We start from the raw sequence: 182,005 nt of genomic DNA, 5'->3' as shown, positions 1-182,005 counted from the left end.
CTGCACACCAAGGTCAAGGTCTCCTACGAAGGCCGCAGCGTCACCGGGTTCATCGGCGACCGAGGCCCCGGCGAACCCTCGCACCGCGGCGTGATGCTCGACCTGGACACCTACACGTTCCGTCACCTGCTTGACGGCGGCACGCCGAAGTCCAAGTACAACACCGGCTCCGACGCCGGACACATCAAGGGCGTCAAGTACGAAATCCTCAAGTGGGGCAAGGGCGCCGGCACCAAGGGCGAACCCAAGCCCCTCGGATGACCCTGAGCCCCGCCCCCGCACCACCACTCGGGAGCCCCGGCGGTCCGCGCCGGGGCTCCCGGCCGTCCCGGGCGGTGAGTTCGCGCGGCCGGGGCGGTCGGTACCGGGTGCAGGGCCCGGTGTCGCCTGCGTCACACTTCCTTGACCTCGGGGAAGCCTCCGGGCGACGGTCGGGGACCCGACCTGCGCGGGTGTCCGAACAGGCGAGTCCAGACTGTCCGACCCGCACGGAATACTCCACTGGTCCGCGAACGTTATCGAGTCGCAAAGTGTCAGTAGCTGCAGTATTTTGCTGCGGTATCTCGGCATCCGCGTCCCGGACCGACCCCTGCCCGCGCCCCCGCGCGGGCCCGACGATTGGAAAGAGTCTTGACCGCTCCCGCGTCTCCCTCGGCGATGGACGGCCCACCACCCGAGGCCGCCGCCGGCGGCGGAGGGCTCGATCGCGGCGTGATCGCGGTCGCGATGGTGGTCGTCCTCGGCGCGATCATGTCGATCCTGGACGTGACCGTCGTCAACGTCGCCCTCAAGGACCTGAGCCAGACGTTCCACTCCCCGCTGGAGACCATCCAGTGGGTGGCCACGGGCTACACGCTCGCGCTGGCCACGGTCATCCCGGTGACGGGCTGGGCGTCCGCCCGGTTCGGCACCAAGCGCCTCTACATGACGTCGATCGCGCTGTTCGTCATCGGGTCGGCGCTCGCCGGCATGGCGTGGAGCGCCGAGTCGCTGATCGCGTTCCGCGTGCTGCAGGGCCTCGGCGGCGGCATGATCATGCCCGCCGGCATGACGATCCTGACCCAGGCCGCCGGGCCCAAGCGCGTCGGCCAGGTGATGAGCATCGTCGGCATCCCGATGCTGCTCGGCCCGATCCTCGGCCCGATCATCGGCGGCTGGCTCGTCGATGACGTGTCCTGGCACTGGATCTTCTACATCAACGTGCCGATCGGCGCGCTCGCGCTCGTCCTGTCGGCGCGCATCCTCAAGCGCGACGAGCCGCGCCCGGCGGAGCGGCTCGACTTCGTCGGCCTCGCCCTGCTGTCGCCCGGTCTGGCCGCGCTGATCTACGGCCTGGCCACCGGCGCGCAGAACCAGGACTTCGGCCGCCCCGACGTGCTGGTCGCCGCGATCGGCGGCGCGTTCCTGGTCATCGCGTTCGTCTGGCACGCGCTGCGGCGCGGCAACACCAACCCGCTGATCGACCTGCGGCTGTTCCGCCGCCGGTCCGTCGCGGCGGCGTCGGGCACGATGGTGCTGTTCGCGTGCGCGTTCTTCGGCGCGATGCTCATCCTGCCGCTGTACTACCAGTCGGTCCGGATGGAGTCGGCGTTCTCGTCCGGCCTGCTGCTGGCCCCGCAGGGTCTCGGCGCGATGGTCACGATGCCGATCGGCGGCAAGCTCACCGACCGGCTCGGCCCGGGCCGCGTCGTCCTGGTCGGCCTCGCGGTCGTGGTGGTCGGCGTCGCCGGGTTCGCCACGCAGATCACGCCGGACGCGTCGTACTGGCTGCTCGGCTCGGCGCTGTTCGTCATGGGCCTCGGCATGGGCATGACGATGATGCCCGCGATGTCGGCGGCGCTGCAGACGCTCCAGCACGACGAGGTCCCGCGCGCGAGCACCGGGCTGAACATCCTGCAGCAGGTGGCGGGCTCGGTCGGCACCGCGTTCATCGCCGTCCTGCTGGCGTCGCAGTTCCGCTCGCAGGGCCTGCCCGCCGTCGGCGAGGCGCAGAGCGGACCGGCCAACCCCTCGCCCGAGGTGATCGCGCAGGTCGTCAAGAAGATGTCCGACGCGTTCCAGCACACCTACTGGTGGTCGCTGGCGCTGCTGGTCCTGGCGTTCATCCCGGCCCTGGTGCTGCCGCGCCACCGCCCGGACGCCGCCGAGTCCGGCGCGGACCCGGTGGAGATGCAGAAGATGCCGATCCACTGATCGGATTCCGGCGGGCGGCCCCGCCTCCGGAGACGCGTTCTCCGGGGGCGGGGCCTTCGTCTTACGCGGGGGCGTCCGCCCAGTACTCGTCGCGCAGGAGCCGCTTGAACAGCTTGCCGGTCGGGTGGCGCGGCAGCTCGGCGCGGAAGTCGACCGTGCGCGGGCACTTGTAGTGCGCGAGGCGGTCGCGGCAGAACGCGATCAGCTCGGCCGCCAGCTCCGGTCCGGCGTCGGCCGGGTCGGCGGGCTGGACGACGGCGTGGACGGCCTCGCCCATCTCGGCGTCGGGGACGCCGAACACGGCCGCGTCCGCGACCTTCGGGTGGACGGCCAGGACGTTCTCGGCCTCCTGCGGGTACACGTTCACCCCGCCGCTGATGATCATGTAGGAGCGGCGGTCGGTGAGGTACAGGAACCCGTCCGCGTCCACCCGGCCGATGTCGCCGAGCGTGGACCACCCCCGGCCGAGCGGGTCGCGGGACGCCTCGGTCTTGGCGCGGTCGCCGTGGTACTCGAACTCCGGGCCGCCGCCGAAGTACAGGGTGCCCTGCTCGCCGGGCGGGACCTCCGCGCCGGACTCGTCGCAGACGTGGATCTCCCCGAGCAGCGGCCGCCCCACCGTGCCGGGGTGCGCCAGCCAGTCCTCGGGGCCCGCGTAGACGAAGCAGTTCCCCTCCGTCCCCGCGTAGTACTCGTGCAGGACGGGCCCCCACCACTCCATCATCCGCTGCTTGACCTCGACGGGGCAGGGCGCGGCGGCGTGGATCGCGTACCTCAGCGTGGACAGGTCGTAGCGGGCGCGCGTCTCGTCGGGGAGCTTGAGCATGCGGATGAACATCGTCGGCACCCACTGGCTGTGCGTGACGCCGTACCGCTGGATCGCGGCGAGCGCCGCCTCCGGGTCGAACCGCTCCATCACCACGACGGTCGCGCCGAACCGGTGCAGGTTCAGGCAGTAGCGCAGCGGCGCGGCGTGGTAGAGCGGCGCGGGTGAGAGGTACACCGAGTCGCCGTCGGGCTGGAACAGGAACGAGATGAGCTGGTAGAGCGGCCCCGGCGTCCCCATCGGGGTGAGCGGGAGCGGCGGTTTGACGCCCTTCGGGCGGCCGGTGGTGCCGGAGGAGTAGAGCATGTCCATGCCCTCCCGCTCCGTCTCCAGCGGGAGCGGCGGGTGGGCGGCGACGGCGTCCTCGTAGGACGCGAAGCCGGGGGCCGTGCCGTCGAGCATGAGCCGCAGCGCGACCCCCGGCGTCCGGTCGGTGACCGCCGTCGCCGTCTCCGCGAGCGCCGCGCTCGTGATGAACGCCTTCGCCTCGCAGTTGTCGACGATGTAGGCCAGCTCGTCCGGGCCGAGCCGGGAGCTGACGGGCGTGTAGTAGAGGCCGGACCGCTGCGCCGCCCACGCGACCGCGAGGTACAGCGGGTGGTTCTCCAGCAGGAAGGCGACGTGGTCGCCGGGGCGCAGCCCGGCGGCGTGCAGCAGCCGCGCCAGCCGGTTGGACTCGTCGTTCAGTTCACGGAAGGTGACGACGCGGCCGGAGCCCGCCATGATCACGGCGGGCCGGTCGGGCGTCTGCTCGGCGATCTGCCCCAGGTGCATGCTCCGGCACGCTACCGCGACCGGACGCCGATTGGAATGGCGTTCGGTTCACCCGGCGGACCCGACGAGCATGTGGTCGAAGTCCCCGTCCTTGGCGCCCCCCACGAACGCCTCGACCTCCGCCCGCGTGTAGACGAGGTACGGGCCGTCCGGGTAGCGCGAGTTGCGGACCGCGATGTCGCCGTCCGGCAGCTCCGCCAGCTCCACGCAGTCGCCCGTCGGATCGCTCCGCCGGCTCTTCTGCCACACGAGGCCGACCGCCCCCGCGGCCGGCAGCTCCTGGCCGTTCATCGTGCCCCCTCCGGCGTCTCCGCCTCCCGCCTCCGGGAGGCCGTGATCCCGCCCACCCCATCACGAATGGTACGAGATGCACGTGCATTTGTTCATGCATACGGTCTTGCATCTGCACGGCTTGGGGAGCAAGATAGCGAACGCCCGCCCCCGCTCCACCCGTTCGCCTTGGGGTTCTGACAATGATCGTTGACCAGGCACACGCCGTCGCCGTCCCCGCAGCCGACGGTCCGCGGCGGCACCGGCGGCCCGACGCCGACCACACCGCGCCCGCGCACCGCCGCCGGGCCTCCTGGAACTCGCCGGTCCCCGAGCCGGGCCTGCGCGGGTTCTGGCCCGAGCCGCACGCGGGCACGCCGCGCACCGCGCGCGCCGTGCTGGCCGCCGCGCCCGAGGCCGTGGGCGAGGCCCGCGACTTCGCCGCCGTCACGCTCGCCGAGTGGGGGGCCGAGGCGGTCGGCGACGACGTCGTCATCGCCGTCTCCGAACTGGTCACCAACGCGCTCCGGCACGGCCTGCGCGACCTCGCGCCGGGGGCCGGGCGGCGGCTGCAGCTCGTCCTGCTCGGGCACCCGCGGCGGCTCGTCGCCGTCGTCACCGACCCGGGCGGCGGACGGCCCGAGCCCGCGCTGCCCGCCGACGACGTCTTCGCCGAGAACGGCCGGGGGCTACTCGTCGTGGGCTCGGTCAGCTCCGCGTGGGGCTGGGCCCCGCTCGGCAGCGGCGGCAAGGCCGTCTGGGCCGCGTTCGACCTGCCCGCCTCCTGACGCACCGCCGAGGCCCGGTCCCCCGCGCGGGAGGCCGGGCCTTCGCGCGTCCTCACGCCGCCGCCGGCTCGCCCTCCAGGGAGTCCAGGAACGCGGCGGCCCAGCGGTCCACGTCGTGCTCCAGGACGCGCTTGCGCATCGTCCGCATCCGGCGGCCCTGCTCGGCCGGCTCGCAGCGGATCGCGGCGAGCATCGTGTCCTTCAGCCCGTCGATGTCGTAGGGGTTCACCAGGAACGCGCCGCGCCGCAGCTCGGGGGCCGCGCCCGCGAACTCGCTGAGGACCAGCGTCCCGCGCAGGTCCTCCCGGCACGCCACGTACTCCTTGGCGACGAGGTTCATGCCGTCGCGCAGCGGCGTCACCACCATCACGTCGGCGGCCAGGAACAGCGCCGCCAGCTCCTCCCGGTCGTAGGAGGTGTGCAGGTAGTGGACGACGGGCGAGCCCAGCTCGGCGTACTGCCCGTTGATCCGCCCGACCTGCTGCTCGATCTGGTCGCGCAGGAGCTGGTACTGCTCGACGCGCTCGCGGCTCGGCGTCGCGATCTGCGCGAACACCGCCTCGCCGGGCTTCAGCTCGCGGTCGGCGAACAGCTCGCCGAACGCCTGGAGGCGCTGGGTGATGCCCTTGGTGTAGTCGAGCCGGTCCACGCCGAGCAGGACGGTGCCGCCGCCGAGGTCGGCGCGGATCTCGTCGGCCCGCCACCGCACCTCGGGGCGGGCGATCAGGTCGCGCAGCTCCTCGACGTCCACCGAGATCGGGAACGCCCGCGCCCGGACGCTGCGGCCCTCCCACTCGATGTCCTGCTTGGCGGTGCGGGCGTCCAGCAGGCGGCGGCACAGCCGGACGAAGTTCGCCGCCGCGCCCGGGAGCTGGAACCCGACCAGGTCCGCGCCGAGCAGCCCCTCGAGGATCTGCCGCCGCCAGGGGAGCTGGTAGAACAGCTCCAGCGGCGGGAACGGGATGTGCAGGAAGAACCCGATGCGCAGGTCCGGCCGCAGCTCGCGGAGCATCGCGGGGACGAGCTGCAACTGGTAGTCCTGCACCCACACCACCGCGCCCTCGGCCGCGGTCTCGGCGGCCGCCGCCGCGAACCGCTCGTTGACGCGGACGTAGGCGTCCCACATCGCCCGGTCGTAGACGGGCGGCGCGACGACGTCGTGGTACAGCGGCCACAGCGTCGCGTTGGAGAAGCCCTCGTAGTACAGCTCGACGTCCTCGGCCGTCTGCTCGACGGGCACGAGGTGCATCCCGTCCTCGGTGAACGGCGCCAGCCTCTCGCCCGCCGCACCGGACCAGCCGACCCATGTCCCTTGACGGCTCCGCATGACCGGAGCTATCGCGCTGACCAGCCCGCCGGGGCTGCGCCGCCACCCGTTCCCGTCCGCCACCCGGTCCACCGGAAGCCGGTTGGCCACCACCACGAATTCACTCTCGCGCGACACCCACGACCCGCCTTTCCCAGGCACCCCTGGTGATCAAGATGCCCGGAACCGAAGTTCCGGAACTCAGTGGTCATTCTCCCCCCGCTCGGCGATGCCGGAGGTCAGCCGGGGGTCGAGCCCCTCGGTCGGCGGGGGCGCGGGGTCTCTACCCGTCCGGAACGGTCCCATGCGGATGACCGAGCGTCACTCGTAACACAGGACATAAGTTGTTTAACGGGCAGCCGAAACCGGGGACCTGGGAGAACGACCGGCCAGTGGACCGTGCCAAGGGTGTCCGGAGGCCCGCTCGGCGCGCCCGAAAAGGGCCGCCGCGGGGCGGGTGGACCGTTGCACCCGTCCAATCGCCGCGGGCGCGTTCCTGGCGCAGCGCGATGGGATTGTCACGGTCCGAACATGTGTGCGATGCGCCACTGGCAGGGCGTTGACCAGCCGACTTAATGCCCCAAAGCACAACAAATGGGACGAATCCTGAGCTTAACCCACAAAATGTGACGGAAGTCACACACGGCCGAGTCGTGGTGGGCGCTGCGGGTCACGGTCCGCGCCCGCGCCGTCCGGTGGCGTGATCATCGGACCGTTCCCGTGGATCACTCCCCGCGGCGCACGATCAGCAGGACCTCCGCGCCCGGCAGCGCGGCCAGCTCCTCGCCGGACACGAGCAGCTTCGAGCGGCGCAGGCCGCTGCCGACCACCAGGTCGTCCGCCGCCGCGACGGCCTCGTCCACCAGGACCGGCCAGCCCGCCGGCAGGCCGACCGGCGTGATGCCGCCGTACTCCATGCCGGTGCGGCCGGTCGCCTCGTCCATCGGCGCGAACGACGCCTTGCGCGCGCCGAGCCGCCGCCGCACCGCGCCGTTGACGTCCGCGCGGTCCACGGCGAGCACCAGGCACGCCGCGTAGGTCGTCTCGCCGCCGCGCCGGGCCGCGACGACGACGCAGTTCGCGCTCGTCTCCGGCGGCGTGCCGTAGTGCTCGCAGAACGCCGCCGTGTCGGCGAGGCCGGCGTCGATCTCCGCGACGCGCGCGCCCGGCGCCGCGCCGAGCGCCGCCGCGACGGGCGGGGCCAGCAGGTCCGTCCGGTCCGCCGCCGGAATCCAGGTCAGCTCGCTCATGTCGTTCCCTCCGTGCTCATCACGATCCGAGGTACCGCAGGACCGCCAGGACGCGGCGGCTGTACCCGGCCGCGTGGGACAGGTCGAGCTTGTCGAAGATCGCGTTGATGTGCTTCTCCACCGCGCTCCGCGAGACGTACAGGTGCTCGGCGATGGACGCGTTCGTGCGGCCCTGCGCCATGTGGTCGAGGACGTCGCGCTCGCGGGGCGTCAGGCGGGCGAGCGGGTCGGCGTGCGAGCTGGCCGCCACCAGCCGCCGGACGACCTCGGGGTCGAACGCCGCGCCGCCCGCGCCGACGCGGTCGAGCGCGTCCAGGAACTCGTCCACCTGCGCGACGCGGTCCTTGAGCAGGTAGCCGACGCCGCCGGTGTCCGCCGTGATCAGCTCGGCGGCGTACCGGCGCTCGACGTACTGCGACAGGACCAGCACGCCGACGGCGGGCCAGCGGCGGCGGATCTCCAGCGCGGCGCGCAGGCCCTCGTCGGTGTGGCCGGGGGGCATGCGGACGTCCACGACGACCGCGTCGGGCGGTTCGGCCTCGACGGCGGCGAGCAGCGCCGCGCCGTCGCCCACGGCGGCGGTGACGGTGTGGCCCTCCTCGGCGAGCAGCCGGACCAGGCCCTCGCGGAGCAGCGTCGAGTCCTCGGCCAGGATCACCCGCACGGCAGCTCCGCCCCGATCACGGTCGGACCGCCCGGCGGGCTGGCGACGGTGAAGGTTCCGTCCAGGGCCGCGACGCGGCGCGCCAGGCCGGCCAGGCCGCCGCCCGCCGGGTCCGCGCCGCCGCGTCCGTCGTCCTCGATCCGCACGGCGACCATCCTGCCGTCCGGCGCGCTCCCCCGCGTCACCCGGACGCTCACCCGGCGCGCGCCGGAGTGCTTGGCGGCGTTGGTGACGGCCTCGCAGACGACGAAGTACGCGGCGGTCTCGACGGCGTGCGGCGGCCGCTCGGGGACGTCGTAGTCGATGCCGACCGGCAGCGGGGACCGCTCGGCCACCGTCTCCAGCGCGGCGCGCAGGCCCTCGCCGTCGAGCGCGGCCGGGTAGACGCGCCACGCCGTCTCGCGCAGGTCGGCCAGCGCGCGCTGGGCCTCCTCGTGGGCCTGGCGGAGCAGGTCGCGGGCGCGGTCGCCGTCGTCGGCGCGGCGGGCGCGGCCGATCAGCATCCCGAGGGCGACCAGGCGCTGCTGGACGCCGTCGTGCAGGTCGCGTTCGATGCGGCGGCGCTCGTCGTCGACGGCCTCGACGACGTCGGCGCGGCTCTCGGCGAGCTGCGCGATGCGGCGCTCGTACTCGGCGAGCCGGCTCGGGCCGAGGCAGCGGCGCGCGACCCGCCGCTCCAGCGCGACGACGCCGGCGAGGCCCTGGACGGCGAGGAACAGCAGGACGAGCCCGGCGACGGCGACGTAGGCGACGATCCATCCGTCCGGCGGGATGCCGTCGAGGTGGTCGCCGGTGACCCACCAGCCGACCGCCAGCGCGGCGGCCTCGGCCGCGCCGTAGGCGACGAGCGCCAGGACCGCGCCGCCGAGCAGGCCGACCGGCACGCGCAGGACGAGGTAGGCGAGGGCGCGCAGCGGGCCGAACTCGGCGGGTTCGCGGTGGCCGAGGAACGCGCCGAGCCTGCGGTGCTCGGCGCGCGCGACGCGGACGGCCGCGTCGGCGAGCGCGCCGGGGACCTCGTCGCGGCCGCGCGCGGACGCCAGCGAGGACGCCGCCGTGTACGCCATGACGAGCGCCGCGACCGCGAGGAAGAGCAGTTCCGCGACCGCCGACAGCGCGCCGAGCGCGAGCCCGGCGGCCTTCCGCGCGGCGCGCGCCGGTGGTTTCACGTCCCGTCGTCCCATCCTCGTTCCCGCCCGCCCGTGTACTCGGCCGGGCCGTCCTTGCGGCGGGACTTCACGATACGGACCGCCAGGACCGCGACGGCCGCGACCGCGACGACGGCCACGACGGCGCGCGAGTAGATGCCCGCGTAGTCCTGGACGAGCCGCCAGTTGTCGCCGAGGACGTATCCGGCGAGGACGAACAGCGTGTTCCAGATCAGGCTGCCGAGCGTCGTGCAGATCAGGAACGGGACGAGCGCCATCCGCTCCACCCCGGCCGGGAGGGAGATCAGGCTGCGGAAGACCGGGATCATCCGGCCGAAGAAGACGGTCTTGCGGCCGTGCCGCGCGAAACACGCCTCGGTGCGGTCCAGGTCGGCGGCCTTGACGAGCGGCAGCCGCACCGCGAGGGCGCGGACGCGGTCGCGGCCGATCGCCGCGCCGAGCCAGTACAGGGCGAGGGCGCCCGCCACCGCGCCGAGCGTCGTCCAGCACAGGACGGCGGCCAGGCCGATCTCGCCGCGCGCGGCGGTGAACCCGGCGAGCGGCAGGATGAGCTCGCTGGGGATCGGCGGGAAGAGGTTCTCGAGGGCGATGGCGATTCCGGCGCCCGGCGCGCCCAGTTCGTCCATGAGGTCGACGGCCCAGTCCACTGCGTTGATCATGGCTTCGACGGTACGAAGCGGGCGGTGGGCCGGGACAGGGCGTGCGCCGCCGGGTTCACCGGCCGCGCGCCGCAGGGTCCGTCCTGCGGAGAACCGCACCCCGGTCGCGGGGGGCGGGGTTCCGGGCCCGGGCGGCCGTCCGTTTCGGTCTCCGGATCTTGGGTGGGAGATGCCGGACATGCCGGGCGATTTGCTTCCGGGCGGGGCGGGTTCCTTGTAGCGTGCGCAGGGTTTTGTGAATCACATTCATGATCGACATGCCTCCCGAGAGATCATGAAAGGACCCCGATGGCCTTCGCGACCGCCGCCGCCGCGCTCACGCTGCTCTGCCTGCTGATGTCGCGGGTCGCGCCCGTCCGGCGGACCCCGCCGCTCCCCCGCCCGGACGTCTATCCCGAGTCGCTGACGGCCGTCCTCGATCCCGCCGACGAGGAGTACCTGGCCTGGCTCGCCGCCCACCACTGGCCGGACGACGAGTACCTGGACCTGGAACGCTCCTGGCAGGCGCCGGACGGCGAGGACCGGGCGGACTGACGGCGGCGCGGCCGCCGGAGGATTCCGACCCGATGGGCGATTCCACTGATCATCTCGCCGGCGTTGAAGGTAAAGAATTTCCCACGACCTTGCCTTTTTCGGACAGGCAGCAGCATTGTTGGGCATGTCCTCATTCCGGGGCTCGGAGGTCGCCATGTCCGTTCCCAGCCCGTCCTGTCCGCACCGGCCGCCCTGCCCGCCCGCCGGCGGCCCCGGCCGCGAGGCCGCCCAGGTGATCGCCCGGCATCCCGACCAGGGTTGGAGCCTGCTCTGCAACGGCGTCGTCCTGTTCGACGACACGGGCGAACTGCTCCCGGACGGCCGGGCGGTCCCGCCCCGCCGCGCGACCCCGGTCCCCCACTGACCCGCGGCCGGCGCAGCGCGCCGGCACTCCCGCGAGAGAACGACACTCGGTGAGCACCGACGACGTCCCCGCGCTACTGCGCGTCACCGGTCTACGCAAGTCGGGCTGACGCCGCCGCCGAGCGGACCGCCGGGTCGGCGGTGCTGTTCTCCTCCCACGACCCCGCGCTGGTCGCCGCCGCCGACCGGGCCGTCGAGGTCGGCGGGTGACGGTACCCGTACCGACCGCACGCGCGCTGCGCCGCCGGCTGCGGGCGACCCGTCCCCGGCGGACGGCGGCGGGCCTGCTCGAACGCGCCGTCTACACGGTGTTCGGCGGAGCGCTGGCGATCGGCGCGGTGCGCGCGGGATCGCGTCGGATCGGCGGGCTCGCGGTGACGTCCCCCGACACGGCGGTGACCCGGCCGCTCGGCGCGGTCCTCACGGTGCTCGCCCTCGTCCTGCTGGCCAGGGCGCTGCTGGCGATCGGCCCGCTGTACGCGGGCGCGGCGGAGCGGACGTGGCTGCTCGGCGCACCGGTCGATCGCGGGCGGCTGCTGACCGGCCACCTCGCCGCCGCGACGGCGGCCGGGGCGGCGGCGGGCGCGGCGGTCGGCGGCGTCCTGATACCGGCGGCGGACCTCGCGGCCGCCCCCGTGCCGTGGCCGGCGGCATGGGCGACGGCCGGGACGCTCGTGGCGTGCGCCTGCGTGCTCGTCCAGGCGGGCGGGCGCACAGCGGGCGTCCAGCGTGTTCTCGGCGCGGCCGCCTGCGCGCTCGCCGTCGCCGCGGCGGCGGTCCCGCTCGCGCGGCCGGGCCTCCCGGCACCCCCGGGCGGAATCGGCGCGCCGGTCGCGGCGGTGCTCCTGCTCGCCGCCGCACTCGCGATCTACGCCGCGCGGCGCGCCCTGGACTCGCTGGACCGGAGCGCGCTCGCCTCCGGCGCCGAACTGGCGTCGGCGACGCGGGTGTCCGTGCTGTCGCTGGACTTCTCCTACTTCTCGTCCATCGTCCTCGAGCGCCGGGCGCGCGCGACCGGGCGGGTCCGGCCCGCGCGAATCCGGGGGAACCGCTTCGCGGCGCTCGTCCGCGCCGACGTCGCGCGCGTCCGGCGGGACCGGACGGGCCTGATCGTCTGGGCGGCGCTCGTCCCGCTCCCGTACGCGGCGCACCTCGCGGGCCTGGCGTCGGTGCCGCCCGCGCTGCATCTCGTGACGGCGTGGCTCGCCGACGACCGGCTGGCGGGCGGCCTGCGGGCGGTCGCGCGGTCACCCGCGCTGCGGCGCGCGCTGGGCGGCGCGGACCGGTCGCTGCGGCTCGCGCACCTGGTCGTCCCCGGCGCGGGCGCGGCGGTGTGGTCGGGCGCGGCGGCGGCGCTCGCGCCCGGCGTCGGGCCGCTCGCCGCGGCGATCTCGGCGGCGGGCGCGCTCGCGGTCGTGTACCGGACGGCGACCCGGCCGCCGATGGACTACGGCGGGCCGGTGGTCGACTTCGGGGCGTTCGGCGCCGTCCCGGTCGGGCTCGTCGCGCAGCTCGCGCGCGGCCCCGCGCTGCTGGCGGCGGTCGCCGTCGTCCAGGCGGCCGTCGCGGGGTGAGGCGGAAAAGCCGCAGAGGGCACGGCGGGGGTCTCGGTCGTGTATACCGACGCCGACCCGTCCCAACTCCCGTGAAATTCCGCGGCATCACTCTGCCTGGCGCGCGGCATGTCGCGCTCCCATCCGATAGATCCGCCTAGTAGCGTTCAAGCGTTTTGCTCCTTACGCAAGGATCGCGTACGCAAGATCACGCCTCGGATACGACGCGGAAGGACGGCGCGGTGTGATCACGGCTCTCGTTCTCGCCCTACTCGCCGGCATGCTCACGCTCTGGCTGCCGCGCCTCGTGCGCGCCGTGCCCGCGCGGGAGGAGGCCGGCGGCCATCCCGAATCCATGACCGCCGAACTGGACCCGGGCGACGAGGAGTACCTCGCCTGGCTCGCCGACCAGCTGTGGCCCGAGGACGAGTACCTCGACCACGAAGCGCCCCGGGAGAACGACCACGACGGCGAGGAGTCCGGCGGGATGTGCCGCTGAGCCCGCCGCGCCGTCAGCGCGCGGCGGCGTTCTCCAGCGCCCTGTCGACGGCCGCCGAGAACACCGGCAGGTAGCCCTCGGCGTGCCCGCGCGCGGTCGGGTGGTAGGACGAGCCGAACGGGATCGTGACCGCGTTCAGCCAGCCCTGCCCCGAGCACAGCTCGTGCCCGGCGAAGCGCGGCCGGACGTCGGCGAACACGAACCTCGCGCGCGCCGCCGCCCTGCGGACCGTCTCGTCGAGCGTGTCGGCGGCCCGGTTCAGCACCGTGCGCTTGGCGTTGCCGATGCCGACGCACCCGCTGACGATCGTGTAGAGGTGCGGGTAGCCGAGCACGACGACCCGCGCGGACGGCGACCTGCGGTGGATGCCCGCGTAGAGCTTGTCGAGCCTGCCGGGCAGCGTCCGCTTCATGACGTTCTCGGCGTTGCCGACCGCCGTCTCGCAGTTCGCCGCCGACTGGATGACGCAGACCTGCATCACGCCCGCGAAGTCCGCGTCGTTGCCGCCGACCGTGATGCTGACGAGCCGCGTGTTCCGGTGCAGAGCGCCGAGCTGCGCGCTCTGGACCGTCGAGGTCGTCGCCCCCGCGCACGCCGCGAACGCGAACTTCGCGGGCTTGTGCTCGGCGGCCCACAGACGGGGATACGCCTTGCCGCTGCGCTGGCAGTCCCCGGCGGACGGGTCGTACGAACCGGTCCCCGTCCCCGACGAGTACGAGTCGCCGAGCGCGACGTAGGCGGGCCCGGCCGCGGACGCGGGACCGGCGGTGAGCAGGGACGCCGCGGTGATCGCGGTCCCGGCGGCGACCGTGCGGAGACGGGGACGGCGCATCGGCACTCCGAGGGGCGGGGGCGGACAGGGCCCTTCCATTGATAACCCGCCGATCCGCCGCGCGGCCACGGCCGGAAATCGGATGTTTCCCAGCGACCTATTCCGACAATTCACCACCAGCCCGCTTCACCCGCCCGGCCAACGAATCCCCAGGTCACCGCAGTGATCACCGATCATTGGCGAACCCGGCCATCCGACCGCCCCGCCAGGCTTTCCTCACGCCGCCGCGCCCGTACCCTCACCCGCTCGCGAGCCCCGCGCCGGCGGGGCCGGTGGACGCCCGGTGAAGCCCCCGGGAACGAACGATGACAAAAGCGAAATAACCTCCGATCTAGATCATCCAGCCACGAGATCGGTGCAATCCTCTTTGGAGCGTCCAAGGGCGGGAAGCGGTCGCCGGGGCGTTGTTCTGCGGCGTTCCGGCCGGGCGGTGTCCGGGCGGTGGAACGGTTTCGGAAAGGGGAGCGCGATGACGGCGGTGATCACGGTCGGCGCGGTCGAGCCCACCGGCATCGTCCCCGACTCGGCGGCGCTGCGGCTGCCGGACGACGCCGACGCGTTCCTCGCCGGGGCCGAGCGGGCGCTCGACGAGCACGGCGCGGCCGTCGTCGTGCATCCCGCGTGGCACGCGGACGCCGCCGTGCGGCTCGTGCGGCGGGCAAGGGCGCTGCTGGACACCGACCGCGTCGCGGCGGTGGGCGTGGACCTGCCGCCGCTGGCGTTCTCGGTGGTCGCGGACCAGCTCGCGTTCGTCGCGCCGCACGTCCCGCCGGGCGCGCTGGCGTGCCTGCCGGGCGTCCTCGCGGCGCGGGTCGTCGCGGGCGCGCGGGTGCGCAGCGTGGCGCGGCTGGAGCACGTCCGGACGGGCCTGCGCCAGCACGTCGCGTCGTACCTGCCGGGCAGCGCGTTCGTCGTGCTGGCCGGGGCCGAGCCGGGCGTCCACCGGGTGACGGCGGCGCGGCCCGTCCCCGAGCCGCCGCGGCGGCCGCTGGAGCCGGTGCTGCTGCTGGCGTCGGCGGACGGCCCGGACGCGGCGTGGGCGGACGAGCGGCTCGCGCCCGCGCTGCGCGCCGCGTCGGTCACGTCCGTCCCGGCGCAGCCCCTCGCGGACGCGTACTGGGGCGTGCGCGGGCACGCCGAGTTCGCCGCGTTCAGCGGGCACCCCGACGACCTGTCGCGCGCCCTGGCCGTGCTGCGCTGCGCGCCGTGCCCGTGGTGCGGCGCGGAGGTCGCCGGGCCGCGCTGCCCGTTCTGCGGCATGGCGCGGCCGGCCGCGGCCGAGCCCGCGACGGCCGAGACGCCGTCCTCCCCTCCACGGAACGGAGCCCCATGAACCCTCGCCAGCGCCGCGGCGTCCTGCTGATGGCCGCGGCGGCCGCCGGCGCCGTGCTGGTGTTCGTCACCGTCCTCGGCTACGTCGGCCGGGTGCGGTCCGACGCGGACGCGGCGGTCGGCCAGATGACCACCGTGCTGCAGGCGGGCGCGGACGTCGCGGCGTTCGATCCGGTGACGTCCGCGCCGCTCCGGCAGGTCCGCATCCCGAAGAAGTGGTCCACCGGCGCGTTCGTGACGAACGTCGCCGAGCTGCAGGGCAAGGTCGCGGCCGGGGCGATCCCGGCGGGCGCGTACCTGCAGCGCGGGATGTTCCTGGACGAGCCGAGCCTGCGCCCCGGCCAGCGGGAGATCGCGATCATGATCGACGCGGAGACGGGCGTCGCGGGCAAGGTCCGCAACGGCTCGATCGTGGACGTGTACGCGTCGTTCGACTCGACGCAGAACGGCGACCGGACGACGTCGGCCTGCGCGGTGCGCGTGCTCAACCGCGTCCAGGTGATCAACGCGGGCGAGGTCCAGCAGGGTTCGCGCGGCGACGGCAAGAGCGCGGCGCAGGGCGCCTCGGAGGTGATGCCGGTGACGTTCGCGCTGAACTCCGACGACGTCCTGAAGCTCACCTACGCCGAGAGCTTCGCCCGGAAGGTCCGGCTCGCCCTGGTCGGCGGCAGCCAGGACGCCAAGCCGCCGTTCAACAAGCTGTGCGAGACCCCGCAGGCGGGGCGGTGACCGTGCGGGTGCTCCTCGGCACGGGCGACCACGAGCTGGCGGTGCGGCTGCGCGCGCAGGTCGCCGAGCTCGCGGACGTCGAGGTGGTCGGCGTCGAGTCCGGCTCGGCGGAGCTGCTGGCGGTGGCGGCGTCGCCGCAGGACCTGGACGTCGTCCTGGTGGACGAGCTGATCGGCCCGCAGCCCGCCCACGACCTGGCGCGCGACCTCGGGCTGCGCGCCCCGCACGTCGCGTCGGTGCTGCTCAGCCCGCGGGTGGACGAGGAGTCGCTGGCCCGCGCGCTGGAGGCGGGCGCGCGCGGCGTCATGCCGCGCCGCCCGAGCCTGGACGAGCTGACGGCGCGGCTGACCGGCGCGGCCGAGTGGTCGCGCGGGATGCGCCGCTGGCTGGCGGCGGGACCGCGCGCCGAGGCGGGCGCGCGCGGCCGGGTCGTCGCGCTGGCGGGCGCGAAGGGCGGGACGGGCACCACGACCCTCGCCGTCCAGCTCGCGCTGGCGGCCGCCCGCCGCCGCACGGTGTGCCTGGTGGACATGGACCTGCAGTGCGGGGACGTCCCGAGCTACCTGGACCTGACGCACCGCCGCAGCATCGTCGACCTGGTCGGCGTCGCGGACGCGCTGACCGGGCAGCTCCTGGCGGACGCGCTGTACGTCCACGCGGGGGGCCCGCACGTGCTGCTGGCCCCGGCGGAGGGCGAGCAGGCCGAGGACGTCACGTCGCTGGCGGCCCGCCGCGTCCTCGGGGTGCTGCGGTCCCGCTACGACGTCGTGCTGGTGGACTGCGGGACGTTCATGACCGAGGGCTCGGTCACGGCGGTGGAGCTGGCCGACACGGTCGCGCTGACCGTCACGCCGGACCTGCCGTGCCTGCGCGCGGCCAAGCGGATGACGCGGCTGTGGGCGCGGCTCCAGGTCCGCAAGCCCGAGGACGTCGTGCCGGTCCTGACCCGGCTGGACCGCAGGAGCGAGATCCAGCCGGACTTCGCCGCCCGCGTCCTCGGCGCGGCCCCGGCGAAGGCGACGGTCCCGCCCGCGTTCCGCGCGCTGGAGCGGGCGATCAACGACGACGCGGTGGCGCGCGTGGACGACGAGGGCTACCGCCGCGCGGTGGCGCGGCTCGGCGTCGAACTCGGCGTGCTCCCCGAGGACGCGCCGTGAGCGGCCGGGACCGGGGCGCGGTGGAGTTCGTCGGGATGCTGCCGCTGGTGCTGACGACGGTCCTGCTGGTGTGGGAGGCGTTCCTGATCGGCATGGCGATGACGTACAGCGCGCACGCCGCGAACGAGGGCGCGCGCGTCGCGGCGGTCGGCGGCGGCCCGCGGGCGGTGCGCGACGGCGCGGTGGAGCGCGTCTACGGGACCTGGGCGGACGAGCGCAACATCCGCGTCCGCTACCCGACCGGCGCGGCCTGCGACGACGACGGCCCGCGCGACCCCGACTGCGGCTACGTGCGCGTGTCGATCCGGCCCCCGGCGGTGTTCCCCGGCCTGCTGCTGCCCGCGACCGTCAGCGCGCGGACGCGGATCGTGGACGAGGACGCGCCGTGAGGGCCGGGGGCGACGCGGGCAGCGCCGCGACCGAGTACGTCTCGATGCTGTTCCTCTTCCTGTTCGCGCTCGCGGGCTGCTTCGAGGTGTACGCGTCGTTCACGACCGTCGAGAAGGTCGAGGACGCCGCGCGGGCGGGCGCGCGGGTCGGGGCGATGCGCGGCGCGGCGGCGGGCGGCGGCGCGGCCCGCGCGGCGCTGCCCGGCTGGCTCGGCGGGAGCCGGGTGGCGGTGTCGCAGCGCGGCGACACGGTGGTCTGCGAGGTCCGGGCGCGGGTGCCGCCGCTGTTCCCCGGCGTCCCGTTCGGCGCGGCGGTGGAGCGCCGCGTGTCGATGCCGGTCGGAGGCTGACATGGGGCTGACATGGGACTGAAGAGGCGGCTCGACGCCGAGGACGGCGACGTCCGGCAGGCGGGCGCGAGCGTCGCGATGTGGCGGCGCCGCCTGCTGGAGGACATCAACCTCGACGACTTGGCGGGGCTGGACACCGCGCAGCGGCGGGCGCGGCTGGAGAAGGTGATCGGGCACATCCTGAGCCGCGAGGGCCCGGTGCTGTCCACGCGCGAGCGGGCGATGCTGATCCGCCGGATCGTGGACGAGGCGCTGGGCCTCGGCGTGCTGGAGCCGCTGCTGGACGACCCGACCGTCACCGAGATCATGGTGAACGGCCCCGACAGCGTGTACGTGGAGCGCGGCGGCCGGATCACCCGGACCGACCTGGCGTTCGCCAGCGAGGCGCAGCTCTACCAGACGATCGACCGGGTCGTCGCGCAGGTCAACCGGCGGGTGGACGAGTCCAGCCCGATGGTGGACGCGCGGCTGCCGAGCGGCGAGCGCGTCAACGTGATCGTGCCGCCGCTGTCGCTGGTCGGCCCGGTGCTGACGATCCGCCGGTTCCCGCGCGCGTACCGGATGGACGAGCTGGTGGCGCTCGGCTCGCTGGACGCGCCGACCGCCGACCTGCTCGCCGCGTTCGTCCGCGCCCGGTTCAACATCGTCATCACCGGCGGCACGGGCACCGGCAAGACGACGTTCCTGAACGCGCTGTCGGGGCTGGTGCCGGGCGGCGAGCGGATCATCACGATCGAGGACTCGGCGGAGCTGCAGCTCCAGCAGGAGCACGTGGTGCGGCTGGAGTCGCGGCCGCCGAACATCGAGGGCGAGGGGTCGATCAGCATCCGCGACCTGGTCCGCAACGCGCTGCGGATGCGGCCGGACCGGGTGATCGTCGGCGAGGTCCGGGGCGCGGAGACCCTCGACATGCTCCAGGCGATGAACACCGGGCACGACGGGTCGCTGGTGACCGTCCACGCGAACTCGGCGGAGGACGCGGTCCACCGGCTGGAGACGCTCGCGTCGATGAGCGAGGTGAAGATCCCCTACGAGGCCGTCCGCGACCAGATCAACAACGCGGTGGACGCGATCGTCCACCTGGACCGGTCCGCCGACGGGTCGCGCCGGATCGCGGAGGTCGCGGCCGTCGTGTCCGGGCGGCGCGAGGCGATCCGGGCCGAGAGCGTGCTGCGGTTCGTCCGCGAGCCGCTCGGGCCGGACCGGGTCGTGCGCGGCCGGTTCGAGCACCGCCCGCTGCCGGTCCGGCTGGCGGACCGGCTCCGCCACGCCGGGGAGGCGGTCCCCGTTCCGTTCCTGCCGGGAGAGACGCCGTGACCGTGCCCTATCCGCTCGTCCTGCTGCTGCTCGCCGTCGTCCTCGTCCTGTTCACCGCCGCCGCCTGGGAGTACGGGCGGGGTCTGGACCAGCGCGCCGCGCTCGCCGAACGCGGCGGGCGGGGCTACGACGACCGGCGCGGCCCGTCCCGGCTGGACCGGTTCGACGCGCGGCTGCGCCGGACGCCGTTCGGGCGGCGGCTGGCCCGCCGGATCGCCGCGGCCGGGCTGCGGGCGCGGGTCGGGACGGTCGTGCTGGCCGGGGGCGGCGGCGGGGCCGCGCTGCTCGCGGTGCTCGGCGTGTTCGTGTCGTTCGCGCTCGGCCTGATCGTCGCGGGCGTCGCGGCGGGCGCCGGGCTGGTGTACCTGCAGCGGCAGGAGGACCGGCGGCGCGAGGAGTTCGTCGCGCAGCTCCCCGAGCTGGCGCGGGTCCTCGGCAACGCCACCGCCGCCGGGCTGTCGCTGCGCACCGCCGTCGCGATGGCCGCCGACGAGTTGGACGAACCGGCCCGCACCGAGCTGAACCGGACCGCCGAGGCGCTGCGCCTCGGCCAGGGCTTCGAGGACGCGATGTACGAGCTGCGCGACCGGCTGCCGTCCCGCGAGCTGGCCGTCCTCGTCGGCACGCTGGTCGTGTCCGCGCGGGCGGGCGGATCGCTCATCACCTCGCTGCGGTCCATCTCCACCACGCTCGAACAGCGCAAGGAGACGCGGCGGGAGGTCCGCACGATCCTCGGGCAGTCCCTCGCGGTCGGCTACACGATCACCGGGATGGGGGCGTGCCTGCTGCTGGCGCTGCCGCTCGTCAGCCCCGGCGTGATGACGAAGATGACCGGGTCGGTCGCGGGACTGGCCGTCCTCGCGGTGGTGATCGCGCTGTTCGCGGTCGCGCTCGTGCTGTTCCGCCGCGTCACCAGGATCGACGTCTGATGGCGCTGCTGCTGGCCGCCGCCGCGGCGCTGTGCCCGGTCCTGCTGGTGTGGGGGCTGCACCTGCGGGCCGCGCCCGTCCCGGCCGAGCGGGACGCGGCCGTCGCCGCCGCGCGGCGCACGAGCGAGGGGTTCGGGCCGCTCGGCCGGCTCGTCGAGGCGGCCGGGCGGCCGTTGGCCCCGCCGCTGCTGCGGGCGCTCGGCCCGGCCCGGCGCGCCCGCGCCGCCCGGCGGATCGCGCGGGCCGGGGTGCGGATGACGGTGGAGGACTACGCGCGGCACCGGGCGGGCAGCCTCGCCGTGTACGGCGGGGCGGCGCTGCTGATGCTCGTCGCCGGGAAGCCGGTGTTCGCGGTGCCGCTGCTGGCGATCGGGCTCGTCCAGACCGACGTCATGCTCTGGTACGAGATCCGCGGCCGCCAGGCCGAGATCGAGAAGGCGCTGCCGGACTTCCTGGACGTCCTCACCGTGACCGTGTCGGCGGGCCTGTCGTTCCGGCACGCGCTCGACCGCGTCGCGGCGGGCATGGACAGCGCGCTGGCCGACGAGATGCGCACGGCGCTGCGCCGGATGGAGCTGGGCACGCCGCTGCGCGAGGCGTTCGAGGAGCTGCGGCGCCGCAACGACAGCCCGGCGCTGTCGAGCTTCGTCACCGCGATCCTGCAGGCCGAGGAACTGGGCGCGCCGCTGTCGGCCGCGCTCCGGCAGATCAGCGTGGACATGCGGCGCGAGGCGCACCAGGCGGCGCGCCGCCGCGCGCAGCGCGCCGAACCGCAGATCACGCTGATCACGACGTTCTTCATGATCCCGGGGGTGGTGCTGCTCATCGCGGCGGCGCTGTTCTTCGGGACCGGCGGGGCGCTGCTCCATGTCCTCGGGTGACGGCGACGCGGCGCGGACGGGGGCCGCGTTCCGGCTGCTGATGAAGCTGCGCGTCCTCGTCGGGTTCGTGGGGGCGCTGCTGCTGCCGTGGGAGACGGTGGATCTCGCGTCCGGCTTCGTGATCGTCAGCGCCATCGCGCTGTCGGGCGTGGCGCTGGCCGGGTGGGAGCGGATCTCCCCCGCGCTCGCGCGGCACCCGACGCTCGTCGCGCTGGACGTCGTCGTGTCGTACGCGGTGCTCGCGGCGGGCGGCGTGCTCGGGCCGTTCTTCCTGCACACCGTCGTGACGTCGGTGCTGGCGGGGCTGCTGCTGCGGTGGCCGGGCGCGACGCTGATCTCCGTCCTCCAGGCGCTGCTGTACCTGGTGTCGGTGACGGAGCTGGGCGTCGCCCCGACGTTCCAGACGTTCATCGGGACGCCGCTGTTCTACTTCGTCGGCGCGTTCGCGGGCTCCGCGCTGCGCCGCCTGCTGGCCGACAACGCGGCGCTGGCCGAGGCCCGCCGCGCCGCCGAGGTCGCCGCCGCGGCCGCCGAGGAGCGGGCGCGGCTCGCCCGCGAGATGCACGACTCCGTCGCCAAGACGCTGCGCGGCATCGCGCTGGCGGCCGGGGCGCTGCCCGGCTGGGTCGCCGCGTCGCCGGAGCGGGCCGCCGACCGCGCCCGGCAGGTCGCCGCCGCCGCCGACACCGCGTTCGAGGAGGTCCGGGCGCTGCTCACCGACCTGCGGCGGGACGCGGGCGGCGCGCCGCTGGCCGCGGTGGTCGGGGAGCTGGCGCGGGCGTGGGGCCGGTCGGCCGGCGTCGCGGTCGCGGTGCGCGCCGATCCGGCCGCCGCGCTGCCGCCCGCCGCGCGGCACGAGGCGCTGTCGATCCTGCGGGAGGCGCTGGACAACGTCGCGCGGCACGCCGCCGCCGAACGCGTCGAGGTGGTGCTGGAGCTGGCGGACGGCACGGTGGCGCTGCGCGTCTCCGACGACGGCCGCGGGTTCGCGACGGGCGAGGACGCGGCGCGGACGGGCCGGTACGGCATCGTCGGCATGCGCGAGCGCGCGGCGCGGGCGGGCGCGGCGCTGGAGCTGCGGTCCGCGCCGGGCGCGGGGACGGTCGTCGCGCTGGCGGTGCCCGTCGCGGCGCGGGAGGTCGCGGCGTGAGCCCGCTGCGGGTCGTGGTCGCCGACGACAACCCGGTGGTGCGGTCCGGCCTGGCGGCGCTGCTGGAGCTGCACGACGTCGCCGTCGTCGGGGAGGCGGGCGACGGGCGGCGCGCGATCGAGCTGGCCGCGCGGCTGCGGCCCGACGCCGTCCTGCTGGACGTGCGGATGCCGGTGCTCGACGGCGTGGCGGCGGCCGGGCGGATCAGCGCGCACGCGCCCGTCCTGATGCTGACCTACACCGACGACCCGGCGGTCGTGCGGGCGGCGATCCGGGGCGGCGCGGGCGGCTATCTCGTCCACGGCTCCTTCACGTCCGACGAGCTGGTCGCGGCGGTGCGGGCCGTCGCCGCCGGGGAGCGCAACCCGCTGTCCCCGCAGGCGGCGCGGGCGCTGGTCGCGGCCGTGCGGGACGCCCCGGCCGCGCCCACCGCCGACCGGTCCCGGTACGGGCTGTCCGCGCGCGAGACCGAGGTGATGGACCTCATCGCGCGGGGCCTGGCGAACCGGGAGATCGCGGCGCGGCTGTTCCTCACCGAGAAGACCGTCAAAAACCACGTGAACCGTATTTTCACCAAACTCGCCGCCGCGAACCGGGCCGCCGCGATAGCGCGCTGGCTCGGCACCGAGGGGACGGAGGAAAGGCGCCGATGACAGGTCCGCGCATGGGTCCGGCTTGGGCCCCCGGGCCCTTTGGGCCGAACGGCCGCGACCGTACCGTCATGGACAGTGCGGTAACGGAGAGGCCGGAGGAATTCAATGGACGCCATCAGGAAGCGGTTGTCGTTCCACGGCGACCGGGGCGATGTGGGGCCCCTCGGCTATGTGGGGATTCTCCTGCTGGTCGCGTCGATCATCATCGTGCTGTTCCAGGCGGACATCGGGAAGCGCCTCACCGGCGGCATGCAGTGCGCGGTGGACAAGGTGATCTCGGCCGGGGGCGGCGGCGAGGTCGGCAAGAACGAGGGCTGCTCGGGCACCAAGCCGACCGACGGCGGCTGATCCCGGGGGCCGGGGCGTGAGGCGCGCGTGCGCGGCGGCGCTGGCGGTGCTGCTCGCGGCCGGGTGCTCGGCGGGCGGCGGCGGGCCGTCGTCCGCGCCGCCGCCGTCGCCGTCCGCGCGGCCGGGCGACCTGGGCGTCCGGTACGACGTGAACGATCCCACGGTGTCCGTCCGGCTGGTGTCGCTCGACCGGATGGTCGGGAAGGTCGTCGTCGCGCGGTTCGTCCTGCGGGACGACGACGACCGGCGGCTGAGCGTCCACCGGGGCGGCGCGTGGGCGGGGCCGGACGGCTTCGGCGACCGGGTCGACGGCGACGCGATGTCGGGGATCAGCGTCCTCGACGGCGCGTCGCTGCGCCGCTCGTACCCGCTGACCGGCACGGACGGCCGCTGCCTCTGCACCGGCTTCGGGCTCGCGTCCTTCGACGTCCCGGCGCGCGGGGAGCGCGAGGTCGCCGCCGTCCTCCCGGCCCCGCCGCCGGGCACGGCGCGGCTGGACGTGCTGTTCCCGAACGCCGCGCCGTTCCTGGACGTGCCGCTGCGCGACGTCCCGGCCGGGCCCGTCGCGCTCGGCGACCGGACGCTCGACCCGTCCGCCGCCGCGGTGGCCGAGCCGGTGACGGTGCCGGTGACCAGCACGGTCGAGGACGACGCGGCGAGCGAGGACGACGACGGCGCGGACCTGCGCGTCAACCTGTCCACCGACGTGCTGTTCGCCGTCGACGAGGCGGACCTGACCCCGGCGGCGCGGGCGGTCCTGCGGCGCACCGCGCAGCGGATCGACCAGTCCGCCGGGCCGCTCGTGCGGATCGACGGGCACGCGGACTCGACGGGCGACGACGCCGTCAACGAACCGCTGTCGCGGCGGCGCGCCGAGGCCGTCGAGCGCGCGCTGAAGGACCTCGTCACCCGCGCCGACGTGCGGTTCCGGGCGGCCGGGCACGGGTCGCGCGAGCCGGTCGCGAGCAACGGCACCGCGGACGGGCGGCGGCGGAACCGGCGGGTGACCGTGACGTTCCGGCGGCCCGCGCCGCCGCCCGCGTCCGCGCCCGCTCCCGCGGCGAGCGGGGACGGCAGGCGCGAAACACTCCCCCGGCCGGTCCTCGCCCGCGCGCCCGTGACCGGTTCGCCGTCGTTCCTCCCGCGATCCGGCTTCACGTGGCCGAAGCGCGGCGAGGCGGCCGTCCACGCGCTGCGCCGGGACGCGAACGGGTACGCGGCGCTGGTCTGGACGATCCGCGACGACGACCCGGACACCGGCTACGACCCGCGCGCGGGCCTCTCGGTGACCGACCAGGGCAAGTACGGGCAGAACGGGCCGTACGCGGTCCGGTTGCGGTTCGACGGCAAGGCGTCCCGCGCACTGCACACGGAATTCGAGACGCTCGGCCCGCAGTACGGGACGGCCGTCGCGTCGCCCGTTCTGCGCGCGGGTGAAAGTCTGGTCGCGTGGGCGATGTTCCGCGTTCCGTCGGACGTTTCCTCGGTGACCGTCGACATTCCCGGATTCAAGTCGATGGACGGAGTTCCGGTGAGCTGAGATTGGGTCCGTGGACCCTGGCCGGAAACGGCGCGCGGACCTAGGTTCACGTCGTCGGAAAACGAAGACGAACACCGGTGGTGCGTACGTCGTGTTCTCTCGGTGCCGCGATTCCCGGCGCGACGCGGGGTCCGTGCAGATGATCATGCTGGTGGCGATGCTGTGCGCCGCCGGACTCGCGCTCACCGCGCTGCGCGTCGCGCGGGCCAACGACCTGCGCTCGGCGGCGCAGACGGCGGCGGACGCCGCCGCCGTCGCGGCGGTGACCCCGCTGCGCGACGCCGCCCTGGCCGCGGCGCGCGCCGGGGAGCCGCCGGACCTCGTCGGGCTGTGGTCCGTCGCCCCGGACACGGGCGCGGCCGACACCCCCTACGCCCGCGCCGCGCGCCGGTACGCCGCCGCGGACGGCGCGGTCCTCACCGGGAAGGTCACGCCGTCCGGCGCGCGCGGGCAGACGATGAAGGCGTCCGTCCGCACGCGCGGCTGCGTGATCAAGGAGGACGGCGAGCTGACCGACCGCGACCGCGACGACCTCGCGCACCGCCGCAACGTCTGCACCGACGCGCGCGGCAGGACGGGGATCGTCAAGGGCCACGGGACGGCGACGGCCGTCGCCGAGCTGCGGCTGCCCGAGTGCCGGCACGTCAACCACGGCGGCACCGACGCCGAGGCGAACTACGACGAGCTGCGCTGCGACGGCGTGACCGTCTGGCGGCAGAACGGCGGCGGCGCGCCCCGCTCCCGGATCATCCGGCTGTTCAAGATCAGGCTCGTCGCGAAGGAGGACCCGACGCCCTACACCGGGACGCCGTTCTCCGGCATCGACGGCGGCGGCGGAACCGTCCAGAACCACTGCAAGAACGGCAGGACGCCCGATCCGGGGCTCCCGTTCGGCGAACGCGTCGTCGCGTGGGCGCAGTGCTGGATCGGGACGCCCTACTCGTGGGGCGGCGGCGGCGCGTCCGGGCCGGGCACCGGGATCTGCTGCTCGCCCGGCGGATACAGCGGCGCGAACACGGTCGGGTTCGACTGCTCCGGACTCACCCAGTACGCGGTCTACCAGGCGTCGCGCGGGCGGATCACGCTGCCCCGGACGACGTACGGGCAGGTCAACGCCGGTTTGCGGGTGTCCGCCGGGGAACTGCGGCCGGGCGACCTCATCCTGCCCAATCCCGGACACGTCGCGGTCTACGCGGGAAACGGGCAGATGGTCGAGGCGCCGAGAACGGGCGAGACCGTCCGCGTCGCGCCGATCGCGGGGCGCGGTTTCTACGCGGGCGTCCGCATTACGCCGCCCGCCGGAGACCGTTGAACTGACACTTCCGCAGCACCGCCGTCCCCCTCGGGCGACGGTGTTGTGGCGTTTATCGCCGAATCCGCGCCCGATCATTTGGGCCCGCTTTTGGGCCCACGGCCCCAGGGAAATCCGAGAAGGACGTGGCAACCTCTCGGCGTGCTGCACATCGGCGGGGACGAAGAACTGCGGCGAGATCATTTCCAGGATCGCGGCGAGGGCGCGCTGCCCCTCGTCGGAATCCTGTTGCTCGTCGCCGCCGTCGTCGTCGCGCTGATGGTCGTCCAGCCCGGCGGGCGGCTCGTCTCGGCCGCCGAGACCGCGATCTGCCGGGTGCTGCACGCGGGCGGCGCGGCCGACCGCTGCGACGAGCCCGCGGTCCCCCCGGTCCCCCTCGGCCGCGACCCCGACCAGCCCGTGCAGGCGTGCAACGCCGGGTACGAATCGCATTACCTCGAAGAGACCGTCACCATTCCCTTCCGATATGCCGACGCCCGGACCAACAGCCGGGGGACGCTGCAGATCACCAAACGCGTCGGGCCGGACGGCGTCCCCTTCTGGGAGGTCGGCGACTTCACCTGGGGCGAACTCGGCGCCGGCGAGGGGATCGAGAAGGGCGGCGACATCGGCTTCAAGGCCGAACTGTGGGCCGGCGCGCAGATCACCAACGGGAACGTCTACCGCTTCGGCAGCGAGTCCGAGGCCCGCGAGTTCTACGACGACCTCCTGAAGCACCGCATCGGGAACGCCGCGAAATTCACCTTCCGCACCAACCCCGTCACCGGCGGGCTGGCCTGGCTCGGCGGGAAACTGCCGTGGGTCGGCGACGACATCGACCGGTGGATGGGCGGCAGCGAACCCGACCGCGACCCGGCGTCGTCCTACACCGAGGGCGGCCTGACCGGCGGCTTCAAGGGCGAGGGCTCGCTGGAAGCGGTCAAGGTGCCGTTCAAGGGCCGGGGCTGGCTGACCGTCGGCTCCCAGACCGACCACCGCACCGGGCAGCAGACCGACTACTTCACCCGGCGCGGCGAGGCCGAGGTCGCCGTCCAGATCGACTTCTCCGCGATCTGGGACCGGCTGCCCGCGGGAATGCGGCAGCGCGCCGCCGCCGGAATGGACGACGCGCTGGAGGCGGCGATGGCCCTCGTCGAACGGACCCTGCGCGCGAAATACGGTCCGGAGTTCCACCTCGACGCCGGATACCGCAGCCAGATCAAGACCCAGTTGAAACTACGTCCGAGCGGCGGCATCAACTACAAGCACCGCGGCGGGACCACCTATGCGCTCACCTACGACAAGAACGGCGACCTGATCCGGATGACGAAGACGGAGAACGGTCAGGACGTGGTGTACGTCCGCGCCGACGGGAAGTTCGACGGAAAGAACGACGTCGGCGACAAGGCCGGGGCGACCTACGGGAAGCAGTGGATCCTGTTCGGCCGCCGCACCATCACCGACAAGACCCTCGACCTCACCGACCCCGACGACCTCGCCGCGCTGAAACGCTTCTTCACCGGCCTCGACGGGGACGCCCTCGACCGCTATTTCCAGTCCGGCGGCGGCACGATGTCCCGCACCGTCTACGACAACGACGGTGACACCGGGAAACTGGAGGGCAAGGGCAAGGCGAAGGGCCGCAAGAAGGACTGGGGCGGCGTCTTCGAACTGAGCGAGGAGGACGAGAAGAACGTCCTGCGCTCGGCCGAGTACTACAAGCCCGGCCTCGGCTGGATCGACTGGAAGCCGTGCCGATGAACCGCACGATCCCGGTTCTCGCCGTTCTCGGCGCGGCCATATCCCTCGGCGCCTGCTCGGGCGGCCCGGACGAACCGCCCGTCCCCGACGGATTCGTCCGCTACCGGGGCGGCGGCGTGTCGTTCGTCCACCCCGCCGGCTGGCGGCCGGTGCGCACGACCGACGAGCGGAACCGCCCGGTCCTCGACGTCAACGGCCCCGAACTGCCGTCCGGCCTCTACGACGGCCAGGTCCACCTCGAACGCGTCCCCGGCTGGCGGCGGGGCCTCGGCGTGCAGGTCCGCCAGTTCCGGGGCGCGGCGCTGCTCAACGGGTACACCGTCACCGCCGACCGCGCCGCGCGCGTCGAGGGCGCGGCGGCCGCGCGGCGGATCGAGGCCACCTACGCGGCGGACGGCGCGTCCGGGAAGGTGCCGTTCCGGATGCTCGGCCTCTTCGTGCTCACCCGCGACCATGTTCTCCGCGGCTTCATTCTGCGTTCACCCGTGTCGGGTTCCGCGAACGCGGACCTGGCCCGAATATATGAGTCCTTCCGCCTGATCAAGGAGTGAGCCGTGCCGCTTCGCGTCGGCGCCCCCTCGCCGGCGGTCCTCGCGCGCGCGGTCGCGCTCGCGGCGGTCGGCGCGCCCGCCGCCGCGCTGACCTGGATCGTCTGGGCGCCGCCCGACCCGCGCGTGTGGTTCGTCCTGCTGACGGCGTGCGGGCCGGGGCTGCTGGCCGCCGCGCCCGCGCTGGCGGTCGCCGAGCGCCGGTTCCGCCGCCGCGCCGTCCGCGCGTCCGGGACCGTCGTCGCGTGCCGGGGCACCGAGCTCGACCACGGACGGCCGCTGCTGACGGTCGCTTTCACCGCCCTTGACGGGACATCGCATACATTCCGGGAGAGGGACCGGTGGGCGCGTCCCGCCGGGTCCGCGATCGAAGTCCGCTACGACCCGGCCGCGCCCCGCCGGGCGCGGCTCGACGCGAGCCCGGCCGCGACGGCGTTCCTCGTCGCGGTCGTCGCGGCGGTCGGCTCCCTGTTCACCACCGCGCTCCTCGCGGCCGCGTGGTTCACGGCGCACGGATCGGATCTGCCGGGATGAGGCCCACGGGACGGCGGGCGGTCCTGCCCGCCGCGTTCGTCGCGACCGTCGCAACGCTGCTCGCGCTGAGCGGCGCGCTCCCCGACGTCTGGCTGCGCAACGCCGCGCTGACCGCCGGGGGGCCGCTGCTGCTCGCGCTGATCCCCGTCGTCGCCGCCGGTGAGCTGCGGTTCCGGGGCCGCGCCGCGCGGACGGCGGGCACCGTCGTGGCGTGCGAGCAGGACGGCGTCGACGAGCCGCGCTGCGCGGTGACGGTCGAGTTCACCGCCGTCGACGGCACCCCGCACGCGTTCACCCAGCACCGGACGGCGCGGCGCGCGGTCGGCTCGCCGGTCCGGGTCCGCTACGATCCGGCCGCGCCGGACGCGGACGCGCGGCTCGACGCGGGGCCGCTGCCGGTCCTGGCCGAGGTCGCGGTGATGGCGGTCGTCGGGACGGCGCTGACCGCCTACCTGTTCTGGCCGGAGTGGACGAGCGAGCGGGTGGGCGCGTGGCTGAGCTGACCCGCCCGCGCGAGGTCCGGGCGTGGACGGCGGCGGTGCTGCTCGGCGGCGGCACGGCGCTGGGCGGGGCGGTGCTGGCGGCGCTGCTCGTCGCGGCGTTCTTCCCGGCCGGGCCGGACGTCGTGCTGTCGGACGCGTTCTGGTGGTCGTCGGCCGTGCTGGCCGTCGTCGCGCAGGGCGCGGCGTGCTTCGCGGGCGCGGCGCTGGCGTCGCGGCGGCTGCGCCGGGCCGCCGCCCGGGGCCGCGTCGCCGCGGCGGCGGCCGGGCCGGTCGCGGTCTGCGCGCTGGTGCAGTTCGGGAACTCGGTCGAGGGGTCGCTGCCGGTCGCGGCGCTGGCGCTGTGCGCGGGGCTGGCCGGGGCTGCGGCGGGCACGCGGGCCTGACCCGGGCCCACGGGCCCATGCGCCGCCCGGGTTCCAGGCGGTGGGATGGAGGCGTGCGCCGATCCCCCGCCGACCGATGCTGCCAGCGCTGCTCGCGCTGACCGGCGCGGGCGCGGCGGCCGGGTGGCGGCTGGCCGCGCTCGCCGCGCCGTACACCGGTGCGGTCCCCCGTCGCCGCCGCGCCGCGTCCGCCGCCGTCACCGCGCTGATCTGCGCGCTTCTGGCGCGGCGGTTCGGGGCTGATCCGGTGCTGCCCGCACTGCTGTACCTCGCGGTCGTCGGGACGCTGCTGTCGTTCGTGGACGCGGCCGTCCACCGGCTCCCGGACCCGTTCACGCTGCCGTCCTATCCGGTCGGCGCGATCCTGCTCGCCGCCGCCGCGCCGTTCACCGAGAACGGCTGGCGGCATCTGCTGTGGGCGCTGTGCGGAATGGCGGCGATGCTCGCGGTGTTCGGCGTCCAGCGGCTCGCGGCGCCGAGCGCGCTCGGAATGGGCGACGTGAAACTGTCCGGCGTGACGGGGCTGTACCTCGGCTGGTCCGGCGCGGCCGCGTGGTGCGCGGGACTGCTGGCGACGGTGCTGCTGGCGGGGGTCGCGGGGCTCGTCGCGGCGGTCGCGCGGCGGAGCCTGCGGGGCGGTGTCCCGTTCGGCCCGTACATGCTCGCGGGGACGCTCCTGGGCGTTCTCACGGCCGCCGCCTGAGCGATTTACCGCGCGTTTGTCCCGCCATTCTTCGGGGCCGTCCCCCGAAATCGGGCGCGCTTTTACGCGGACTGAACACCCCCGTCGCTACCATTATCACCGTTGATGAAATGCTCAGTCATGTGTACTTTGGTGCCTATATGGACTGATGTCATGCGAAGGAGGACCGTCCTCATGACTTCGACGACGATGCCGCCGCACCGGTTCGACTCCGGCCTCCTCCTTCTCCCCCGCCCGGCCGCCGACCGCGCCCGGCCGCTCCGCCCCGCCGCCGTCCGCGCCCACGCCTGCCACTGCTGCGCCGCCGCGCGCCAGGCGCTCGACCTGTGCTTCACCGCCGCCCGCTACGGCGACCTGCGCTGGGCCGAACTCGCGCTCGCGGAGGCCGAGCACTACGTCCGCACCGGGCGGCACCACCGGCGCTGCCCGCTCACCGCCGCGCCGAAGGCGTCCCCGCGCGCCGGGTTCCACGGCTCGCTCGCCGAGTGGGCGCGGCGGCCCGGCCCGCGGATCGCGGCGACGGACGCGTCCTGCAAGCAGCGCGCCTGCGGGCTCGGGTACGTCGTCAGCGACGGCCGGTGGGGCATGCACGGCCGCGTCGCCGGGCCGTACGACCCGCCGGGGCCGGTGGACGTGCTGGTCAGCGAGCTGCGGGCCGTCGCGCTGCTGCTCGACCGCGTCGGGGACGACGGGCCGCTGACCCTGCTCGTCGACAGCCTCGGCGCGCTGCGGCTGCTGCGCCGGTGGCGCTCGGGGGACCTGTCGCCGATGCCGAACGCGTACCGGACGCGCCGCCGCCGCTCGGGCACGCCGACGCTCGTGCGCCTCGCCGCCGCCGTCGCGGCCCGCCCGGACCTGCGGCTCAGCCACGTCAAGGGGCACGCCGGGCACCCGCTGAACGAGACCGCCGACTCGCTGGCCTCGATCGCGCGCCGCCGCCTCACCACGTCCTTCGACGCCACGACGCGCGCCGAGGGCCTGGTCCGCGCGTTCCTCGCGGACTGGCACGACCACGCCTCCACCACCAGCCCCGCCGCCTGACCGCCGCCCTAAGCTGGCCGGCATGGGAGAGATCGAGGACTTCACCGCGCGCCTCCGCGCGATCTCGGCGGCCCGCGACTGGGACCGGTTCCACACCCCGAAGAACCTCGCGATGGCCCTCGCCGGGGAGGTCGGCGAACTCGTCGCCGAACTCCAGTGGCTCACCCCGGAGGAGGCCGAGGACCTGCGCGCCGACCCGGCCGCCCACGCGCGCGTCGCCGCCGAGATGGGCGACGTCCTGTCCTACCTGGCGCGCCTGGCGGACCGCCTCGGGATCGACCTCGTCGCCGCCGCGCACGCCAAGCAGGACGAGGTCGAGCGCCGCTACGACGTCCCCACCTACCGCGCCACCGCCGCCAAGGCCCCACCCCTCTGACCCCCGCGCCACGTTCGTGTCACCGGAGGTAAACCGCGCGCGGCGCGGCACGTCCCACTGGGCACGCGGCGACGACGCCGCCCCCCGGTGCTCACGAACGGAACCACGCGACGATGACGACTCAGGACGCCCCCGCTCCCCCGCTGCTCGGCTGCCAGGTCGACCGGGACGACAGCGCGCGGCTGCTGCGCCTGGTGGGCCTCTTCCTGCGGCCCGGCGAGGCCGTCGCCGGGCTCGCGACGGCGGTGAACCCGGCGCCCGCGCTCACGCACGTGGCGGTCACCGACCGGCGCGTGCTCGGCTTCGCGGCCGCCGACCTCGCCAAGGTGGGGCCGTGCCGGACGGCCGCGCTCGCGGAGACGGCCGCGGTCGAGGCGCGCGTGTGCGCGTCGGGGCGGCGGCTGCTGGTCCTGGTGGGGGCGGACGGGGCGCGGACGGAGTTCGGGGAGGTCCCGGAGCGGGACGCGGACGCGCTGCTCGCGCTCGTCCGCGCGCGGCTCGCGCCCCCGCCCGAGCCCCTGCCCGCGCCGCCGGCGGGCGCGCCGTCCTGGCGGTGGGCGACGCCGCCCGGCTGGCCCGTCCCGCCGGCGGGGTGGACGCCGCCGGCCGGGTGGCGGCCCGACCCGTCGTGGCCGCCGCCCCCGGCGGGTTGGCAGTTCTGGGTCGCGGACGGGCCGCCGCCGGTGCCCGCGCCGCGGCCCGTCCCGCCTGCCGCTCTGCCCATCCCACAGCCCATCCCACAGCCCGTCCCGCAGCCCGTCCCGCCGGTCCCGGCCCCGTCCGGCGGCGAGCGGCGGCCGATGTTCGGCGGCAGGCGGCAGCGGATCGAGGAGCTGGAGGCCGAGAACGCCCGCCTCACCGCCGAGCTGGCCCGGCTCGGCCTGCTGGAGCCGATGCGGCTCGCCGCCGAGGTCGCGGGCCTGCGCGAGCAGGCCGCCGCGACGCGCGCGGAGGCCGACGCGCACGAGGCGCGGCTGACGGCCGCGCGCCGCGAGATCGTCGAGACGCGGGACGTCGCGCTGCTCCAGGAGGCGGGCGTCTACGAGTACGAGCACCCCCTCGCCGACGCGGTCGCGTACAAGGCGCGGCTCGCGGAGGTGAAGGACGAGATCAAGGCGCTGGCGCGGCAGGGCCGCGCGGTCGTCGGCAGCACGAGCTGGTCGGTGAACGGGTCGCACGCGCAGGGCCGCACGATGGTGAAGGATTTCTCCAAGCTGATGCTGCGCGCGTTCAACGCGGAGGCCGACAATTTGGTCCGCACGATGCGCCCGTACAAGCTGCAGTCGGCGCTGGACCGCCTCGACAGGACCGCGCAGACCATCGAGCGCCTCGGCCGGACGATGGACATCCGCGTCAGCGCCCAGTACCGGGAGGTCAGGCGGCGCGAGCTGCGGCTGACGGCCGACCATCTCGCCAAGGTGGACGAGGAGCGGGAGCGGGTCCGCGCGGAGCGGGAGCGGCAGCGCGAGGAGGAGAAGGCCCGCAAGGAGTACGAGCGGGAGAAGGCGCGCCTGCTCAAGGAGCGGTCGCACGTGGAGTCGGCGCTGGCGCGGCTGGAGGCCAAGGGCGACGCGGCCGGGGCGGCGGAGCTGCGGGAGCGCCTGGACGACGTGGAGTCGGCGCTGACGAGCGTCGAGGGCCGGGCCGCGAACACGCGCGCCGGGTACGTCTACGTGATCTCGAACCTGGGGGCGTTCGGCCCGGAGATGGTGAAGATCGGCATGACGCGGCGGCTGGAGCCGATGGACCGGGTGCGGGAGCTGGGCGACGCGTCGGTCCCGTTCCGCTTCGACGTCCACGCGCTGATCTTCAGCGACGACGCCGTGGCGCTGGAGACGCGCCTGCACCGGGAGTTCGCCGAGCGCCGGGTGAACCGGGTCAACACGCGCCGCGAGTTCTTCTACGCGACGCCCGCGGAGGTGCGGGACGTGCTGGCGCGGGTCGCGGGCAACCATCTGGTGGAGTACCGCGACGTCCCCGAGGCGCCGGAGTTCCGCGCGAGCCCCCGGCCCAGGGAGGGGTGAGCAGAGGCGGTGCGGGGAGCCATCCCCCCGGTGGTCCCCGCACCGCGTGACGCCTCTGGGGCGCACTAGGTAGAACGGGGGCGACCTGCCGGTTGTTCCCGGGGTGCGGGGAGTTTTCCACAGGAAAACCGGGGCCGGTCCTCTCGGCGGAGGGGGTCGGCCCCGGTCTGTGTCCGGGCTTGTGACCTGGGTGTTTGTCGGCCTCGGGGTGATCTTGTCTGGCTGGTGCTGACTGGTGGTCGCTGGTGTGTGTTGTTCGCGGGCCATGCGCGGGCCATGCGCGGGCTACGGCCCGTGGTGTTAGGGCTGGTGGTGTCCCCATCCGGCGCGGTCTAGGGCGTTGTTGGCGCGGCTCTCGCTCAAGCGGGCTTCGAGTTCGTTGGCGGGCCAGTCGGTGAGGGCGACGTGGACGACGCCGCGTCCGGCGCGGGTGATGACGGGTCGGCCTAGTTTGCGTCCGGCTGCGCGTCCGGCTTGGCGGAGGGCGGCGGCGTGGGCGTCGTCTCGGGCGGGGACGCTGAGTGATCCGGCGCGGCGGAGTTCGGCGGTCATGTCGTCGGGCGTCATGGCGGCTCCTGCGGGCGGTGCTGGGGTGTTCAGTGTCGCAGGGGCGCGCGTTTCAAGGGGTGCGGGGGCGGGCTTGCGCGGGGCGGAGGGCTGCTAGCCTCGCGGGGCTCCGGGGCGGCACCTGCCTGCCCGCGAAGTGCCCCGGTGCAGCCCTCCGGCGGGGTCCCCGCGCAAGCCCGCCCCCGCCCCCGGCAGCCACAGCAACCAGGGGAGATCCCCACCGCGGAGTGGTACCCGCGCGGCGGTGCGGTTGTTCGGGGGGCCGGGTCGCACACGCTCTTTCGGGCGCTGGCCGCGTAGCGGCTCGGCTGTAAGGGGCTGGGTGGTCGGGGTTGGTTGGGAACCCCTGCACGTGCCACGTTGCCGGAGTCGGTCACCACAGCTTGGTGCTCTGATGGGGCGGGTATGACTGGTGGCCGACGATGCGCGGGCGGGAGCCGGGAGGCACGTGATGCGGGTGAAGTTCAAGCGGCCGGTGACTCACGGTGGGGCGACGGTGAGTGAACTGACGTTCCAGACCGCCGTGCGGGTCGTGCTGGTCGATGCGCAGGGCCGGGCGGTGTACGACGGGGATGCGGACGACATCGCGGTGATCGACCACGGGGCGGCGGCGCGGACGGAGCGCTTGCGGGGCGCGAACAGTTCGCATGGGCGTCCGTGGCTCCCGCAGGAGAAACAGGACCTGCGGGACGCGTGGTTGGCGGGGACGCCGATGGCTGACCTGGTCACTCGCTTCGGCCGGTCGTCCAACGCGATTGCGTCGGAGGCGCGGCGGCAGAACCTTCCCAAGACGGTGGGGCGGTCAAAGTAGCGGACTGGTCGGCTGCGACCGGCGGGCCGTCCGGTGAGCGGCGCGGAGGTCGGGGCCGCCGCGAACGGGTGGCGGCAACGCGCCGACACGGCCGCCGGGAGGCGCGCGGGCGGGCGCTCGCGACGGCGCGCCGGGGCGGAGCCTCGGCGCGGCCAGGAGCGAGGCGTCCCGGTCCGGCGCGGCCGATCCGGCGGAGCCGTGATCGGCGCGGCGGCCGACGTCCCGGCCGCGAGCGAACCCGGCGACGCCGCCGCGTTCAGCGGGCGGCCGTCGCGGGGAGCGATGCGGCCGGGACGCCACGACGGCGGCTCGTGGTTCTTCTACGGGGCTGCTGCGAACGCGTGTCGCCCTGTGGGGGATGTCCGGCTCCCCACTCGCGGACGCCGCCGGGAGGGCGCGCAGCGCCCGACCGCGCGGGGACGCCAGTGGCTTGATGTAGTAGGGAAAGTTCTCACACACTCGCGGGTGCGGCCCCCGGACGCCTCCCCTCCGGGTGTCCGGGGGCCGCGCTTGGTGCTCGCACGGTCCCGGTCTCGGGGGTGTGCGAGTGGTGGGGGCCTTCGAGCGGTGCCCGGCGTAGGGGGCCGCAGCGGGTGGTGCGGGGTGTCGGGGTGTTGCTCGAAGGGGTCAGCGGGACGGCGGGCGTTCGGTCGTGTGCTGGGTCGGGGGCGTGGTGCCGGTCTTGTCGCGGAGGGCCTCGACGCTCATGTGGGCTTCGGCGGTTTCGTCGCAGTAGGCGCAGACTTTGCGGCGCTTGGCCTTGGCGACGGCAGCGGCGCGGGTGCGGGCGGTGGCCAGGTCGGTGAACTCTCCGCCGTCCTCGCACTTGGAGTGGGTCTTGCGCAGGCCGGGGCATCGGGAGAGCTGGTCGTAGTAGACGCTGCGGCGGCCGGTGCTGCCGGTGCCGATGCCCGCGATGTGGACGACGCTCTTGCTGATCATGAGACGGTATCGGCCGGTGGGCATGTGCGGTCCTTTCGGGTGTGTCGGGTCGGGTGTGTCGGGTCGGGTGTGTCGGGTCGGGTGTGTCGGGTCGGGTGTGTCGGGCGTGTGCGGGCGTGCGGTGATCGCGGCCGTGGTGGCTGACCTTCCGCCCGGCCGCCCGCGCCGGGGTGCGGGTGTTCAGGTGGCGGGCGTGCTGCTGGGGACGCCGGTCACCGCTCCGGTGGCGGCGGGGGCGGGTGCGGGCATCGGGAGAACGTTCGGCAGATGTCGCACCACTGGGAGGCGGTGACGTGCCATCCGCAGAGCGGGTACGGCCGCTGCGCCGCAATCATGAGCCGCGTTCCACATGCGCGCGGTTCGCGGCGCGTGAGCAGTCCGGGCACAGCCCGACGCCGCGTCGGCCCGCCGCTCGCAACGCTGACATCACCGCCGCTGAAAGATCGTCGTGGAAGCTGAGCGGTTCTCCCCCGTCGTCCACCGGGCAAGCCTCGGCTTCAGCCGCGACGCCGCGTACGTGAACGGTTTCGTCGGCGAGGACGACGCGGTACGGCGTCCTTCGCTCGACGGTCGCAAGTGCCTCCCGCAACGTGCTCCGCGCGTAGGCGGTGACCTCGTAGACCTTGCCCGTGAGCATCCCCGCGCGCCGCATCGCCTCGTGGTAGGCGGCCGACACCAAGTCGAACGCGAACGTCAAGTCGGTCGGGCCGTCGCTCGCCGCGTCGCCCGGCGTCTCCTCGGGCGTTCCGCCCTCCGACCCGCCCGACAGCGGACAGTAGGTCCTCGGCCAGTAGAAGCAGTACGGGGTACAGACGTGCGCGTCGGTCATGCCGTCTCCCTGTGGCGCGACGCGGGCACCGCTGCGATCCGGGCGGCGCGCTCGTCCTCGTGCGCCATCAGCTCGCGCACGGCGTCCAGCGAAGCGCCGACGACGGCCGACAGGAGTCCGGCGTTGCGTTCGGCCCATGACAGCCGCGCGCGAAGATTGCAGCGCCATACCCCGTCTCGGGTGAGGTACGGCTCGAACCAACGTCCGACCGGCGGCCGGTATCCCGGCAACGGCTCGGTGTGGCCGATGTGTCCCGCCTTCACCGGTCGCACTCGTTCTGGGCGTTGTGAGCGGGAGCGTCCCAGCATCGTGAGATGCGAGTCGTAGTGTGGTTGGCCATCGGGGGATCGACTCCTCGCAGTCGGTGTCTCCGTAGGCCCGTCCGACGCTCCGAACGTCGGGCGGGTCGTTCGTTTCACCAGCCAAACCGCGTCACACGCCACAGACCAAGAGGGCACTATGGGGAACAGGGGCCGTGTTCCCAGGGGACATCGGCGGTAGTGGAAGGTGTGTTCCCCATGACCGACGACGCGCGGCGCGCACAGGCGACGCGGTTGAGGGCTGAGCGGGAGCGGCGCGGTTGGGGCGTGCGCAGGATGGCGCGGTTCCTGCATGACGCGGTGGACGACCACCAAAAGCCCGAGGTTTCCTCGTTCGTGACGTACATCAAGCGGTGGGAATCGGGTGGCGTCGAACTCACCGATGCGCGTTATCGGGCCGCGTACGCCCGCGTGTTTGACTTTCCCGAAGCGGACCTGTTCGGCTCGGTCCCGGCTGTCGAAGTACCGACAACGACGCGCTTCCCGAGCGATCCGGATGAACGTGAGCGGCTTGTCATGGCCGCCCGCAATCCCGCGCGCGTCGATGGTGCGGTGGTCGATAGCGTCGCCGCGACGCTCGCAGGCCAACGGCGCATCGAAGACTTGCTAGGCGCTAAAGCTGTCATCGGAGCGGCAACGGAAAACCTCGCACTGATGCTGCGGCTACTCAAAGAGACACGCGGACTAAAGGCGAGAACCCTTGCGTACACCGCTTCGGATGCAGCGCAATTCGTGGGTTGGCTGAACACGGCCGTCGGTAATCACGACCGCGCGAGTACGCTTTATGACCAAGCCCTACGCCTGGGGATGCAAGCACAGGACGACGACCGTGCCGCGACCGCGTTGTCCATGCGCGGTCATCTGGCCTGGGTCACCGGCGATGTGAGCGATATGGCGTCGCTGTCCGAGGCGGCGGCCGGATTGGCGACAGCCCCCGCTACCCGCACCGTTGCTATACAACAAAGCGGGCGCGCGCTGGCGATCATGGGTGAGAAGCAAGAGGCACTGCGCGCGGTCGGCCGTGCGGAAGAGAGCTTGAGTCGAGGCGGGTCAGGCGATCCTGACGGGCTGTATTTCTACGGGGCCGAGTACCTTACCGCGCAACGCGGCCTAATCCTGGCATATCTCGCAGAGGAACCGGCCGAGTATGCCGCCGCCGCAGACACCATCTCGACTGGCCTAGATGCGCTTCCGCCCGACGTCCGGCAATCGGCATGGGTCGCCGCACACCGCGTTCGGGTCGCCGCCACGCTGCTCGCAAGCGGCGAGGTGTCGGGGGCCGTCGCCATCCTCCGGGCCGCGCTGCGCGTGATCTCGCGGACGGGGGACCAAAAAGGCATGGAAGAGATCACGCGGACCTACCGCACGATGTCAGCGCGCTTTCCCCACGAACCGGATGTGATCGAACTGGGCGACGCGCTTCGGGCTGGTACAGCGGTGTGCTGAGGTTCGCCCTGCACTGGTCCGGTGATGGCGGTTCCTCCAGGCACCTTTTCGGCAACGATTCGTTTGGGCGCATTGTGGCTTGGGAAGACCTTTAGGGCGGTTCATCTGGTCGGTGTGGTGTGAGTTGTGGTCGTGGTGGTTCGTAGGCGCGTGCTTGCGCGGCGGTGTCGGTGTTGGTGGATGAAGGTCACTTTGAAGAGAGCGGGCCGCGTCAGCGGCTCCTTCTCTGCCGTCTGGGGGCTGTTGTCGGCTATGCGGCGGTCTGGGTCTGCGCGTGGCGTTGACCGAAGGGTGGTCGGTGGTGAGCGGTGCGGCTCGGCTCCGGAGATGAGTGCGCCGCGTGCGGCGCTCCGATAATGAGCGGGGCGTCGCGCCCGGCCCCGGCCAGCGACATGAAGCGCAGTTTCAGCGGACAATGGCGCATTAAAAAGGCACGGGCCGCGAATGCGGCGCGATATTAAGGGTGGGGGGTGGGGGTTTGTGGGACGGAGCCGGCCCCGATGCCGCACTTTGCGGAAATGATCAACCGGCTGGTGTCAAGTGAATTTCCGTTGAAAGAATGGCCGGTGCCGGTCATGGTGGCGCGCGTGTTTTCCCGTGGCCCGTGCGGGCCGGATTCGGTTTCTGTGGGGGTGTGGTCTGTGGGCACGGTGGACCCTATGCGTGTCGCCGACGTCGTCTCAGAGTTGCGGGTGCCTCGTTCTACGGTATATCGGTGGCTGGCGACCGACAAGGGTCCGGCGTGGTATCGGCTGCCGAATGGGGAGATCCGCATTTCCCGCGCCGATTTCGTAGAATGGCTGGGGCAGCTCGAAACACACAGGAAGGCGTGACCTTGGAATCGCAGGATATCCAGTTCTGGGCGACGCGGAAGCGGGCCGGTCGCCGCAAGCCCTGGGAAGTGCGGTGGCGGGTGGACACCTCGACGTTCGGGCGGTCGTTCCTGACGTCGGCGCTGGCGGAGACGTTCCGCGCCAAGCTGGTGACGGCGGCGCGGAAGGGTGAGGTGTTCTCGACCTCGACCGGTAAGCCGCTGGCGTGGGAGCGCAGCCGCGAAACGGTGTACTCGGTCGCGCGGTCGTTCATCCAAAGCCGCTGGGCCGATGATTCGGCGAACACCCGAAAGGCCCTGAACCGGGGGCTGACCTCCGCCGTGCTGGTGACCGTGCGCACGCCCAAGCGCGGGGCCAAGCGTGCGCCCGATGCGGCGCTGATGGGCCGCGCGGTGACTCAGTGGGGGCTTCGTCCTCCCGCGTGGGATGCCGTACCTCCCGACGACATCGCCTCGGCACTGCGGTGGGTGGACGACACCTCCCGTCCGGTCGCCGATCTCGCCGACCCTGCGGTTCTGCGGGATGTGCTGGCGGCGCTGTCGCGGCTCGCGGACGGCCGTGCGGCGGCGCGTGCGACGTTCCGTGTCCGCCGCAGCACGCTTCACGCGCTGCTCGATCACGCGGTGGAACTGGGCGCGCTCAAGGTCAATCCGCTGACCGGGCTCAAGACCCGCCGCAAGCGCACGAGCGACCGGGTCGACCCGCGCCGCGTCCCGTCGCTGGATCAGGCGCAGCGGATCATCGACGCCGTTCCCGGCCGGTGGGGGCACCTGTCGGCGTTCTTCGCGGTCCTGTACTACTCCGGGTGCCGTCCCGCTGAGGCGCGGGCGCTGCGGGTCGGGGACTGCGACCTTCCCGCGTCGGGCTGGGGGCGGCTCATGCTGGCCGCAAGCCGCCCGGAAGTCGGCGAAGAGTGGACCGACGACGGGGACCGGCACGCCGAACGGGAACTCAAGCACCGTGCGCCCGGTGAGGTCCGCCCGGTCCCGATCCCGCCCGTCCTGGTCGCGGCCCTGCGCTCCCACCTGGACCAGTACGGGACCGCGCCCGACGGGCGCGTGTTCTGGCACGAGACCAAGACCAAGACCAACCGTCCCCCCGTTCCCGGCGACGCCTACCGGCGGGCGTGGCAGCGCGCTCGACACGCAGCCCTGACCCCGGCCGAACTGTCCGCCGGTGTGGCTGAGCGCGTCTACGACCTGCGGCACGGCTGCGCGTCGGTGCTCCTGTCCAACCGCGTGTCCCCCATCGAAACCGCACGGCGCCTCGGACACTCCGTCGCCCAGCTCTACACGACCTACGCGCACTGGCTCGACGGCGAAGAAGAAGCCGCGAACGCAATCCTGGACACCGTGTGGACCACACCTGACCAGCCCAAACACGCCTCCTAGACGCGGGCCACCTGCGGGCCGCCAACCCACAACCACACCAAACAAGCGCGTTCGACCTGGTCACAGGCCCCCAACACCAACAACACGCGCTATCCACAGGCCGCGGCGGATTCGGCGGGGGTGCGCCGGATGGGCGAGAATCGGCGCATGCATTACGGGGTTCTCGGTCCGGTGGAGGTCGTCGACGACGGGCGGGACGTGCCGGTCGGCGGTCCGATGGTGCGGGCGCTGCTCGCGCTGCTGGCGCTGGACGCGGGGCGGCCGGTGCCGGTCGGGCGGCTGGTGGACGGGCTGTACGGCGAGGACCCGCCGGACGGCGCGGCGAACGCGCTGCAGTCGCAGGTGTCGCGGCTGCGGCGCGGGCTCGGCGACGCGCGGCTGGTCGCGGGCGGCGCGGCCGGGTACCGGCTGGCGGCCGAGCCGGACGAGGTGGACGCGCTGCGGTTCGACGGGCTCGCCCGGGACGGGCGGCGGGCGCTGGCGGCGGGCGACGGGGCGCGGGCGGCGGAGCTGCTGGGCGCGGCGGCGGGGCTGTGGCGCGGCCCGGCGCTGGCGGGCGTGGCCGCGCCGTTCGCGGCGGGGCAGGCGGCGCGGCTGGAGGAGGCGCGGCTGACGGCGCTGGAGGACCTGGCCGCCGCGCGGCTGCTGCTGGGCGAGGCCGCGGGCGTCGTCGACGGGCTGCGGGACCTGCTGGCCGCGCATCCGCTGCGCGAGCGGGCGGTGGCGCTGCTGGTGCGGGCGCTGGCGGCGGCGGGGCGGCAGGCGGAGGCGCTGGCGGAGTTCGAGGGGGTGCGGGCGCGGCTGGCCGACGAGTTGGGCGCGGACCCGTCCCCGGAGCTGGCGGAGGCGCATCTGGCGGTGCTGCGCGGCGAGCGGCGGACCGGCCGCCCGGAGCGCGCGCCGCTGCCCGCGCTGCTGACCAGTTTCGTCGGCCGGGACGAGGAGCTGGCCGGGATCGGGGCGGCGCTGGCGGCGTCCCGGCTGATCACGCTGCTGGGGCCGGGCGGGGCGGGCAAGACGCGGCTGGCGGTGGAGGCGGCGCGCCGGGAGCGCGGCGAGGCGTGCTTCGTGGACCTGGCCCCGCTGGGCGACGGCGCGGAGGTCCCGACGGCGGTGCTCGGGGCGCTGGGGTTGCGCGAGAACGCGATCCTGCCGGGCGGCCGGGCCGCCGGGACGGGCGTGGAACGCCTGGTCGCGGCGCTGGCGGGGCGGCAGATGCTGCTCATCCTGGACAACTGCGAGCACGTGGTCGACGCGGCGGCGGACCTGACGCACCGGCTGCTGACGGCCTGCCCGCTGCTGCGCGTCCTCGCGACGAGCCGGGAGCCGCTGGGCATCACCGGCGAGACGCTGCGGCCGCTGCCGCCGCTGGAGCTGCCCCCGGCGGGCGCGGACGCCGCGACGGCGCTGGAGTATCCGGCGGTGCGCCTGTTCCGGGACCGGGCGGCTGCGGTCCGGCCGGGTTTCGCGGTGGACGGGGAGACGGTCGGCGACGTCGTCCGGATCTGCGCCGCGCTGGACGGCCTGCCGCTGGCGGTGGAGCTGGCGGCGGCGCGGCTGCGGTCGCTGCCGGTGCGGGAGGTCGCGGCCCGCCTGGACGACCGGTTCCGGCTGCTGTCGCGGGGCGAGCGGACGGCGGCGGCCCGGCACCGGACCCTGCGCGGCGTCGTGGAGTGGAGCTGGGACCTGCTGCGCCCGGAGGAACGCGTGGCGGCGCGGCGGCTGACGGTGTTCGCGGGCGGGTTCACGCTGGAGACCGCGCAGGAGGTCTGCGGGCTGCCGGAGATCGACGAGCTGGTGCTGGAGCTGGCCGACAAGTCGCTCGTCCAGTCCGACGGCGCCCGGTTCCGGATGCTCGACACGATCCGGGCGTTCTGCGAGGAGCGCCTGGCGGAGGCGGGCGAGCGGGCGGAGCTGGAGCGGGCGCACGCGGCGTTCTTCCTGGGCCTGGCGCGGCGGACGGACGGGGCGCTGCGCGGCGCGGGGCAGCTCGCCGCGCTGGACGTGCTGGTCGCCGAGCACGCGAACCTGCACGCGGCGCTGCGCCGGTCGCTGGGCGAGCCGCGGACCGCGCTGCCGCTGGTCGCGGCGCTGTCCTGGTACTGGTGGCTGCGCGGCCGCGTCGAGGGCGGGGCGCTGGCGACGGAGCTGATGGCGGCGCTCGGCCCGGACGTCCCGGACGGCCTGGAGGAGGAGTACGTCATGTGCGCCGCGAACGCGGTGGCGGCGGGCGGCCCGGTGGCGTGGCTGGACCGGGCGGAGGAGGTGATGGCGGGCATCGACCGGCCGCTGGGGTACCCGGCGTCGATGGTGCTGTGGGCGCTGACGGCCGGGCCGGACCGCACGGACAAGGAGGCGTTCGTCCGCCAGCTCCCCGACGGCGACGCGTGGACCGAGGCGGTCCTGATGATGAGCGAGGGCTTCCTGTCGCAGTTCCGGGGCGACTTCGCGGCGGGCGCGCGGCTGTGCGAGGACGCGCTGGCGACGTTCCGGGCGGTCGGGGACCGCTGGGGCATCGCGAACACCCTCGATCCGCTGTCGATGTTCGCGGAGGCGGCGGGCGACCGGGAGCGCGCGCGGGACCTGCTCGCGGAGGCGCTGGCGGCGGCCGAGGAGCTGGGCGCGCTGGAGGACTCGGCGGACCTGCTGTGCCGCCGGGCGGGCCTGGCGCGGCGCGGCGGCGAGGCGGCGGACGCCGAGGCCGACTACCGGCGGGCGGCGGCGCTGGCGCGGCGGGCGGGCGCGCCGGACAAGGTGTCGGCGGCCTACGACGGGCTGGGCGTGGTGGCGCGGGCGCGCGGCGACCTGGCGGCGGCGCGGCACTGGTACGAGGAGGCGCTGGCGGGCCTGCGGTCGGTGGAGCGGTACCTGGCGGACGCGGCCCGGATGGGCGCGCTGGTCGGGTACGGCTGGGTGGTCGCGGGCGAGGGCGACGCGGCGCGGGCGGCGGCGCTGTTCCGGGAGGCGCTGGGCATCTCGACGGACCATCCGATCTTCACCGCGCGCGGCGGCGCGGTGGCGGGGATGGCGAAGGTCGCCCTGCTGGCGGGCGACGCGGAGCGCGCGGCGCTGCTGCTGGGGGCGTCGACGGTCCCGGCGGGGTCGGTCCCGCCGGACGAGCCGGAGTTCCGGGACGTCGAGGCGGCGGTGCGGGCGGAGCTGGGCGCGGAGCGGTTCGCGCGGGAGTGGGCGCGCGGCGCGGCGCTGACCACGGAGGAGGTGGTGCGCACCGCCCTGGAGTGACGCGGTCAGCGGACGGTGCGCGGGCGGTCAGCGCCGTCGCGGACGCTTGCGCCCATGAAGACGTACTCGGCCGCGCGCAAGTGGGCGACGTTCGCGCTGTGCGCGCTGGTGTCGCTGGTCCCCAACGTAGACATGACCGCGCTGAACCAGGCGATCCCCCGGCTCAGCGCGGACCTCGGCCCGTCGGCGACGCAGATCCTGTGGATCTCGGACGCCTACGGGTTCGCCCTGGCGGCGCTGCTGATCACGATGGGCGGCGTCGGCGACCGCATCGGCCACAGGCGCCTGCTGCTGATCGGGACGGCGGTGTTCGCGGCGGCGTCGGCGGTGACGGCGTACGCGGGGTCGGCGGAACTGCTGATCGCGGCGCGGGCGCTGCTGGGCGTGGCGGGCGCGACGCTGATGCCGTCGGCGCTGTCGCTGATCCGCCGCGTCTTCACCGATCCGAAGCAGCGGACGGCGGCGGTCGGCGGGTTCATGGCGGTCGGCGGGCTGGCGGTCGGCCTCGGCCCGGTGCTGGCGGGCGCGCTGCTGTCCCACTTCTGGTGGGGCTCGGTGTTCCTGATCAACGTGCCGGTGATGGTGTTCGTGCTGGTCGTGGGCCTGTTCGTGCTGCCGGACGCGCCCGGCGCGGTGACGGGCCGGCTGGACGTGGCGAGCGTGCCGCTGTCGGCGGCGGGCGTCCTCGGCGTCGTGTACGCGGTGAAGGAGGCGGCGACGCACGGCCTCGGGGTCCGCGTGGAGGCCGCGGCGGCGGTCGGCGTGCTGGGCGTCGCGGCGTTCGTGTGGCGGCAGACGCGGCTGGCGGAGCCGCTGGTGGACCTGTCGCTGTTCCGCCGCGCCGCGTTCACCGGGTCGGTGACGGCGAACCTGTTCGCGATGTTCGCGCTGGTCGCGCAGTCGCTGATCTTCTCGCTGCTGTTCCAGATGGTGTTCGGCTGGTCGCCGCTGAAGGCGGGCCTGGCCGGGCTGCCGGGCGCGCTCGGCGCGATGGCGGGCGGCGCGGCGCTGGCCCCGCCGCTGATCGCGGCGGTGGGCCGGGCGCGGACGGTGGCGGTCGGCATGACGCTGTCGGCGGTGGCGTTCGCGTCGTTCACGGTGGTCGACGCGGGCACGTCCTACTGGGTGCTGGCGGTGCTGATGGTGCTGTCCGGGGTCGGGATGGGCCTGGCGATGACGGTCACGGGCGACACGGTGCTGGCGTCGGTGCCGCGCGAGCGGTCGGGCGCGGCGTCGGCGATCTCGGAGACGGCGACGGAGCTGGGCGGCGCGCTGGGCCTGGCGGTGCTCGGCAGCGTCCTGAACTACGCGTACCGGAACGCGCTGGACCTTCCGGCGGGGCTGTCGGGGGCGCAGGCGTCGGCGGCGCGCGACTCGCTGCCGGGCGCGGTGGAGGCGGCGGCGCACCTGCCCGCGCGGACGGCGGGGGCGCTGCTGGACGCGGCCCGGTCGGCGTTCGTGGCCGGGATGCACGCGTCCCTGGTGCTCAGCGCGTGCTTCGCGGTGCTGGTGGGCCTGACGGCCCTGGTCACGCTGCGGTCGGTCCCGAAGGTCATCGAGGAGGCGGCGGCGGAGGAAGAGCCGGTCCTCGTCGCCTGACCCCGCGAGCGGCGAGCCCCCGTCCCGCCGGACGGGGGTTCCGCCGTCCCCTTGGAAAAGTGATATCACTTTGCTAGTTTGGTGATGACACACCGAGGAGGACGCCATGACGGAGAACGACACCGGGGTGGAGATGCCCCGCCCGACGATCGTGGAGCGCCCCGCCCGCAACGCGGGCGGCTGGCGGATGCTCGGCATCGCGCTGCTGACCGTGCTCGCCGGGATCATCGTGATCGTCGCGGGGGCGCTGGCGTCGTCCGGCGGCGTCGGGCTCGGGATCGGCCTGGTGGTGGGCGTGCTGCTCGTCCTCGCCGGGCTCGTCCTCGGCGCGGGCCTCACCGCCGTCGCGCCGGGCGAGGCGCGCGTCGTGCAGGTGCTCGGCCGCTACACCGGCACGGTCCGCGAGGACGGCCTGCGCTGGGTCAACCCGATCTCCGACCGGCAGCGCATCTCGACCCGTATCCGCAACCACGAGACCGGCACCGCGAAGGTCAACGACCTGGACGGCAACCCGATCGAGATCTCCGCGGTCGTCGTCTGGCAGGTCGAGGACACCGCGCGCGCCACGTTCGAGGTGGACGACTTCGTCGAGTTCGTGGCGTTCCAGACCGAGGCGGCCGTCCGCCACATCGCGGGCAGCTTCCCCTACGACGCGGCCGACCGCGTCTCGCTGCGCGACAACGCCGACGAGATCACCGCGCAGCTCTCGGCGGAGCTGGCGCTGCGCGTCGCGTCGGCGGGCGTCCGCATCATCGAGTCCCGGATCACGCGGCTGGCGTACGCGCCGGAGATCGCGCAGGCGATGCTGCGCCGCCAGCAGGCGGGCGCGGTCGTCGCGGCGCGGCAGCGGATCGTGGAGGGCGCGGTCGGCATGGTGCAGCTCGCGCTCGACCGGCTCGACAGCGAGAACGTCGTGGAACTGGACGAGGAGCGCCGCGCGACGATGGTCAGCAACCTGCTCGTGGTGCTGTGCGCGGACCGGGACGCCCAGCCGGTCGTCAACACCGGCTCGCTCTACCAGTGACCCCGTGGCGACCGAGCGCAAGAAGATCCTGCTGAGGCTCGATCCGGCGGTGCATGACGCGCTCGCGCGCTGGGCGGGCGACGAGCTGCGCAGCACCAACGCCCAGATCGAGTTCCTGCTGCGGCGGGCGCTGGCGGACGCCGGGCGGATGCCCGGCTCCGCGGGCCGGATGCGGCGGCCGGGGCGGCCCCGCAAGGCCGGCGACGCGCCCGCCGCGGAGAACGAAGACGGAGACGACGGGGAAGAGGACCACCGATGACCACGACGCCCGACACCCTCCCGGACCGGATGTTCCTGCTGGCCTACGACGTCCGCAAGCAGCGGATCACGGGCGGGAGCAGGCTCGGCTACGTCCTGCGCGGCGCGGCGCTGACCGAACTGTTCCTCGACGGGCGGATCGTCGAGGAGAAGGGCAGGCCCGTCCCCGGCACGCCGGGCGACGACCCGTACGGCGTTCTCGCGCAGCTCGCGGCGGGCCGCCCGAAGAGCTGGCAGCACTGGGTGCGGCGGGACAGCCGCGCGATGGTGCGGACGGTCCGCGAGGAGCTGGAGCGCGACGGCTGGATTCGCGTCCGCTCCACGCGCGTCCTCGGCCTGTTCCCCCGGCACCGCGTGACGGTCAAGGACCCGCGCGTGGTGAAGGAGCTGTGGGGCGGGGCCGCGGCGGCGCTGCGCGGCCGCCCGGTCGCGCACGTCAACAGCTACGACGCGGCGGCGGTGGCGCTCGCGGCGGCGGGCGAGCTGTCCACGGTCCTGCCGCGCGCGGACCGGCGGCGGCACAGGCGCCGCATCGCCGAGCTGACGGCCCGGTCGGGCCCGGCGGCCCCGGCGGTCCACAAGGCGATCCGGGCGCAGCAGATCGCGGTGACCACGGCGGGCGGCTGACCCGGGCCGGGCGAACCGGGCGGATCGGAAAAAACCGGTGTCCGCCCGGACGCCGCGTCCGTAGATTGTCCGGATGTTTCGACGGCGGCGCGAGGACGCGCGAACGACCTCCATCCACGACCACATCCGCGCCCACCTGCGCCCGGACGGGCCGGGGCTGCGCGACGGCGGCGAGGCGCTGCCCGACGACGCCGAGCAGACGACGCCGTGGGCGCCGGGCGCGCGCGACGGCGTCCTGACCCACCACTGGGGCGGCGCGGCCGACCCCGCCGAGGTGGACCGGGTCGTCGCCGCGGTGCTGTCGGGCGAGCCCGCGCGCGTCGAGGAGGCCGTGGCGGACGTCAGCGTCGTCGCGCTGGTGGAGGACCTGCTGACGCGGGTCCGCGCCGAGGCGGACGACCCCGAGCTGATCCACGGCCTCGGCATGGCGCTGGCGACGCGGTCCGCGCGGCGCGAGGCGGTGAAGGCGGGCATCGCGCTGCTCGGCATGTTCGACGCGTCCCACCACCGCGACGTCCTGCTGACGCTGGGCCGGCACGACGAGTTCACGCTGTTCGCGGCCGTCGCGCTCGGCAACGGCGACGGCGACCCCGAGGCCGTGCTGTGGGACCTGGCGCGGCGGGTCACCGGCTGGGGCCGCGTCCACCTGGTCGAGCGGCTGTCGGCGACGGAGAACCCGGAGCTGCGCGACTGGATTCTGCGGGAGGGCTTCCGCAACGACGTCATGGACGAGTACCTGGCCGGGATCGCCGCCGAGACCGGCGGCCTCGCGGACGCGCTCGCCGCGCCCGCCGCCGGGTCGGACGCGGAGCTCATGGCGGCCGCCGCCGGAATCCTCACCGCCCTCGCGACGGACGGCGGTCCGATGATCGGCATGGCCGGGTACGCCGACGGCGAGCGCGCCACCGGCCGGTACCTGCGGCACGCGGCGGCGGCCCCCGCCGACCTGCGCCACTACCTCGCGGCGCACGCCCTGCGCGACCACGCCGCCGCGCACTGGCCGGGCCTCGTCGGCGCGGCGGACGCCGTGCTGGCCCGCCCCGAGTGGCCGGATCTCGCGACGGCCGCGCTGCGGTCGCCGGACCCGGAGCTGTTCTACCGGGGCGACGAGGCGGGCCGTCTGCTGGGCGTCCCGGTGCGGCCCGCGCACGCCGCGCGGCTGCGCGACGACCCGTTCGCCGTCCAGCACTGGGTGGGCGCGCTCGGCGGCGCGGACACCGCGGAGGCCGCGCCGCTGATCGCGTGGGCGGCGGAGGTCCTGCCGCTGGCGGAGATCGCGACGGGCCCGGGCACGTCCCTCGGCGTCGGCCCGGACCACGCGCCGCACCGGGCGCTCGGGGCGGTCGTCGACGCGCTCGACGGCCATCCGGGGCTGGGCTGGCCGCTGGTGGCGGCGGCGCTGCGGTGCCCGGTGACGTCCGCGCGGAACGCCGCCGCCCGCACGCTGGACGCGTGGGGCGACGCCCGGCCGCCCGAGGCGGCGGACGCGCTGCGCCGCGCGCTCGCGGAGGAGCCCGACGACGACCTGCGGGGCCGCCTGCGCGCCCTGGCCGGCGGCTGACCGGGCAAGTACGGAACCCTACAAAGTCCGGACGGTCCGCTTTGTTATGCGCGGGCACCGCGGGCGCGGCGCCCGCGTTCCTACGCTCGATACATGGACTCCGCGACGCTGATCTACCCGCTCATGAAGCACGTCGTCCTCGGCCCGGCGCTGCGCGTCGCGTTCCGGCCCCGGGTCGAGGGCCGCGAGCGCGTCCCGGCGTCGGGCCCGGTGATCCTCGCCGCGAACCACCTGGCGTTCTGCGACTCGTTCGTGCTGCCGCTGGTGATGCCGCGGCAGGTGTTCTTCCTCGGCAAGCACGAGTACTTCACCCGGCCGGGCGCGGCGGGCCGGGCGATGGCGGCGTTCTTCCGGGGCGTCGGGGCCATCGCGGTGGACCGGTCCGGCGGCGCGGCGGCGCAGGCCGCGCTGGACGCGGGAGCGCGCGTGCTGGACGCGGGCGGCGTGTTCGCGCTGCACCCCGAGGGCACCCGCTCCCCCGACGGCCGCCTGTACCGGGGCCACACGGGCGTGGCGCGGCTCGCGCTGCGGACCGGCGCGCCGATCGTGCCGGTCGCGCTGGCGGGCACCGACCGCGTGCAGCCGCCGGGCCGTGCCGTGCCCCGGCCGGGCCGCGTCGGCGTGCGGATCGGCCGCCCGCTGAGCCCGGCCGGCTACGGCCCCGACGACGCCCGCGAGCTGACCGACGCGGTGATGCGCGCGATCCACGCCCTGTCGGGCCAGGAGTACGTGGACGCCTACGCGCCGCGCCGCGGCACCCGTCCCCCGAAATCCGGCGAGACCCGCCGCGCGGCCTGAAAAACCGGTCGTACCGCCCGGACCCGGGCGGCTAGCGTCGGCCGTCATGGACGATCTCCTGATCAACGTCATCGACGTCGAGGCCACCTGCTGGGACGGCCCGGTCCCGCCCGGGCAGCACAACGAGATCATCGAGATCGGCCTGTGCGTCGTCGACCCGGCGGCCCGCCGCCGCGTCGGGCGGCACCGGGTGCTCGTCCGGCCGGACCGCTCCGAGGTCAGCGCGTTCTGCACCGAGCTGACGGGCCTGACGCCGGCCGAGGTCGCCACCGGCGTCTCGTTCCGCGAGGCGTGCGCGCTGCTGGAGCGCGAGCACCGTTCCGGTTCGCGGCTGTGGGCGAGCTGGGGCGACTACGACCGCAAGCAGTTCGAGGCGCAGTGCGGGCGGGCGGGCGTGCCGTACCCGTTCGAGGCGCGGCACGTGAACGCCAAGGCCGTCCACGCCGCGAGCCGCGGGCTGCGCCGCCGCCTCGGGATGGCGGCGGCGCTGCGCGGCAGCGGGATGGAGCTGGAGGGGCGGCACCACAGCGGCGTGGACGACGCGTGGAACATCGCCAAGCTCGTGCTGGAGCTGGTGGAGCGCGGCGACTGGCCCGCCGCGGGTTAGGCGGCCGCGCGGCGCAGCACGGCGGCGACCATGAGGAGGGCCGCCGCCGCGAAGCCCGCCGCGACGGTGAACACGGCCGTCGCGCCGCCGGACTGCGCGGTCACGACGACGGCCGACCCGACCGCGCCGCCCGACCACAGCATCGCCTGGGAGACGCCGGACGCCGCGCCCGCCTCGGTGGGCTCGACGCGGGCGAGGATCTCGGCGTTCAGCGGCATGACCGACATCCCCGCGCCCCCGCCGATGAGCGCGAACGGGACCAGCAGCCCGGTCGCGTACCCGGCGTGGTCCGGCAGCAGCGCGAGCCAGGCGAACCCGGCGGCGACGAGCAGGCTTCCGGCCGCGACGAGCGGTTTCGCGCCGAGCCTCGGCAGCAGGCGCGGGACCGTCCGCACGACGGCGAACTGCGCGAGGACGATCGGCAGGAACGCCGCGCCCGCCCGCAGCGGCCCGTACCCGAGCGTGTCCTGCAAATACTGGGTGAGGAAGAAGTTCCCGCCGAACAGCCCCGCGATCAGCAGGAACTGCACCAGGTAGGCGGCCGTGCGGTTGCGGTCGCGGAAGAGCCCGAGCGGCACGACCGGCTGCGCGGCGCGCCGCTCGACCAGGACGAACGCGCCGAGCGCGAGGACGGCGGCGGCCGCGGCGACGGCGACGCGCGCGTCCGACCAGCCCGCGTCGCCCGCGCGGATGAACAGGTACACCAGGGCCGTCATCCCGGCGACCGAGCCGAGCGCGCCCGCCGCGTCGAACCGGCCGGGACGGCGCGGCGTCTCGGCCAGGACGCGGGCGGCGAGCACGGCGAGGACCGCGCCGACCGGCACGTTGACGAAGAACACCCACCGCCACGACGCGGCCTCGGTGAGGACGCCGCCGAGGACCATGCCGAGCGCGCCCCCGACCCCGGTGACGGCGGAGAAGAGGCTGAGCGCGCGGACCCGCGCCGGGCCGTCGAACAGCGCGGCGATCAGCGCCATCCCGCTCGGCGCGCAGAACGCGGCGGCGAGCCCCTGGAAGGCGCGGGCGGCGACGAGCGCGCCGCCGCCGGGCGCGCACCCGCCGAGCAGGGACGCCAGCGTGAACGCCGCGATGCCGCCGACGAACACGCGGCGGCGGCCGAAGACGTCGCCGGCCCGACCGCCGAGCAGCAGCAGCCCGCCGAACGCGATCATGTAGGCGTTGAAGACCCACGCGAGGCCCCCGGTGGACAGGCCGGTCTCGCGGCCGATGTCGGGGAGCGCGATGGTGACCACGGACGTGTCGATGCCGATCATGAGCTGACCGCCGACGATCGCCGCGAGGGCGAGTCCGGGATGATGGAGGGGGGACGGAACGCCGGGCGGGGCCTGCCGACCGGTGGTCCTTCCCGTCGGGACAGTCGGCACTGCGACCTCCGCACGGAATGATTTAAGGAACGGGTTCGTTCACTATGAGGGCAAGTTACCACCGCGACACGAAAAAGGGAACGCGATCGTTCACTACCTTGGGGCGCCGGGGATGAGCGGCCCGATCCGGCGGCGCGGCGCCGACCTCGAAGCGGCGATCTTCGCGGCGGTGTTCGGCCAGCTCGTCGAGGTCGGCTACCGGCGGCTCACGATGGAGGGCGTCGCCGCCGCCGCGCACACCGGCAAGGCCGCGCTCTACCGGCGCTGGTCGTCCAAGGAGGAGCTGATCGGGGACGCCCTGCGGCACGAGCTGCCGCCGCCGCCCGAGCCCCCGCGCGCCGGGACGCTGCGCGGCGACCTGCTGGAGCTGCTCGGCCGGTTCCGCGACGCGCTCGGGACCTGCAACGGCGCGGCGTTCCGCGTCCTGAAGGAGGACTCCGACGGCGTCGGCGTCATGCACGACGTGGTCCACGGCCGGCTGATCCGGCCCGTCAAGGACCTGCTGTACGAGACGCTGCGCGCGGGCGCGGAGCGCGGCGACGTCCGGCCGGGCGCGGCGACCCGCGACATGGCCGACGTCGGCCCCGCGATGGTCGTCTACCGGTACATGACGCGCGGCGAGATCATGGACGACGACGGCCTGGTGTTCGTCGTGGACGAGATCGTGCTCCGCGCCGTCGCCGCGCCGGACGCGGCCGTCAGCCGACCTTGACGCCCGTGCCGCCCGGCGGGCCGCCCGGCGCGCCGCCCGCCGGGTCGAGCCGCAGCGTCGGGTAGGGCGTGCCGACGCCCTCGTCGCGGAACCGGCGGTGCAGCCGCTTGACGAACTCGTGCTTGATGCGGAACTGGTCGCCGAACTCCTGCGTCCGCAGGATGACCGTGAACCGGATGCTGGAGTCGCCGAAGGTGTGGAAGCGGACCAGCACCTCGGCGTCGGGCACGCCGCCGTCCACCTCGCCCATCACCTCGGCGCCGACCTCGACCACCAGCCGCTCCACCAGGTCGAGGTCGGCGTCGTAGGGCACCTGCGCCTGGATCAGCAGCGACATGTCCTGCGCGGGCCGGTGGTAGTTGGTGAGGATCGTGTCGGAGAACCGCTGGTTCGGGATGACCTCGACGTTGTCCGACAGCGTCTTGATCGTCGTGTTGCGCCAGTTGATGTCGACGACGTAGCCCTCCTGGCCGGTGCTCAGCCGGATGTAGTCGCCGGGCTCGATCGTCTTGGACGCCAGCACGTGGACGCCCGCGAACAGGTTCGCGAGCGTGTCCTGCAGCGCGAGCGCGACGGCCAGGCCGCCGACGCCCAGGGCGCCGAGCAGCGGCGTGATCGACACCCCGAGGCTCTGCAGCATGATCAGCACGCCGATGCCGACGACCACGACCCGCGTGATGTTGGCGAAGATCGTCGTGTTGGCGGCGGGCCCCTGCCGGGCGTGCGCGACGGACGCGACCGCGCCGGAGATCAGCCGGGCCAGCGCCAGCGCCACCACCATCACGGTGATCGCGGTGAGCACCTTGCCGGTGTAGTCGAGCGTCCGCGCGGACGGCTCCATGACCTCGGCGGCGACCCACAGCCCGCCGAGCAGGGCCAGCGGCAGCGCGAGGTCGTGCAGCAGCCGGGCCAGCAGGTCGTCCCAGGCCCACCGGGTGTCGCCCGCGCGCCGGGTGAGCCGCCCCGACAGGACGCGCAGCACGATCGCGACGGCCAGCGCCGCGGCCACGACGACCGCGGCGGCGATCACCCGGCTCCAGTCCACCGAGTCAGGCATGGGGGGAATCACTCCTCGTCCTGGTACTCCGCCCGGTACGGGCGGCTTCCGACGATCTTGATCGTAATGACGTCGGCGGGCGCGGGGCGGGCGATCGGGGCGGCCGGGCCCCGGTTACGATCGGGAGAATGGTAGGCGTGGGCGTGATGCGCCGGCTCGGGGTCACGGCGCTCGGACTGCGGAACGGCCCCCACCGGGTCGCGGTGACCCGCGACCTGCGCGTCCCCGCGCACGACGGCGTGGTCCTGCTGGCCGACCACTACGCGCCGGACGGCGTGGAGCGGCCGCCGACCGTCCTGGTCCGCTCCCCCTACGGGCGGCGCGGGCCGTTCGGCCTGATGTGCGGCCAGGCGTTCGCCTCGCACGGCTTCCAGGCCGTCGTGCAGAGCGTGCGCGGCGGGTTCGGGTCCGGCGGCGAGTTCGAGGCGCTGGACGAGCGCGACGACGGCCTGGCCACCATCGCCTGGCTCAAGGAGCAGCCCTGGTTCGGCGGGACGTTCGCCATGCACGGCCCGAGCTACCTCGGCTACGTCCAGTGGGCCGTCGCCGCCGAGGCCGGACCCGAGCTGCGGGCGCTGTCGATGCAGGTCACCGCATCGCAGTTCCGCGAGGCGATCAACGTCGGCGGCACGTTCGCGCTGGAGTCCACGCTGATCTGGGTGGACCTGACGGCCCGGCTGAAGTCGCCGCTGTCCGGGCTGACGACCGGGTTCTTCTCGCCGCGCCGGGCGCGCCGCGCCGCGCTGTCGGGCCGCCCCATCGCGGAACTGGACCGGCTGGCGACGGGCGAGCCGCAGAAGTTCTTCCAGGACCTGCTGACCAACGGCCCCGACACCCCGTTCTGGGACCGCCGCGACTTCTCCCCGACCGTCGCGGAGGTGAGCGCCCCGGTCAACATGACCGGCGGCTGGTACGACATCTTCCTGCCGTGGCAGCTCAAGGACTACGCGGCGCTGCGCGCGGCGGGCCGCCGCCCGCACCTGACGATCGGTCCGTGGTTCCACGCCGACCAGCGGATGATGCGCGGTTCGGTGGACGAGGCGCTGCGGTGGTTCCGGGCGCATCTGCTGGACGATCCGTCCGGGCTGCGCGCGCAGCCCGTCCGGCTGTTCGTGACGGGCGCGGACGAGTGGCGGGAGTACCCCGACTGGCCCGTCCCCGGGATGCGGGAGGAGGCGTGGTACCTGCAGCCGGACGGCGGGCTCGGCACCGGCGCTCCCCCGCCGTCCGCGCCGGACCGGTTCCGCTACGACCCGCTGCACCCGACGCCGTTCCTCGGCGGGCCGACGCTGCTCGGCGGCAGCAAACCCGTCACCGACCAGCGGAAGCTGGAGAAGCGGCGGGACGTGCTCGTCCACACCTCCGACCCGCTGCCCGAGGACGCCGAGTTCGTCGGGCCGGTCCGCGCGGACCTGTTCGTCCGCGCCGACAGCGGGCACCACGACGTGGTCGTGCGGCTGTGCGACGTCGCGCCGGACGGGACGTCGCTGAACCTGTGCGAGGGCATGCGGCGGCTGCTGCCGGACGCGCCGGAGGCGGACGCGGACGGCGTGCGCCGCGTGTCGGTCGAGCTGTGGCCGACCGGGCACCGGTTCCGCGCCGGGCACCGGCTGCGCGTGCAGGTCTGCGGCGGCGCGTACCCGCGCGTGGCCCGCAATCCGGGCACGGGCGAGCCGGTCGGCACGGCCACCCGGATGGTGCCGGTCGTGCAGGAGGTCTTCCACGATCCGGCGCACGCGTCGTCGGTCGTGCTGCCGCGCGTCCGGCCGCGCTCCTAGTCAGGCGCGGCGGAGCGCCGCCAGGGCGCGGTCCGCGTGGACGTTCATGCGGATCTCGCTCTTGACGATCTCCAGGACGCGCCGGTCGGTCCCGATGACGAACGTCTGCCGCCGCGTCGGCGCGAACGCGATGCCGCGCTTGACGCCGAACCGCTCGCGGACGTGCCCGGCCGGGTCGGACAGCAGGGGGTAGCCGAGTCCGTGCTTGTCGGCGAACTCCTTCTGCCGGGGCACCTCGTCGGCGCTGATCCCGACGGGGTGCGCGCCGGCCTCGGCCAGTTCGGCGACGAGGTCGCGGAAGCGGCACGCCTCGGCGGTGCAGCCGGGCGTGAGCGCGGCGGGGTAGAAGAACAGCACGACGGGCCCCTGCTCCAGCAGGCCGGTCAGCGTCCGGACGGTCCCGGTCTCGTCGGGGAGCGCGAAGTCTTCGACGACATCACCGATTTTCATGATCCCCATCTTGACCGCCGGCGCCGCGCGCCGCCATAGCCGGGTTCTCCCTAGCGAAAGTGAGATTCCTTCATGTAATTTGGCGCTCCCCCCCGGAGCTAGGAGCGCCCATGAGGCCACGCCCCCGCGCACTGCCGCTCGCGTCCACGGCGGGCGGGGCCGTCCTCGCGCTCACGCTGGCCGGAGCGGTTCTGGACCCGGTCGGGTTCTTCGCGCTGCTGGGCGTGCCCGGCCCGGTGCTGCCGAAGGCCCGGTGGCAGGTCGCGCCGGTGGCCGTGTACCTGCCGCTGCTCGTGCTCGGCACGGCGTGGGTCGCGGCGGGGCTCGGGCGGCTCGGGCGGCGGGCGAGGTTCGCGACGATGTGGGCGGGGTTCGTGCTCGTCGCCGTCGTCGCGAAGGCCGTCGCCTCGGTCGTGGCGACGGCGCCCGAGCTGAACATCCTTGATCTGCTGTGGGCGACGAGCTACACCGCGCCGAAGGCCGCGCTGTACGGGGCGGTCGTGGCGGCGGCGACGCTGTTCGTCCCGCGCGCCGACGAAAATCCCGCCGAGCCCGTCGAGCCCGCCCACCGGGCGCACCGGCCGATCGCCGCGCTCACCGTCGCGGCCGTCGCGGCGACCGGGCCGTGGGTCGGGGCGCACTGGTCCCGCGACCTGCCGGACCGGCTGCCCACGGTCGATCCGCGGGGCGGCGCGGTCGGGGTCGTGCTCGGCCTGGCGGTGCTGCTGCTCGCGCTCGCGCGCACGCAGCGGACCTTCGCCCGCCGGTTCCCGACGCCGGGCGGGGCGTTCCTCGGCGGCTGGCTCGGCGCGCTGTGGGCGGGCCTCGCGCTCGGCGCGGCGCAGGTCGTCGGGCTGCTGGTCGTGGACGGGTTCGGCGCGCCGTTCCAGACGCCCGCCGCCGCGTGGGTCCGGCTCGGCGAGGGCGCGTCGCTGGGCGCGGCGGTCGGGTGGCTGCCCGCGCTGCTCGCCTGGGCCGCCGCGCGCGGCGCGCCCGCCGTCCGGGGCGCGCTCGCGGGCGTGCTCGCCGTCGCGGCGACGGTCGCCGCCGTGGTCGTCGCCGGGCCGGACGCCGCCCCCGCCGCGCGGGCCGCCGCCGGGACCGGGCTCCCGGCGCTGCACGTCGTCCGCGGCGCGCACCCCCGCATCGTCGATGACGGGGGCAGGCAGGTGCTGCTGCGCGGCGTGAACGTCAACCAGTTGGTGGACTTCTACGTCCGCGACCCGAAGACGCCCGCGACGCTTCCCCTGACCGAAGACGATTTCGCGCAGATCGCGGCGCTCGGCCGCAACGTCGTGCGGCTCGCGGTGTCCTGGTCGGCCGTCGAGCCGCAGCCGGGCCGGTACGACGAGAACTACCTGCGGAAGATCGACCAGGCCGTCCACTGGGCGGAGAAGCACGAGATCTACACCGTCCTCGACATGCACCAGGACGGCTGGAACAACCAGGCGACGCCGGCCGGGACGTCCTGCCCGCTCGGCACGTCGAAAATGGACGGCTACGACGGCGCGCCCGCCTGGGCGACCCGCACGGACGGCGCGCCCCGCTGCCAGTTCACCGGCCGCGACATCTCCCCCGCCGGAGACCGCGCGTTCACCAATTTCTATTACGACCGCGACGGCGTTCAGGACCATCTCGTGAAGGTCTGGGGAATGCTCGCGCGGCGCTACGCGGAAAGCACGTCCGTCGCCGGATTCGACCCGCTGAACGAGCCGGGTTTCGGCGAGCAGGCCCCGCTGACCTCGACGTTGCTGCTCGGCCGTTTCTACGACCGCGTCCTGCGCGCCGTCCGCGCCGCCGAGAAGCGCCCGCACATCCTGTTCGCCGAACCGAGCATCTTCTGGTCCGGCACCGGATTCGACGCGATGCCGCGCGGCTCGTTCCAGGACGACCCGAACGTCGTCTTCGCGCCGCACCTGTACGCGGAGTCGATCACGATGGACGCGTCCCTCGGCCTGCCCGCCATGACGTCCGTCGAGCACGGTTTCCGGATCGCCCGGCGGACCGCCCGCGACCTGCCGGTCTGGAGCGGCGAATGGGGTTTCTGGGGCGACGACGCCGCGATGGTCGGCAAACTGCGGCGCTATTCCCGGCAGGAGGACGACGCGTTGATCGGCGGCGCGCTCTGGGTCTGGAAACAGGCGTGCGGCGACCCGCAGAACGGCGCCGGGCCGACCGGGAACGGGCTCAACAACCTCGACTGCGCCACCGGGAGGTTCCTTCCCCGCGATCCCGAGGGCGTCGAGGAACTGTCCCGCGCCTATCCGCGCGCGGCGCCGGGCGTGCTGCTCTCGCTGCGGTCCGTTCCGGAGACGAAGGAGTTCGTCCTCCGGGGCCGGGCGGCGGGCGGGTCCTGCGCGCTGGACGTCTGGGTGCCGGGCGACGCCCGTCCGGCCCCCGCGACGACGAACATCGACCGCCTCGACGTCCGCAGGGCCGACGGCGGCTGGCGCGTCGGCGGCTGCGCCCGAGGGACATACCGACTGGCGGTCGGCTAGCCCGACGCGGTCGTTTTGTCGGGACCGTGTGGCACTATCGGGGTTGTGACCAGCAGAATCACCGAGGCGCAGCGGCTCGACGACCTCGCGCGGCTCCGCCGCGTGCGGGACCGGATCGACCGCGAGTACGCGCGACCCCTGGACGTCGAGGCCCTCGCGCGCGGCGCGAACATGTCCGCCGGGCACCTCAGCCGCCGGTTCCGGCAGGCGTACGGGGAGTCGCCCTACGGGTACCTGATGACCCGGCGCGTCGAGCGGGCGATGGCGCTGCTGCGGCGCGGCGACCTCAGCGTCACCGACGTGTGCTTCGCGGTGGGCTGCTCGTCGCTCGGCACGTTCAGCACCCGCTTCGCCGAGCTGGTCGGGGTGCCGCCGAGCGAGTACCGCCGCCGCGCGGCGCGGGCGACGGCGGGCATGCCGTCGTGCGTGGCGCGGCAGGTGACCCGACCGGTCAGGAATCGAGAAGCCCGCTCCCCCGAGCCGCAACTAGCGTGACCGGCATGGACATCAGCATTCACCACGCCTTCCTCCCGCACGACGACCCGGAGAAGGCCCTCGGGTTCTACCGGGACGTCCTCGGCTTCGAAGTCCGCGACGACGTGGGGTACGCCGGGCTGCGCTGGATCACGGTCGGGCCGAAGGGCGGGGAGGGCCCGTCGATCGTCCTGTACCCGCCGGGCGCGGACCGGGGCGTCACCGAGGACGAGCGGCGGACCGTCGCCGAGATGATGGCCAAGGGCACCTTCGGCATGATCGTGCTGGCCGCGCCCGACGTGGACGCGGTGTTCGACCGGCTCCAGGCCCGCGACGCCGAGGTCGTCCAGGAGCCGACCGACCAACCGTACGGCGTCCGCGACTGCGCGTTCCGCGACCCGGCGGGGAACCTGGTCCGCGTCCAGGAGGCCCGGCGATGAGCGGCGCGCGGCACGCCGCCGACGCCCACGACCTGATCCGCGTCCACGGCGCGCGGGAGAACAACCTGAAGGACGTCAGCGTCGAGATCCCCAAGCGCCGGCTGACGGTGTTCACCGGCGTGTCCGGCTCGGGGAAGAGCTCGCTGGTGTTCGGCACGGTCGCCGCCGAGTCGCAGCGGATGATCAACGAGACCTACAGCGCGTTCGTGCAGGGGTTCATGCCGTCGCAGGCGCGGCCCGACGTGGACGTCCTGGAGGGCCTGACCACCGCGATCGTCGTCGACCAGCAGCGGATGGGCGCGGACCCGCGCTCCACGGTCGGCACCGCGACGGACGCGAACGCGATGCTGCGCATCCTGTTCAGCCGCCTCGGGACGCCGCACGTCGGGTCGCCGAACGCGTTCTCGTTCAACGTCCCGACCGTCCGGGCGAGCGGCGCGATCACCGTCGAGCGCGGCGACAACAAGACCGTGAAGCAGACGTTCAGCCGCATGGGCGGCATGTGCCCGCGCTGCGAGGGCCGCGGGACGGTCTCCGACATCGACCTGGCCGAGCTGTTCGACGACGCCAAGTCCCTGTCCGAGGGCGCGATGACGATTCCCGGTTACAAGGCGGGCGGCTGGAACTACCGGCTGTACGCGTCGTCGGGGTTCTTCGACCCGGACAAGCCGATCCGAGAGTTCACGAAGACGGAGCTGCACGACTTCCTGTACCGCGAGCCGACGCGGATGAAGATCGAGGGCATCAACATGACCTACGAGGGGCTGGTCCCCCGGGTCCGCAAGTCGATGCTCGCGAAGGACAAGGAAGCGATGCAGCCGCACGTCCGCGCGTTCGTGGAGCGCGCGGTCGCGTTCACGACGTGCCCGGAGTGCGGCGGGACGCGGCTCGGCGAGGCCGCGCGGTCCTCGAAGATCGAGGGGATCAGCATCGCGGACGCGTGCGCGATGCAGATCAGCGACCTGGCCGAGTGGGTCCGCGGGCTGGACGCGCCGTCCGCCGCGCCGCTGCTGGCGGCGCTCGGGCGGGTCCTGGACTCGTTCACCGAGATCGGCCTCGGCTACCTGTCGCTCGACCGGCCCGCGGGGACGCTGTCGGGCGGGGAGGCGCAGCGCGTCAAGATGATCCGGCACCTCGGGTCGTCGCTCACCGACGTCACGTACGTCTTCGACGAGCCGACGACGGGACTGCACCCGCACGACATCCAGCGGATGAACGAGTTGCTGCTGCGGCTGCGCGACAAGGGCAACACCGTCCTGGTGGTCGAGCACAAGCCGGAGACGATCGCCATCGCGGACCACGTCGTGGACCTCGGCCCCGGCGCGGGGACGGCGGGCGGCGCGGTCTGCTTCGAGGGGACGGTCGAGGGGCTGCGGGCGTCCGGCACCGTCACCGGCCGCCACCTGGACGACCGGGCGGCGCTCAAGGAGGCCGTCCGCAAACCCACCGGGGCGCTGGAGATCCGCGGCGCGTCCGCGCACAACCTCCAGGACGTGGACGTCGACATCCCGCTGGGCGTGCTCGTCGTCGTGACGGGCGTCGCCGGGTCGGGCAAGAGCTCGCTCGTCCACGGGTCGATCCCGGCGGGCGCGGGCGTGGTGTCGATCGACCAGAGCCCCATCCGCGGTTCGCGGCGCAGCAACCCGGCGACGTACACCGGTCTGCTCGACCCGATCCGCAAGGCGTTCGCCAAGGCCAACGGCGTCAAGCCCGCCCTGTTCAGCGCGAACTCCGAGGGCGCGTGCCCGGGGTGCAACGGCGTCGGCGTCGTCTACAGCGACCTGGCGATGATGGCGGGCGTCGCGGCGACGTGCGAGGAGTGCGAGGGCCGCCGGTTCGACGCGTCGGTGCTGGAGTACCGCCTGGGCGGCCGGGACGTCAGCGAGGTGCTGGCGATGCCGGTGGCCGAGGCGCTGGAGTTCTTCGGCTCCGGCGAGGCGCGGACCCCGGCCGCGCAGCGGATTCTGGAGCGGCTCGCCGACGTCGGCCTCGGCTACCTGGCGCTCGGCCAGCCGCTGACGACGCTGTCCGGCGGCGAGCGGCAGCGGCTCAAGCTCGCGTCGCACATGGGCGAGAAGGGCGGCGTGTACGTCCTGGACGAGCCGACCGCCGGACTGCACCTCGCGGACGTGGAGCAGCTGCTCGGCCTGCTCGACCGGCTCGTGGACGCGGGCACGTCGGTGATCGTCGTCGAGCACCACCAGGCGGTCATGGCGCACGCGGACTGGATCGTCGACCTCGGGCCCGGCGCGGGCCACGACGGCGGCCGGGTCGTGTTCGAGGGCACGCCCGCCGAGCTGGTCGCGGCCCGCTCGACGCGGACCGGCGAGCATCTGGCCGCCTACGTCGGCGGCTGACCGCCCGCGAGCGCGTCGTCCCCGGCGGGGCGCGGCGCGACGAGCAGGTCGCGGACCGCGCCCGGCGTCCACGCCCCGGCAGCGCCGGGCCGCCCGGCCAGGTACCCGGCGGCGCGGCCCGCGTCCCAGCCGTGCGCCTCGCGCAGCCCGTGGCCGAGCATCGCCAGGTAGGCGGCGGTCGGGGCGGTGACGGGCGCGCCGTCGAGGGGGTGCGGGGCGGTGAACGTCAGCACCGGGTCGCCCTCGTGCTCCCCGACGAGCAGGACCGTCTCGTAGCGGCCCGGCCCGAGCGTCTGGCGGCCGGTGGCCAGCACCTCGGCGAGGTCGAGGTCGGTTCCGGCGGGGCGGTGCATCTCCTGCGCGACGACGTCGCCGAACTGCTCGGCGGTCAGCAGGTAGGCGCGGGCGGCGGCGCGGCCCGGCAGCTCCGGGTCGTAGAACGCGACGCCGCCGCCCCACGTCGGGGACGAGTGGGCGAAGTAGATCCCGCCGGGCAGCGTCAGCGCGCGGTCGGCGGCGGCCGGGCGCGGGTCGCGGCACCCCGAGTAGGTGACGGCCGCGCCCGGCGGCCGGCCGCCCGCCAGATAGCAGGCGAACCGGCGGCGGTAGAGGTTGCTCCCGTAGGCGGCGTACCAGATCCTCATCCGGTCAGGGTCTCATCGGCCCGTCCTCACGCTTCGGACGGGTCCGCGACGCGCGCCAGGAACAGCGGCTCGCCGGTCGTGCCGTCGCGGACGACCAGCACGTACGGGCGGTCGAAGACGATCCGCTCGCGCGGCTGCGGGACGGCGGTCGCGCCGATGCCCGCGCCGGTCGCGGCGGCGGCCTCGGTGCCGCGCTCGTCCACCTTCATCATCGCGGCGTGCCGGACGAAGCCGAGCGAGGTCGCGTGCGGGGACAGGCCGGTGAAGTCGGCGTCGTCGCCGAAGGCCGGTCCCATGCCGAGGTCCTTCAGCAGCGGGACGGCGTCCAGGCGGGTCTTCAGGTCGAGCTTGGGGAACGAGAGGCTGACGAGGCCGGGCGTGAGCGCCTTCACCACGCCGTCCACGTCGTCCGCGCGCAGGGACGGGCAGCCGCGCGCGCCGGAGTCGGGCAGCAGCGCGGTCATGCTGAGCCGTCCGCCCTTGTAGGGCAGGTCCACGGCCGTCCAGCCCCCGGCGCGGGCGGTGCGCAGGCTGTGGCCGGAGCTCATCATCCTGACGTCGGCGCGGTTCCCGGCGGCGGTGGTGAACGGCTCGGTGCCGGTGTCGCTGCGCTTGAACGCGGTGTCCCAGTCGGCCTTGAGGTAGACGGCGTCGGTGAGGACCCAGCCGGTGTCGGCGGTGACGGTGCGTTCGCCGAGCAGGCCGGTGATGCGCCCGGCGGTGGCGTCGGCGACGGCCGCGTTGATCGCGCGGCGCGCGCCCTCGGGGTCGCTGCGGATGTCGAGGGACTTGACGTCCGCGTCGTAGGCGGTCGCGACCCTGTCGAGGTAGTCCTGGGCGGGCGGCAGGCCGCGGTCGGCCCAGATCTGGTCGGTGACGCGCAGTTCGACGCCGTCGCGGCGGACGCCGCGCAGCGCGGCGGTGCGGGCGGCGAGGCCGGGGACGGGGTCGCCCGCCGGGAGCCGCAGCGCCTTGGCCATCGCGGTCGCGGTGTCGCCGCGCGCGCCGAGCGCGGCCATGCCGAGTCCGGCGGCGAGGCTGCTCGGGGACAGGACGAGGTTGCGGTCGGGTTCGGCGCGGCACCACCGGTCCAGCAGCGCGAGGCCGAACTCGGTGTCGGCGCGGGCGTAGGGGGCGGGGTCGGCGGCCGGGACGCTCCGCGCGTGTCCCTTCAGCGACCGGGGCTCCTGGCCCTCGGCGGTGCCGCAGGCGGCGGCGAGCGGGAGGAGCGCGGCGCAGGCGGCCGCCGCGAAGGCGCGGCCGGGGATCGTGCGGATCAGGCCCATGACCGTCGGACGCCGCCGGAGTTCTCCGGGTTCCGGAGGATTTTTCGGCCGACCGGGTTTGGCGGACCCTCGGACGGGACAGAACAGGGGGCGAGCAGGTGTCTAAGACGCAGATACCTCCAGGTTTGCCCTGTCTTTAAACCCGGAGGCTTTCATGCGTCGTCCCGCTCTCGCGCTCGTCACCCTCGCCGACCTGGCCACCGCGACCCCGCAGGCCGCCCGGGTCCGCGAGCTGGCCCGCTCCCTCGCCCGCCCCGCCGACGACGGCGGCCCCGGGCACCGTGTGACCATCTTCGCCCGCCGCCAGGACCCCGACGCGCGCAGCCGCTCCCGGCTGGCGTCCGGCGCGGCGCTGCGGCTGCTGGACGTCGGCCCCGCCGAGCCGCTGACCGAGGACGCCGCGCTGCGGCACGTCGGCGCGCTCGCCGAGGCGCTGCGCGAGCGCTGGACCGGCGCGGCCCGCCCCGACGTCGTCCACGCGCACGGCTGGATCGCCGGGCTGGCCGCCTGCGCCGCCGCCCGCGAGCTGGACATCCCCTTCGTGCTCAGCTACCACGGGCTGGCGGCGGGCGACCGGCGCGCCGGACGGCCCGTCCACCCGGCCCGGATGCGCGTGGAGACGGCGATCGGCCGGGACGCCTCGCTCGTCCTCGCCGCCCACACCGCCGAGGCCGAGGCGCTGGCCCGGATGGGCGTGCCGCGCCCGGCCGTGCGGGTCCTGCCGCTCGGCGTCGACGACGACCGCTTCACCCCCGAGGGCCCGGCCGCCGGGGGCCGCCGGGGCCGGGCGCGGCTGCTGACGATGCCGCGCGACCTCGGCGACGGCGGCGCGGAGGCCGCGATCCGCGCGCTGGTCCACGTCCCGGACGCCGAGCTGGTGGTCGCGGGCGGCCCGGACGCCGAGGGCCTCGGCGGCGACCCGGACGTCCACCGGCTGACGCTGCTGGCCAAGGAGCTGCACGTCGAGGACCGGGTCGAGTTCACCGGCGCGGTCGCGCCGCGCGCGCTGCCCAAGCTGCTGCGCTCGGCGCGGCTGCTGCTCAGCCTCTCCCCCACGCTGCCGGTGCCGGAGGTCGCGGTCGAGGCGATGGCCTGCGGCGTCCCGGTCGTGACGACCCCGGCGGGCGCGAACGCCGACAGCGTCCTGTCCGGGATCACCGGGCTGCACGTCCCGGCGGGCCGCCCGGCGGCGGTCGGCCGCACGCTGCGGCGGCTGCTGGCCGACGAGACCACGCTGCACGGCTGGTCGATCGCGGCGGTGGACCGGGCCCGCTCCCGCTACGGCTGGGGCCGCATCGCCGCCGAGGCCGCCCGCGCCTACGAGCGGGTGCTGCCCGAGCCCGAGCCGGAGCCGGAGGTCGAGGCCGCGCCCGAGCAGGACGCCGAAGCGCTCGCGAGCTGACCTTCCGCGGAGTGGCCCCGGTCCCGGACCGGGGCCACTCCGCTTTCTGCCTGATAATCGACATATGGTCACCGACACGCTCATCGGGCGCGGCGCCGAGTTCGACGTGCTCGCCACGGCGCTGGACCGCGCCGCCGCCGGGTCGGCCGGGGTCGTCCTGGTCGGCGGGGACGCGGGCGTCGGCAAGACCCACCTGACCCGCGCCCTGGCCGCGCGGGCGCGCGAGCGCGGCGCGACCGTGCTGGTCGGGCAGTGCGCGGAGCTGGGCGAGACGATGCCCTACCTCCCGCTGTCGGACGCCCTGTGGTCGGCGTCGCGGGCGGACCCCGGGCTGCGCGCGGCGGTCGCCGCCCGGCCCGCGCTGCTGCGGCTGCTCCCCGACGGCGGCGGCGGGCCCGAAGACCTCGGCGACCTCGGCCGCCAGCAGCTCCTCGGTGCGACGCTCGCCCTGCTCGGCGAGCTGGGCGACGCCGAGCCCGTCCTGCTGGTGCTGGAGGACCTGCACTGGGCGGACCGTTCCACCCGGCACCTGCTGACGTTCCTGTGCCGCCTCCTGGACCGCGAGCGCGTCTGCCTCATCGGCACCTACCGCACCGACGACCTGCACCGGCGGCACCCGCTGCGGCCCGTCGTCGCCGAACTGCTGCGGCTGCCGAACGTCGCGTCGGTGGCGCTGCCCGCGTTCGGCCCCGACGAGACCGCCGCGTTCCTCACCGCGCTGGACGGCGACCGGCCGGTCGGCCCCGAGGTCGTCCGGCGCATCCACGACCGGTCCGAGGGCAACGCGTTCTACGCGGCCGAGCTGCACGCGGCGGCCCGCGACGGCGACGAGCTGCCCGCCGCGCTGGCCGACCTGCTGCTGGCCCGCGTCGAGCGGCTGCCCGAGGACGCGCAGCGCGTACTGCGGGTCGCGGCGGTCGTCCAGCGGCGCGTGGACGACGAGCTGGTCCGGCGCGTGTCCGGGCTGTCGGAGCCCGCCGTCGGCGCGGCGCTGCGCGAGATCGTCTCGCACCAGCTCCTCGTCCCCGACAGCCCGGACGGCTACCGGTTCCGGCACGCGCTGCTGCGCGAGGCCGTCGCCGCCGACCTGCTGCCCGGCGAGGCCGTCCGGCTGCACGCGGCGTTCGCCGAACTGCTCGCCGCGCTCGCCGCCGAGGGCCGCCCGCGCGCCCACGCCGAGCTGGCGCACCACAGCCTGGCCTCGCACGACCTGCCGACCGCGTTCGGCGCGTCCGTCGCGGCCGCGCGGGAGGCCGAGCGGATGGGTGCCCCGGACGAGGCCCGCGACCACTACGACCGGGCGCTGTCGCTGTGGCACGCGGTCCCCGCCCCGGCGTCCGCCGCGGACGCGGGCCAGCCCGCGCTGAAGCTGGCCGCCGCGCGCGCGTCGGCGCGGGCGGGCGACGTCCACCGCGCGATCCACTGGCTGCGGGGCCTGCTGGACGACGGCGGCCCGGTCGACGCGCGGACGGGCACCGAGGTGCGCGTCCGGCTCGCCCACCACCTGGAGCAGGTCGACGACCACGACGCCGCGCTGGCCGTCGTGCGCGACGCGGTGGACCTGCTGCCCGCCGACCCGCCGACGCCCGAGCGCGCGCGGGCGCTCGCGGGCCTCCTGCGGTCCCTGCTCGCCGACGACGACCAGGACGGCTACGAGGAGCGCGCCGCCGAGACCATCGCGGCGGCGCGCGCGGTCGGCGCGGTCGACGCCGAGGCCAGCGCGCTGATCTCGCTCGCCCGGTACCGCGAGCAGCGCGACGCGCGCGCCGACGTGGGCGGGCTGTTCCGCCGCGCCCACGATCTCGCGGTGGGGGCGGGCGACCACGACGTGGTGCTGCGCGCCGCGTTCAACCTGGCGCGCGAGCCGTACGACGCGGGCGACTTCGCCGCGGCGGCGGCCGAGATCGGCGAGCACCTGCGGTACGTCCGCGAGCACGGGCTGGAGTGGAGCTCGGACGGGGTGCTGCTGCGCTGCATGGACATGCTCGTCCACTACGCCGCGGGCGACTGGGACCGGGCGGCGGAGCTCGCGTCCGGGTTCGGCGTCCGGTTCACGCGGCCGTTCGAGGCGCAGGTGTCGGCGTACGCGCTGTTCCTGGACGTCGGGCGCGGCACGCCGGTCGCCGCCGAGCGGCTGCGCTGGCTGGCGCCGATCTGGCCGCAGGACCAGCTCATCGCCTACATCGGGCGCGGCCTGGCGGCCGAGCACGCCCTGTTCGGCGGGGACGCGGCGACGGCGCTGGAGCATGTCGCGGAGGTGCTGGCCGCCACCCACGCGGCGGACACGGCGGCGATCCGGATCGCCGCGACGGGCCTGTGGGCGCACGCGGACCAGGCGGCCCGCGCCCGCGCCGAGGGCGACGGCGCGGCGCTCGCCGCCGCGCTCGCCGGGGCCGACCGGCTGCTGGAGCGCGCCCGCGTCGCCGCGACGACGGCCCCGGACGGCGAGCCGCGCGCCCACGTCGGCTACGAGGGCCGCGGGTTCCTGGCCCGCGCGGAGGCCGAGCACCGCCGCGCCCACGGGGCCGACGACCCGGACCTGTGGCGCGCGTCGGTCGAGGCGTTCGAGAACGGCGGGACGGGCTTCGTCTACGAGGCGGCGCGGTCGCGGTGGCGGCTGGCGGCGGCGCTGGCCGCGCGCGGCGACCGGGCCGCGGCCGCGGCCGAGTGGGCGGCGGCCATCGCCGCCGCCGAGCGGCTGGGCGCGCGGCCGCTGCTCGCGGCGCTGCACGAGCTGGGCGCGCGGGCGCGGCTTGGGACGGCGCGGACGGAACCGGACGGGTGGGAGTCGTCGCCGCTCGCGGCGCTGACGGCCCGCGAGCGGGAGGTCCTGGACCTCGTCGCGGAAGGGCTCGGGAACCGGGAGATCGCGGCGCGGCTGTTCATCTCGCCGAAGACCGCGAGCGTCCACGTCTCCAACATCCTCGGCAAGCTCGGGGCGTCGAGCCGGACGCAGGCGGCGGCGGTCGCGCGCCGGGCGGGTACAACAGAGGAATGATCTTCGCCGCGCCGTCCCCGTCCCGGCCGATCGAGGCGGGCGACCTGCTGCTGCGCCCGTTCGAGGCGGCCGACGAGCCGGCCGTCGCGGCGGCGCTGGCCAACCCGGACATCCTGCGGTGGGCGGTGAGCGGCGTCGTGCGCGCCGTCCCCGAGGCCGAGCGCGCCCGGCACTGGCTCCGCTCGCGCACGACGGGCCGGGGCACGGCGCTGGCGTCGTTCGCGGTGGTCGACGCGGCGGACGGGACGCTGCTCGGATCGGTGAGCCTGCGCGACATCCACCGCATTCCCGACCAGGCGGTCGCCGCGTACTGGGTGACGCCCGCCGCGCGCGGGCGCGGCGTCGCGGGCCGCGCGCTGGACGCCCTGATGGGCCGGGCGTTCGCGGCCGCCGTCCGGGGCGGGCTCGGGCTGCACCGGGTGACGCTCGACCACGTGCTCGTCAACACGGCGTCGTGCCGGGTCGCGGAGAAGGCCGGGTTCCTGCTGGAGGGGACGATGCGGGACTCCTTCGTGGACTGCGACGGGGTGCGGCACGACTCGCACCTGCACGCGCGGCTGGCGACGGACGGCCGCTGACCGAGACCGGCGCCACACTCCGCCCGGCTTGACTGGTTAGACGGGTCTGTCTAGATTCGACGGTGTTCTGAACAGACTGGTCTACTCAATCGCTGAGGACTTCCCGTGAGCACCCTGCTCCGCTCCCCCGTCCGGACCGCCCCCGCCCCCCGAGCCCACCCGGTGGCCGCCCTCGCGCTGCTCACCTCGATCGCGGTCTCGCTGCTGGCCTCGTCCAGCGCGCCGACCCCCCTGTACGCCACCTACCAGGCCGAATGGGGGTTCTCCCCGATCACGACGACGGTCGTGTTCGGCATCTACGCCGTCGCGGTGCTCGCCGCGCTGCTGATCTTCGGCCGCGTCTCCGACCACGTCGGACGGCGGCCGGTGCTGATCGCCGCGCTCGCCGTGCAGGCCCTCACGATGCTCGTCTTCGCCGGGGCCGGCGGCGTCGGGGTGCTGATGGCGGCGCGGGTCGTCCAGGGCCTGGCCACCGGTGCCGCGCTCGGCGCGATCGGGGCCGGGATGCTCGACGTCGACCGGACGCGCGGCGCGGTCGCCAACTCCGTCGCGCCCGGCGTCGGCACCGCCAGCGGGTCGCTGGCCTCGGCGGTCGTCGTGCAGTTCCTGCCCGCCCCCACGCACCTGATCTACCTGCTGCTCGCGGTCGTGTTCCTGCTGCAGATCGCCGGGGTCGCGGCGCTCCGCGAGACCGCGCCGGGCAAGCCGGGCGCGCTCGCCGCGCTGCGGCCGGACGTCCGCGTCCCCCGGCACGTCCGGCGGCCCATGCTCATCGCCGCGCCGATCCTGTTCGCGGTGTGGGCGCTCGCCGGGTTCTACGGGTCGCTCAGCCCCGCGCTGACCGCCGACCTCGTCCACTCGCGCTCGGCGCTGTACGGCGGGCTCGGGCTGTTCACCCTCGCGGGGACGGCGGCGCTGTCCACGCTGCTGCTGCGCGACATGCGGGTCCGGCCGGTGCTGTTCCTCGGGATCGGCGCGCTCGCCGTCGGCGTCGCCGCCGCGCTCGCCGCGGACGCGGCCGGATCGGCGGCCGGGTTCTTCGCCGGGACGGCCGTCGCCGGGCTCGGGTTCGGGTCCGGGTTCCAGGGCGGCATCCGGATGGTCGCGCCGCTCGCCGAGCCGCACGAGCGGGCGGGGGTGCTGTCGGTGGTGTTCGTGGTGTCGTACCTCGGGATGGGAGTCCCGGCCGTCGTCGCGGGGTTCCTCGTCGTCCACGGCGGCGGGCTGGCGGTGACCGCCCGCGAGTACGGCGCGGCCGTCGTGCTGCTCGCGCTCGCCGCGCTCGTCGGGCTGCTGCTGGACCGGCCGCGGGCCGGGTCGCGGCGGGCCGTCCGCGCATAGGATGAGCGCGGTTCGTGGAGGAGAGGTGCTGGGAATGTCGAACACGGCTTCCGTCCGGTCGTCGGCCCGCGAACGGCTGCTCAGCGCGGCGAACGAGCTGTTCTACCGCGAAGGCGTCCACACGGTCGGCATCGACCGGGTCATCGAGCGCGCCGGGGTGGCCAAGGCGTCCCTCTACAACACCTACGGCAGCAAGGACGGGCTCGTCCGCGCCTATCTGGAGTCGCGGCACGAGCGCGTCCGCGCCCGCCTCGAACGGCACCTGGCGGCGGCCGCCTCGCCCCGGGACCGGCTGCTCGCCGTGTTCGACTCCCTCGCCGAGAGCGTCGCCTCGCCGGACTACCACGGGTGCGCGTTCATCAGCGCGTCCGCCGAGTCCCCGGCGGGCAGCGCCGCCGACCGCGCGGCCCGCGACTACCGCGCCTGGCTCCGCACGACCCTGACGGGCCTCGCGGCCGACGCGGGCGTCCCCGACCCGGCGGAGCTGGCGCGGCGGCTGCACCTGCTGTACGACGGGGTGTCCCTGGCGGCGCGGCTGGACGGCGACCGGACGGCGGCGCACACGGCCCGCGCGGCCGCCGAAGCCCTCCTCGACGCGGCCCTGGCCGCTCCGGAGGCGTCCTAGGTCCGGCGCGAGCGCGACCGCTAGGCGAGCGCCTCGGCCCGCGCTCCGATCAACGCGTCCGCGTTGCCGATCGCGGGTTCTCCGTGGCCGAAGCACGCGGTGGTGGGGCGCAGGGCCGCGAGCTTCCTGAACGACCGCGCGGCCTCGGCGGCGTCCAGATTGAAGACGCCCGGAATGATCTCCCCCTCGTATTCGGCGATGAGGTCACCGGTGAACAGGACACCGTGCTCGGGCAGGTGCAGCGCGATGCTTCCGTCCGTGTGGCCGGGCACCGAAACCACCCGCGCGCCCCCGCCGAAATCGAGCACGTCACCATCCGCCACCTCGACGTCCACCGCCACGGGCGGCGCGGGCCTCAACCCGGCCGCCGTACGCGCGTGCAACTCGCGCTCGAACGGCGTGAAGTCCGGCGGCGGCCCGGGAACCTCGCCGCGCAGTACCGGCGCGTCGGCGGCGTGCGCGACGACCGGCACGCCGAACGCCGCGATCTCCGCGGCCGACCCCGCGTGATCGTCGTGGAAATGCGTGAGCACGACCCGCTCCAGCGCGTCGGGCGACAGCCCGATCTCCGCGAGTGCGGCGACGATCAGCGCCCCGGACCCGACCTCGCCCGTGTCGACCAACGTGGCCCGGTCCCCGTCCCGCCACAGGTAAGCCTGGTACCGCCCGAGACCGAGCCGGTACAAACCCTCCGAAAGCTCCGTGGCAACCATCGTTCCCCTCCCCCGGCCGCCCTGCGCGGCCCACCCCACCCTGCGCCGCCTCCCGCGCTACGAAGAACCCTTCTCTGCCCAGAGCAGAACCGCCACAGCCCAACCCGCCGCCGCCCGGTCGTTAGGCTGATCCGCAGACGCCCCGGCCGAGGTACTAGGGAGGCGCAGTGCTACTGCGGGAAGCACTCGGACGCGTACTCCGAAAACTCCGCCGAACCCGCGGCCTCTCCCTCCGCGAGGTCTCCGAGCTGGCCCGCGTCTCCCTGCCCTATCTCTCCGAGGTGGAGCGCGGCCGCAAGGAGATCTCCTCGGAACTCCTCGCCACGATCTGCCGAGCCCTGGGCATCACCCTCGAACAACTCCTGATCGAGGTCTCCACCGAAATCCTCCGCCACCGCCCCGCCCCCACTCCCCGCACCATCCACCTCACCACCCAGCAGACCTACCAACTGGCCGCCTGACCCACCATCCGCGAAAGCGCGCGGCCCACACGACCAGCCGGGCCTCGCCCGCCGACGCACGCGACCAACCGGGCTGGGATGAGCGGCATTCATGCCCGCGTCTCCGCGGGCGGTCCCGCGGCCAGGAGCCGTCAAAGTTCGGGTGGGTTGGTCACGGTTGTGGGGTGATGGGGTCAGCGGAGGTGGACCGGGTCGCCCGGGTGGATTACGCCGGGGTGGAGGACTGTGGCGTAGATGCCTGCGCAGGCTCGGGGGGTCATGCCGGGGATTGGTTCTAGGCGGTTGTCGCGGGCTGGGATGCCCAGGGCTTCTTTGAGGCGGGGTAGAGGGCCGTGTTCCAAGGTTGGGATTGCGCAGCGGGGGGTTCTTGCTATTACGCGGAGGAGTAGTTCGTCGCCGATCTTTATTTCTCGGCCGACCCATGTGTTCTCCAGGTAGCCGGGTTCGGCTTCTGGTGTGTTGATGAGGATGTTGGGGCGGTAGCGGGTCGGGTCTATGGGGGTTTCTGCCGCTTTGGCTACTGCTGCGAGGGTGGCTGTTGTCAGGAGGTGGACGGGGGCGAAGTCGTGGAACGATCCCGCGCGGAGGGCGCTGGGCTCCACGGCCACGTCGGCGGTGATGCCTTGTTCCAGGACCTGTTCGGGGACTGCGCGGTCCACCGCTCCGGACTCCGGGGGGACGTCCGTCAGGCGGACGGGGCGGCCCACGAGTTCCGAGAGTGCGGCGTCGGCCTCCTTGGCGGCCAGCGTTCGGCCGTCCGGGAACGTCAGGTGGACGCCGTCGCCGGTCGTGCGGGCGGCCACCGCCAGCAGCGCGCGCCACAGCCTCGGGTTCTTCGCCGACGCCACCCGGCCCGTCGCCGCGTCCACGACGGCCAGCACCCGGTCCCCCTCGACGCCCGCCGACGTCACCTCCGCCACCGCGACCCGCTCCCCGAGCATCGACTTCACCGGGTGGCGGCGGATCTCCTCGATCGTCTGCACCCGGCCATGATGCCGGGCCTCCCCCCCCCCCGCCCCGCCTTCCCCGCACTCGCACCCGCCCGGCCGCCCTCTCCTCCCGCCCGTCCCACCCCTTCCGGCCTTTCCTTGGACCCACCTCCGATCTACCTCGGCCTCGCCCGCCTGCACGCTGCCCCACCCACGTGCCGCCCCGGCGGCATTCCCGGCCCTCCTGCGCCCCGCCCGTACTTCCCAAGCCGGGGGCGCAGGTGCGGCCATGCGCTACACCGCCCGCACGCTGCGCCTCCGGCTAAACACCACCCCCTGCGCTGCCTCACCCGTGTGATGCCCCCGCCGTGCAGTGCCCGGCCGCACACCAGTCCGGCCGCACACCACGCCAGCCGTACCCTGCCCTGACCGCACGCTCTGCCTCGGCCATCTTCCGCACCGTCCGCGCGGCACTCAGCGGCGCTATCCCGGCCGCGCGGTGCCCGGTCACACGGCACCGCGCAGTACAACGCCCCACCGCACGACGCCCCGCCGCGCGGTGCTCCGCCGCACGACGCCCGACCGGGAGGTGGCCCGCCGCGCGCCACTCCGATCCGCGCCACGCCGGCCCTACAGTGTCCTGCCCGCATGCTCTGCCCCGGCCATGTTCCGCGCCGGCCGCGCGGCACTCAGCGGCGCTATCCCGGCCGCGCGGTGCCCGACCGTGCGACGCTCCGGCGTGCGGTGCTCCGGCGTGCGGTGCCCGACCGGGCGTTACCCGATCGGGCTTTTCGGGGTGTGCGGTGTGTTGGGCGGGGCTGTTCCGCTTGGGCCGCTGTGTGGGCGGTGTTCTGGTTTGTGGTGTGGTGGTCGTGTTCTGGGCGGGTGGTGGGATGGGGTCAGTCGGGGGTCGGCGCGGCGGGGGGTCGGTGGAGGCGGGTGGTGGCGGTGGCGGTGAGGGCGGCCAGCGCGGTGCCCAAGGTTGCTGCGGCGGTCCAGATGAGCGCCTCTCGGCCGCCCAGGACTTCCTGCACGTTGTAGTCGCGGACCAGCATGAGCCAGGGCGGGGCGATGAGCAGGACCGCCGCCGGGAGAGGCGGGTTCCGGCGCATCAGCAGCAGGGCCGCCACCAGGCCGACGACGAGCAGGGCCGCGATGCAGAACCCGATCTCGGCGGCCGAGGGGCCGTGGCGGTACCAGAGCGGGCGGGACTCGCGGGTGGCGGGGATGCCCGGTATCCGAGTGGTCTCCCAGAAGTCGCCGTTCGCGAACGTCGCGGCGGTGAGGGCGGCGAGGCCCGCCGCGGCCAGCAGCGGGACCGGTCTGCGGTCGGCGCGTTCCGGGGCGAGGGGATCGACCGGCGCGGCCAGCACGACCGCCGCGAAGAACACCAGCGGGGCCAGCACGAACAGCGGCGGCCGGGGCACGCCGGTGACGGCCGAGAGGGGGAACGTCGCGGCGGCGGCGAGGACGCTCGCGCCCGTGAACGCCCTCGTCGCGCGGCGGTGGCCCAGGGTCGCCGCCACGAGCACCAGCAGCCAGCACGCGTACACGACCGGCCCGAGCGTCGTGAACGGGCCGAAACTCGGCGGCGCGGACGGGTTCGGCAGCGCCTGCGCCCGCCAGTCCCACTCGGCGAACAGCAGGAACACGGCCGACAGGACGGCCCCGGACGCGGCGGCGAGCGGCGCGGCGGCGGCCACCGCCGCGCCGAAGCGCGATGACGCGGTCAGGCCGAGGCGGTGCCGCAGCGCGTGCGCGAAGAGGTCGGCCAGTTCACGCGCGGCCCCGGCGGGGCCCTGGCCGCGCAGCGCGTCCCGGACAGTGTCGGTGATCTCGGCGGCCCGGTCGCGGCGGGCGGCCGGGCGGTACAGCCGGACGACGAGCCCGGCCAGCCGCTCGGCGGACTCGCCGCCCCGGCCGTCGTCGGGCGCGCGGCCCCGGTGGTCGTCGGGCGCGCCGTCCGGACGGCCGCTCACGCGGGCACGCTCCGGGTGCGCAGCGCGAGACGGCGGTCCGCCTCGGCGGCGAGGGAGCGCAGCCGGGCCGCCTCCTCGGCGAGGGCGGCGCCGCCTTCGTCGGTCAGCGCGTAGTAGCGCCGGTGCCGGCCGTCCACGACCTCCTCGCCGCTCGCCTCGACCCACCCCTGCTCCTGGAGCCGGGCGAGCGCGGAGTAGAGCGTCCCCGTCCGGAGCCGGACCCGGCCCGAGGAGATCGCCTCGACTTCCTTGATCAGTGCGTAGCCGTGCCTGGGCTCGTCGGCCAGGGCGGTGAGCAGGAGGCGCGTCGGCTCCTGCATCGCTGTGGATGCCATGCCGCGACTATAGGTCGTCCATCGGCATATGTCGAACGGCGGCCGGTCAGCCCGCGAAGTTGAAGGTGTCCGGGTCGGGGCCGGTGCGCTCGTCGCGGTTGAGGGCGCTGATCGCCTCGACGTCGGCGGGCGTCAGCTCGAACCCGAAGACGTCGAAGTTCTCCCGCATCCGCTCGGGCGAGGACGACTTGGGGAAGACGATGTCGCCACGCTGCACGTGCCAGCGCAGCGTGACCTGCGCGGGCGTGCGGCCGAGCCGGTCCGCGATCTGCTTGATCACGGGATCGGAGAGGACGTTGCCCTTGGCGATCGGGGACCACGCCTCGGTGGCGATGCCGTGCTCGCGGTCGTACGCGCGGACGGTGTCCTGCGTCAGATACGGGTGGACCTCGATCTGGTTCACGGCCGGGACGGTCTCGGTGCTCTCCAGCAGCCGCCGCAGGTGGGGCGGCTGGAAGTTGGAGACGCCGATCGCGCGGCAGCGCCCGGACGCGTAGATCTCCTCCAGCGCCCGCCACGTCTCCACGAAGTCCCCCACCTGCGGCAGCGGCCAGTGGATGAGGAACAGGTCGAGCCGGTCCAGGCGCAGGTCGTCCATCGTCTGGTCGAACGCCTTGAGGGCGTCGTCGCGGGCGTGGAAGCTGTTGTTGAGCTTGCTGGTCACGAAGACCTCGTCGCGGTCCAGGCCGGACTCCGCGACCGCGTCGCCGACGCCGCGCTCGTTGCCGTACATCTCGGCGGTGTCGATGTGGCGGTAGCCGACCTCGAAGGCGGCCAGGACGGCGTCGCGCGTCTCGTCCGGATTGATCTGGAACGTTCCGAAGCCCAGTTGCGGGATCGTCACGCCGTTGTTGAGGGTGATGTCCGGCACGTCAGTCATGGCAAATCCCCCATAAGACGATGTTCGCCCTATCAAGGGCGGCCGCTCATCTTCCTATAACCGGGGCAACCCACGACAAACGGTCACGCCAGGAAGTCGAACGCCGGAACGCCCTCCCCCGCCCGCCCGTACGCCTCCCACGCCAGCGCGAGGTCCTGCCACGGCAGGCCGACCGGCGCGTACACCGTGACCTCCCCGGCCGACCGGCGGCCCGGCGCGGGGCCGCGCAGCACGTCGCCGAGCACCGCCGGACCGGCGACCGCGCCGCCCGCGAGCACGCCCGTCGCGGTGGCGAGCGGCACGTCGTCCACCACGACCCGCGCGGACGACAGCAGGTCGGGGGCCAGTTCCGCCTTGCCCGGCTCGTCCGCGCCGAGCGCGGTGACGTGCGCGCCGGGCGCGACGTCGGCGGCCGACAGCAGCGGTTCGCGCGACCACGTCGCGGTGACGACGACGTCGGCGTCCCGCGCGGCCTCGCGCGGCGAGCCCACCGGGGCTCCGCCGTGGCGCCCGGCGAACGCGGCGGCGCGGTCGGCGTCCAGGTCGCAGACCGCGAGGGACCGGACGTCCCGCAGCGCGGCCAGCCCCCGGACGACCAGCTCGGCCTGCGCGCCCGCGCCGACGACGCCGACCGCGACCGCGCCGGACCGGGCCAGGACGTGCGTGCCGAGCGCGGCGGCCAGGCCGGTCCGCCACGCGGTGACGGTCGCCGAGTCGAGCAGCGCCAGCAGCTCCCCGGACGCCAGGTCGTGCAGGCACACCACCCCGCGCAGGGCGGGCCGGGCGGCCGGGAACTTCGCGTTGACCTTGACGGTGTACGCGGGAATCCCGTCCACCAGGCCGGGCAGGAGCGCCGTCGCGCCGCCGGGGGCGGGCAGCTTCGCCACCGTGCGATGGGCCGGGACGGGCGGGGGCGGCGCGACGAAGCCCGCGCGCAGCGCCGCGACGCAGCGCGCCGGTTCGAGGACGGATTCCAGTGTGGACCGGTCGAGGAGCAGCGTCACGCGGGGACGCCCAGGGCCGCGTGGATCTCCGCGATGACGTCCGCCCGGCGGGGCACCAGGTAGAAGTGGTCGCCGGGCAGGACGCGCAGGCGGAACGGGCCGTCCGTCATCTCGGACCAGCGGGCGGCGGTCGCCTCGTCCACGTGCGGGTCGGCGTCCCCGATGATCGCGGTGACGGGCACGGTCAGCCGCGTCCCGGCGCGGTGCGCGTAGTCCTCGATGAGCCGGAAGTCGTTGCGGACGTACGGCAGCACGAGTTCCCGCAGCTCGGCGTTGGCGAGGACGTCGGCGTCGGTGCCGCCGAGCTCCGCCATCGCGGCGACCAGGCCGTCGTCGTCGCGGTCGGAGACGCGCTCGTCCCCCCGGTCGTGCGGCGGCCGCGCCCCCGACACGAACAGGTGGACGGGCGGGGCGCCGCGCTCCTGGAGCAGCCGCGCCACCTCGTACGCCAGGACGGCCCCCATGCTGTGCCCGAACAGCGCGGCGGGCCGGTCGGTGAGCGGCGCCGTCGCGCCCGCGATGAGCCGGGCGAGCCGCTCGGCGTCGGTGACCGGCGGCTCGCCCATCCGGTCGGCGCGGCCGGGGTACTGGACGGCGTGGACCTCCACGGCCGGGCTGATCTCCTTCGTCCACGGCCGGTAGGCGACGGCGGAGCCGCCCGCGTGCGGCAGGCAGAACAGCCGCAGCGCCGCGAACGGCCGGGGCTCGGGGCAGCGGAACCAGGTCATCGGATCAACTCCTGCTCTCGCGTGCCGTCCACGAGGACCGCACGGGCGCGCCGCTCGACGCGCGGGTCCTCGGGCAGGGGCCACGGCGCATAGCGGGGGTCGGGGACGGTCTTGGCGAACGTCGTCTCGCCCGCGACGTCGAAGCCGCGCCGCCGGTAGTTCGCGAGCGCGTTCGGGTGGTCGAGCGTGCTCGTGCGCAGCCAGACGCGGGTGGCTGCCCCGGTGTGCTCGGCCCACGTCCGGCCGCGCTCCCAGGCGCGGCGGACGCACTCGGCGACGAGATGCCCGCCGTTGCCCGACCCGACGAACGCCGGGGTCAGCCCGACGAGGTGGATCTCGGTGTCCCCGCCCGGCTGCGCCTCGATCTCGAAGAACCCGGCGAGCGTGCCGTCCGCCAGCGCGAGCCACACGCCCAGCTCGGGCCGCTCCACCCAGGCCAGCCAGTCGTCGTGCGTCCAGCCGAACCGGTCGGTCCAGCAGACGCGCGCGCCGACCGCCGCGTACAGGGCGCGGCTGACGTCCGGCGACGGCCGCAGCGCGCGGGAGAACGTCATCGGCGTCTCCGGCGGCGGCGCGGACCGCAGCGCGCCGGGGTCGCGCATCTCCATCACCCACTCGGTGACGGCGGGGACGGTGACCGGCGGCGCGGCGGCGCGCCCGGTCCCCGAACCGGGCGCGCCGCCGCCGGGGCCGTCAGGCACCCATGGCCTCGATGAGGCTCTTGGGGCGCATGTCCGTCCAGTTCTCCTCGACGTACGCCAGGCACGCCTCGCGGGTGTCCTCGGTCTTGGCGACCGTCCACCCGGCGGGGACCTCGGCGAACGCGGGCCACAGCGAGTGCTGGCCCTCGTCGTTGACGAGCACCAGGTAGGCGCCGTCGGCGTCCTCGAAGGGGTTGGTCATCGGGGGTGTCCTCTCGGTCGGGGGTCGAAGGCGCGGACGCTGCCCAGCGTAGCCGCCGGTCAGCGGCGCGCCGAGGCCAGCTTGTCGAGCCGGGCGGCCAGGACGGAGCCCATCGCGCGGACGGGTCCGGGCTCCATGAGCGCGTGGTGCTCGGCGTCGACCGGGTGGTCCTCGACGACGCCGTCCACGAGCGGGCCCCAGTTCTCGGCGGCGCCGGGGTCGCCGTCCTTGCGGCCGCGCATCGCGGTGAAGAACAGCACGTCGCCGCCGAACCGGCCGGGGATGTACTCCTCGGCCTGCCGGATCCCGTTGGCGTAGTTGGCGTAGACGTTGCGCAGGCTCCGCTCGTCGAGGGTGGCGAGGGCGTCGCCGCGTTCGGCGAGCGCGGCCATGATGCGCGGGACGTCCGGTTCGCCGTTCTCGTCGGCCATCGACGCGTCGATGCCGATGCCGCCGAGCAGTTCGGGCAGCACCTCGCGGCGCTCGGAGTTCAGGTCGAGCCCGTTGTAGGAGTCGATCATGGTGAGCAGCGCGACCTCCTCCCCCGCGGCCTGGAGGCGGCAGCCGATCTCGTAGGCGATGAGGCCGCCGAGGGACCAGCCCGCCAGGTGGTACGGGCCGTGCGGCTGGACGGCGCGGATCTGCCCGACGTAGTCGGCGGCCATCTCCTGGACGGAGCCGGGCAGCGCGTCCTCGGTGAACGCGCGGGCCTGGAGGCCGTAGACGGGCTGGTCGGGGCCGAGGTACCGCTGGAACTGGAAGTAGCCCCAGGCCAGGCCGCCCGCCGGGTGGACGAAGAACAGCGGCGGCCGGGAGCCCTCGGTGCGGATCGGCAGCATGACCTCGAAGCCGAGGCCGCGCGCGGCGTCGTCCAGCTCGTCCAGGCGGGCGAGGGCCTCGACGGTCTGGTGGGTGAACACGTCGCGGGGCGTCAGCTCGATCCCGGCCTGCGCGGCGCGGGTGACGAGCCTGAGCGCGGTGACGCTGTCGCCGCCGAGTTCGAAGAAGCTGACGTCCGCGCCGACGCTTTCCAGCCCGAGCGCGTCCGCGACGGCCCGGCACAGCGCCTCCTCGCGCTCGGTGCGCGGCGGGCGCCCGGCGGCGGCCCCGGCGAGGTCGGGGGCGGGCAGGGCGCGCCGGTCGAGCTTGCCGTTGGGGCCGGTGGGCAGGGTGGGGAGCGCGACGAACGCGGCGGGGACCATGTACTCGGGGAGCCGCGCGGCGGCGTGGGCGCGGAGTTCGGCGGCGGTCGGCGCGTCCGGCCCGGCGGGGACGACGTAGGCGACGAGCCGCTTCACCCCGCCGTCGCTCCGGACGACGGCGGCGGCGTGCGCGAGGCCGGGGTGCGCGGCGAGGGCGCTCTCGACCTCGCCCAGCTCGATGCGGAACCCGCGGATCTTGACCTGGAAGTCGACGCGCTCGACGTACTCCAGCGTCCCGTCCGGGCGGCGGCGCAGCAGGTCGCCGGTGCGGTACATGCGGTCGCCGGGCGCGCCGAACGGGTCCGCGACGAACCGCTGCGCGGTGAGGCCGGGCCGGTGCAGGTAGCCGCGGCCGAGTCCGGCCCCGGCGACGTACGCCTCGCCGGTGACGCCGGGCGGGACGGGCCGCAGCGCCGCGTCCAGCACGTACACGCGGACGGCGTCGATCGGGAACCCGAGGACGGGCGCCTGCTCGGCGGGGTCGGCGAGGGCGTCGCGCATCGCGACGATCGTGCTGTAGGTGGTCGCCTCGGTCGGCCCGTAGACGTTGCCGACGGCGGTGTCCGGGCAGGCGGCGAGCACCTTGCGCATCGCGGCGACCGATCCGGCCTCGCCGCCGGTGAGGACTTCGCGGAGCCCGGCGAACGTCTCGGGGGCCTCTTCGGCGACGAGGTTGAACAGGGTCGTGGTGATGAACAGGCCCGTCACGTCGTGGTCGGCGACGAGCCGCCGGAGCGTCGCGGCGTCCACGCGGCCGGGCGGCGCGACGACGCTGGTGCCGCCCGCGAGGATCGGGGCCCACAGCTCGTAGGTGGACGCGTCGAACGCGTGCGGGGAGTGGACGAGGACGCGGTCGTGCGCGCCCGTGCGCATCCAGCCGTCCGTCGCGAGGTCCACGACGTCGCGGTGGGTGAGCATCGAGCCCTTCGGGAGCCCGGTGGAACCCGAGGTGAACATCACGTACGCGAGTTGTTCGGGGTGGTCGGGGACGCCGGGGTCGGTGCCGGGCTGCGCGGCCGTCTCCGGATCGTCGTCGACGACCAGGACCGTCGCGGCGGTGGAGATCCCGGCGACGCGCTCGCGGGTGGCGGAGTCCACGAGCAGGACGGGCGCGTCCACCTCGTCCACGGCCCACTGCACGCGGTCGGCGGGGAAGCTCTCGTGGATCGGGGCGTACGCGCCGCCCGCCTTGAGGATGGCGAGCGTCGCGACGATGACGTCCGCCGACCGCTCGACCAGCATCGCGACGCGGGAGTCGCGGCGGACGCCGAGGCCGATGAGGCGGTGCGCGAGGCGGTTGGCGCGCTCGTCCAGCTCGGCGAACGTCAGGGTCTCGCCGCCCGCGACCTCGACGGCGGGCGCGTCCGGGCGGTCCGCGACGAGCGCGCGGAACCGGCCGGTGATGGTGCGCGGCTCCGCGGTGTCCTGCGGTCCGCCCTGCCAGGTGCTCAGCAGCAGGTCGCGTTCCTCGGGGTCGAGGGTGTCGACGCGGCCGAGCGGTTCGTCGGGCCGGTGCGCGACGGCGTCCAGGACGCGCAGCAGCCGCCGCATCACGGTCTCGGCGGCGGCGGCGTCGAACAGGTCCGTCCGGTGGTCGATCCGCAGCGACAGCCGCTCGCCGGGGACGGCGGCGAGCGCCAGCGGGTAGTGCGAGGCGTCGTAGCCGCCGACGCCGTGCAGGGTGAGGCCGCCGAGGTCGGTGCCCGCGCCGCCGTCCTCCAGCGCCGGGTCGAACGGGTAGTTCTCCAGGACGGTCATGGTGTCGAACAGCGTCCCGGTCGCGGCGAGCCGCTGGACGTCGGCCAGGCCGAGGTGGTGGTGCGGCAGCAGGTCGGCCTGCTCGCGCTGGAGGCGGGCGAGGGCCTGCGCGACGGTCGCGGCCGGGTCGAGGCGGACGCGGATCGGCAGCGTGTTGATGAACAGCCCGATCATCTGCTCGACGCCGGGCAGCTCGGCGGGCCGCCCGGACACGGCCGCGCCGAACACGACGTCGGCGCGGCCGGTGAGGTGCCCGAGCACGGTCCCCCACGCGAGCTGCAGGACGGTGCTGAGCGTGACGCCGTGCGCGCGGGCGCGGGCGGTGAGCGCGGCCGTCAGCTCCGGGTCGAGCAGGCGGCGGACGCGGCCGGGCTCGGTGCCGGGCTCCGGCTCGGGCGCGCCGGGCGCGACGAGGGTGGGCTCGTCCACCCCGGCGAGCGCGGCCCGCCAGGCGTCCTCGGCGGCGGCGCGGTCCTGCCGGGCGAGCCAGGCGAGGTAGTCCTTGTAGGGCGCGACGCGCGGCATGCCGGTGTCGTCGCCGCCGGTCAGGTACAGCGCGAACAGCTCGGTCTGGAGGACCGGCGTGGACCAGCCGTCCAGCAGGATGTGGTGGTTCGTGAAGACCATCCGGTGCCGGTCGGGGGCGAGGCGCACCAGCGTGTACCGCAGCAGCGGCGGCCTGGCCATGTCGAAGCCGCGCGCCCGCTCGCGGTCCGCGATCTCGGCGGCGGCCTCCTCCGGGTCGGGGCGGTCGGAGACGTCGATCTCCTCCCACGGGACGCGGACGCGGCGGTGGATCACCTGGACGGGCGTGCCGTCCTTGCGCTGGCGGAATCCGGCGCGCAGGTTCGCGTGCCGGGCCAGGACCGTCTCGGCGGCGGCGCGGAGCCGGTCGGCGTCCAGGCCGCCGCGCAGTTCGAGCACGAGCTGCGCGGTGTAGACGTCGCCGTCGTCGTAGCGGGCGTGGAAGAACAGGCCCTGCTGGAGCGGCGACAGCGGCCAGACGTCCTGGAGCTGCGACTGCTTCTTCGGTTCGGCCATCAGTCCAGGTCCCATTCGTCGTCGAGTTCGGCGGCCAGCGCGTCGATCTCGTCCTGGTCGAGGTCGACCAGCGCGAGGTCGGAGGGGGTGAACCCGCCCACCGGGCCGTCCGCGCCGCCGGAGACGTGCGCGACCAGGCCGCGCAGCGCCGCCGTCCAGCGGTCCGCGAGCGCCCCGATCTCGGCGGGGTCGAACAGGCCGCCCGCGTACGTCCAGGTCGCGGACAGCTCGGGGCCGCCGGGCAGGTCGCGGGTGTGGGCGTTGACCTCGATCGCGTGGACGAGCGCGAGCGCGTCGTCCTGGCCGCCGGCGAGCGCGTCGGACTCGGCCGCCGGGGCCCAGTCCGCGCCGCCGTCGCTCGCGGCGGTGCGGCCGAGGTAGTTGAACGCGAGCTGCGGGGCGGGCGCGGCGAGCCGGTCGGCCGTCGCGGGGTTGAGGCGGCGGAGCAGGCCGTGGCCGATCCCGTTGTCGGGGATCTCGCGGAGCTGCTCCTTGACGCGCTTGAGCGCGGTGCCGAGGGCGGGGCCGCCCGCCTCGACCTCGGCGCGGTCGACCGTCCCGGCGTCCACGCGGACGGGGAAGATCGAGGTGAACCAGCCGACCGTGCGGGACAGGTCCGCGCCGGGGACGATCTCCTCGCGGCCGTGGCCCTCCAGGTCGAGCAGGACGGCCGTGTCGTCGCCCGTGGGACTCGGGCCGCGCTCGCGCCGCCAGTCCGCGACGGCCAGCGCGAGCGCGGTGAGCAGGACGTCGTTGACGCGCCCGTGGAACGCGGCGGGCACGTCGGTGAGCAGCGGCCCGGTGACGTCGGCGGGCAGCTCGACGGTCAGGTGCCGCGCGGTGCCGAACGTGTCGCGGGCCGGGTCGAGCGGCCGGGCGGCCAGCGCCGGGTCGGGCGTGGCCTGGACGTCCGCCCACAGCTCGGCCTCGGCGGCGCGGGCCGGGTCGGTCGCGGCGGCGGTGAGCCGCTGCGCCCAGCGCCGGAACGACGTCGGGACGGGTTCGAGGGCCGCGCCGGACCAGGCCGCGACGAGGTCGGGCAGCAGCACGCGCCAGGACACGCCGTCCACGACGAGGTGGTGCAGCGTGAGCAGCAGGCGGCCGGACGCCTCCGGTCCCGCGTCGAACCAGACGAGCCGGGCGTTGCGCCCGGCGGCGGGGTCGAGCGCGCGGCGCGCGGCCAGGGACTCGTCGTGCAGGACGGCGCGGAGCGCGTCGCCGGTCAGGCCCGCGACGTCCACCCGGCGGACGAGCGCCGCCGCGTCGGCCGAGCCGGGCGGCGGGATCTCGAACCGGCCGTCCGCCGCGCGCATCCGCAGCGCGTCGTGGTGGTCCAGGACGGTCTGGAGCGCGGCGGCGAGCCGGTCCTCGCCGAGTCCGGGCGGGACCTGGAGCAGCATCCGCTGGCTGTAGTCGTCGGTCGGGCCGGACAGTTCGGTGAACCAGTGCAGGATCGGCGTGGGCGGGACGGGGCCGAGGGCCGCGCCGGGCGGTTCGACCTCGACGGCTTCGTCCTCGCCGACCGGCCGGGCGATGCGCGCCAGTTCCTCGACGGTCTGGTGCTGGAACACGTCGCGCGGCGAGATCACCAACCCCGACTGGCGCGCCCGCGAAACCAACTGGATGGCGATGATCGAGTCACCGCCGAGATCGAAGAACCCGTCGTCCGCGCCGACCCGCTCCAGGCCCAGGACTTCGGCGAAGAGGCCCGCGAGTGTTTCCTCCTCCGGGGTGCTCGGCGTCCGCGCCGAGGTCCCGGCCGCGAAGTCCGGGGCGGGCAGCGCGCGGCGGTCGAGCTTGCCGTTCGGGGTGAGCGGGAGGGCGTCGAGCGGCACGACGGTCGCGGGGACCATGTAGTCCGCGAGGTCGCGGGCGGCGAACCGGCGCAGTTCGCGGGCGTCGAGCGCCGCGCCCTCGGCGGGCACGGCGTAGGCGACGAGGCGCTTGTCGCCGGGGCGGTCCTCGCGGACGACGACGGCGACGTCGCTCACCGCGTCGTGGCGGGCCAGGACCGCCTCGATCTCGCCCGGCTCGATCCGGAAGCCGCGCAACTGGACCTGCTGGTCCGAGCGGCCCAGGTATTCGAGCTGACCGGACGTGTTCCAGCGCGCGAGGTCGCCGGTGCGGTACATGCGCGTGCCGGGCTTGCCGTGCGGGTCCGCGACGAACCGCTGCGCGGTCAGGTCGGGCCGGTTGAGGTAGCCGAGCGCGAGGCCCGCGCCCGCGACGTACATTTCGCCCACGACGCCCGCCGGGACGGGCTGCAGCCGCTCGTCCAGCACGTAAACACGCAGGTCGGGGATGCCCGCGCCGATGACGCTGCCGGAGGCGGACGCCGCGTGCTCGCGGTCCAGCGCCAGGTAGGTGACGTGGACGGTCGTCTCGGTGATGCCGTACATGTTGACCAGGCGCGGCGCGTCGTCGGCGTGGCGGGAGTACCAGTCCTCCAGACGGCCCGGTTCCAGCGCCTCGCCGCCGAACACGACGTAGCGCAGCGCGAGATCCAGGCCGGGATTGTCCCGGTCCGCAGCCATGAGCTGGTAGAACGCGGACGGCGTCTGGTTCAGCACGGTCACGCGCTCGGCGGCCAGCAGCTTGAGGAAGTCTTCCGGCGACCGCGACACCAGGTACGGCACGACGACCAGGCGGCCGCCGTACAGCAGCGGCCCCCACAGCTCCCACACCGAGAAATCGAACGCGTAGCTGTGGAAAAGCGTCCACACGTCGTCCGCGCCGAACCCGAACCACGGCTCGGTCGAGCGCAGCAGCCGGATCACGTTGGCGTGCGGGACGACGACGCCCTTGGGGCGGCCCGTCGAACCCGAGGTGTAGATGACGTACGCGGGGTCGCCCGGCACCGGTCCCGGGAGCGGCGTCGCGGGGTGGCCGGCCTCGGGCCGCTCGTCCAGCAGCAGGCGCGGGACGTCGCCGGGCAGCGCGTCCGCCGCGTCCGCCGTCGTGAGGGCGAGCACGGGCGCGGAGTCCGCGAGCATGTACGCGATGCGGTCCGCCGGATAATCCGGATCGACCGGAACGTACGCGGCCCCGGACTTCAGGACGCCGAGGATCGCCACGACGAGGTCCGCCGAGCGCGGCAGCGCCAGCGCGACGAACGAGCCGCGCCCCACGCCCTTGTCCGCGAGCAGGTGCGCGAGGCGGTTCGACCGCTCCTCGACCTGCGCGTACGTGAGCGTCGCGTCCTCGAACGTGACGGCGGGGGCGTCCGGCCGGGCCGCCGCGCGGGCGGCGAACGCGGCCGGGATCGTGTCCTCCCCGAGCGCGGGCGCGAACCCGGCGGGCAGGCCGGGTCCGGCGGGCCAGCGGCGCAGCAGCGTGCGGCGCTCGGCGCGGTCGAGGATCTCGGCGGTGCCGACGGGCGCGTCCGGTTCGGCGAGCAGTTCCCCGACGAGCCGGACGAACCGGTCGGCGAGGCGCTGCGCGGTGTCTGCGTCGAACAGGTCGAGCGCGTACTCCAGGTTCGCCTCGATCCCGGCGGGCACGCCGTCGTCGTGGCGTTCCTCCAGGTAGAGGGACAGGTCGTACTTGGCGGTGCCGAGCGGCATCGTCTCGGGGCCGCCGGTGAGGCCGTCCATCTCCAGGACGGCCTCGGGGTTGTTCTGGAACGACAGCGCGACCTGGAACAGCGGGTGCCGGGCCAGGGACCGGGCCGGGTTCAGGACTTCCACGAGGCGTTCGAAGGGGATGTCCTGGTGCGCGTAGGCGGCCAGGTCCGCCTCCTTGACGCGCGCGACCAGTTCGCGGAACGACGGGTCGCCGGACGTGTCCGTGCGCAGGACGAGCATGTTGACGAACATGCCGACCAGATCGTCCAGCGCCTCGTCGGTGCGGCCCGCGATGGGCGACCCGACCGGCACGTCCGTGCCCGCGCCGAGCCGCGTCAGCAGCGCCGCGAACGCGGCCTGCGCGACCATGAACAGGCTCGCGCCGCTCTCCCGCGCGAGGGCCAGGAGCCCGGCGTGCAGGTCGGCGTCCAGGCGGAACGGGACCGTCGCGCCCCGGTAGGACGCCCGCGCGGGGCGGGGCCGGTCGGCGGGCAGCGGCAGTTCCTCCGGAAGGCCCGCCAGGGCGTCCGTCCAGAACGCGAGCTGGGTCGCGGCGACGCTGCCCGGGTCGTCCTCGGCGCCGAGGAGGTCCCGCTGCCACAGCGTGTAGTCGGCGTACTGCACCGGCAGCGGCGACCACGCGGGCGCGCGGCCTTCCGCGCGCTCGGCGTAGGCGACGATCACGTCGCGGGCCAGCGGCGCCATCGACCAGCCGTCCCCGGCGATGTGGTGCAGGACGAGCAGCACGACGTGCTCGTCGGGCGCGAGCCGGAACAGCCGCGCGCGCAGCGGCGGCTCCACCGACAGGTCGAAGCCCTCCCCCACGGCGGCGGCGAGCGCGGCGGGCAGCGCGGCCTCGGCCGTCGCCACGACGGTCAGCGGCGGGCGCGCGGTCTCGGCGGGCAGGACGAGCTGGCGCGGCGTGCCGCCGGACTCGGGGAACACCGTCCGCAGCGGCTCGTGCCGCGCGACGACGTCGCCGAGCGCCGCGTCCAGCGCGGCGGCGTCGAGCGCGCCGCGCAGCCGCAGCGCGACCGGCATGTTGAACGTCGCGGACGGCCCCTCGAACCGGTTGAGGAACCACAGCCGCTGCTGCGCGTACGACAGCGGGACCGGATCGGGGCGGACGGCCGGGACCAGCGGCGGCCGGGCCGTCCCGGCGGCCTCGTCGAGCCGCGCGGCCAGGCCCGCGACGGTCGGGGCCTCGAACAGCGCCCGCACCGGCAGCTCCACGCCGAACGCGGTCCGGACCCGGCTGACCAGGCGCGTCGCGGTGAGCGAGTCGCCGCCGAGGGCGAAGAACCCGTCGCCCGCGCCGACGCGGGCGACGCCGAGGACGTCGGCGAACAGCCCGCACAGGATCTCCTCCTGCGGCGAGCGCGGGCCGCGCCCGACCGTCGCGGCGGCGTCCGGCTCGGGCAGCGCGCGGCGGTCGGTCTTGCCGCTGACGGTCAGCGGCAGCGCGTCCAGCGCGGTGACGGTCGCGGGGACCATGTGGTCGGGCAGCCGCTCGGCGAGCGCGCGGCGCAGGGCCGCGGTGTCCAGGGCCGTCCCGGACTCGGGGACGGCGTAGGCGGCGAGGCGGCCGTCGCGGACGACGGCGGCGGCCTGCGCGACGCCCGGCAGCGCCGTCAGCGCGCTCTCGACCTCGCCCAGCTCGATCCGGAACCCGCGGATCTTCACCTGGTCGTCGGCGCGGCCCAGGTACTCCACGATCCGCGCGCCGTCCGGCCCGGCGACCTGGCGGACGAGGTCGCCCGTCCGGTACATGCGCGCGCCGGGCGCGCCGAACGGGTCGGCGGTGAACCGCTCGGCGGTCAGGCCCGGCCGGTCGTGGTAGCCGCGCGCGAGCTGCGGCCCCGCCAGGTACAGCTCGCCCGCGACGCCGGGCGGGACCGGCTGGAGCGCCGCGTCCAGGACGTAGGCGCGCGCGCCGGGGTGCGGCGCGCCGATCGCGGGCCGGTCGGCGGCGGCGAACGGCAGGTTCATGACGTCGACCGCGGACTCGGTCGGGCCGTAGAAGTTGCGGGCGGCGACGCCGGGCAGGGCGCGCAGCTCGTCCCACAGCGCGGGATCGACGGCCTCGCCGCCGAGCAGCAGGTGCGCGGGCAGGTGGCGGCCGTCGGGGTCGAGCAGCCCGGACTCGCGCAGCGACCGCAGGTGCGACGGCGTGGTGTTGATCAGGTCGATGCGCGCGGCGTCCACGTACGCGGCGAACGCCTCGACGTCGCGCCGGGTGGCGTCGTCGACGAGGTGGAGTTCGTGGCCGTGGTACATCCATAGAAGGCCCATCCACGACGTGTCGAACGAGAACGACGCGAGGTGCGCGAAGCGGAGCCGCCGCCCGCCCGCCGCCGCGACGGCCGGGTCGAAGAACGCGGTCCGGTGCGCCTCGTAGTAGGCGAGGACGGCCGAGTGCGGGACCGCGACGCCCTTCGGGCGGCCGGTGGACCCGGACGTGTAGATGACGTACGCGGTGTTCTCCGGCCCGGCGGCGTTCTCCGGCGGGGCCGCGTCGGGCAGCGGGTCGTCCAGGGACAGGCGGCCGGGCGCGTCCGGCGCGAGGCCGCCGGCGGTGACGGTCGCGACGGGCCGCGCGTCGGCCAGCATGTCCGCGACGCGGTCGGCCGGGTACTCGGGGTCCACCGGCACGTACGCCGCGCCCGCGCGGTGCGCGGCGAGGACGGCGACGACCAGGTCCGGGACGCGCGGCAGCACGATCGCGACGCGCTCCTCCGGGCCCGCGCCGCGCGCGGCGAGCGCGGCGGCGAGCCGTCCGGCGCGGGCGTCCAGCTCGGCGTAGGTGAGCGCGGCGTCCCCGGCGACGAGCGCGACGGCGCCGGGCGTCGCGGCGGCGCGTTCGGCGAACAGGTCCGCGAGCGTGCCGGGGCGGCCGACCGCGCCGGTGTCGTTCCAGTCCGCGAGGGCGGCCAGGTCGTCGGGCCCGGCGAGGGGCAGCGCGCCGATCGGCGTCGCGGGGTCGGCGGCGACGGCCTCCAGCACGCGCCGGACGCGCGCCAGCAGCGCGTCCGCGAGGTCGGCGGTGTAGACGTCGGGCCGGTAGTGCAGCCGGAGCTGGAGCCCGTCGCCGGTCGGCGCGGCGACGAACGACAGCGGGAAGTGCGTCGCGTCGTAGGCGTCGGCGGCGGTGATGCGGACGCCGTTCAGCGACCCGTCCATCGCGTCCGGGTCGAACGGGTAGTTCTCCAGGACCGTCATCGTGTCGAACAGCGCGCCGCCGTGCCCGGCCGCGCGCTGGATGTCGGTGAGGCCGAGGTGGTGGTGCGGCAGCAGGTCGGTCTGCTCGTCCTGGAGGCGTTCCAGCAGGTCGCCCAAAGACTCGCCGGGGCGGAACCGGACGCGGACCGGGAGCGTGTTGATGAACAGCCCGATCATCTCCTCGACGCCGGGCAGCTCCGGCGGGCGGCCGGAGACCGTCGCGCCGAACACCACGTCGTCGCGGCCGAGGACCCGGCCGAGCACGACGCCCCACGCGGCCTGCAGCACGGTCGACAGCGTCGCGCCGTGCCGCCGCGCGACGCGCGTCAGCTTCTTGGCGAGCCGGCCGTCGAGCGCGGCGGCGGCCCGCTCCGGCGGGACCGGCGGCAGGCCCGCCGCCTCCGGCGCGACCAGGCTCGGCTCCGCGACGCCGTCGAGCGCGGCCCGCCACGCGGCGCGGGCCGCGTCGCGGTCCTGCCCGGCGAGCCACGCCAGGTAGTTCTTGTACGGCGTGACGCGCGGCATGCCGGTGTCGTGGCCGCCCTGCACGTACAGCGCGAACAGCTCCGTCGCGAGGACGGGCGTGGACCAGCCGTCCAGCAGGATGTGGTGGTGGGTGAAGACGAGCCGGTGCTCGTCCGGCCCCAGCCGCACCAGCGTGAACCGCAGCAGCGGCGGCTCGGTCACCGGGAACGGCCGGACGCGCTCGCGGGCGACGACGGCGTCCGCCTCCGCGCGATCCGCGACGACTACCTCCTCCCACGGCAGTTCGACCGAGCGCGGGATCACCTGGACGGGCTTGGACAGGTTCTCGTGCCAGAACGCGGCGCGCAGGTTCGGGTGCCGCCGCAGCAGCGTCGCGGCGGCGGTGCGCAGCGCGGCGGCGTCCAGCGGCCCGGCGAGGTCGAGGACGAGCTGCGCGGTGTAGACGTCACCGGAATCCGTGCCGGCGTCGAAGACGGCATGGAAGAAGAACCCCTGCTGCAGCGGCGACAGCGGCAGGATGTCCTCAAGGTCCCCCCGGTTCAATCTCTGTTCCTCCACGCGCTCTGCAGGCTGTCGATCTCGGTCTGGTCCAGCTCGACCAGCAGGTCGGACGGGGTGAACGCGCCGCCGCCGTCGCCGCCCGCGGCGACGTGGGCGGCCAGGCCGCGCAGCGCCGCGAACCAGGCGTCGGCGAGGTCGCGGACGTCGGCCTCGGCGAGCAGGCCGTCCGGCCACGTCCACGTCGCGGACAGCCGCGGGCCGTCGGCGAGGTCGCGGGTGATGGCGTTGACCTCGACGGCGTGCGCCATCGGCATCCGCGGGTCCTCCCCGGCGGGCGGCTCCTCGGGGGCGAGGCTCCAGTCCTCGCCCGCCGCGCCGGGCGCGACGCGGCCGAGGTAGTTGAAGGCGAGCTGCGCGGGCGGCAGTTCGGCCAGCTCCTCGGCGGCGTCCTCGGTGAGGTACCGCAGCAGGCCGTAGCCGATCCCGTTGCGGGGGACGGCGCGGAGCTGCTCCTTGACGCGCTTGACCGCGCCGCCGACGGCCGCGCCGCCGCGCGTCACCTCGGCCCAGTCGGCGGGCCCGGCGTCCAGGCGGACGGGGAAGATCGAGGTGAACCAGCCGACCGTGCGGGACAGGTCCACGCCGGGCACGGCCTCCTCCTCGCGGCCGTGGCCCTCGAGGTCGAGCAGGACGCCCGTGCCGCGCCCGCCCCGGTGCCGCCGCCACTGCGCGACGGCGAGGGCGAGGCCGGTGAGCAGCACGTCGTTGACGCGGCCGTGGAACGCGGCGGGCACGTCGGCCAGCAGCGGCCCGGTGACGTCGGCGGGCAGCTCGACGGTGAGGGACGCGGCGCGGCCCGCGATGTCCACGCGCGGGTCCAGGGCGCGGTCGGCGAGGCGCTGCGGCGGGCCGTCCACCAGGTCCAGCCAGGTGTCCAGCTCGGCGGCGAGGTCGTCGCCGGAGGCGAGGGCGGTGAGCTTGTGCGCCCAGCGGCGGAACGACGTCGGGACGGGTTCGGGGTCCGCGCCCGCCCACGCCGCGACGAGGTCGGGCAGCAGCACGCGCCACGACACGCCGTCCACGACGAGGTGGTGCAGGACGACGAGCAGGCGGCCGCGCGCGTCGCCCGCGTCGAACCAGACGACCTGCGCGGTCGTCCCGGCGACCGGGTCGATCCGGTCGCGGGCGGCGGCGGCCTGTTCGGCGAGGACGGCGGCGAACTTGTCGGCGTCGAGTCCGGCGACGTCCACGCGGGTGACGAGCGGTCCGGCGGGGACGTCCCCGGCGGGCCGGACGACGGGCCGCCACGCGTCGTCGTCGACGTCCAGGCGGAGGCGGAGCATCGCGTGCCGGTCCAGCACGGTCCGCACCGCGCCGACGAGGTCGTCGGCGGACAGGCCGGGCGGCGTGACGAGCGACGTGGCTTGTGTGAACGCCGAGACCAGCGAGGCGTCGCCGGACACGCGGTCGCGCAGCCACGCGACGATCGGCGTGACGGGGACCGGGCCCTCGTCCGCGCCGGGCGGCTCGGTCTCGACGGCCTCGTCCTCGCCGACGGGGCGGGCGATCCGGGCCAGTTCCTCGACGGTCTGGTGCTGGAACACGTCGCGCGGCGAGATCACCAGGCCCGACTGGCGCGCCCGCGAAACCAACTGGATGGCGATGATCGAGTCACCGCCGAGATCGAAGAACCCGTCGTCCGCGCCGACCCGCTCCAAGCCCAGGACTTCGGCGAACAGGCCCGCGAGCGTCTCTTCCTCGGCCGTGCCCGGCGCCCGGCCGGACACCGCGACGGCGAGGTCGGGGGCGGGCAGCGCGCGGCGGTCGAGCTTGCCGTTCACGGTCAGCGGCAGCGCGTCCAGTTCGACCACGTTCGCCGGGACCATGTAGTCGGGCAGGTCGCGGGCGGCGAACGCGCGCAGCTCGCGGGCGTCGGCCGCCGCGCCCTCGGCGGGGACGACGTAGGCGACCAGGCGCTTGTCGCCGGGCCGGTCCTCGCGGACGACGACGGCGACGTCCGCCACCGACGCGTGCCGCGCCAGCGCGGCCTCGATCTCGCCCGGCTCGATCCGGAAACCGCGCAACTGGACCTGCTGGTCCGAGCGACCCAGGTATTCGAGGGTTCCGTCCGGGAGCCACCGGCCGACGTCGCCCGTCCGGTACATCCGGGTGCCGGGCGCGCCGTACGGGTCCGCGACGAACCGCTCGGCGGACAGGCCGGGCCGGTTCAGGTAGCCGCGCGCCAGGCCCGCGCCCGCGACGTACAGGTCACCGGTGACGCCCGCCGGGACGGGCTGCAGCCGCCCGTCCAGCACGTAGACGCGGAGGTCCGGGATAGCGGTCCCGATCACACTCCCGCGCGCGGCCGTAGCGTATTCGCGGTCCAGTGCGATGTAGGAGACGTGGACTGTCGTTTCGGTGATGCCGTACATGTTGACCAGGCGCGGCGCGTCGTCGGCATGCCGGGAGTACCAGTCCTCCAGACGGCCCAGTTCGAGCGCTTCACCGCCGAACACGACGTGGCGCAGCGCCAGGTCGAGGCCCGGATTGTCCCGGTCCGCAGCCATGAGCTGGTAGAACGCGGACGGCGTCTGGTTGAGGACCGTCACGCGCTCGGCGGCCAGGAGCTTCAGGAAGTCCTCCGGCGACCGCGACACCAGGTACGGCACGACGACGAGACGGCCGCCGTACAGCAGCGAGCCCCACAGCTCCCAGACCGTGAAGTCGAACGCGTAGCTGTGGAAAAGCGTCCACACGTCGTCCGGGCCGAAGTCGAACCGGTCGTGCGTCGCCGACAGCAGCCGCGTGACGTTGCGGTGCGGGACGACGACGCCCTTGGGGCGGCCCGTCGAACCCGACGTGTAGATGACGTACGCGGGGTGGTCGGGGCGCAGCGGCGCGGTGCGCTCGGCGTCGGTCAGGTTCGCGTCCAGGTCCGCGTCCGGGCCGTCGCCGGCGTCGGTGAGCAGGACGCGCGGCAGCCCGTCCGGCAGCGCGGCGTCCGCGCCGGGCACGGTGACGGCGAGCGCGGGCGCGGCGTCCGCGAGCATGTAGGCGATGCGGTCCGCCGGATAGTCCGGGTCCACCGGGACGTACGCGGCACCGGCCTTGAGCACGCCGAGGATCGCGACGACCAGGTCCGCCGAGCGCGGCAGCGCCAGCGCGACGAACGTCTCCGGACCGGCCCCGGCGGCGGCGAGCCGCCGCGCGAGCCGGTTCGCGGCCGCGTTGACCTGCGCGTACGTCAGGGTCGCGCCCTCGAAGGTGACGGCCGGGGCGTCCGGGCGCTCGGCCGCGCGCGCCTCGAAGAGTTCGGTGACCGTGGTGGACGAGGCCGTCGTGGCTGAACCCGGCGCGGCCGTGCCGCCCGCCCAGGAGCCGAGGATCGTCGCCCGCTCGGCCGGGTCGAGGACGTCCGGCGCGCCGATCGGCGCGTCCGGGTCCGCGAGCAGCGCCGCCAGGAAGCGCTCGAACCGCGCGACGAGCGCGCGCGCCGTCGCCGGGTCGTACAGGTCGAGGGCGTACTCCAGCTCGCCGTCGAGCCCGCCGCCGTCCGGCCGCTCGGTGAGGACCATGAGCAGGTCGAACCGGGCGACGCCCGCGTGCAGCGGCTCGGGTTCGGCGGTGAAGCCGGGCAGCTCGACCCGGGCCTCGGGGTTGTTCTGGAACGTCAGCCCGACCTGGAACAGCGGGTGGCGGCCCAGGTGGCGCGGCGGGTTCAGGACCTCCACCAGGCGCTCGAACGGGACGTCCTGGTGGGCGTACGCCGCGAGGTCCGTCTCCTTGACGCGCGCGACCAGCTCGCGGAACGTCGGGTCGCCCGAGGTGTCGGTGCGGAACACCAGCATGTTGACGAAGTTTCCGACGAGGTCGTCCAGCGCCTCGTCGGTGCGGCCCGCGATGGGCGACCCGACCGGCACGTCCGTGCCCGCGCCGAGCCGCGTCAGCAGCGCCGCGAACGCGGCCTGCGCGACCATGAACGGGCTCGCGCCGGTCGCGCGGGCGAGCGCGAGCAGCGCGGCGTGCGCGTCGGCGCCGAGCGCGAACCGCTCGGTCGCGCCCCGGTACGACGCCTCGGCGGGCCGGGGCCGGTCGGTGGGCAGCGGCAGTTCCTCGGGCAGCCCGGCCAGGGCGTCCGTCCAGTACGCGAGCTGGCGGGAGATGAGGCTGTCCGGGTCGTCCTCGGAGCCGAACAGCTCGCGCTGCCACAGCGTGTAGTCGGCGTACTGCACCGGCAGCGGCGACCAGCGCGGCTCGCGCCCGGCCGCGCGCTCGACGTACGCGCCGATGAGGTCGCGGGCCAGCGGCGCCATCGACCAGCCGTCGCCCGCCACGTGGTGCAGGAGCAGCAGCAGGACGTGCTCGTCGTCGGCGAGCCGGAACAGGTCCGCGCGCAGCGGCGGCTCGGCGGTGACGTCGAAGGTGTAGCCCGCCGCCGTGCCGAGCCGGACGGGCAGGTCCCGCTCCGTCGCGTCCGTGACGCGCAGCTCCGGCCGGGCCGCCGCCGCGTCGAGCACCACCTGCCGGGGGACGCCGCCGGTGTCGGGCAGGACCGTGCGCAGCGCCTCGTGCCGGGCGACGACGTCCCCGAGCGCGGCGCGCAGCGCGGCCAGGTCCAGCGCGCCCCGGACGCGCAGCGCGACCGGCACGTTGTACGTCGCGGACGGCCCCTCGAACCGGTGCAGGAACCACAGCCGCTGCTGCGCGTACGACAGCGGCACCTCGGCGGGCCGCTCCCGGGCGGTCAGCGCGGGCCGCGCCGGGCCCGCCGCGCCCGACCCGCCCGCCAGCGCGGTCAGGCCCGCGACGGTCGGGGCCTCGAACAGCGCCCGCACCGGCAGCTCGACGCCGAGCGCGCGCCGCACCCGGCTGACGATCCGCATCGCGACCAGCGAGTTGCCGCCCAGCTCGAAGAAGTCGTCGTCGATCCCGACCCGGTCCGCGCCGAGCAGTTCGGCGAACACGGCCGCGACCGCCGCCTCCCGCTCGTCGCGCGGCGCGCGGTACTCGCGCAGCGGGACGGTCAGCACCGGGCGCGGCAGGGCCTTGGTGTCGATCTTGCCGTTGGGGGTCAGCGGCATCTCGTCCAGGACGACGACCGCCGAGGGGACCATCGAGTCCGGCAGGTTCGCGCGGGCGTGCGCGCGGATCTCGTCGGGGTCCAGCACCGCGCCGGGCTGCGCGACGACGTAGGCGACGAGCTTCTTCACGGTGCGCGGCGCGGGCGCGGGCAGCGCGGGCTCCCGCGCGGCGAGCGCGGCGAACCGCTCGCGCAGCCCGACGTCCACGCCGCCGAGGCCGGCGACGGGCCGGTCCGGGTCCGCGACGACGGCCTCGATCACGCCGAGCAGCGCCGCGACCAGCGCGTCGGCGGTCGCGCGGTCGAACACGTCCGTCCGGAACCCGAGCCGCAGCTGCAGCCGCTCCCCCGGCACCGCGTCGAGCGTCAGCGGGTAGTGGGTGGCGTCGAGCAGGTCCGCGCCGGTGAGCCGCGCGCCGCCGAACTCGGCGTCCAGCAGCGACGCGTCCAGCGGGTAGTTCTCGAACACCGTCATCGTGTCGAACAGCGCGCCCGCGCCGGTCTCGCGCTGGATGTCGGCGAGGCCGTGGTGGTGGTGGCCGAGCAGGTCGGCCTGCTCGGCCTGGAGGCGGGCGAGGAACGCGGCGGCGGTCTCGTCGTCGCGGACGCGGACCCGCACCGGGAGCGTGTTGATGAACAGCCCGACGATCCGCTCGACGCCGGGCAGCTCCGGCGGGCGGCCGGACACCGTCGCGCCGAACACCACGTCGTCGCGGCCGAGCAGGCGGGCCAGCAGCAGGCCCCACGCGCCCTGCACGACGGTGTTGACGGTGACGCCGCGCGCGCGGGCGGCGGCGGTGAGCCCGGCCGACAGGCCCGCGGGCAGCAGGACCTTGACCTTCTCCGGCAGGCCGGGCGCGGCCGGCGCGGCGGCCGGGGCGACCAGCGTGCCCCGGTCCAGCCCGGCCAGCGACCGCGCCCACGCGGCGCGCGCCTCGGCCGGGTCCTGCCGGGCGAGCCACGCCAAGTGCTCGCGGTAGCCGGGGGCGCGCGGCGGCTCGTGGCCCTCGTACAGGGCGAGCAGTTCGGCGGCGAGCGACGGCATCGACCAGCCGTCGAGCACGATGTGGTGGAACGTCAGGACCAGGCGGTGGCGGTCCGCGCCGAGGCGGGCGAGGACGAACCGCAGGAACGGCGGGCGGGCCAGGTCGAAGCGGCGGGCCCGCTCGGCGCGCAGGAGTCCGGTGGCCGCGTCGTCGTCGGGGACGTCGGTCTCGCGCCACAGGCCGGGCGCGTCGGAGACGTCCGCGAGGACGACCTGCACCGGCTCGCCGTCGGCCGTCTGGGTGAACGCGGTCCGCAGCGCCGGGTGGCGGCCGGGCAGGGCCAGGGCGGCGGCGCGCAGCGCGGCGGCGTCCAGGTCGCCCGCGAAGTCCAGGACGAGCTGGCCGGTGTAGACGTCGGTGCTGTCGGCGTCGAGCAGCGAGTGGAAGTACAGGCCCTGCTGGAGCGGGGCGAGCGGCCAGACGTCGGTGAGCGTGGGCCAGGCGCGCTCCAGTTCGGCGACGTCGGCGTCGTCCAGCGCGACGAGCGGGAAGTCCGAGGGCGTGTGCCCGCCCTCGTCCGCCGCGCCCGCGAGCGCGCGCAGCTCGGCGAACCAGCGGTCGGCGAGGTCGCGGACGTCGGCCTCGGTGAGCAGGCGGCCCGCGTAGGTCCAGGTCACCGACAGGCGCGGGCCGTCCGGCCCGTCCTGGGCGACCGCGTCCACCGCGAGGGCGTGGCCGAGCGGCATCGCGCCGTCCGCGCCGCCGCCGAGCGCGCCGGGCTCCGCCGCGACGCTCCAGTCGCCGTCGCCGCCCTCGACGCGGCCGAGGTAGTTGACGACGACGTCCGGCTCGCGGCGAGCGGCCAGCTCGTCGGCCGTCCCCGCGTTCAGGTACCGCAGCAGGCCGTAGCCGATCCCGTTGTCCGGGATCGCGCGCAGCGCCTCCTTGACGCGCTTGACGGCCGTGCCGGGCGAGCCCGTCCCGGGGTCGAGCAGCACCGGGTACTTGCTGGTGAACCAGCCGACCGTGCGGGACAGGTCCGCGCCCGCGAGCGCGCCGGACGCGGCGTCCTCGCGGCCGTGGCCCTCCAGGTCCACCAGGACGGGCCCGGTCGCGCCGCCGCGCGCGGCCCGCCAGCCCGCGAGCGCGCGGGCGAACCCGGCGAGCAGGACGTCGGCGGGGCGGCCGTGGAACGCGGCGGGGACGCTGGTGAGCAGCGCGCCGGTCGTCGCGGCGTCCAGGTCGGCGGTGTACCGCCCGGCGGTGGCGTGGGTGTCGGCGGACGGGTCGAGGGGGCCCGTGCCGAGACCCGCGCCGCCGTCGAGGACGCCGCGCCACAGGTCGAGCTCCCCGGTGCGCGACCCGGCCTCGACTTCGAGGCGCTGCGCCCAGCGGCGCAGCGGCGTGCCGACCGGATCGAGCCGCGGCGCGCCGCCGGATGCCAGCGCCGCCCACGCGGCGACCAGGTCGGGCAGCAGGACGCGCCAGGACACGCCGTCCACGGCGAAGTGGTGGACGACGAGCAGCAGGCGGCCCGCCGCGTCGCCCGCGTCCAGCCAGACGAGCTGCGCGTTGACCCCGGCGGCCGGGTCGAGGCGGTCGCGGGCGGCGGCCAGCTCCGTCTCGACGGTCGCGGCGAGCGCCGCGTCGGACAGGCCCGCGACGTCGGCGCGGCGGACGCACGCGGCGGCGTCCGCGGAACCCGGCGCGGGGATGTGCAGCGTCCCGTCCGGGCGCGCGACGAGCCGCAGCGCGTCGTGGTGGTCGAGCACCGCGCGCAGCGCACCCGTCAGCGGCTCGACGCCGAGCCCGGCGGGCGTGCGCAGCAGGACGCTCTGGCTGAACCCGCCGAACGGGCCGCCGCGCTCGCGCAGCCAGCGCAGGATCGGGGTGGCCGGGACGTCGCCGAGCGCGGCGTCCGGGCCGTCCGGCGCGGCGCCGGCGTCCTGCGCGGGCCGCGCGACGGCGGCCAGCTCGTCCACGGTCGGCCGCTGGAACACCTCGCGCGGCGAGATCAGCAGGCCCGCGCTCCGCGCCCGCGACACCAGCCGCATCGCGATGATCGAGTCGCCGCCGAGGTCGAAGAACCCGTCGTCGACGCCGACCCGCTCCACCCCGAGGATGTCGGCGAACAGGCCGCACAGCGTCTCCTCGACGGGGGTGCGCGGCGCGCGGTACGGGCGGCCCGCGCCGGACGCGGCCGCGTAGTCGGGGGCGGGCAGCGCGCGCTGGTCCAGCTTGCCGTTGGCGGTGAGCGGCAGCGCGTCCAGTTCCACGATCGCGGCCGGGACCATGTACTCGGGCAGCGCGGCGGCGACGGCGCGGCGCAGCTCGCGCGCGTCAGTGGGACCGTGGTCCGGATCGGGGACGACGTAGCCGACGAGCCGCCGCGACCCCGGCCCGTCCGCGCGCGCGACGACGGCCGCGCGCGCCACCGACGGCTGCGCCGTCAGCGCCTTCTCGATCTCGCCCAGCTCGATGCGGAACCCGCGGATCTTCACCTGCTGGTCGGCGCGGCCGACGTACTCCAGCGCGCCGTCGGCGTTCCAGCGCGCGAGGTCGCCGGTCCGGTACATGCGCTCGCCGGGCGCGCCGAACGGGCACGCCGTGAACGCCCCGGCGGTCAGGCCGGGCCGGTTCAGGTAGCCGCGCGCCAGGCCCGAGCCCGCCAGGTACAGCTCGCCGGTGACGCCGGGCGGGACGGGCCGCAGCGCCGCGTCCAGCACGTACGCGCGGGTGTCGTCCAGCGGCGTGCCGATCGGGACGGTCCGCAGCGCCTCGACGTCCACGCCGCGCAGCGCATGCTCCAGCGCGTACGTCGTCGCCTCGGTCGGCCCGTACACGTTCGCGACGGCCGTGTCCGGACACGCGGCGACGACGCGGGCGAGCGCCGCCGGGGACGCCGCCTCCCCGCCGGTCTGCAGCACGCGCAGCGACGCGAACGCGGCGGGCCGCTCGGCGGCGACCAGGTTGAACAGCGACGTGGTGATGAACATCCGGGTGGCGCGGCCCTCGGCCACGACCCGCTCGACCTCGGCCGCGTCCATCGCGCCGGGCGGCGGCACGACGACGGTCCCGCCGCCGAGCAGCGGCGCGTACATCTCCAGCGTGGACGCGTCGAACGCGTGCGGCGAGTGCATGAGGTGCCGGTCGCCGGGGCCCTCGGCGAGCCGCCGGTCGGTGGCCAGCTCCACGACGGCGGCGTGCGTCGCGCCGACCGCCTTCGGCGTGCCCGTCGAACCGGAGGTGAAGATCGCGTAGGCGAGCGTGTCCGGGTGGACGGTCGCGGCGGGCGGATCGGCGGGCCGCTCCGCCCACGGGTCGTCGTCCAGGACCAGGACGGCGACGCCCGCGTGCGCGGCGTCCGCGAGCCACGGCCGGTCCGCGAGCGTCGCGCGGTCGCAGACCAGCACCCGCACGCCGGTGTCGCGCAGCAGCCACGCGACCCGCTCGGCGGGGAACGCGTGGTGGACCGGGACGTAGTGGCCGCCGGTCTTCAGGACGGCCAGCGACGCGGTGACGACGTCCGGCGACCGCTCCAGCAGCGTCGCGACGGGCGTCTCCGGGCCCGCGCCGAGTTCCGCGAGGCGGTGCGCGAGCCGGTTCGCGCGCGCGTCCAGCTCCGCGTAGGTCAGCGGCGGCGCGGCGGGCTCCCCGGCGGGCGGGACCGCCACGACGGCGGGCGCGTCCGGGTCGGCGGCGACGCGGGCGGCGAACGCGTCCAGGACCGTCGCCGGGCGGCGGTCCGTCGCGGTCGCGTTCCAGCCGGTGACGACGGCCGTGCGCTCGGCGTCGTCCAGGAGTTCCAGGTCCCCGACGCGGGACGCCGGGTCGGCGGCGGCCATCGCGTGCAGGAACCGGACGTGCCGCGCGTGGTGCGCGGCGATCTCGTCGGCCGTGTAGAGCTCGGGGTGCCCGTCGAGGTCGATGCGGGTTCCGCGCCCGTCGAGGCCGTCGTGGATGTTGAACGCGACGTCCTCAGTGAGGCCGAGCGCGAGCGGGTGGGCCCGGCCGGTCGCGCCCGCGAAGTCCGCCGTGTAGTCGAACGGCATGATGTTGACGACCGCGCCGTACAGGCGGCGGCGCTCCCCGAGCAGCTTCAGGTCGCGCAGCAGGTCCTCCAGGCGGTACCGCTGGTGGCGCAGGGCGCGGGCGGTGGCGCGGGAGACGGTGCGGGTCAGCTCGTCCAGCGTCAGGCCGGGGTCGACGCGGACCCGCAGCGGGACGATGTTGGACATCATCGTCGGGGTGCGGCGGGCGAGGTCGGTGGTGCGGCCCGTCACCGCGAGGCCGAGGACGACGTCGGGGTCGCCGGTGACGCGCGCCATGTACGCGGCGGTCGCGGCGATGGCCAGGCCGGGCGTGGCGGTGCGCAGCCGCCGGGCGGCGGCGGCCAGGCCGCCGCTGGCGGCGGGGTCCAGGGTCGTGCTGCTGCGGACGAAGTCCATCGTCGGCGCGGCCGTCCGGTCCGACAGGCCGGTGATCTCCGGGAGGTCCGCGAACCGCTCGGTCCAGTACGCGCGGTCCTTGGCGAACCGCTCCCCCGCCCGGTACTCGGCCTCCTCGGCGAGCAGCGCCCGGTAGTCGCCGCGCTCCTCGAAGACGTACTCCCCGCCGCCCGCCAGCAGCGTGTAGAGCTCGCCCATCCGGCTGTTGACGAGCGAGCCGCCGAACCCGTCGACCGTGATGTGGTGCGCCCGCAGGTACCAGAAGTGCCGCTCCGGGCCGAGGCGCAGCACGGCGAGGTGGTGCAGGCGCTCGCCGAGCAGGTCCATCGGGCGCGCCATGTCCGCGCGCATCCACGCGCGCGCCGCCGCCTCCGGGTCCGGTTCCGCGGAGAAGTCGGTGAGCAGGATCGGCGTCTCGGGATCATCCGGAATGACCTGGAAAGGAACGCCGTCGCGCTCGGTCAGCCGCATCTGCAGGCTGGGGAACTCGGCCGCCGCCAGGCGTCCGATCTCGTCGAAGAGACGCGGGTCGAGAGGCCCCTCGATCTCGATGTACTGCGCGATGCAGATCGGCACCTCGGGGGTGAGCTGCTGCGCGTACCAGACGCTCTGCTGAGCGGCGGAGAGAGGAACGTACTCGGAGGACGACATCAAGCGGTACTTTCCCGGTCGAGGAGGTTTGCGTCATGCCCGAGAAGGCGACCGGAACGGTCGTCGGGGCGGGATTCCGAAAATGCGACGACAGAAACTGAGGGCTTTCCCGTCCCCTTTCCCCGAGTTTCGTCCCGATGGCGCGCCGCCCGGCCGCCGCCCGGCTCGCGCCGGACCGGTTCCGCCGTGCCGGACACCGCCGCTTTCCGCCGTCCGGCCCGGGTCCGTCGTCGACCACGTGTCTACTCAGGAGTAGCGGAGCCACAGTTAACCAGCCCGTCACATGCCTCGCAATCCCCCGGATTGTAGAACTTGCCCGTGGATATTGCTCACAGGAGTGACAAAAGAGACGACCGGTTCGCGGCGGTTCGGCACTGCGGACACTCGCCATGTGACAACGAGTGACCGGGGTCTCCCCGCCGTCGCGATCACGCTCGGTGATCAAGGTCCGGGGAGGTCAGGGCCGCTGCTCATCCCACGGGGAACTCGTGGACGACGACCGCCGCCGCGCCCACGCCCGGATGCCGCTGCAGCACCGCCTCGATCTCGCCCAGCTCCATCCGGACACCGGAGATCTTGACCTGGCGGTCCACCCGGCCGAGGTACTGCAGCGTCGGCCGGTCCTCGCCGCCCGCGCCCGGCGGCAGCAGCCGGACCGCGTCGCCCGTCCGGTAGAGCCGGCCGGTCGGGGTGTCGGCGAACGGGTCCTGGAAGAACGCCTCCCGGGTGCGCTCGTGGTTGCCGAGGTAGCCCCGGCCGACGCACACGCCGCCGACGAACAGCTCGCCGGTCTCGTCGATGCCGCAGGCGTGCCAGGCGCCGTCGTCGTCCTCGCGCAGCACGTAGAGCTGGGAGTTGACGATCGGCGTGCCGATCGGCAGCCGCAGCAGGTCCAGGTCGGCGGCGGTGACGCGGTGGTGGGTGACGTCGTCGGAGCACTCGGTCGGGCCGTAGGCGTTGAGCAGGCCCGCGTGCGGCAGCGCCGCCAGCCAGCGGCGGGACAGCTCGGCGGGCAGCTCCTCGCCGGTCGCGATCATCCAGCGCAGCGCGCCGAACGCGCCGTCGGGGGCGTCGGCCAGGTCGTCCAGCAGGTGCCGGACCATCGTCGGGACCAGCTCGACGACGGTGATGCCGCGCTCGTCCACCGCCCGCGCGAACGCGACCGGGTCGTGCGCGACCTCGTCGCCGACGATCTCCACGCGGCCGCCGAGCAGCAGCGGGCACAGCATCTGCCAGACGGAGATGTCGAAGCCGAGCGGGGCGGTCTGCGCGAGGACGTCCGCGCCGGTCATCCCGAGATCGGTGATCTTCGCGTAGAGGTGGTTGATCATGCCCTGGTGCTCCACGACGGCGCCCTTCGGCCTGCCCGTGGAACCCGAGGTGAACAGCACGTATCGCGGCTGGTCGAGGGAGTGCAGCCGGGGTTCGCCGGGCCACGGCTCGCACGCGTCCGCGCCCTCGGCGGGGACCACGGCGCAGCCCGCCTCGGCCGCGCCCGCCGTCAGCGCGGCCGCCGGCTCGCCCGCGACGACGAGCACCGCCGCGCCCGCCTGGCCCAGCACGTCGCGGACGCGGGCGGCGGGCCAGGTCTCGTCGGCCGGGACGTACAGCGCGCCGACCAGCTCGACCGCCAGGAACGCCGCGACGATCCGCCAGCCGCGCTCGCCGCCGACGCCGACGACCGTTCCCTCCTCGACGCCCTGTTCCAGCAGGTAGGACGCCATCCGGCGGGCCTCGGCGGCCAGCCGCGCGTAGGTCAGCCCGACGGGTCCGTCCGCGACCGCGACCGCGTCGCCCGCGGCGGCGAACCGCTCCACGCGCGTGATCACCGGCGCGGCCAGCTCGATCTCGCGCTCGGCGGTCATGCCGTGCCGGGCGGCCAGGACGCGCGCCCGCTCGGCCTCGTCCGGCGCGATCGGCAGCGCGGGCAGCGCGGACCGGTCCAGGAGGCGTTCCGCGACGGGTCCGCGAGCATTCATCTTGACTCTCCGTGAGGTAGGACGTCTCCACCGTCATCGCCGAATGGCCCGGCCGGGGGCCGGTCGCGGGCGGCCGGGCCGGCCGCGGATAGCTTATGTCCACACCGTCCCGGCCTTCACCGAATCAGTGCTTTGGGATAGTACCGGCGGGTAAGTCGGGGGTTGCGACCGGACATGGCCGCAGGTACGGTGATGCTTCGCCCCAGTTCGCCTAGAACCGGGGTGAGTCATCGGGGGAAGATGGGAGGATCGGCCGGCCCTCTTGAATTCTCGGAATTCGATCAGCGGGAAACTCGCGGGACCGAACGCCGGATCACGAAAACCGGTTACTCCACTTCCGCCGCACCCACCAATTGTCATTCATTCGAGGGTGGCAGCGTGCCCATCATCACCTCGCCGCAGGAATTCAATGTCGACGACCTCTACGTGGATCTGCGCCCGGTACTCGACTGCCCGCTCTACCTCAAGTGCGAGGGGTTCAACTTCGCCGGCTCGGTGAAGCTGAAGGCCGCCGCCGCGATGGTCGCCGCCGCCGAGCGCGACGGCGTCCTCACCGCCGGGTCCACGATCGTCGAGTCGTCCTCCGGCAACCTCGGGATCGCGCTCAGCCTGATCGCCGCCGACCGGGGCTACCGCTTCGTCTGCGTCACCGACCCGCGCTGCAACCCCGCCTCCATGCGCCTCATGCGCGCCCTCGGCGCCGAGGTCCGCGTCATCTCCCACCAGGACGCCAACGGCGGCTACCTCGAGAGCCGCATCGACTACGTCCGGAGCCTGGCCGAGTCCGAGGACGGCTGCGTCTGGCTCAACCAGTACGCCAACAGCAACAACTGGCGGGCCCACTACTCGGGCACCGCGCCCGCGATCGACCGCCAGTTCCCCGACCTGGAAGTCCTGTTCGTCGGCGCGGGCACCACCGGCACGCTGATGGGCTGCGCCCGCTACTTCCGCGAGCACGGCCGCCCCGTCACGATCGTCGCGGTCGACGCGGTCGGCTCGGTGACGTTCGGCGGCCTCCCCGAGCGGCGCATGGTCCCCGGCCTCGGCACCAGCAGCCGCCCCGCGCTCGTGGACGAGTCCTACGTGGACGACGTCGTCCACGTCGCCGAGACCGACACGATCCGCACCGTCCACGCGCTGTCCTCGCGCGGGTTCCTGTTCGGCGGCTCCACCGGCACCGTGGTGTCCGGCGCGGCCCACTGGCTGGCGGCCAAGTACCCCGGCGCGTCGCCGGTCGCCGTCGCGATAGCGCCCGACCTGGGCGAACGCTATCTCGACTCGATCTACGAGGAGAGCTGGCTGCGGGAGAACTTCAGCGACCTCGCGCGCGAACTGCAGCTTCCGGGCGCCGATATCCTCGGCGTCTGATCAACACGACTCGATCCAGGAGAAGCCGGATATGACGCAGTCCCCCTCGTTCGCGGTGATCTCGGGCGCCCAGGTCCACGAGGCGGTGAGCGGGCGCGAGCGGCGCGTCATCGCGATGGTCGAGGACGCGTACCGCCTGCACGGCGAGGGGCGGACCGTCAACCCCGACTCCTACTTCCTGCGCTTCCCCGACGAGCCCGCCAACCGGATCATCGCGCTGCCCGCGTCGGTCCAGGGCGACGTGAACGTCCACGGGATCAAGTGGATCTCCAGCTTCCCGGGCAACGTCGCGGGCGGCGTCCCGCGCGCGTCGGCCGTCCTGATCCTCAACGACACCGCGACGGGCTACCCGTTCGCGTGCCTGGAGAGCTCCATCGTCAGCGCGGCGCGGACGGCCGCGTCGGCGTCGCTGGCGGCGGCGCGGCTCGCGGACGCGCGCGGGGAGCGGCCGCGCCGGGTCGGGTTCTTCGGCGTCGGGCTGATCGCCCGCTACATCCACACGTACCTGGCCGCGAACGGGTTCGAGTTCGACGAGCTGAACGTCCACGACCTGTCCCGCGAGCACGCCGAGGGCTTCCGCGACTACCTCGCGCGGACCGAGGGCGGGCGAATCGAGATCCGGGACTCGGCGGAGGACCTGGTCCGCTCGTCCGACCTGGTCGTCTTCGCGACCGTGGCGGGCGAGCCGCACGTCACCGAGCCCGCGTGGTTCGGCCACCACCCGCTCGTCCTGCACGTCTCGCTGCGCGATCTCGCGCCGGAGATCATCCTCGACGCGTACAACGTCGTGGACGACGTCGAGCACTGCATGAAGGCGAACACCTCGCCGCACCTCGCGGAGCAGAAGGTCGGGCACCGCGACTTCGTGGCGGGCACCCTCTACGACGTCCTGACCGGCGCGACGACGCCGCCCGCCGACCGCACCGTGGTGTTCTCGCCGTTCGGCCTCGGCGTCCTGGACCTCGCCGTCGCCCGCTACGTCTACGACCACGTCGCCGAGTCGGGCGACCTGCACGAGGTGCCCGGCTTCTTCCACGAGATGAAGCGGTACGGCTGATCCGCGCATGACCGGCGGCCCATCGGGCAGGCGCGCGGCATGAGCGAATCCCGTGTGCGAGAACAGCCCAGGCTCACCGCGCCCGGCCAGAGCGGCCCGGGCGAGATCGAGGAGCGCGCCGACGTCCAGGGCCTGTCGGACGCCGACCTGACCGTGTACGAGGCGGTCGCGACGGTCGACCAGACCGGCGACGTCGCGGAGTTCGACTACCTGAAGGAGACGACGGGCCTCCCGGAGGACGATCTGCGGGAGGCCCTGCGCCATCTCCTGGACGCCAACCACGTCAGCACGACCCCGGGCGGCTACGCCCTCGGCCCGCACGACTGGTCCGTCTGGCAGTGACCCGAGTCCCGTCCGGCGGACGGGACCGGGCTCAGGTGAACTCGGCGGTGTCCAGCTCGAACCCGAACGGCTCGGGCAGCGGCACCGCCTTGCCGAACGGCTCGGTGACCGACGCCCGGTAGTCCTCGCCCTCGGGGTCGTGGAACAGCGTCACCGACTGCTTGTCCCGGTCGACCAGCAGGTAGAAGTCGATTCCGGCGCGGGCGTAACAGCACCTCTTGGCCGCGCGGTCGCGCTCGGCGCGGTTCGACGTCACCTCCAGCACGAGGAGCACTCCCTCGGCCGGTCCCCACACCAGGTCGTCGTTGAAGAGGTCGAGTTCGGTGGGGGCGAAGGCGCCGTCCGGGATCACGTGGTTGCTCGGACACCCGCCGCCGCGCGGGACCTCGAGGCCGCGGTTCGGCATGAAGTCGAGGTCGACGCCGCCGCTGTAGAGCTGGCGGACGATCTTCCCGACGATCCGGTCGTGCTTTCCGATGGGGGGTGGCGACACGACGATCTCTCCGTCGATGAACTCGGCTCGAAAGCCCTCGGGGGTCTGGAGGGCGAGGAAACCTTCCAGCAGGAGGTCTTCTTGCTCCTCCTGCTCCTGCGTCACGTGCTGGTCATGAACCATCGCGGTCATGCCCTGGCTCCTTCCTCGTCGGAGACGAGTCTAGATACAGGACGCCACCTTTCGCTTACGAATAGTGATCCCCGGAACCGACGCCTCCAGCCTAGGTCGCCGGGCCTCGGGATGCGACGACCGGCCGGCCCGGCCCCGTGCTAGCTTGTTGAGCAAGCGTATGCTTGGGAGGCGGTATGGGGGGTTCGGACGAGCGGGACGAGCTGCGGCGGGTGCTGCGGCGGTTCTTCGCGGAGCGGTCGCCCGTCGCCGAGGTCCGGCGGCTGACGGCGGACGGTCTCGGGCACGACCCCGCCGTGTGGGCGGCGCTGGCCGGGACGGTCGGCGTGCAGGGACTGGCGGTGGCCGAGGAGTTCGGCGGCGCGGGCTGCGGGATGCGGGAGCTCGTCGTCGCGCTCGAAGAGGCGGGCCGCGCGCTGGCGTGCGCGCCGCTCCTGGCGACGGCCGTCGCCGCCGAGGCCGTCGCGGCGTCCGGCGACGCGGCGCTGGCGGCCGAGGCGCTGCCGCCGATCGCGGACGGCTCGCTGATCGCGACGCTCGCGTGGGCCGAGGGCGACCGCTGGGACGTCGGGACGACGACCGCGCGCCGCGACGGCGACGGCTGGGTCCTGGACGGCGTGAAAGACCACGTGCTGGACGGCTGCACGGCCGGGCTGGTCCTCGTCGCCGCGCGCGACGAGCACGGCGAGCCCGACCTGTTCGCCGTCCGCGCGGACGCGGCGACCCGCACGCCCCTCCCCTGCCTGGACCGGACGCGGCGGCTCGCCCGCCTGGAGTTCGCCGGGACGCCCGCGCGCCGCGTCGCCAACGGCCCCGCCGCGCTCGCCCGCGCGCTCGACGCCGCCGCCGTGCTGCTGGCCGCCGAGCAGCTCGGCGGCGCGCAGCGCGCGTTCGACATGACCGTCGAGTACGTCAAGGTCCGCCGCCAGTTCGGCCGTCCCATCGGGAGCTTCCAGGCGGTCAAGCACCGCTGCGCCGACCTGTACGTCCTGGTCGAGTCGGCGCGGTCGGCGGTGCTCGGGGCCGCCGCCGCGGCCGACGGCGACCCGGCCGCGCTGCCCGCCGCCGCCGCGACCGCCCAGGCGTACTGCGCGGACGCGTTCTTCCAGGTCGCGGCCGAGACGATCCAGTTGCACGGCGGCATCGGCTTCACCTGGGAGCACGACGCGCACCTGTACTTCAAGCGCGCGGCGGTCTCCCGCGAGCTGTTCGGCCCGCCCGCCCGCCACCGCGCCCGCCTCGCGGCGCTCGTCGGGCTGACCGCCTGACATGTACGGAAGAATGCCCGCATGACGTTGCAGGCGAGCGGGTCGGTCTTCGGGCTGGCGTACGGGGACGCGCTGGGCGCCCCCACCGAGTTCATGACGATGGAGCGCATCACGGCCGTCTACGGCCCGGACGGCCCGGACGGCCCCGAGACCACGCCCTGGCGCGTCACCGACGACACCCAGATGGGCCTCGCCGTCGCCGAAGGGCTGCTGGAGGCGGCCGGCGACTGGGACCCCGCCGCGCTCGCCGCGATCTGGAGCCGCCGGTTCGTCGCCTGGGCCGCGAGCCCCGACAACGACCGCGCGCCCGGCATGACGTGCCTGCGCGCGTGCGGCGGCCTCGCGGAGGGCCTGCCGTGGGCGGAGGCGACGCAGCCGACGTCCAAGGGCTGCGGCGCGAACATGCGGGTGACGCCGCTCGGCCTCGTCCCCGCCCCGGACGACGCGGCCCGCGCCGGGGCCGCCCAGCTCCAGGCGGCGCTGACCCACGGCCACCCGACCGGCCTGGCCGCCAGCGAGCTGACGGCGTTCGCGGTCGCGTGGCTGCGCGACGGGATCGAGCCCGCCGAGCTGCCCGCCGCGCTGCGCGCCCGCGCCGCCGCGCAGCGGACCGTCTACCACGGCGACTGGCTCGGGGACCTGTGGCGGCGACCCGCCGCCACGTCCCCGCAGGACTTCGCGGCGCGCGGCTGGGACGAGTGCCTCGCCGTCCTCGACCGGCTCGACGCGGCGCTGGCCGCCCCCGACCGCGCGGCGGACCCGTGCGCGGCGACCGGCGAGGGCTGGGTCGCCGAGGAGGCGTTCGCGACGGGCCTGCTGTGCTTCCTGCTGTTCCCCGACGACCCGGTGGGCGCGATCCGGCGCGGCGCGGCCAGCGCGGGCGACTCCGACTCGATCGCCTGCCTGGCGGGCGCGTTCGCCGGGGCGCGGCACGGCCTCGGCGGCTGGCCGGACGCGTGGCGCGGGCGGATCGAGTACGCCGACCGGCTCGCCCGCGTCGGCGCGGCCTGGGACTAGCGGCCTGGGACTAGGGGGTCAGGACGCGGCCCAGCCCGTCCACGACTCGACGGTCACGGCGATGACCGGGCCCTCCGGCGGACGGTCGCGGTACTGCGGGTAGCGCTCCGCGAGCAGCCGCAGCGGCTCGGCCGTCGCGGCGGGCTCGGTGACGACGCGCGCCGCGCCGTCCGCGCGCACCCACCACAGCCGCTCCCAGTCGTCGTCGTAGCGGTCCGCGAGCAGGCTGACGCGCGGGTTGGCGCGGACGTCCGCCAGCCGCCGCAGCTCGCGGGTCCGCTTGGGCTTGTGGTCGACGGCCGTGACCAGGACGTCCCGGCGCAGCGCGAACACGACCGGCACGATCCGGGGCCGCCCGTCCTCCCCGACCGTCGCGAGCCGGACGACGGGCGCGGCGGCGAACCGGGCGCGGGCGTCGTCGGTGCTGAGCGCGGGCATGGCCGCAGCCTGTCGCGATCTCGGCCGCCCGGTCAAGGCGGCCCGCTGGACCGTTCCGGACGCGTCCCGGGCGCGCGTACGCTGTCGGCGGACGATCGCGAGGGGGAGCTCATGGCCGTCGTCACGCTGGGCGCGCACGCCGTCGTCGTCCTCGCGGACGCGGACGCGGGGCGGATCGGCGTCGCCCCCGCCGGGTGCGCCGCCGGGACGGCCGTCGCGCTCGCGCGGCTCGGCCACGACGTGGTGTCGGTCGGGGCCGTCGGCGACGACGACCTCGGCGACCTGCTGACCCGCGTGCTGGCGCGCGAGGGCGTGGACACCGGCGGGCTGGTCCGCCGCGCCGGGGAGCGGACGGGCGCGGCGGTCCGGCCGCTGCCCGCCGGACGGGGCGGCGCGCTGCGCGCGGCGGGCGCGAACCCGACGCTGACGCCCGGCGCGGTCGATCCCGGCCTGCTCGCCGCCGCCGACGCCGTCCACCTGGGCGGCCCCGACCTGACGCCCGGCCTGGCCGACCCGGCGTTCTTCGCGGCGCTCGCGGCGGCCCGCGCCGCCGGGACGGTCGTCACCGCCGACTTCGACGCCGCCGACCCCGAGCCGCTGCGCGCCGCCGCGCCGTTCCTGCGGCACTGCGACTACGTCCTGCCCGACGAGGAGCAGGCGCTCGCGCTCACCGGCGCGGCCGACCCGGTGACGGCGGCGCGGCGGCTGCTGGCCGAGGGGCCGCGCGCGGTGATCGTGACGCTCGGGGAGCACGGCGCGCTGCTGGCGTCCGCCGCGGGCGTGGAGCGGCTGCCCGCGCCGGAGGTCGCGGACGCGGACCCGACGGGCTGCGGCGACGCGTTCGCGGCCGGGTTCCTGACGGCGCTGCTGCGCGGCCTCGACGCGTCGGCGGCGGCCCGCTGGGGCGGCGCGGCGGCCGCGACGGTCGCGGCCGGGTCCGGCCCCGCCGCCGGTCTGGCGGGCCCGGCGTCGCTCGCGCCGCTGCTCCCCTGACCTACGGCGACTCCAGGAGCTTCTCGGCCGCGCCGAAGATCGCGGCGGCGGCACCCACCAACTGCTCCAGGCGGAACACCTCCGACCGGTGGAAGGGCGGCGCGCCCGTCCGCGCGACGACGAGCACGACGTCGTCGGGCATCGGCGCGAGCGCGAACTGGGTACCGTCCGGCGCGGTGAACGCCCGCGCCCGCACCGGCTCCAGCGCGGGCAGCACGACGCCCGCGCCGACGCCGAGGCTGGCGTGCAGGACCGCCGACCCGGCCGGGCCGGGCTCGGCGAGCGCCGCCCAGTCGGCGCTCAGCAGCGCCGGGACCGCGTCGGACAGGGTGAACGGGCCGCGCCCCGGGTCGGCGGCGACCCGGCCGAGCAGTTCCGCGTCGGGGAACGCGCCCTGCGGCTCGACGGTCGGCCAGATCCCGACGATGTCGACCCCGGCGACGGCGGCCAGGCCGTCGCAGAGCCGGTCGATGCCCGCCCCGGCGGGCCAGGCGACGGTGAAGTCGTCGAGCGCCCGGCCGCCGTCGCGCTCCAGGACGGCCATCTGGGCGACGTCGGCGCCCGCCGCGCCGAGCGTCCGCGCCACCTGGCCGAGCGCGCCGGGACGGTCGGGAAGACGAACTCGTACCCGCAGCAACATCGTCACCTCCGCACATCGCGGTCCGCCGGGAGCGGCGTCCCGTGTTCACCCTGGTCGACGGCCGTTTCGGGCGTGTTACCCCCGTGTGTCGGCCCGGGGAAACCGGTGGTGCGGGCCGCGCGCGCCGCGGTTTCGTCGTCCCGACGGGCCTACCCGCCGCCTTCAGGTGCCGTTAAGGTGACTGCACGTGTCGAGCGACCCGGATACCGCAGTCAGCGCGTCCCCCGAGACCGAGCCCGTGCCGGAACCCGTGCCCGGGCCGGAGAGCGAGCCCGGGGCGGGCGCGGAGATCCTCGCGGCGCTCGCCGCGCTGAGCGCCCGGCTCGACCGCGAGCACGAGCGGGCCGCGCACCGGGAGGCCGTCATCGACCGGCTGCACGAGGAGAACCAGCGGCTGCGCCGCGGCGAGCTGGAGTCGGCGCTGGAGCCGCTGCGCGCCGCGCTGTACCGCTGCCACGACCTGGCGCGCCGCGAGGCCCGCCGCTGGGACGCCCCGGACCCGCCCGACGCGGCGGGCGCCGCGGCCGTGCTCGCCGCGCTCGCCGACGACATCGCCGACGCGCTGGCCCGGTCCGGCGTCGAGCGGTTCACCGCCGAGCCGGGGCAGCCCTACGACGCGGCGCGGCACCGGCCCGTCGCCGTCGCGCGGGTGGCCGACCCCGCCCTGGACGGCACGGTCGCCGAGGTCCGTTCCGACGGTTTCGAACGGGACGGACGGGTCGTCCGCAAGGCGGAGGTCGGTGTGGCGCGCGTCGCCGCCGCCCCGAACGGCTGCGCGGAGGCGGACCGGGCGGGACGATGAGCACGCGGACCCGAGCACGGCACACGAGCGCCGGGACAAGCACCGGAACGCGGTACCGATAGGTGAAGAGGGACATGGCTGTCTACGGGATCGACCTGGGAACCACGTACTCCTGCATTGCCTCCATCGACGATGTGGGACGCCCCGCGGTCCTGCGCAACCTGGAGGGCACCGACACGACGCCCTCGGTCGTCTACTTCGAGAGCGGCGACAACGTCGTGGTGGGGGCGACCGCCAAGGACACGGCGGCGCTGGACCCCGACAACGTGGTGAGCCTCATCAAGCGGGACATGGGCCGCGACGTCGCCCGGCAGATCCACGGGATCGACTTCAAGCCCGAGGAGCTGTCGGCGTTCATCCTGCTGAAGCTCGCGACGGACGCGCGGACCAGCGCGGGCGAGGAGGCGCGGGACGTCGTCATCACCGTCCCGGCGTACTTCGGCGCGGCCGAGCGGGACGCGACGCACAAGGCGGGCCGCATCGCGGGCCTCAACGTCATCGACATCGTGTCCGAGCCGATCGCCGCGGCGATCACCTACGGGGTGCTGAACCCCGACGCGGACCGCACGATCCTCGTCTACGACCTCGGCGGCGGCACGTTCGACACGACGGTCATCGCGTTGCGCGGCGGGCACATCGAGGTCGTCTGCACCGACGGCGACCACGAGCTGGGCGGCGCGGACTGGGACGAGCGGATCGTGGAGTTCCTCGCGGAACGGTTCCTGGCCGAGCACCCCGACGCGTCCGACCCGCTGGACGACCGGCAGACCGAGCAGCAGCTCCGCCGGGACGCCGAGGACGCCAAGAAGGCGCTGACGACCCGCACCGCGCACACCGTCCGGGTGATGCACGACGGCCGGGTCGCGGCGGTGGAGCTGACGCGCGAGCGCATGGAGGACCTGACCCGCGACCTGCTGGACCGGACGATCGAGATCACCGGGCGGACGCTGACGACGGCGGCGGAGAAGGGCGTCCACGACTACGACGACCTGGTGCTCGTCGGCGGGTCCACCAAGATGCCGGTCGTCGCGTCCCGGCTGGAGAACGAGCTGGGGATGCGCCCGCGCCTCCAGGACCCCGACCTCGCGGTCGCCAAGGGCGCGGCGCTGTACGCGTTCGAGGAGACCTACCGGCGGCTGGTCCGCGAGGGCGCGGCGGAGCAGGCCGCCGACATGGCGAACCGGGCGGGCCTGTCGGCCGAGCAGCAGCGGCAGATCGCGGGCCGCCGCATCCGGACGGTCGCCTCGCACGCGTTCGGGATCGTCGTGGTGGACCGGGAGACGGGCGAGGAGAGCGTCGCGCACCTCGTCCACGCCAACGACGAGCTGCCCGCCGCCCGCACCGAGGACTTCTTCACCGTCTTCGACGACCAGGACTCGGCGGACGTGCGGGTGATGGAGCAGGCGGGCAGCGTCGAGTCGCCGGAGCTGATCGACAACACCGAGATCGCGGCCGGGGACATCCGCATCCCGTCCGGCAAGCAGGCGGGCTGGCCGATCGAGGTGACGTTCCAGCTCGACTCGTCGGGCCTGCTCAACGTCGCGGCGGTCGAGAAGGAGAAGGGCGAGCGCCTCGACCTCAAGATCGACGTCGGCGGCATGTCCGAAGAGGAGGTCGAACGCTCCCGCACGGCCCTCTCCCGCGTCCAGGTGAGCTGAGGCCCCCCGGTGACCACTGGCGCGCGCCGAGCGAAGCGAGGCCATGAACACCGCGCGCGGCGCGCGGCGGCTGGACTGAGGAGCGCGCGCAGCGACGAAGGAGCGAGCACGCGACGAGGGAAGCCGCCGCGTGAAGCGCCGCGCGCCCGCCGAGCGAAGCGAGGCCATGAGTACAGACGATGAGTACCGGCGCACGGTGCTCGAGCCCGCGCGGGCGGCCGGGGACCGGCCGCCCGATGATCTGCGGGTGCGGTATCTGCTGCCCGATCCGCTGGAGCCCGCGGCGGTCGCGGCGGCGGTGAAGCAGGTCCGGCAGTGCTGGCGGCGGGCGCGCGGCCAGTTGAAGTACCGGCGGCTGGTGGACCGGCTGGAGGCCGAGCACCGGGAGCTGGCGCCGGTGTTCGCGGCGGCGGAGCGCGGGGATCTGCGGCCGCTGGCGGAGCGGCTGCGCGGCGGCCGGGAGCTGGACGAGCGGCGGCGGGCGGCGGCGCGGGCGCGGCTGTCGGACGCGGCGGGGACGCTGCGGATGGTGACGCCCGCGGAGGTGGAGTCGATCGCGCGGGCGGCGGGCGTCCCGGCGGCGGAGGGCCGGGAGCTGGCGGTCGCGGACCAGGTGGAGATCCGCGACCCGGACCCGCTGCCGCCCGCGGCGCCGTACGCGGCGTACCCGAAGGTCCGCGAGTCGCTGGACGTCCTCGGCAAGCGGCATCTGGCCGACTTCCTGTTCGGGGACCGGCTGCGCGGCCCGATGCGGGTGCTCGGCGGGTTCGCGGCGCCGGGGGTGTCGCTGGACGCGGCGGCGGTGGAGGCGGCGGTCGCGGCGTGGGCGCGGCGGAGCCGGGACACGAGCACGACGCACGCGGGGACGGTGCTGGCGGGCCTGCGGTCGGGCGCGGACCCGGCGGGCCTGGTGCTGTTCGACGTGGTGGAGCGGCTGCGGGAGCGGGCGCGGCAGCGGGCGTCGGAGCGGGCGCTGCTGCGGTACGCGCTGGAGGAGCTGGGCGTCGAGCCGGAGGACGCGCGGCGGCTGGTGTTCGCGGTGGTGCGGGAGGCGGGCGGGGGCGGCGGCCCGGCGGCGCGGCTGCGGGCGCTGCTGGACGCGGGCGAGGTGTTCGCGGCCGCGGAGCTGGCGGGGGCGGCCGACGACGACGCCGACGAGGAGACGGCCGTGCTGGCGGCGGAGGCGCGGCGGCGGGTGGACGCGGCGGTGCGGCTGCGCGAGGAGGCGGCGGCGGACCCGGACCCGGACCGGGCGTGGCGGCTGCTGGCGGACGCGCTGCGGCTCGTCCGGGACCTGCCGGGCGCGGCGGAACTGCAGCGGCGGCTGCCGCCCGCGCCGGTCCCGGCGGTCCGCGCGGACGTCGACGCGACGGACGGCGGCGCGGTGGTGCGGCTGTCGTGGGAGCCGTCGCCGTCCACGGCGGGCGAGATCCGGTACCACGTGGTGCGGCGGCGGGACCGGCCGCCGCGCGGCGCGGCGGACGGCGAGCCGCTGGTCGGCGGCCGCGACGAGCGCCCGCCGGTGAACGCGCCGCTGTTCTACGCGGTGACGGCGGTGCGCGGCGAGGCGGCGTCGGTCCCGGCGGTGACGGGCCCGGTGACGGTCCGCCCGGAACCGGCGGCGGTGGAGCTGTCGGTCGGCGACGGCGTCGTGTCGGGCCGGTGGTCGCTGCCGCCGGAGGCGGCGGGCGCGCGGGTGACGCGGGACGGCCGGCCGCTGCCCGCGTCCCGCGACGGGTTCCGCGACCACGTCCCGAACGACACGACGCACCACTACACGGTCGCGGCGGTGTACCTGGACGCGGACGGCCGGGAGGTCGTGACGCCGGGCGTGCGGCGGTCGGCCGCGCCGACCGCGCCGCCGGGGCCGGTGTACGAGCTGGCGGCGGGGCCGCATCCGACGGACCGGGACGCGCTGCTCGTCCGGTTCGTCCCGCCGCCGCACGGGACCGTCGAGCTGGTGCTGACCGAGGGCCCGCCGCCGTGGCCGCGCAGCGCGCTGCTTCCGCTGGCGGAGGTGCGGGCGGCGTCGCGGCGGCTGCCCGCCGAGCCCGCGCCGGGCGGGCTCGCGGTGCGGCCGGACCGGGCGGGCTGGATCGTCGCGGTGACGGTCGCGGGCGGCGCGGCGGCGGTCGGCGCGTACCACCGGCACCTGCGGCTGCCCGCGCCGGAGCGGCTGATCGCCGAGCGGCGCGGCGCGCACGTCCACCTGGGGTTCGACTGGCCGGGCGACGCCGCCGAGGTCGAGGTCGCCTACCGCGTCGGGACCGATCCCGCGACGGGCCTGCGCGCGCCGCTGCGCCGCCAGGTGACGCGCGCGGCGTACGAGACGCACGGCGGGCTGCGGCTGCCGGTGCCCGAGGACGAGCCGGTGGAGGTCGCGGTCGCGGCGGTCGGCACGTCGGGCGGCGCGCGGGTCACCGGCCCGGCGGCGGCGGCGCGGCTGGCGGGCCGCACGATCGTCGGCTACGAGCTGCTGCGCGGCGGCCCGCCGTGGCGGCGGACGCTGACGGTGCGGCTGACCGGCGGCCGCGCGGCGCGGATCGGGCGGCTGGCGCTGGTGCTGCGCGCGGGCCGGGTGATGCCGCACCGCGCCGACGACGGGGAGGTCCTGGGCGTGTGGGACGGGGTGCCGGTGCCGGGCGAGCTGACGGTGGCGCTGCCGCGCGTCGCGGGGCCGTACTGGCTGCGGTGCTTCGCCGAGGATGATGGGATCGAACTCGGCGATCCCCCCGTCCGCTCGCTGCGGGTCGCCAAATAGGAGGTGCGTCGTGTCGCTCGCGTCCCGGGTGGGCCTGCCGAAGGCCCCGGCCCGCCAGGCGGTGACGTGCCCGTACTGCTTCGCGGTGGCGCCCGCGCACCGAATCCCGTTCCGCTGCCGGGGGCAGGCGGGCCGCCGCGCGGGCTGCGCGCCGGTGCTGGACGAGCGGCTGGCGGCGTACACGGGGTCGGCGGCGGGCGCGTCGCTGCCGCCGGTGTTCGCGGCGCCGGGCCGGGGCGGGCGGGCGGACTGCCCGGCGTGCGGGCAGCCGACGGGCAGCCGGGTGTGCGGGGAGTGCCACAATCCGCTGCCGTCGGCGTACTGCGAGGCGCCGGGGCGGATCGTGGCGCTGGTCGGCGCGAAGAACGCCGGGAAGAGCACCTACATCGCGGTGCTGCTGCACGAGCTGATGAACCGGGTGGGGACGGAGCTGGACGCGTCCCTGGTGGCGTGCGACGACCGGACGATCGAGCGGTACAAGCGGGACTTCGCGCGTCCGCTGCTGGAGGAGCGGCGGCTGCTGCCGACGACGGCGAGCGCGGCGACGTCGCCGCGCGAGCCGCTGGTGTACCTGCTGACGCGGACGCGGCGCGGCCGGTTCGCGCGGGAGCGCACGGACTCGCTCGCGCTGGTGCTGTTCGACACCGCCGGGGAGGACCTGCGCAGCCGCGAGCTGCGCGACCTGCACCTGCGGTACCTGGAGGCGGCGGACTCGATCATCTTCCTGGTCGACCCGCTGGAGCTGCCGGGCGCGGGCGCGGCGCTGACGGCGGCCCCGCCCCCGGACTCCGACGCCGAGCCGGACTCCGAGCCCGTCAACATCATCGCGCGGGTGACCGAGGCGCTGCGGGCCCGGCACGGGACGCGGCCGGGCGAGCGGCTGGAGGTCCCGGTCGCGGTGGCGCTGACGAAGATCGACGTGCTGGCGCCGGAGCTGGCCCGGCAGTCGGCGCTGCACCGGTCCCGGTCGGGGTCGGGCGTGCTGGACCTGGACGACCGCGACGCCGTCCACGAGCAGGTCCGGTCGCTGCTGCACGACTGGCAGGCGGGGCGGCTGGAGACCTACCTCGGCCAGCAGTACGCCGACTTCGCGCTGTTCGGGCTGTCGGCGCTGGGCGGCGTCCCGGAGAACGGGCGGGTCGGGGCGGGCGGCGTCCGGCCGCACCGCGCCGAGGACCCGCTGCTGTGGCTGCTGTACCGGTTCGGGATGCTCGACGGGACGCGCGGCGCGGCCGAGGGCGCGCGGGGCCGGGGGGCGTGACGGGTGGCCTGGCAGCTGCACTACACGTCGGCGCGCAACGGCCCGACGGGCCGGTCGGGGTTCCAGTTCACGGCGCAGACGCCGGGCCTGCCGGACCGGGTGCGCGCGGCGGTCGCGCCGTTCCTGGCGTACCGGCCGCCGCCGGACGCGCCGCTGTCGCCGGAGCCGGGCGAGCTGGCGCGGTTCCCGGTGGCGCTGCTGTACGACCGGATCGAGGGCCGTCCGCTGCTGGCCCGGTCGCGGTACCTCGGGCAGGACTACTCGGGCCGGTACGGGAACTTCTTCGCGCACGCGGTGGTGGCCGAGCCGGACGAGCTGGAGGGCCTGCGCCCCGCCGAGCTGTGGAACGCGCCGCTGTGGCGGACCGGCCCCGCCCCGGACGACCCCGCCGAACTGCCCGACCTGCCGGACCTGTCCCCTGATCCGGGGTTCTCCCCCGACGCGCTCGCGGACTGGCTGGCGGCGCAGCCGGACCTGCTCGCCCCGCTGCTGGACGCCGTCGTGGACGTCCTCGGCCGGGGGCACGGCCGGGTGGTGCTCGTCGCGGACGACGTGGAGCCGATCGCGCGGTGGATCGCGGTGGTGTCGTACTCGCTGCCGCTCGCGGCGGCGGAGCGGCTGACGTTCGTCACCTACAGCGCGGACCCCGACGGCGCGCGGCAGCGGGTCGTCGGCACGACGCCGGACGTGTGGGCGGCGGTGCGGTACCAGGGCGGCCCGGTGTTCGTCCTGCCCGGCGCGGGCTCCAGCTCGCGCGTCAGCACGGGTTCCGGCACGGGTTCCAGCACGGGCTCCAGCACGGGCTCCGGCACGGGCCGGTTCGCGCGGACGGCCGCCGCGTGCTGGCGGTCCGGGGACTTCGCCGGCCTGGACGCGCTCGGCGAGCTGGCGCGGCTCGACGGCGACCCGGGCCCGCGCGCGCTGGAGCGCGCGGCGGCGCTGCTGGCGCTGTGCCGGGGCGAGCCGGGCGTCGCGCCCGCCGAGGAGGCGGAGGCGGCGGCGCTGCTGGCCCGGTCGGGCGGCGACCTGCCCGAGTGGGTGTGGCGGGACCTGGTGCCGGGCGTCCCGTCGATGGGCGTGGACCTGGCGGTCGCCGTCCGGGACCTGGCGAGCGCGGCGGGCGCGGCGGACGTCGCCGGGCAGTGCGCGCTGCGCGCGGTGACGGCGGCGCTGGCCGACCCGGCGGCGCGGGACCGGCTGCCGCGCGGCCCGCTGCCGCCGGAGCTGCGGCCCGCGCTGGAACCGGCGGTCGCGGCGGCGCTGGCGGCGGCGGGCGACCTCACCGACGTCGCGCGGACGGCGGAGATCGCGGCGGCGGCGGGCGCCCCGGCGCGGGCGGGCGAGATCGCGGCGGCGGCGCAGGGCCGGACGCGGTGCGGCGCGGCGGACGTCCCGGCGGCGCTCGCGGTGTGCCCGGACGCGTCGCGCGCGGCGCTGCTGGACGGCGTGCTGGCCGGGCTCGACGCGACCGACGCCGCGACCCGCGCGGCGGTCCTGGGCGACCGCGCCTGCGACCTGCTGTACGCCGCGCTGGACCCGGCGGACGCGGAGCGCTGGGCGGCCGTCCCGGCGGCGGCGCTGGCGGTGCTCGGCTCGGTCGGGCGGCGGCGGCCCCGGCACCGCGTCGCGGCGACCGCCGCGCTGCTGGCCGTCGAGGGCTGCGACGCCGTCCTGGCCGACGTGTGGGCCGCGCCGCCGGAGGCCGCCGAGTGCCTGGCGCTGCTGACCGACCACGCGGCGGCGTTCGCCGAGCGCCCGGCGCTGGCGGCGCTGCCGTCGCGGGCGTTCGCGCGCGCGGTCGGGGACGCCGACCTCGGCGTGGACGTGCTGCGCCTGGCGGCCCGCGTCCGCTCGGTGCTGCCCGGCGGCGACGCCGACCGGGACGCGGCGGCCGTGGGCGAGTGCGCGGCGGCGGTCGGCGCGGAGCGCGCGGACCGGGCCGCCGCCGCGCTCGCGGCGCTGACCGCGCGGGACGCGGGCCCGCTGGGCGAGCCCGCGTTCGGCGTCGCGTCGGGGCGGCTCGGCCGCCGCGACCCGGAGTTCCGCGCGGCGCTGCTGGCCGCCGCCCCGGCGCGGCTGCGCGCCCGGCTGGGCGCGCGGTGGGCGGGTTCGCTCCCGGCGCGCGGCGGCGACGCGGCGGCCCGCGCCGAGCTGGTCGAGGTGGTGCTGCGGCTGCGGCGCGGCGGCGCGGCCGAGCCGGGCCTGGAGGCGTGGGCGCGGTCCGCGGTGAACGGCTGGTTCGCGGGCCGGCGGCTGGAGGCCCGGTTCGCGGGCGACCCGGCGCTGCGGGCCGCGCTGCGCGACCTGGTCGCCGAGGGGCGGGGGCGGTGAGGCGATGCATCCGCTGATGCTGCTGGCGCTCGCGGCGGCGTGGGTCGCGGCGATGGTGGTCGGGTTCGCGGTGGTGTTCCCGGTGCTGTTCGCCGTCACGCTGGTCGTGGCGGGGTTCGGCGCGGCGGGGCTGTCCTACGCGCAGGCGGTGCGGGCGCTGACGCCGTCGTCGCGGGAGGGGCCGTCGCCGGTGCCGGAGCCGGCGGTCGCCTACCGGCACTACCTGCTCGGGCAGATCTGGCGGGACTGGTGGGCCATCGCGCGGGCGGTGGGGCCGCGCGTGTGGACGCTGGCGCGCGAGGTCCTGGTCCGGCTGACCGGGGTGCTGCTGCTCGGCGGGCCGTGGGGGTTCTTCCTGTTCCCGGTGTGGCTGGGGCTGTGCGCGGGGATCGTGGTCGCGGCGGTGCCCGCCGCGCTGCTCGCGCTGGCGCTGACCGTCCTGTACGGGGCGGTCGCGGCCGCGGGCCTGGCGGGGTGGCTGGTCTGCGCGGGCGTGCTGTGGGCGGTGGAGCGCGTCTTCACCGTCTACGGGCGGATTCTCCAGACGTGCCCGCACCCGTTCTGCTACGAGCGGATCGGGCTGCCGGTGTACGCGTGCCCGGGGTGCGGGGCGCGGCACGGGCGGCTGGTGCCCGGCACGGCGGGCGCGTTCCGGCACGTCTGCCGGTGCGGGGCGCGGCTGCCGACGACGGTGCTGCTCGGCCGGTTCCGGCTGGCCGCGTACTGCCCGCACTGCGCGGGGCGGCTGCCGCCGCGCATCGGCCGCGTCCGGGTGGAGCCGCTGCCGTTCGTCGGCGGCCCCGGCGCGGGCAAGACGACGTTCATGGTGCTCGGCATCCGCGCGCTGCACGGCCGGGCGCGGGCGGTGCGGGGCCGCGTCGCGTTCGTCGAGGCGCGGCACGCGGCGGCGTACGCGGGGACGGTCCGCGCGTTCCGCAGCGGCGGCCGCCCCGCCAAGACGGGCCCGGAGCTGCCGCTGGCGACGATGCTGGACGTGGAGCTGCCGGGCCGCGCCCGCCGCATCCTGTACCTGTTCGACCCGGCGGGCGAGCACTTCACGGGCGCGCCGGAGGTGGAGTCGCTGCGCTACCTCGACCACGGCGAGGCGCTGCTGTTCATCGTGGACCCGTTCGCGCTGCCGCACGTCCGCCGGTCCCTGTCGGACGCCGAGCGGGCGCGGGCGGAGGCGGCGGCGGGCCCGTCCGGCGAGGACCCGGCCGACACGCTGCAGCGGGTGCTGAACGAGCTGCGGTCGCGGCCGGACCGGGGGCGGCAGAAGCGCGTCGCGGTCGTCATCACCAAGACCGACCTGCTGCTCGGCACGGAGGTCGGGCGGCGGCTGTACGCCGACCCGGACCTGCGCGAGTGGCTGCGGTCGGTGGGGCTCGGCAACACCGTCCGGACGCTGGACCAGATCGCCGCCGAGGTCCGCTACTTCGGGTCGGGCCTGACGACCGACCCGGCGTACGTCGCGGACCTGCTCGGCTGGGCGGCGGGCCTGTCCCCCGCCGAGCCGTCGGACGCGCCCGCCGCGCTGGACGCCGCCGACGAGATCCCCGGCACCGCGCCGCTGCGCGCGCCGTGGCCGGTGCGGGGCCGGGACGCGGCGCTGGTCCCGGCGGGCTACCAGGTGGGCCGGTGGACGGTCCTGGCGGGCACGTCGGTGCTGACGCTCGCGGCGCTGACGGCGACGGCCGCGGAGATCACGACGCGGCTGCCGTTCTGACGCCGTCTACGGCAGCAGCGGGGCGAGCAGGTCGAGGTAGCGGCCCGCCCAGTCGCGGAACGTCCAGTCCTCCGGCCACCAGCGCAGGCGGTTGCGCTGGAAGAACTCCCACAGCATCGCCCGGTCCACCAGCAGGTGGGTCGCGGCGCGGGCGGAGAAGCCGGGGCGCGGCGGGCGGGCGTCCAGGTAGGCGGCCAGGAACGCGCGGGCGAGGCCGGGGTCCTCGTCGAGGTAGGAGCAGAGCGTGCGGGGCAGGTCGGCCTCGCCGTCGCCGAAGTAGCACTGGGCGAGGTCGAAGACGCCGGACACCCGCCACGTCCCGCCGTCGCGGGCGACGACGGTGTTGCCCTCCTTGTAGTCCTCCACGACCAGCGACGGCGTGAACGGGACGGACGTCGCCGCCTCGTTCTCGGCGAGCAGCCCGGCCGTCCAGGCGCGGTCGGCGGCGGTCGTCGCGGCGGGGGCGTGCCCGGCGGCCTGCGCGAGGCGGGCCAGGACGCGGTCCGCGACCCACCGCGCGTACGGCCCGCCGGGGCCGGGTCCGGCGGGGCGCGGCGCGGGCAGCGCCCACACCGACGCGTCCGGCGGCTCCAGCGGGACGACGGCGTCGGCGGCCGGGTGGTAGCGGCCGGGCGCGGGCGCGGTCACGGCGTGGATCGCGGCGAGCGCGGTGCCGAGCGCGCGGGCGATCCCGGCCCGGTCGTCGGCCGTCAGTCCGGCGCGGACGTCCGGGTCGTCGGGCTGGATTCCGGGCATGCGCGGCATGAGCGCGTAACTCCAGCCGAACAGGTCCGCGCCCGGGTCGATCCGGTACGGCCACGGCGCGGGGACGCCCGCGCGGACGAGCAGCCCCGAGTAGTACCGCTCCGCCGCGAACTGGCCCGGGTAGTGGGGGTTGCCGCGCAGGACGTACTCCCCCGACGCGGCGGTCAGGAAGAGGTTCTGCCCGAAGCTCCCGTGCCGGACGGGCTCGGCGCGGACGAATCCGCCGAGGCCGTGCCGCGCGCAGGCGGCGCGGAGCCGGTCGTCGGGGAGGCAGCCGAGGCGTTCGGAGTAGGGGCCGTGCATGTTCCCGCCTTTCGCAGCAGTTCGTCGGAGCGCGGTCCGCGCGGCCGGCGCGTCCCGTCCGGCTCCGGGGCGCGGCCGAGGCCGTACCAGCTCCGCCGGACGAACCCGGCGAGCAGCACCACGTAGCTTCCCGCCCAGAACACCGACCCGGTGTCGATCGCGTCAAGCGGCCCGGGAATCCGCTGGACGGCGTGCCGGACGAGCGCCGCGACGAGCAGCGCGCACAGCGCGAGGTGCGGCGCGACCTCGCGGAGGTACAGTCCGGCGCGCTGCACCTTGCGCGTCACGCGGTACTCGGGTTTGCGGCGCGGCCCATACCAGGCGGCGCGCACGCTCGCGCCGATGTAGACGAACGTCAGCCCGACCCAGATCTGCTTGGCGCGCCACACCTCGCGCCAGGACGTGCCGTTGCCGAGGGCGTACATGAAGACGCTGAGCAGCGTCACGTACGCGACCGAGTACCCGACGTGCAGCGCGGTCGCCGTCCGGAACATGCGGACGTCCGCGAGCAGGCAGCACGCGGGCGTCAGCATGAGGACGAGCGTCGGCACGCTCGACAGGTAGAACAGGCCGACCTCCAGGAACTGCGCGCGCTGCCGGAGCGTCAGGCCGCGCGCGGTCAGCGGCGACCGCCAGTACAGGATGCGCAGCGTGTCCACAGCCCAGGTGCCGAGTTGCTTGTAGACGTTCGGCAGATCCTCGGGCGCGACCTGGCCGATCGCTCCCTCGATCGGCAGGTACGCGCCGCGCAGGCCGTGCCGGAGCGCGACGTACCCGGAGTACAGGTCCTCCACGAGGTTCCAGGTGGGGAACCCGCCGATGGCCTCCAGGTCGGCCCGCCGCCACACCAGGCCGCTGCCGCACGGGAACGCCGACCCGGTGGCGGCGCGGGACAGCATGATGCCCCGGTAGAAGAAGCGGCGGCGGTTGCCGAACGGGTCGCCGGGGCCGACGACGGCGTCCTTGACCGTCTGGACGAACGCGGTGCCCGGGTGGCGGACCAGGTGCCCGACCGTGCGGCGCAGGAACGCCGGGTCGCCCACGAGGTCGTCGGCGTCGCGGGTCTCGACGAACGCGGCGTCGGGGTGGGTGCGCGCGACGAACGCGAGCATGGCGTTGAGGTTGCCGTCCTTGGCGTCGCCGTTCCGCTCGGGCGTGCGCCGACGCGGCGGCAGCAGGTAGTGCAGCGTCGCGCCGGGGAACGCGGCCCGCAGCTCCGCGACCAGGTCGCGGACGGCGGCGCGCCGCCCGTCGTCGCCGACGACCACGACGAGCCGGTCGTGCGGCCAGTCCTGGCGCAGGACGCTCTCCAGCGTGCGCCGCAGCATGTCCGGCGGCTCGTTGAGCGTCGGGACCAGGACGGCCGTCAGCGGCTCCGCGAACGGGCCCGGCTCGGGAACGGCCGCGGGCAACCGGTGCCAGTTGTTGAAAACGGTGAGGCACAGCAGCGACACCATGAACAGGTTGGCCAGCAGAAACGGCAGGGAAATCCACAGGTCGTCGGCCGCGGCGTCCGTCGCGATCCATCCGACGTATCCCGCCGACGCGACGACGAGCGTTCCCCCGATTCCGCGCCGGACCCGGTCGGACGCCCAGGAGATCTTCACGCGCAAACGGCTCCCGTGTACCATGAGGCCGCCTTTCCGCACGCCGCGAAAGCGGCGGGGAATCGACGTTTTCGCAGGTCACAGGACTGGTGGTGGAGTTGGGGGAACTGCCGCGCCGACCGTTTCGGCGAGCGGTGGTGACCGGCGGCGCCGGTTTCCTCGGGTCCCATCTGTGCGAACGCCTCCTGGACCGGGGGACGGCGGTGCTGTGCCTCGACAGTTTCGTCACCGGGACGCGGGCGAACGTCGAGGGATTCCGCGCGGACCCGCGTTTCCGGCTCCTCGAATGTGACGTCACCGACGCCCTTCCGGTTCACGGGCCGGTGGACCTGGTGCTGCATTTCGCGTCGCCCGCGTCCCCGGCGGACTACCTGCGGCTGCCGATCGAGACGCTGCGCGCGGGGAGCCTCGGCACGATGCACGCGCTGGACCTGGCCCGCGCGCACGGGGCGCGGTTCGTGCTGGCCTCCACGTCCGAGGTGTACGGCGACCCGCTGGAGCACCCGCAGCGCGAGACGTACTGGGGGAACGTCAACCCGGTCGGGCCGCGCGGCGTGTACGACGAGGCGAAGCGGTTCGCCGAGGCGCTGACCACCGCGTACCGGACGCGCCACGGCACGGACACCGCGATCGTCCGCATCTTCAACTCCTACGGCCCACGCATGCGGCCGGGCGACGGCCGCGCGATCCCGACGTTCATCCGGCAGGCGCTGCGCGGCGATCCGCTGACGGTGACCGGTGACGGCCGCCAGACGCGCACCGCGTGCCACGTCGCCGACACGGTCGCGGGCGTGCTGGCGCTCGCGGACTCGCGGTGCGCGGGGCCGGTCAACATCGGCGGGACGCGGGAGACGACGATCCTCGACCTGGCGCTGCGCATCCGGGAGCTGGCGGGCTCCCGGTCGCCGGTCCGGCTGGTCGCCGCCCCGGTGGACGACCCCCGGACGCGGCGACCGGACACCTCGCGGGCGCGCGAGACGCTCGGCTGGACGCCTGAGGTCCCGCTGACGCGCGGCCTGCGGGAGACCATCGCGTGGTTCCGCGACCGGCTGGGCGACGGCACCGTCCCCGAAGGCGCGTCGCCCGTCGGCGCGTGACGCGCCCTACTCGGTGCGCAGGCCCTCGGGCCGCGCGAGCCGCCGCAGCGGCGGCAGCGTCGCCGCCGTGACCAGCAGGACCGTCGCGGCCGCGACCGCGCACGGCCCGGCGACCGCCCGCGCCGAGAACCGCACCGGTTCGGCGACGGCCGCGAGCAGCACCGCCCCGAGCCCGGTCCCGACCGCGACGGCCAGGACGAGCCCGAGCAGCACCGGCACCGCCGTCTGCCACAGCACCGACCGGGCCAGCGCGCCGCGCGGCGTCCCGAACGCCAGCAGCACCGCGAGCGCGCGGCGCTGCTCGGCGAGCCGCTCGACCGCGCCGACGAGCAGGCTGACGCCGATGAGCAGCAGCGTCACGGCCGAGCCGATGAACAGCGCCCGCTCGATCGTCGCGAACTCGCGGGCGCGCTCGTGCTCGGCGAGCACGTCCACCGACGCGAGCGGGTCGAGCGACGCGGCCGCGTTGCGCACGCGCTCGATCGCGTCCGCGTCGCCGGGGGCGGTGCGGACGAAGAGCTGCGCGCCGCCGGTGGCGGTCGGCAGCGCGCCGCGCGTGGCGAAGACGCCGGACCGCTCGCGGCCGATCGGGTCGGGGCGCGGCGTCGCGGTGCGGGCCGTGGCGGGCACGGTCCACGTCCGCCGCTCGCCCGTCAGCTTGACACGCGCGCCCGGCTCGGGGAGGGGAAGGCCGCCGGGGAGCAGGAACACCTGGCCGTCCGAGCACCGGTCGACGCGCGCCAGTTCGCGCAGCGCCGCGCAGTTCCCCACCGCGACGTCGTAGACGGGCGGGTCGCCGGCCGGGCCGCGCCCGGTCGCGCTCGTCACGGTGACGGGCGCGACCGGCCGGACGCCGGGGATCGCCGCGAACCGCGCGGCGGCCGTCTCGGCGGGCGCGTCGAGCTGGACGAACGCGCGGGCGCGGGCGGGGTCCTGGCCGGTCGCGCCGGTGAAGTCGGCCGCGAGCCCGCCGACGAGCGTCTGCAGGGCGATGGCGCCCGCGACGGCGACGGTGACGCCGCCGACCGCGCGCGCCGCGCCGCCGTCGTCGGTCTGGAGCCGCCGCACGGCGAGCGTCCAGGACACCGGTCCGCCGCCGAGCCGCCGCACGGCGGCCTCCACGACCCACGGCAGCAGCATCGCGGTGCCGACGAGCAGCAGCGTCACGCCCGCGCCGACGCGGAGCTGGTGCAGCGGCCCGTCCGGCGTGCCGCCGCCCACCGCGTCCGGAACGATCAGCAGGACCCCGGCGACGGGCGCGGGCAGCCGCCATCCCAGCCGCCGGGGCCGCGCGGACCCGGCGCGGCGGCGCACGCCGAGCGGTTCGACGACGATCCGGCGCAGCGCGGCGAGCGCGGCCAGCACGGCGGCGGCCGGAACCCCGACCGCGACCAGCGCGGCCAGCGCCGGGTCGGGCCGCACGTCGGCGGCGAACAGCGAGACCCCGCGCAGCGTGACGTGCTCGACCAGCGGCCGCCCGGCGGCGAACAGCGCCGCCCCGGCCAGCACGCCGACGCACGCGCCGAGCAGCGCCTCCCCGGCGGCGATCCGCAGCGTCGTCGCGCGGTCCGCGCCGACGAGCCGCAGCGCGGCGAGCCGCCGGTCGCCGCGGTCCGCGCCGAACCGGACGGCGGCGGCGACGAACACGGCGATCGGCACGAGCAGCACGACGACCATCACGACGACGAGCATGAGCAGCCGGGGATCCAGCGGATCGCCGACCATGCTGCCCCCGAACGCCGTCACGCGCGCGACCGGCTTGTCCCCGAGGTGACCGGCGAGCCGGTCGCTGCCGAGGTAGTAGAACAGTTCGTCCGGCCCGGCCAGCCCGCGATCCGCGATCGTCGCGACGACGGGACCGTCCAGGCGCGGCCGCAGCAGCGCCCCGTCCGGCGAGTCCAGCAGGCGGCGCAGCGCGGGCGACGCGACCAGCTCGCCCGGCCCGGGCAGCCGCGCGAGCCCCGGCGGGACGGGCGCGCCCGGCCGCTCCGGCTGCACGACCGCACCGCTGATCTCCCGGCCGCGGAACTGGGTGTCGGCGCGCAGGACGAGCAGCGCGGGCGCGCCCGGCTCGGCCGACGCCGCCCCGAACGACCGCGCGGCCGTCCGCTCGTCACGGGCGGCGAGCAGGTTCGGGACGGACGCGGCGAGCAGCAGCAGCGCGATGCCGAGCCCGACGCCGAGCGCGGTCAGCGCCGGGCGCGTCCAGCCGCGCCGCCCGCCGGTCGCGGCGATCCGCGCGCCGAGCAGCAGGTCGGCGGCCCACCGCTTCGCCTTCACGGGGCGACCCCGGCCCGGTCCGGCGTGGCCCCGTCCCGGACGACGACCTCGCGGTCGGCGTACGCGGCGACGCGCGCCTCGTGGGTGACCAGGACGACGGCCGCGCCGCCGTCGCGCGCGGCGGCGGTGAACAGGTCCATGACCCGCTCGCCGTTGAGGGAGTCCAGCGCGCCCGTCGGCTCGTCGGCGAACACCACGCGCGGCCCGGTGACCAGGGCGCGGGCGACGGCGACGCGCTGCGCCTGCCCGCCGGAGACCTCGCCGGGCCGCTGCCGGGCGGCGCCGCCGACCTCCAGCCGGTCCAGCCAGTCGGCGGCGCGGCGGGCCGCGTCCCGGCGGCCGGCGCCGCCGAGCCGCAGCGGCAGCGCGACGTTCTCGGCGCAGCTCAGCTCGGGGACGAGCTGCCCGAACTGGAACACGAACCCGAACTCGCCGCGCCGCAGGGCGCTGCGCGCGGCGTCGGGCAGCGCGGACAGCTCGCGGCCGTCGTACTCGACGCGTCCCGCGTCGGGCCGCACGATCCCCGCGAGGCAGTGCAGCAGGGTCGACTTGCCGGAGCCGGACGGCCCCATGATCGCGACGATCTCCCCCGCGTCCACGCGCAGGCTCGCGTCCACCAGCGCGGGCGTCGGGCCGAACACCTTGGCCAGGCCCGTCCCGGCGAGCAGCGCGGTCACGACCGGACCTCCGCCGCGAGCCGGTCGAGCCGCGCGGCGGTCAGTTCGAGCCAGCGCAGGTCGGCCTCCAGGTGGAACAGCGCGTGGTCGCAGATGAGCTGGTCGGCGAGGCCGCCGCCGGACTTGCGGCGGGTCAGCTCGCGCATGAGCCGCAGGTGCTCGGCGCGCTGCGCGTCCAGCAGCTCCGCCGCGCCCCGGCCGGTCAGCAGCGCGAGGACGACCTTGGTGTAGAGGGTGTTCTGCAGGTACGGCTCGGGCTTCTCGGGCCGGGCGAGCCAGTCCTCGACGTCGGTGACGCCCGCCGCGGTGACGGCGTAGCGCTTGCGGTCGGGGCCGCCGCCGTGCTCGACGCCGTCGACCTCGACGAGGCCGTTCTTCAGCAGCCGGGACAGCGTCGAGTAGACCTGCCCGTAGTGCAGGGGGCGGTCCTGCCCGAACCGGGCGTCGTAGCTCTGCTTGAGGTCGTAGCCGTGGCGCGGCCCGGTTTCGAGCAGGCCGAGGAGGGTGTGTCCGATCGACATGACCGCGACTATACCTTCGATGTATACATGGTGTGTATACATGATCAGCGATCATGTCGACACGCTCCGGAGAAGAGGTCAGCAGCGGCCGACGCCGACCAGCAGGAACGACGACGCCGGGTCCAGCGGGCTGCGCCGCTCCGGCCGCCACTCCGGCGCGTACACCAGCCCCGGCTCCTCGAGCGTCAGCCCGGCGAACAGTCCGGCGACGCGCTCCCGGCTGCGCAGCGTGATCCGCGCGCTGGCGTTGTCGTAGACGCTGTTGGTCGCCGACACCGCCTCCGGGCGGCTGCCCTCGTTCGTGACGTGGCTGAGCACCAGCGCGCTCCCCGGGCACAGCGGCGCGCGCAGCGCCGCGACGACGCCCTCGGGGTCGCTCTCGTCCGGGACGAAGTGCAGGACGGCCAGCAGCAGCACCGCCACCGGCTCGGCGAAGTCCACGACCGCGCGCAGCCCCGGGTCGGCCAGCAGCGCGGCCGGGTCGCGCACGTCGCCCTCGACGACCGTGACGCCGGGCCGCCCGGCCAGCAGCGCCCGGCCGTGCGTCACCACGACGGGGTCGTTGTCGACGTAGACGACGCGCGCGTCCGGGACGACCTCGCGCGCGACCTCGTGGACGTTCGACGCCGTCGGCAGCCCCGCGCCCACGTCCACGAACTGCCGGACGCCCGCGCGGGCCAGCTCCCGCACCGCGCGGCGCAGGAACTCGCGGTTCTCCCGGACGGTCACGATCGTCTCCGGCGCGGCGGCCAGCAGCCGCTCCGCGGCGCGCCGGTCCGCCTCGAAGTTGTCCTTGCCGCCGAGCAGGTAGTCGTAGATCCGGGCGACGTTCGGGACGGTGACGTCGAACCCCCAGGTGCCGGGACTGGTCACCGCTCCCCCGTCCGCACCGGCAGCTCCACGGGCCGGTGGATGACCGCCGCGCCGACCCACGGCACGGACTCCGCCGGGACGGCCAGCTCCAGGTCGGGGACGGCCCGCGCGAGCGCGCCGAACGCCTCCTGCAGCTCCATCCGCGCGAGGTTCGCGCCGAGGCAGTAGTGCGGGCCGTGCCCGAACGCCAGGTGCGGGGCGTGCGGCCCGTCCCCGGCGAAGCGCGTCACCTCGAACGCGTCCGGGTCGGGGAAGACGGCCGGGTCGAGGTTCCCGGCGGGCAGCATGAGGAACACGGCCTCGCCCGCCTCGACGACGCCGGAGCTGATCTCCACGCGCTCGGTCATCCGGCGCAGCACGCCGTAGCCGCCCGGCCCCTCGTGCCGCAGGACCTCCTCGACGGCGGCGGGCACGAGCGCGGGGTCGGCGGCCAGCGCCGCCCACCGGCCCGGCTCGGCGAGCAGCCGGAACAGTCCGCGCACGAGCTGCGACGCGGTCGTCTCGTGCCCGGCGAGGATCAGGCCGAACACCAGCCGGACCAGCTCGTCCTCGCTGAGCCGGTCGTCGCCGTCGCGGGCCTGGACGAGCACGTCGATCAGGTCCGCGCCGGGCCGCGCGCGGTGCTCGGCGACGAGCCCGGCCGCGTACGCGGCGAAGTCCAGCGCGGCCGCGACCCGGTCGTCGGCGGAGGCGTCGGCGGTGGACAGGAACTGCTCGGTCCAGTGCCGGAACCGGTCCTGGTCGGTGACCGGGACGCCCATCAGCTCGCAGATGATCAGGCTCGGCAGCGGGAACGCGAACGCCTCGGCGAAGTCGCGGACGTCCCCGCCGCGCAGCCCGGCCGCCAGCTCCGCGGCGATCTCGGCGGCGCGCGGCCGCCAGCCCTCGATCTGCCGGGGCGTGAACGTGCCGGACAGGATGCGGCGCAGCCGGGTGTGCTCGGGCGCGTCCATGTTGAGCAGCGAGTCGGGGTCGTCGTCGAGGCCGAGGCCCTTGACCAGGCGCGGCGCGCCCGCGTAGCGCAGGTTCCGGCTCGCCGCCGGGTGCGCGAGCAGCGCGCGGATGTCCTCGTGCCGGACGACGGCGCGGACCCGGTCGCCGCTCGGCAGCGTGACGGCCGCCAGCGGCGCGGCGGCGTGCCGGTCGGCGAACGCCGGGGACGGCGGACCGAGCGGTCCGGGCGGCAGCTCCGGCCAGGCCCAGGCGAGCCGCCCGGCCGGGTCGTGCGCGGTGTCGCGGGCCATCGCGGCATCCCTCCGGCGTCGTGGTCGGTGCGACCCTACAACGGATCTTCGACCCGAAAGGGGCGTTCGCCGGGATCGTTCCCACGCGCCGCACACAGTGGCGCAGATCACTTCCTGACGCGGCAGATAACGGATGGTCACCCGGTTACACCATCCGGAACCGGAAGCGTTCCCGCCCGTGCCCCGACGAGAGGTCCGAACCCACGATGCCCACCGCGACCGATCTGCTGACGCTCGACGCCGCCGCGCAGGACCTGCTGTTCCGCGAGGCCCGCACCGCCAACGCGTTCACCGACGAGCCCGTCACCGACGAGCAGCTCCACGCGATCTACGACCTGGTGAAGTGGGGCCCGTCGGCGATGAACTCCCAGCCGCTGCGGATCATCGCGGTGCGGTCGCGCGAGGCCCGCGAACGGCTCGTCGAGCACATGAACGGCAACAACAAGGCCAAGACGCTCACCGCACCGCTGACGCTCGTCGTCACCGCCGACGCCGACTTCCACGAGCACCTGCCCGTCACGTTCCCGCACGCCGAGGGCGCGCGCGAGTCGATGGCGGGGAACCCGGGGCGGCCGCGGATGGCGCACTTCAACGCCTCGATCCAGCTCGGGTACCTGATCCTCGGCATCCGCGCGGCGGGACTCGCCGCCGGGCCGATGGCGGGCTACGACGCCGAGGGCGTCAAGCGGGAGTTCCTGACCGGCGCCGAGGAGGTCGTGGCGGTCGTCAACGTCGGCAGGCCCGGCCCGGACGCCTGGTTCCAGCGGCTGCCGCGCCTGGAGTACGACCAGGTCGTCCGCACCGTCTGACCTTCCCCTCCCCCCACCCCGACGCCGGGCGCCGCCGCGCCCGGCGCGCGCCGCCGTGACGGAGCGCCCCATGCCGAAGGCCGAACCCTCCGCCGACCCGTCCGCCGCCGAACGTCCCGCCCCCGCACCGGTCGCCGCCACGGGCACGCGCCGGATCGCGCTCGTCGTGGTCCTCGGCGCGCTCACCGCGACCGCGCCGCTGTCGATCGACATGTACCTCCCGGCGCTGCCGGAGCTCACCGACGACCTCGGGACGGTCGCGGCGCGGGCGCAGCTCACGCTGACGGCCTGCGTCGTCGGCCTCGCACTCGGGCAGGTCGTCGCCGGGCCGCTCAGCGACCGGCTGGGCCGCCGCCGCCCGCTCGTCGCCGGGCTCGCCGCCTACGCGGCCGCGTCGCTGCTGTGCGCGGTCGCGCCGACCGTCGGGACGCTCACCGCCGCCCGGTTCGCACAGGGCGCGGCGGGCGCGGCCGGGATCGTCATCGCCCGCGCCGTCGTCCGCGACCTGTACGACGGGACGGCCGCCGCGAAGTTCTTCGCGACGCTGATGCTCGTCAACGGCCTCGCGCCCATCCTCGCGCCCGTCGTCGGCGGCCAGTTGCTGCGCGTCATGCCGTGGCCGGGCGTGTTCGCGGTCCTCGCCGGGATCGGGCTGGCGCTGCTGGTCGCGTCGCTGGCCGGGCTGCCCGAGACGCTGCCGCCCGAGCGGCGCGCGACCGGCGGCGTCGCCGCGACCTTGCGGACGTTCCGGGGCCTGCTCGCCGACCGCGCCTTCGTCGGGTACGCGCTGACGCTCGGGTTCGCGTTCGCGGCGCTGTTCACCTACATCTCCGGCAGCCCGTTCGTGCTCCAGGACATCTACGGGCTGTCGCCGCAGCAGTTCAGCGTCGCGTTCGGCGTGAACTCGGTCGGGATCGTCGCGGCCGGGCAGGTCGGCGGGCGGCTCGTCGGCCGCGTCGCGCTCGGGCGACTGCTCGGCGCGGGGCTGGCGCTCGTCGCGGCGGGCGGCGCGGGGCTGCTCACCGTCGTCCTGGCCGGGGCGGGGACGGCCGGGGTGCTGCCCGCGCTGTTCCTCGTCGCCGCCGGGCAGGGGCTCGTCCTCCCGAACGCGACCGCGCTCGCGCTGGCGGACCGGCCCGCGGGGAGCGCGGGCAGCGCGTCGGCGCTGCTCGGGCTCGCGCAGTTCGCGTTCGGCGGGGCCGCCGCGCCGCTCGCCGGGATCGGCGGGGAGGGCACGGCCGTCCCGATGGCCGCGACGATCGCGGCGCTCGCGGCGGCGGCCGCGCTGTCCGCGCTCGGCGCGTCCCGGGCCGCGCGGCCAGGCGCGCGCGGTTAGGCCGGGCGCGGCTCCAGCGCGTCCAGGACGAACCCCGTCACCTCGGCGGCCAGCTCGGCGGCGCTCTTCGGGCCGTCCGCGCGGTACCAGGCCGTCATCTGGTTCACCATGCCGAGCGCGACGATCGTGACGGTCTCGGCGGGCGTCCGCGCCGAGAACTCCCCCGACCGCTGCCCCGACTCGACCAGCTCCCGGAACGCCACGTGGTAGCGGCGGCGGTCCGCGCGGACGGCGTGCATCCGCGCGTCGCCCAGCCGGTGCCGCTCGCGGGTGAACACCTTCGCCTCGTCGATGTGGGCGGCCGTGCTGAGGATCAGCCCGGTCAGCACCGCGCGGACGGTCTCGCGCGGCGGCCGCCCCGCCGCGATCTCGCGGTCGAGGTCCGCGAGCTGGCGGGTGATCAGCGCGTGGTAGATCTCGTAGAGCAGCGCGTCCTTGGAGTCGAAGTAGTGGTACAGCGCGCCCTTGGTGACGTCGGCCGCCTCGACGACCTGCTGCACCGACGCGCCGTCGAAGCCGCGCTCGGCGAACAGCCGGACCGCCGCGTCCACGATCCGGCGCTTGACCTGACTCGTCCCCCGCGCCACAGTCGTCCTCCTCACCGCCGCGCGGTCCGCGCGGCGCGGTTCCAGCCTGCCAGATACCGACCAGTCGGTATGACGGCTGCGAGGGGAGGCGTCATGGCCGCCGTGGAGACGGTGCGCGGGCCCGTGGACGTGGACCGGCTCGGCCGCGTCTACATGCACGAGCACGTGTTCGTGCTGAGCACCGAGCACGTGCAGAACTACGGCGCCGGGGCGTGGTGGGACGAGGACGAGCGCGTCGCCGACGCCGTCGAGCGCCTCCGCGCCCTCGCCGCGAGCGGCGTCACCACCATCGCGGACCCGACCGTGTGGGGCCTCGGCCGCTACATCCCGCGTGTCCGGCGGATCGCCGAGCAGGTCCCCGAGCTGAACATCATCGCCGCGACCGGCCTCTACACCTACGCCGACCTGCCGTTCCAGTACCGGTTCCTCGGCCCCGGCACCCCCTTCGGCGGCGACGACCCGATGGTCGCGGACTTCACCCGCGACCTCACCGAGGGCATCGCCGGGACGGGCGTGAAGGCCGCGTTCCTCAAGTGCGCCGTGGACGCGCCCGGCCTGACGCCCGGCGTCGAGCGCGTCCTGCGGGCGGTCGCGGCCGCCCATCGGGAGACGGGCGCGCCGATCACCGTCCACACCGACAGCGCGGGCGAGCGGCGCGGCCGGGACGCGGTCCGCGTCCTGCGCGAGGAAGGGGCCGACCTCACCAAGGTCGTCATCGGCCACGCGGGCGACAGCAACGACCTCGACTACCTCATGGAACTGGCCGACACCGGCGCGATCCTCGGCATGGACCGCTTCGGCCTGGACGTCTACAACCAGACCGCCGACCGCGTCCGGACCGTCGCGGCGCTGTGCGAGCGCGGCTACGCCGACCGGATGGTGCTGAGCCACGACGCGAGCTGCTTCATCGACTGGTTCGGCCCCGATCCGGAGGCGATGCGGCCGTTCGCGCCGAACTGGCACTACGGCCACATCGGCGCGGACGTCCTGCCCGCGCTGACCGCGCTCGGGGTGTCGGCGGCGCAGCTCGACCAGATGCTGACGGTCGTCCCGGCACGCTACTTCGGGGCAGACTGAACCGTTCGTACGGTCCACCCGTTTTCCTCCGGGTATACCGAAGATCGCCCCGACCGTGGATCATGCTGGTTACGGACCGGTTCGGTCCGGGCCGTGCGCCGGGGTGGGGCGGAGCGGTCGGCCGGATCGGGCGAAGGAGACATGCGGGTGAACGAGGTCCCCGGACGCGAGGGGTCGGGGTCGGGGGCGGTGACGCTGCTCGTCCTGCTCGTCCTCATCGGGGCGGCGGCGGTGGTGCTCGGACGGCCGCTGCTGCGGCAGTACGCGTCCGGCGGCGAGCTGGCCGCGCCGGTCCCCGCGCCGACGAGCACCCGGGCCGGGGAGCGGCCGAGCGGGCGGCGGCCGGGCGTGGTGAACATCGACGCCGAGCAGGGGCTGAGCAGCCTGCGCTCGTCGGGGACGGGCATCCTGATGTCGTCCTCGGGGCTCGTCCTCACCAACAACCACGTCATCGCGGGCGCGACGGCGATCACCGCGACCGACACCGACAACCGGCGCGCCTACACCGCCAAGGTCCTCGGCTACGACCCGCAGAACGACCTGGCGGTCATCAAGATGGCGGGCGCGGCCGACCTGGAGCCCGCCCGGTTCGGCGACTCGTCCGACGTGCGGATGGGCGACCCGGTCACGGCGGTCGGCAACGCGGGCGGCAAGGGCGGGACGCCCGCCGTCGTGACCGGCACCGTCACCGCGCTGGAGCAGACCATCACCGCGCGGAACCAGGCGGACGGCGGCTCGGAGCGGCTGACCGGCCTGATCGAGACGGACGCGGCGATCAAGCCGGGCGACTCGGGCGGCCCGCTGCTGGACACCGACGGCAAGGTGATCGGGATCAACACCGCCGCGTCCTCCACCCCCGACGACGACGGCCACGCGAAGCGCAAAGCCTCGCCGTCCCCCGGCACCGGCAGCGCGTCCGCGCGCCCGGAGCACCGCGGCTACGCGATCCCGGCGGCGCGGGCGCTGGAGATCGCCCGGCACATCCAGCGCGGCGAGGCGGTCGGCACGATCCACATCGGCGCGACGGCGCTGCTCGGCGTGCAGGTGCGCGGGAACGGGACGGCGTTCGGCGCGCTGGTGGACGGCGTCGTCCCGGACACGCCCGCGGCGGGGTCGGGCATCAAGGAGGGCTGCGTCGTCGTCGCGCTGGCGGGCGAGCCGGTGGACACGCCGGTGCGCCTCACCCAGCTCATGCTGACCCACCATCCGGGCGACGTGGTGCGGCTGGAGTGGACGACGAAGGACGGGCGGCGGCACGCCAGGGACGTCCGCCTGATGGAGGGCCCGCCGCAGTGACGCGCGGCGCGCGGTTGCTGGACCGCGCGGCCGGGGAACGCTATCTGTGGTGCGCCGACGAGCAATCCCCCGGCGGCGGGCGGCCCGCGCCCGCGAAAGGAGCCCCGATCTTGGCGATCACGACGGCGCCGTGCCCGGCGAACTGCAAGGACGGCTTCAACCTCAACACCCGGATGACCTGCAAGACGTGCAAGGGGACCGGCAAGATCACGGTGAACGTGCCGGACGACGACTGACCGCGCACCCACTCCAGCCCGGTTTGCCCCGATATGCGAGAGTTGCCACGGAACGCGTGGATCGAGAACGAGGAATGCGATGAGTCGGGAAGCCCCCCGGGACGACCCCGGCGACGCCGGCCTGCGGGTCGGCGCGCCGAAGGAGTGGGCGGCCGGGCTGCCCGGCGTCACCGCCGCCCTGCGGCAGGCGTACGACCAGATGGGCGTGCGCCGCACCGCCCTGACGCTGCTGCGCGTCAACCAGAAGCGCGGGTTCGACTGCCCCGGCTGCGCGTGGCCCGAGGGCGGCAGGCGGCATCTCGCGGAGTTCTGCGAGAACGGCGCGAAGGCCGTCGCCGAGGAGGCCACGACCCGCCGCGTCACCCGCGCGTTCTTCGCCGAGCACGACGTGGACGACCTCGCCGTCCGCTCCGACCACTGGCTCGGGCAGCAGGGGCGGCTCACCGAACCGATGGTCCTGCGGCCCGGGTCGCGGCACTACGAGCCGATCTCCTGGGACGAGGCGTTCCGCGTCGCGGCCGACCACCTCACCGCGCTCGACTCCCCCGACGAGGCCGTGTTCTACACGTCCGGGCGGACGAGCAACGAGGCGGCGTTCGCCTACCAGCTCCTGGTCCGCGCGTTCGGCACCAACAACCTGCCCGACTGCTCGAACATGTGCCACGAGTCGTCGGGGTCGGCGCTCGTCGAGACGCTGGGCGTCGGCAAGGGATCGGTGCTGCTGGAAGACCTGCACCAGGCGGACCTGATCTTCGTCGTCGGGCAGAACCCCGGCACCAACCACCCCCGGATGCTGTCGGCGCTGGAGGAGGCCAAGGCGAACGGGGCGCGGATCGTCGCGGTGAACCCGCTGCCCGAAGCCGGACTCCTGCGGTTCAAGAACCCGCAGAAGCCCAAGGGCGTCGTCGGGCAGGGCACCGGTCTGGCGGACCGGTTCCTCCAGATCCGGCTCAACGGCGACCTCGCACTGTTCCAGGCGCTCAACCGGCTGCTGCTGGAGTCGGACGAGCCCGGCGCGGTCGACCGCGACTTCATCGCGGAGCACACCCACGGGTTCGCCGGCTTCGAGCGGCACGTCCGCGACCTGGACTGGGCGGACGTCCTCGCCGCGACCGGCCTGACCCGCGCCGAGATCGACGCGACCCTCGCCGACGTCCTGGCCGCCGACCGCATCGTCGTGTGCTGGGCGATGGGCCTCACGCAGCACCGCAACTCCGTCCCGACGATCCGCGAGGTCGTCAACTTCCTGCTGCTGCGCGGCAACGTCGGCCGCCCCGGCGCGGGCGTGTGCCCGGTGCGCGGCCACTCCAACGTCCAGGGCGACCGGACGATGGGCATCTACGAGAAGCCCGCCGCCGCGTTCCTCGACGCGCTCGCCGCCGAGTTCGGGTTCGAGCCGCCGCGCGCGCACGGGCACGACACCGTCGAGGCGATCCGCGCGATGCGGGACGGGCGGGCGCGGGTGTTCGTCGCGATGGGCGGCAACTTCGTCCGCGCGACGCCCGACTCGGACGTCACCGAGGCCGCGCTGCGCTCGTGCGCGCTGACCGTCCAGGTGTCCACCAAGCTCAACCGGTCGCACGCGGTGACGGGCGGAACGGCGCTGATCCTGCCCGCGCTCGGCCGCACCGAGCGCGACCGGGGCCCGGCCGGGGACCGGTTCGTCACCGTCGAGGACTCGATGGGCATGGTCCACGCCTCGGTCGGCCGCCTCGCGCCCGCCGGGCCGGACCTGCGGTCGGAGGTCGCGATCGTCTGCGGCCTCGCCCGCGCGGTCCTCGGCTCCGGGCCGGGGAGGATCGACTGGGCGGCGATGGAGGACGACTACGACGTCATACGCGACCACGTGTCCCGCGTCGTCCCCGGCTTCGCCGACTTCAACGCGCGCGTCCGCGAGCCCGGCGGGTTCACGCTGCCGCACGCGCCGCGCGACGAGCGACGGTTCCCCACCGCCACCGGCAAGGCGAACCTGACGGTCAACCCGCTGGAGGTCGTCCGCGTCCCGGAGGGGCGGCTGCTGCTCCAGACGCTGCGCAGCCACGACCAGTACAACACCACGATCTACGGGCTGGACGATCGGTACCGGGGCGTCAAAGCGGGCCGCCGCGTCGTGTTCGTCAACCCCGCCGACCTGGACGAACTCGGCGTCGCGGACGGTTCCCTGGTCGACCTCGTGTCGGAGTGGACGGACGGGACCGAGCGCCGCGCGCCCGCCTTCCGCGCCGTCGCCTACCCGACCGCGCGCGGCTGCGCGGCCGCGTACTTCCCCGAGACCAACGTCCTGATCCCGCTGGACAGCACCGCCGACATCAGCAACACGCCGACGTCCAAGTCCGTCGTCGTGCGGCTGGAGGGCGCCCCGGACTCTCGGTGACAGGGAGACGCCGGTCCGTCACGGGGAGTACGATGGTCCGCGACCGGCTCACCCCCGGAGCCCTTCACCCGAGGTGATCGTCACGGTGCTGGCGGAGACGTCGCGGGGCGGGAACCTGCCCGCCGAGATGACCCGTTTCATCGGCCGCCAGCGCGAGCTGGGCGAGGCGCGGCAGATGCTCGCGCGCTCGCGGCTCGTCACGCTGACCGGCGTCGGCGGGGTCGGCAAGACGCGGCTGGCCGTCCGGGTCGCGGCCGACCTGCGGCGCTCCTTCCCCGACGGCGCGTGGCTGGTGGAGCTGTCGGCGCTGCGCGAGCCCGCGCTGCTGGCCCGGACCGTCGCCGAGGCGCTGCGGCTGCCCGGCCAGGCCAGCGGCGACCCGTCCGACCGGCTCGCCGACCACCTGTCCGACAAGCACCTGCTGCTCGTCCTGGACACCTGCGAGCACCTGGTGGACCGGTGCGCGATGCTCACCGAGGTGCTGCTGCGGGCCGCGCCCCGGCTGCGCGTCCTGGCCACCAGCCGCGAGCCGCTGGACGTGATGGGCGAGCACACCCTCGTCATCCCGCCGCTGCCGGTCGCCCCGGCGGAGTCGGGCACGGCGGGCGCGTCCGGCGACGACGCGGTGTCGCTGTTCGCCGACCGCGCCGAGGCGATGGTGCCCGGCTTCACCCTCACCCACGACAACCAGGCGACGGTCGCCCGGCTGTGCCGCCGCCTGGACGGCATCCCGCTGGCGATCGAGCTGGCGGCGGTGCGGCTGCGCAGCATGTCGGTGGACCAGCTCGTCGACCGCATCGACGACCGGTTCCGGCTGCTCGGCACCCCGCGCGCCGCCGGGGGGCGGCACCGCACGCTGCGCGCCGCCATCGCCTGGAGCCACGACCTCTGCACCCCCCAGGAGCGGCTGCTGTGGGCGCGGCTGTCGGCGTTCCCCGGCGACTTCGACCTCGCGGCGGCCGAGCGCGTCGGCGCGGGCGGGGAGCTGCCCGCCGACGCGCTGCTGGACGTCCTGGCCCGGCTCGTGGAGAAGTCGATCGTGCTGTGCGAGCGCGACGGCCGCCGCTACCGGATGCTCGACACGATCCGCGAGTACGGCTCCGAGCGGCTGGACGAGCTGGGCGAGCGCACCGAGGTGCTGCGCCGCCACCGCGACCACTTCCTCGCGCTGGCCGAGACCGCGAACCGCGAGGCGGTCGGGCCCGGCCAGCTCCCCGCGCTGCTGCGGCTGCGGGAGGAGAACGACAACCTGCGGGTCGCGCTGGAGTACTCGGTGAACGCCCCGGGCGACGAGGAGACCGCGCTGCACCTGGCGGGCGTCCTGCAGCACTACTGGATGTGCCTCGGGCAGTTCACCGAGGCGCTGCGCTGGCAGGAGCGCGTCCTGAACGCCACGATGGGCCTGCCGCCCGCGCACCCGGAGCGGGCGTGGGTGGCGTTCGGGGCGGGGCTGGTCGCCGTCCAGCGCGGCGAGGGCCCGCTGGCCCGCGCGCTGTTCGCGCAGGCCACCGCCGCCGACGACCCGGCGCTGCGCGCCCACACGCTGCACGGGCAGGGCCTGGTCGCGCTGTTCGAGGGCGATCTGGAGGGCGCCCGGACGCGCATCCAGAAGGCGCGCGCCGAGTTCGCGCGGCTCGACCACCGCGACCCGGCGGCGCTGCTCGCCGGGCCGCACCTGTCGTCGGTGCTGGCGCTGGAGAGCGACTGGGAGGGCGCGCTCGCCGTCGCCGAGGAGAGCGTCGAGGCGGGCGAGGAGAGCGGCGAGCTGTGGAACCACTCGTTCGCGCTCTACGCGCGGGCGGCGGCGCGCTGGTGGACCGACCGCCGCGACGAGGCCGTGGACGACCTGATGCACTGCCTGCGCATCAAGGAGGACCTGGGCGACCAGCTCGGCATCACCCTCGTCCTGGACCTGCTCACCCCGGCGGCGGTCGTGCAGGGCCGGGTCGAGGAGGCGGTGATGCTGCTCGGCGCGACCGAGCGGATGTGGCGGGAGCTGGGCGCGCAGTTCCAGTACGGGCCGCACTACATGGAGCGGCGCGCGCTGTCGGAGCGGGCGGCGCGCAAGCGGCTCACCGCCGAGCGGTTCCAGGCGGCCAAGCGGCGCGGCACCGAGCTGACCAACGCCGAGGCCATCGCGCTGGCGCGCGGCGAGCCGGTCGCCGCGCCGGGCCCGGCCCCGGCGCGCGAGACGCTGACGACGCGGGAGCGGGAGGTCGCGGCGCTGATCGGCGAGGGGCTGACCAACCGGGAGATCGCGGACCGGCTCGTGCTGGCCAAGCGCACGGTGGACTCGCACGTCGAGCACATCCTGACCAAGCTCGGATTCACGGCGCGGTCGGAGATCGCGGCGTGGACGCCGCCGGCGGACTGAGCGGCGGGCCGTCCGAGCTGGGCGGGACCGGAATGACCAGGTGGGCATTCTCCTGTTAGATTCCGAATCCCGTTCTATCGCTGGAGGCCGCCTTGAGTCCCTGGAACACCCCCGAGCGCACCGCCCTGCGCGCGCTGGTCCGCGACTTCACGACCCGGGAGATCGTCCCGGACCTCGCCGCGTGGGAGCGCGCCGGGGAACTCCCCCGCGACCTGCACCGCCGCGCGGCGGCGGCCGGGCTGCTCGGCGCGGGGTTCCCGGAGGACGCGGGCGGCTCGGGCGGCGACCCGATCGACGCGCTGATCGTCGCCGAGGAGATCATCCAGTCCGGCGGGTCGGGCGGCGTCGTGGCGTCGCTGTTCACGCACGGGATCGCGCTCCCCCACCTCGCCGCGTCCGGCGACAAGGCGCTCATCGACCGGTTCGCCCGGCCGGTGCTCGCCGGGGAGAAGATCGGCTCGCTCGGCATCACCGAGCCCGACACCGGCTCGGACGTCGCGAACATCCGCACGACCGCCGTGCGCGACGGCGACTCCTACGTCGTCAACGGCGCGAAGATGTTCATCACCTCCGGGGTGCGGGCCGACTTCGTCACCACGGCCGTGCGCACCGGCGGCCCCGGCTACGGCGGCATCTCCCTGCTCGTCATCGAGAAGGACACGCCGGGGTTCACGGTGTCGCGGGCGCTCGACAAGATGGGCTGGCTCTGCTCGGACACGGCGGAGCTGTCGTTCACCGACGTCCGGGTGCCGGTGGAGAACCTGGTCGGCGAGGAGAACACCGGGTTCCTGCAGATCGTGCAGAACTTCGTGACCGAGCGGCTGTCGCTGGCCGTCCAGGCGTACGCGACGGCGCAGCGCTGCCTGGACCTCACGCTCGCCTACGTCAAGGAGCGCGAGACCTTCGGCCGCCCGCTGTCCTCCCGCCAGCTCGTCCGCCACAAGATCGTCGAGATGGCGCGCATGGTGGACGTCGCCCGCGTCTACACCCGCTCCATCGCGGAACGCCACCTCGCGGGCGAGGACGTCCTCACCGAGACCGCCTACGCCAAGAACACGGCCGTCTACGCCTGCGAACACGTCGTCCACGAGGCCGTCCAACTCCACGGCGGCATGGGCTACATGCGCGAGTCCGAGGTCGAACGCCACTACCGCGACGCCCGAATCCTCGGCATCGGCGGCGGCACCAACGAAATCATGAACGAAATCGTCTCCAAGCAACTCGGCATGTGACCCGACCCGCGGCTTCGCGGTCCGGGTGCGTCCTACGGCCGACATCCGCCGCTCGAACGTTCCGGCTCGGTCAGGGGCGGGAGGGGGGCTGGTCGTGCGGGGGGAGGGCGGCGGCGCGCAGGAACGCGGCCGCGAAGCCGTCGCAGGCCCGGTCGGGGTCGGGGAGGTCGACGCCGGGGACGGTCTCGAGCGCGGGCCGGGTGAGGAAGTGCATGAGCATCGGCGCGGCGAGCTGCTGGAAAAGCATGATCGTCGGCATGGGGCGGATGCGTCCGGCGTCGACCTCGGCGGCGAGCCACGGTCCGAGGACGGCCAGGACGCGGGGGACGAGCTGGCGGGCCAGACCCGGGAACGGGCTGTTGCCGGGACGGGCTAGAGCGTCGGCGAACATGGCGGGCATGATGCGCGGTTCGCGGGTCAGGGCGACGGTGAGCATCCGGTAGATCTCGCGGACGGTGTCGGCGAGGTCGCGCGGGGAGCCGTCCAGGATGTGTTCGAGGTCCGGGAGCGGGCTGTGCCGTTCGTAGATGGCGCCAAGGAGTTCGTCCCGGCCGCCGAACACGTCGTAGAGGCTGTGGACCGAGCAGCCCGCGCGGCTCGCGATCGCCTCCAGGGTGAGGGCGGCCAGGCCCTGCTCGCCGATGAGGCGGGCTCCGGCGTCGATGGCGCGGTCCCGGACGGGCCGCTGACCGCCGGGGTCGATCCCGAGCGCGCGCACGGCGTCGTCCAGTGCCCGGCGGGAGCCGCCCAGGCGGCGCATGAGGGTGCTGCGGGAGATGCCCGCCTCCGCCGCGATCTCGCGGGCGGGCACGTCGGCGACGTCGCGGCCTGAGGACCGCGCCAGACGGACGGCGGCGGCCACGATCTCGGCGGCCACCGCGGGGCTCGTGTCGGTCACGGCGGACCTCCTAGCTGCACCGGACGCGTCGCTGGAACATGACCAACTATGCCAGGGGATAGTGTGTCATAGTTTAGGTGGGCGGGCGGGACGGCCGCCCGGCCGGGAAGGGATCTCGAGGATGAGCGCTGCGGCGACGACGGACGGCGCACCTGCCGGCGGGCGCGGGGACGCGGTGATCCGCGCGGAAGGCCTGGTGAAGTCCTACGGGGCCTTCCGCGCGCTGGACGGCCTGGACCTGACGGTCGAGCGCGGTGAGGTACACGGGTTCCTCGGCCCGAACGGGGCCGGGAAGTCGACCACCATCCGAGTGCTCCTCGGCCTGCTGAAGGCGAACGCCGGCACGGTCGAACTCCTGGGCGGCGACCCGTGGAAGGACGTCGTGGCGCTGCACAGGCGCCTGGCCTACGTGCCGGGCGACGTGACCCTGTGGCCGGGCCTGACCGGCGGGCAGGCGATCGACCTGCTGGGCAACCTGCGCGGCGGCCTGGACGAGGAGCGGCGCCGCGACCTGGTCGAGCGGTTCGAACTCGACACCGCCAAGCGGGGCCGCCAGTACTCCAAGGGCAACCGGCAGAAGGTCGCCCTGGTCGCCGCCCTGTCCTCGGACGTCGAGCTGCTGATCCTCGACGAGCCCACCTCGGGGTTGGATCCGCTGATGGAGGCGGTGTTCCAGGAGGAGATCGCCAAGGAGAAGGCGCGCGGCCGCAGCGTCCTGCTGTCCAGCCACATCCTGTCCGAGGCCGAAGCGCTCGCGGACCGGATCAGCATCATCCGGTCGGGGAAGATCGTCGACGTCGGCACCCTGGACGAGTTGCGCCGGGGCACCCGCACCAGCGTCCAGGCCGTCCTCCGCACGCCGCCCGCTGATCCGGCGGAGCTGCGGTTCGTGAAGGACGCCCGCCTCGACGGGACGAAGTTCACCGGCACGGTCGAGCCCGACCAGATCAACGAGGCGATGGCCGAGCTCAGCCGTCACCAGATCAGCGCCCTCACGGTGGCTCCGCCCTCGCTGGAGGACCTGTTCCTGCGCCACTACGGCACCGAGGACGACCGGTCGTGACCGCCGTCGCCGGGCTCCGTCCGCTGCTGAAGGTCGCGCTGGTCCAGGACCGCAGGAACATCGCCCCGTGGGTCGTGCTGATCACCGCCCTGTCGGCGTCGTCGGTGCTCGCCTACGCGTGGGTGTTCCCCGACGAGGCCAGCCGCAGGCAGTTGACGGCCACGCTGGGCTCCAACCCCGCCCTCGCCCTGATCTTCGGGCCCGCGCGGGACCTGTCGACCGCCGACGGGTTCAACGCCTGGCGCGCCGGAGCCCTCGGCGCCTTCTTCGCCGCCCTGATGGCCGTCTTCATCGTGATCCGCAACAGCCGTGCCGACGAGGACTCCGGACAGGCCGAACTGCTGGCCTCCGGGGTGATGGGACGGCAGACCCGGCTGGCGACCGCGATGGCGATGGCGGCGTTCGCGTCGATCGCGCTCGGTGCGGTGTCGTGGCTGGTCACGCTGGCCTGCGGGGGCGGCCCGTGGGACTCCCTGGCCCTGTCGGCGACGTTCGCCGGCTCCGGGCTGATGTTCACCGGCGTCGCCGGGATCGCGGCGAACATCGGATCGGACGCCCGCACCGCCAACACCCTCGCCGTCGCCGTCCTGGGCGTCGCCTTCATCGTCCGCGGCTACCTCGACGCCGCCCAGGCCGCTCCCTGGACGGCGTGGCTGACGCCGTTCGGCTGGCTGGAGGAAGTGAGACCGGCCTCCGGGAACAACCCGTGGCCGCTGCTGGCCGCCGTGGCGTTCGCCGCGCTCACCGCCGGGCTCGCCCTGGCCCTCAACCGGAACCGGGACTTCGGGATGGGGCTCATCGCCCCGAAGCCGGGGCCGGGACGCGGCGGCCGGGAGACCACCGTGTGGGGGCTGGCGTTCCGCCTCAACCGCGGATCGGTCATCTCCTGGCTCATCGCGTTCGCCGCCCTCGGCGTCGTCTTCGGATTCCTCGCCGGCCCCGTCAGCGACGTCCTGGGCGACGGCTCGGCGTTCCTGCCCACGGGGGCCTCCGCCGGTTCCTCCAGCATGCTGTTCGCCTTCCTCGTCCAGATCCTCCAGATCGTCGCGATCATCGCCGCCGTGTTCGGCGTCCAGATCGTCATGCGTATCTACGCCGAAGAGACCGACTACCGCGTCGAGCCGCTCCTGGCCGCGTCACTCAGCCGCGCCAAGTACCTGGCCAGCAACGCCGTCATCGCCTTCGCCGCACCGGCCATCGCCCTGCTGATCACCGGTGCCGTCCTCGGCGTCGTCGTCACCGCCACGGAACCCGGCATCTCCGCGGGCGAGGTCTTCGGTCAGGCCGCCGCCACCATCCCGGCCGTCTGGGTCCTCGTCGCCCTCGCCCTGGCCGCCGTCGGCGCGCGACCGGACGCCCGGCTGGTCGGCTGGCTCGGCGTCGTCGCGACGTTCGCCCTCACCCTGCTCGGCCCGCTGTTCAGACTCTGGGACTGGGTTCTCGGCATCAGCCCGCTCCACCACGTCCCCTCCGTCACGGCCCCCCACCCCGACTGGACCGGCCTGCTGATCGTCGCCCTCGTCGGCCTGGCGTTCACCACCGTCGCCTTCGCCGGCTTCCGCCGCCGCGACATCCTGTGACCCGTCCTCCGTCGCGGCGGGTGGGCTCATGGCCCGGGGTCACCCGTCCGTCCGGCGGGGTGGTTCAGTTTTCTCCGAGGATGAGGGAGCACCAGGTCGTGCCCTGTTGCGCGCGCACGCAGGCGGCGCCGATGGCGCGGGTGGCCGGTGAGCGCCCCGCGCCGCCCCGGGGCGCCTGGTCGCCCGCCGCGCGGTTCAGCCGGTCGTCGGTGCGCAGCCGGGGCACGCCGTTGGCCGTCCGTCCCCCGTTGGCGGCGGCGATCATCGGCGCTCCGTCCCGGATCGCGCGCTGCCGCGCCGTGACGCCGGGACGCGGCACCGGCGGCGATGCCGTTCGGACCGGCGGTCCGGACGGTGCGGCGCTCGGCGCAGCGGTCCGCCGGTGTACGGGCTCGGCCACGACGGCGGCGGTCGCGCCGGGCGCCGGGGACGCCGCGCGGGACCGCTGGGTTCCGGCCGTCGCGGGCCGCGCGGACACGGCGGTCGACGGGCCGCGCGGCGCGTCCTCCGGACGGTTCAGCACGACCACGACCGGCACGGCGACGAGCGCGACGCCCGTCACCGCGCCGACTGCGGGAAGGGACGCGAGTTTGTGCAGCGCCCCGGCCTTGGCGGCGGCGCCCGCCCCCACGGGCGCGCCGGTCTCGCCGAGGACCGCCGGGAGCAGCGCGACCGGCAGCAGCGCCGCGCGCAGGCACCGGTCGAGGTCGGTGAGTTCGGCGTAGGCGTCGGCGCAGCGGGGGCAGCCGCTCAGGTGCGCGCGGAGCCCGCGGGACGCGCCGCGTCTGCGGACGGCGCGGGCGAGGGCCGCGGCGTATCCGGCGCAGACGGTGGACGCGTGCAGGGCCAGATACGCCTCGCGCAGGCTCTCGCGGGCGCGGAACACCAGGACGTTGACGTGGCTCTGCGTGGTGCCGAGGGCGGCGGCGACCTGGGCGCGCGGCTCCTCCTCCACGACCGCGTGCCACAGCACGGTCTGCCGGCGTTCGGGCAGCGCGCGGAACGCGGCGGCGACGAGCGACCGGTCCTCGGCGCCGGCGACGTGCTCGTCCAGGCCGGTGCCGGTCCGCGGGCCGTCAGGAGAACCGGTGAACATGCGCACCATCCTCCCCGCGGCCGTGCTCGCGGCGGGGGCCGTCGTCACGATGACGGCGCCCGCCGCGTCGGCCGCGACCACCACCGTCCGCCAGGACACCGCCGACGGCGCCGCCTATTCACCCACGGCGCCGCCGGGCTCTCCTTCGACGTCTGCAACCGCGACAACCCCGCACGCCCGCTCCCCGACGACGACGCGCAGGGCAGGGCCGCCGACATCACCCTGGTCAAGCTCGCCGGAAGCGACGGCCTGTGCCCCGACAACGGCACCGGCAGCGCCGCGGCCGTCGCGCGCGGCGAGAGCACCCCCGGCTCGGGCGTCTTCGACCGCAAGCTCCATCTGACCTCCTGACCGCGCGGTCCCGGCCTTCACCGCGAGATCGCCGCGTGCGGCCGTCGTCAGCGGTAGCGGCAGCCGTCTCGAGAAAAGAAGAACGATGAACGGATTCACGGCGGCCTCCGTGCGCGCGGACCTGGTGGAGCGCGCGGCGACTTCGGCGCGAACCGTGGTCTGGGGCCCGTGGGGATCGGGACGGTCCTGGTTCCTGGACACCGTGGCGGAACGCGCGCCGGGCCCGGTCGTGCGGATCTGCGGGCACCGCGACGGCGCGCGCGGCGGCTTCGGCGCGGTCGCCGACGTGCTGACCGGGCTGGAGTCGGCCGGGCTCCCGCCGCCCGAGCTGGCCGGGCCGCTGCGCGATGTCACCGAGGCGCTCGTGCGCCGCGCCGCGCCGCCGCCGGACGGCTGGGACCCGGTCGCCGTTCGCCTCGCGCTGGCGGCGGCGCTGGACTCCGCGCCGGACGTGCGGCTCCTGGTCGACGACGCCCAGTGGCTCGACGCCGCCGACGTCGAGGTCCTGGCGGCCGTGCTCCGGACCGTCCGGGCGCCGGTGGCGGTGGCCGAACCGCGCCCGGGGAACGCCCTCCGGCTGTGCGGTCCCCGGGCGACACGGCTGCTGCTGCCGCCGTTGCCGGTGGAGGACGTCGCGGAACTGCTGGAGGCCCACGGGCTCCCGGTCCGCTGGGCGTTGCGCGCGCACCGCGCCTGCGGCGGCAACCCGCGCCTCGAGGCGCTGATCCGCGACGCGGGCGACGTCAGAGCGGTTCACGCCGCACTGGCCGCGTCGGTCGAGGACCCGGTGCAAGCCGTCCGGCACCGCCTGCTCGCCCGGGACGGCTTCGACTCCGCGCTGGCGGCCGACGCGGACCGGGCGGCCGACGCCGCCCGGTCCCGCGGTCGGCGCTAGCTGGCCGGGGAGCTGGCGCTGACGGCGGCGCGGCAGACCCCGCCGGGCGACGCCGCCGCGCGCGGCGCGCGGTTGCGCGCGGCGGCGGCCGACGCCGGCGCGAGCGGATCGGCCGAGCTGGCCCGCCTGGTGGGCGAGGCGGCGGCGTCGGCGGGCCGCGCCGACCGGGTGGCGGCGCTGCTCGCCACCGTCGACGCGGGCGGGCAGGCGCTCCACGAGATAGACGACGCGCTGGCGGGCGCGGCGGCGGCCGCCGGGGACGACCCGGTGCTCGCGGCGGCGGTCGAACTGCGGGCGGCGGTGCGCGCCAACATCGGCGCCGGCGACCCGGTGCTCGCCCGCGCGGCGGCGGCCCGGTCGGCCGAGCTGGCCCGCCGGGGCGGCGACCGCGCGGGCGAGGCGATGGCCCTGACGATGCGCGCCCGCATGGAACGGATCACCGGCGACCCCGCCGCCGCGGGCACCCTGGCCGCCGCGCTGGACCTGGACGTCCCGATCGAGACGATCGGCGTGCAGCGCTGCCCGCAGTACCTGGCCGCCCGGCACGCGGTGTTCGACGACCGGCTGGACGAGGCGCGCGGGCGGCTGCTGCGGCTGCTGGCGGTGGCCGAACGGCGCGGCGACGCCGAGGACCTGGAGGAGGTGCTGCGCAGCCTGGCGGAGGTCGACGTCCGGCGCGGGGCCTGTGCCCGGGCCCTGGAGTGGAGCGACCGCGCCGTCGACGTGTGCGCGGCGGCGGGCCTGTCGCCCGGCCCCGTCTGGTACACCGCCGCCGTCGCGCAGACCGCCGGCGGGGACCTGGACCGCGCCGCCGAGCTGGCCCGGCGCGCGGTGCGCGCGTCCCGCCAGGAGCACGACCTGGTCTTCCTGTCCCGCGGACTGCTGGCCCTCGGCGTCGCGCAGCTCGCGGCCGGGCGCGCGGCGGACGCGGTGACGGCGCTGCGGCGGGTGGCCGAGTCGGAGGGCCGCCAGCGGGTCGCCGACCCGTGCTGGACGCGCTGGAGCCCCACCCCGGCGTGGAGCGGGCGGCGGCGCTGTGCGCGGCGGCCCGGGGCCGGTACGACGAGGCGGCGGCCCGGCTCCGCGACGGCGCCGCCGGATTCGCGGCGCTGGCGATGCCGGTGGAGACGGGCCGGACGCTGCTGGCGGCGGGCCGGGTCGAGCGCGCCCGGCGGCGCCGGGCCGCCGCCGTCGCCCATTTCGAGGAAGCTGCCGGGCTCTTCGAGTCGGCGCGGGCGCGGCCGTGGAGCCGGCTGGCGGCGGCGTCGCTGGACCGTCCGGCGGCGACCGCCGGGACCGCGCTGACCGAGCCCGAGCGGCGGCTCGCCGCGCTGGTCGCCGCGGGGGCGACCAATCGGGAGACGGCGCAGCGGCTGTTCCTGTCGGTCAAGACCGTGGAGGCGACGTTGAGCCGGATCTACCGGAAGCTGAACGTGCGGTCGCGCACCGAGCTCGCGGGAGTGCTCGGGCGGGAGGAGGCGCGCCTGACCGCCGGTGCGCCGGCACCGGCGGTCGGGCGGCCGCGATCTAGCGGAACCAGACGTTCCAGGTGAACCGGGCGGCAGCGGTCGCGCCGCCGGATCCGGTGGCCGTGACAGTGGAGGTGAACAGCCCCCACTGGCCGGGCGTGCCGGAGATGACGCCGGTCGCGGCGTCGATGCGGAGGCCGGGCGGCAGGCCGATCGCCTGGTAGCGCACCGCGTTGGACGCTTTGATCGTCAACGTCACCGGGACGCCGACGTACGCGGTCTGCGTGCCGGGGTCGGTGATCGCCGGTGTCGTACCGCCGCTGCTGCGGATCGTCCAGCCGAACGAGGCGGTGCCGTTCGCGCCGTTCCTGTCGCGGGCGGTGACCGTGACGGTGCTCGTACCGGCCGCGCCCGGCGTGCCCGAGACCACGCCGGTGGACGCGTCGATCCGCAGCCCGGCGGGCAGTCCGGCCGCCGACCAGGTGTAGGGGGCGGTGCCGCCGGAAGCGTGCAGCGTCAGCGAGACGGCCCGTCCGACCGTGCCGGTCTGGTCACCGGGCGCGGCCACCGTCGGGGTGCCGGGCTGCGTTCCGCCGGTGGCCAGGGTGAGGTTCCACTTGGCCAGGGCCTCCCCGACCGGCTGGGCGTCGGTGTTGGGACCGGACTGCCCGCAGGCGTTCCCGCCACCGGAGTGAATCCCGACGGCCTTGTCCCCGGTCACGTAGGAGCCGCCCGAGTCGCCGCCCTGGGAGCAGGCGTTGGTGACGAACAGGCCGTCGATGACGACGTTGCCGTAGTCCACCGACTGGTTCACCGCCGTGACCGTCCCGCACCGCCAGCCGGACGTCTGCCCCGAACGGCAGATCGACATGCCGGTGACGGGCTGGGTGTAGCCGGTGACCACGACGTCGGCGCCGCCGTAGGTGTTGACGTCGGGCGACAGCGTCCAGGCGGGCTGGTCGACGTCCACCAGGCCGAAGTCGCCCTCCCGCGCGTTCACGCTGTGCGTGCCCCCGGTGTTGGACGTGCCGACGCGGGAACCGTCATACCCGTAGGCGGCCTGATCGGCGTCGTTGGTGCAGTGCCCGGCGGTCAGGAAATGCCGGGAGCCGTCGGCGCCCACGGCCGAGAAGCCGACCGAGCACGCCCCCTCGGCGCCGGGAACCCACGTTTCGCCGCCGCGCACCGTGCCCTGCTGGCGCTGCCGCGCGGCGGTGACGATCGACACGACGTCGCCGAGCCCGCGCAGCTGCCGGACCAGGGCCGTGGTCGCAGGATCGTCGGCCCGGGCGTCCACGGCGACCCGGACGCGGTTGAGCCGGGGGTCCGTCCCCCAACTGACCAGCCCGGGAGCCGGGGTCACCGCGCGGGCGGCGCGGGCGAGGGCCGCCTGGTCGTGGCGGACCCGCACCGGCACGGCGCCCGCCGCCCGCGCCCGCGCCGCCGCCGCGTCGGTGGTGACGGCGGCGACGAGCCGCCCCGAGGCGGCGTCGAACCACCGGCCGGGCTGGTCGGGACCGGCGCCGAGCCGTGCGGCGACGACGCCGCGGACGCGGGGAGGGCCAGGGCCACGGCGAGCCCGGCGCCCAAGGCGAACCGGACGCGAAAGGTCGAACCTCGGATCAGGGAAGCCATCCGATCTCCTACGGTCAGAGCGTGATCCCCCGTCTGCCGCGCTCAACCTAGAAACCGGACCAATCCCCCGAAACCGAGAAAACCCTCGCCGTCCCCCTCGACTCCGTTCACGGAGACGTTTCATACGCCTGGATGCGTGAACCCCGCGATACGCCCGCCTACCGGCGGTTCTGGTCGTCCTCGCGGGTCTGCCGGGCGCGGCGATGGGCCGCGACGCGCTCGCGGGTGGCGCACCGGCGGGAGCAGTAGCGGCGTTCGGGTCCGCTGCCCTGGTTGATGAAGACGTTCTCGCAGCTCGGCGACGAGCAGATCCGGCCGGGCGGCCGTTGCCGGTCCCAGACCAGGACGGTCAGGGCCATGCAGGACGAGGCGAGGAGCCACTGGCCCCACGGCGCGTCGTCATCGTGATCGAGGTGCGGATGCCAGGGCGTGCCGCCGTCGTGCGAGGTCAGGCGGAGCGGCCCGGTGTGTTCCCGCAGGAGGCGGTTGAGGGCGGTGGCGGCGTCGTCGACGTGTTCGGCGGCGAAGACGTCGCGGAGCAGGACGGCGGCAGCGCGCATCTCGGCGATGTCGGCGGCGGTGAGTCCGTCCGGCACGGACTCGCCGTAGGCGGCGAGTACGTCGGCGACGGTCGCCGGGGCGGGGCGGTCACCGGTCAGGGCGTTGATCAGGGCGGCGGCCCGCCGGGCCATCGTCAGCACGGAATGGCGGGTGGACCAGTCGCCGGTATCGGGTCGCACGACCCGAATGTAACGCATATTGATGTTTTTTGAGTTACCTCCGTATCGTTGCGCCGATGAAACGGCGCTACTCGTTGTGCTCGTACCTCGCCGGAGCGGTGGCAGCCCGTCTCGGGGACGAGATGTCCGGGCCGGCGCTGATGCTGGCGGGGTTCGCCCTGACCGGGTCGACCACGGACGCGTCGTCGCTCCTGGCGGGCATCACCGTCTCGGCCGCGGTCGGGGGTCCGGTTCTCGGGGCGCTCCTGGACCGGACGGGACGGCCGGGCGGCATGCTCGGTGGCGCAATCGCGTTGTACGCGGCGGGCCTGGTTCTGATCCTGCTCGGCCTCGGTCACGTGCCGTTCACCGTCACCCTCGTGATCGCCGTGGCGACCGGGCTGCTGGGACCGGCCCTGTCGGGCGGGTGGACCGCCCAGCTCCCCCGCGTGGTGACCGGCGACCGCCTGCCCCGAGCGAACGCGCTCGACGCCATGACCTTCAGCGCGGCGAGCCTCGCCGGCCCGGCCCTCACCGGCGGCGCCGCGGAGGCGCTGGGAGCGCCGATGGCCACGGTGGTCTCCGCCGCGCTCATGGCCTCGGCGCTGCCCGCCGCCTGGCGGCTGCCCGCCCGTCCCGCCACGGCCCCGGACGTCCGGCCGACCTCGCTGATCAGCGACCTCGCCGCAGGCATCCGAGCCATCGCCGGAAAACGCCTACTGGCGCGGGCGACCCTCGCCTCGGTGATGTGCTGCACCGCGCAGGGCATGCTGACCGCCTGCCTCCCGCTGCTCGGTGAGCGCGTCCTGGGCGGAGCCAACCAGGGAGTGATGCTCCTGTCCTGCTCGGCGATCTCCGCCCTGGCGGCCAACGCCCTGCTGGCGCGGTTCCCGCGGGCCGTCGCCCCCGACACGATCATCTGGGCCGGCGCGCTGGTCCAGGCCGCCGCACTGGCCCTGGCCGCCGTGGGACGACCGGCCGCGCTGATCGCGGCGATCGTCCTCATCGGGATCGGCGAAGGCCCCCAGCTGGTCGCCCTGTTCGCGGTGCGCCACCGGGAGGCCCCGGAGCACCTGCGCGGTCAGATCTTCACCACCGGCGCCAGCTTGAAGATCACCGGATTCGCCGTGGGAGCGGCGATCACCGGGCCGGTCGCGGGCTGGTCCCTCCCCGGCGCCCTGGCACTCGCATCGGTCCTGGCGGGCGCGGCAGTTCTCACCGTGTTCATCCCGTCCGCGACCGACGCGCCGCTGTCGAGGAGCTAGGGGCCGGTGTTCGCGCCGTTCCGGCGTTGGGCGGTGTCGGGTCGTCCGTGCGCGAAAAACCCCGTGCGGGCGCGTGAGTGCGCTTCCTAGGATCGGGGATTGTGCAGTCCGAACCTTCTTTCATCAGCGATGAGACGATCGCGCATGGGGTCGCTGCGCACTGGCTGCCCGAGGTCGCCGATATCAGTTACCTGCCCTGGGGATTCGGCGCGCACCACTGGCGTGCGACCGGTGGGGGCACCACTCTCTTCGTGACGTTGGACCAGGTGGAGCCGCGGCACAGCGCGGCGTCGCTGGAGGCCGCCTACGCCGGGGCCGCCGCCCTGGCCGCCGCCGGTCTGGGCGTGGCGTGTGCGCCGTTGCCCGCGCGGTCCGGGCGGTTCACGGTCGACGTCGGGGCCGGTGCGCTCAGCGTCACGCCGTGGCTGGACGGCCGGAGCCCGACCGAGGCGGAGTCCCGCGAGCCCCGGCACGTCCGCGAGGTCGTCAGCGCGCTGGCCGCGCTGCATCGCACTTCCCCACCTGACGGCCTGCGGTTCTGGGCTCCGCAGGTCGGCCCCGAATTCGCCGACGAGTTGCGGGAACACACGGCCGAGCCCTGGACGAGCGGGCCGTTGGCGGAGCAGGCGCGGACCGCCCTCGCCGCACACGGCGATGCGATCGAAAGCTGGACGAGCCGCTATCTGGAACTGGCGGATACAGCTCTCCACCGTCGAGATGAATGGGTGCCGACGCACGGCGAACCGCACAACGACAACCAGGTCATGACCGCCCACGGTTTGCGGCTGGTCGACTGGGAGTCGCTGGCCCTCGCGCCGCCCGAACGGGACTACGCCGATCTGCTCGCCGCGGCGGGCGGCCTCCTGCGCCCCGACCCCGCGATGGTCGAGTTGTTCGCGCTGGACTGGCGGCTCTCCGAGATCGCCGAGTACGCGCGCTGGTTCGCCGCCCCGCACACCGGCACCGACGACGACCGCACCGCCCTGGAAGGGCTGTACGAGGAATTGGCCGGGGGTGCGGAATAGCTGACGCAGTTCGTACGCCCGGCGTCCTGACAGCGCCGCGGGAACGCACCGGGCCGTCGCGCCATCACTCGCTCACCGCCGCCGGGTAGGCGGGCGGCGCGGCGTTGATGCGCTGGGCCGGGATGATCCGGTCCGGGGCGGCCGCGTCCAGGAGCCGGTACCGCACCGGGCGCAGGAACTGTCGCGCGGCGGGCGAACGCCGTCCGAAGCCGACGACGTCGACGGCGACGACGCCGTGGTGGGTCGCCACGGACGAGGCCAGGGCGAGCGGGTGCCGGGGCATGGTTCTCCGTTTCGGGAGTCAGATCTCGGACCAGAAGTCGACCAGCTCGTCCCCGCTGAGGCCGTGCAGCAGCCCGGCGCGGGGGCGGAGGCGCTCGCGGCGGCCGCTCGGGCGGCGCAGTTGCCAGACGGTGGTGAGGGCGAGGGCCATCACCGTCTCGTCGGCCGTCCGCGGACCCGTCTCACGGCCGCCCGCCGACCGTGCGGCGGCACGGCGGGCGGCCGCCGGGTCGGCGGGCCGGCGCGCCGGACGGGCGTGCGTGCGTGGGACGAGCGTGCGGGTGGTCACGGCGGTTCCGAGGGGAGTCGGGAACGGGGACGCGGCTGAGCGCGCGCCTCCGACCCTGCCCATCCGGTCGGCCGCCGGTCGGCGGATCGACCGGAAGCGTCCGCGATGCACCAAGGCCGACCAATACGTTCCACGCCCGCCGACGGCCCGCCGCGCATGGGGGCGGCGGGGCCGTCCGCGCCGCGCGGCCGGGATCGGCCGCGGGCGTCGCGCTCGGTGCCCCGCTCCGGCGTCGCCGCGATGACGCCCGCCGCCCGCCGCCGGACGCAGGCCCCGACGCCGAGCGCGGTGCCCGGCGGGCCGGTGGAACCGCGGACCGCCCCGCCCGATCTGCCGGACCCCGCGCTGATCGGCACCGTCGCGGAACTGAAGACCCGCCTGGCCGCGCTCAAGGAGCGCGCGGACCTCTCCTACCGGTCCATCGTCCGGGCGAGCGGCGGGGCCTACTCCCACACCACCTTCCAGGGCGCGGTCCGCGCCGACCGGCCGCTCCCCCGGCTCGACGTGCCGCGCGACTTCCTGCGCGGCTGCGGCGTCGCCGACGACGAGCTGGCGCCGTGGGAGGACGCCTGGCACCGCGCGCGGTCGAACAGGTGACGCCCTGATCCGGCAACGAGCCGCGCCCCCGGACCCCCGCGGTCCGGGGGCGTGCTTTCGCGCGCGCCGGGTACTCCCGAGGTGGGAGGCATGATCATGTCGAGAGCGCTGGTGCTCGGGCTGGGCGGGGTGACGCGCTCGCCGTGGCAGGCTGGGGTCGTCGACGGCCTGCGCGGGGCGGGAGCCGACCTCGACGCCGCCGACGTCCTCGTCGGCACCGCGGGCGGTGCGCTGTTCGCCGCGCTTCTGGCGCACGGCGCCGGGCTGGCCGAGGCGGCGACGGAATTCGCGCGGATCGACGGCCGGCTGCGCGCCTCGGGCGTCGTCCCCGCCGTCTACGAGCCCGTCCTCGCGATACTGGGCGACGCGTCGCTCCCCATCGACGAGCGGCGGCGCAGGGTCGGGCGGCTGGCCGAACGCGTCGACCTGACCGGCACCGAGGCGGGCCTGGACGCCCTCGTGGCGCTGCTCCCGTCCGCGCGATGGCCGCAACGGCAGTTGCTGATCACCGCGACGGACGCGGCGACCGGCCAGCGCGCCGTCCTGGACCGCGACAGCGGCGTCTCCCTGGACCAGGCGGTACGTGCGGCCTGCTCGGTCCCGGGCCTCGCGGGACCGACGCCCATCGGCCGGCACCGGTACATGGACGGCGGGATCTTCTCCCCCACCAACGCCGATCTCGCGGCGGGACACGACCGGATCCTCGTCATCGCACCCCTCCCCGAACTCGCCCCGGCGAGCGCCGAACCGGAACGGCTCGGAACGAGCACGGTCCAGACCATCCGCGCCGACGAGGCCACGAGCGAGCTCTTCGCGCTGACGTCCTTCGACCCGGACGTCCCGAACCGCACCTACGACCAGGGCCTGCGCCAGGCGGCCGATCTCGCCGACCAGATCAGGAACCACTGGAACGGCTGACGACGCGGCGGCTGGTACCTCACCCGGATGCGCGGGCGACGCCGCGCCGTTCCGCGTCGTCGTCTCCGGCGCGCGCCGCCCGGAAACCCCACGAATAAGGGACTAGGCGCCCCGGGTCGCGAGGAGCGCGTGGACGGTCGTGCGGACGCGGGCCGCCACGGCGTCGGGGTCGGCGGCGGCGAACTTGCCGTCGAGGTGGAGGAAGGCCAGGCCGTGGACGAGCGCCCACACGCCGTCCGCCAGCGGCGCGGGGTCGGTGTCGGGGAACACGCCCGCCACGAGGTCCCGGACGTACCCGGAGACGGCGGCGACCGCCGCGGCGCGCTCGGCGTCGCCCGGGCCGCAGGGCTCGGCGAACATCACCCGGAACATCGCCGGGCGGTCGAGCGCGAAACGGACGTAGGCGACGGCGATCTCGGCGAGATCGCCGGGAGCGGTGCCGGCCTCGGCCAGCTTCTCGGCCAGTTCGCGGTAGCCCTCGGCGGTGACGGCCGAGACGAGGGCGTCGCGGCTCGGGTGGTGCCGGGAGGGGGCCATCGGCGAGACCCCCGCCCGGCGGGCGACGGCGCGCAGGGACAGGCCGGTCGATCCGTCCACTTCGAGGAGTTCCAGCGCCGCGTTCAGGCAGGCGGCGCGCAGGTCGCCGTGGTGGTAGGGCCTCGGCGGCCTCGATCATCGGCCGGACGTGCTCCCGCACGGCGACCACGATGGCGGCCTTCTCCGCCGCCGACCGGGACCGCAGCGTCGTCCCGAAGACGGACTTCCTCGATGTTTACGCCATATACGTCAGCTCGGAAGTATGCACCGTCGACATAGGGGGCGGCGCACTCGGGGCGATACCCGCTGACTCGGGATAGGCTGGGCCGCGGTCAATGGGGGTAGCGATGCTGGAAACGCTCTACTACGAACTCTCGATAGCCGCGGCGCGGCAGTCGGGTTTGGTCACCCGGGCGCAGGTGGCGCGCCTCAGCGCCGACGCCGCGGTGATCGACCGCCTCAAAGAGGCCAAACTGCTGCGGGAACTCGACGACGACGTTTTCGAGCTTCCGAGCAGTCGCAACAGCCCGACATACGCCTACCCGTATGCGGCGTGGCTGGCGCTGGCCCCCGACCGGTTCCGCTGGGAGCGCCCGGAGGACCCGACGCGGGACGCCGTGCTGTCGCACCACTCCGCCGCGCGCGTCCACGGACTGGGCGCCCTGCCGGTGCTGCGGACGGCGTTCACCGCGCCGGAGGAGATCCCCGCTCCGCGCGGCGCCGTCGTCCACGCCGGCCGCCTCGCGCCGGAGGACGTCACGGTCGTCCGGGGAATCCCGGTGACCACGCCGCACCGGACGATCCTCGATCTCGTCCGCTTCCCTTTCAACGACGAGGAAATCGGCCGCGTTCTCCAGGACGCGCTCCGAAAAGACGTGATCGACCTGGCGGCCATTATCGACGCGATGGCGCCGTTGGCCGCGGAGTACGGTTTTCCGGCGGACGGCGCCGCGATGCTGCGCCGATTCCTCCCCGATCTCGTCCCGTCCTCGCTGTCCCCGCACAACCTCCGCACCTACGCGAAACTCGTCTCCCCCGATGACATCGCCGTCATCAAAACCCGGATCGCGGAAGCGCTGAGCATCGTCCCCTCGGCGGCCGAGGTCATGGAGACCCTGAGCGAGGACGTCGCCGCCGACATCGTCGGACGCCTCCGCTGGCCCTGACCCCCCGCGCGAACCGCGCGGACACGCGGGTGTGCCAGCCGCCGGTGTGAACGTGGACGTCTCGCAGGCCCGGGGCACGTTCGAGGGCGTTCGGACCGCTGGGCGGCGTCGCCGCCGGGCGGGCCGTGCTGATCCACGCCGCCACCGGCGAGGCCGCGACCACCAACGAAGCCGGCGCGCCTGCCCTGACGGCCGGCCCCCCGGTCGGCTCGTCGCAACGCGCGCCGCGAACCGGACCGGGGGAATCCGTCCCGGGTCAGCCGCCCGCCTGGACGACCGCGCCGCTCGCCAGGAGGTCGTCGGCGTCGGCGAAGCCGAGGTCGGCGAGGACGTCGCGGCTCTGGCCGCCGGGCAGGACGGGGCGGCCGTCGGTGTCGCCGGGCGTCCGGGAGAAGCGGGGCGCGGGGGCGGGCTGGCGGTGGCCGTCCTTCTCGACGAACACGTCGCGCTGCGCGTTGAAGGGGTGCTCGGCGGCCTCGACCAGCGACAGGACGGGCGCGACGCACGCGTCGCCCGGCAGGAAGACCGCCGCCCACTCGTCGCGGGTGCGCTCCTTGAACCGGGCGGCGAACCGGTCGCGCAGCTCGCCCCAGCGGGCGCGGTCGTGCTGGCTCGGCAGGTCCTCGCCGTCCAGGCCGAGGCCCGCGAGCAGTTGCGCGTAGAACTGCGGCTCGATCGCGCCGACGCCGACGTACTTCCCGTCCGCGGTCTCGTACACGTCGTACCAGGGCGCGCCCGTGTCGAGCATGTTGACGCCGCGCTCGTCGCGCCACAGCCCGCCCGCGAGGAAGCCGTGGATGAACGTGGACAGGTGCGCGACGCCGTCCACGATGGCGGCGTCCACGACCTGGCCCTTCCCGCTGACCTTGGATTCGAGCAGCGCGGCGAGGACGCCGACGACCAGGTACATGCTGCCGCCCGCGAAGTCCCCGAGCAGGTTCATCGGGACCTGCGGCGGCCCGTCCGCGCGGCCGATGGCGTGCAGCGCGCCGGTGATCGCGATGTAGCCGATGTCGTGCCCGGCGCTCTGCGCGAGCGGCCCGTCCTGGCCCCAGCCGGTCATCCGGCCGTAGACCAGGCGGGGGTTGCGCTCCAGGCAGGCGTCGGGGCCGAGGCCGAGGCGCTCGGTGACGCCGGGCCGGAAGCCCTCGACGAGGACGTCCGCCCGCTCGACCATGCGCAGGACGACGTCGCGGCCCGCGTCGCTCTTCAGGTCGATCGCGATGGAGCGCTTGCCCCGGTTGGTGAAGTCGGTGCCGCCGGTCGCGCGGTCGCCGAGCGCGGCGGAGGCCCGGTCCACGCGGATGACGTCGGCCCCGAGGTCGGCCAGCAGCATCGCCGCGAACGGCCCGGGGCCGATCCCCGCCAGCTCGACCACCCGTACTCCGGACAGCGGACCCTTGCCCATGTGCCTCCCCTTTCGCCGCCCACCGGCGCTGAATCCAGTTCGGTTTCCGCCCCAGTCTGCCCGATCGGGGTAAGCGCGCGCTGACCCGGCCCCGAGGATTCAGGAACCGAGCAGCGCCGTCAGCCCCTCGGCGAGCCCGCCCGCCCAGCAGGCGTAGTCGTGCCCACCGTTGTACTCGGTGTAGCGGACGGGGTAGCCGCGCATCCGCAGCGTGCGGTCCAGCTCGCGGTGCTCGTCCAGCATCGCCCACTCGTGCCGCCCGACGCGCAGATGAATCCGCAGGTCGCGGACGGGTTCGCGCGCGAACCGCTCGGTGAGCCACGGCGTCCGCTCCCGGTCGCCCGCGGGGTTCCACCACAGCGACGCGGACTGCGCGAGCACCCGGCCGAAGCGGTCCGGGGCCTCGAACGCGGCGTGCAGCGCGGTGAGCCCGCCCAGGCTCTCCCCCGCCAGGACGGTCCGCGCCGGGTCGTCGGTGACGGCCGTCCGCCGGGCCGCCCAGGGCAGCAGGTCCTCGGTGAGGAACGCGGTGAACGCGGCGTTCGGGCCGAGTTCGCGCATCCGCGTCGGGGTGTCGACGGCGTGCGGGGCGAGGACGGTGAGCGGCGGGACCGTCCCGGCCGCGACGAGCCGGTCGAACAGCGCGGCGACGTCCGTCTTCCCGAACCACAGGTCGCCGTCGAGCAGGACGAGCAGGTCCGGCGCGCCCGCCCCGCCGGGCGGCTCGTACAGCCAGACCTCGCGGTCGCCGCCGAGCGCCGGGGCGGGCACGCGGTGCCGGGTGACGGTCCCGCGCGCGGCCCCCGGACCGTCCGGCAGCCAGGGCCGCCACGGCTGGTCGGGCGCGCCGGGCAGCTCGAACACCGACGCGCGGCCGTCGCCCCACCGGAGCGGAACGCTCCACGGCGCGCGCGGATCGGGCCCGGCGTCCGCCGCGACGGCCGCGAGGTAGCGCTGCGCCCCGGCCGGGTCGGCGGGCGGCGCGGCCGCCCCGACCGCGATCCGGTACGACGCGCGGTGGTCGTCGCGCAACCGGTAGGTCAGGTGCCAGACGTCGGTGCCCGGCACGCGCGCCATCGCGCTCGCGGCGAGGTTCAGCGGGTCCGACAGCCGGTTGACGAGCGCGAGCACGACGCCCGCCTCGCCGCGCCACAGGAACGTGACGGCCCGGTGGCCGGGATCGCCGGGCAACTCCTCGACCAGCGGCGTCCCGCACCGGTCGACCTCGGCCCAGAACGCCTCCGCGCCGCCCGCGGTCAGCGCGGCGACGCGGGGGCTCTCGACGCGCTCCGGCGGGACCGGCATCGGCAGCCGGGGCGGTCCCATGATCATCGGCGGCCCTTCCTCGCGCGCGGGCGCCGACGATCGGCGCCGCGAAGTTAGGCAAGCCTAACTAATGCGCCGAGGCGTGGTACACGGCCCCCGGCCGCGCGCTCCCGGTCGGCCCCGGCACGAGCAGCAGCCGTCCGCGCCGCGCGACCCGCGGCGGCTTCCCGTCCACGCCGGGCATCGTGCCCGGCCCGGCGGCGGCGAGGAAACCCCAGTGCCCGTCCGGCATCTTCCACCACGTGCCCGCGGCCGGGCGGCGGTCGTCGCACCAGCCCGTCGCCAGCACCTCGCGCGGCGTCAGCAGCGCCGACTGCGCGGTCGTGCCGCCGCCCGCGAAGGCGAGCCGGACGCACGCCCAGTCGCCCCGGCCGGCGTCGCGCGGCAGCCGTCCCCACCAGAAGTCGTGCGCCGCCGCCTCGGTGAGCGGCCGCGCGGGCTGCGGGACGACGCAGCCGAGCCGCCGCCACAGGTTCAGCCCGCCGCCGGTGAGCCGGGTCGCGGCCGGGCCGGTCGGCGGCCGGTAGGTCAGCGCGAGCGGGCGCGGGCCGCCGAGGTCGCCGATCGTCCGGACGCCCGCCGGGCCGTGCAGGTCGAACAGCGGGCCGCGGCCGCAGGGCGTCGCGGGGTCGACCGGCCCGGCGACGCCCGCGCGGACCGGCACGGGCCGCCCGTCCGGCGTCGTGGCGGCGGTGTCCCAGGGCGGGAGCAGGTAGCGGCCGCCGCCGAGCGCGAGCGGGACGTCGGCGGCGTCGCCCGCCGCGTCCACCCGGGCGGGGCCGTCCGGGCCGGTGTAGCGCACGACGCGCTGGCCGCGCCGCAGCACGGCGAGGGGCGTCCCGCCGACGCGGCCCGCGAACAGCAGGTACGCGGGGCCGGAGCCGTCGCCCGTCGCGGCGGCGAACGCGCGCAGCGCGCGGCGGACGAACTCGCGGTCGCCCGCCAGCTCGCCGCGCGCGGGCCAGGCGTCCAGGGTGCGCGCGCCGCGCCGCCACGCGTCCGGGGCGGCGACGACCAGCCGGACGTCGCGGGCGGCGGCGGTGCCGTCCCCGCCGGTCCCGGTGGCCATCAGCGCGGCGACGAGCGTGGCGGTCAGCGCCGCGCCCGCCGTCACCGGCACCAGCGAGCGCCGCCGGACGGGCCGCAGCCGCTCGGGCGTGAACGGCTCCGGCCGCGCGGGCGGCTCCGGCGCGGCCTCGGCGGCGGCGAGCACCGCAGCCGGGTCGCGGACGCGCAGCTCGGTGAGCTGGTCGCGGACCTCGTAGGCGGGCAGCCCGGCGAGCCGCCGCAGCACGTAGGCGATCCGGACGTCGGGGTGCAGCCGCCCGAGCATCCGGGTCAGCGCCGGGTCGGGCAGCCGGACGGGCAGCGCCCGCAGCCACGGCCCGAGCCCGACGCCGAGCCGCCACGACGGCCGCGCGGCGGCGCGCAGCACGCGGGTGCGGCGGCGGCGCGGCGCGCGCGGGCGGCCCGCGACGGCCGCGTCGGCGATGCGCCGGGCGAGCGCGATCCGGCGCGGGCGGCGGCCCCGGTCGGGCAGGACGAGATAGGCGAGCCAGACGAGATCGCAGTACCGCGCCCCCGTCATGGGCTTTTTCCCGGCCGTTTCCGACATCGCGCCCCCCGCGTCCCGTTGATCAGTTCGGAGGGACCGAGATTAGGGAGCGGAACCGTTCCCGGGAGCGGAATTGACGCAACGGTGAACCGGGATTGACGACAATTCACGCCGTTCGGCGCGGGCCGTCAGGCGGGCGCGTCGCCCGGGGGGCTCGCGACCCGCGCGGTGAACGTCCCGTGGAAGCCCATCGGCACGTGGTGGCGCAGCGGGACGGCCGCGAGGGGCCCGGCGGCGAGGTCGCGGGCGTCCAGGACGAGCAGCCGCGACCGGTGCTCGTCGGGGTCGTAGGCGAGGACGAGCAGCCAGCCGTCGCCCTCGGCGGCGTCCGGGGCGCGCGGGACGAAGACCGGTTCGCCGAACCCGTGGCCGTCCGGGAGCCGGTGCAGGTCGCGCTCGCCGGTCTCGTGGTCGAAGGCGTAAATGCCGATGCCGTCGCCGTCGCGTCCGGCGAAATAGGTGAAACGGTGCGGGCGGCCCGCGCGGCGCACGTCGGCGTGCGGCAGTTCCATCGGCAGCGCGCACCGCTCCTCGCCCTCGATCCGCCCGGACGCGGTGATCCGGTACCGCATCAGCCCGCATCCCCACGGAAAGTCACTGGTGCGGAATTCCCGGAATGCCGTCGCGACCTGATTCCAGTCGGCGAACCGGACGAATTCCACGACGGTGTCGCCGCCGTCCTCGAATGCGTTGACGATGTGGAACCCCAGCAGCGCCTCGTGCTCGATGACGCGCGCCGGGCCGCCGTCGCGCGGGACGAGCACGAAGCACGTCGGCCGGTGCGGCTCGTACGTCAGCCCGTCCGCGATCGAGGCGGTCCCGAGCAGGATGGGCGCGAGCTTGGGGATGACCGGGTTGATCACGAAGACCAGGTGGCGGCGCGTCAGCGCGAAGTCGTGGTTCCACGGCGTGTACGGCAGCGCGACGCGCGGCAGCCGCGACAGCGCCCCGGCCGTGTCGACGCGGTAGCAGCGCAGGCTCCGCGCCCGCGTGAAGTCCATCCCGAAGTTGAACAGCTCACCGGTGTCCGGGCAGCGCGACGGATGCGCGGAGAACGCGGCCGTCATCCGCAGCCGTCCGCCGAAGGTGTGCTCGCCCAGCGTCTCCAGCGAGTCCGGGTCCAGGCGGTACGGGCGGCCGCCCTCCCACAGGGCGAGGAGCTGCCCGGCGTGCAGCACGACACCGGTGTTGGCGACGTTGGCGGGCGGCCGCAGCATGTTGCCGAGGACGCCGCCGCGCCGCTGCGTGCCGAGGCCGCGCGGCCCCGTCCGCCCGTGGCGCTGCCCGTACCGGTAGTGGCGCGTGCGGACGTAGCGGTTGCGGTACCGCACCTCGCCGCCCGCGATGGCGAACATCGACAGCATCCCGTCGCCGTCGAAGATGTGGTCGAGCATGCTCTCGCCGACCTGCCAGCGGCCGGGGCCGTTGCGGTAGAGGGTGCCGGTGAGCCCGTCCGGGAGTGTTCCCTCGATGCCGGTGACCCGGTAGTCGTGCTCGTCTTCGAGGGGGGCGTAGCTCCGGTGCCAGGCGTCGAGTGCCGTCATCTCCGCAGCGTCGCACGCGGCGGGACGCCGTTCAACGGTTAGTCGTCAGAAGTTTGACGACTACTTCAGTGGACGGGCTCGGGCGCGCGCTCCACGGCGGCGGGCGGCGCGGGCTCCGCCCGCTTGGCGAGCCGCCGCCCGATCCGCTGGAACGGCAGTTCCACCGCCCGGTGCGTGAGGGCCGCGACGGCGACGACCACCGCGAGGTAGCCCACGACCCACAGCGGCCGGTCCACGCCGGGGCGGCCGACCGTCTCGTCGGAGACGATCAGCACGACCGGGTGCAGCAGGTACACCGAGTAGCTGACGACGCCGAGCCAGGCCAGGGCGCGCGGCATCCGCCGGTCCCGCAGCGCCATCGCGGCCGCGAACGCGGCGACGGCGAGCAGCAGCGAGGTGTCCCACGCCCGCTCGATGCTGCCGTCCACCATGTTCGGGGCGTTCCAGTGGCCGAGCACCAGGCCCGCGACCACGACGACGACGCCCGCGAGCACCGTCCAGCGCCAGCGGAGCTGCCCGTGGTCGGCGCGGTACACGGCCGTCCCGAGGAACATCATCGCCAGCAGCAGGAGCCCCTGCCAGCCGAGGACGCGCCCGTTGGCCAGCACCAGGACCAGCCCGGTCGCCCCGCCGAGCAGCGCCCCCGCGCGGACGAGCGCGGTGCTGCGCGTGCAGGCCAGCCCGATCGCGACCGCGACGAGCCCGACCGCGACGACCACGACGGGCCGCAGCCCCGCCCGCGCCGACAGCTCCCCGGCGGGCAGCACCGCCGCGAACGCCGCCGCCGCACCGGTGAGGACGAGCGCGACGGCCGCCGACCGGTGGTGCTGGCGCACCGTGAACAGCGCGACGACGAGCAGGTAGAACACCATCTCGTACGACAGCGTCCACAGGACGTTGATCAGGCTCGGCACGCCCAGCAGGTCCTGGAGCATCGTGGCGTGCGCGAGCGTCACCGCGAGGGCGTCGTAGTCCGCGCCGAGCCGGTTGGACAGCGGCTTGCCCCCGGCCGTGGACAGCACGATCGCCGCCGCCATCGCGACGAGCAGCATCGGGTGGATGCGGAAGAGGCGGCCGATCCAGAACCGGCGGACCGACCCCGTCCGCTCCAGCGACGCGGGAATGATGTAGCCGCTCACCAGGAAGAACACCAGCACGCCCCACGCGCCGGGATTGAACTGCTCGACCAGCCGCGACCGGAAGTGCGGGGTGTAGCAGTAGGAGCCGTGGTGGAAGGCCACGGTGAGCGCGGCGATGCCGCGCAGGACGTCCAACCAGGCCAGCCGGGAGCGGTTCGACGTCGAGGAACGGGGCGATTGATCCACAGCTCGCCCACTCTAGGGGGTTATGTCAACCCCGGGGTAACCGCCCGGAAGGCACCTGGTGAAACGCCCGACGGCCACCGGATGACCACGTTCGGTGCGGTCGCCGATCCGTCGTCGGCGAACCGAACGCGCGCCTTATCCCGGACGTCCTAGTCTGTGTCATCGCGGCGAGGCATTCGGAGTGGACGTTGGGCGCGCAGTCAGTCATGAGCACGGGTTTCGACACGAACGAGGCCGGTCTGTGGGACCGCCTCAGCGGAACCCAGCCCGCGCCGCCGTCCTGGCTGGTGATCGTCGTGGGGCTCGTCGCGCTCGGCGCGGTGCTGCACGGCGGCACCTGGCGCGTCCTGCGCAACGTGGTGACGATCGCGCACGAGGGCGGGCACGCGCTCGTCGCGCTGGTCACCGGTCGCAAGCTCGACGGGATCAAGCTGCACTCCGACACCTCCGGCGTCACCGTGTCGCGCGGGAAGCCGCACGGGCCCGGGATGGTGTTCACCGCGCTCGCGGGCTACGTGACGCCGCCGCTGCTCGGCCTGCTCTTCGCCGCTCTGCTCGCGGGCGGCCGGATCACGCTCATGCTGTGGGTCTCCCTGGCGCTGCTCGCCGCGATGCTCGTCATGATCCGCAACGCGTACGGCGTGCTGTCGGTCGTCGCGACCGGCGCGGTGGTCTTCCTGGTGTCGTGGCTCACCGGCCCGGAGGTGCAGGCCGGGTTCGCCTACCTGGCGGCGTGGTTCCTGCTGCTGGCCGGGACGCGGCCGGTGATCGAGCTGCAGCGGATGCGCGCGCGGCGGATGGCCCCGTCCTCCGACGCCGACCAGCTCGCCTACCTCACCCACGTGCCCGGACTGACGTGGGTGGCGCTGTTCTTCCTGGTCGCGCTGGGGTCGCTGGGCCTCGGCGCGCTGCTGCTGTCGCCCGCCGACCTGCCGTTCGGCTGAGCGGCGCGGCTTTGTCCGACCCCGCCGCTACGTTCGCCCCGTGAGCGACCGAACCGTGAGCGACCGATGGGAACGCGGGCACGTCCTCGCGCTGGCCCCCGACGCCGCCGCGGCGAAGGCCGCCGCGACCGTCGCGCGGCCCGCCGCCTGGACCGGGGCCGCCTGCGACGGCGAGGCGGCCTGGGGCGAGTGCCGGGGCAGCGGGAAGTCCGTCTACCGGGTGAGCGTCGATCTCACCGGGCCCGCGTTCCGCTGCTCCTGCCCGAGTCGCAAGTTCCCGTGCAAGCACGCGCTCGGCCTGCTGCTGCTGTGGAGCGACGGCGCCGTCCCCGGCGGGCGGGCCGCCGACCGGCCGCCGTGGGCCGCCGAGTGGCTGGCCGGGCGGCGCGCCCGCGCTGAGGACCCGCCCGTCCGGGCCACCGCACGGGCGGCCGATCCGGCGACGGCCGAGCGGCGCGCGGCCCGGGTGGACGCTGGCCTCGACGACCTCGACCGCTGGCTGCGCGACCAGGTCGAACAGGGCCTCGCCCGCACCGAGAACGCCCCCTACGCCCTGTTCGACGACCTCGCCCGGCGGCTGGTGGACGCCCAGGCGGGCGCGCTCGCCGGGCAGGTCCGCGCGCTGGCCGCCGTCCCGCGCCGCCCCGGCTGGCCGGGCGCGCTGCTCGCGGAGTACGCGCTGCTGCGACTGCTCGTCCACGCCCACCGCCGCCCCGACCTGCCCGCGCCGCTGCGCGACACCGTCCGCGCGCGGATCGGGTTCACCGTGCCGCGCGAGGAGGTGCTGGCGGCGGGCGAGCGCGTCCGCGACCGGTGGTGCGTCGTCGGCGTCCGCGACACCGCGCAGGACCGGCTCGCGACGCGGCGCGCGTGGCTGCGCGGGCGCGGCGGCCGGTCGGCGCTGGTGCTGTCGTTCGCCCCGCCCGGCCGTCCGCTGGACGCCTCGCTCGCGGCGGGCACCGAGGTGGACGCCGAGCTGGCGTTCTTCCCGGGCGCCGCGCCGCTGCGGGCGCTGGTGGCCGAGCGGCACGGGGCCGCCGCGCCCGCCGTGCCGGACGGCGTCCCGATCGGCGCGTTCCTGGCCGAGCACGCCGCGGCGCTCGCCGCCGACCCGTGGCTGGACCGCTGGCCCGCCGTGCTGTCCGGCGTCCGGTTCGCGCGCCGCGACGGGGGGCTCGCGGTGGTGGACGCGGCGGGCGACGTCCTGCCGCTGCGCGACACCGAGCCGTGGCGGCTGCTGGCGGTGTCGGGCGGCGCGCCGGTGACGCTGGCCGGGGAGTGGACGCCGCGCGGCCTGCGCCCGCTGGCCGCCTGGCACGACGACGAGGCGGTGGTCCTGTGAGCGCGTGGGAGGAGCACGTCGGCGCGGCGCTGCTCGGCACGGCCCGGCGCCCGCCGCCCGCCCTGCCGGACGCGCCGGACGCCGGTTCCGACGCGGCGGCCCGGCTGCTGGACCAGGCCGCCCTGCTGACCGTGCGGCGGCGCGCCGGGCTGCGGCCCGCGCGCGGCGGCGCGGACCCGGTCGCGCCCGCCCCGCCGGAGGACCTGCCGCCCGTCCCCCCGGCCGCCGCCGCCCGGCTCGACCGCGTCCTGGCGGGCGAGGGCGACGGCTGCCTGGCCGAGTGGCTGGGCCTGGCCGCCGACCGCGGGCTGCGCGTCCCCGCCCGGGTCGTCCCCGACCTGCTGGAGCAGGGCCGCGGCAAGGACGGCTGGCACCTGCGCGCGCCGATCGCGGCCGTCGCCGGGCGGCGCGGCGTCTGGCTCGCGCTGCAGAACCCGCGCTGGGCGTGGCTGATCGCGTCCGCCGCCGACCCCGGCACCGACGACCCGGCCGTCTGGACGGGCGGCACCGCCGAGCAGCGCGTCGCGTACCTCGCCCGGCTGCGCCGCGCCGACCCGGCCGCCGCCCGCGCGGCCCTGCTCGACGTCTGGGACCGCGACCGCGCCGTCCACCGCCCCGAGTTCCTGACCCCGTTCGGCGCGGGCCTGTCGGCGGCGGACGAGGAGTTCCTGGAACTGGCGCTCGACGACCGCACCGGGAGCGTCCGGCTCGCCGCCGCGAACCTGCTCGCCCGGCTGCCCGAGTCGGCGTACGCGGCGCGGATGGCGGCCCGCGCGCGGGCGTGCGTGCGCGCCGAGCGGCGCACCGTCCGCCGCCGCGCGCAGACGTGGCTCCACGTCGAGCCGCCCGCCGAGCACGACGAGGGCATGGCCCGCGACGGCGTCCCGTTCCACCCGGAGGGCTCGTTCGCGCCGGGCCGCACGCCCGCGCCGCCGCGCGCGTGGCTGCGCGAGATCGTCGCCCGCACCCCGCCCGCGACGTGGACCGGCGCGTTCGGGCTGCCGCCCGCCGAGATCCTGGCGCTGCCCGTCACCGACGGCGCGGCGGCGGGCCGCGGCGCCGACGACCTGCACCTCGGCCTGGCCCGCGCGGCGCTGCGGTTCCACGACGCCGGATGGGCGCGGGCGCTGCTGACCGCCGGGGTCCTGCTGGACGAGCCGCGCGTGCTCGGCGAGCTGGTCCACGAGCTGCCCGCCGCCGAGCGGGACGACGCCGCCGCCGGGCTCGTCCGCTGGGTCGACGACGCCCGCGCGCTCACCGACGGGCTGCTGCGCACGCTCCCCCGCCCCTGGTCGGGCGCGCTGGCCGCGACGATGACCGCGAAGGTCGCCGCGCTCCTGGAACGCCCGGCGGGCACCGCGAACACCGCGCTCCAGGCGCTGTGCGCCAGCGCCGCGCACGGTTTCGACCCGGCGCTGGCGGACCGCGCCGCCGACCGGTTCGCCGAAGTGCCCGCCGCCGAGACCGCCGCCGCCCGCGACCGCCTGGCGGCCACCCTGCGATTCCGCCACGACATGCTGAAGGAGTTCCCCCCGTGACCGACGCCGTCCTGCGGCCGCACGCCGAGCAGGCGTTCGCCGCCGAACTGGCCCTGCTCGCCGAGCACGACGAGCGGCCGCGGCCGCCCGGCTGGAAGCTGTCCCCCCGGGCCGTCACGACGTACCTGCTCGGCGGCGAGCTGCCCGGCGGCGCGGAGATCACGCCCAAGTACATCGGGCCGCGGCGGCTGATGGAGGTCGCCGTCGCCACCCTCGCGACGGACCGGGCGCTGCTGCTGCTCGGCGTCCCCGGCACCGCGAAGACGTGGGTGGCCGAGCACCTGGCGGCGGCCGTCAGCGGCGACTCGACGCTGCTGGTGCAGGGCACGGCGGGCACCGCGGAGGAGGCCGTCCGGTACGGCTGGAACTACGCGCGGCTGCTCGCCGAGGGCCCCTCGACGGCGGCGCTGGTGGAGAGCCCGCTGGTGCGGGCGATGCGGCGCGGCGCGGTCGCCCGCGTCGAGGAGCTGACCCGGATGCCGACCGACGTCCAGGACACGCTGATCACCATCCTGTCGGAGAAGACGCTGCCGGTGCCGGAGCTGAACACCGAGGTCCAGGCGCGGCGCGGCTTCACCGTCATCGCGACGGCCAACGACCGGGACCGGGGCGTCAACGAGCTGTCGAGCGCGCTGCGCCGCCGGTTCAACACGGTGGTGCTGCCGCTGCCGGAGACCGCCGAGGCCGAGGTCGAGATCGTCGCGCGGCGCGTCGGGCAGCTCGGCGCGGCGCTGGAGCTGCCGGAGGCCCCGGCGGGCCTGGCCGAGATCCGGCGCGTCGTCACGGTGTTCCGGGAGCTGCGGTCGGGCACGTCGGCGGACGGGCGGACGAAGCTGAAGACGCCGAGCGGCACGCTCAGCACCGCCGAGGCGATCTCGGTCGTGACGGGCGGGCTGGCGCTGGCCGCGCACTTCGGCGACGGGGTGCTGCGCCCGGCCGACGTCGCGGCGGGCATCGTGGGGGCCGTCGTGCAGGACCCGTCCGCCGACGCGGTGGCCTGGCAGGAGTACCTGGAGACGGTCGTGCGGGAGCGGCCGGAGTGGAACGACTTCTACCGCGCCTGCCGGGACCTGTCGTGACACGGGTCGTAACACGGGTCGCGCGGTGAGCGGCGGGGACGGCGCGCGGGTCGAGGTCTACGGCGTCCGGCACCACGGACCGGGGTCGGCGCGGGCGGTGCGCCGGGCGCTGGCGGCGTTCGCGCCGGACGCCGTGCTGGTCGAGGGCCCGCCGGAGGCGGACGCGCTCGCGGCGCTCGCCGCCGACCCGGGCCTGGTGCCGCCGGTCGCGCTGCTCGCCTACCCCGAGGCGCCCGGCGACGGCGAGGCGGGCCGCCGCGCCGTGTTCTGGCCGTTCGCGGAGTTCAGCCCGGAATGGCAGGCGCTCCGGTACGCGGCGGAGGCGGGCGTTCCGGTCCGGTTCTGCGACCTGCCCGCCGCGCACACGCTCGCCCTGGACGACGAGCCGGCGGACGCCGACGCGGCCCCGCGCCTCGACCCGCTGGGCGCGCTCGCCGAGGCCGCCGGGTACGACGACGCCGAACGCTGGTGGGACGACGCCGTCGAGCACCGCGCGGACGGCCCGTCGCCGTTCCCCGCCGTCGCGGAGGCGATGGCCGAGCTGCGCGCGTCGGCCGAGCCGCCCGGCGCGGACCCGCCCGAGCCCGGGTCGGCGCGGGCGCGCGAGGAGGTCCGCGAGGCGCACATGCGCCGCGTCCTGCGCCGCGCGCGCCGCGACGGCTTCCGCCGGATCGCGGTGGTCTGCGGGGCGTGGCACGTCCCGGCGCTGCTGGCGTCCGTCCCCGCGAGCCGCGACGACCGGACGCTGCGCGGCCTGCCGAAGACCCGCGTCGCGATGACGTGGGTGCCGTGGACGCACGGCCGCCTGGCGAACCGCTCCGGGTACGGCGCGGGCGTCCGCTCCCCCGGCTGGTACCACCACCTGTTCACCGCCCCCGACCGGCCCGTCGAGCGGTGGCTGACGGACGCGGCGCGGCTGCTGCGCGCCGAGGACCTGCACGTCTCGTCCGCGCACGTCATCGAGGCGGTCCGGCTCGCCGAGACCCTCGCCGCGCTGCGCGAACGGCCGCTGGCGGGCCTGGACGAGGTCACCGAGGCGGTCCGCGCGGTGCTGTGCGAGGGCGCGGACGAGCCCGTCGCGCTGATCGCCCGGCGGATGGTCGTCGGGGAGCGCCTCGGCGCGGTCCCCGACGCCGTCCCGCTGGTCCCGCTCCAGCGCGACCTGCTGGCCGAGCGGCGGCGGCTGCGGCTCCGCCCGGACGCGCACGACAAGGAGCTGGACCTCGACCTGCGCAGACCCACCGACCTGGAACGCAGCCGCCTGCTGCACCGGCTGCGGCTGCTCGACGTCGCGTGGGGCGTCCCCGACCCCGACGCGGGCCGGGCGAACCGGTCCAAGGGCACGTTCCGCGAGGCGTGGACGATCCGCTGGCGGCCGGAGTTCGACGTCCGGCTGATCGAGGCGGGCGTGTGGGGCACGACGGTGGCGGGCGCGGCGGCGGCCCGCGCCCGGGACCGCGCCGAGCGCGCCGCGTCGCTGGCCGACCTGACGGCCCTCGCGGAGCTGTGCCTGCTCGCGGACCTGCGCGCCGCGCTGCCGCACGTCATGCGGGTCCTGGCCGACCGCGCCGCCGTCGACTCCGACACCGCCCGGCTCATGGCGGCGCTGCCCGCGCTGGTGCGGGCGCTGCGCTACGGCGACGTGCGCGGCACCGACCCGGCGCCGCTGCGCGCCGTGGTGGACGGCCTGGCGGTCCGCGTCCGGGTGGGCCTGCCCGCCGCCGCGACGGGCCTGGACGAGGGCGCCGCCCGCGCCCTGCTCGACGGCGTCGCCGCCGTCCACGAGGCGCTGGCCCTGCTCGGCGACGACGACCGCGCGGCGGCCCACCGAGCCGCCTGGCTCGACGCCCTCGCGGCCCTGCTGCGCCGCCCGGGCCTGCACGGGCTGGTCGACGGCCGCGTCACCCGGCTGCTGCTGGACGCGGGCCGGCTGCCCGACGCCGCCGACCGGATGGCCCGCGCGGTGTCGGCGGGCGCCGCGCCCGACCGGGCCGCCGCGTGGGTCGAGGGCTTCCTGGCGGGCGGCGGCGTGGTCCTCGTCCACGACGACGCGCTGCTCGGCCTGCTGGACGGGTGGATCGCGGGGCTGCCCGCCGACGCGTTCACCGACGTCCTGCCGCTGCTGCGCCGCACGTTCGGCGGGTACGGCGCGGCGGAGCGGCGGGCGATCGGCGAGCGGGCGCGGCGGCCGCGCTCCGGCGCGCCCGCTCCCGCGCCGGACGACGACCTCGACCCCGGCCGCGCCGCGCCCGCCGCCGCGACGGTCCTGCGCATCCTCGGCTGGGAGGTCCCCGCGTGAGCCCCGACACGCACGACGCCGAGCGGCTGCGCCGCTGGCGGCTGGTCCTCGGCGGCGACGGCGACGGCACCGGCGCGGTCCTGGACCGCGGCGACGCCCGGATGGACGCCGCGCTGGAGAAGCTGTACGGCGCGCGCCGCTCCGGCGGCGGCCGGGGCGGGCGGCGCGGCGCGGGCCTGGGCGACTCCGCGCCCTCGGTCGCGCGCTGGCTCGGCGACGTCCGCGAGTACTTCCCCGCGCCGGTGGTGCGGGTGATGCAGCGGGACGCGATCGAGCGCCTGGACCTGACGCGCCTGCTGCTGGAGCCGGAGATGCTGGAGGCCGTCGAACCCGACGTCCACCTCGTCGGCACGCTGCTGTCGCTGAACCGGCTCCTGCCCGACCGCGCGCGGGCGTCGGCGCGCGCGGTGGTGGCGCGCGTCGTCGCGGACCTGGAGCGGCGGCTCGCGCAGCGCACCCGCTCCGCGGTCGGCGGCGCGCTGGACCGGTCGGCGCGCACACCTCGGCCGCGCCGCCCCGCCGAGATCGACTGGGGCCGGACGATCCGCGCGAACCTGCGCAACTACCTGCCCGAGCACGGCACGGTCGTGCCGGAGCGGCTGGTCGCGTACGGGCGGCGGCAGCAGGCCGTCAAGCGGGACGTCGTCCTCGCGATCGACCAGAGCGGGTCGATGGCCGCCTCGGTGGTGTACGCGAGCGTGTTCGGCGCGGTGCTGGCGTCGATGCGGTCGCTGCGGACGTCGCTGGTGGTGTTCGACACCTCCGTCGTCGACCTGACCCCCGAGCTGCGCGACCCCGTCGAGGTGCTGTTCGGCACCCAGCTCGGCGGCGGCACCGACATCAACCGCGCCGTCGCCTACTGCGAGGGGCTGGTGACGCGGCCGAGCGACACGATCCTGGTGCTGATCAGCGACCTGTACGAGGGCGGCGTCCGGGAGGAGCTGCTGAAGCGGGTGCTGCGGCTGACCGCGTCGGGCGTGACGGTGGTCGTCCTGCTCGCGCTGTCGGACGAGGGCGCGCCGTCCTACGACGCGGAGAACGCGGCGGCGCTCGCCGAACTGGGCGTCCCCGCGTTCGCCTGCACGCCGGACCGGTTCCCCGAGCTGCTGGCGGCGGCGGTGGAGCGGCGCGACCTCAGCGCGTTCGCCGGGGACGGCGGCTGAGCGCGCGGGCGAGCAGGAACACGGCGGCGGTGGTCAGCGCGGTGTGCAGGGCCGTCGCGGTCGTCTCGGCCGCGCCGAACGCCGCCCACAGGGCGAGCCGGGCGAGCCGGGCGGTGACGGCCGTCCAGGCGGCGGCGCGGACGCCCCGCCACGCGAGCGGCGCGGCGACGAGCGTGACGACGGCGAGCACGGCCACGACGCCCGGAACCGCGCCCGGCCCGGCGGCGACGTCGGCCGCGACCCGCGCGGCCCGCCCGCCGCCCGCGTCGGCGGCGAGCACGGCGGCCAGATCGGCGGCCGCGAGGAACGCCGCGATCCCGAGCCCGACCACGGCCGCCCGCGACCGCACCAGAACCCGCGGCACCGGACGCCGACGCCCGGCCCGCCCGAACTCCTCGAACCCGCCCCGCTCGAACCCGGCCTCACCGGACACAGGCCCGTCGACCACGGCGTCATCGGCCCGGCGCGCGTCCACCACGGGCTCGTCCCGCACGGGTTCGTCCACCACGGGCTCGTCCACCACGGGCGTGCCCGCCGACCCGGCCGGGGGCATTTCGGTCTCCGGCTCCCGCGCCGTCCCGGCCGTGCCCGACTCGCCGCCGAACGCGTCCGCGACGGGCGTGGTGGCGCGCGTGCGCAGCGGCGGGCGCGGGCCGAGCCGCGCGGCCCGCCGCTCCGGCCCGGTGAAGGAGTTCGAGGACCCGCCCGCGCCGTACCGCCGCCGCTCCGGCCGCCCGCCCGAGCACCGGCCGCCGACCGGCGCGTCCGACGAGTCCCCGCCCGCGCACTCGTCGGGCGCGGGCCCGGAACCGGACCCGAACGCCGCCGGGACCGGCCCGAACACCCCCGGCGGCGACCCGCCCGAAGCGGACCGCGCCGCGACGAGATCCCCCGAATCCGCCGAACACGGAACCGGCGGAACGGCGACCGCCCGTCCCGTCCCGAGGTCCCCGAGCAGCCGGAGCAGCACGCTCTGCGCGTCGGGCCGCTCGCGCGGGTCCTTGGCCAGGCAGGCGGCGGCGATCTCCGCGACGGGGCCGGGCAGCGCGGCGAGGTCGGGCGTCTCGTGCTTGATGCGGTGGATGACGGCGGGCAGCGACCCCGCCGCGAACGCGTCCCGCCCGGTGGCCGCGTAGACGAGCGTCGCGGCCCACGCGAACAGGTCCGCGGCGGGCCCGGCCGCCCCGCCGTCGAGCTGCTCGGGAGCCATGTACGCGAGCGTCCCGACGATGGGGCCGCTGAGCGTCGCCCCGGCGTCCAGCGCCCGCGCGACCCCGAAGTCGATCACGCGCGGCCCGTCCGGGCCGACGAGCACGTTGCGCGGCTTGAGGTCGCGGTGGACGACGCCCGCCCGGTGGATGGCCGCGAGCGCGGTCGCGGTGCCGACGGCGAGCCGGTCCAGGTCGCCGCCGACGCGCGGCCCGGCGGACCGCACGAGGTCGCGCAGCGACGGCCCCGGCACGTACTCGCTGACGATGTACGGCCGGTCCCCCGCGAGGTCGGCCTCCAGGACCTGCGCGGTGCAGAACCCCGCGACGCGCTGCAGCAGCGCCGCCTCCCGGACGAACCGGGCGCGCGCGGCGGCGTCCCCGAGCAGTTCGGCGTGCAGCAGCTTGACCGCGACGGGCGGTTCGTCCACGGCGCGGCCGAGGTACCGCCCGAGGTACACGGTGCCCTGCCCGCCCGCGCCGAGCCGGCCGAGGAGTCGCAGGCCGCCCAGCCGCTCGGGGTCGCCGGGGCCGAGCGGGGCGGGTTCCACCATTGCGCCACCCCCGCGGTGACCGGCCGGGGCCGGTGACGGAATCAACGGACGTCGGGCGGCGCACCGCGCGCCGTCCCGGCCGGAAGAATATCGGAAAGACGTCCCGCCCCCGGAAAGTCCCTCGGCCCGCGACCCGTTCTCCCGACCATTGACAACCACCAATCCGCACATATCCCGACTGCGCCGCTGGCCCCGCGAACACCCCGCCGAGCTGCCGGAACGCCGCTCGACGCCGTCCGCGCACCATTACACTCACCTCACCCGACCGCGAGGGAATTCCCTCCGGCCAGCGCAGCACCGGCCCCCGCGAAGGCACAAAAAAGGCCATTGACATCCGTTTTCATCCCCACCGAGGGAAATGTGACGCACGTCCCGGACCGTCACCGTTCCCTGGCCACGGAGCGCCCCGATGTACTACCTTCGTTCATATGAGCAGTGATTCAGACATCGTGGCCCCGGCGGCCCGCGCGGCCGTCCGGCCGGTCGAGCCCGCCAAGGTCGCGCGGGTCGTCGCGTCCATGCCGGGCGCCGACACCGTCGCCGAGCTGGCCGACGTCTTCGGCCTGCTCGCCGACCCCGGCCGGCTGCGGGTCATCACGGCGCTGCTCGAAGGGGGCGAGATGTGCGTGCGGGACCTCGCGGTCGCGTGCGGGCACTCGGAGTCCGCGGTGTCGCACGCGCTGCGGCTCCTGCGCGCGAGCCGGGTGGTGCGGGTGCGGCGCGACGGCCGCCACGCCTACTACCGGCTCGACGACGACCACGTGCGCCTGCTGCTGGAACTCGCCCTCGCCCACGTCGACCACCGGAGGGAAGGCGAATGAGCGGGCACGGGCACGGGCACGGCCACGGGCACGGCGTCGCGCCGGACGGCGACCGCCGCGTCCTCGGCGCGGCCCTCGCGCTGATCCTGGCGTTCATGGCGGGCGAGGTCGTCGTCGGCCTCGCCGCCGGATCGCTGGCGCTGTTGTCGGACGCCGCCCACATGCTGACCGACGCGTTCGCCATCGCCCTGGCGATGGTCGCCATGCGCATCGCCGTCCGCCCGCCGCGCGGCGGCTACACCTACGGACTGCGCCGCTCGGAGATCCTGTCCGCGCAGCTCAACGGCCTGACGCTGATCCTGCTCGCCGCGTACTTCTGCTACGAGGGCGTGCTGCGGCTGATCAACCCGCCGGAGGTGCAGGGCGCGCTCGTGTTCGCCACGTCCCTCGCCGGGATCGTGGTGAACCTCGCGGCGACGTGGCTGATCAGCCGCGCCAACCGGACGAGCCTGAACGTCGAAGGAGCGTTCCAGCACATCCTGAACGACCTGTTCGCGTTCATCTCGACGGCCGTCGCCGGACTCGTCGTGTGGCTGACGGGCTTCGCCCGCGCGGACGCCGTCGCCTCGCTCGTCGTCGCCGCGCTGATGATCCGCGCGGGCTACGGCCTGCTGCGCGACGCGGGCCGCGTCCTGATGGAGGCCGCCCCGACCGGCCTGGACCCGGCGGAGCTGGGCGAGCGGCTCGCGTCCCGGCCGTGCGTGCGGGAGGTCCACGACCTGCACGTGTGGGAGGTCAGCTCCGGCTACCCGGCGCTGTCCGCGCACGTCCTGGTGGACGCGGCCGACGACTGCCACGGCGTCCGCCGCGACCTCCAGGAGCTGCTGCGCACCGCGTACGGGATCACCCACACGACGCTGGAGGTCGACCACGCGGACGGCGGGTTCCACTGCGAGGACCCGCACGGCCCCCGCCACGTGGCCGACGAAACCGCCGACGAGCCCGCGAGCGGCGGCGGCTCCGCCCGCTGCGACCACTGACCCGTCAGCCCGCCGGGACGCCGAACAGCCGCGCCGCCGCGTGCCAGCAGACCTCGCGCAGCCACGCGTCGCCGAACCCGAGGCCCGCGAGCACCTGCAACTGGTGCGCGTACGGGTAGGGGATGTTCGGGAAGTCGGTGCCGAGCAGGATTCGGCCGCGTTCGCCGAGGTCCCGCAGCCGGGGCAGCAGCGCCCGCGGGAACGTTCCCTCGTGCTCGAAGAAGTCCGTGAACGCCATCGTCGTGTCGAGGTGGACGCGCTCGAACCGGTCCGCGAGGTCCAGGAAGCCCTCGTACTCGGGCGCGCCGAGGTGCGCGACGACCGCCGTCAGCCGGGGGTGGCGCGCCAGGACGTCCCCGAACGGCCCCGGCCCGGTGAACCCGTGGGCGACCGGCCCGGACCCGGCGTGGACGACGACGGGCGCGCCCGCGTCCGCCAGGACGCCCCACGCGTCGTCCAGCTCGGGCGCGCGCGGGTCGAACCCGCCGACCTGGAGGTGGACCTTGAACGCCGCAGTCCCCGCGTCGATCGTCTTCGCCACGTACGACGCGACGCCCGGTTCGGGGTAGAGCGTCCCGGTCGGGATCGCCTCGGGGACCGCAGCGGCGAACTCCAGCCCCCACCGGTTCAGCCCCTCGGCCATTCCAGGCCGGTGCGGGTACAGCAGCGCGGTGAACGCCCGGACGCCGAGGCCGCGCAGCACCGCGACGCGCTCCGCCTCGGGCAACCGGTAGCGGACGGGCCAGTCGCGCCCGATCAGCGGACCCGGCTCGGCGAAGTACTCCCAGACCGCCTCCATCAGCCGTTCCGGCATGAAGTGGACGTGCGCGTCGATCAGCCCGGGCAGCCCGAGGGCCCGCCAGAACGCGGGCACCACCGCGTCCGCCCAGGGAACAGAATGCGGTTCAGTCACGCTCCCAGTCTCACCCGGCGCACACGTCCCCGAAACCCCTGGAGACGGGCGTTCCGGCCGATAGGGTGAGCCGGGACCGGAGGGAGCACCCGTTGCGCAGCAAGTCCGAGCTGGAGGCCGCCGTCCGCGACCACCGGGGCGGCCGCGCGGTCCTGATGGTCAACACCCGGTCGCGGCGCGGCCGGCGCGCGTTCCCGGCGGCGCGGCGGCTCCTCGCGGACGCCGGGTTCGACTTCGCCCGGATCATCCCGGTCATGGACCCGTCCCGGCTGGACGAGCTGTTCACCGAGGTCCTCGCCCTCGACCCCGACCTCGTCGTCGTGGGCGGCGGCGACGGGACGATCGCGGCCGCCGTCGGCCACCTCGCGCACCGCGACGTCGCCCTCGGCGTCCTCCCGCTCGGCACGACCAACAACTTCGCGCGCGGCCTGGAACTGCCGATGGACCTCGCCGGGGCCGTCCGCGTCCTGCGCGACGGGAAGGTCGCGGACGTGGACGTCGGCTGGTTCTCCGGCACCGACGACCCGGACGACCCCGACCGGCGCGGCCACATCTTCGCCAACATGGTGAGCCTCGGCCTGTCGGTGCAGGTCGCCGAGCACGTCCCGCACGGGCTCAAGCGGGTCCTCGGCCGCCCCGCGTACGCGCTGACGGCGGCGCGGCTGCTGCCCCGCCACCGCGCGTTCCACGCGACGATCGAGGTGGGCGGCGAGACCGTCGAGCTGGACACCCACCAGCTCAACGTCGCCAACGGCGCGCACCACAGCGGGCAGCGCATCGCCCGCGACGCCGGGCCCGACGACCGGCTGCTCGCCGTCTACCGGCTCGGCGACGCGCGGCGGCTGCGGCTCGCGGCGGCGACCGTCCGGCACGTCCTCACCGGCCAGTGGCGCTCGCTCGGCGAACGGGCGTTCACCACCACCCGCGAGGCGGTCATCACGACCGACCCGCCGATGCCCGTGGACGTGGACGGCGAGATCCGCGGCCGCACCCCGGTCCGCGTCGTACTGCGCGGGAACGCGTTGAACGTGTTCGTCCCGCAGTCGTTCGTGGACACCTGACCCGCGATTCGCCGCGCCCGAACCGGGAAGGGGCCGCGCATGGACGAGAGCGCGCTGGACGGGCTCGACCCGTTCGACATCCTCGACGCCGAGGCCGCCCGCCTCGACGCCTACTTCACCGTCCTCGACGGGGCCGAGTGGGACGTCCCGTCGCGCGACGAGGGCTGGTCGCGCCGCGACGTCCTCGCCCACCTCGCGGGCGAGGAGCTCTACAACCACGCCTGCCTGAACGACGACCTCGACGGGTTCGCCGCCGAGATGGAGCGGGCCGGCGTCCAGGGACTCGACGAGTTCAACGCCTGGTCGGTCGAGACGCGGCGCGGCCTGCCCGTCGCGGAGGTCGTCGCCGAATGGCGGCGGAAGAACGGCGACACCCGCCGCCGGATGCGGGCGCTCGGCCCGGCCGCGACGCTGCCGACGATGTCCGGGCCGTACCCGGTGCGGCTCCAGACGTTCCACTACGCCGTTGAGTACGCGACGCACGGCGACGACATCGACGTCCCCGTCGCGCCGGACGAGCGCGCGGCCCGCGCCGCGTGGCGCGCCCGCTTCGGCCTGTTCGCGCTGGCCGAGCGCGGCGCGCCGGTCGAGGTGGCGGAACTCCCGGACGGCTACCGCGTTTCGCTGGACGGCGTCTCCGCCGACCTGTCTCCGGCCGAGTTCGCCGACGCGACCGTGCGCCGGCTGCCGCCCGGCCATCCCCTGCCCCCCGGCCTGCGCGACGCGCTCGGCCCGGCGGCCTGACTCAGTCCGCCGGGCCGGTCAGCTCCGCGACGTCCGCCTCCGTCAGCCGCAGCGCCGCCGCGCCCATGTTCTCCTCCAGATGCGCGCGCGACGACGTCCCCGGAATCGCGAGCGCCACCGGCGACAGCGCGAGCAGCCCCGCCAGCAGCACCTGCGGGACCGACGCCCCGTGCCGGGCCGCGACCGCCGCGACGCGCGGGTCGTCGGGCAGCCCGAACCCGCCGAGCGGGAAGTACGGCACGTAGGCGATCCCGTCCCGCTCGCAGACGGCGAGCATGGCGGTGTCGGCGGGCTGCGAGATGTCGAACCGGTTCTGGATCGCGACGACGGGCGCGATGCGGCGCGCCTCCTCCACCTGCGCCAACGTGACGTGGCTGAGCCCGAGATGCCGGATCACACCCTCCCCGCGCAGCTCCGCCAAGATCTCGAACCGTTCCGCGACCGAGTGGTCATCGGCGGGTTCGAGGCCGCCGGGCCGCAGGTAGACGAGATCGAGCCGGTCCCGTCCAAGCTCCCGCAGATTCCGTTCGACCTCACGCCGCAGCTCGTCGGCGGGGAGCTGCCCGGTCGGGAAAGGGTCGTCCGGTCCCCGGTACGGGCCGACCTTCGTCGCGACGACGACGTCCGGCCCGAACGCCGCCTCCCTGATCAGGTCGTTCGCGGCGATGCCCTGCTGGTGGTAGAAGGCCGCCGTGTCGACGTGGTCCGCGCCGAGTTCGACGGCCCGCCGCAGCACCCCGAGCGCCGCGTCGAAATCCGCCGCGAGCGGCAGCCGCATGGCCCCGAACCCGAGCCGGTCGATCTTCCTGTCCCCGAGAATCCAAGATCCGTTCGTCATGCCCTCCAGCCTCACGCGCCGCGCCTCCCGCTTCGAGCCGGTGGCAGCTAACTGCCACGTTTGCCGGACGCCGCTCCGCCGGGAACACTGGAACGACCATGAGTGTGACCGTGCAGGGCGAGAAGGCGCTGTTCGAGCGCGCGGCCCACCTCTTCGCCGACGTCCGCGACGAGTTCGTCTGCGCCGCCGAGGACATGTGGACGTGGTCCCTGCCCGGCTCCCGCGAACGCCTCCGCGCCCGCCGCGCCGCCGTCCACCCGCCCGGCACGCGCGTCTGCAAGCTCTACACCCCGCGCGCCCTGGACGACGAGGACGACGAACGCCACCTGGTCGAGGTGAACGCGCTCGGCGTCGAGGTCCGCGTCTGCCTCGCCCCGCTCCCCTACGAGACGATCATCATGGACCGCCGCCACGCGGTCCTGGCGGGGCCGCCCGCCCGCGGCGTCCGCGAGTACACGATCGTCCAGGAGCCCACCGTCGTCGCGAGCATGCTCTCCCTCTACTGGGCGACCTGGGAGAAGTCCCCGACGCTGACCGCCTACCGCCGCGACCGCGTCCCGTCCCTGAACGACGAGAGCCGCGAGATCGTCCGTCTCCTGGACCGCGGCCTGAAGGACGAGGCCGCCGCCCGCCACCTCAACCTCTCGCTCCGCACCTACCGCCGCCGAGTAGCCGAAATCCTCACCCTCCTGGACGCCGACTCCCGCTTCCAAGCAGGCCGAAAAGCCCAAGAACTCGGCCTACTCCCCTGACCGGCGCACCGACCGCGTTCCCCGACAACACCCAATTAAAAGGACCCGGCCACGACGGCGAGGTCTCAAACAGAACAGGCCCCACAGAAAGAGGCCCGGAAAGCAGGACAGGCCCCGCCATGAATGGCGGGGCCTGTTCGTAATATGAGTCCGGCGGTGTCCTACTCTCCCACACAGTCCCCCATGCAGTACCATCGGCGCTGAAAGGCTTAACTTCCGGGTTCGGAATGGGACCGGGTGTTTCCCTCTCGCCAAAACCACCGAACGACCAACCCCAACCCCTCCGAAGCACCGAAGCGCTCCACGGACGGGCGGGAAACTCATGTCGTTTAAGCGAACATTATTCACTTGAAACTCGCGGAACCCAGTTGTTGTCTGGGAACCGCACAGGGACGCGAACACTACTCTCACACCAGCAGGGGTGTTTCTGTGGCGATGGGTTTGA

General features: G+C 75.5%; 151 protein-coding genes, 1 rRNA gene and 1 pseudogene. 95 read left to right on the top strand and 58 right to left on the bottom strand.

Features of this window, described 5'->3' with window-relative positions; genetic code table 11:
- Window positions 1-261 (top strand): annotated as a pseudogene (locus tag G339_RS39580) (hypothetical protein); the annotation flags it as partial.
- Between the two features lie 369 nt (window positions 262-630).
- Window positions 631-2,193 (top strand): DHA2 family efflux MFS transporter permease subunit, encoded by a 1,563-nt coding sequence (locus G339_RS0127995; RefSeq protein ID WP_026341841.1) that lies wholly within the window; start codon window positions 631-633, stop codon window positions 2,191-2,193.
- Window positions 2,194-2,254: 61 nt separating this feature from the next.
- Here the strand turns inward: G339_RS0127995 and G339_RS0127990 are convergent, their stop codons facing one another.
- Together G339_RS0127990 and G339_RS0127985 are read right to left on the bottom strand one after the other, a co-directional pair.
- Window positions 2,255-3,793: an acyl-CoA synthetase gene (locus tag G339_RS0127990; RefSeq protein ID WP_019634376.1), complete on the bottom strand. Its 1,539-nt coding sequence runs from the start codon at window positions 3,791-3,793 to the stop codon at window positions 2,255-2,257.
- A 48-nt stretch (window positions 3,794-3,841) separates the two neighbouring features.
- Entirely contained in the window at window positions 3,842-4,084 is a 243-nt protein-coding gene (locus G339_RS0127985) for a DUF397 domain-containing protein (protein ID WP_019634375.1), read from the bottom strand.
- Window positions 4,085-4,266: 182 nt separating this feature from the next.
- Between G339_RS0127985 and G339_RS0127980 the strand changes: the two genes are divergently transcribed.
- Complete coding sequence (locus tag G339_RS0127980; protein ID WP_019634374.1) at window positions 4,267-4,851, top strand: ATP-binding protein; 585 nt, start codon at window positions 4,267-4,269, stop codon at window positions 4,849-4,851.
- 52 nt (window positions 4,852-4,903) lie between these two features.
- Here the strand turns inward: G339_RS0127980 and G339_RS0127975 are convergent, their stop codons facing one another.
- The 5 genes from G339_RS0127975 to G339_RS35580 all read right to left on the bottom strand — a co-directional run bounded on the left by G339_RS0127975 (window position 4,904) and on the right by G339_RS35580 (window position 9,899).
- On the bottom strand, window positions 4,904-6,295 hold the full coding sequence (locus tag G339_RS0127975; RefSeq protein ID WP_026341840.1) for a trehalose-6-phosphate synthase: 1,392 nt from the start codon (window positions 6,293-6,295) through the stop codon (window positions 4,904-4,906).
- A 587-nt stretch (window positions 6,296-6,882) separates the two neighbouring features.
- A complete protein-coding gene (locus G339_RS0127970; RefSeq protein ID WP_019634372.1) occupies window positions 6,883-7,407 on the bottom strand; it encodes a YbaK/EbsC family protein in 525 nt (174 codons plus the stop codon).
- Between the two features lie 19 nt (window positions 7,408-7,426).
- Window positions 7,427-8,071 (bottom strand): response regulator, encoded by a 645-nt coding sequence (locus G339_RS0127965; protein WP_019634371.1) that lies wholly within the window; start codon window positions 8,069-8,071, stop codon window positions 7,427-7,429.
- Window positions 8,062-9,240, bottom strand: a complete 1,179-nt coding sequence (locus tag G339_RS0127960; RefSeq protein ID WP_019634370.1) for a sensor histidine kinase — start codon at window positions 9,238-9,240, stop codon at window positions 8,062-8,064. The genes G339_RS0127965 and G339_RS0127960 overlap by 10 nt, the downstream gene beginning before the upstream one ends.
- On the bottom strand, window positions 9,237-9,899 hold the full coding sequence (locus G339_RS35580) for a DedA family protein (RefSeq protein ID WP_033324531.1): 663 nt from the start codon (window positions 9,897-9,899) through the stop codon (window positions 9,237-9,239). The genes G339_RS0127960 and G339_RS35580 overlap by 4 nt, the downstream gene beginning before the upstream one ends.
- Window positions 9,900-10,187: 288 nt before the next feature.
- Here G339_RS35580 and G339_RS35575 point away from each other — a divergent pair, with 288 nt between their 5' ends.
- The 4 genes from G339_RS35575 (at window position 10,188) to G339_RS0127935 (ending at window position 12,848) form a co-directional block, all read left to right on the top strand.
- Window positions 10,188-10,433, top strand: a complete 246-nt coding sequence (locus tag G339_RS35575; protein ID WP_019634368.1) for a hypothetical protein — start codon at window positions 10,188-10,190, stop codon at window positions 10,431-10,433.
- Window positions 10,434-10,587: 154 nt separating this feature from the next.
- A complete protein-coding gene (locus G339_RS0127945; protein WP_019634367.1) occupies window positions 10,588-10,797 on the top strand; it encodes a DUF5999 family protein in 210 nt (69 codons plus the stop codon).
- Between the two features lie 205 nt (window positions 10,798-11,002).
- Complete coding sequence (locus G339_RS0127940) at window positions 11,003-12,370, top strand: DUF6297 family protein (protein WP_019634366.1); 1,368 nt, start codon at window positions 11,003-11,005, stop codon at window positions 12,368-12,370.
- Between the two features lie 223 nt (window positions 12,371-12,593).
- The gene (locus G339_RS0127935; protein WP_019634365.1) at window positions 12,594-12,848 is read left to right on the top strand and encodes a hypothetical protein; all 255 of its coding nucleotides are present in this window, start codon (window positions 12,594-12,596) and stop codon (window positions 12,846-12,848) included.
- Between the two features lie 13 nt (window positions 12,849-12,861).
- Here G339_RS0127935 and G339_RS0127930 read toward each other — a convergent pair whose 3' ends face one another.
- Window positions 12,862-13,680, bottom strand: a complete 819-nt coding sequence (locus tag G339_RS0127930; protein ID WP_019634364.1) for an SGNH/GDSL hydrolase family protein — start codon at window positions 13,678-13,680, stop codon at window positions 12,862-12,864.
- Window positions 13,681-14,149: 469 nt separating this feature from the next.
- Here G339_RS0127930 and G339_RS35565 point away from each other — a divergent pair, with 469 nt between their 5' ends.
- The 22 genes from G339_RS35565 to G339_RS38225 all read left to right on the top strand — a co-directional run bounded on the left by G339_RS35565 (window position 14,150) and on the right by G339_RS38225 (window position 33,619).
- Complete coding sequence (locus G339_RS35565; RefSeq protein WP_019634363.1) at window positions 14,150-15,013, top strand: hypothetical protein; 864 nt, start codon at window positions 14,150-14,152, stop codon at window positions 15,011-15,013.
- Window positions 15,010-15,741, top strand: a complete 732-nt coding sequence (cpaB, locus tag G339_RS35560; RefSeq protein ID WP_019634362.1) for a Flp pilus assembly protein CpaB — start codon at window positions 15,010-15,012, stop codon at window positions 15,739-15,741. The genes G339_RS35565 and cpaB overlap by 4 nt, the downstream gene beginning before the upstream one ends.
- Window positions 15,738-16,898: a CpaE/TadZ family protein gene (locus tag G339_RS36235; protein WP_019634361.1), complete on the top strand. Its 1,161-nt coding sequence runs from the start codon at window positions 15,738-15,740 to the stop codon at window positions 16,896-16,898. The genes cpaB and G339_RS36235 overlap by 4 nt, the downstream gene beginning before the upstream one ends.
- Window positions 16,895-17,287 (top strand): TadE/TadG family type IV pilus assembly protein, encoded by a 393-nt coding sequence (locus G339_RS37185; RefSeq protein WP_019634360.1) that lies wholly within the window; start codon window positions 16,895-16,897, stop codon window positions 17,285-17,287. The genes G339_RS36235 and G339_RS37185 overlap by 4 nt, the downstream gene beginning before the upstream one ends.
- A complete protein-coding gene (locus G339_RS35545) occupies window positions 17,284-17,637 on the top strand; it encodes a TadE/TadG family type IV pilus assembly protein (protein WP_019634359.1) in 354 nt (117 codons plus the stop codon). The genes G339_RS37185 and G339_RS35545 overlap by 4 nt, the downstream gene beginning before the upstream one ends.
- Before the next feature lie 12 nt (window positions 17,638-17,649).
- Window positions 17,650-18,954, top strand: a complete 1,305-nt coding sequence (locus G339_RS0127895) for a TadA family conjugal transfer-associated ATPase (RefSeq protein WP_019634358.1) — start codon at window positions 17,650-17,652, stop codon at window positions 18,952-18,954.
- A complete protein-coding gene (locus G339_RS0127890; protein WP_019634357.1) occupies window positions 18,951-19,883 on the top strand; it encodes a type II secretion system F family protein in 933 nt (310 codons plus the stop codon). The genes G339_RS0127895 and G339_RS0127890 overlap by 4 nt, the downstream gene beginning before the upstream one ends.
- Window positions 19,883-20,764 (top strand): type II secretion system F family protein, encoded by an 882-nt coding sequence (locus G339_RS0127885; RefSeq protein WP_019634356.1) that lies wholly within the window; start codon window positions 19,883-19,885, stop codon window positions 20,762-20,764. The genes G339_RS0127890 and G339_RS0127885 overlap by 1 nt, the downstream gene beginning before the upstream one ends.
- Window positions 20,751-21,914 carry a sensor histidine kinase gene (locus tag G339_RS35540; protein ID WP_019634355.1) on the top strand — a complete coding sequence of 388 codons (1,164 nt, stop codon included), beginning with the start codon at window positions 20,751-20,753 and terminating at the stop codon, window positions 21,912-21,914. Before G339_RS0127885 ends, G339_RS35540 begins: the two co-directional genes overlap by 14 nt.
- Window positions 21,911-22,567, top strand: coding sequence for a response regulator transcription factor (locus tag G339_RS0127875; RefSeq protein ID WP_019634354.1), 657 nt, complete (start codon window positions 21,911-21,913; stop codon window positions 22,565-22,567). Before G339_RS35540 ends, G339_RS0127875 begins: the two co-directional genes overlap by 4 nt.
- Before the next feature lie 105 nt (window positions 22,568-22,672).
- Complete coding sequence (locus tag G339_RS0127870; protein ID WP_019634353.1) at window positions 22,673-22,915, top strand: hypothetical protein; 243 nt, start codon at window positions 22,673-22,675, stop codon at window positions 22,913-22,915.
- 16 nt (window positions 22,916-22,931) lie between these two features.
- Entirely contained in the window at window positions 22,932-24,455 is a 1,524-nt protein-coding gene (locus tag G339_RS37180; RefSeq protein WP_019634352.1) for an OmpA family protein, read from the top strand.
- 139 nt (window positions 24,456-24,594) lie between these two features.
- The gene (locus G339_RS37175; protein WP_240489920.1) at window positions 24,595-25,767 is read left to right on the top strand and encodes a C40 family peptidase; all 1,173 of its coding nucleotides are present in this window, start codon (window positions 24,595-24,597) and stop codon (window positions 25,765-25,767) included.
- Window positions 25,768-25,908: 141 nt separating this feature from the next.
- Entirely contained in the window at window positions 25,909-27,507 is a 1,599-nt protein-coding gene (locus tag G339_RS0127855; RefSeq protein WP_019634350.1) for a hypothetical protein, read from the top strand.
- Window positions 27,504-28,058, top strand: a complete 555-nt coding sequence (locus tag G339_RS0127850; protein ID WP_157408051.1) for a hypothetical protein — start codon at window positions 27,504-27,506, stop codon at window positions 28,056-28,058. Before G339_RS0127855 ends, G339_RS0127850 begins: the two co-directional genes overlap by 4 nt.
- Before the next feature lie 3 nt (window positions 28,059-28,061).
- Window positions 28,062-28,589, top strand: coding sequence for a DUF3592 domain-containing protein (locus tag G339_RS0127845; RefSeq protein WP_019634348.1), 528 nt, complete (start codon window positions 28,062-28,064; stop codon window positions 28,587-28,589).
- The gene (locus G339_RS0127840; protein ID WP_019634347.1) at window positions 28,586-29,092 is read left to right on the top strand and encodes a DUF3592 domain-containing protein; all 507 of its coding nucleotides are present in this window, start codon (window positions 28,586-28,588) and stop codon (window positions 29,090-29,092) included. The genes G339_RS0127845 and G339_RS0127840 overlap by 4 nt, the downstream gene beginning before the upstream one ends.
- Complete coding sequence (locus G339_RS0127835; RefSeq protein WP_019634346.1) at window positions 29,080-29,475, top strand: hypothetical protein; 396 nt, start codon at window positions 29,080-29,082, stop codon at window positions 29,473-29,475. The genes G339_RS0127840 and G339_RS0127835 overlap by 13 nt, the downstream gene beginning before the upstream one ends.
- Before the next feature lie 76 nt (window positions 29,476-29,551).
- Entirely contained in the window at window positions 29,552-30,178 is a 627-nt protein-coding gene (locus G339_RS0127830) for a prepilin peptidase (RefSeq protein WP_019634345.1), read from the top strand.
- 174 nt (window positions 30,179-30,352) lie between these two features.
- Window positions 30,353-31,219, top strand: coding sequence for an RNase H family protein (locus G339_RS0127825; RefSeq protein ID WP_019634344.1), 867 nt, complete (start codon window positions 30,353-30,355; stop codon window positions 31,217-31,219).
- Window positions 31,220-31,241: 22 nt separating this feature from the next.
- A complete protein-coding gene (locus G339_RS0127820; protein ID WP_019634343.1) occupies window positions 31,242-31,595 on the top strand; it encodes a nucleotide pyrophosphohydrolase in 354 nt (117 codons plus the stop codon).
- Window positions 31,596-31,708: 113 nt separating this feature from the next.
- On the top strand, window positions 31,709-33,619 hold the full coding sequence (locus tag G339_RS38225) for an SNIPE associated domain-containing protein (protein ID WP_019634342.1): 1,911 nt from the start codon (window positions 31,709-31,711) through the stop codon (window positions 33,617-33,619).
- A gap of 300 nt (window positions 33,620-33,919) precedes the next feature.
- Here the strand turns inward: G339_RS38225 and G339_RS39175 are convergent, their stop codons facing one another.
- On the bottom strand, window positions 33,920-34,186 hold the full coding sequence (locus tag G339_RS39175; RefSeq protein WP_157408050.1) for a hypothetical protein: 267 nt from the start codon (window positions 34,184-34,186) through the stop codon (window positions 33,920-33,922).
- A gap of 451 nt (window positions 34,187-34,637) precedes the next feature.
- On the opposite strand from G339_RS39175, the gene G339_RS0127810 reads away from it, so the two are divergent.
- Window positions 34,638-34,997 carry a hypothetical protein gene (locus G339_RS0127810; protein ID WP_019634341.1) on the top strand — a complete coding sequence of 120 codons (360 nt, stop codon included), beginning with the start codon at window positions 34,638-34,640 and terminating at the stop codon, window positions 34,995-34,997.
- Between the two features lie 627 nt (window positions 34,998-35,624).
- On the opposite strand, the gene G339_RS0127805 is transcribed toward G339_RS0127810, so the two are convergent.
- From G339_RS0127805 to G339_RS0127795, 3 genes are all read right to left on the bottom strand, one after another.
- Window positions 35,625-35,963 carry a hypothetical protein gene (locus G339_RS0127805; protein WP_157408049.1) on the bottom strand — a complete coding sequence of 113 codons (339 nt, stop codon included), beginning with the start codon at window positions 35,961-35,963 and terminating at the stop codon, window positions 35,625-35,627.
- Between the two features lie 307 nt (window positions 35,964-36,270).
- Window positions 36,271-36,768, bottom strand: a complete 498-nt coding sequence (locus G339_RS0127800) for a hypothetical protein (protein WP_019634339.1) — start codon at window positions 36,766-36,768, stop codon at window positions 36,271-36,273.
- A complete protein-coding gene (locus G339_RS0127795) occupies window positions 36,765-37,031 on the bottom strand; it encodes a hypothetical protein (protein WP_019634338.1) in 267 nt (88 codons plus the stop codon). The genes G339_RS0127800 and G339_RS0127795 overlap by 4 nt, the downstream gene beginning before the upstream one ends.
- 255 nt (window positions 37,032-37,286) lie before the next feature.
- Between G339_RS0127795 and G339_RS0127790 the strand changes: the two genes are divergently transcribed.
- The 11 genes from G339_RS0127790 (at window position 37,287) to G339_RS0127745 (ending at window position 50,475) form a co-directional block, all read left to right on the top strand.
- Entirely contained in the window at window positions 37,287-38,534 is a 1,248-nt protein-coding gene (locus G339_RS0127790) for an NsdA family TPR-like regulatory protein (protein ID WP_019634337.1), read from the top strand.
- A 500-nt stretch (window positions 38,535-39,034) separates the two neighbouring features.
- Window positions 39,035-39,367, top strand: coding sequence for a helix-turn-helix transcriptional regulator (locus tag G339_RS41155; RefSeq protein ID WP_420804505.1), 333 nt, complete (start codon window positions 39,035-39,037; stop codon window positions 39,365-39,367).
- Complete coding sequence (locus tag G339_RS40090; protein WP_240489919.1) at window positions 39,250-40,758, top strand: tyrosine-type recombinase/integrase; 1,509 nt, start codon at window positions 39,250-39,252, stop codon at window positions 40,756-40,758. The genes G339_RS41155 and G339_RS40090 overlap by 118 nt, the downstream gene beginning before the upstream one ends.
- Before the next feature lie 147 nt (window positions 40,759-40,905).
- On the top strand, window positions 40,906-44,001 hold the full coding sequence (locus tag G339_RS0127780; RefSeq protein WP_026341835.1) for an ATP-binding protein: 3,096 nt from the start codon (window positions 40,906-40,908) through the stop codon (window positions 43,999-44,001).
- A 54-nt stretch (window positions 44,002-44,055) separates the two neighbouring features.
- Window positions 44,056-45,600: an MFS transporter gene (locus G339_RS0127775; RefSeq protein WP_019634334.1), complete on the top strand. Its 1,545-nt coding sequence runs from the start codon at window positions 44,056-44,058 to the stop codon at window positions 45,598-45,600.
- Window positions 45,601-45,706: 106 nt separating this feature from the next.
- A complete protein-coding gene (locus G339_RS0127770; protein WP_019634333.1) occupies window positions 45,707-46,624 on the top strand; it encodes an SPFH domain-containing protein in 918 nt (305 codons plus the stop codon).
- Between the two features lie 4 nt (window positions 46,625-46,628).
- Window positions 46,629-46,883, top strand: a complete 255-nt coding sequence (locus G339_RS0127765; RefSeq protein WP_019634332.1) for a type II toxin-antitoxin system antitoxin — start codon at window positions 46,629-46,631, stop codon at window positions 46,881-46,883.
- Window positions 46,880-47,509, top strand: coding sequence for a GOLPH3/VPS74 family protein (locus G339_RS0127760; RefSeq protein ID WP_019634331.1), 630 nt, complete (start codon window positions 46,880-46,882; stop codon window positions 47,507-47,509). Before G339_RS0127765 ends, G339_RS0127760 begins: the two co-directional genes overlap by 4 nt.
- 73 nt (window positions 47,510-47,582) lie before the next feature.
- Window positions 47,583-49,070, top strand: a complete 1,488-nt coding sequence (locus G339_RS0127755) for a hypothetical protein (RefSeq protein WP_019634330.1) — start codon at window positions 47,583-47,585, stop codon at window positions 49,068-49,070.
- A gap of 93 nt (window positions 49,071-49,163) precedes the next feature.
- Window positions 49,164-49,868, top strand: coding sequence for a lysophospholipid acyltransferase family protein (locus G339_RS0127750; RefSeq protein ID WP_019634329.1), 705 nt, complete (start codon window positions 49,164-49,166; stop codon window positions 49,866-49,868).
- Between the two features lie 46 nt (window positions 49,869-49,914).
- The gene (locus G339_RS0127745) at window positions 49,915-50,475 is read left to right on the top strand and encodes a 3'-5' exonuclease (RefSeq protein ID WP_019634328.1); all 561 of its coding nucleotides are present in this window, start codon (window positions 49,915-49,917) and stop codon (window positions 50,473-50,475) included.
- Here G339_RS0127745 and G339_RS35520 read toward each other — a convergent pair.
- Window positions 50,472-51,860, bottom strand: a complete 1,389-nt coding sequence (locus G339_RS35520; RefSeq protein WP_084693444.1) for an MFS transporter — start codon at window positions 51,858-51,860, stop codon at window positions 50,472-50,474. The two genes, G339_RS0127745 and G339_RS35520, sit on opposite strands and share 4 nt — an antisense overlap.
- A gap of 112 nt (window positions 51,861-51,972) precedes the next feature.
- Between G339_RS35520 and G339_RS0127735 the strand changes: the two genes are divergently transcribed.
- On the top strand, window positions 51,973-52,572 hold the full coding sequence (locus tag G339_RS0127735) for a TetR-like C-terminal domain-containing protein (protein ID WP_019634326.1): 600 nt from the start codon (window positions 51,973-51,975) through the stop codon (window positions 52,570-52,572).
- Here the strand turns inward: G339_RS0127735 and G339_RS35515 are convergent.
- Entirely contained in the window at window positions 52,559-53,629 is a 1,071-nt protein-coding gene (locus G339_RS35515) for a mechanosensitive ion channel family protein (protein WP_033324521.1), read from the bottom strand. The two genes, G339_RS0127735 and G339_RS35515, sit on opposite strands and share 14 nt — an antisense overlap.
- Window positions 53,630-53,757: 128 nt before the next feature.
- Here G339_RS35515 and G339_RS0127725 point away from each other — a divergent pair, with 128 nt between their 5' ends.
- Complete coding sequence (locus tag G339_RS0127725) at window positions 53,758-55,407, top strand: CocE/NonD family hydrolase (protein WP_157408046.1); 1,650 nt, start codon at window positions 53,758-53,760, stop codon at window positions 55,405-55,407.
- Here the strand turns inward: G339_RS0127725 and G339_RS0127720 are convergent, their stop codons facing one another.
- Complete coding sequence (locus tag G339_RS0127720) at window positions 55,408-55,857, bottom strand: peroxiredoxin (protein ID WP_026341834.1); 450 nt, start codon at window positions 55,855-55,857, stop codon at window positions 55,408-55,410.
- Between the two features lie 110 nt (window positions 55,858-55,967).
- Between G339_RS0127720 and G339_RS37170 the strand changes: the two genes are divergently transcribed.
- The 4 genes from G339_RS37170 to G339_RS0127700 are packed head-to-tail and all read left to right on the top strand — an operon-like array spanning window position 55,968 to window position 61,626.
- Window positions 55,968-58,355 carry a cellulase family glycosylhydrolase gene (locus G339_RS37170; protein WP_019634322.1) on the top strand — a complete coding sequence of 796 codons (2,388 nt, stop codon included), beginning with the start codon at window positions 55,968-55,970 and terminating at the stop codon, window positions 58,353-58,355.
- Window positions 58,356-58,400: 45 nt separating this feature from the next.
- Window positions 58,401-58,850 (top strand): helix-turn-helix transcriptional regulator, encoded by a 450-nt coding sequence (locus tag G339_RS0127710; protein WP_019634321.1) that lies wholly within the window; start codon window positions 58,401-58,403, stop codon window positions 58,848-58,850.
- A gap of 5 nt (window positions 58,851-58,855) precedes the next feature.
- Window positions 58,856-59,269 (top strand): VOC family protein, encoded by a 414-nt coding sequence (locus G339_RS0127705; RefSeq protein WP_026341832.1) that lies wholly within the window; start codon window positions 58,856-58,858, stop codon window positions 59,267-59,269.
- Window positions 59,266-61,626 carry an ATP-binding cassette domain-containing protein gene (locus G339_RS0127700; RefSeq protein WP_019634319.1) on the top strand — a complete coding sequence of 787 codons (2,361 nt, stop codon included), beginning with the start codon at window positions 59,266-59,268 and terminating at the stop codon, window positions 61,624-61,626. Before G339_RS0127705 ends, G339_RS0127700 begins: the two co-directional genes overlap by 4 nt.
- Here G339_RS0127700 and G339_RS35510 read toward each other — a convergent pair.
- Window positions 61,611-62,270, bottom strand: a complete 660-nt coding sequence (locus tag G339_RS35510; RefSeq protein ID WP_019634318.1) for a hypothetical protein — start codon at window positions 62,268-62,270, stop codon at window positions 61,611-61,613. The genes G339_RS0127700 and G339_RS35510 overlap by 16 nt on opposite strands.
- A gap of 26 nt (window positions 62,271-62,296) precedes the next feature.
- The gene (locus G339_RS0127690) at window positions 62,297-63,556 is read right to left on the bottom strand and encodes a serpin family protein (RefSeq protein ID WP_019634317.1); all 1,260 of its coding nucleotides are present in this window, start codon (window positions 63,554-63,556) and stop codon (window positions 62,297-62,299) included.
- Window positions 63,557-63,710: 154 nt separating this feature from the next.
- Between G339_RS0127690 and G339_RS0127685 the strand changes: the two genes are divergently transcribed.
- The 5 genes from G339_RS0127685 to G339_RS0127665 all read left to right on the top strand — a co-directional run bounded on the left by G339_RS0127685 (window position 63,711) and on the right by G339_RS0127665 (window position 70,500).
- Complete coding sequence (locus tag G339_RS0127685; RefSeq protein WP_019634316.1) at window positions 63,711-64,958, top strand: glycosyltransferase; 1,248 nt, start codon at window positions 63,711-63,713, stop codon at window positions 64,956-64,958.
- 64 nt (window positions 64,959-65,022) lie between these two features.
- Complete coding sequence (locus G339_RS40935; protein ID WP_019634315.1) at window positions 65,023-67,956, top strand: helix-turn-helix transcriptional regulator; 2,934 nt, start codon at window positions 65,023-65,025, stop codon at window positions 67,954-67,956.
- Window positions 67,953-68,534, top strand: a complete 582-nt coding sequence (locus G339_RS0127675) for a GNAT family N-acetyltransferase (protein ID WP_019634314.1) — start codon at window positions 67,953-67,955, stop codon at window positions 68,532-68,534. Before G339_RS40935 ends, G339_RS0127675 begins: the two co-directional genes overlap by 4 nt.
- A gap of 105 nt (window positions 68,535-68,639) precedes the next feature.
- Complete coding sequence (locus tag G339_RS0127670) at window positions 68,640-69,875, top strand: MFS transporter (RefSeq protein ID WP_019634313.1); 1,236 nt, start codon at window positions 68,640-68,642, stop codon at window positions 69,873-69,875.
- Between the two features lie 34 nt (window positions 69,876-69,909).
- On the top strand, window positions 69,910-70,500 hold the full coding sequence (locus G339_RS0127665) for a TetR/AcrR family transcriptional regulator (protein WP_019634312.1): 591 nt from the start codon (window positions 69,910-69,912) through the stop codon (window positions 70,498-70,500).
- A gap of 20 nt (window positions 70,501-70,520) precedes the next feature.
- Here G339_RS0127665 and G339_RS0127660 read toward each other — a convergent pair whose 3' ends face one another.
- The gene (locus G339_RS0127660) at window positions 70,521-71,213 is read right to left on the bottom strand and encodes an MBL fold metallo-hydrolase (RefSeq protein WP_033324518.1); all 693 of its coding nucleotides are present in this window, start codon (window positions 71,211-71,213) and stop codon (window positions 70,521-70,523) included.
- A 167-nt stretch (window positions 71,214-71,380) separates the two neighbouring features.
- Between G339_RS0127660 and G339_RS0127655 the strand changes: the two genes are divergently transcribed.
- Entirely contained in the window at window positions 71,381-71,674 is a 294-nt protein-coding gene (locus tag G339_RS0127655) for a helix-turn-helix domain-containing protein (protein ID WP_019634310.1), read from the top strand.
- Between the two features lie 173 nt (window positions 71,675-71,847).
- Here G339_RS0127655 and G339_RS0127650 read toward each other — a convergent pair whose 3' ends face one another.
- From G339_RS0127650 to G339_RS0127595, 12 genes are all read right to left on the bottom strand, one after another.
- A complete protein-coding gene (locus G339_RS0127650; protein WP_019634309.1) occupies window positions 71,848-72,657 on the bottom strand; it encodes an MOSC domain-containing protein in 810 nt (269 codons plus the stop codon).
- A gap of 845 nt (window positions 72,658-73,502) precedes the next feature.
- On the bottom strand, window positions 73,503-74,582 hold the full coding sequence (locus tag G339_RS0127645) for a hypothetical protein (RefSeq protein WP_019634308.1): 1,080 nt from the start codon (window positions 74,580-74,582) through the stop codon (window positions 73,503-73,505).
- Entirely contained in the window at window positions 74,579-74,917 is a 339-nt protein-coding gene (locus tag G339_RS0127640) for a PadR family transcriptional regulator (protein WP_026341831.1), read from the bottom strand. Before G339_RS0127640 ends, G339_RS0127645 begins: the two co-directional genes overlap by 4 nt.
- Window positions 74,918-74,963: 46 nt before the next feature.
- The gene (locus G339_RS0127635) at window positions 74,964-75,797 is read right to left on the bottom strand and encodes an aldo/keto reductase (protein WP_019634306.1); all 834 of its coding nucleotides are present in this window, start codon (window positions 75,795-75,797) and stop codon (window positions 74,964-74,966) included.
- Window positions 75,798-75,880: 83 nt separating this feature from the next.
- Entirely contained in the window at window positions 75,881-76,801 is a 921-nt protein-coding gene (locus G339_RS0127630; RefSeq protein ID WP_019634305.1) for an ornithine cyclodeaminase family protein, read from the bottom strand.
- Window positions 76,798-77,529: a thioesterase II family protein gene (locus G339_RS0127625; RefSeq protein WP_019634304.1), complete on the bottom strand. Its 732-nt coding sequence runs from the start codon at window positions 77,527-77,529 to the stop codon at window positions 76,798-76,800. The genes G339_RS0127630 and G339_RS0127625 overlap by 4 nt, the downstream gene beginning before the upstream one ends.
- Complete coding sequence (locus G339_RS35505; RefSeq protein ID WP_019634303.1) at window positions 77,526-78,230, bottom strand: GNAT family N-acetyltransferase; 705 nt, start codon at window positions 78,228-78,230, stop codon at window positions 77,526-77,528. Before G339_RS35505 ends, G339_RS0127625 begins: the two co-directional genes overlap by 4 nt.
- Window positions 78,223-78,432 carry an MbtH family protein gene (locus G339_RS0127615; RefSeq protein ID WP_019634302.1) on the bottom strand — a complete coding sequence of 70 codons (210 nt, stop codon included), beginning with the start codon at window positions 78,430-78,432 and terminating at the stop codon, window positions 78,223-78,225. The genes G339_RS35505 and G339_RS0127615 overlap by 8 nt, the downstream gene beginning before the upstream one ends.
- Window positions 78,433-78,491: 59 nt before the next feature.
- Window positions 78,492-82,433 (bottom strand): amino acid adenylation domain-containing protein, encoded by a 3,942-nt coding sequence (locus G339_RS0127610; protein WP_019634301.1) that lies wholly within the window; start codon window positions 82,431-82,433, stop codon window positions 78,492-78,494.
- Complete coding sequence (locus tag G339_RS0127605; protein ID WP_020722883.1) at window positions 82,433-90,244, bottom strand: non-ribosomal peptide synthetase; 7,812 nt, start codon at window positions 90,242-90,244, stop codon at window positions 82,433-82,435. Before G339_RS0127605 ends, G339_RS0127610 begins: the two co-directional genes overlap by 1 nt.
- Complete coding sequence (locus tag G339_RS0127600) at window positions 90,241-101,367, bottom strand: non-ribosomal peptide synthetase (protein ID WP_020722882.1); 11,127 nt, start codon at window positions 101,365-101,367, stop codon at window positions 90,241-90,243. The genes G339_RS0127605 and G339_RS0127600 overlap by 4 nt, the downstream gene beginning before the upstream one ends.
- A gap of 470 nt (window positions 101,368-101,837) precedes the next feature.
- Window positions 101,838-103,346, bottom strand: a complete 1,509-nt coding sequence (locus G339_RS0127595) for an amino acid adenylation domain-containing protein (protein ID WP_019634300.1) — start codon at window positions 103,344-103,346, stop codon at window positions 101,838-101,840.
- A gap of 378 nt (window positions 103,347-103,724) precedes the next feature.
- On the opposite strand from G339_RS0127595, the gene sbnA reads away from it, so the two are divergent.
- The 3 genes from sbnA to G339_RS0127580 are packed head-to-tail and all read left to right on the top strand — an operon-like array spanning window position 103,725 to window position 106,113.
- A complete protein-coding gene (gene sbnA / locus G339_RS0127590; RefSeq protein ID WP_019634299.1) occupies window positions 103,725-104,714 on the top strand; it encodes a 2,3-diaminopropionate biosynthesis protein SbnA in 990 nt (329 codons plus the stop codon).
- A 31-nt stretch (window positions 104,715-104,745) separates the two neighbouring features.
- The gene (sbnB, locus tag G339_RS0127585) at window positions 104,746-105,771 is read left to right on the top strand and encodes a 2,3-diaminopropionate biosynthesis protein SbnB (protein WP_019634298.1); all 1,026 of its coding nucleotides are present in this window, start codon (window positions 104,746-104,748) and stop codon (window positions 105,769-105,771) included.
- Window positions 105,772-105,810: 39 nt separating this feature from the next.
- The gene (locus G339_RS0127580) at window positions 105,811-106,113 is read left to right on the top strand and encodes a hypothetical protein (RefSeq protein WP_240489918.1); all 303 of its coding nucleotides are present in this window, start codon (window positions 105,811-105,813) and stop codon (window positions 106,111-106,113) included.
- Between the two features lie 31 nt (window positions 106,114-106,144).
- Here G339_RS0127580 and G339_RS0127575 read toward each other — a convergent pair whose 3' ends face one another.
- On the bottom strand, window positions 106,145-106,738 hold the full coding sequence (locus tag G339_RS0127575) for a Uma2 family endonuclease (protein ID WP_019634296.1): 594 nt from the start codon (window positions 106,736-106,738) through the stop codon (window positions 106,145-106,147).
- Window positions 106,739-106,914: 176 nt separating this feature from the next.
- Between G339_RS0127575 and G339_RS0127570 the strand changes: the two genes are divergently transcribed.
- Together G339_RS0127570 and G339_RS0127565 are read left to right on the top strand one after the other, a co-directional pair.
- On the top strand, window positions 106,915-108,006 hold the full coding sequence (locus G339_RS0127570; RefSeq protein ID WP_019634295.1) for an acyl-CoA dehydrogenase family protein: 1,092 nt from the start codon (window positions 106,915-106,917) through the stop codon (window positions 108,004-108,006).
- A gap of 21 nt (window positions 108,007-108,027) precedes the next feature.
- Window positions 108,028-109,023: an ADP-ribosylglycohydrolase family protein gene (locus tag G339_RS0127565; protein ID WP_019634294.1), complete on the top strand. Its 996-nt coding sequence runs from the start codon at window positions 108,028-108,030 to the stop codon at window positions 109,021-109,023.
- Window positions 109,024-109,041: 18 nt separating this feature from the next.
- On the opposite strand, the gene G339_RS0127560 is transcribed toward G339_RS0127565, so the two are convergent.
- Window positions 109,042-109,461 carry a TIGR03668 family PPOX class F420-dependent oxidoreductase gene (locus tag G339_RS0127560; protein WP_019634293.1) on the bottom strand — a complete coding sequence of 140 codons (420 nt, stop codon included), beginning with the start codon at window positions 109,459-109,461 and terminating at the stop codon, window positions 109,042-109,044.
- Window positions 109,462-109,572: 111 nt separating this feature from the next.
- Between G339_RS0127560 and G339_RS0127555 the strand changes: the two genes are divergently transcribed.
- Window positions 109,573-110,454, top strand: a complete 882-nt coding sequence (locus G339_RS0127555) for a carbohydrate kinase family protein (RefSeq protein WP_019634292.1) — start codon at window positions 109,573-109,575, stop codon at window positions 110,452-110,454.
- A gap of 1 nt (window position 110,455) precedes the next feature.
- Here the strand turns inward: G339_RS0127555 and G339_RS0127550 are convergent, their stop codons facing one another.
- Complete coding sequence (locus tag G339_RS0127550; protein ID WP_026341830.1) at window positions 110,456-111,094, bottom strand: ACT domain-containing protein; 639 nt, start codon at window positions 111,092-111,094, stop codon at window positions 110,456-110,458.
- 187 nt (window positions 111,095-111,281) lie between these two features.
- Here G339_RS0127550 and grpE point away from each other — a divergent pair, with 187 nt between their 5' ends.
- The 6 genes from grpE to G339_RS0127520 all read left to right on the top strand — a co-directional run bounded on the left by grpE (window position 111,282) and on the right by G339_RS0127520 (window position 121,633).
- Window positions 111,282-111,896 (top strand): nucleotide exchange factor GrpE, encoded by a 615-nt coding sequence (gene grpE / locus G339_RS0127545; protein ID WP_019634290.1) that lies wholly within the window; start codon window positions 111,282-111,284, stop codon window positions 111,894-111,896.
- A gap of 74 nt (window positions 111,897-111,970) precedes the next feature.
- Window positions 111,971-113,554: an Hsp70 family protein gene (locus G339_RS0127540; RefSeq protein WP_019634289.1), complete on the top strand. Its 1,584-nt coding sequence runs from the start codon at window positions 111,971-111,973 to the stop codon at window positions 113,552-113,554.
- Window positions 113,555-113,720: 166 nt separating this feature from the next.
- Window positions 113,721-116,315, top strand: coding sequence for a SaeA-related protein (locus tag G339_RS0127535; RefSeq protein WP_051107981.1), 2,595 nt, complete (start codon window positions 113,721-113,723; stop codon window positions 116,313-116,315).
- 10 nt (window positions 116,316-116,325) lie between these two features.
- The gene (locus G339_RS0127530) at window positions 116,326-117,576 is read left to right on the top strand and encodes a TRAFAC clade GTPase domain-containing protein (protein ID WP_019634287.1); all 1,251 of its coding nucleotides are present in this window, start codon (window positions 116,326-116,328) and stop codon (window positions 117,574-117,576) included.
- A gap of 3 nt (window positions 117,577-117,579) precedes the next feature.
- On the top strand, window positions 117,580-119,907 hold the full coding sequence (locus G339_RS0127525) for a GAP1-N2 domain-containing protein (RefSeq protein WP_019634286.1): 2,328 nt from the start codon (window positions 117,580-117,582) through the stop codon (window positions 119,905-119,907).
- Window positions 119,908-119,911: 4 nt separating this feature from the next.
- On the top strand, window positions 119,912-121,633 hold the full coding sequence (locus tag G339_RS0127520; RefSeq protein WP_019634285.1) for a TRAFAC clade GTPase domain-containing protein: 1,722 nt from the start codon (window positions 119,912-119,914) through the stop codon (window positions 121,631-121,633).
- Window positions 121,634-121,639: 6 nt separating this feature from the next.
- Here the strand turns inward: G339_RS0127520 and G339_RS40655 are convergent, their stop codons facing one another.
- On the bottom strand, window positions 121,640-122,566 hold the full coding sequence (locus tag G339_RS40655; protein ID WP_338028951.1) for a phosphotransferase family protein: 927 nt from the start codon (window positions 122,564-122,566) through the stop codon (window positions 121,640-121,642).
- Window positions 122,563-124,308 (bottom strand): glycosyltransferase, encoded by a 1,746-nt coding sequence (locus G339_RS0127510; RefSeq protein ID WP_026341829.1) that lies wholly within the window; start codon window positions 124,306-124,308, stop codon window positions 122,563-122,565. The genes G339_RS40655 and G339_RS0127510 overlap by 4 nt, the downstream gene beginning before the upstream one ends.
- A 134-nt stretch (window positions 124,309-124,442) precedes the next feature.
- Between G339_RS0127510 and G339_RS0127505 the strand changes: the two genes are divergently transcribed.
- Entirely contained in the window at window positions 124,443-125,405 is a 963-nt protein-coding gene (locus G339_RS0127505) for an NAD-dependent epimerase/dehydratase family protein (RefSeq protein WP_019634283.1), read from the top strand.
- Window positions 125,406-125,411: 6 nt separating this feature from the next.
- Here G339_RS0127505 and G339_RS0127500 read toward each other — a convergent pair whose 3' ends face one another.
- The 5 genes from G339_RS0127500 to G339_RS0127480 form a co-directional block, all read right to left on the bottom strand.
- Complete coding sequence (locus G339_RS0127500) at window positions 125,412-127,685, bottom strand: FtsX-like permease family protein (protein ID WP_019634282.1); 2,274 nt, start codon at window positions 127,683-127,685, stop codon at window positions 125,412-125,414.
- Entirely contained in the window at window positions 127,682-128,362 is a 681-nt protein-coding gene (locus G339_RS40085) for an ABC transporter ATP-binding protein (protein ID WP_019634281.1), read from the bottom strand. The genes G339_RS0127500 and G339_RS40085 overlap by 4 nt, the downstream gene beginning before the upstream one ends.
- Entirely contained in the window at window positions 128,359-128,883 is a 525-nt protein-coding gene (locus G339_RS40080; RefSeq protein WP_019634280.1) for a PadR family transcriptional regulator, read from the bottom strand. Before G339_RS40080 ends, G339_RS40085 begins: the two co-directional genes overlap by 4 nt.
- 78 nt (window positions 128,884-128,961) lie before the next feature.
- Window positions 128,962-129,756, bottom strand: a complete 795-nt coding sequence (locus tag G339_RS0127485; RefSeq protein ID WP_019634279.1) for an SAM-dependent methyltransferase — start codon at window positions 129,754-129,756, stop codon at window positions 128,962-128,964.
- The gene (locus G339_RS0127480; RefSeq protein ID WP_019634278.1) at window positions 129,753-131,000 is read right to left on the bottom strand and encodes a cytochrome P450; all 1,248 of its coding nucleotides are present in this window, start codon (window positions 130,998-131,000) and stop codon (window positions 129,753-129,755) included. The genes G339_RS0127485 and G339_RS0127480 overlap by 4 nt, the downstream gene beginning before the upstream one ends.
- A gap of 206 nt (window positions 131,001-131,206) precedes the next feature.
- Between G339_RS0127480 and G339_RS0127475 the strand changes: the two genes are divergently transcribed.
- A complete protein-coding gene (locus tag G339_RS0127475; protein WP_019634277.1) occupies window positions 131,207-131,809 on the top strand; it encodes a malonic semialdehyde reductase in 603 nt (200 codons plus the stop codon).
- 70 nt (window positions 131,810-131,879) lie between these two features.
- Window positions 131,880-133,145, top strand: coding sequence for a multidrug effflux MFS transporter (locus G339_RS0127470; protein WP_019634276.1), 1,266 nt, complete (start codon window positions 131,880-131,882; stop codon window positions 133,143-133,145).
- Here the strand turns inward: G339_RS0127470 and G339_RS0127465 are convergent.
- On the bottom strand, window positions 133,142-133,732 hold the full coding sequence (locus tag G339_RS0127465) for a TetR/AcrR family transcriptional regulator (RefSeq protein WP_019634275.1): 591 nt from the start codon (window positions 133,730-133,732) through the stop codon (window positions 133,142-133,144). The two genes, G339_RS0127470 and G339_RS0127465, sit on opposite strands and share 4 nt — an antisense overlap.
- Before the next feature lie 93 nt (window positions 133,733-133,825).
- Between G339_RS0127465 and G339_RS0127460 the strand changes: the two genes are divergently transcribed.
- The 6 genes from G339_RS0127460 (at window position 133,826) to G339_RS0127435 (ending at window position 142,321) form a co-directional block, all read left to right on the top strand.
- Window positions 133,826-134,809 carry a phosphotriesterase family protein gene (locus G339_RS0127460; protein ID WP_019634274.1) on the top strand — a complete coding sequence of 328 codons (984 nt, stop codon included), beginning with the start codon at window positions 133,826-133,828 and terminating at the stop codon, window positions 134,807-134,809.
- Window positions 134,810-134,950: 141 nt separating this feature from the next.
- Window positions 134,951-136,105: a S1C family serine protease gene (locus G339_RS0127455; RefSeq protein ID WP_019634273.1), complete on the top strand. Its 1,155-nt coding sequence runs from the start codon at window positions 134,951-134,953 to the stop codon at window positions 136,103-136,105.
- 110 nt (window positions 136,106-136,215) lie between these two features.
- Window positions 136,216-136,341, top strand: a complete 126-nt coding sequence (locus G339_RS40930; protein ID WP_276203777.1) for a hypothetical protein — start codon at window positions 136,216-136,218, stop codon at window positions 136,339-136,341.
- 79 nt (window positions 136,342-136,420) lie between these two features.
- Window positions 136,421-138,715, top strand: coding sequence for an FdhF/YdeP family oxidoreductase (locus G339_RS0127445; RefSeq protein ID WP_019634271.1), 2,295 nt, complete (start codon window positions 136,421-136,423; stop codon window positions 138,713-138,715).
- Window positions 138,716-138,788: 73 nt separating this feature from the next.
- A complete protein-coding gene (locus G339_RS0127440; protein WP_019634270.1) occupies window positions 138,789-141,089 on the top strand; it encodes an ATP-binding protein in 2,301 nt (766 codons plus the stop codon).
- A gap of 92 nt (window positions 141,090-141,181) precedes the next feature.
- The gene (locus G339_RS0127435; protein WP_019634269.1) at window positions 141,182-142,321 is read left to right on the top strand and encodes an acyl-CoA dehydrogenase family protein; all 1,140 of its coding nucleotides are present in this window, start codon (window positions 141,182-141,184) and stop codon (window positions 142,319-142,321) included.
- A gap of 70 nt (window positions 142,322-142,391) precedes the next feature.
- Here the strand turns inward: G339_RS0127435 and G339_RS0127430 are convergent, their stop codons facing one another.
- Entirely contained in the window at window positions 142,392-143,219 is an 828-nt protein-coding gene (locus G339_RS0127430; protein ID WP_240489916.1) for a TetR/AcrR family transcriptional regulator, read from the bottom strand.
- A gap of 121 nt (window positions 143,220-143,340) precedes the next feature.
- Here G339_RS0127430 and G339_RS0127425 point away from each other — a divergent pair, with 121 nt between their 5' ends.
- Window positions 143,341-144,282: an ABC transporter ATP-binding protein gene (locus G339_RS0127425; RefSeq protein ID WP_019634268.1), complete on the top strand. Its 942-nt coding sequence runs from the start codon at window positions 143,341-143,343 to the stop codon at window positions 144,280-144,282.
- Entirely contained in the window at window positions 144,279-145,862 is a 1,584-nt protein-coding gene (locus G339_RS0127420) for an ABC transporter permease (RefSeq protein WP_019634267.1), read from the top strand. Before G339_RS0127425 ends, G339_RS0127420 begins: the two co-directional genes overlap by 4 nt.
- A 64-nt stretch (window positions 145,863-145,926) precedes the next feature.
- Here G339_RS0127420 and G339_RS37165 read toward each other — a convergent pair whose 3' ends face one another.
- Together G339_RS37165 and G339_RS0127410 are read right to left on the bottom strand one after the other, a co-directional pair.
- The gene (locus G339_RS37165) at window positions 145,927-147,057 is read right to left on the bottom strand and encodes a sigma-70 family RNA polymerase sigma factor (protein WP_157408043.1); all 1,131 of its coding nucleotides are present in this window, start codon (window positions 147,055-147,057) and stop codon (window positions 145,927-145,929) included.
- A 15-nt stretch (window positions 147,058-147,072) separates the two neighbouring features.
- A complete protein-coding gene (locus G339_RS0127410; RefSeq protein ID WP_157408042.1) occupies window positions 147,073-147,408 on the bottom strand; it encodes a hypothetical protein in 336 nt (111 codons plus the stop codon).
- Between G339_RS0127410 and G339_RS37160 the strand changes: the two genes are divergently transcribed.
- The 3 genes from G339_RS37160 (at window position 147,395) to G339_RS41150 (ending at window position 149,757) form a co-directional block, all read left to right on the top strand.
- Complete coding sequence (locus tag G339_RS37160) at window positions 147,395-148,204, top strand: AAA family ATPase (protein ID WP_026341825.1); 810 nt, start codon at window positions 147,395-147,397, stop codon at window positions 148,202-148,204. The genes G339_RS0127410 and G339_RS37160 overlap by 14 nt on opposite strands.
- Before the next feature lie 72 nt (window positions 148,205-148,276).
- Complete coding sequence (locus G339_RS40650; RefSeq protein WP_026341824.1) at window positions 148,277-149,509, top strand: tetratricopeptide repeat protein; 1,233 nt, start codon at window positions 148,277-148,279, stop codon at window positions 149,507-149,509.
- Window positions 149,458-149,757, top strand: coding sequence for a helix-turn-helix domain-containing protein (locus G339_RS41150; protein WP_420804506.1), 300 nt, complete (start codon window positions 149,458-149,460; stop codon window positions 149,755-149,757). Before G339_RS40650 ends, G339_RS41150 begins: the two co-directional genes overlap by 52 nt.
- Here the strand turns inward: G339_RS41150 and G339_RS35490 are convergent.
- Together G339_RS35490 and G339_RS0127390 are read right to left on the bottom strand one after the other, a co-directional pair.
- A complete protein-coding gene (locus tag G339_RS35490; RefSeq protein ID WP_019634265.1) occupies window positions 149,732-151,090 on the bottom strand; it encodes a putative Ig domain-containing protein in 1,359 nt (452 codons plus the stop codon). The two genes, G339_RS41150 and G339_RS35490, sit on opposite strands and share 26 nt — an antisense overlap.
- 376 nt (window positions 151,091-151,466) lie before the next feature.
- Window positions 151,467-152,048 (bottom strand): CGNR zinc finger domain-containing protein, encoded by a 582-nt coding sequence (locus G339_RS0127390; protein WP_240489915.1) that lies wholly within the window; start codon window positions 152,046-152,048, stop codon window positions 151,467-151,469.
- A gap of 56 nt (window positions 152,049-152,104) precedes the next feature.
- On the opposite strand from G339_RS0127390, the gene G339_RS0127385 reads away from it, so the two are divergent.
- Both G339_RS0127385 and G339_RS0127380 read left to right on the top strand, forming a co-directional pair.
- The gene (locus tag G339_RS0127385) at window positions 152,105-153,292 is read left to right on the top strand and encodes an MFS transporter (protein WP_051107978.1); all 1,188 of its coding nucleotides are present in this window, start codon (window positions 152,105-152,107) and stop codon (window positions 153,290-153,292) included.
- 101 nt (window positions 153,293-153,393) lie between these two features.
- A complete protein-coding gene (locus tag G339_RS0127380; protein WP_019634262.1) occupies window positions 153,394-154,317 on the top strand; it encodes a phosphotransferase in 924 nt (307 codons plus the stop codon).
- 64 nt (window positions 154,318-154,381) lie between these two features.
- On the opposite strand, the gene G339_RS0127375 is transcribed toward G339_RS0127380, so the two are convergent.
- Window positions 154,382-154,600 (bottom strand): hypothetical protein, encoded by a 219-nt coding sequence (locus G339_RS0127375; RefSeq protein ID WP_019634261.1) that lies wholly within the window; start codon window positions 154,598-154,600, stop codon window positions 154,382-154,384.
- Window positions 154,601-154,618: 18 nt separating this feature from the next.
- A complete protein-coding gene (locus G339_RS0127370) occupies window positions 154,619-154,888 on the bottom strand; it encodes a hypothetical protein (protein ID WP_157408040.1) in 270 nt (89 codons plus the stop codon).
- Window positions 154,889-154,993: 105 nt separating this feature from the next.
- On the opposite strand from G339_RS0127370, the gene G339_RS39165 reads away from it, so the two are divergent.
- The gene (locus G339_RS39165; RefSeq protein ID WP_169514792.1) at window positions 154,994-155,485 is read left to right on the top strand and encodes a helix-turn-helix domain-containing protein; all 492 of its coding nucleotides are present in this window, start codon (window positions 154,994-154,996) and stop codon (window positions 155,483-155,485) included.
- A 90-nt stretch (window positions 155,486-155,575) separates the two neighbouring features.
- Window positions 155,576-156,403, top strand: a complete 828-nt coding sequence (locus G339_RS35485) for a patatin-like phospholipase family protein (RefSeq protein ID WP_019634258.1) — start codon at window positions 155,576-155,578, stop codon at window positions 156,401-156,403.
- Between the two features lie 102 nt (window positions 156,404-156,505).
- Here the strand turns inward: G339_RS35485 and G339_RS0127355 are convergent, their stop codons facing one another.
- Window positions 156,506-157,027 carry a TetR/AcrR family transcriptional regulator gene (locus G339_RS0127355; protein WP_276203779.1) on the bottom strand — a complete coding sequence of 174 codons (522 nt, stop codon included), beginning with the start codon at window positions 157,025-157,027 and terminating at the stop codon, window positions 156,506-156,508.
- A 260-nt stretch (window positions 157,028-157,287) separates the two neighbouring features.
- Between G339_RS0127355 and G339_RS37155 the strand changes: the two genes are divergently transcribed.
- Window positions 157,288-158,106 carry a hypothetical protein gene (locus G339_RS37155; RefSeq protein WP_019634255.1) on the top strand — a complete coding sequence of 273 codons (819 nt, stop codon included), beginning with the start codon at window positions 157,288-157,290 and terminating at the stop codon, window positions 158,104-158,106.
- A gap of 256 nt (window positions 158,107-158,362) precedes the next feature.
- On the opposite strand, the gene G339_RS0127340 is transcribed toward G339_RS37155, so the two are convergent.
- The 5 genes from G339_RS0127340 to G339_RS0127320 all read right to left on the bottom strand — a co-directional run bounded on the left by G339_RS0127340 (window position 158,363) and on the right by G339_RS0127320 (window position 165,324).
- The gene (locus G339_RS0127340; protein ID WP_026341821.1) at window positions 158,363-159,514 is read right to left on the bottom strand and encodes a CaiB/BaiF CoA transferase family protein; all 1,152 of its coding nucleotides are present in this window, start codon (window positions 159,512-159,514) and stop codon (window positions 158,363-158,365) included.
- A gap of 99 nt (window positions 159,515-159,613) precedes the next feature.
- Window positions 159,614-160,846 carry an enterochelin esterase gene (fes, locus tag G339_RS0127335; RefSeq protein ID WP_019634253.1) on the bottom strand — a complete coding sequence of 411 codons (1,233 nt, stop codon included), beginning with the start codon at window positions 160,844-160,846 and terminating at the stop codon, window positions 159,614-159,616.
- A 61-nt stretch (window positions 160,847-160,907) separates the two neighbouring features.
- On the bottom strand, window positions 160,908-162,428 hold the full coding sequence (locus tag G339_RS0127330) for a hypothetical protein (protein WP_026341820.1): 1,521 nt from the start codon (window positions 162,426-162,428) through the stop codon (window positions 160,908-160,910).
- A gap of 155 nt (window positions 162,429-162,583) precedes the next feature.
- Window positions 162,584-163,999 (bottom strand): carotenoid oxygenase family protein, encoded by a 1,416-nt coding sequence (locus tag G339_RS35475; protein WP_019634251.1) that lies wholly within the window; start codon window positions 163,997-163,999, stop codon window positions 162,584-162,586.
- Between the two features lie 65 nt (window positions 164,000-164,064).
- On the bottom strand, window positions 164,065-165,324 hold the full coding sequence (locus G339_RS0127320; protein ID WP_205625649.1) for an acyltransferase family protein: 1,260 nt from the start codon (window positions 165,322-165,324) through the stop codon (window positions 164,065-164,067).
- Between the two features lie 206 nt (window positions 165,325-165,530).
- Between G339_RS0127320 and G339_RS0127315 the strand changes: the two genes are divergently transcribed.
- The 6 genes from G339_RS0127315 to G339_RS0127290 are packed head-to-tail and all read left to right on the top strand — an operon-like array spanning window position 165,531 to window position 173,689.
- Window positions 165,531-166,268: a M50 family metallopeptidase gene (locus G339_RS0127315; protein WP_019634249.1), complete on the top strand. Its 738-nt coding sequence runs from the start codon at window positions 165,531-165,533 to the stop codon at window positions 166,266-166,268.
- A 40-nt stretch (window positions 166,269-166,308) separates the two neighbouring features.
- A complete protein-coding gene (locus G339_RS0127310; RefSeq protein ID WP_240489914.1) occupies window positions 166,309-167,610 on the top strand; it encodes an SWIM zinc finger family protein in 1,302 nt (433 codons plus the stop codon).
- Window positions 167,607-169,148 carry a DUF5691 domain-containing protein gene (locus G339_RS35470; RefSeq protein WP_019634247.1) on the top strand — a complete coding sequence of 514 codons (1,542 nt, stop codon included), beginning with the start codon at window positions 167,607-167,609 and terminating at the stop codon, window positions 169,146-169,148. The genes G339_RS0127310 and G339_RS35470 overlap by 4 nt, the downstream gene beginning before the upstream one ends.
- Window positions 169,145-170,227 carry an ATP-binding protein gene (locus G339_RS0127300; RefSeq protein WP_019634246.1) on the top strand — a complete coding sequence of 361 codons (1,083 nt, stop codon included), beginning with the start codon at window positions 169,145-169,147 and terminating at the stop codon, window positions 170,225-170,227. Before G339_RS35470 ends, G339_RS0127300 begins: the two co-directional genes overlap by 4 nt.
- Window positions 170,228-170,252: 25 nt before the next feature.
- Window positions 170,253-172,526, top strand: coding sequence for a DUF5682 family protein (locus tag G339_RS0127295; protein WP_019634245.1), 2,274 nt, complete (start codon window positions 170,253-170,255; stop codon window positions 172,524-172,526).
- Window positions 172,523-173,689 carry a VWA domain-containing protein gene (locus tag G339_RS0127290; RefSeq protein WP_019634244.1) on the top strand — a complete coding sequence of 389 codons (1,167 nt, stop codon included), beginning with the start codon at window positions 172,523-172,525 and terminating at the stop codon, window positions 173,687-173,689. Before G339_RS0127295 ends, G339_RS0127290 begins: the two co-directional genes overlap by 4 nt.
- On the opposite strand, the gene G339_RS40075 is transcribed toward G339_RS0127290, so the two are convergent.
- A complete protein-coding gene (locus G339_RS40075) occupies window positions 173,661-175,451 on the bottom strand; it encodes a serine/threonine-protein kinase (protein WP_051107977.1) in 1,791 nt (596 codons plus the stop codon). The two genes, G339_RS0127290 and G339_RS40075, sit on opposite strands and share 29 nt — an antisense overlap.
- Before the next feature lie 428 nt (window positions 175,452-175,879).
- Here G339_RS40075 and G339_RS0127280 point away from each other — a divergent pair, with 428 nt between their 5' ends.
- Entirely contained in the window at window positions 175,880-176,272 is a 393-nt protein-coding gene (locus tag G339_RS0127280) for an ArsR/SmtB family transcription factor (RefSeq protein ID WP_026341819.1), read from the top strand.
- Window positions 176,269-177,252: a cation diffusion facilitator family transporter gene (locus G339_RS0127275; protein ID WP_019634242.1), complete on the top strand. Its 984-nt coding sequence runs from the start codon at window positions 176,269-176,271 to the stop codon at window positions 177,250-177,252. Before G339_RS0127280 ends, G339_RS0127275 begins: the two co-directional genes overlap by 4 nt.
- Window positions 177,253-177,256: 4 nt before the next feature.
- Here the strand turns inward: G339_RS0127275 and G339_RS0127270 are convergent, their stop codons facing one another.
- Window positions 177,257-178,165, bottom strand: coding sequence for an amidohydrolase family protein (locus tag G339_RS0127270; protein WP_033324509.1), 909 nt, complete (start codon window positions 178,163-178,165; stop codon window positions 177,257-177,259).
- 92 nt (window positions 178,166-178,257) lie between these two features.
- On the opposite strand from G339_RS0127270, the gene G339_RS0127265 reads away from it, so the two are divergent.
- Both G339_RS0127265 and G339_RS0127260 read left to right on the top strand, forming a co-directional pair.
- Window positions 178,258-179,226, top strand: a complete 969-nt coding sequence (locus G339_RS0127265; protein WP_019634240.1) for a diacylglycerol/lipid kinase family protein — start codon at window positions 178,258-178,260, stop codon at window positions 179,224-179,226.
- Between the two features lie 39 nt (window positions 179,227-179,265).
- Window positions 179,266-179,970: a maleylpyruvate isomerase family mycothiol-dependent enzyme gene (locus tag G339_RS0127260; protein ID WP_019634239.1), complete on the top strand. Its 705-nt coding sequence runs from the start codon at window positions 179,266-179,268 to the stop codon at window positions 179,968-179,970.
- A 1-nt stretch (window position 179,971) separates the two neighbouring features.
- Here the strand turns inward: G339_RS0127260 and G339_RS0127255 are convergent, their stop codons facing one another.
- Window positions 179,972-180,808: an aldo/keto reductase gene (locus G339_RS0127255; protein WP_019634238.1), complete on the bottom strand. Its 837-nt coding sequence runs from the start codon at window positions 180,806-180,808 to the stop codon at window positions 179,972-179,974.
- Window positions 180,809-180,906: 98 nt separating this feature from the next.
- Here G339_RS0127255 and G339_RS0127250 point away from each other — a divergent pair, with 98 nt between their 5' ends.
- Window positions 180,907-181,560, top strand: coding sequence for a helix-turn-helix transcriptional regulator (locus tag G339_RS0127250; RefSeq protein ID WP_033324507.1), 654 nt, complete (start codon window positions 180,907-180,909; stop codon window positions 181,558-181,560).
- Between the two features lie 148 nt (window positions 181,561-181,708).
- On the opposite strand, the gene rrf is transcribed toward G339_RS0127250, so the two are convergent.
- Window positions 181,709-181,825, bottom strand: a 5S ribosomal RNA gene (gene rrf / locus G339_RS0127245).
- Window positions 181,826-182,005: the final 180 nt, after the last annotated feature.

It is taken from the genome of Actinomadura atramentaria DSM 43919, assembly GCF_000381885.1.
In the GTDB taxonomy this organism is placed as follows: Bacteria; Actinomycetota; Actinomycetes; order Streptosporangiales; family Streptosporangiaceae; genus Spirillospora; species Spirillospora atramentaria.
Note: the sequence above shows the minus strand (reverse complement) of the source record. Positions and strands in the feature narration are given on the sequence as shown.

Coding starts and splice junctions, on each gene's coding strand:
- G339_RS37155 (WP_019634255.1), top strand. CDS start 157,288: ATGCTGGAAACGCTCTACTACGAACTCTCGATAGCCGCGGCGCGGCAG.
- G339_RS35515 (WP_033324521.1), bottom strand. CDS start 53,629: ATGCCTGACTCGGTGGACTGGAGCCGGGTGATCGCCGCCGCGGTCGTC.
- G339_RS0127775 (WP_019634334.1), top strand. CDS start 44,056: ATGAAGACGTACTCGGCCGCGCGCAAGTGGGCGACGTTCGCGCTGTGC.
- G339_RS0127945 (WP_019634367.1), top strand. CDS start 10,588: ATGTCCGTTCCCAGCCCGTCCTGTCCGCACCGGCCGCCCTGCCCGCCC.
- G339_RS0127625 (WP_019634304.1), bottom strand. CDS start 77,529: ATGACCTGGTTCCGCTGCCCCGAGCCCCGGCCGTTCGCGGCGCTGCGG.
- G339_RS0127705 (WP_026341832.1), top strand. CDS start 58,856: ATGGACATCAGCATTCACCACGCCTTCCTCCCGCACGACGACCCGGAG.
- G339_RS0127555 (WP_019634292.1), top strand. CDS start 109,573: ATGGCCGTCGTCACGCTGGGCGCGCACGCCGTCGTCGTCCTCGCGGAC.
- G339_RS0127560 (WP_019634293.1), bottom strand. CDS start 109,461: ATGCCCGCGCTCAGCACCGACGACGCCCGCGCCCGGTTCGCCGCCGCG.
- G339_RS0127455 (WP_019634273.1), top strand. CDS start 134,951: ATGCGGGTGAACGAGGTCCCCGGACGCGAGGGGTCGGGGTCGGGGGCG.
- G339_RS0127660 (WP_033324518.1), bottom strand. CDS start 71,213: ATGGTTGCCACGGAGCTTTCGGAGGGTTTGTACCGGCTCGGTCTCGGG.
- G339_RS0127340 (WP_026341821.1), bottom strand. CDS start 159,514: ATGGGCAAGGGTCCGCTGTCCGGAGTACGGGTGGTCGAGCTGGCGGGG.
- G339_RS0127570 (WP_019634295.1), top strand. CDS start 106,915: ATGGGGGGTTCGGACGAGCGGGACGAGCTGCGGCGGGTGCTGCGGCGG.
- G339_RS0127615 (WP_019634302.1), bottom strand. CDS start 78,432: ATGACCAACCCCTTCGAGGACGCCGACGGCGCCTACCTGGTGCTCGTC.
- G339_RS0127250 (WP_033324507.1), top strand. CDS start 180,907: ATGAGTGTGACCGTGCAGGGCGAGAAGGCGCTGTTCGAGCGCGCGGCC.
- G339_RS0127755 (WP_019634330.1), top strand. CDS start 47,583: ATGTTTCGACGGCGGCGCGAGGACGCGCGAACGACCTCCATCCACGAC.
- G339_RS0127575 (WP_019634296.1), bottom strand. CDS start 106,738: ATGACCGCGATGGTTCATGACCAGCACGTGACGCAGGAGCAGGAGGAG.
- G339_RS0127640 (WP_026341831.1), bottom strand. CDS start 74,917: ATGGCATCCACAGCGATGCAGGAGCCGACGCGCCTCCTGCTCACCGCC.
- G339_RS0127610 (WP_019634301.1), bottom strand. CDS start 82,433: ATGGCCGAACCGAAGAAGCAGTCGCAGCTCCAGGACGTCTGGCCGCTG.
- G339_RS0127255 (WP_019634238.1), bottom strand. CDS start 180,808: ATGACGAACGGATCTTGGATTCTCGGGGACAGGAAGATCGACCGGCTC.
- G339_RS0127930 (WP_019634364.1), bottom strand. CDS start 13,680: ATGCGCCGTCCCCGTCTCCGCACGGTCGCCGCCGGGACCGCGATCACC.
- G339_RS35580 (WP_033324531.1), bottom strand. CDS start 9,899: ATGATCAACGCAGTGGACTGGGCCGTCGACCTCATGGACGAACTGGGC.
- G339_RS0127445 (WP_019634271.1), top strand. CDS start 136,421: ATGAGTCGGGAAGCCCCCCGGGACGACCCCGGCGACGCCGGCCTGCGG.
- G339_RS0127665 (WP_019634312.1), top strand. CDS start 69,910: ATGTCGAACACGGCTTCCGTCCGGTCGTCGGCCCGCGAACGGCTGCTC.
- G339_RS0127760 (WP_019634331.1), top strand. CDS start 46,880: ATGACCACGACGCCCGACACCCTCCCGGACCGGATGTTCCTGCTGGCC.
- G339_RS0127475 (WP_019634277.1), top strand. CDS start 131,207: ATGCCCACCGCGACCGATCTGCTGACGCTCGACGCCGCCGCGCAGGAC.
- G339_RS0127805 (WP_157408049.1), bottom strand. CDS start 35,963: ATGCCCACCGGCCGATACCGTCTCATGATCAGCAAGAGCGTCGTCCAC.
- G339_RS35540 (WP_019634355.1), top strand. CDS start 20,751: ATGTCCTCGGGTGACGGCGACGCGGCGCGGACGGGGGCCGCGTTCCGG.
- G339_RS35485 (WP_019634258.1), top strand. CDS start 155,576: ATGATCATGTCGAGAGCGCTGGTGCTCGGGCTGGGCGGGGTGACGCGC.
- G339_RS0127990 (WP_019634376.1), bottom strand. CDS start 3,793: ATGCACCTGGGGCAGATCGCCGAGCAGACGCCCGACCGGCCCGCCGTG.
- G339_RS0127470 (WP_019634276.1), top strand. CDS start 131,880: ATGCCGAAGGCCGAACCCTCCGCCGACCCGTCCGCCGCCGAACGTCCC.
- G339_RS0127330 (WP_026341820.1), bottom strand. CDS start 162,428: ATGACGGGGGCGCGGTACTGCGATCTCGTCTGGCTCGCCTATCTCGTC.
- G339_RS0127750 (WP_019634329.1), top strand. CDS start 49,164: ATGGACTCCGCGACGCTGATCTACCCGCTCATGAAGCACGTCGTCCTC.
- G339_RS0127830 (WP_019634345.1), top strand. CDS start 29,552: ATGCTGCCAGCGCTGCTCGCGCTGACCGGCGCGGGCGCGGCGGCCGGG.
- G339_RS0127635 (WP_019634306.1), bottom strand. CDS start 75,797: ATGACTGACGTGCCGGACATCACCCTCAACAACGGCGTGACGATCCCG.
- G339_RS0127425 (WP_019634268.1), top strand. CDS start 143,341: ATGAGCGCTGCGGCGACGACGGACGGCGCACCTGCCGGCGGGCGCGGG.
- G339_RS0127540 (WP_019634289.1), top strand. CDS start 111,971: ATGGCTGTCTACGGGATCGACCTGGGAACCACGTACTCCTGCATTGCC.
- G339_RS0127280 (WP_026341819.1), top strand. CDS start 175,880: ATGAGCAGTGATTCAGACATCGTGGCCCCGGCGGCCCGCGCGGCCGTC.
- sbnB (WP_019634298.1), top strand. CDS start 104,746: ATGACGCAGTCCCCCTCGTTCGCGGTGATCTCGGGCGCCCAGGTCCAC.
- G339_RS0127690 (WP_019634317.1), bottom strand. CDS start 63,556: ATGGGCCTGATCCGCACGATCCCCGGCCGCGCCTTCGCGGCGGCCGCC.
- G339_RS35510 (WP_019634318.1), bottom strand. CDS start 62,270: ATGAGGATCTGGTACGCCGCCTACGGGAGCAACCTCTACCGCCGCCGG.
- G339_RS35565 (WP_019634363.1), top strand. CDS start 14,150: ATGACGGCGGTGATCACGGTCGGCGCGGTCGAGCCCACCGGCATCGTC.
- fes (WP_019634253.1), bottom strand. CDS start 160,846: ATGATCATGGGACCGCCCCGGCTGCCGATGCCGGTCCCGCCGGAGCGC.
- G339_RS0127315 (WP_019634249.1), top strand. CDS start 165,531: ATGAGCACGGGTTTCGACACGAACGAGGCCGGTCTGTGGGACCGCCTC.
- G339_RS37170 (WP_019634322.1), top strand. CDS start 55,968: ATGAGGCCACGCCCCCGCGCACTGCCGCTCGCGTCCACGGCGGGCGGG.
- G339_RS0127885 (WP_019634356.1), top strand. CDS start 19,883: ATGGCGCTGCTGCTGGCCGCCGCCGCGGCGCTGTGCCCGGTCCTGCTG.
- G339_RS0127895 (WP_019634358.1), top strand. CDS start 17,650: ATGGGACTGAAGAGGCGGCTCGACGCCGAGGACGGCGACGTCCGGCAG.
- G339_RS0127780 (WP_026341835.1), top strand. CDS start 40,906: ATGCATTACGGGGTTCTCGGTCCGGTGGAGGTCGTCGACGACGGGCGG.
- G339_RS0127810 (WP_019634341.1), top strand. CDS start 34,638: ATGCGGGTGAAGTTCAAGCGGCCGGTGACTCACGGTGGGGCGACGGTG.
- G339_RS0127460 (WP_019634274.1), top strand. CDS start 133,826: ATGGCCGCCGTGGAGACGGTGCGCGGGCCCGTGGACGTGGACCGGCTC.
- G339_RS0127720 (WP_026341834.1), bottom strand. CDS start 55,857: ATGAAAATCGGTGATGTCGTCGAAGACTTCGCGCTCCCCGACGAGACC.
- G339_RS37175 (WP_240489920.1), top strand. CDS start 24,595: ATGATCATGCTGGTGGCGATGCTGTGCGCCGCCGGACTCGCGCTCACC.
- G339_RS0127480 (WP_019634278.1), bottom strand. CDS start 131,000: ATGGCCCGCGACACCGCGCACGACCCGGCCGGGCGGCTCGCCTGGGCC.
- G339_RS0127375 (WP_019634261.1), bottom strand. CDS start 154,600: ATGCCCCGGCACCCGCTCGCCCTGGCCTCGTCCGTGGCGACCCACCAC.
- G339_RS40935 (WP_019634315.1), top strand. CDS start 65,023: ATGGTCACCGACACGCTCATCGGGCGCGGCGCCGAGTTCGACGTGCTC.
- G339_RS0127770 (WP_019634333.1), top strand. CDS start 45,707: ATGACGGAGAACGACACCGGGGTGGAGATGCCCCGCCCGACGATCGTG.
- G339_RS0127980 (WP_019634374.1), top strand. CDS start 4,267: ATGATCGTTGACCAGGCACACGCCGTCGCCGTCCCCGCAGCCGACGGT.
- G339_RS38225 (WP_019634342.1), top strand. CDS start 31,709: ATGACGACTCAGGACGCCCCCGCTCCCCCGCTGCTCGGCTGCCAGGTC.
- G339_RS0127870 (WP_019634353.1), top strand. CDS start 22,673: ATGGACGCCATCAGGAAGCGGTTGTCGTTCCACGGCGACCGGGGCGAT.
- G339_RS0127550 (WP_026341830.1), bottom strand. CDS start 111,094: ATGTTGCTGCGGGTACGAGTTCGTCTTCCCGACCGTCCCGGCGCGCTC.
- G339_RS40075 (WP_051107977.1), bottom strand. CDS start 175,451: ATGGTGGAACCCGCCCCGCTCGGCCCCGGCGACCCCGAGCGGCTGGGC.
- G339_RS0127700 (WP_019634319.1), top strand. CDS start 59,266: ATGAGCGGCGCGCGGCACGCCGCCGACGCCCACGACCTGATCCGCGTC.
- G339_RS0127260 (WP_019634239.1), top strand. CDS start 179,266: ATGGACGAGAGCGCGCTGGACGGGCTCGACCCGTTCGACATCCTCGAC.
- G339_RS0127600 (WP_020722882.1), bottom strand. CDS start 101,367: ATGTCGTCCTCCGAGTACGTTCCTCTCTCCGCCGCTCAGCAGAGCGTC.
- G339_RS0127745 (WP_019634328.1), top strand. CDS start 49,915: ATGGACGATCTCCTGATCAACGTCATCGACGTCGAGGCCACCTGCTGG.
- cpaB (WP_019634362.1), top strand. CDS start 15,010: ATGAACCCTCGCCAGCGCCGCGGCGTCCTGCTGATGGCCGCGGCGGCC.
- G339_RS35575 (WP_019634368.1), top strand. CDS start 10,188: ATGGCCTTCGCGACCGCCGCCGCCGCGCTCACGCTGCTCTGCCTGCTG.
- G339_RS0127850 (WP_157408051.1), top strand. CDS start 27,504: ATGAACCGCACGATCCCGGTTCTCGCCGTTCTCGGCGCGGCCATATCC.
- G339_RS0127675 (WP_019634314.1), top strand. CDS start 67,953: ATGATCTTCGCCGCGCCGTCCCCGTCCCGGCCGATCGAGGCGGGCGAC.
- G339_RS0127565 (WP_019634294.1), top strand. CDS start 108,028: ATGACGTTGCAGGCGAGCGGGTCGGTCTTCGGGCTGGCGTACGGGGAC.
- G339_RS0127520 (WP_019634285.1), top strand. CDS start 119,912: ATGCATCCGCTGATGCTGCTGGCGCTCGCGGCGGCGTGGGTCGCGGCG.
- G339_RS40080 (WP_019634280.1), bottom strand. CDS start 128,883: ATGTCGATCGGACACACCCTCCTCGGCCTGCTCGAAACCGGGCCGCGC.
- G339_RS0127275 (WP_019634242.1), top strand. CDS start 176,269: ATGAGCGGGCACGGGCACGGGCACGGCCACGGGCACGGCGTCGCGCCG.
- G339_RS0127790 (WP_019634337.1), top strand. CDS start 37,287: ATGACCGACGACGCGCGGCGCGCACAGGCGACGCGGTTGAGGGCTGAG.
- G339_RS0127535 (WP_051107981.1), top strand. CDS start 113,721: ATGAGTACAGACGATGAGTACCGGCGCACGGTGCTCGAGCCCGCGCGG.
- G339_RS0127825 (WP_019634344.1), top strand. CDS start 30,353: ATGACTTCGACGACGATGCCGCCGCACCGGTTCGACTCCGGCCTCCTC.
- G339_RS0127985 (WP_019634375.1), bottom strand. CDS start 4,084: ATGAACGGCCAGGAGCTGCCGGCCGCGGGGGCGGTCGGCCTCGTGTGG.
- G339_RS0127970 (WP_019634372.1), bottom strand. CDS start 7,407: ATGAGCGAGCTGACCTGGATTCCGGCGGCGGACCGGACGGACCTGCTG.
- G339_RS0127385 (WP_051107978.1), top strand. CDS start 152,105: ATGAAACGGCGCTACTCGTTGTGCTCGTACCTCGCCGGAGCGGTGGCA.
- G339_RS35475 (WP_019634251.1), bottom strand. CDS start 163,999: ATGACGGCACTCGACGCCTGGCACCGGAGCTACGCCCCCCTCGAAGAC.
- G339_RS41155 (WP_420804505.1), top strand. CDS start 39,035: ATGCCGCACTTTGCGGAAATGATCAACCGGCTGGTGTCAAGTGAATTT.
- G339_RS37160 (WP_026341825.1), top strand. CDS start 147,395: ATGAACGGATTCACGGCGGCCTCCGTGCGCGCGGACCTGGTGGAGCGC.
- G339_RS0127580 (WP_240489918.1), top strand. CDS start 105,811: ATGAGCGAATCCCGTGTGCGAGAACAGCCCAGGCTCACCGCGCCCGGC.
- G339_RS0127800 (WP_019634339.1), bottom strand. CDS start 36,768: ATGACCGACGCGCACGTCTGTACCCCGTACTGCTTCTACTGGCCGAGG.
- G339_RS0127840 (WP_019634347.1), top strand. CDS start 28,586: ATGAGGCCCACGGGACGGCGGGCGGTCCTGCCCGCCGCGTTCGTCGCG.
- G339_RS0127735 (WP_019634326.1), top strand. CDS start 51,973: ATGAGCGGCCCGATCCGGCGGCGCGGCGCCGACCTCGAAGCGGCGATC.
- G339_RS0127595 (WP_019634300.1), bottom strand. CDS start 103,346: ATGAATGCTCGCGGACCCGTCGCGGAACGCCTCCTGGACCGGTCCGCG.
- G339_RS0127725 (WP_157408046.1), top strand. CDS start 53,758: ATGGTAGGCGTGGGCGTGATGCGCCGGCTCGGGGTCACGGCGCTCGGA.
- G339_RS39175 (WP_157408050.1), bottom strand. CDS start 34,186: ATGACGCCCGACGACATGACCGCCGAACTCCGCCGCGCCGGATCACTC.
- G339_RS0127820 (WP_019634343.1), top strand. CDS start 31,242: ATGGGAGAGATCGAGGACTTCACCGCGCGCCTCCGCGCGATCTCGGCG.
- G339_RS39165 (WP_169514792.1), top strand. CDS start 154,994: ATGCACCAAGGCCGACCAATACGTTCCACGCCCGCCGACGGCCCGCCG.
- G339_RS0127685 (WP_019634316.1), top strand. CDS start 63,711: ATGCGTCGTCCCGCTCTCGCGCTCGTCACCCTCGCCGACCTGGCCACC.